The sequence below is a fragment of the Streptomyces viridosporus T7A genome, assembly GCF_008704515.1.
Taxonomy (GTDB): Bacteria; Actinomycetota; Actinomycetes; order Streptomycetales; family Streptomycetaceae; genus Streptomyces; species Streptomyces viridosporus.
Window position 1 is genome coordinate 6855526 of record NZ_CP023700.1, and the last position, 230686, is coordinate 7086211.

Annotated in this window: 193 protein-coding genes, 1 tRNA gene, 4 pseudogenes and 1 riboswitch (2 of these 199 running past the window's edge); of the genes and pseudogenes, 113 read left to right on the forward strand and 85 right to left on the reverse strand. The window is 72.0% G+C overall.

What is annotated here, in order from left to right; all coding sequences use genetic code 11:
• The 16 genes from CP969_RS31385 to CP969_RS31460 all read left to right on the forward strand — a co-directional run.
• Nucleotides 1-539, forward strand: partial view of a GntR family transcriptional regulator gene (locus CP969_RS31385; RefSeq protein WP_004980937.1) — the 3' portion only. Its footprint begins 139 nt before the window's first position; 539 of the gene's 678 nt are visible here — the last part of the coding sequence; the start codon falls outside the window, past its left edge; the stop codon is at nucleotides 537-539.
• Nucleotides 540-729: 190 nt separating this feature from the next.
• The gene (locus CP969_RS31390) at nucleotides 730-1911 is read left to right on the forward strand and encodes an ROK family protein (protein ID WP_016823821.1); all 1182 of its coding nucleotides are present in this window, start codon (nucleotides 730-732) and stop codon (nucleotides 1909-1911) included.
• 167 nt (nucleotides 1912-2078) lie between these two features.
• Nucleotides 2079-3596 carry a sugar ABC transporter ATP-binding protein gene (locus CP969_RS31395; RefSeq protein ID WP_026084723.1) on the forward strand — a complete coding sequence of 506 codons (1518 nt, stop codon included), beginning with the start codon at nucleotides 2079-2081 and terminating at the stop codon, nucleotides 3594-3596.
• Entirely contained in the window at nucleotides 3593-4612 is a 1020-nt protein-coding gene (locus CP969_RS31400) for an ABC transporter permease (protein WP_016823819.1), read from the forward strand. The genes CP969_RS31395 and CP969_RS31400 overlap by 4 nt, the downstream gene beginning before the upstream one ends.
• A 17-nt stretch (nucleotides 4613-4629) precedes the next feature.
• Nucleotides 4630-5679, forward strand: coding sequence for a substrate-binding domain-containing protein (locus CP969_RS31405; RefSeq protein WP_004980927.1), 1050 nt, complete (start codon nucleotides 4630-4632; stop codon nucleotides 5677-5679).
• Nucleotides 5680-5758: 79 nt separating this feature from the next.
• Entirely contained in the window at nucleotides 5759-6967 is a 1209-nt protein-coding gene (locus CP969_RS31410) for a Gfo/Idh/MocA family protein (RefSeq protein WP_026084722.1), read from the forward strand.
• 15 nt (nucleotides 6968-6982) lie between these two features.
• Nucleotides 6983-7981, forward strand: a complete 999-nt coding sequence (locus tag CP969_RS31415) for a sugar phosphate isomerase/epimerase family protein (RefSeq protein WP_004980921.1) — start codon at nucleotides 6983-6985, stop codon at nucleotides 7979-7981.
• A 268-nt stretch (nucleotides 7982-8249) separates the two neighbouring features.
• A complete protein-coding gene (locus CP969_RS31420) occupies nucleotides 8250-11966 on the forward strand; it encodes a ThuA domain-containing protein (RefSeq protein WP_016823816.1) in 3717 nt (1238 codons plus the stop codon).
• 194 nt (nucleotides 11967-12160) lie between these two features.
• On the forward strand, nucleotides 12161-13342 hold the full coding sequence (locus CP969_RS31425) for an inositol-3-phosphate synthase (protein WP_004980917.1): 1182 nt from the start codon (nucleotides 12161-12163) through the stop codon (nucleotides 13340-13342).
• Complete coding sequence (locus CP969_RS31430) at nucleotides 13339-14379, forward strand: SCO3242 family prenyltransferase (protein ID WP_150474991.1); 1041 nt, start codon at nucleotides 13339-13341, stop codon at nucleotides 14377-14379. The genes CP969_RS31425 and CP969_RS31430 overlap by 4 nt, the downstream gene beginning before the upstream one ends.
• Complete coding sequence (locus CP969_RS31435) at nucleotides 14376-15389, forward strand: sugar phosphate isomerase/epimerase family protein (RefSeq protein WP_016823815.1); 1014 nt, start codon at nucleotides 14376-14378, stop codon at nucleotides 15387-15389. Before CP969_RS31430 ends, CP969_RS31435 begins: the two co-directional genes overlap by 4 nt.
• Nucleotides 15386-16162, forward strand: coding sequence for an EboA domain-containing protein (locus tag CP969_RS31440; RefSeq protein ID WP_016823814.1), 777 nt, complete (start codon nucleotides 15386-15388; stop codon nucleotides 16160-16162). Before CP969_RS31435 ends, CP969_RS31440 begins: the two co-directional genes overlap by 4 nt.
• Nucleotides 16162-17052 carry a TatD family hydrolase gene (locus tag CP969_RS31445; RefSeq protein ID WP_004980911.1) on the forward strand — a complete coding sequence of 297 codons (891 nt, stop codon included), beginning with the start codon at nucleotides 16162-16164 and terminating at the stop codon, nucleotides 17050-17052. The genes CP969_RS31440 and CP969_RS31445 overlap by 1 nt, the downstream gene beginning before the upstream one ends.
• Before the next feature lie 3 nt (nucleotides 17053-17055).
• Complete coding sequence (eboE, locus tag CP969_RS31450) at nucleotides 17056-18261, forward strand: metabolite traffic protein EboE (protein WP_004980910.1); 1206 nt, start codon at nucleotides 17056-17058, stop codon at nucleotides 18259-18261.
• Entirely contained in the window at nucleotides 18258-19646 is a 1389-nt protein-coding gene (locus CP969_RS31455; protein ID WP_016823813.1) for an alkaline phosphatase family protein, read from the forward strand. The genes eboE and CP969_RS31455 overlap by 4 nt, the downstream gene beginning before the upstream one ends.
• Before the next feature lie 126 nt (nucleotides 19647-19772).
• Entirely contained in the window at nucleotides 19773-20984 is a 1212-nt protein-coding gene (locus CP969_RS31460) for a sugar phosphate isomerase/epimerase family protein (protein ID WP_016823812.1), read from the forward strand.
• A gap of 127 nt (nucleotides 20985-21111) precedes the next feature.
• Here the strand turns inward: CP969_RS31460 and CP969_RS31465 are convergent, their stop codons facing one another.
• The 4 genes from CP969_RS31465 to CP969_RS31480 form a co-directional block, all read right to left on the reverse strand.
• A complete protein-coding gene (locus CP969_RS31465) occupies nucleotides 21112-22500 on the reverse strand; it encodes an OFA family MFS transporter (RefSeq protein WP_016823811.1) in 1389 nt (462 codons plus the stop codon).
• Between the two features lie 128 nt (nucleotides 22501-22628).
• The gene (locus tag CP969_RS31470; RefSeq protein ID WP_026084721.1) at nucleotides 22629-24773 is read right to left on the reverse strand and encodes an acetate--CoA ligase family protein; all 2145 of its coding nucleotides are present in this window, start codon (nucleotides 24771-24773) and stop codon (nucleotides 22629-22631) included.
• A gap of 4 nt (nucleotides 24774-24777) precedes the next feature.
• Nucleotides 24778-26019: a formyl-CoA transferase gene (gene frc, locus CP969_RS31475; RefSeq protein WP_016823809.1), complete on the reverse strand. Its 1242-nt coding sequence runs from the start codon at nucleotides 26017-26019 to the stop codon at nucleotides 24778-24780.
• 10 nt (nucleotides 26020-26029) lie between these two features.
• Nucleotides 26030-27712: a thiamine pyrophosphate-binding protein gene (locus CP969_RS31480; RefSeq protein WP_016823808.1), complete on the reverse strand. Its 1683-nt coding sequence runs from the start codon at nucleotides 27710-27712 to the stop codon at nucleotides 26030-26032.
• A gap of 190 nt (nucleotides 27713-27902) precedes the next feature.
• On the opposite strand from CP969_RS31480, the gene sucC reads away from it, so the two are divergent.
• The 4 genes from sucC (at nucleotide 27903) to CP969_RS31500 (ending at nucleotide 31874) form a co-directional block, all read left to right on the forward strand.
• On the forward strand, nucleotides 27903-29033 hold the full coding sequence (gene sucC / locus CP969_RS31485) for an ADP-forming succinate--CoA ligase subunit beta (protein ID WP_016823807.1): 1131 nt from the start codon (nucleotides 27903-27905) through the stop codon (nucleotides 29031-29033).
• Nucleotides 29034-29047: 14 nt separating this feature from the next.
• The gene (gene sucD, locus CP969_RS31490) at nucleotides 29048-29965 is read left to right on the forward strand and encodes a succinate--CoA ligase subunit alpha (protein ID WP_016823806.1); all 918 of its coding nucleotides are present in this window, start codon (nucleotides 29048-29050) and stop codon (nucleotides 29963-29965) included.
• An 89-nt stretch (nucleotides 29966-30054) separates the two neighbouring features.
• Nucleotides 30055-31596 carry an aldehyde dehydrogenase family protein gene (locus CP969_RS31495; protein ID WP_016823805.1) on the forward strand — a complete coding sequence of 514 codons (1542 nt, stop codon included), beginning with the start codon at nucleotides 30055-30057 and terminating at the stop codon, nucleotides 31594-31596.
• 193 nt (nucleotides 31597-31789) lie between these two features.
• A tRNA-Leu gene (locus CP969_RS31500) sits at nucleotides 31790-31874 on the forward strand.
• A gap of 137 nt (nucleotides 31875-32011) precedes the next feature.
• Here CP969_RS31500 and CP969_RS31505 read toward each other — a convergent pair.
• The 3 genes from CP969_RS31505 to uriH form a co-directional block, all read right to left on the reverse strand.
• On the reverse strand, nucleotides 32012-33421 hold the full coding sequence (locus tag CP969_RS31505) for an MFS transporter (protein WP_016823804.1): 1410 nt from the start codon (nucleotides 33419-33421) through the stop codon (nucleotides 32012-32014).
• Between the two features lie 382 nt (nucleotides 33422-33803).
• Nucleotides 33804-35243: a uridine transporter UriT gene (gene uriT, locus CP969_RS31510; protein WP_004980888.1), complete on the reverse strand. Its 1440-nt coding sequence runs from the start codon at nucleotides 35241-35243 to the stop codon at nucleotides 33804-33806.
• Nucleotides 35240-36187, reverse strand: a complete 948-nt coding sequence (gene uriH, locus CP969_RS31515) for a uridine-preferring nucleoside hydrolase UriH (RefSeq protein ID WP_026084720.1) — start codon at nucleotides 36185-36187, stop codon at nucleotides 35240-35242. The genes uriT and uriH overlap by 4 nt, the downstream gene beginning before the upstream one ends.
• Nucleotides 36188-36603: 416 nt before the next feature.
• Between uriH and CP969_RS31520 the strand changes: the two genes are divergently transcribed.
• Nucleotides 36604-37632: a LacI family DNA-binding transcriptional regulator gene (locus CP969_RS31520; protein WP_004980883.1), complete on the forward strand. Its 1029-nt coding sequence runs from the start codon at nucleotides 36604-36606 to the stop codon at nucleotides 37630-37632.
• Nucleotides 37629-38528 carry a ribokinase gene (rbsK, locus tag CP969_RS31525; RefSeq protein WP_004980881.1) on the forward strand — a complete coding sequence of 300 codons (900 nt, stop codon included), beginning with the start codon at nucleotides 37629-37631 and terminating at the stop codon, nucleotides 38526-38528. Before CP969_RS31520 ends, rbsK begins: the two co-directional genes overlap by 4 nt.
• A gap of 262 nt (nucleotides 38529-38790) precedes the next feature.
• On the opposite strand, the gene CP969_RS31530 is transcribed toward rbsK, so the two are convergent.
• Nucleotides 38791-40647, reverse strand: coding sequence for a coagulation factor 5/8 type domain-containing protein (locus tag CP969_RS31530; protein WP_078495316.1), 1857 nt, complete (start codon nucleotides 40645-40647; stop codon nucleotides 38791-38793).
• Nucleotides 40648-40887: 240 nt separating this feature from the next.
• Between CP969_RS31530 and CP969_RS31535 the strand changes: the two genes are divergently transcribed.
• From CP969_RS31535 to CP969_RS31565, 7 genes and pseudogenes are all read left to right on the forward strand, one after another.
• Entirely contained in the window at nucleotides 40888-42204 is a 1317-nt protein-coding gene (locus CP969_RS31535) for an ABC transporter substrate-binding protein (protein ID WP_016823800.1), read from the forward strand.
• Between the two features lie 14 nt (nucleotides 42205-42218).
• Nucleotides 42219-43229: a carbohydrate ABC transporter permease gene (locus CP969_RS31540; protein ID WP_026084718.1), complete on the forward strand. Its 1011-nt coding sequence runs from the start codon at nucleotides 42219-42221 to the stop codon at nucleotides 43227-43229.
• Nucleotides 43222-44127, forward strand: coding sequence for a carbohydrate ABC transporter permease (locus CP969_RS31545; RefSeq protein WP_223887133.1), 906 nt, complete (start codon nucleotides 43222-43224; stop codon nucleotides 44125-44127). Before CP969_RS31540 ends, CP969_RS31545 begins: the two co-directional genes overlap by 8 nt.
• Before the next feature lie 29 nt (nucleotides 44128-44156).
• Complete coding sequence (locus CP969_RS31550; RefSeq protein ID WP_016823797.1) at nucleotides 44157-45515, forward strand: GH1 family beta-glucosidase; 1359 nt, start codon at nucleotides 44157-44159, stop codon at nucleotides 45513-45515.
• 198 nt (nucleotides 45516-45713) lie between these two features.
• A pseudogene (locus CP969_RS31555) lies at nucleotides 45714-46202 on the forward strand (discoidin domain-containing protein); the annotation flags it as partial.
• A 326-nt stretch (nucleotides 46203-46528) separates the two neighbouring features.
• On the forward strand, nucleotides 46529-48415 hold the full coding sequence (locus CP969_RS31560; RefSeq protein ID WP_004980861.1) for a DUF2075 domain-containing protein: 1887 nt from the start codon (nucleotides 46529-46531) through the stop codon (nucleotides 48413-48415).
• 207 nt (nucleotides 48416-48622) lie between these two features.
• Nucleotides 48623-50737 carry a DUF2075 domain-containing protein gene (locus tag CP969_RS31565; RefSeq protein WP_016823794.1) on the forward strand — a complete coding sequence of 705 codons (2115 nt, stop codon included), beginning with the start codon at nucleotides 48623-48625 and terminating at the stop codon, nucleotides 50735-50737.
• A 55-nt stretch (nucleotides 50738-50792) separates the two neighbouring features.
• On the opposite strand, the gene CP969_RS34055 is transcribed toward CP969_RS31565, so the two are convergent.
• Both CP969_RS34055 and CP969_RS34705 read right to left on the reverse strand, forming a co-directional pair.
• A complete protein-coding gene (locus CP969_RS34055; RefSeq protein WP_004980856.1) occupies nucleotides 50793-50921 on the reverse strand; it encodes a DUF6408 family protein in 129 nt (42 codons plus the stop codon).
• A gap of 602 nt (nucleotides 50922-51523) precedes the next feature.
• Nucleotides 51524-51796: an HNH endonuclease gene (locus tag CP969_RS34705; RefSeq protein ID WP_078495312.1), complete on the reverse strand. Its 273-nt coding sequence runs from the start codon at nucleotides 51794-51796 to the stop codon at nucleotides 51524-51526.
• Nucleotides 51797-51859: 63 nt separating this feature from the next.
• On the opposite strand from CP969_RS34705, the gene CP969_RS31580 reads away from it, so the two are divergent.
• Both CP969_RS31580 and CP969_RS31585 read left to right on the forward strand, forming a co-directional pair.
• Complete coding sequence (locus CP969_RS31580) at nucleotides 51860-52159, forward strand: transposase (RefSeq protein ID WP_171817442.1); 300 nt, start codon at nucleotides 51860-51862, stop codon at nucleotides 52157-52159.
• Complete coding sequence (locus CP969_RS31585; RefSeq protein WP_150474992.1) at nucleotides 52156-53028, forward strand: IS3 family transposase; 873 nt, start codon at nucleotides 52156-52158, stop codon at nucleotides 53026-53028. The genes CP969_RS31580 and CP969_RS31585 overlap by 4 nt, the downstream gene beginning before the upstream one ends.
• A 21-nt stretch (nucleotides 53029-53049) precedes the next feature.
• On the opposite strand, the gene CP969_RS33335 is transcribed toward CP969_RS31585, so the two are convergent.
• From CP969_RS33335 to CP969_RS31630, 10 genes are all read right to left on the reverse strand, one after another.
• Nucleotides 53050-53376: a hypothetical protein gene (locus CP969_RS33335; RefSeq protein WP_016823790.1), complete on the reverse strand. Its 327-nt coding sequence runs from the start codon at nucleotides 53374-53376 to the stop codon at nucleotides 53050-53052.
• A gap of 233 nt (nucleotides 53377-53609) precedes the next feature.
• Nucleotides 53610-53756, reverse strand: a complete 147-nt coding sequence (locus CP969_RS33340) for a hypothetical protein (protein ID WP_016823789.1) — start codon at nucleotides 53754-53756, stop codon at nucleotides 53610-53612.
• A gap of 278 nt (nucleotides 53757-54034) precedes the next feature.
• On the reverse strand, nucleotides 54035-54634 hold the full coding sequence (locus tag CP969_RS31595) for a hypothetical protein (protein WP_026084716.1): 600 nt from the start codon (nucleotides 54632-54634) through the stop codon (nucleotides 54035-54037).
• The gene (locus CP969_RS31600) at nucleotides 54631-56448 is read right to left on the reverse strand and encodes an alpha/beta hydrolase (RefSeq protein ID WP_039830802.1); all 1818 of its coding nucleotides are present in this window, start codon (nucleotides 56446-56448) and stop codon (nucleotides 54631-54633) included. Before CP969_RS31600 ends, CP969_RS31595 begins: the two co-directional genes overlap by 4 nt.
• A gap of 8 nt (nucleotides 56449-56456) precedes the next feature.
• The gene (locus CP969_RS31605) at nucleotides 56457-56921 is read right to left on the reverse strand and encodes a hypothetical protein (protein WP_016823786.1); all 465 of its coding nucleotides are present in this window, start codon (nucleotides 56919-56921) and stop codon (nucleotides 56457-56459) included.
• 753 nt (nucleotides 56922-57674) lie between these two features.
• Complete coding sequence (locus CP969_RS31610) at nucleotides 57675-60623, reverse strand: DUF5682 family protein (protein WP_026084715.1); 2949 nt, start codon at nucleotides 60621-60623, stop codon at nucleotides 57675-57677.
• 14 nt (nucleotides 60624-60637) lie between these two features.
• Nucleotides 60638-61759 (reverse strand): ATP-binding protein, encoded by a 1122-nt coding sequence (locus CP969_RS31615; protein ID WP_016823784.1) that lies wholly within the window; start codon nucleotides 61757-61759, stop codon nucleotides 60638-60640.
• 125 nt (nucleotides 61760-61884) lie between these two features.
• Nucleotides 61885-63309 carry a vWA domain-containing protein gene (locus CP969_RS31620; protein WP_016823783.1) on the reverse strand — a complete coding sequence of 475 codons (1425 nt, stop codon included), beginning with the start codon at nucleotides 63307-63309 and terminating at the stop codon, nucleotides 61885-61887.
• Nucleotides 63306-64703, reverse strand: a complete 1398-nt coding sequence (locus tag CP969_RS31625; RefSeq protein WP_039830800.1) for a hypothetical protein — start codon at nucleotides 64701-64703, stop codon at nucleotides 63306-63308. Before CP969_RS31625 ends, CP969_RS31620 begins: the two co-directional genes overlap by 4 nt.
• A complete protein-coding gene (locus CP969_RS31630) occupies nucleotides 64703-65218 on the reverse strand; it encodes a hypothetical protein (protein WP_171817441.1) in 516 nt (171 codons plus the stop codon). Before CP969_RS31630 ends, CP969_RS31625 begins: the two co-directional genes overlap by 1 nt.
• 389 nt (nucleotides 65219-65607) lie before the next feature.
• On the opposite strand from CP969_RS31630, the gene CP969_RS34475 reads away from it, so the two are divergent.
• The 4 genes from CP969_RS34475 (at nucleotide 65608) to CP969_RS31650 (ending at nucleotide 69690) form a co-directional block, all read left to right on the forward strand.
• Nucleotides 65608-65793: a hypothetical protein gene (locus CP969_RS34475; RefSeq protein ID WP_016823780.1), complete on the forward strand. Its 186-nt coding sequence runs from the start codon at nucleotides 65608-65610 to the stop codon at nucleotides 65791-65793.
• A gap of 294 nt (nucleotides 65794-66087) precedes the next feature.
• Complete coding sequence (locus tag CP969_RS31640; RefSeq protein ID WP_051044371.1) at nucleotides 66088-67653, forward strand: phosphodiester glycosidase family protein; 1566 nt, start codon at nucleotides 66088-66090, stop codon at nucleotides 67651-67653.
• 78 nt (nucleotides 67654-67731) lie between these two features.
• Complete coding sequence (locus CP969_RS31645) at nucleotides 67732-68793, forward strand: alpha/beta hydrolase (RefSeq protein WP_086018997.1); 1062 nt, start codon at nucleotides 67732-67734, stop codon at nucleotides 68791-68793.
• Between the two features lie 498 nt (nucleotides 68794-69291).
• Entirely contained in the window at nucleotides 69292-69690 is a 399-nt protein-coding gene (locus tag CP969_RS31650) for a hypothetical protein (RefSeq protein ID WP_016823776.1), read from the forward strand.
• Between the two features lie 53 nt (nucleotides 69691-69743).
• On the opposite strand, the gene CP969_RS31655 is transcribed toward CP969_RS31650, so the two are convergent.
• From CP969_RS31655 to CP969_RS34060, 5 genes are all read right to left on the reverse strand, one after another.
• The gene (locus CP969_RS31655) at nucleotides 69744-69959 is read right to left on the reverse strand and encodes a hypothetical protein (RefSeq protein WP_016823775.1); all 216 of its coding nucleotides are present in this window, start codon (nucleotides 69957-69959) and stop codon (nucleotides 69744-69746) included.
• Between the two features lie 199 nt (nucleotides 69960-70158).
• Nucleotides 70159-70911 carry a hypothetical protein gene (locus CP969_RS31660; RefSeq protein ID WP_016823774.1) on the reverse strand — a complete coding sequence of 251 codons (753 nt, stop codon included), beginning with the start codon at nucleotides 70909-70911 and terminating at the stop codon, nucleotides 70159-70161.
• A 102-nt stretch (nucleotides 70912-71013) separates the two neighbouring features.
• Nucleotides 71014-71478, reverse strand: coding sequence for a barstar family protein (locus tag CP969_RS31665; RefSeq protein WP_026084711.1), 465 nt, complete (start codon nucleotides 71476-71478; stop codon nucleotides 71014-71016).
• A gap of 99 nt (nucleotides 71479-71577) precedes the next feature.
• Nucleotides 71578-71928, reverse strand: a complete 351-nt coding sequence (locus tag CP969_RS31670) for a hypothetical protein (RefSeq protein WP_026084710.1) — start codon at nucleotides 71926-71928, stop codon at nucleotides 71578-71580.
• A gap of 116 nt (nucleotides 71929-72044) precedes the next feature.
• The gene (locus tag CP969_RS34060) at nucleotides 72045-72242 is read right to left on the reverse strand and encodes a hypothetical protein (RefSeq protein WP_016823771.1); all 198 of its coding nucleotides are present in this window, start codon (nucleotides 72240-72242) and stop codon (nucleotides 72045-72047) included.
• Between CP969_RS34060 and CP969_RS34065 the strand changes: the two genes are divergently transcribed.
• A complete protein-coding gene (locus CP969_RS34065; protein ID WP_016823770.1) occupies nucleotides 72241-72390 on the forward strand; it encodes a hypothetical protein in 150 nt (49 codons plus the stop codon). The genes CP969_RS34060 and CP969_RS34065 overlap by 2 nt on opposite strands.
• 341 nt (nucleotides 72391-72731) lie before the next feature.
• Here CP969_RS34065 and CP969_RS31680 read toward each other — a convergent pair whose 3' ends face one another.
• From CP969_RS31680 to CP969_RS31695, 4 genes are read right to left on the reverse strand one after another with little or no spacing between them, the layout of a single operon-like run.
• Entirely contained in the window at nucleotides 72732-73169 is a 438-nt protein-coding gene (locus CP969_RS31680) for a PH domain-containing protein (RefSeq protein WP_016823769.1), read from the reverse strand.
• A gap of 32 nt (nucleotides 73170-73201) precedes the next feature.
• On the reverse strand, nucleotides 73202-77980 hold the full coding sequence (locus tag CP969_RS31685) for a putative T7SS-secreted protein (RefSeq protein ID WP_016823768.1): 4779 nt from the start codon (nucleotides 77978-77980) through the stop codon (nucleotides 73202-73204).
• Nucleotides 77981-77982: 2 nt separating this feature from the next.
• Nucleotides 77983-78648: a hypothetical protein gene (locus tag CP969_RS31690; protein WP_016823767.1), complete on the reverse strand. Its 666-nt coding sequence runs from the start codon at nucleotides 78646-78648 to the stop codon at nucleotides 77983-77985.
• A complete protein-coding gene (locus CP969_RS31695) occupies nucleotides 78638-79066 on the reverse strand; it encodes a hypothetical protein (RefSeq protein WP_016823766.1) in 429 nt (142 codons plus the stop codon). The genes CP969_RS31690 and CP969_RS31695 overlap by 11 nt, the downstream gene beginning before the upstream one ends.
• Before the next feature lie 536 nt (nucleotides 79067-79602).
• Between CP969_RS31695 and CP969_RS31700 the strand changes: the two genes are divergently transcribed.
• A complete protein-coding gene (locus CP969_RS31700) occupies nucleotides 79603-81528 on the forward strand; it encodes a GmrSD restriction endonuclease domain-containing protein (protein WP_016823765.1) in 1926 nt (641 codons plus the stop codon).
• 26 nt (nucleotides 81529-81554) lie between these two features.
• On the opposite strand, the gene CP969_RS31705 is transcribed toward CP969_RS31700, so the two are convergent.
• Nucleotides 81555-82670: a hypothetical protein gene (locus CP969_RS31705; protein ID WP_144055231.1), complete on the reverse strand. Its 1116-nt coding sequence runs from the start codon at nucleotides 82668-82670 to the stop codon at nucleotides 81555-81557.
• A gap of 271 nt (nucleotides 82671-82941) precedes the next feature.
• Between CP969_RS31705 and CP969_RS33345 the strand changes: the two genes are divergently transcribed.
• Entirely contained in the window at nucleotides 82942-83112 is a 171-nt protein-coding gene (locus CP969_RS33345) for a hypothetical protein (RefSeq protein ID WP_016823763.1), read from the forward strand.
• 184 nt (nucleotides 83113-83296) lie between these two features.
• On the opposite strand, the gene CP969_RS31710 is transcribed toward CP969_RS33345, so the two are convergent.
• Together CP969_RS31710 and CP969_RS31715 are read right to left on the reverse strand one after the other, a co-directional pair.
• The gene (locus tag CP969_RS31710) at nucleotides 83297-84403 is read right to left on the reverse strand and encodes a PASTA domain-containing protein (RefSeq protein WP_016823762.1); all 1107 of its coding nucleotides are present in this window, start codon (nucleotides 84401-84403) and stop codon (nucleotides 83297-83299) included.
• Between the two features lie 419 nt (nucleotides 84404-84822).
• Nucleotides 84823-86223 (reverse strand): ATP-dependent nuclease, encoded by a 1401-nt coding sequence (locus tag CP969_RS31715; protein WP_016823761.1) that lies wholly within the window; start codon nucleotides 86221-86223, stop codon nucleotides 84823-84825.
• 65 nt (nucleotides 86224-86288) lie between these two features.
• Between CP969_RS31715 and CP969_RS31720 the strand changes: the two genes are divergently transcribed.
• Nucleotides 86289-88628, forward strand: a complete 2340-nt coding sequence (locus CP969_RS31720; RefSeq protein WP_016823760.1) for an nSTAND1 domain-containing NTPase — start codon at nucleotides 86289-86291, stop codon at nucleotides 88626-88628.
• A 234-nt stretch (nucleotides 88629-88862) separates the two neighbouring features.
• Here the strand turns inward: CP969_RS31720 and CP969_RS31725 are convergent, their stop codons facing one another.
• From CP969_RS31725 to CP969_RS31735, 4 genes are all read right to left on the reverse strand, one after another.
• Entirely contained in the window at nucleotides 88863-89369 is a 507-nt protein-coding gene (locus tag CP969_RS31725) for a hypothetical protein (protein ID WP_223887134.1), read from the reverse strand.
• A gap of 172 nt (nucleotides 89370-89541) precedes the next feature.
• Nucleotides 89542-91368 carry an alpha/beta hydrolase gene (locus CP969_RS31730; protein ID WP_026084709.1) on the reverse strand — a complete coding sequence of 609 codons (1827 nt, stop codon included), beginning with the start codon at nucleotides 91366-91368 and terminating at the stop codon, nucleotides 89542-89544.
• Between the two features lie 9 nt (nucleotides 91369-91377).
• Complete coding sequence (locus tag CP969_RS34345; RefSeq protein ID WP_016823757.1) at nucleotides 91378-91509, reverse strand: hypothetical protein; 132 nt, start codon at nucleotides 91507-91509, stop codon at nucleotides 91378-91380.
• Nucleotides 91510-91539: 30 nt separating this feature from the next.
• The gene (locus tag CP969_RS31735; protein ID WP_016823756.1) at nucleotides 91540-91827 is read right to left on the reverse strand and encodes a hypothetical protein; all 288 of its coding nucleotides are present in this window, start codon (nucleotides 91825-91827) and stop codon (nucleotides 91540-91542) included.
• A 334-nt stretch (nucleotides 91828-92161) separates the two neighbouring features.
• Between CP969_RS31735 and CP969_RS31740 the strand changes: the two genes are divergently transcribed.
• Nucleotides 92162-93913: a hypothetical protein gene (locus CP969_RS31740; protein WP_016823755.1), complete on the forward strand. Its 1752-nt coding sequence runs from the start codon at nucleotides 92162-92164 to the stop codon at nucleotides 93911-93913.
• A 318-nt stretch (nucleotides 93914-94231) separates the two neighbouring features.
• Nucleotides 94232-94744, forward strand: coding sequence for a hypothetical protein (locus CP969_RS31745; RefSeq protein WP_144055230.1), 513 nt, complete (start codon nucleotides 94232-94234; stop codon nucleotides 94742-94744).
• A 457-nt stretch (nucleotides 94745-95201) separates the two neighbouring features.
• Here the strand turns inward: CP969_RS31745 and betT are convergent, their stop codons facing one another.
• Nucleotides 95202-97478, reverse strand: a complete 2277-nt coding sequence (betT, locus tag CP969_RS31750) for a choline BCCT transporter BetT (protein ID WP_016823753.1) — start codon at nucleotides 97476-97478, stop codon at nucleotides 95202-95204.
• A gap of 622 nt (nucleotides 97479-98100) precedes the next feature.
• Here betT and CP969_RS31755 point away from each other — a divergent pair.
• The 7 genes and pseudogenes from CP969_RS31755 (at nucleotide 98101) to CP969_RS31785 (ending at nucleotide 102239) form a co-directional block, all read left to right on the forward strand.
• Nucleotides 98101-98307: a hypothetical protein gene (locus tag CP969_RS31755; protein WP_026084708.1), complete on the forward strand. Its 207-nt coding sequence runs from the start codon at nucleotides 98101-98103 to the stop codon at nucleotides 98305-98307.
• Between the two features lie 340 nt (nucleotides 98308-98647).
• Nucleotides 98648-99037 carry an effector-associated constant component EACC1 gene (locus CP969_RS31760; RefSeq protein ID WP_051044348.1) on the forward strand — a complete coding sequence of 130 codons (390 nt, stop codon included), beginning with the start codon at nucleotides 98648-98650 and terminating at the stop codon, nucleotides 99035-99037.
• The gene (locus CP969_RS31765; RefSeq protein ID WP_039830633.1) at nucleotides 99030-100571 is read left to right on the forward strand and encodes a caspase, EACC1-associated type; all 1542 of its coding nucleotides are present in this window, start codon (nucleotides 99030-99032) and stop codon (nucleotides 100569-100571) included. Before CP969_RS31760 ends, CP969_RS31765 begins: the two co-directional genes overlap by 8 nt.
• 54 nt (nucleotides 100572-100625) lie before the next feature.
• Nucleotides 100626-100913 (forward strand): hypothetical protein, encoded by a 288-nt coding sequence (locus tag CP969_RS31770; protein ID WP_016823750.1) that lies wholly within the window; start codon nucleotides 100626-100628, stop codon nucleotides 100911-100913.
• A gap of 11 nt (nucleotides 100914-100924) precedes the next feature.
• The gene (locus CP969_RS31775) at nucleotides 100925-101368 is read left to right on the forward strand and encodes a hypothetical protein (RefSeq protein WP_016823749.1); all 444 of its coding nucleotides are present in this window, start codon (nucleotides 100925-100927) and stop codon (nucleotides 101366-101368) included.
• A 206-nt stretch (nucleotides 101369-101574) separates the two neighbouring features.
• A pseudogene (locus CP969_RS31780) lies at nucleotides 101575-101796 on the forward strand (DUF397 domain-containing protein); the annotation flags it as partial.
• A gap of 2 nt (nucleotides 101797-101798) precedes the next feature.
• Nucleotides 101799-102239, forward strand: a complete 441-nt coding sequence (locus CP969_RS31785; RefSeq protein WP_016823748.1) for a hypothetical protein — start codon at nucleotides 101799-101801, stop codon at nucleotides 102237-102239.
• Between the two features lie 180 nt (nucleotides 102240-102419).
• Here CP969_RS31785 and CP969_RS31790 read toward each other — a convergent pair whose 3' ends face one another.
• A complete protein-coding gene (locus CP969_RS31790; protein ID WP_016823747.1) occupies nucleotides 102420-103022 on the reverse strand; it encodes an HD domain-containing protein in 603 nt (200 codons plus the stop codon).
• Between the two features lie 28 nt (nucleotides 103023-103050).
• Nucleotides 103051-105906: a type 1 periplasmic-binding domain-containing protein gene (locus tag CP969_RS31795; protein ID WP_016823746.1), complete on the reverse strand. Its 2856-nt coding sequence runs from the start codon at nucleotides 105904-105906 to the stop codon at nucleotides 103051-103053.
• A 361-nt stretch (nucleotides 105907-106267) separates the two neighbouring features.
• Between CP969_RS31795 and CP969_RS31800 the strand changes: the two genes are divergently transcribed.
• A complete protein-coding gene (locus CP969_RS31800; protein WP_016823745.1) occupies nucleotides 106268-106810 on the forward strand; it encodes a hypothetical protein in 543 nt (180 codons plus the stop codon).
• A gap of 586 nt (nucleotides 106811-107396) precedes the next feature.
• Here CP969_RS31800 and CP969_RS31805 read toward each other — a convergent pair.
• Nucleotides 107397-108161 (reverse strand): CDP-alcohol phosphatidyltransferase family protein, encoded by a 765-nt coding sequence (locus CP969_RS31805; protein ID WP_016823744.1) that lies wholly within the window; start codon nucleotides 108159-108161, stop codon nucleotides 107397-107399.
• A gap of 108 nt (nucleotides 108162-108269) precedes the next feature.
• On the opposite strand from CP969_RS31805, the gene CP969_RS31810 reads away from it, so the two are divergent.
• The 5 genes and pseudogenes from CP969_RS31810 to CP969_RS34070 all read left to right on the forward strand — a co-directional run.
• Nucleotides 108270-109247 (forward strand): zinc-dependent alcohol dehydrogenase, encoded by a 978-nt coding sequence (locus CP969_RS31810; RefSeq protein WP_016823743.1) that lies wholly within the window; start codon nucleotides 108270-108272, stop codon nucleotides 109245-109247.
• Nucleotides 109248-109472: 225 nt separating this feature from the next.
• On the forward strand, nucleotides 109473-109871 hold the full coding sequence (locus CP969_RS31815) for a 6-pyruvoyl trahydropterin synthase family protein (RefSeq protein WP_004980772.1): 399 nt from the start codon (nucleotides 109473-109475) through the stop codon (nucleotides 109869-109871).
• Nucleotides 109868-111049 carry a glycosyltransferase family 4 protein gene (locus CP969_RS31820; protein WP_016823742.1) on the forward strand — a complete coding sequence of 394 codons (1182 nt, stop codon included), beginning with the start codon at nucleotides 109868-109870 and terminating at the stop codon, nucleotides 111047-111049. Before CP969_RS31815 ends, CP969_RS31820 begins: the two co-directional genes overlap by 4 nt.
• The gene (locus tag CP969_RS31825) at nucleotides 111046-112110 is read left to right on the forward strand and encodes a class I SAM-dependent methyltransferase (RefSeq protein ID WP_016823741.1); all 1065 of its coding nucleotides are present in this window, start codon (nucleotides 111046-111048) and stop codon (nucleotides 112108-112110) included. The genes CP969_RS31820 and CP969_RS31825 overlap by 4 nt, the downstream gene beginning before the upstream one ends.
• Nucleotides 112107-113009 (forward strand): annotated as a pseudogene (locus CP969_RS34070) (lysylphosphatidylglycerol synthase transmembrane domain-containing protein); the annotation flags it as partial. The gene CP969_RS31825 and the pseudogene CP969_RS34070, both read left to right, overlap by 4 nt.
• Before the next feature lie 152 nt (nucleotides 113010-113161).
• Here CP969_RS34070 and CP969_RS31835 read toward each other — a convergent pair.
• The gene (locus tag CP969_RS31835) at nucleotides 113162-113983 is read right to left on the reverse strand and encodes a creatininase family protein (RefSeq protein ID WP_078495308.1); all 822 of its coding nucleotides are present in this window, start codon (nucleotides 113981-113983) and stop codon (nucleotides 113162-113164) included.
• A 48-nt stretch (nucleotides 113984-114031) separates the two neighbouring features.
• On the opposite strand from CP969_RS31835, the gene ribA reads away from it, so the two are divergent.
• Nucleotides 114032-114691, forward strand: coding sequence for a GTP cyclohydrolase II (gene ribA / locus CP969_RS31840; RefSeq protein WP_026084706.1), 660 nt, complete (start codon nucleotides 114032-114034; stop codon nucleotides 114689-114691).
• 23 nt (nucleotides 114692-114714) lie between these two features.
• Here ribA and CP969_RS31845 read toward each other — a convergent pair whose 3' ends face one another.
• On the reverse strand, nucleotides 114715-115944 hold the full coding sequence (locus tag CP969_RS31845) for a serine hydrolase domain-containing protein (RefSeq protein WP_016823736.1): 1230 nt from the start codon (nucleotides 115942-115944) through the stop codon (nucleotides 114715-114717).
• Nucleotides 115945-116035: 91 nt separating this feature from the next.
• Here CP969_RS31845 and CP969_RS31850 point away from each other — a divergent pair, with 91 nt between their 5' ends.
• On the forward strand, nucleotides 116036-116482 hold the full coding sequence (locus tag CP969_RS31850) for a PPOX class F420-dependent oxidoreductase (RefSeq protein WP_004980758.1): 447 nt from the start codon (nucleotides 116036-116038) through the stop codon (nucleotides 116480-116482).
• 71 nt (nucleotides 116483-116553) lie between these two features.
• Here the strand turns inward: CP969_RS31850 and CP969_RS31855 are convergent, their stop codons facing one another.
• Together CP969_RS31855 and CP969_RS31860 are read right to left on the reverse strand one after the other, a co-directional pair.
• A complete protein-coding gene (locus tag CP969_RS31855; protein ID WP_016823735.1) occupies nucleotides 116554-117912 on the reverse strand; it encodes an MFS transporter in 1359 nt (452 codons plus the stop codon).
• 206 nt (nucleotides 117913-118118) lie between these two features.
• On the reverse strand, nucleotides 118119-118784 hold the full coding sequence (locus CP969_RS31860; protein WP_016823734.1) for a TetR/AcrR family transcriptional regulator: 666 nt from the start codon (nucleotides 118782-118784) through the stop codon (nucleotides 118119-118121).
• A gap of 139 nt (nucleotides 118785-118923) precedes the next feature.
• Between CP969_RS31860 and CP969_RS31865 the strand changes: the two genes are divergently transcribed.
• Nucleotides 118924-119808, forward strand: a complete 885-nt coding sequence (locus CP969_RS31865) for a shikimate dehydrogenase (protein WP_004980752.1) — start codon at nucleotides 118924-118926, stop codon at nucleotides 119806-119808.
• A gap of 93 nt (nucleotides 119809-119901) precedes the next feature.
• The gene (locus CP969_RS31870; protein ID WP_016823733.1) at nucleotides 119902-121689 is read left to right on the forward strand and encodes a bifunctional sugar phosphate isomerase/epimerase/4-hydroxyphenylpyruvate dioxygenase family protein; all 1788 of its coding nucleotides are present in this window, start codon (nucleotides 119902-119904) and stop codon (nucleotides 121687-121689) included.
• 38 nt (nucleotides 121690-121727) lie between these two features.
• On the opposite strand, the gene CP969_RS31875 is transcribed toward CP969_RS31870, so the two are convergent.
• The 6 genes from CP969_RS31875 to CP969_RS31905 form a co-directional block, all read right to left on the reverse strand.
• A complete protein-coding gene (locus tag CP969_RS31875) occupies nucleotides 121728-122312 on the reverse strand; it encodes a histidine phosphatase family protein (RefSeq protein WP_016823732.1) in 585 nt (194 codons plus the stop codon).
• A 5-nt stretch (nucleotides 122313-122317) separates the two neighbouring features.
• The gene (gnd, locus tag CP969_RS31880; protein WP_016823731.1) at nucleotides 122318-123202 is read right to left on the reverse strand and encodes a phosphogluconate dehydrogenase (NAD(+)-dependent, decarboxylating); all 885 of its coding nucleotides are present in this window, start codon (nucleotides 123200-123202) and stop codon (nucleotides 122318-122320) included.
• A gap of 6 nt (nucleotides 123203-123208) precedes the next feature.
• Complete coding sequence (gene pgi / locus CP969_RS31885; protein WP_150474993.1) at nucleotides 123209-124852, reverse strand: glucose-6-phosphate isomerase; 1644 nt, start codon at nucleotides 124850-124852, stop codon at nucleotides 123209-123211.
• Nucleotides 124845-125780, reverse strand: a complete 936-nt coding sequence (gene opcA / locus CP969_RS31890; protein WP_004980733.1) for a glucose-6-phosphate dehydrogenase assembly protein OpcA — start codon at nucleotides 125778-125780, stop codon at nucleotides 124845-124847. The genes pgi and opcA overlap by 8 nt, the downstream gene beginning before the upstream one ends.
• Complete coding sequence (gene zwf / locus CP969_RS31895; protein ID WP_016823729.1) at nucleotides 125777-127399, reverse strand: glucose-6-phosphate dehydrogenase; 1623 nt, start codon at nucleotides 127397-127399, stop codon at nucleotides 125777-125779. The genes opcA and zwf overlap by 4 nt, the downstream gene beginning before the upstream one ends.
• A gap of 698 nt (nucleotides 127400-128097) precedes the next feature.
• On the reverse strand, nucleotides 128098-129504 hold the full coding sequence (locus tag CP969_RS31905; protein ID WP_004980727.1) for a glycoside hydrolase family 16 protein: 1407 nt from the start codon (nucleotides 129502-129504) through the stop codon (nucleotides 128098-128100).
• Nucleotides 129505-130106: 602 nt separating this feature from the next.
• Between CP969_RS31905 and CP969_RS31910 the strand changes: the two genes are divergently transcribed.
• Nucleotides 130107-131444, forward strand: a complete 1338-nt coding sequence (locus CP969_RS31910) for a 6-phospho-beta-glucosidase (protein WP_016823726.1) — start codon at nucleotides 130107-130109, stop codon at nucleotides 131442-131444.
• Nucleotides 131445-131743: 299 nt separating this feature from the next.
• On the opposite strand, the gene CP969_RS31915 is transcribed toward CP969_RS31910, so the two are convergent.
• Nucleotides 131744-132904, reverse strand: coding sequence for an ATP-grasp domain-containing protein (locus CP969_RS31915; protein WP_150474994.1), 1161 nt, complete (start codon nucleotides 132902-132904; stop codon nucleotides 131744-131746).
• 302 nt (nucleotides 132905-133206) lie between these two features.
• Here CP969_RS31915 and CP969_RS31920 point away from each other — a divergent pair, with 302 nt between their 5' ends.
• Both CP969_RS31920 and CP969_RS31925 read left to right on the forward strand, forming a co-directional pair.
• Nucleotides 133207-134067 carry a metallophosphoesterase family protein gene (locus CP969_RS31920; RefSeq protein ID WP_016823724.1) on the forward strand — a complete coding sequence of 287 codons (861 nt, stop codon included), beginning with the start codon at nucleotides 133207-133209 and terminating at the stop codon, nucleotides 134065-134067.
• Nucleotides 134064-134741: a 4'-phosphopantetheinyl transferase family protein gene (locus tag CP969_RS31925; protein ID WP_016823723.1), complete on the forward strand. Its 678-nt coding sequence runs from the start codon at nucleotides 134064-134066 to the stop codon at nucleotides 134739-134741. The genes CP969_RS31920 and CP969_RS31925 overlap by 4 nt, the downstream gene beginning before the upstream one ends.
• A 28-nt stretch (nucleotides 134742-134769) precedes the next feature.
• On the opposite strand, the gene CP969_RS31930 is transcribed toward CP969_RS31925, so the two are convergent.
• The 3 genes from CP969_RS31930 to CP969_RS31940 all read right to left on the reverse strand — a co-directional run bounded on the left by CP969_RS31930 (nucleotide 134770) and on the right by CP969_RS31940 (nucleotide 136446).
• Nucleotides 134770-135006, reverse strand: coding sequence for a hypothetical protein (locus CP969_RS31930; RefSeq protein WP_016823722.1), 237 nt, complete (start codon nucleotides 135004-135006; stop codon nucleotides 134770-134772).
• A 213-nt stretch (nucleotides 135007-135219) separates the two neighbouring features.
• Nucleotides 135220-135759, reverse strand: a complete 540-nt coding sequence (locus tag CP969_RS31935; protein WP_016823721.1) for a hypothetical protein — start codon at nucleotides 135757-135759, stop codon at nucleotides 135220-135222.
• 30 nt (nucleotides 135760-135789) lie between these two features.
• Nucleotides 135790-136446, reverse strand: coding sequence for a helix-turn-helix domain-containing protein (locus CP969_RS31940; RefSeq protein ID WP_004980713.1), 657 nt, complete (start codon nucleotides 136444-136446; stop codon nucleotides 135790-135792).
• A gap of 222 nt (nucleotides 136447-136668) precedes the next feature.
• Here CP969_RS31940 and CP969_RS31945 point away from each other — a divergent pair, with 222 nt between their 5' ends.
• Nucleotides 136669-137328, forward strand: coding sequence for an MmyB family transcriptional regulator (locus tag CP969_RS31945; protein WP_004980711.1), 660 nt, complete (start codon nucleotides 136669-136671; stop codon nucleotides 137326-137328).
• 57 nt (nucleotides 137329-137385) lie between these two features.
• On the opposite strand, the gene CP969_RS33350 is transcribed toward CP969_RS31945, so the two are convergent.
• Together CP969_RS33350 and CP969_RS31950 are read right to left on the reverse strand one after the other, a co-directional pair.
• The gene (locus CP969_RS33350; RefSeq protein ID WP_016823719.1) at nucleotides 137386-137523 is read right to left on the reverse strand and encodes a hypothetical protein; all 138 of its coding nucleotides are present in this window, start codon (nucleotides 137521-137523) and stop codon (nucleotides 137386-137388) included.
• Nucleotides 137520-138341 carry a phosphatase PAP2 family protein gene (locus CP969_RS31950; RefSeq protein ID WP_016823718.1) on the reverse strand — a complete coding sequence of 274 codons (822 nt, stop codon included), beginning with the start codon at nucleotides 138339-138341 and terminating at the stop codon, nucleotides 137520-137522. The genes CP969_RS33350 and CP969_RS31950 overlap by 4 nt, the downstream gene beginning before the upstream one ends.
• Before the next feature lie 255 nt (nucleotides 138342-138596).
• On the opposite strand from CP969_RS31950, the gene CP969_RS31955 reads away from it, so the two are divergent.
• On the forward strand, nucleotides 138597-139211 hold the full coding sequence (locus CP969_RS31955; RefSeq protein ID WP_004980707.1) for a TetR/AcrR family transcriptional regulator: 615 nt from the start codon (nucleotides 138597-138599) through the stop codon (nucleotides 139209-139211).
• 142 nt (nucleotides 139212-139353) lie between these two features.
• On the opposite strand, the gene CP969_RS31960 is transcribed toward CP969_RS31955, so the two are convergent.
• On the reverse strand, nucleotides 139354-140310 hold the full coding sequence (locus CP969_RS31960) for a DUF2510 domain-containing protein (protein WP_016823717.1): 957 nt from the start codon (nucleotides 140308-140310) through the stop codon (nucleotides 139354-139356).
• Nucleotides 140311-140637: 327 nt separating this feature from the next.
• Here CP969_RS31960 and CP969_RS31965 point away from each other — a divergent pair.
• Nucleotides 140638-143321 (forward strand): annotated as a pseudogene (locus CP969_RS31965) (ATP-binding protein).
• 115 nt (nucleotides 143322-143436) lie between these two features.
• On the opposite strand, the gene pcaDC reads toward CP969_RS31965, so the two are convergent.
• From pcaDC to CP969_RS31995, 6 genes are read right to left on the reverse strand one after another with little or no spacing between them, the layout of a single operon-like run.
• Nucleotides 143437-144567 carry a bifunctional 3-oxoadipate enol-lactonase/4-carboxymuconolactone decarboxylase PcaDC gene (gene pcaDC, locus CP969_RS31970; RefSeq protein WP_016823716.1) on the reverse strand — a complete coding sequence of 377 codons (1131 nt, stop codon included), beginning with the start codon at nucleotides 144565-144567 and terminating at the stop codon, nucleotides 143437-143439.
• Nucleotides 144564-145895: a 3-carboxy-cis,cis-muconate cycloisomerase gene (pcaB, locus tag CP969_RS31975; protein WP_016823715.1), complete on the reverse strand. Its 1332-nt coding sequence runs from the start codon at nucleotides 145893-145895 to the stop codon at nucleotides 144564-144566. The genes pcaDC and pcaB overlap by 4 nt, the downstream gene beginning before the upstream one ends.
• A complete protein-coding gene (gene pcaG, locus CP969_RS31980) occupies nucleotides 145892-146497 on the reverse strand; it encodes a protocatechuate 3,4-dioxygenase subunit alpha (RefSeq protein WP_004980390.1) in 606 nt (201 codons plus the stop codon). The genes pcaB and pcaG overlap by 4 nt, the downstream gene beginning before the upstream one ends.
• 6 nt (nucleotides 146498-146503) lie before the next feature.
• On the reverse strand, nucleotides 146504-147283 hold the full coding sequence (pcaH, locus tag CP969_RS31985; protein WP_016823714.1) for a protocatechuate 3,4-dioxygenase subunit beta: 780 nt from the start codon (nucleotides 147281-147283) through the stop codon (nucleotides 146504-146506).
• Nucleotides 147280-147924 (reverse strand): CoA transferase subunit B, encoded by a 645-nt coding sequence (locus tag CP969_RS31990; RefSeq protein WP_016823713.1) that lies wholly within the window; start codon nucleotides 147922-147924, stop codon nucleotides 147280-147282. The genes pcaH and CP969_RS31990 overlap by 4 nt, the downstream gene beginning before the upstream one ends.
• Nucleotides 147924-148706 carry a CoA transferase subunit A gene (locus tag CP969_RS31995; RefSeq protein ID WP_016823712.1) on the reverse strand — a complete coding sequence of 261 codons (783 nt, stop codon included), beginning with the start codon at nucleotides 148704-148706 and terminating at the stop codon, nucleotides 147924-147926. The genes CP969_RS31990 and CP969_RS31995 overlap by 1 nt, the downstream gene beginning before the upstream one ends.
• 221 nt (nucleotides 148707-148927) lie before the next feature.
• On the opposite strand from CP969_RS31995, the gene CP969_RS32000 reads away from it, so the two are divergent.
• Entirely contained in the window at nucleotides 148928-149392 is a 465-nt protein-coding gene (locus CP969_RS32000) for a MarR family winged helix-turn-helix transcriptional regulator (RefSeq protein ID WP_016823711.1), read from the forward strand.
• 27 nt (nucleotides 149393-149419) lie between these two features.
• Here the strand turns inward: CP969_RS32000 and CP969_RS32005 are convergent, their stop codons facing one another.
• Entirely contained in the window at nucleotides 149420-150430 is a 1011-nt protein-coding gene (locus CP969_RS32005; RefSeq protein WP_016823710.1) for a DUF3048 domain-containing protein, read from the reverse strand.
• 194 nt (nucleotides 150431-150624) lie between these two features.
• Between CP969_RS32005 and CP969_RS32010 the strand changes: the two genes are divergently transcribed.
• Complete coding sequence (locus CP969_RS32010) at nucleotides 150625-151815, forward strand: zinc-dependent alcohol dehydrogenase (protein WP_016823709.1); 1191 nt, start codon at nucleotides 150625-150627, stop codon at nucleotides 151813-151815.
• A gap of 91 nt (nucleotides 151816-151906) precedes the next feature.
• Here CP969_RS32010 and CP969_RS32015 read toward each other — a convergent pair whose 3' ends face one another.
• Together CP969_RS32015 and CP969_RS32020 are read right to left on the reverse strand one after the other, a co-directional pair.
• Nucleotides 151907-154111, reverse strand: coding sequence for an OmpL47-type beta-barrel domain-containing protein (locus CP969_RS32015; protein ID WP_016823708.1), 2205 nt, complete (start codon nucleotides 154109-154111; stop codon nucleotides 151907-151909).
• Nucleotides 154112-154134: 23 nt separating this feature from the next.
• On the reverse strand, nucleotides 154135-156636 hold the full coding sequence (locus tag CP969_RS32020) for a ThuA domain-containing protein (protein WP_223887136.1): 2502 nt from the start codon (nucleotides 156634-156636) through the stop codon (nucleotides 154135-154137).
• Nucleotides 156637-156837: 201 nt separating this feature from the next.
• Between CP969_RS32020 and CP969_RS32025 the strand changes: the two genes are divergently transcribed.
• From CP969_RS32025 to CP969_RS32050, 6 genes are all read left to right on the forward strand, one after another.
• Nucleotides 156838-157869: a multicopper oxidase domain-containing protein gene (locus tag CP969_RS32025; protein WP_016823706.1), complete on the forward strand. Its 1032-nt coding sequence runs from the start codon at nucleotides 156838-156840 to the stop codon at nucleotides 157867-157869.
• Between the two features lie 173 nt (nucleotides 157870-158042).
• Complete coding sequence (locus CP969_RS32030) at nucleotides 158043-159083, forward strand: LacI family DNA-binding transcriptional regulator (RefSeq protein ID WP_004980368.1); 1041 nt, start codon at nucleotides 158043-158045, stop codon at nucleotides 159081-159083.
• A 98-nt stretch (nucleotides 159084-159181) separates the two neighbouring features.
• Nucleotides 159182-159976: a VOC family protein gene (locus tag CP969_RS32035; RefSeq protein WP_016823705.1), complete on the forward strand. Its 795-nt coding sequence runs from the start codon at nucleotides 159182-159184 to the stop codon at nucleotides 159974-159976.
• Between the two features lie 225 nt (nucleotides 159977-160201).
• On the forward strand, nucleotides 160202-160447 hold the full coding sequence (locus tag CP969_RS32040; protein WP_004980363.1) for a WhiB family transcriptional regulator: 246 nt from the start codon (nucleotides 160202-160204) through the stop codon (nucleotides 160445-160447).
• 77 nt (nucleotides 160448-160524) lie between these two features.
• Nucleotides 160525-161595: a DNA polymerase III subunit beta family protein gene (locus tag CP969_RS32045; protein WP_016823704.1), complete on the forward strand. Its 1071-nt coding sequence runs from the start codon at nucleotides 160525-160527 to the stop codon at nucleotides 161593-161595.
• 24 nt (nucleotides 161596-161619) lie between these two features.
• Nucleotides 161620-162129: a hypothetical protein gene (locus tag CP969_RS32050; RefSeq protein WP_016823703.1), complete on the forward strand. Its 510-nt coding sequence runs from the start codon at nucleotides 161620-161622 to the stop codon at nucleotides 162127-162129.
• Nucleotides 162130-162337: 208 nt separating this feature from the next.
• On the opposite strand, the gene CP969_RS32055 is transcribed toward CP969_RS32050, so the two are convergent.
• From CP969_RS32055 to CP969_RS32070, 4 genes are all read right to left on the reverse strand, one after another.
• Entirely contained in the window at nucleotides 162338-163312 is a 975-nt protein-coding gene (locus CP969_RS32055) for an acyl-ACP desaturase (protein ID WP_004980357.1), read from the reverse strand.
• Nucleotides 163313-163519: 207 nt separating this feature from the next.
• Nucleotides 163520-164296 carry a dimethylargininase gene (ddaH, locus tag CP969_RS32060; RefSeq protein ID WP_026084704.1) on the reverse strand — a complete coding sequence of 259 codons (777 nt, stop codon included), beginning with the start codon at nucleotides 164294-164296 and terminating at the stop codon, nucleotides 163520-163522.
• 228 nt (nucleotides 164297-164524) lie between these two features.
• Complete coding sequence (locus tag CP969_RS32065; RefSeq protein WP_016823701.1) at nucleotides 164525-166795, reverse strand: ATP-binding cassette domain-containing protein; 2271 nt, start codon at nucleotides 166793-166795, stop codon at nucleotides 164525-164527.
• Nucleotides 166796-166805: 10 nt separating this feature from the next.
• A complete protein-coding gene (locus CP969_RS32070) occupies nucleotides 166806-168485 on the reverse strand; it encodes an ABC-F family ATP-binding cassette domain-containing protein (protein ID WP_004980351.1) in 1680 nt (559 codons plus the stop codon).
• Nucleotides 168486-168792: 307 nt separating this feature from the next.
• On the opposite strand from CP969_RS32070, the gene CP969_RS32075 reads away from it, so the two are divergent.
• Nucleotides 168793-169464 (forward strand): GOLPH3/VPS74 family protein, encoded by a 672-nt coding sequence (locus CP969_RS32075; RefSeq protein ID WP_016823700.1) that lies wholly within the window; start codon nucleotides 168793-168795, stop codon nucleotides 169462-169464.
• A gap of 105 nt (nucleotides 169465-169569) precedes the next feature.
• Entirely contained in the window at nucleotides 169570-170409 is an 840-nt protein-coding gene (locus CP969_RS32080; RefSeq protein WP_026084703.1) for an isocitrate lyase/PEP mutase family protein, read from the forward strand.
• Nucleotides 170410-170425: 16 nt separating this feature from the next.
• Here the strand turns inward: CP969_RS32080 and CP969_RS32085 are convergent, their stop codons facing one another.
• On the reverse strand, nucleotides 170426-170842 hold the full coding sequence (locus CP969_RS32085) for a spore wall synthesis regulator SsgD (RefSeq protein WP_004980344.1): 417 nt from the start codon (nucleotides 170840-170842) through the stop codon (nucleotides 170426-170428).
• A 395-nt stretch (nucleotides 170843-171237) separates the two neighbouring features.
• Between CP969_RS32085 and CP969_RS32090 the strand changes: the two genes are divergently transcribed.
• Together CP969_RS32090 and CP969_RS32095 are read left to right on the forward strand one after the other, a co-directional pair.
• A complete protein-coding gene (locus CP969_RS32090; protein WP_016823698.1) occupies nucleotides 171238-171561 on the forward strand; it encodes a hypothetical protein in 324 nt (107 codons plus the stop codon).
• Between the two features lie 118 nt (nucleotides 171562-171679).
• On the forward strand, nucleotides 171680-172372 hold the full coding sequence (locus CP969_RS32095) for an endonuclease V (protein ID WP_016823697.1): 693 nt from the start codon (nucleotides 171680-171682) through the stop codon (nucleotides 172370-172372).
• A 34-nt stretch (nucleotides 172373-172406) separates the two neighbouring features.
• On the opposite strand, the gene CP969_RS32100 is transcribed toward CP969_RS32095, so the two are convergent.
• Both CP969_RS32100 and CP969_RS32105 read right to left on the reverse strand, forming a co-directional pair.
• The gene (locus CP969_RS32100) at nucleotides 172407-172619 is read right to left on the reverse strand and encodes a hypothetical protein (protein ID WP_016823696.1); all 213 of its coding nucleotides are present in this window, start codon (nucleotides 172617-172619) and stop codon (nucleotides 172407-172409) included.
• A gap of 373 nt (nucleotides 172620-172992) precedes the next feature.
• Nucleotides 172993-174171: a saccharopine dehydrogenase family protein gene (locus CP969_RS32105; protein WP_016823695.1), complete on the reverse strand. Its 1179-nt coding sequence runs from the start codon at nucleotides 174169-174171 to the stop codon at nucleotides 172993-172995.
• Between the two features lie 398 nt (nucleotides 174172-174569).
• On the opposite strand from CP969_RS32105, the gene CP969_RS32110 reads away from it, so the two are divergent.
• From CP969_RS32110 to CP969_RS32125, 4 genes are all read left to right on the forward strand, one after another.
• Complete coding sequence (locus tag CP969_RS32110) at nucleotides 174570-175070, forward strand: TspO/MBR family protein (RefSeq protein WP_004980330.1); 501 nt, start codon at nucleotides 174570-174572, stop codon at nucleotides 175068-175070.
• A gap of 325 nt (nucleotides 175071-175395) precedes the next feature.
• Nucleotides 175396-176556, forward strand: coding sequence for a CaiB/BaiF CoA transferase family protein (locus CP969_RS32115; RefSeq protein ID WP_016823694.1), 1161 nt, complete (start codon nucleotides 175396-175398; stop codon nucleotides 176554-176556).
• On the forward strand, nucleotides 176553-177767 hold the full coding sequence (locus CP969_RS32120; RefSeq protein ID WP_004980325.1) for an acetyl-CoA C-acetyltransferase: 1215 nt from the start codon (nucleotides 176553-176555) through the stop codon (nucleotides 177765-177767). The genes CP969_RS32115 and CP969_RS32120 overlap by 4 nt, the downstream gene beginning before the upstream one ends.
• Before the next feature lie 41 nt (nucleotides 177768-177808).
• Nucleotides 177809-180004 (forward strand): 3-hydroxyacyl-CoA dehydrogenase NAD-binding domain-containing protein, encoded by a 2196-nt coding sequence (locus CP969_RS32125; RefSeq protein WP_016823693.1) that lies wholly within the window; start codon nucleotides 177809-177811, stop codon nucleotides 180002-180004.
• 78 nt (nucleotides 180005-180082) lie between these two features.
• On the opposite strand, the gene CP969_RS32130 is transcribed toward CP969_RS32125, so the two are convergent.
• Nucleotides 180083-180874, reverse strand: coding sequence for a MerR family transcriptional regulator (locus CP969_RS32130; RefSeq protein WP_086018989.1), 792 nt, complete (start codon nucleotides 180872-180874; stop codon nucleotides 180083-180085).
• Between the two features lie 200 nt (nucleotides 180875-181074).
• On the opposite strand from CP969_RS32130, the gene CP969_RS32135 reads away from it, so the two are divergent.
• The 4 genes from CP969_RS32135 (at nucleotide 181075) to CP969_RS32145 (ending at nucleotide 187048) form a co-directional block, all read left to right on the forward strand.
• A complete protein-coding gene (locus CP969_RS32135) occupies nucleotides 181075-181554 on the forward strand; it encodes a macro domain-containing protein (protein ID WP_016823692.1) in 480 nt (159 codons plus the stop codon).
• Nucleotides 181555-182010: 456 nt separating this feature from the next.
• A complete protein-coding gene (locus CP969_RS33355) occupies nucleotides 182011-183966 on the forward strand; it encodes a Xaa-Pro dipeptidyl-peptidase (protein ID WP_016823690.1) in 1956 nt (651 codons plus the stop codon).
• Nucleotides 183963-185243, forward strand: coding sequence for a M14 family metallopeptidase (locus CP969_RS33360; RefSeq protein ID WP_016823688.1), 1281 nt, complete (start codon nucleotides 183963-183965; stop codon nucleotides 185241-185243). Before CP969_RS33355 ends, CP969_RS33360 begins: the two co-directional genes overlap by 4 nt.
• An 83-nt stretch (nucleotides 185244-185326) precedes the next feature.
• The gene (locus CP969_RS32145; protein ID WP_016823686.1) at nucleotides 185327-187048 is read left to right on the forward strand and encodes a BCCT family transporter; all 1722 of its coding nucleotides are present in this window, start codon (nucleotides 185327-185329) and stop codon (nucleotides 187046-187048) included.
• An 86-nt stretch (nucleotides 187049-187134) separates the two neighbouring features.
• Here the strand turns inward: CP969_RS32145 and CP969_RS32150 are convergent, their stop codons facing one another.
• Entirely contained in the window at nucleotides 187135-188088 is a 954-nt protein-coding gene (locus tag CP969_RS32150; RefSeq protein ID WP_016823684.1) for an FAD-dependent oxidoreductase, read from the reverse strand.
• A 67-nt stretch (nucleotides 188089-188155) separates the two neighbouring features.
• On the opposite strand from CP969_RS32150, the gene CP969_RS32155 reads away from it, so the two are divergent.
• Together CP969_RS32155 and CP969_RS32160 are read left to right on the forward strand one after the other, a co-directional pair.
• The gene (locus CP969_RS32155) at nucleotides 188156-189178 is read left to right on the forward strand and encodes a hypothetical protein (RefSeq protein WP_016823683.1); all 1023 of its coding nucleotides are present in this window, start codon (nucleotides 188156-188158) and stop codon (nucleotides 189176-189178) included.
• A 49-nt stretch (nucleotides 189179-189227) separates the two neighbouring features.
• Nucleotides 189228-190868 carry an ABC-F family ATP-binding cassette domain-containing protein gene (locus CP969_RS32160; protein WP_016823681.1) on the forward strand — a complete coding sequence of 547 codons (1641 nt, stop codon included), beginning with the start codon at nucleotides 189228-189230 and terminating at the stop codon, nucleotides 190866-190868.
• Between the two features lie 214 nt (nucleotides 190869-191082).
• On the opposite strand, the gene CP969_RS32165 is transcribed toward CP969_RS32160, so the two are convergent.
• Together CP969_RS32165 and CP969_RS34350 are read right to left on the reverse strand one after the other, a co-directional pair.
• A complete protein-coding gene (locus CP969_RS32165) occupies nucleotides 191083-193458 on the reverse strand; it encodes a Tex family protein (protein WP_016823679.1) in 2376 nt (791 codons plus the stop codon).
• A 105-nt stretch (nucleotides 193459-193563) separates the two neighbouring features.
• The gene (locus CP969_RS34350) at nucleotides 193564-193695 is read right to left on the reverse strand and encodes an LPFR motif small protein (RefSeq protein WP_004980301.1); all 132 of its coding nucleotides are present in this window, start codon (nucleotides 193693-193695) and stop codon (nucleotides 193564-193566) included.
• Between the two features lie 178 nt (nucleotides 193696-193873).
• Here CP969_RS34350 and CP969_RS32170 point away from each other — a divergent pair, with 178 nt between their 5' ends.
• Both CP969_RS32170 and CP969_RS32175 read left to right on the forward strand, forming a co-directional pair.
• Nucleotides 193874-194836 (forward strand): GlxA family transcriptional regulator, encoded by a 963-nt coding sequence (locus CP969_RS32170; protein ID WP_004980298.1) that lies wholly within the window; start codon nucleotides 193874-193876, stop codon nucleotides 194834-194836.
• A gap of 10 nt (nucleotides 194837-194846) precedes the next feature.
• Entirely contained in the window at nucleotides 194847-195482 is a 636-nt protein-coding gene (locus CP969_RS32175; RefSeq protein ID WP_004980297.1) for a DJ-1/PfpI family protein, read from the forward strand.
• Here CP969_RS32175 and CP969_RS32180 read toward each other — a convergent pair.
• Entirely contained in the window at nucleotides 195469-196227 is a 759-nt protein-coding gene (locus CP969_RS32180) for an enoyl-CoA hydratase/isomerase family protein (protein ID WP_016823676.1), read from the reverse strand. The two genes, CP969_RS32175 and CP969_RS32180, sit on opposite strands and share 14 nt — an antisense overlap.
• Nucleotides 196228-196605: 378 nt before the next feature.
• Between CP969_RS32180 and CP969_RS32185 the strand changes: the two genes are divergently transcribed.
• Nucleotides 196606-197109 carry an ATP-binding protein gene (locus CP969_RS32185; protein WP_051044346.1) on the forward strand — a complete coding sequence of 168 codons (504 nt, stop codon included), beginning with the start codon at nucleotides 196606-196608 and terminating at the stop codon, nucleotides 197107-197109.
• A 110-nt stretch (nucleotides 197110-197219) separates the two neighbouring features.
• Here CP969_RS32185 and CP969_RS34075 read toward each other — a convergent pair whose 3' ends face one another.
• From CP969_RS34075 to galE, 5 genes are all read right to left on the reverse strand, one after another.
• Nucleotides 197220-197351, reverse strand: a complete 132-nt coding sequence (locus CP969_RS34075; protein ID WP_004980291.1) for a putative transporter small subunit — start codon at nucleotides 197349-197351, stop codon at nucleotides 197220-197222.
• A 16-nt stretch (nucleotides 197352-197367) separates the two neighbouring features.
• The gene (locus CP969_RS32190; protein WP_016823672.1) at nucleotides 197368-199116 is read right to left on the reverse strand and encodes a sodium:solute symporter family protein; all 1749 of its coding nucleotides are present in this window, start codon (nucleotides 199114-199116) and stop codon (nucleotides 197368-197370) included.
• Between the two features lie 598 nt (nucleotides 199117-199714).
• Entirely contained in the window at nucleotides 199715-200308 is a 594-nt protein-coding gene (gene idi / locus CP969_RS32195) for an isopentenyl-diphosphate Delta-isomerase (protein WP_004980286.1), read from the reverse strand.
• Between the two features lie 218 nt (nucleotides 200309-200526).
• Nucleotides 200527-201465, reverse strand: coding sequence for a cation diffusion facilitator family transporter (locus CP969_RS32200; protein WP_026084702.1), 939 nt, complete (start codon nucleotides 201463-201465; stop codon nucleotides 200527-200529).
• A gap of 143 nt (nucleotides 201466-201608) precedes the next feature.
• Complete coding sequence (gene galE / locus CP969_RS32205; protein ID WP_026084701.1) at nucleotides 201609-202580, reverse strand: UDP-glucose 4-epimerase GalE; 972 nt, start codon at nucleotides 202578-202580, stop codon at nucleotides 201609-201611.
• Between the two features lie 286 nt (nucleotides 202581-202866).
• Here galE and CP969_RS32210 point away from each other — a divergent pair, with 286 nt between their 5' ends.
• The 20 genes from CP969_RS32210 to CP969_RS32300 all read left to right on the forward strand — a co-directional run bounded on the left by CP969_RS32210 (nucleotide 202867) and on the right by CP969_RS32300 (nucleotide 224115).
• Nucleotides 202867-204702: a DUF5941 domain-containing protein gene (locus tag CP969_RS32210; RefSeq protein WP_016823666.1), complete on the forward strand. Its 1836-nt coding sequence runs from the start codon at nucleotides 202867-202869 to the stop codon at nucleotides 204700-204702.
• A complete protein-coding gene (locus tag CP969_RS32215) occupies nucleotides 204699-205451 on the forward strand; it encodes a phosphocholine cytidylyltransferase family protein (protein ID WP_004980278.1) in 753 nt (250 codons plus the stop codon). Before CP969_RS32210 ends, CP969_RS32215 begins: the two co-directional genes overlap by 4 nt.
• On the forward strand, nucleotides 205439-206500 hold the full coding sequence (locus tag CP969_RS32220; RefSeq protein WP_016823664.1) for an iron-containing alcohol dehydrogenase family protein: 1062 nt from the start codon (nucleotides 205439-205441) through the stop codon (nucleotides 206498-206500). The genes CP969_RS32215 and CP969_RS32220 overlap by 13 nt, the downstream gene beginning before the upstream one ends.
• Nucleotides 206478-207257 carry a CDP-alcohol phosphatidyltransferase family protein gene (locus CP969_RS32225; RefSeq protein ID WP_078495306.1) on the forward strand — a complete coding sequence of 260 codons (780 nt, stop codon included), beginning with the start codon at nucleotides 206478-206480 and terminating at the stop codon, nucleotides 207255-207257. Before CP969_RS32220 ends, CP969_RS32225 begins: the two co-directional genes overlap by 23 nt.
• Before the next feature lie 8 nt (nucleotides 207258-207265).
• Nucleotides 207266-208138 (forward strand): glycosyltransferase family 2 protein, encoded by an 873-nt coding sequence (locus CP969_RS32230; protein ID WP_016823660.1) that lies wholly within the window; start codon nucleotides 207266-207268, stop codon nucleotides 208136-208138.
• 98 nt (nucleotides 208139-208236) lie between these two features.
• Nucleotides 208237-209172, forward strand: coding sequence for an ABC transporter permease (locus CP969_RS32235; RefSeq protein WP_004980268.1), 936 nt, complete (start codon nucleotides 208237-208239; stop codon nucleotides 209170-209172).
• The gene (locus tag CP969_RS32240; RefSeq protein WP_016823658.1) at nucleotides 209165-209968 is read left to right on the forward strand and encodes an ABC transporter ATP-binding protein; all 804 of its coding nucleotides are present in this window, start codon (nucleotides 209165-209167) and stop codon (nucleotides 209966-209968) included. Before CP969_RS32235 ends, CP969_RS32240 begins: the two co-directional genes overlap by 8 nt.
• Nucleotides 209969-210328: 360 nt before the next feature.
• On the forward strand, nucleotides 210329-211240 hold the full coding sequence (gene hpnC / locus CP969_RS32245) for a squalene synthase HpnC (protein ID WP_016823657.1): 912 nt from the start codon (nucleotides 210329-210331) through the stop codon (nucleotides 211238-211240).
• On the forward strand, nucleotides 211237-212187 hold the full coding sequence (gene hpnD, locus CP969_RS32250; RefSeq protein ID WP_016823656.1) for a presqualene diphosphate synthase HpnD: 951 nt from the start codon (nucleotides 211237-211239) through the stop codon (nucleotides 212185-212187). Before hpnC ends, hpnD begins: the two co-directional genes overlap by 4 nt.
• Nucleotides 212187-212324, forward strand: a complete 138-nt coding sequence (locus CP969_RS34710) for a DUF6380 family protein (protein ID WP_219933786.1) — start codon at nucleotides 212187-212189, stop codon at nucleotides 212322-212324. The genes hpnD and CP969_RS34710 overlap by 1 nt, the downstream gene beginning before the upstream one ends.
• Nucleotides 212321-213748 carry a hydroxysqualene dehydroxylase HpnE gene (gene hpnE, locus CP969_RS32255; RefSeq protein ID WP_016823655.1) on the forward strand — a complete coding sequence of 476 codons (1428 nt, stop codon included), beginning with the start codon at nucleotides 212321-212323 and terminating at the stop codon, nucleotides 213746-213748. Before CP969_RS34710 ends, hpnE begins: the two co-directional genes overlap by 4 nt.
• A gap of 71 nt (nucleotides 213749-213819) precedes the next feature.
• A complete protein-coding gene (locus tag CP969_RS32260) occupies nucleotides 213820-214884 on the forward strand; it encodes a polyprenyl synthetase family protein (RefSeq protein ID WP_026084700.1) in 1065 nt (354 codons plus the stop codon).
• 120 nt (nucleotides 214885-215004) lie between these two features.
• Nucleotides 215005-217071, forward strand: a complete 2067-nt coding sequence (gene shc, locus CP969_RS32265) for a squalene--hopene cyclase (protein WP_026084699.1) — start codon at nucleotides 215005-215007, stop codon at nucleotides 217069-217071.
• On the forward strand, nucleotides 217071-217721 hold the full coding sequence (locus tag CP969_RS32270; RefSeq protein ID WP_004980254.1) for a 5'-methylthioadenosine/S-adenosylhomocysteine nucleosidase family protein: 651 nt from the start codon (nucleotides 217071-217073) through the stop codon (nucleotides 217719-217721). Before shc ends, CP969_RS32270 begins: the two co-directional genes overlap by 1 nt.
• A 5-nt stretch (nucleotides 217722-217726) precedes the next feature.
• The gene (gene hpnH, locus CP969_RS32275) at nucleotides 217727-218749 is read left to right on the forward strand and encodes an adenosyl-hopene transferase HpnH (RefSeq protein ID WP_016823652.1); all 1023 of its coding nucleotides are present in this window, start codon (nucleotides 217727-217729) and stop codon (nucleotides 218747-218749) included.
• Nucleotides 218750-218753: 4 nt separating this feature from the next.
• On the forward strand, nucleotides 218754-219911 hold the full coding sequence (gene ispG / locus CP969_RS32280) for a flavodoxin-dependent (E)-4-hydroxy-3-methylbut-2-enyl-diphosphate synthase (RefSeq protein ID WP_016823651.1): 1158 nt from the start codon (nucleotides 218754-218756) through the stop codon (nucleotides 219909-219911).
• 44 nt (nucleotides 219912-219955) lie between these two features.
• Entirely contained in the window at nucleotides 219956-221869 is a 1914-nt protein-coding gene (gene dxs / locus CP969_RS32285; protein ID WP_016823650.1) for a 1-deoxy-D-xylulose-5-phosphate synthase, read from the forward strand.
• On the forward strand, nucleotides 221866-223281 hold the full coding sequence (locus CP969_RS32290) for an aspartate aminotransferase family protein (protein ID WP_016823649.1): 1416 nt from the start codon (nucleotides 221866-221868) through the stop codon (nucleotides 223279-223281). Before dxs ends, CP969_RS32290 begins: the two co-directional genes overlap by 4 nt.
• 91 nt (nucleotides 223282-223372) lie before the next feature.
• Entirely contained in the window at nucleotides 223373-223987 is a 615-nt protein-coding gene (locus CP969_RS32295) for a helix-turn-helix domain-containing protein (protein ID WP_004980233.1), read from the forward strand.
• Nucleotides 223984-224115 carry a DUF6126 family protein gene (locus CP969_RS32300; RefSeq protein ID WP_004980231.1) on the forward strand — a complete coding sequence of 44 codons (132 nt, stop codon included), beginning with the start codon at nucleotides 223984-223986 and terminating at the stop codon, nucleotides 224113-224115. The genes CP969_RS32295 and CP969_RS32300 overlap by 4 nt, the downstream gene beginning before the upstream one ends.
• A gap of 12 nt (nucleotides 224116-224127) precedes the next feature.
• On the opposite strand, the gene CP969_RS32305 is transcribed toward CP969_RS32300, so the two are convergent.
• Entirely contained in the window at nucleotides 224128-224925 is a 798-nt protein-coding gene (locus CP969_RS32305) for a tyrosine-protein phosphatase (protein WP_004980230.1), read from the reverse strand.
• 181 nt (nucleotides 224926-225106) lie between these two features.
• Between CP969_RS32305 and CP969_RS32310 the strand changes: the two genes are divergently transcribed.
• From CP969_RS32310 to CP969_RS32320, 3 genes are all read left to right on the forward strand, one after another.
• Nucleotides 225107-227215, forward strand: a complete 2109-nt coding sequence (locus CP969_RS32310; protein ID WP_016823647.1) for an alpha-galactosidase — start codon at nucleotides 225107-225109, stop codon at nucleotides 227213-227215.
• A gap of 274 nt (nucleotides 227216-227489) precedes the next feature.
• Nucleotides 227490-227652, forward strand: a riboswitch (cyclic di-AMP (ydaO/yuaA leader).
• A gap of 4 nt (nucleotides 227653-227656) precedes the next feature.
• Nucleotides 227657-228607 (forward strand): M23 family metallopeptidase, encoded by a 951-nt coding sequence (locus CP969_RS32315; RefSeq protein WP_016823646.1) that lies wholly within the window; start codon nucleotides 227657-227659, stop codon nucleotides 228605-228607.
• A gap of 206 nt (nucleotides 228608-228813) precedes the next feature.
• The gene (locus CP969_RS32320) at nucleotides 228814-229599 is read left to right on the forward strand and encodes an SGNH/GDSL hydrolase family protein (protein ID WP_004980227.1); all 786 of its coding nucleotides are present in this window, start codon (nucleotides 228814-228816) and stop codon (nucleotides 229597-229599) included.
• Between the two features lie 43 nt (nucleotides 229600-229642).
• Here the strand turns inward: CP969_RS32320 and CP969_RS32325 are convergent, their stop codons facing one another.
• Nucleotides 229643-230242: a TetR/AcrR family transcriptional regulator gene (locus tag CP969_RS32325; protein WP_039830789.1), complete on the reverse strand. Its 600-nt coding sequence runs from the start codon at nucleotides 230240-230242 to the stop codon at nucleotides 229643-229645.
• Nucleotides 230243-230383: 141 nt separating this feature from the next.
• Here CP969_RS32325 and CP969_RS32330 point away from each other — a divergent pair, with 141 nt between their 5' ends.
• Nucleotides 230384-230686: the start of an MBL fold metallo-hydrolase gene (locus CP969_RS32330; protein ID WP_016823645.1), read on the forward strand. 933 nt of this gene lie beyond the right edge of the window; 303 of the gene's 1236 nt are visible here — the first part of the coding sequence; the start codon lies at nucleotides 230384-230386; its stop codon lies beyond the right edge, outside the window.

The window sequence follows — 230686 nt, forward strand, 5'->3', positions numbered from 1 at the left end:
AACTCGCCGGCCACCTCGGGGTCTCCCGCCAGCCGGTGCGCGAGGCGCTGCAGCGGCTGAACACCGAGGGCTGGGTCGATCTGCGGCCGGCACAGGGCGCGTTCGTGCACGAGCCGACGGAGGAGGAGGCCGACCAGCTCCTCACCGTCCGTACGCTGCTGGAGGCCGAGGCCGCCCGGCTCGCCGCGCTCAACGCCGACAGCGCGGGCATCGAGGCCCTGGAGGAGATCCTGGCGCAGGGCCTCGAGGCCGTCGCCTCCGACGACGTGGACGCCGCCGTCGCCCTCAACGCCCGCTTCCACGCCACGATCATGGAGCTGGCCGGCAACACCGTGCTCGCCGGACTCGCCGCCCAGGTCGACCGGCGCGTGCGCTGGTACTACACACCGGTCGCCCGGCAGCGCGGCGGACAGTCCTGGGTCGAGCACCGCGACCTGATCGACGCCATCGCGGACCGCGACGAACAGCGGGCCACCCGGCTCATGCGCGAGCACACCGAGCACACCCGGCGTTCGTACCACGCCCGGGCCGAGTCCTAGCTCCCCCGTCGGCCCCGGGCGCCCCCCTGGACACCTTTGTCCTGTGAGTGGAAAAAGTAGGGGGCGATTCCTGCGCGACTTCTTCCCACCCCGGGCGGTCGCTGCTACGTTCCCTCCGAAAGCACGCACGGACGTGGCCGGGATCCGGCACGCACAGGCCGGTCGAGGCGGGGAGGGGCTCGTGAGACGTATGACGGCGCGACCCGCGAACGCCCATCAGGCCCGGCTCCTCAGGCTGTTGCGCGACGGCGGCCCCAACTCCCGCGCCCAGTTGGGAGACCAGGTCGACCTCTCGCGGTCGAAGCTGGCCGTGGAGGTGGACCGGCTGCTGGAGACCCGGCTGGTGGTGGCCGACGGACTCGCCGCCTCGCGCGGCGGCCGGCGCTCCCACAACGTCCGGCTCAACCCGCACCTGCGCTTCCTCGGCGTCGACATCGGCGCGACCTCGGTCGACGTCGCCGTCACCAACGCCGAGCTGGAGATCCTCGGGCACATCAACCAGCCCATGGACGTCCGCGAGGGACCGGTCGCGGTCTTCGAGCAAGTACTGGCCATGGCCGCCAAGTTGAAGGCCTCGGGACTCGCGGAGGGGTTCGACGGCGCCGGTATCGGCGTCCCCGGCCCGGTCCGCTTCCCCGAGGGCGTCCCGGTGGCTCCGCCGATCATGCCGGGCTGGGACGGCTTCCCCGTGCGGGAGGCGCTCAGCCAGGAGCTCGGCTGCCCGGTCATGGTCGACAACGACGTGAACCTGATGGCGATGGGGGAGCAGCACGCGGGCGTCGCCCGCACCGTCGCCGACTTCCTCTGTGTCAAGATCGGTACCGGCATCGGCTGCGGCATCGTCGTCGGCGGTGAGGTCTACCGCGGTACGACGGGCAGCGCGGGCGACATCGGGCACATCCAGGCCGTGCCCGACGGCCGCCCGTGCGCCTGCGGCAACCGGGGCTGCCTGGAGGCGCACTTCTCCGGCGCGGCCCTCGCCCGGGACGCCACGGAGGCCGCCCAGCAGCGGCTCTCCGTCGAACTCGCGAGCCGCCTGGAGGCGAACGGCACGCTCAGCGCCGTCGACGTCGCCGCCGCGGCCGCCGCGGGGGACGCGACCGCCCTCGACCTGATCCGTGAGGGCGGCAACCGCACCGGCCAGGTCATCGCCGGCCTGGTCAGCTTCTTCAACCCCGGCCTGGTGGTGATCGGCGGCGGGGTGACCGGCCTCGGCCACACCCTGCTCGCCGCGATCCGCACCCAGGTCTACCGCCAGTCGCTGCCGCTGGCGACCGGCAACCTGCCCATCGTCCTGGGCGAACTGGGCCCCACCGCCGGCGTCATCGGCGCGGCCCGGCTCATCAGCGACCACCTGTTCTCACCCGCGTAGGACCCACCGCGCGGTCGCACCACCGCACTGCACCCATCGCACCGCCGCACCGCACGCGCCACCGCACCGCACGTCCCACCGGTACCACCCCGCTGTTCCGCCCTGCCCTGACAACGTTGGCCCGACCGCGCCCTGAACCGGCCGCACGCCCGCCGAGGGGAATCCGCATGGCACCAGAACCACCGCTGCTCAGCATGTCCGGCATCACCAAGTCGTTCCCCGGAGTCCGGGCCCTGGACGGCGTCGACCTCGACGTCCAGGCCGGTGAGGTGCACTGCCTGCTCGGCCAGAACGGCGCCGGGAAGTCCACCCTGATCAAGGTGCTGGCCGGCGCCCACCAGCCCGACACGGGCACCATCCGCTGGCGCGGAGAAGCGGTCACCCTGCGCTCACCGATCGCCGCCATGCGCCTCGGCATCGCCACCATCTACCAGGAACTCGACCTGGTGGAACACCTGTCGGTCGCCGAGAACGTCCACCTCGGCCACGAACCCACGACCGCCGGTTTCGTCGTCCGGGGGAAGGCCGCGCGGACCTCGACGGCCCGGCTGCTCGGACGGCTCGGGCACCCGGAGATCGAACCGGCCCGCCTGGTGGGGGAGTTGTCGGCGGCGCAGCAGCAGATCGTGTCGATGGCCCGGGCGCTCTCCCACGACGTACGGCTCATCGTGATGGACGAGCCGTCCGCCGCCCTCGACCCGGACGAGGTCGACAACCTCTTCCGCATCGTCGCCGACCTCACCGCCGACGGAGTGGCCGTCGTCTACATCTCGCACCGCCTGGAGGAGATCCGGCGCATCGGCGACCGGGTGACCGTGCTGAAGGACGGCCGGGCCGTCGCCGGCGGGCTGCCCGCGAAGTCGACGCCCACCCGCGAGGTGGTCGCGCTGATGACCGGACGCAACGTCGAGTACGTCTTCCCGCAGCGGCCCGCCTCCGCGCCGAGGGCCGAACCGGTGCTCACCGTCGAAGGGCTGTCCCGCCGGGGCGAGTTCGACCCGCTCGACCTCCAGGTGCGGCCCGGTGAGATCGTCGGGCTCGCGGGGCTCGTCGGCTCCGGGCGCTCGGAGATCCTCGAGACGGTCTACGGCGCCCGCAGGCCGGACACCGGGCGGGTCCTCGTCGACGGGCGCCCCCTGAAGCCGGGCAGCGTGCGGGCGGCCGTACGGGCCGGGATCGGGCTCGCCCCCGAGGAACGCAAGGCGCAGGCGCTGCTCATGCTGGAGTCCGTCACCCGCAACGTGTCGGTCTCCACCCTGTCCCGCTTCTCGCGGGGCGGCTGGATCGACCGCGGTGCCGAACTGGGGGCGGCACGCGCGGCGACCCGCGAGCTGTCGCTGCGGCCCGACAACCCGGACGTGCCCGTGCGCACCCTGTCCGGCGGCAACCAGCAGAAGGCCGTGCTCGCGCGCTGGCTGCTGCGCGGCTGCCGGGTCCTGCTCCTCGACGAACCCACGCGCGGCGTCGACGTGGGCGCCCGCGCCGAACTGTACGCGGTCGTCCGCCGGCTGGCGGACGAGGGCCTCGCCGTGCTGCTGGTCTCCAGCGAGGTGCCCGAGGTGCTCGGCCTCGCCGACCGCGTCCTGGTCCTGCGCGAGGGCCGGGTCGTCCACACGGCACCCGCCCGCGAACTCGACGAACACCGTGTACTCGACCTGGTCATGGAAGGAAGCCCGGCGTCATGACGCAGCCCGTCTCCCCGCCGCGGGACAGCACCGGCAAGGTGCCGCAGGCAGGCGACCCGCCCGCCTGGCGCGCCGTGCTGTTCCGCGCCGACGTCCGCACGTGGTCGCTGCTCGGCGTGCTCGCCGCGCTGGTCCTCATCGGCGGCATCACCAAACCGGACGAGTTCCTCGACACCCGCAACCTGCAACTGGTCCTCACCCAGGCCTCCGTCATCGGCGTCGTCACCGTCGGCATGACCTTCGTCATCATCTCCGGCGGCATCGACCTGTCGGTCGGCGCGATCGTCGCCCTCGCCTCGGTGTGGGCGACCACGGTCGCCACGCAGGAGTACGGCTTCGGCGGCATCCTGTTCACCGCCGTCCTCGTGGGCCTCGGCTGCGGACTGGTCAACGGGGTGCTCATCGCGTACGGCGGGATGGTCCCCTTCATCGCCACCCTCGCCATGCTCGCCTCGGCCCGCGGCCTGGCCCTGCAGATCACCGACGGGCGGACGCAGATCGTCACCGTCGACGGCGTCCTCGACCTCGGCGAGCGCGACGCCTACGTGCTCGGGATCCCGCCCCTGGTCCTGGTGTTCGCCGCGGTCACCGTCATCGGCTGGCTGGTGCTCAACCGGACCACCTTCGGACGCCGCACCGTCGCCGTCGGCGGCAACGCGGAGGCCGCCCGGCTGGCCGGCATCGACGTGCGACGCCAGCGGCTGTACCTCTACCTGCTGTCCGGGCTGTGCTGCGGCATCGCGGCCTTCCTGCTGATCGTCCTGTCCGGCTCCGGCCAGAACACCAACGGCAACCTCTACGAACTCGACGCCATCGCCGCCGCGATCATCGGCGGCACCCTGCTCACCGGGGGCCGCGGCACCATCGTCGGCTCCGTGCTCGGCGTCCTGATCTTCACCACCATCACCAACATCTTCGCCCTGAACAACCTGCAGAGCGACGTCCAGCAGATCGCCAAGGGCGCGATCATCGTCGCCGCCGTGCTGGTCCAGCGCCGTACCGCGAGCACGACCTGAGGAAAGGGTTCACCGCCATGCCACAGCCCACGCCTTTCGCGAGCCGCAGAGGGCTCCTCTTCGGAGCCGCCGCCGTGTCCGCCGGTGCCTTCCTCACCGGCTGCACGAGCAACGAGTCCGACGACGACAAGCCGGCCGCGGGCGAGCAGCCCGCCGCCGCCGACAAGCCCGGCAAGCCGGTCACCATCGGCTTCGCCGGACCGCAGGCCGACCACGGCTGGCTCGCGGCCATCAACGACAACGCCAAGAAGCGGGCGGAGAAGTACTCCGACGTCACCCTCGAGACCACCGAGGGGTCCAACGACACCGCCCAGCAGATCGGCCAGATCGAGACCCTCATCAACAAGAAGGTCGACGTCCTGGTGATCCTGCCCGCCGACGGCAAGGCGCTCACCCAGGTCGGACTGAAGGCGATGCGCGCCGGCATCCCCGTGGTCAACCTCGACCGGATCTTCAACAGCCCGCAGGCGTACCGCTGCTGGATCGGCGGCGACAACTACGGCATGGGCCTGAACGCCGGCCACTACATCGGCGAGAAGCTCAAGGACAAGCCCGGCGCCCGGGTCATCGAACTCGCCGGGCTCGACAACCTGGAGCTGACCAAGCAGCGCACCCAGGGCTTCGACGACGCCCTGAAGAACTACCCCAACATCAAGAAGGTGGCCCGCCAGGCCGCCGAGTTCACGGTCGAGTCCGGCCAGGCCAAGATGGCCCAGCTCCTCCAGGCGCAGTCGAAGTTCGACGCGCTGTGGAACCACGACGACGACCAGGGCGTGGGCGCGCTGCGCGCCATCGAGCAGGCCGGACGCGACGACTTCCTGATGGTCGGCGGGGCGGGCGCGCTCTCCGCCTTCGAGGCCATCAAGGCCGACAACGGCGTCCTGAAGGCGACCGTCCTGTACCCGCCGACGATGGCCGCCTCCGCGATCGACCTCGCCCGTGCCCTCGGCCAGGGCAAGGGCGTCGGCGGCCTCGCCGAGTACGAGATCCCGGCGTCGCTCACGCTGTACTCGGCCGTCGTCGACAAGGAGAACGTGGACCAGTACATGTCCACCGGCTTCAAGTGAGGAGCCCCGCCCCACGGGCCTGACCAGCCCACCGGGCGGGACCACCCCCGCCCGCCACGACGACGAGGAGGACATCCGTATGGCACAGCCGCAAGCGTCAGAAGGGGCAGACACGGGGAAGCCACCGCTGCGCGTCGGCATGGTCGGCTACGCCTTCATGGGCGCCGCCCACTCCCAGGGGTGGCGCACCGCGGGCCGCGTCTTCGACCTGCCGCTGAGCCCCGAACTGACCGTGGTCTGCGGCCGGGACGCCGACGCCGTGCGCGCGGCGGCCGACCGGCACGGCTGGGCGGACGCCGAGACCGACTGGCGGGCCCTGGTCGAACGGGACGACGTCGACCTCGTCGACATCTGCACCCCCGGCGACAGCCACGCCGAGATCGCCCTCGCCGCGCTCGCCGCCGGCAAGCACGTGCTGTGCGAGAAGCCGCTGGCCAACACCGTCGCCGAGGCCGAGGCGATGGTCCGCGCCGCCGACGAGGCGCGGGAACGGGGCAAGGTGGCGATGGTCGGCTTCAACTACCGCCGGGTCCCCGCGACCGCGCTGGCCCGGCGGATGGTGGCCGAGGGCCGCCTCGGCGCCCTGCGGCACGTACGGGTGACGTACCTCCAGGACTGGCTGGTGGACCCCGCCTTCCCGCTCACCTGGCGGCTGCGCCGCGATCAGGCCGGCTCCGGTTCGCTCGGCGACCTCGGCGCGCACATCGTCGACCTGGCGCAGTACCTGGCCGGCGAGCGGCTGGCGGGCGTCTCCGCGCTCACCGAGACCTTCGTGCGGGAGCGGCCCCTGCCCACCGCGCCCAGCAGCGGCCTGGCCGCCGTCTCCGCCGCCGGCACCGGACAGGTCACCGTGGACGACGCCGCCCTGTTCACCGGCCGCTTCGCCTCCGGTGCCCTCGCCTCCTTCGAGGCCACCCGTTACGCCACCGGGCGCAAGAACGCCCTGCGCATCGAGCTCAACGGCGAGCGCGGCTCGCTCGCCTTCGACCTGGAGCGGCTCAACGAGCTGTCGTACCACGACGGCACGGAGCCCGGGGCGCACGCCGGTTTCCGCCGCATCCTCGTCACCGAGCCCGAGCACCCCTACCTGGACGCCTGGTGGCCGCCGGGCCACGGCCTCGGCTACGAGCACACCTTCGTGCACCAGGCCCGCGACCTCGTCCACGCCGTCGCCGAGGGCCGTACGCCCGAGCCCTCCTTCGCCGACGGACTGCAGGTGCAGCGCGTGCTGGCCGCCGTGGAGGAGAGCGCCGAGAAGAACTCCGTCTACACGACGATCGCCGCCTGAGGAGGACGGATACGGATGCCGCGCACCTTCACGCTGTTCACCGGCCAGTGGGCGGACCTGCCCCTGGAGGAGGTCTGCCGACTGGCCCGCGACTTCGGTTACGACGGCCTCGAACTCGCCTGCTGGGGCGACCACTTCGAGGTCGACAAGGCCCTCGCCGACCCGTCCTACGTCGCCTCCCGCCACCAGCTCCTGGAGAAGTACGGCCTGAAGTGCTGGGCGATCTCCAACCACCTGGTCGGCCAGGCCGTCTGCGACGCCATCATCGACGAACGCCACCGGGCGATCCTGCCCGACCGCATCTGGGGCGACGGCGAGCCCGAGGGCGTGCGCCGGCGCGCCGCCGCCGAGATCAAGGACACCGCGCGCGCCGCGGCCCGCCTCGGCGTCGACACCGTCATCGGCTTCACCGGCTCCGCCATCTGGCACCTGGTCGCCATGTTCCCGCCCGCCCCCGAGTCGATGATCGAGCGCGGCTACGAGGACTTCGCCGAGCGGTGGAACCCCATCCTGGACGTCTTCGACGCGGAGGGCGTGCGGTTCGCGCACGAGGTGCACCCCAGCGAGATCGCCTACGACTACTGGACCACCGTCCGCGCCCTGGAGGCGGTCGACCGCCGGCCGGCCTTCGGCCTCAACTTCGACCCCTCCCACTTCGTGTGGCAGGACCTCGACCCGGTCGGCTTCCTGTGGGACTTCCGCGACCGGATCTACCACGTCGACTGCAAGGAGGCCCGCAAGCGCCTCGACGGCCGCAACGGCCGCCTCGGCTCCCACCTGCCCTGGGGCGACCCGCGGCGCGGCTGGGACTTCGTCTCCGCCGGCCACGGCGACGTCCCCTGGGAGGACGTCTTCCGCATGCTCCGCTCGATCGGGTACACGGGCCCCGTCTCGGTGGAGTGGGAGGACGCCGGCATGGACCGCCTCCAGGGCGCCCCCGAGGCGCTGACCCGCCTCAAGGCGTTCGACTTCGAGCCGCCCAGCGCGTCCTTCGACGCCGCGTTCAACAGCTGAACCGCCCGCCCGACGGCAGGTCGGGGACGGGGACCGGAGCGTCCGCCGGTCCCCGGTCCGGCCTGCCCGGATCCCGCTTTGTCCTGAGTTGGGAAAAAGTTCAACCGGTTCCGGTCCAAGGGCTGTTCGCCCCGGAAGAACGCGGTTACCGTCCCTGAAGTGTTCAGGACACCCACGCCTCCGGGGTGACGGCGCACCCCGGAGCCCGCACGCACCGCACGTCTTCGCACCCGTTCCGTACGGCCCACCCCGTTCCCGGAGGGACTTCGTGCACAGAAGCAGACTCGGAAGCACCGCCCCCACCACGAGACGTCCCCGGCTTCGCACCACCCTCGCCCTGCTCACCGGCCTGGTCCTGGCCGTGGGCACCCCGGCGACCGTCGCCGGCGCCCACCCCGGCCACCCGGAGCACGACGAACCGGCAGCCGCCGAGGGGCAGTTCCAGCAGGTACCGCTCGCCAAGGGCGAGCCCGAGACGGGCGAGCCGATGTCGCTCGCCGTGCTCCCGGACCGCAGCGTCCTGCACACCTCGCGCGACGGCACGCTGCGCCTCACCGACCAGGGCGGCGTCACCAAGGTCGCCGGCAAGATCCCCGTCTACAGCCACGACGAGGAGGGTCTGCAGGGCGTCGGCATCGACCCGGACTTCGAGAACAACCGGGCGATCTACCTCTACTACGCCCCGCCGCTCGACACCCCCGCGGGCGACGCCCCGGAGACCGGCACCGCCGAGGACTTCAAGAAGTTCGACGGCGTCAACCGCCTCTCCCGGTTCGTCCTCAACCCCAACGGCACGCTGGACATGGCCAGCGAGAAGAAGGTCCTGGACGTCGCGGCCTCCCGCGGCACCTGCTGCCACGTCGGCGGCGACATCGACTTCGACGCCGAGGGCAACCTCTACCTGTCCACCGGCGACGACACCAACCCCTTCGCCTCCGACGGCTACACCCCGATCGACGAGCGGCCCGGCCGCAACCCGGCCTTCGACGCCCGCCGCAGCTCCGGCAACACCAACGACCTGCGCGGCAAGATCCTCCGCATCAAGGTCGCCGAGGACGGCTCGTACACCGTCCCGGAGGGCAACCTCTTCCCCCCGGGCACCGAGAAGACCCGCCCCGAGATCTACGCGATGGGCTTCCGCAACCCGTTCCGCATGAGCGTCGACGACAAGACCGGCACCGTCTACGTCGGTGACTACGGCCCCGACGCCGGCGCCGCCGACCCGAAGCGGGGCCCGGCGGGCCAGGTCGAGTTCGCCAAGGTCACCGAGGCCGCCAACTTCGGCTGGCCGTTCTGCACCGGCGACAACGAGGCCTACGTCGACTACGACTTCGCCACCAAGGTCTCCGGCGAGAAGTTCGACTGCGACGCCCCGAAGAACACCTCGCCGCACAACACCGGCCTGGTCGACCTGCCGCCCGCCCAGCCCGCCTGGATCCCGTACGACGGCGGCAGCGTGCCCGAGTTCGGCAGCGGTTCGGAGTCCCCGATGGCCGGCCCGGTCTACCGCTACGACGCCGGGCTCGACTCCAAGGTGAAGTTCCCCGAGGAGTTCGACGGCGACTTCTTCGCGGGCGAGTTCGGCCGCCGCTGGATCAAGCGGATCGAGCAGAACGAGGACGGCTCCGTCGCGAAGATCAACGACTTCCCGTGGACCGGCACCCAGATCATGGACATGGAGTTCGGGCCCGACGGCGCGCTCTACGTCCTGGACTACGGCGTCTCCTGGTTCCAGGGCGACGAGAACTCCGCGCTGTACCGCATCGAGAACGCCGAGGACGGCTTCTCCCCGATCGCCGAGGTGAGCGCCGACAGGACGTCCGGCGCGGCCGGCCTGAAGGTCAGGTTCACCGCCTCCGCCAAGGACGCCGACTCCCCGGACCTCACCTACGCCTGGGACTTCGGCGACGGCACCGAGGGCGAGGGACTCACCCCCACCCACAAGTACAAGAAGGTCGGCACCTACACCGCGACCTTCACCGCGAAGGACCCCGAGGGCAACACCGGCAACGCCAGCGTCCGCATCGTGGTCGGCAACACCGAGCCCACGGTGAGGATCGAGACCCCGGGCAACGGCAGCCTGGCCGCCTTCGGCGAGCCCGTCCCGTTCAAGGTGACCGTCACCGACCCCGAGGAGAAGGTCGACTGCTCCAGGGTCAAGGTCGTCTACAGCCTCGGCCACGACTCCCACGCCCACGAGCTGACCAGCGAGACGGGCTGTGAGGGCACCCTGAAGCCGCCCCCCGGGGACGGCGGTCACGACCCCAACGCCAACATCTACGGCGTCGTCGGCGCCAGTTACACCGACGGCGGGGCGAACGGCCAGGAGGCCCTGACCGGCACCGCCCGCACCGTGCTCCAGCCGCTGCACCGCCAGGCCGAGCACTTCACCGCCCAGCAGGGTGTGTCGGTGATCGACAAGACCGGCGCCAACGGCGGCAAGACCGTCGGCGACATCCACGACGGCGACTGGATCTCCTTCAGCCCCTACCGGTTCGACGGGCAGAAGAAGATGACCGTACGGGCCTCCTCCGGCGGCGCGGGCGGCTTCGTCGAGCTGCGCACCGGCTCGCCCGACGGTCCGCTGCACGGCTCGGCGTACATCCCGCCGACCGGCGGCTGGGAGAGGTTCCAGGACGTCGACGTGCCGCTGCGGTCGCTGCCGAAGCGCACCACGGAGATCTACCTGGTCTTCAGGGGCGGCGAGGGCGCGCTGTACGACGTGGACGACTTCGAGTTCTCCAAGGAGCCGTTCAAGGCCGGCAAGAAGGTCCTGGTCTTCTCCAAGACGGCCGGCTTCCGGCACGACTCCATCCCCGCGGGCATCGCCGCGCTGAAGGAGCTCGGCGGACCGGCCGGCATCTCGGTCACCTCGACCGAGGAGGCCGGGCAGTTCACCACGGCCAACCTCGCCAAGTACGACGCCGTGGCCTTCCTCTCCACCACCGGTGACGTCCTCAACGCCGACCAGCAGAAGGCGTTCGAGAACTACGTCAAGAACGGCGGCGGCTACCTGGGCATCCACGCCGCCGCCGACACCGAGTACGACTGGGAGTTCTACGGCGGTCTCGTGGGCGCCTACTTCGACTCGCACCCGGCCATCCAGAAGGCCACCGTGCGCGTCGAGGACCACGACCACCCGGCCACCGCGCACCTGGACGACGCCTGGGAGCGCACCGACGAGTGGTACAACTACCGCACCAACCCGCGCGAGCAGGCCAAGGTCCTCGCCACCCTCGACGAGACGACGTACCAGGGCGGCACCATGAAGGGCGACCACCCGATCGCCTGGTGCCAGAACTACGGCGGCGGCCGCTCCTTCTACACCGGCGGCGGCCACACCAAGGAGTCCTACGCCGAGGAGGCCTTCCGCGCCCATCTGCTCGGCGGTCTGCAGTACGCCACCGGCCAGGTCAAGGCGGACTGCAAGCCGGACAAGGGTTACCGGAAGATCTTCAACGGCCAGACCCTGGACGGCTGGAAGCAGGCCGGCCCCGGCAGGTTCGACGTCAAGGACGGCACCCTGGAGACCGAGGGCGGCATGGGCCTGCTCTGGTACCAGGCCAAGGAGCTGAAGTCGTACTCCCTCAAGCTCGACTGGAAGATGCGGGGCGACGACAACTCCGGTGTCTTCGTGGGCTTCCCGGCCTCCGACGACCCCTGGTCCGCGGTGAACAAGGGCTACGAGATCCAGATCGACGCCACGGACGCGCCCGACCGCACCACGGGCTCCGTCTACTCGTTCAAGTCGGCGAACATCAAGGCCCGTGACCAGGTCCTGCGTCCGCCCGGCCAGTGGAACTCCTACGAGATCAAGGTCCAGGGCGAACGCCTCCAGGTGTTCCTCAACGGAGTCAAGATCAACGACTTCACCAACCAGGACCCCGAGCGGAGCCTGACCGACGGCCACATCGGCCTCCAGAACCACGGGGCCGACGACCAGGTCTCCTTCCGCAACATCCAGCTGAAGGAACTGCCCTCCTAAGGCCTTCCGTTCGGATCGGACCGGACCCCGCGAGCCCGGCGTGATCCGAACGAGAGGCCCCGAGGGCGACCAGAACGGCGGCGGGCGGAGGACGCCGGACCTCCGCCCGCCGTCCCGCCGGGCCCCGCGCCCGGCACCCCGCTCGCCCGCTCCCGGCGCTCGCACCCGGTTCGCGTACGACAAGGAGGCTGCCCATGTCCGCCGAACCGTCCCTCCCCACCCCCACCCCCACCCCGGCTTCGCGCCTCGGCGTCTGGTTCATCGGGGCGCGCGGATCCGTGGCCACGACCGCGATCGCGGGCTGCGCCGCCGTCGCCGCCGGGCTCCACCCGCCGACCGGCATGGTCACCGAGACTCCCGACTTCACCTCGTGCGGCCTGCCGCCGCTGTCGTCCCTCGTCTTCGGCGGTCACGACACCGTCGACTGCCCGCTGCCCAAACGCGCCGAACACCTCGCCGCCGGCGGCGTCCTGCCGCACGGCCTGCCGTCCGCGGTGCACGCCGAACTCGTCGCCGCCGACCGGGAGATCAGACCCGGCGGGCCCCTGGCCGGTGACACGGACGGCGGCCCGGCCCGCACCGACGACGACTGGATCGACGTGTTCGCGGCCGACATCCGCGACTTCGTGCGCCGCCGGGGCCTCGCGGGCGCCGTCGTGGTGAACGTGGCCTCCACCGAGTCCGCTCCCACCGACGGCACGCTGCCGCCCAGCTCCCTCTACGCGGCGGCCGCCCTGCGCGCCGGCTGCCCCTACGTCAACTTCACCCCCTCCACGGGCCTGCACCACCCGGCACTGGCCGACGAGGCCGCGACGGCCTCCGTCCCCCACGCGGGCCGCGACGGCAAGACCGGACAGACCCTGCTGCGCTCCGTGCTCGGCCCGATGTTCCTGCAGCGCGCCCTCGCCGTGCGCGCCTGGTCCGGCACCAACCTCCTGGGCGGCGGCGACGGCGCCGCCCTCGCCGACCCCGCGGCCGCCGCCGCCAAGAACGCCGGCAAGGAACGCGTCCTCACCGACACCCTCGGTGCCGCGCCCGAGGGCGAGGTCCACATCGACGACGTGCCCGCGCTCGGCGACTGGAAGACGGCCTGGGACCACATCGCCTTCGACGGCTTCCTCGGCTCCCGCATGATCCTGCAGACCATCTGGCAGGGCTGCGACTCGGCGCTCGCCGCCCCGCTCGTCCTCGACCTGGCCCGTCTGGTCGCCCGTGCCCGGGAGAGGGGCCTGTCCGGCCCGCTGCGTGAGCTGGGCTTCTACTTCAAGGACCCGGTCGGGGACGGCCCGTCGTCACTGGCCGAGCAGTACGCGGAGCTGAGGCGCTTCGCCGAGCGGCTGCGCGACGGCGCCGACGACCGCGGGGCGCGGCGATGAGCCGCACGGCCGCCACGGCGCGGGACACGCCCGTGCCGGCCGGACCGAGGGCGGCCGGCGCCCCGCCCCCCGGCGGCGCCGCGCCCCGCACACCCCGCCCCCGCTCCGGCCGCGCGGGCGCCTGGGCCGAACTGCTGCGCCTGCCCGCGCTGTTCACCGTCCCCGGCGACGTGCTGGCCGGCGCGGCGGCGGCCGGCGCGCGCCCCGGGCCCCGCACCCTGCTCGCCATCGGGTCCTCGCTGTGCCTGTACGAGGCGGGCATGGCCCTGAACGACTGGGCGGACCGCGCCGAGGACGCCGCGGAACGCCCGCACCGCCCGCTCCCGTCCGGCCGCATCCGCCCGGCCGCCGCCCTCACCGCGGCCTGCGGCCTCACCGGCGCCGGTCTGGCGCTCGCCGCCCGGGCCGGCCGACCCGCCCTCGCGGTGGCCGCGCCGCTGGCGGCGACCGTCTGGGCCTACGACCTGGCGCTGAAGCGCACCGTCGCCGGTCCCGCGGCCATGGCCGCCGCCCGCGGACTGGACCTGCTCCTGGGCGCGGCCGCCACCGGCGGCGGCACCCGGGCCGCACTGCCCTGCGCCGCGCTGCTCGGCAGCCACACCCTCGCGGTCACAGCCGTGTCCCGCCGGGAGACCGGCGGCGGCTCGGCCCTGGCCCCGCTGGCGGCCCTCGCGACGACGGGGGTGCTGACGCGGCTGGTCACCCACCGCCGCACCCGACTCCCGGCAGGCCGGCGGGCAGCAGCCGCCCCCGGCCTGCCGGGCCCCGGCCCGGCCGGGGGCCCGCCCCTCGCCACCGCCCTGGGCGCCCTCTACGCCGCCACGGCCGCCCGCCCCTACTTCCACGCCGCGCTCAACCCCTCGCCCCCGCTCACCCAACGCGCCGTCGGCAGCGGCATCCGGGCCACGATCCCGCTCCAGGCCGCGCTCGCCGCCCGTTCCGGCGCGGTCACCACATCCCTCCTGGTCGCGGCCCTGGCCCCGGCCGGCCGGATGGTCGCGAGGCGGGCCGGCATGAGGAAGGTGAGCATCACATGAGCCGGAACCCGAACCAGGGACCGGCCGGGGACGCGACCGCGGGCCCGCGGCCGGACCCGGACGGCGTCCTCGCGCCCCCGCTCCGCTTCGGCTACGGCACCAACGGCCTCGCCGACCTCCGGCTCGACGACGCCCTCGACCTGCTCGCCGACCTCGGTTACGACGGCGTCGGACTGACCCTCGACCACATGCACCTCGACCCGCTCGCCCCGGACCTCGCCGCCCGCACCCGCCGGGTCGCGCACCGGCTGGACGCGCTCGGCCTGGGCGTCACCGTGGAGACCGGGGCCCGCTATGTGCTCGACCCCCGCCGCAAGCACGGTCCGTCGCTGCTGGACCCCGACCCGGACGACCGCGCCCGCCGCGTCGACCTCCTCGTCCGGGCCGTCCGCGTCGCCGCCGACCTCGGCGCGCACGCCGTCCACTGCTTCAGCGGCGTCCTCCCCGCCGGTACCGACGAGGACACCGCCTGGAAGCGCCTCGCCGAGACCCTCACCCCCGTCCTGGAGGCCGCCGCCGGCGCCGGCGTCCCGCTCGCCGTCGAACCCGAACCGGGGCACCTCCTCGCCACCCTCGCCGACTTCCACCGCCTGCGCCGCGCGCTCGGCGACCCCGAGCCCCTCGGCCTCACCCTGGACATCGGCCACTGCCAGTGCCTGGAACCCCTCCCTCCCGCCGACTGCGTGCGCGACGCCGCCCCCTGGCTGCGCCACGTCCAGATCGAGGACATGCGCCGGGGCGTCCACGAACACCTCCCCCTCGGGGACGGCGAGATCGACTTCCCACCCGTCCTCGCGGCCCTCGCCGCCACCGGATACCCGGGCCTGACCGTCGTCGAACTGCCCCGCCACTCCCACGCGGGCCCCCACTTCGCCGCCCGCTCCCTCCCGTTCCTGCGCCGCGCCGCCCCGGCCGCGGCGCAGGCCGGCCCCGCTCCCGACCGCCCGCCCGCCACCTCCCCACCGCACGGCGATCCCTCCGCCACCCCCGAAGGGAGCAGCACCCCATGACCCGCCCCCGTGTCACCCCGGCCACCCCGGAGGCGGACACCACCGGCGACCAGGCGTCCCCCCGCACCCGGGGAGACCGGGCCGCCGACGGCACCGCCCCCGCCCCCACCCCGCCCACCGAGCTGCACCGGCACCTCGCCGAACGCCTGGAAGGGGCCGCCCGCGCCTGGCTCGACCGGGCACTCGAGGAGGCCGCCGCCCACCCCGGCACCCACGGACCCATCTCCGTCTGGGAACTGCGCCTCGCCGAGGCCGGCCGCCGCTGCGGCCTTGCCCACGCCGACGCCGCCCGCGTCCTCATCCTGCACGCGGCCCGTGCCGACGCCGACACCCTGGCCCGGGTCTACCACCAGGGCACCGCGGACGAACGCCGCGCGGTCCTGCACGCCCTGCCGCACCTCGTGCCCGGACCCGACGCCCTCCCGCTCGTCGAGGACGCCCTGCGCACCAACGACACCCGCCTCCTCGCCGCCGCCGTCGGCCCGTACTCCGCCCGGCACCTCGACGCCCACGCCTGGCGGCACGCCGTACTGAAGTGCCTGTTCACCGGCGTCGCCGTCGACCACGTGGCGGACCTGGCCCGGCGCGCCCGGGGCGACGGCGAACTCGCCCGCATGCTGGGCGACTACGCCGAGGAGCGCACCGCCGCCGGCCGGACCGTCCCGGAGGACCTGCACCGCGTCCTGGCCCTGACCGAGTCCGCCCCGTCCGCCCCGTCCGCCCCCGCCACCCCGACGCACGGCACGGACCACCCCCACGGCAAGGAGTCCTGATGCGCATCTTCGACCCCCACATCCACATGTCGTCGCGCACCACCGACGACTACGAGGCCCTGTACGCCGCGGGCGTCCGCGCCGTCGTCGAACCCTCCTTCTGGCTCGGCCAGCCCCGCACCTCCCCGGCCTCCTTCCGCGACTACTTCGACTCCCTCCTCGGCTGGGAACCCTTCCGCGCCGCCCAGTACGGCATCGCCCACCACTGCACGCTCGCCCTCAACCCCAAGGAGGCCAACGACCCGCGCTGCACACCCGTCCTCGACGAACTGCCCCGGTACCTCGTCAAGGACAACGTCGTGGCCGTCGGCGAGATCGGCTACGACTCCATGACCCCCGCCGAGGACACCGCGCTGGCCGCCCAGCTCCAGCTCGCCGCCGACCACGGCCTGCCCGCCCTGGTGCACACCCCGCACCGCGACAAGCTCGCCGGCCTGCGCCGCACCCTCGACGTCGTCCGCGAGTCCGCCCTCCCCCCGGACCGGGTGCTGGTCGACCACCTCAACGAGACCACCGTCAAGGAGGCCAAGGACAGCGGCTGCTGGCTGGGCTTCTCCGTCTACCCGGACACCAAGATGGACGAGGAGCGGATGGTCGCCATCCTGCGCGCCCACGGCCCCGAGCGGGTCCTGGTGAACTCCGCCGCCGACTGGGGCAGGAGCGACCCGCTCAAGACCCGCAAGGTCGCCGACCTGATGCTCGCCGAGGGCTTCACCGAGGACGACGTCGACCTGGTGCTGTGGCGCAACCCCGTCGCCTTCTACGGACTCAGCGGCCGGCTGAACCTCGACGTCGCCACCACGGACGCCACCCACGAGGGCAACTCCATCCTGCGCGGCGCGCCGAAGGACGGACCCCGGCCGTCCGGTGCCCCGGCCGCGGAGGCGTGAGCCGTGCGCTTCCGCCACCCCGACGGCTCCACCGTCCACCTCGCCTACTGCACCAACGTCCACCCCGCCGAGACCCTCGACGGTGTCCTCGCCCAGCTCCGCGACCACTGCGAGCCCGTCCGCCGCCGCCTCGGCCGCGACCGGCTCGGCATCGGCCTGTGGCTCGCCAAGGACGCCGCCCACGCCCTGGTCACCGACCCCTCCGCACTGCGCGGGCTGCGCTGCGAGCTCGAACGGCGGGGCCTGGAGGTCGTCACCCTCAACGGCTTCCCCTACGAGGGCTTCGGCGCCGAGGAGGTCAAGTACCGCGTCTACAAGCCGGACTGGGCCGACCCCGAGCGCCTGGAGTACACCACCGCCCTCGCCCGCGTCCTCGCCGGGCTGCTCCCCGACGACGTCACCGACGGCAGCATCTCCACCCTGCCGCTCGCCTGGCGCACCTCCTACGGCGAGCGGCGCGCCGAGACGGCCCGCACCGCCCTGCTCACCCTCGCCGAACGCCTCGACGCCCTCCAGGAGCTGACCGGACGCTCCGTCCGCGTCGCCCTGGAGCCGGAACCCGGCTGCGTCGTCGAGACCACCCGCGACGCCATCGCCCCGCTCACCGCGATCGCCCACGACCGCATCGGCATCTGCGTCGACACCTGCCACCTCGCCACCTCCTTCGAGGACCCCCGCACCGCCCTGGACGACCTGACCCGGGCGGGAGTGCCCGTGGTCAAGTCCCAGCTCTCCGCCGCCCTGCACGCCGAGCAGCCCCACCTCCCCGCCGTCCGCGAGGCCCTGGCCGCCTTCGCCGAACCCCGCTTCCTGCACCAGACCCGCACCCTTCCCCCTCCCGACTCCGCTCGAGCGGGAGGGGCCCCCGTCGCGGCCGGGCCGCGCGGCACCGACGACCTCGGCGAGGCCCTGGCCGGCGACGCGCTGCCCGACACCGCGCCCTGGCGCGCCCACTTCCACGTCCCCCTGCACGCGGCCCCCGCCGCGCCCCTCACCTCCACGCTGCCCGTCCTCGAGGCGGCCCTGACCCGGCTGGTCGGCGGCCCGCGTCCGCTCACCCACCACCTGGAGGTCGAGACCTACACCTGGCAGGCCCTCCCGCCCGAGCTGCGCCCCCGCAGCCGCGCCCAGCTCGCCGACGGCATCGCCGCCGAACTCGCCCTCGCCCGCGACCTCCTGACGGACCTCGGCCTGAAGGAACTGCCATGACCCCACCGAGCGGCCCCACCCCCCTCCTCGTCCTCGACGTCGTGGGCCTCACCCCCCGTCTCCTCGACCACATGCCCCACCTCAAGGCCCTCGGCCAGTCCGGCTCCCGCGCCCCGCTCGGCACCGTCCTGCCCGCGGTCACCTGCGCCGCCCAGTCCACCTTCCTCACCGGTACCATGCCCTCGGAGCACGGCATCGTCGGCAACGGCTGGTACTTCCGCGAACTCGGCGACGTCCTGCTGTGGCGGCAGCACAACGGGCTCGTCGCCGGCGACAAGCTCTGGGACGCCGCCCGCCGCGCCCACCCCGGCTACACCGTCGCCAACATCTGCTGGTGGTACGCCATGGGCGCCGACACCGACATCACCGTCACCCCCCGTCCCGTCTACTACGCCGACGGCCGCAAGGAGCCCGACTGCTACACCCGGCCGGCCGCGCTCCACGACGAACTCACCGAGAAGTTCGGCACGTTCCCCCTGTTCCACTTCTGGGGGCCCGGAGCGGACCTGGTCTCCAGCCGGTGGATCATCGACGCCACCCGTCACATCATGCGCACCCGGCACCCCGACCTGACCCTCTGCTACCTCCCGCACCTCGACTACGACCTGCAGCGCTTCGGCCCCGACGACCCGCGCTCCCTGAAGGCGGCGGCCGACCTGGACACCGCCCTGGCCCCGCTCCTGGACGACGCCCGCGCCGAGGGCCGCACCGTCGTCGCGCTGTCCGAGTACGGCATCACCCGGGTGAGCCGGCCCGTGGACATCAACCGCGCCCTGCGCCGTGCGGGCCTGCTCGAGGTGCACACGCAGGACGGCATGGAGTACCTCGACCCGATGGCCTCCCGCGCCTTCGCGGTCGCCGACCACCAGATCGCCCACGTCTACGTGCGCCGGCCCGAGGATCTGGACGCCACCCGCGCCGCCCTGGACGGACTGCCCGGAATCGAGCAGCTCCTCGACGACGAGGGCAAGAAGGCCCACCACCTCGACCACCCGCGCGCCGGCGAACTGGTCGCCGTCGCCGAACCCGACGCCTGGTTCACGTACTACTACTGGCTCGACGACGCCCGCGCGCCCGACTTCGCGCAGCTCGTCGAGATCCACCGCAAACCCGGCTACGACCCGGTCGAGCTCTTCATGGATCCCCTCGACCCGTACGTCAAGGTCAAGGCGGCCACCGCACTGGCGCGCAAGAAACTCGGCATGCGCTACCGCATGGCGGTCGTGCCCCTGGACCCGTCACCTCTTCGCGGCAGCCACGGCCGCCTTCCCGCGAGCGACGACGACGGTCCGCTCCTCATCTGCTCCACCCCCCGCGCCGTCGGCGACCGCGTGGCGGCCACCGACGTCAAGCAACTCCTGCTCCGGCTCGCCGGACTCGGCTGACGCACCACCGCGTACGGCACCGCGTACGACCTCCGAGATCCAGCCACCGAGAGTGAAACACACGGCACTGACAACGGCCGGTCCCGGCGGCACCGGGACCGGCCACGACCGAGAAGGCAGGCACCCGTGACCCTGTACTCCGACCCCTCCAGAGCAGAGACCGACTCCGCCGCCGGCGCCCCGGACGAGGGGCTGCGCCGCTCCCTCGGCGTGGACCGGCGCCGTTTTCTCAGCACCTGCACCGCCGTGGCGGCCGGAGCCGTCGCGGCCCCGGTCCTCGGCGCCGCCCCCGCCCTGGCCCACGACCGCGGCGGAGACCACGGGCACGGGCACGACCACGGCCACGGGCACGGCGGGCAGGTCCTCGTCCCGCCGCACAAGCGCGGCATCATCCTCTACACCGTCCGTGACGCCATCGGCCGCGACCCCCTCTCCACCGACCTGCCCTCCGGCTTCCGCGAGGTGTTCAAGCAGCTGGCCCGCCACGGCTACCGCCAGGTGGAGTTCGCGGGCTACCGCCAGCACGCGAACGCGCCCGGCGGGGACAACCTGGAATCCGTCCAGGGCGCCAGGCTGCTGCGCCGCTGGCTCGACGACCACGGACTGCGCGCCCAGGGCAACCACGGCTTCATCCCGCCCTCCTGGCCGCTGACCGCGGCGGACCTGGACACCTTCAAGAAGCACCTGGAGATCGCCAACATCCTCGGCATGGACCACATGGGCACCGGCGGCGACCCCACCGGCAGCTCGTACCGCGCCGACTGGGACGTGGCCGCCGACAAGTGGAACGCCCTCGGCGCGATCGCCCGCCGTGAGGGCATCAAGCTCTACACCCACAACCACGACAGCGCCTACGGCTTCCTGCTCGACGGCGGCCCGCTGGACGACCAGGGCCGGCCGACCCGCAGCTCGGGCATCCGGAAGCTGGAGTACTTCCTCGAGGTCACCGACCCGAAGCTGGTCTGGCTGGAGATGGACATCTTCTGGGCGCACGTCGCCCAGTACAAGTTCCACACGTACACCGCCCACGACGGCTCCACCCGCAGGAACGTCTTCGACCCGGCCGGCCTGGTCGCCCGCCACAACAAGCGCTACCCGCTGTTCCACGCCAAGGACGGCGTCGTCAGCACCACCAACGGCATGGGCTACGAGATGGTGCCCTTCGGGACCGGCGTCATCGACTACACGACGTTCTTCTCACGGGTCGGGCAGCGCAACTACCACAACCCGATGGTCGAGGACGACAACTCCCCGAGCGCCACCGACCCCGCGCAGTCGCTGCGCGAGGCCAAGATCAGCTACGACAACCTGGCGGCCCTGCGCAAGCGGCGCCGCTGACCCGGCACACGGACCGGGCGGCCTCTCCCGCAGCACGCGGGAGAGGCCGCCCGGTCCGTGCGAACGGGGCTCTCGCACCGGTCGTGCCGGCGCGGGGACGGTGCGCGGCTTGGGGAGGCGCACCGGGTCAGGCGGTCTCCTCACCGAGCGGCTGCGGGTTGGGCACGATGTGCTTGACCCGGGGACGCCCCGGCGGGTGCAGGAACAGGGCCACGAAACCGGCGAACAGGGAGATCGAGCCGGCCAGGACGAACGCGCCGGCGTAGTCCCACGCGCCCACCACGACGGCGCCCATGCCGGACCCGAGCAGACCGGAGACCAGCTTCGAGGAGTACACCAGGCCGTAGTTGGAGGCGTTGTTGTTCTCACCGAAGTAGTCGGCGGTCATCGCCGCGAACATCGGGAAGATGGCGCCGCCGCCGAAGCCGGAGATGGACGAGAACAGCAGGAACAGCGGCAGGTTCCCGATGTTCCCGGAGAACAGGATGCCGTACTGGGACAGTCCGAGGACGATGCAGACGAAGATCAGGCACTGCTTGCGGCCGTACCGGTCGGACAGCCAGCCGATGACACCGCGGCCGGTGCCGTTGACGATCGCCTTCAGGGACATGGCGGTCGCCACGATGCCGCCCGCGAAGCCCGCCTCGTCACCGAAGGGCACCTGGAAGGCGATGCCGAAGATGTTCACCCCCGAGGTGCACAGCAGACAGAACCACATCAGGGCCACCCGGCCGGTCCGCCAGGCCTCCATCGGGGTGTACTGGTGCACGGCCGGCGGGTTCTTCTCCAGCGCGCGCCGGGCACGCGCGTCGTCGGGCTTGCGCAACGGGTCGACGTCGGCCGGCCACCAGTTCTTCGGCGGGTCCTTGAAGAAGTAGCCGGACACCGCCACCACGCCGGCCAGGAACACCCCCACCGAGACCAGCACCCAGCGGAAGTTGGTGAGGTCCATGTAGCCGGTGAAGAGGAAGACGAACGGCACCGAGCCGTAGGCGAAACCGCCGTTCACGAAGCCGGTCTTGCCGCCCTTGCGCTCCGGGTACCACTTGGCGACCATGTTCACGCAGGTCGCGTACACCATGCCGGCGCCCATCCCGCTGAACATGCCGAAGCCGAGGTAGGCGACGATCACGTGCGGTGCGAAGGCGAGCGAGAGATAGCCCAGCAGCGTGCCGACCGCGCCGAGCATCATCGCCCAGCGGGCCGGCAGTTTCCCGCTCTCCCGCAGCTTGCCCGCGGGGAAGGCCACCGCGGCCTGGAAGAAGACCCAGACGCCCAGCATCCAGAAGATGTGCGCACTGCTCCACTGGTGGGCCGTGTGCAGGGTGTCCTCGGCGGACGCGAAGGCGTACTCCGCCGAGCTGATGCCCATCATGCCGACCCACGGCAGGATGACCATCCACTTGCGTGGGCGGCCCATGATGTCGATGTCGGTCTCACCGAGGCGGTAGACGCGCCCGTTCGCGTCGGTCACCTCGCGGTAGGGAACCGAGGTGGGCAGATCGGTCGTTGTCATGTCGTGTCGCACCCCTTGCGTCGAAAGTTCTGGCCAGCGCCCCCTGTCCAATGCCTTTCGTGCGCGTGCGCGTGCGGGTCCCGGGGCCGGCCGACGCGCACCGTCGACCGGCCCCCCGTCCACTCACCTCATGAACCGCCCCCCAGCAGCCCGGCCGCGCGCGCCCAGCGGTACTTCGCGCCGAGCACGGCCACCGGCTTCTCGGTCGTGTACGGGTAGGCCACGACCCCCCGCTCGAAGAGGTACCGGCACGCCTCCTCGACCTCCACGTCCCCCGCGAGCGACGCCACCACCGGCTTGGAGATGCCCCGTTCGCGGAACTCGGCCACCACGCGCGCGGTGAGCTCGGCGAACACCATGGGGGGAGTGACGATCGTGTGCCAGTAGCCGAGGACCAGCGCGTGGATGCGCGGGTCCTCCAGCCCCAGCCGGATCGTCGCCTCGTACGTCGAGGGCGGTTCGCCCCCGGTGATGTCCACCGGATTGCCCGCCGCCCCGAACGGCGGGATGAACTCCCTGAACGCCGCGTCGAGGTCGGGCGGGATCTCCATCAGCGACAGCCCGTTGTCCGTCACCGCGTCCGACAGCAGCACCCCGCTGCCGCCGGCCCCGGTGATGATCACCACGTTGTCCCCCTGCGGCGCGGGCAGCACCGGCAGCGCACGCGCGTACTCCAGCATCTCGTTCAGGCCCGGCGCCCGGACGACACCGGCCTGCCGCAGGATGTCGTCGTACACGGCGTCGTCGCCCGCCAGGGCGCCGGTGTGCGAACCCGCCGCCCTCGCCCCCGCCGCCGTACGCCCCGCCTTCAGCACCACGACCGGCTTCTTCGGCACGGTCGCCCGCGCGGCCTCGACGAAGGCGCGCCCGTCCTTGAGGTCCTCCAGGTGCATCGCGATGCACTCGGTGCGCGGGTCCTCCCCGAACCAGGTCAGCAGGTCGTCCTCGTCCAGGTCCGACTTGTTGCCGAGCCCGACGATCGCCGACACACCCGTCTTCGTGGTGCGCGCGAAGCCCAGGACGGCCATGCCGATGCCACCCGACTGGCTGGTCAGCGCGACCCCGCCCTTGACGTCGTACGGCGTGCAGAACGTGGCGCACAGGTCCTGCCACGTCGAGTAGTAGCCGTAGATGTTCGGGCCCAGCAGCCGGATGCCGTACTCCTCGGCGACCTGGACGATCTCCTCCTGGAGCCCGTGCTCGCCGGTCTCCGCGAACCCGGAGGGGATCAGCACCGCGTTGGGGATCCTCTTGCGCCCCACCTCCCGCAGCGCGGAGGCCACGAACCGGGCGGGGATCGCGAAGACCGCCACGTCCACCTCGCCGGGAACGTCGGTGACACTCTTGTACGCCTTGTGGCCCAGGATGTCGTCGGTCCGGGGGTTCACCGGATGGATCTCCCCGGCGAAACCGCCGTCGACGAGGTTGCGCATCACCGAGTTGCCGATCTTGCCCGGCTCGCCGGAGGCCCCGATCACGGCGACGGAACGGGGCTGCATCAGCCGGCGCATGGAGGCGAGGATCTCCTCGCGCGAGTAGCGGCGGCGCTCCTTCGGTTGTTCGGTGGAGAGGATCACGCGGATGTCGGCGGCGACCGCACCGCCCGCCGTCGCGATCACCGGGTTGAGGTCCACCTCGGCGATCTCCGGGAAGTCCGTCACGAGTTCGGACACCCGGCGGATCTGCTCGGCGACCGCCCACCGGTCCACGCCCTCCTGCCCGCGCACGCCGCGCAGGACCTCCGCCGCCCGGATCGAGTCCAGCATCGACACGGCCTCGTCGGCGTCCACGGGGGCGAGCCGGAACGTGACGTCCTTCAGCACCTCGACGAGCACCCCGCCGAGCCCGAACGCCACCACCTTCCCGAACGTCGGATCCGTGACCGCCCCGACGATGACCTCCTGCCCCTTCGGCAGCAGCTCCTGCACCTGCACGCCCTCGATGCGCGCGTCCGCGTCGTACGCCCGCGCGTTCTCCACGATCCGGCAGAACGCCGCCCGCACGTCCGCCGCGCCCTCCACGCCCACGACCACACCGCCGGCGTCGGTCTTGTGCAGGATGTCCGGCGACACGATCTTCATCACCACGGGCCCGCCGAACCGCGCCGCGCACGCCACGGCCTCCTCGACGTCCGTCGCCAGCTCCTCGCCGGGCACGGCGATCCCGTACGCGTCGGCGATCACCTTGCCCTCGGGAGCGGTCAGCGCGGTCCGCCCCTCGGCGCGCACCGCGTCCAGCAGCGCGCGCACCTTCGGCGCCCGGTCCTCGGCCATCACCTCAGATCACCCCGTTCGACTTCAGCAGGCGCAGCTCCTCGTCCCCGAGGCCGAGTTCGCCGACGTAGACCTCTTCGTTGTGCTCGCCGAGCAGCGGGGAGGCCACCACGTCGACGGGGGAGTCGGAGAGCTTCAGCGGGCTGCCGACGGTGACGAACTCGCCGCGCTCGGGGTGCGGGACGGTGACCACCATCCCGTTGGCGGCCAGCGAGCGGTCCTCGATGATCTCCTTGGTGGACAGGATCGGCCCGCAGGGGATGTCGCGGGCGTTCAGCCGCTCCAGCACCTCCCACTTGGGCAGCGTCGAGGACCACTCCTCGATCAGCTGGAACATCTTGTTCAGCTTCGGCAGCCGGGCCTCCGGCGTCGCCCAATCGGGGTCGTCGGCCAGCTCGGGCCGGCCGATGAGCTCGCTGATCGGCTTCCAGCCGACGGGCTGCACGATGACGTACACGTAGTCGTTCGGGCCGCCCGGGGCGCACCTGACGGCCCAGCCGGGCTGGCCCCCGCCGGAGGCGTTCCCGGAGCGGGGAACCTCGTCGCCGAAGTCCTCGTTGGGGTATTCGGCGAGGGGGCCGTGCGCCAGGCGCTGCTGGTCGCGCAGCTTCACCCGGCAGAGGTTGAGCACCGCGTGCTGCATGGCCACGTTCACCCGCTGCCCGCGCCCGGTGCGCTCCCGCTGGAACAGGGCGGCGAGGATGCCCGCCACGGCGTGCACGCCCGTGCCCGAGTCCCCGATCTGGGCCCCCGTCGCCAGCGGCGGGCCGTCCTCGAACCCGGTGGTCGACATCGAGCCGCCCATGGCCTGCGCGACGACCTCGTACGCCTTGAAGTCGGTGTACGGGCCGTCACCGAACCCCTTGATGGAGGCGTAGACGATCCGTGGGTTGATCTCCTTGACGCGGTCCCAGGTGAACCCCATCCGGTCGACCGCGCCCGGCCCGAAGTTCTCGACCATGACGTCGGAGCGCCGGATCAGCTCGGTGAGGATGTCCTTGCCGCGTGCGGTCTTGGTGTTGAGGGTGATGCTCCGCTTGTTGCAGTTGAGCATCGTGAAGTAGAGGGAGTCGACGTCCGGCAGATCGCGCAGCTGCCGGCGCGTGATGTCGCCGGTCGGGGCCTCCAGCTTGACGACGTCCGCGCCGAGCCAGGCGAGCAGCTGGGTCGCGGAGGGCCCGGACTGGACGTGGGTCATGTCCAGGACGCGGATGCCTTCGAGGGCCTTGGTGGACGTTCCGGTCATCGGGGGCACCTCACTTGTACATGGTCTGGTTCATGGTTCCGGGGGCGTACGCGTCGGGGTCCACCCAGACGTTGATCAGCGACGGCTTGCCCGACTCGCGGGCCCGGCGCAGGGCGGGGCCGATGTCGGCGGGGTCGCGGACCTCCTCGCCGTGACCGCCCAGCATCCGCGCGAACTCGTCGTAGCGCACGTCGCCGAGGGTGTTGCCGACCCGCTCGCGCTCCTTGCCGTACTTGGCGGCCTGGCCGTAGCGGATCTGGTTCATCGAGGAGTTGTTGCCGACGATGCCGACGAACGGGAGGTCGTAGCGGACGAGGGTCTCGAAGTCCCAGCCGGTGAGGGAGAAGGCGCCGTCGCCGAAGAGGGCGACGACCTCCTTGTCGGGCCGCGCCTGCTTGGCGGCGAGCACGAAGGGGACGCCGACGCCGAGGGTGCCGAGCGGCCCCGGGTCCATCCAGTGGCCGGGCGACTTGGGCTGCACGACCTGCCCGGAGAAGGTGACGATGTCGCCGCCGTCGCCGATGTAGATCGAGTCCTCGGTGAGGAAGTCGTTGATCTCGCTGACCAGGCGGTAGGGGTGGATGGGGGAGGCGTTCGACTTCAGGCTGGGCAGCCGCTTCTCCAGCGCGGTCTGCTCGGCCGCCCGCAGCTCGTCAAGCCACTCCTTGCGCTTGGACGCACCGCCGTTGACGCGCCCGGAGGCCGCCTCGGTCACCGACTTCAGCACCAGCCCGGCGTCGCCCACGATGCCGAGGTCGATGTCGCGGTTCTTGCCGACCGTGCGGTAGTCGAGGTCGATCTGCACGACGGTCGCGTCCGGGGACAGGCGCTTGCCGTACCCCATGCGGAAGTCGAAGGGCGTGCCGACGATGACGATGACGTCGGCGTTGGAGAAGGCATACCGGCGCGAGAGCTGGAAGTGGTGCGGGTCGCCGGGCGGGAGGGTGCCGCGTCCCGCGCCGTTCATGTAGGCCGGGATGTTGAGGGCCCTGACGAGCTCCACGGCCGCTTCGGTGCCCCGGGTCGTCCAGACCTGGCTGCCGAGCAGGACGGCCGGCTTCTCGGCGTGGATCAGCAGGTCGGCGAGCTTCTCGATGGCCTCGGGATCGCCGGCCGAGCGGGTCGAGGCGCGGTAGGCGCCTTCCTGCGGCACGCGTGCCTTGGCGGCCGGGACCTTGGCGTCCAGCACGTCGCGCGGAATCTCGAGGAAGGAGGGGCCGGGCGCGCCGTGGAAGCACTCGCGGAACGCCATGGACACCATGTCCGCGGCGCGCGCCGTGTCCGGCACGGTCGCCGAGAACTTGGTGATGGGGTTCATCATGTCGACGTGCGGCAGGTCCTGCAGTGACCCCATCTTGTGCTGAGTGAGGGCCCCCTGACCGCCGATCAGCAGCATCGGGGACTCCGCGCGGAAGGCGTTGGCGACACCGGTGACGGCGTCGGTCGTCCCCGGGCCGGCGGTGACGACCGCGCAGCCGGGTTTGCCGGTGACGCGGGCGTAGCCGTCGGCGGCATGGGCGGCGACCTGTTCGTGCCGTACGTCGACGACCTCGATGCCCTCGTCGACGCAGCCGTCGTAGATGTCGATGATGTGGCCGCCGCACAGCGTGTAGATGCGGTCGACGCCTTCGGCCTTGAGGGCCTTGGCGACGAGATGTCCGCCGGAGATGACGTCCTGGGTGTCGTCGGGCATGGCGAATTCCTTGTCCCTTCATGGGGGGAGGGGAACGCTCTCGCGGTACATTGCATACAGTCGACGAATACTGTATGAAGCTTGTTATCCCGCATCCACCGGATGGTGTCCAGGGGGTGCGCGGCACTTTTCGGTCGCCGGACTCCGGCCCTTCTTCCGGCCTCCCGCGACGTCGCAGACAGGAGCCGAGATGGACCTGTACGAACACCAGGCGAGGCAACTCTTCGCAGAACACGGCATCGTGGTGCCGCGGGCCGAGGTCACCGACTCGCCCAAAAGGGCCCGGGAGATCGCCCGCCGGCTCGGCGGCCGCGTCGTCGTCAAGGCGCAGGTCAAGACCGGCGGCCGCGGCAAGGCGGGCGGGGTCAAGCTCGCCGCCGACCCGGCCGCCGCCGAACTCACGGCCCGTCAGATCCTCGGCATGGACATCAAGGGCCACACGGTCGGCACGGTGATGCTGGCGCAACCCGTCGACGTCGCCGAGGAGTTCTACGTCTCCTACGTCCTCGACCGCGCGGCCGGCCGCTTCCTCGCGATCGCCTCCGCCCAGGGCGGCACGGAGATCGAGGAGGTCGCCGCGACCCGCCCCGAGGCCGTCGCGCGCGTCCCCGTCGACCCCGCCGAGGGGGTCACCTCGGCCACGGCGGCCCGCATCGCCGAGGCGGCCGGCCTGCCGCCGCAGACCGTCGACGTCCTCGTCCGGCTGTGGGAGGTCCTCACCCGCGAGGACGCCCTGCTCGTCGAGGTCAACCCGCTCGTGCGCACCGGGGACGGACGCATCATGGCCCTCGACGGCAAGGTCACCCTCGACGACAACGCCCGCTTCCGGCACGCACTGTGGGGAGGCGAGGACAGCGCCGACGCCGACCCGCTGGAGGCCGCGGCCGCCACGAAGGGCCTCCACTACGTCAAGCTCGACGGCGAGGTCGGCGTCATCGGCAACGGCGCCGGACTCGTCATGTCGACGCTCGACGCGGTCGCCGGCTGCGGCGCCCGCCCCGCCAACTTCCTCGACATCGGCGGCGGCGCCTCGGCGCAGGTCATGGCGGACGGACTGTCGGTGGTCCTCTCCGACCCGGCGGTGCGGTCGGTCCTCGTCAACGTCTTCGGCGGCATCACCGCCTGCGACGCGGTCGCCGACGGCATCGTCCGCGCCCTGGACGCCGTCCGGCCGACCAAGCCGCTCGTCGTCCGCCTCGACGGCAACAACGCGGCCCGGGGCCGGGCCGTCCTCGAGGCACGCGCGCACCCGCTCGTCGAGCAGGCCACCACGATGGACGGCGCCGCCGGCCGGGCCGCCCGACTCGCCACCACCACCTGAGGAGACGGGACGACATGGCGATCCACCTCACCAAGGAGAGCAGGGTCCTCGTCCAGGGCATGACCGGCGGCGAGGGCATGAAGCACACCCGGCGCATGATCGCGGCCGGCACGAACGTCGTCGGCGGCGTCAACCCGCGCAAGGCCGGCCGCCGAGTCGACTTCGACGTCCCCCAGAGCCCGAACGGCCCGGGAGGCGCCCCCACCGCGGTCCCCGTCTTCGGCTCGGTCGCCGAGGGCATGGACGCGACGGGAGCCGACGTCACCGTCGTCTTCGTACCGCCGGCCTTCGCCAAGCACGCCGTCGTCGAGGCCGCCGACGCCGGCATCGGCCTCGCGGTCGTCATCACCGAGGGCATCCCCGTCCACGACTCCGTCGCCTTCCTCGCCCACGCCCGGCAAAAGGGCACCCGCGTCATCGGCCCCAACTGCCCCGGCCTGATCACCCCCGGCCAGTCCAACGCCGGCATCATCCCGGCCGACATCGCCGAGCCGGGCCGCATCGGCCTGGTCTCCAAGTCCGGCACGCTCACCTACCAGCTCATGCACGAGCTGAGGGACACCGGCTTCTCCACCTGCGTCGGCATCGGCGGCGACCCCGTCGTCGGCACCACCCACATCGACTGCCTCGCCGCCTTCCAGGACGACCCCGACACCGACCTGATCGTCCTCATCGGCGAGATCGGCGGCGACGCCGAGGAACGCGCCGCGGCGTACATCCGCGACCACGTCACCAAGCCCGTCGTCGGCTACATCGCCGGCTTCACCGCCCCCGAGGGCCGCACCATGGGCCACGCCGGCGCGATCGTCTCCGGAACGTCCGGTACGGCGCAGGCGAAGAAGGAAGCGCTGGAAGCGGCCGGAGTCAGGGTGGGCCGGACGCCCACGGAGACGGCCCGGCAGGTGCTCGCGGCCCTGGACGCCGACGCCTGAGCCCCTTCGCCGAGCCCCCTTTCTCTCGGCTTTCTCTCAGCTTTCTCTCGACTTTCTCTCGACCGTGCACCGAGAGCGGAGCGAACCGCATGGCACCCACCCTCACCCTGAAGTCCGGCACCTCCTGGACCGACGCCTGGCAGCGCTGCCTCGCCGTCGCCCCCGAGGCCTTCCGGGACGACCGCCTCCTCAACCTCTGGAACGCCGCCTGGCAGGCGGACGGCCGGGTCCTGCCCGCCGCCAGCCCCGTCGACGGCACCCCCGTCGCGGGCCCGCCCCGCCTGGACCGGGCCACCGCCCGGCAGGCCGTGCGCGCCGCACTCGACCAGCACCGCGCCTGGCGCCACATCCCGCTGCCGGAGCGCCGGGCCCGCGTCGCCGCCACCCTCGACGCCCTCGCCGAACACCGCGACCTGCTCTCCCTCCTGCTCGTCTGGGAGATCGGCAAGCCCTGGCGGCTCGCCCGGGCGGACGTCGACCGGGCCATCGACGGCGTGCGCTGGTACGTCGACGGCATCGACGCGATGCTCGCCGGCCGGGCCCCGCTCGACGGCCCGGTGTCCAACATCGCGAGCTGGAACTACCCGATGAGCGTGCTCGTCCACGCCGTGCTGGTCCAGGCACTCGCGGGCAACGCGGTCATCGCCAAGACCCCGACCGACGGCGGTGCCGCCTGCCTCACCCTGGCCTCGGCGCTCGCCGCCCGCGAGGGGATCCCCGTCACCCTCGTCAGCGGCAGCGGGGGCGAGCTGTCCGAGGCGCTGGTGCGGGCGCCCGAGGTCGGCTGCGTCTCCTTCGTCGGCGGCCGCGACACCGGAGCGGCGGTGGCCACGGCCGTCGCCGACCTCGGCAAGCGGCACATCCTCGAGCAGGAAGGACTCAACACCTGGGGCATCTGGGACCACTCCGACTGGGACGCGCTGGAGGCGGTCGTCCCCAAGCTCTTCGACTACGGCAAGCAGCGCTGCACGGCCTACCCGCGCTTCGTCGTCCAGCGGCAGCTGTTCGACGCGTTCCTGGCGGCGTACCTGCCCGCGGTCCGCACGCTCAGGGTCGGTCACCCGCTCGCCGTCGAGCAGCCCACCGATCCCCACCCGCGGCTGGACTTCGGCCCGGTGATCAACGCCGCCAAGGCGAAGGAACTGCACGACCAGGTCGCCGAGGCCGTCGACCGCGGCGCCGTCCCCCTGTACCGGGGCACCCCGTCCGACGCCCGCTTCCTGCCCGGCCAGGACACCTCCGCCTACGTCCAGCCGGTCACGCTGCTGAACCCGCCCCGCTCCTCCCCGCTGCACCACGCGGAGCCGTTCGGCCCGGTCGACACCGTCGTCCTGGTCGACACGGAGGCGGAACTGCTGGCCGCCATGAACGCCTCCAACGGCGCGCTGGTGGCCACCCTGTGCACGGACGACCGGGCGACCTTCGACCGGCTGGCCCCGCAGATCCGCGCCTTCAAGGTCGGCCACGGCGTCCCCCGCTCCCGCGGCGACCGCGACGAGCTGTTCGGCGGCCTCGGGGCGTCCTGGCGCGGCGCGTTCGTCGGCGGCGAGCTGCTGGTCCGCGCGGTGACGCGGGGACCGGCGGGGGAGCGTCTGCCGGGCAACTTCCCGGAGTACCAGCTCATGCCGTGAGAGGTCGGACCGGCCGCCGCACCCCCACCACGGGTGGCCTCCCGGTCGCTCATGGTGGCGCCCCCGGCGTCGCGGAACCCCGGGTGACGGGCCGCCGTCCGGCGACGGAAACGCAGGTGAAAGGCACTGCGAAACCTTGGTATGGTTGTCCACGTCGCCGCGGGGAACACCCCGGCACGGCGGCAGACACCTGGTCCGGGTGGCGGAATGGCAGACGCGCTAGCTTGAGGTGCTAGTGCCCTTTATCGGGCGTGGGGGTTCAAGTCCCCCCTCGGACACTCACCGCATCGATGCGGAAAGAGGCTGCGACTCTTCGGTCGCGGCCTTTTTCGTGTGCGCACGGCCGGGGACGCGCCGCGGCCCCCTTCCAGTCCCGGACGGGGGGAAGGGGGCCGCGGCGCGAGTGCCGGACGGTTCAGGAGGCCGTGGTGGCGGGGGTCTCGTCCCGGCCGGGGGCGGCGGGGGCTTCGCCCTCGTCGAGCGCGACGTCCTTCGTCTCCTTGCCGATCAGCAGCGAGACCAGGGTCAGCAGCGCCATCGCGGAGAGGTAGACACCGACCAGCCACGGCGAGCCGTCTCCGGCCTCCCACAGGGCCACCGCTATGAACGGGGCGACGGCCGCGCCGAGGATCGAGCTGACGTTGTACGAGATGCCGGAGCCGGTGTAGCGCACGCTCGTCGGGAAGAGCTCCGGCAGGAGCGCGCCCATCGGGCCGAAGGTCATGCCCATCAGCGTGAAGCCGAGCACCAGCCACAGCACCACGCCCAGCGTGCCCAGGCCGATCAGCGGCACCCACACCAGCCCGAAGACCAGGATCGCGGCGGTGACCCAGATCAGGGTGGTGCGACGGCCGTACTTGTCGGCGAGCGGGCCGGAGACCAGGGTGAACGCGGCGAAGAACAGCACCCCGAAGATCATCATCAGGACGAAGGTGGTGTAGCTGTACCCCAGGCCGGGCACGGCGGCGTCCTCCGGCGTACGGCCGTAGCTCAGCGAGAACGTGGTCATCAGGTAGAAGAGCACGTACGTCGCCAGCATGAAGAAGGTGCCGAGGACCAGCTGCTTCCAGTGGCTGCGGAAGACGGTGGCCAGCGGCAGCTTCCGCACCAGCCCGGCCTCCTGGGTCTTGGCGAAGACCGGCGCCTCCACCAGGCGCATGCGCACCCACAGGCCGATCACGACCATGACGGCCGAGAACAGGAACGGAATGCGCCAGCCCCAGCTCAGGAAGGCCTCCGAGGGCTGCGACGGGTCGGCGCCCGCCGCGGACGGCAGCAGCGCGCCGATGATCAGGAAGAGGCCGTTGCCGATGATGAAGCCGAGCGGAGCGCCCAGCTGCGGGAAGGTGCCGTAGAGGGCGCGTTTGCCGCTCGGGGCGTTCTCGGTGGCGACCAGGGCGGCGCCGCTCCACTCGCCGCCGAGCGCGAAGCCCTGCGCGAGCCGCATCAGCACCAGCAGCGCGGTGGCGATCCAGCCGGCCTGCGCATAGGTGGGCAGCACGCCGATGAGGAAGGTGGCGATGCCCATGGTGAGGAGCGAGGCCACCAGCGTCCCCTTGCGACCGAGCCGGTCACCGAGGTGTCCGAAGACCACGGCGCCGATCGGGCGGGCGACCATCGCGGCGCCGAACACCGCGAAGGACGACAGCAGCGCCGTGGTGGGGTCGGTGCTCGGGAAGAAGAGCGTGGGGAAGACCAGGACGGCGGCGGTCGCGTAGATGTAGAAGTCGTAGAACTCGATCGTCGTGCCGATGAGGCTCGCGATGAGGACGCGGGACCGCGAGTTGACGGGTGCCTGGGCCGGGCTGGTGGTTGGTGCGGGCATTTCTCGGTCTTTCGCACGAGGGCGGGAAGCGGCCGTCGGCACGTCTCCCTCCCTTTTTTACGGAACGACTGCGCGAACCGTGCGGGCGTGGTAAGGCTCTCAAATATCTCATCTGTCAGTTGGTCCATATCAGAATGTGGGACAGATGGCGGAGCGCCGAGCACCCGGAGACATGCCGGTGAACGGCCGGTGCGGGCCGGAACCGGCCGGAGGACGTACGGCGTACGGCGAGCGGGGAACGGCGAGCGGGGAACGGCGAACGGCCTGCGGCACGGGCCGGGAGGAATTCCCGGGCCCGTGCCGCAGGCCGTGATCGTGTAGCCGGACCGGACCGCCGCCGGATCGCGGCGGTGCCGGAAGGACCGCATCGGTCCGGATCGGATCAGTCGCGTGCCTCGGCCTCCACCGGCTTCGGGATCATGAAGGACGTCGCGAAGGCGGCGGCCAGGATGACCACTCCGGCGATCATGCCGGCGGTGTAGTCGGCGGGCGACGTGGGGTCGGAGGGCAGGGCCGCCGTCTTGACCGCGTACAGCACCGCGAAGCTGAGACCGGCACCGAGGTTGAACGCCCCCGCGTTCAGGCCGGGCAGGAAGCCCGGGTTCTCCTTGGGGGACAGGACGATGCCGAGCCCGTTGAGCACGATGTTCGCCACACCCGCGTAGGCGATGCCGACCAGGATCGAGGTCAGCAGCAGCAGGGCGCGGGACTGGGAGTCGATCGTGAGGATCATCAGGACCACGCCCGCCACGGCCCCGATCAGCCCCAGCCGCAGGATGCGGCCGTACCCGAAGGTGGCGGCCAGCCGGCCGGCGAGGGGCCCCATGGCCAGACCGGCCAGGGCGTACGGGGTGAGGGTCCACCACGCGGACTGCTCGGCGCCCATGCCGAGCCCGGCGTTCCCGTCCTGGGCGAGTGCCGGGATCAGTCCGTTCATGACGGCGAACACGCCCGTCATGGTGAGCAGGGTGGTCAGCAGGGTCGCCCAGGTCGAGCGCTGCTTCAGGTGCCGGGTGGCGACCAGCGGGTGCGTGCTGCGGTCCTCGGTCCGCCAGAACAGGACGAAGGCGATCGCGCCGACGACGAGGAGGACGGCGACGAGGGGCCAGTTCGCGTCGGCGAGCTTGCCGGCCTCGTTCAGCGCGGTGAGCAGCGCACCGACGGACACGACGAGGAGCGCGACGCCCGGCCAGTCCATCCGGTCCGCGGCGGGAGCCTTGGTCTCGGGGGTCAGGGTGGCGACCATCACGGTGGCGAGGACCGCCACGACGGCCATCGTCCAGAAGACCGAGCGGAAGCCGTAGTTGTCGGCGAGGTAGCCCCCGGCGAGGGCGTCGACACCGGCGATGCCGCCGTTGACGGCGGTGATCACGCCCAGCAGGGTGCCGTACTTCTTCGGTTCGGTCACCTCCTGCCGCAGCATGATCAGGCAGAGGGGGACGACCGGGCCGGACACGCCCTGGATGATGCGGCCGACGAACAGCACGGGCACGCTCGGCGCCAGTGCGGCGACGACGCAGCCGACGGCCATCAGGGCCAGCATGCCGGTCAGGACCTTGCGCCGGCCGATGACGTCGCCCAGCCGCGGCAGGAAGAGCGAGAACAGGGCCGCCGAGGTGAAGAACGCGGTCTGGGTGAGCCCGATCTCGGCCGAGCTGGCCCCGAAGCTCTCCTCGATGTTCTTCAGCGCGGGGCTGAGCATGCTCGCGTTGAGCTGGAAGGCGAAACAGGCCGCGAGCAGTGCGACCATCAGCACGCCCACCCGGGTCGTGCGGCGGCCCGATGCCTCGCCGGGCCGGTTCACGGTGGTGGGTGCGCTCATGCCTCGACGTCGCCGATCCGCTCGAGGGCGTCCACCACGAGGTCCCAGAACCGCTCGCGGTCGAGCTCGACCGCGACCTGGGTGTGGCAGTCGGCCGGGGCCGGGGCACGGAAGTCCGTCACGGTCATGCCCAGGGTCAGGCCGCCGGTGAGCTCGACGTCCACGGGAGCCTTGCGCACCGTCATGACGGAGGGGTCGATCACGTACGCGACCGCGCACGGGTCGTGCACGGGCGGGTGCTCGAAGCCCTGCGCCTCCTTGTAGGTGGCGCCGAAGAAGTCCAGCAGTTCGCCGACGAACTTGGCGGGCTTGGTGCCGACCGCGGCGATCTTCTCGGCGACCTCGGGGGTCGCGAGGGCCTGGTGGGTCAGGTCGAGACCGACCATGGTGACCGGCCAGCTCTCGTTGAAGACGATGTGGGCGGCCTCGGGGTCGATGATGATGTTGAACTCGGCGACCGCGCTCCAGTTGCCCTCGTGGTAGCCGCCGCCCATCAGGACGACCTCGCGGACCCGCTCGACGATGCGGGGCTCCTTGCGCGCGGCCAGGGCGATGTTGGTCAGCCCCGCCGTCGGGACGATGGTGATCTCGCCGGGCTCGTGCGACATCACCGTGTCGATGATGAGGTCGACGGCGTGCCGGCGGTCCAGCTCCAGCGTCGGCTCGGGCAGCACCGGCCCGTCCAGACCGGTCTCGCCGTGGATGTCCGGTGCCGTCTCGATGGCCCGCACCAGCGGCCGCGGGCAGCCGGCGGCGAAGGGGACGCCGGTGATCCCGGCGATGCGCGCCACGGACAGGGCGTTGCGGGTCACCTTCTCCAGCGTCTGATTGCCGACCACGGTCGTGACGGCGACCAGTTCGATGTCGGGGTTGCCGTGTGCCAACAGCATCGCGATGGCGTCGTCGTGTCCGGGGTCACAGTCGAGGATTATTTTCTTGGCCATCGGAAGAGCCCCCTTGCTCTGGCGGGACGGTGGTGGTGGATCTCTGGAGCGCCGCGGGAGGGCTGCTGCCGGAGGACGGGCCGGCTCACCTGCCGGCGGTGGTGGTCCGCGTCACCGGGAGCACGCCAGGGACACGGGACGGTCGGCTGTCACGACGACCGGGTGAACACTGCGCATCTCCCTGGAAACGCCTGGGAAATCGTTCTCCAGAAAAATTTCTCATTAATCCGCCGTTGTCAACGAGGAACAGGTCACAGTGCGATGTTGACAAGCCAGGGCTGGGTGGTTGACAGGTGATAACGTTTGCCGAAACATCCCGGGAGACAGCTTCCTTTGTGAGGGGCGATCGAGTCGAGGGAAGCGAAGTCGGACCGAGTGAAGGGGGCCTGACTGTGACTGAGGTCACACTGAAAGAGGTGGCTCGCGCGTCGGGCTGCTCCGTCGCCACGGTGTCCCGGGTGCTGGGCGGAACCCGCCCGGTCGGACCCGAGATCGCCCTTCGGGTGAAGGAGGCGGCCGAGAGGCTCGGTTACCGGCCCAACCAGGTCGCACGCGCCCTGCGCAGCCGCTCCACCGGCACCATCGGCCTCGTCCTGCCGCAGATCACCAACCCCTTCTTCCCCTCCCTCGTACGGGAGGTGGAGCACGCCCTGCACGCCGAGGGCCGCGCCCTGCTGCTCGCCGACTGCAACGACGACCCGACGACCGAGGCGGCCCGGATCACCGCCCTGCTGGACCGGCAGGTCGACGCACTGCTGGTCATCCCCGTCGACGAGAAGCACAGCCGGGACGCGGTGACGACGGCGGCGGCCCGCGTGCCGATGGTGCTGCTGGACCGCGGGTGCGGTACCGGCGTCGCCGACCTGGTCGCCACCGACAACGCCTCCGGAATGGCGCTCGTCCTGGAGCACCTGGCCGCCACCGGTCGCCGCCGGGTCTGCTTCGTGGGCGCGAGCGGGTGCGACACGGCGGCGGTCGAGCGGCTCGCCGCGTACGAGGCGGGGGTCGCCTCCCTGGACCCGGAAGCACCCGGCCGCGTCGAACTCGGCGACTTCTCGCTGGAATGGGGACGGGCCGCGGTGGACCGGATCCTGCCCTTCCGGCCGGACGCCGTCGTCTGCGCCAACGACCTCATCGCGGTCGGCGCGCTGCAACGGCTGCGGCAGCTCGGCGTGGACGTCCCGGGCGAGATAGCCGTCACCGGCTTCGACGACATCCCCATGGCGGGCCTCGCCGACCCGGCCCTGACCACCGTCCGTCAGCCCGTGCGCGAACTGGCCGCCGAAGCAGCGCAGTTGCTCGGCAGCCGACTGGCCGGGCAGACGGACGGTCCACGACGGTCCGTCCGTCTCGCCCCCGAACTCGTCGTCCGCGCCTCCAGCGCACCCCGCGCCCCCTCGGCCCAGGACGCCGGCAGTACCCCCACCCCAGAGGAAGACCAGTGATCGCAGTCGTCGGAAGCCTCAACCTGGACCTCGTCGCACCGGTTCCCCACCATCCGGTGCCAGGCGAGACGGTCCTCGGCGGTGACATCGCCCAGCACCCCGGCGGCAAGGGCGCCAACCAGGCGGTCGCCGCCGCCCGGCTCGGCGGGGACGTCGCCTTCGTCGGCCGGGTCGGCGAGGACGACGCGGCCGACGTCATGCTCGGCGCCGTCCGGCAGGAGGGCGTGGACACCACGCACATCACCCGCACCCCGGACGTGGCCACCGGCCGCGCCCTGATCGCCGTCGACCCGGCGGGTGAGAACACCATCATCGTCAGCCCCGGCGCCAACGGCCGCCTGGGCGCCGCCGATTGCGAGGACGCCGCCGCTCTGCTGCAGCGGGCGGCCGTCACCGTCCTCCAGCAGGAGGTCCCGGACGAGGCCAACCACGCCGCCGCCCGGCTGGCCGGCGGCATCGTGCTGCACAACCCGGCCCCCGCCGTCGCCGGCGCCGTCCCCCCGCCCCACGTCGACGTGCTGGTCCCCAACCGCACGGAACTGGCGGCCCTCTCCGGCACGCGCGTGCCGGAGACGATCGAGGACGTCGTCGCCGCGGCCCGCAAACTGACCGGGGCCGGCGCGGTCATCGTCACGCTCGGCGGCGACGGGGTGCTCCTCCTCGAAGGCACCGCGCACCTGCACGTCCCGGCCTTCAGGGTCCACCCCGTGGACACCACGGCCGCCGGTGACTCCTTCTGCGGAGCGCTCGCCGTCGCCCTCGCGGAGGGCCGCACCCTCGAGCAGTCCGCTCGCTGGGCCTGCGCCGCCGCGGCGATCAGCACCACGCGAGCGGGCGCCCAGCCCTCGCTCGCCCGTCGGGACGAGGTCGAGGCCTTCCTCGCCCGGCAGAGCTGAGCCACCGCCCCGCCCGGGCCCCGACCGCCCCGCCGGGCGGTCGGGGCCCGGGCGGGGCGCGAGTCGGCGAGCCGCGCCGGAGCGTCCGGCACTCACACGACGCACGAGGCGCGACGCACGAGGCACGGCGCCGGTCCCGGAGCCGACGCGGTAGCCGGAACGACGGCCCCTCCCGCACTCAGCCGGGAGGGGCCGCCACCGGCGGGTACCGGGAGCACGTCCGACCGTCGGCGTCGGTCGGAGCGCGCCCCGGGCGCCGGGATCAGGGGTAGGACACCACCTTCGACGGCACGGTCTGCGTGCCGGAGGTCGGTGATCCGGTGTCGTTGATGACGCACTCGTACTGCCCGTGACCGCTCAGCGAGACGACCAGCAGGTGGTGGAAGCGCACCCCGGGCCGGTTCGGGGCGGCGAAGCCGTGGTGCTGGACGATCGTCGGGTCGACGTTGTAGTAGCAGTAACTGCCCATGCCCCAGCCCTCGTGGGTGGTGACGTGGTCGCCGACCTTGTACGCGGCGTAGCCCTTGAGGGAGCCGTTCTGGATGGCGGCCTGGTTCGGGGCGTCGTAGGCCTTCTCGTTCTGGAAGAAGACCGTGCGCCCGCGCTCCCCGTTCCACTGCACGTCGTACTTGTTGAAGTGCTCGACGAACAGGCCGGTGGCGAGGACGTCGTGGCCGTTGACCACGACGCCGTAGTCGCAGCGGTTGGTCTCCCAGCCCACGCCGTCGCCGTGGTCGGCGCGCCACACCCAGGTGTGGTCGATGAGGGTGTGCCGGGCGTTGACCACCATGCTGGTGGTCGCCTTGCCGGGCCCGGCCCCGCCGATCCGGATGAAGACGTCCTGGACGGTGATGGGGTTGGCGGCGTGGCTCCGGGAGGAGCCGCGCGGCCCGATCTCCAGCAGCACCGGGGAGTTGACCCTCCCGGCGTCGATCAGGAAGCCGGCCAGCCGTACGCCGTCGACGTCGGCGACCGCCAGGGCGGTGGCGCCGTTGTCGGGGATGAGGGTGGCGTAGCCGAGGCCCAGGACGACCGTGTTCGGCCGGTTCACCCGGATCGGCCGGTCGACGTGGTAGATGCCCGGCGTGAGCAGCAGGTTCAGGCCCTGCTCGAGGGCCTGGTTGAGGGTGGCCGCCGAGTCGCCGGGCCGCGCGACGTAGAAGCGGTCCAGCGGCAGCGAGGTGCCGCGCGGGGTGCCGTTGCCCCAGGTGACGCCCCGCGCATTGGTCCGCAGCGCGGGCAGGAAGACGCGGTACCGGTCGCCGTCGAGGTACAGGAAGGGCTTCTCGCGGGAGAGGGGCGTGGTGGCGAGCGTGGTGTACGGCGGGTCGGGGAAGCTCTGCGCGGGGGCGCCCTCGACGCCGGAGAAGACCATGTTCCACACGGCGTTGGTCCAGCCGCCGACCGAGCTGTCCCGGGTGTACCACTGCTGCTGCGAGTACGGGCCGACCGTGCCGTCGATCCGGCTGTCGGCGATGTAGCCGCCGCTCGCCCAACCGTAGCCCGCGGGGGCGAGGTTGAGTCCGCCGCGGATGTGCATCCGGCGGAAGGGGGCCGCCTGGGCGACCGCCCAGCGGTTGGTGCCGCTGACCGGGACCAGGGCCAGGTTCTCCGCCGAACGCCAGAAGTTCTGCGTGGCGTTGCCGTCGAACCAGCCGGCGTCGACCGTCACGTCGCCGTGGATGGTGGTGTCGTCGGGGGAGAGGCCGAGACCGGAGACGGACGTGTAGAAGCCGATCTGCGCGTTGAGTCCGTGGTAGGTGCCCGGCTTGAAGAGGAACTGGTAGCGGCCGGTGCCGAACTGCGCCGACTCCTGCCGGGCGAACACCTCGTCCAGCGTGGCCTGGATGCCCGGGGTGGACGGGTCGAAGACGATCACGTTGGGGCCGAGGTCGCCGCCGCCCTCCAGCAGGCGCGGCCCCCTGCGGCCCGCCGCGGGGGCGGCGGCGGCCACCGCCGGCAGACCGGCCAGGACGGGGGCGGCTGCCGCGGCGCCGAGCACGGTGCGGCGGCCGACCACGGGCGGTCGGGAGGCGGACGGGGAGGACGGCCGCGAGGAGGGGAGGGGGGATGCGGGCAGGGACGGGGCGGGTGGGGAGGACGGGGAGTCGGGGGTCATGGGGCGGCTCTCCTGTTCAGGAAGTGAACGGTGTGGGGGAGTGGGGAGCGCTCTCGCCGCTGAATGGTTCATCCCTGGAACAGATGAGTCAAGAGGTGCGGCGAGAGTCGGCGGAGTCCGTCCAAACCCTTGACGTAGTCCCGTCCGAGGGTTTAACTCACGTCCTAAATTAAGCCATGAGGCACTGCCTGCGGGCCCTCCCGGAGGCATTCGGCATTCCCGGAAAGGGACACCAGCAGCATGCGCAGCATCCGAGCCGCGGCCACAGGCGCCGTCATCCTGTCTCTCGCCCTCGCCGCCTCGGCCTGCGGAGGCGGATCGAGCACGGGCGGCGGGTCCGACGACTCGCCCGAGGAGCTCACCTACTGGGCGTCCAACCAGGGCGCGAGCATCGAGATCGACAAGAAGGTGCTCCAGCCCGAACTCGACAAGTTCGAGAAGCAGACCGGCATCAAGGTCAAGCTGGAGGTCGTGCCCTGGTCCGACCTGCTCAACCGGATCCTCACCGCGACCACCTCCGGCCAGGGCCCGGACGTCCTGAACATCGGCAACACCTGGTCGGCCTCGCTCCAGGCGACCGGCGCGCTGCTGCCCTGGGACGCGAAGAACTTCGAGAAGATCGGCGGCAGGGACCGCTTCGTCGACTCCGCCCTCGGCTCGACGGGCGCGGAGGGCCAGGACCCGGCCGCCGTCCCGCTGTACTCGATGGCCTACGCCCTCTACTACAACAAGAAGATGTTCGCCGACGCCGGCATCGAGCAGCCGCCGGCCACCTGGGACGAGCTGGTCGCCGCCGGCAAGAAGCTGTCCAAGGACGGCAAGTGGGGCATCGGCATGGAAGGTTCGAACCCTGCCGAGAACATCCACCACGCCTTCGTCTTCGCCAAGCAGCACGGCGCCGACTTCTTCACCGCCGACGGCAAGGCCGACTTCGCCAACGACGGCGCGGTCGCCGCGGTCAAGCAGTACGTCGACCTCATGGCCAAGGACAGGATCATCGCCCCGGGCAACGCCGAGTACGCCCAGAACCAGTCGGTCGGCGACTTCGCCAAGGGGAAGACCGGCATGCTGCTGTGGCAGTCCGCCTCCGCCAACCTCACGTCCCAGGGCATGAGCGAGGACGCCTACGGCATCGCCCCGGTGCCCGTGCGGTCCGGCACCCCCGGCCCCGGCAAGCAGGTCAACTCGATGGTCGCAGGCATCAACCTCGCCGTCTTCAAGAACAGCGACAACCTCGACGGCGCCACCGAGTTCGTGAAGTTCATGACCAGCGACGCCGAGCAGAAGATCCTCAACACCGCCTACAGCACCATCCCGCCGGTCAAGGCCGCCCAGCAGGACCCCGCCTTCGACTCCCCGGCCAACGCCGTCCTGAAGGACACCCTCGCCAAGAGCGCCGTCGCCCTGCCGCAGGTCCCCGACGAGTCCCAGTTCGAGACCGCCGTCGGCACGGCCGTCAAGAACCTGTTCGCGGACGCCGCCGCCGGACGCGCGGTGACCACCGCCTCGGTGAAGGCCGCGCTCACCAAGGCGCAGCAGCAGATGCCCACGAAGTGAGCCCCGACACCGCCATGACCGCCACCGCCCCCGCAGCGCAGACCGCCGTGCGGAAGGACGCCCCCGGCGCGGCGCGCGGCCCCCGCCGCCGCCCCGGGCGGATCCGCCGCATCGGACTGCCCTACCTGCTCCTCCTGCCCGCCCTGATCCTCGAACTCCTGGTCCACCTGGTGCCGATGGTGATCGGCATCGTGATGAGCTTCAAGGAGCTCACCCAGTTCCACATCCGCGACTGGGGCACCGCCCCGTGGGCCGGACTCGACAACTACCGGGTGTCGGTGGACTTCGACGCCCCCGTCGGCGCGGCCCTGCTCCACTCCTTCCTCGTCACGGTCGCCTTCACCGTCCTGTCGGTCGGCCTGTGCTGGCTCGTCGGCACGGCCGCCGCGATCTACCTGCAGGACACCTTCCGCGGCCGCGGCCTGCTGCGCGCCCTGTTCCTGGTGCCGTACGCCCTGCCGGTCTACGCGGCCGTCATCACCTGGGTGTTCATGTTCCAGCACGACAACGGCCTGGTGAACCACGTCCTGCACGACCAGCTCGGCCTCACCGACAAGCCGTCCTTCTGGCTGATCGGCGACAACAGCTTCCTCGCCCTGCTGACGGTGTCGGTGTGGAAGGGCTGGCCGTTCGCCTTCCTCATCGTGATGGCCGGCCTGCAGAACATCCCCCGCGAGCTGTACGAGGCCGCCGCCCTGGACGGCGCCGGGATGCTCCAGCAGGTCCGCCGCATCACCCTGCCGTCGCTCCGTGCCGTCAACCAGGTTCTGGTCCTCGTCCTGTTCCTGTGGACGTTCAACGACTTCAACACCCCGTACGTCCTCTTCGGCAGGACCGCACCCGAGGCCGCGGACCTCATCTCCGTCCACATCTACCAGGCGTCCTTCGTCACCTGGAACTTCGGCACCGGCTCCGCGATGTCGGTCCTGCTGCTGCTCTTCCTGCTCGCCGTGACGGGCGTGTACCTCGCACTCACCTCGCGCCGGAGGAGCCGGAAGAGCCGGAAGAAGGTGAAGCATGGCTAGTCCACCGACGACGGCGACGCCGGTGACCCCCGCCGCGACGAAGCCGGCGGCCTCCCCGACGGCCCCGCCCCGCTCGTTCCTGTGGTCCCGGCGGATCTTCCTGACCCTGCTCACCGGTTTCGTGCTGCTCCCGGTCTACGTCATGGTCTCCAGCTCGCTGAAACCGCTCGCGGACGTCACCGGCGAGTTCCGCTGGCTGCCGACCGAGCTGACGATCCGCCCGTACATCGACATCTGGTCCACGGTCCCGCTGGGCCGCTACTTCGTGAACTCGCTGATCGTGGCGGGGGCGGCGACCGTCTGCTCGGTGGTGATCGCGGTCTTCTCGGCCTACGCCGTCAGCCGCCACTCCTTCCGCGGCAAGCGCGTCTTCACGGTGACCGTGCTGTCGACGCAGATGTTCCCCGGCATCCTCTTCCTCCTGCCCCTCTTCCTGATCTACGTCAACATCGGCAACGCCACGGGCATCGCCCTGTTCGGCTCGCGCGGCGGACTGATCCTGACGTACCTGACCTTCTCGCTGCCGTTCTCCATCTGGATGCTGATCGGCTACTTCGACTCGGTGCCGCGGGACCTGGACGAGGCGGCGAAGGTGGACGGCTGCGGCCCGCTCGGCGCGCTGTTCCGGGTCGTGGTGCCGGCCGCGATCCCCGGCATCGTGGCGGTGGCCGTCTACGCCTTCATGACCGCCTGGGGCGAAGTGCTGTTCGCGTCGGTGATGACGAACGACACCACCCGCACCCTGGCCGTGGGCCTCCAGGGCTACTCCACCCTCAACGACGTGTACTGGAACCAGATCATGGCCGCCTCGCTCGTGGTGAGCGTCCCCGTGGTCGCCGGCTTCCTGCTCCTGCAGCGCTACCTCGTCGCCGGTCTGACGGCAGGAGCCGTCAAGTGACCGGATTCCCCGACCGTGAAAGGACTTCCGTGACCATCGACTACGCCGCCCTCCCCGACGACTTCCTGTGGGGCACGGCCACCTCGGCGTACCAGATCGAGGGGGCCGTGGCGGAGGACGGCCGTTCGCCGTCGATCTGGGACACCTTCTCGCACACGCCGGGCCGGATCGCGGGCGGCGACCACGGCGACGTCGCCTGCGACCACTACCACCGCTGGCGCGAGGACATCGGCCTGATGCGCCGCCTCGGCACCAACGCCTACCGCCTGTCCATCGCCTGGCCGCGCGTCGTGCCGGGGGGCGACGGCCCGGTGAACGCGAAGGGCCTGGACTTCTACGACCGCCTGATCGACGGCCTGCTCGAGGCGGGCATCACCCCTTCCGTCACCCTCTACCACTGGGACCTCCCCCAGGCCCTCCAGGACCGCGGCGGCTGGCCGGAGCGCGACACCGCCGAGCACTTCGCGGCGTACGCGTCGGTGGTCGCGGGGCGCCTGGGCGACCGCGTGCACCACTGGGCCACGCTGAACGAGCCGCTGTGCTCGGCGTGGATCGGCCACCTGGAGGGCAAAATGGCCCCGGGCTGGACGGACCTGACGGCGGCCGTCCGGGCCTCCTACCACCTGCTGCTGGGCCACGGCCTGGCGGCGGGCGCCATCCGCGCGGTGGCTCCCGGCGCCCAGGTGGGCATCGTCAACAACCTCTCCACGATCCACGCCGCGAGCGACAGCCCCGAGGACCGGGCGGCCGCCGTCCGCATGGACGGACACACCAACCGCTGGTGGCTGGACCCCCTGCACGGCCTCGGCTTCCCCCAGGACATGCGCGAGGTCTACGGCGTCGACCTCCCGGAGAAGCCGGGCGACTCGGCGACCATCGCCGCCCCGCTCGACTGGCTCGGCCTGAACTACTACTTCCCGCAGGTGGTGGCGGCCGACCCCGACGGCCCGGCCCCCCACGCCGCCTCCGTCCGCCGCGACGGCGTCCCGCGCACCGGCATGGACTGGGAGATCGACGCGAGCGGCATCGAGACGCTGCTGCTGCGCCTGACGCACGAGTACGGCGCGCGCAGGCTCTACGTCACCGAGAACGGCTCCGCCTTCCCGGACGTGGTCCGCCCCGACGGCACGGTCGACGACCCGGAGCGCCGGGACTACCTGGAACGGCACCTCGCCGCCTGCGCCTCCGCCGCCCGCAAGGGCGCCCCGCTGGCCGGCTACTTCGCCTGGTCGCTGCTGGACAACTTCGAGTGGGCGTACGGCTACGACAAGCGCTTCGGCCTCGTCCACGTCGACTACGCCACCCAGGCCCGCACCGTCAAGGGCACCGGTCACCGGTATGCGGAGATCATCCGCGGACACGGGGAGCGGAGGCGGCGGGCCGCCTGAACACGGAGGCGGCGGGCCGCCCGAACACCCGGGAACACCGGTGGGCGCGGGCACGGGACCCCGCGCCCACCGGGCCACCCGCCCCATGTACGTCATGAGCACGGCATCCACATCGCCATGAGTCAGTGAGTCAGGAAACCGGCGCCCACTCCACCCCACCGAGGAGAGCCGCATGCCCTCCCGCACCCCCGCACCTTTCTGACCGCCCTCACCACGGCCGCCGTGCCGACGGCGGCCCCCGGCCTCACCGCCCCCGCCTCCGCCGCCCCCGCGCCCGGGGCGGCCGCGGCGGCGGCCACCTGGGACACCGGCCGCGCGGCGGCCGCGTACGCCGCCGACCCCACCGCCGTCACCGCCTCCGGCAGCGAGAACGCGGACACGGCCCCCGCCCGCGCCTTCCACGGAAACGGCACGACCCGCCGGTCCAGCGACTTCGCCGACAACACCTGGATCCGCGTGGACCTCGGCTCGACGATCCGCGTCCACCGCGTCGTCCTCGACAGGGAGGCGGTCCGCCGCAAGCGCTACGTTCTCGAGGCGTCGAGGAACGGCAGGGACTGGACCCCGTTCCACACGGAGACGGCCGGCACCGACGGCTCGGTCACGGTCCACACGTACCCCCAGGAGGCCACGGCCCGCCACGTCCGCATGCGCGGCATGGAACGCGCCACTCCGTGGGGCCACTCCCCGCTGGGGCCTCCCGCAGTCGAGCGTGGACCGCATCGCGGCCGGGGGAGTGCGGGCGGAGGTGGACTGGGTGCGAGTGGAGCAGAAGGGGAGCGGCCCCGGCGGCCACGAGCGCGGCGGGGACACCTCCCCGCCACATGCCGAAGGGTTACCCGGAACCACTGAACCACTCGGCTTCTTCCGGCCGCCCGCATGGTCGTCAGTGACGCCGGGTAACCTCGGAGGCATCGTCAACGCGGCCCGACGGGCTTCCGCTCCGCCTCGGCGGAGTCTCGAAGGACACGCCCCCACCCGCACGAGTCTTTCGTGCTGCCTGGGGGAAGTCCTTGCTGTTCCGCGCGTCCGCGAAAACGGTCGCCGTCATGGCGCTCGACGGTTCGCTGTTCCTGCACCTCACCGACCAGTTCTCCCACATGCACGGCTACCGGCCCGGCACCTCGGAGGTCCGCTCCTGGGAGCGCAGCATCCCCGTTCTGGCCGCCGCGCTCAACGACGCGGGCCTGGACGGCGTGGAGATGATGCTGGAGTACGCGCTCCCGCTGAACAGCAAGCGCGCCGACGTCGTGCTCGCAGGCGTGCACCCCACCACCGGGGAGCCGTCGTACGTCGTGGTGGAGCTGAAGCAGTGGAGCCAGGCACTGCCCCACGACGACGATTCCACCCTGTGCCACGTCGACGCCTACGCCCACCCGGTCCTCAACCCCGTCGAGCAGGTACGCCGCTACTGCGACTACCTGGTCAACTTCAACGGGGCGGTGGCCGAGCACGGACACCGGGTCCACGGAGTGGCGTTCCTGCACAACGCCACGGAGTTCGGCGTGAGCGGCCTGCGCGAGATCGAGCGCGACGGCCGCGGCCTGCTCTTCACCGGGGAACGCCGCGGCGCCTTCCTCGAGCATCTCCGTTCGAGGCTGAGCGACAAGCACTCCGGTGCCCGCGCCGCGGACGAACTGCTCGCGGGTGCCACGACGCCGTCGAAGCAGTTGATGTCCGTGGCCGCCGAGGAGGTGCGGGAACGCCAGCAGTTCGTGCTCCTCGACGAACAGCAGGTCGCCTACCGCATGGTGCTCAACGCGGTGGAGAAGGCCAAGCGCGCCGACCGCAAGGAAGTCGTCATCGTCACCGGCGGTCCCGGTACCGGCAAGAGCGTGATCGCTCTCCAGTTGCTTGGAGAGCTGTACCGACGTGGGATCCCGGCCCTGCACGCCACCGGCTCCCAGTCGTTCACCAAGACGATGAGGAAGGTCGCGGGCTCCCGCAAGCGGGAGGTGCAAGATCTGTTCAAGTACTTCAACAGCTTCATGACCGCCGAGAAGAACAGCCTGGGCGCTCTGATCTGCGACGAGGCCCACCGCATCCGGGAGACCTCGGCCAACCGCTACACGCGTGCCGAGCACCGGACCGGCAGGGCACAGATCGACGAACTCATTGACGTCGCCCACGTGCCCGTCTTCCTCCTCGACGAGCACCAGGTGGTGCGGCCGGGGGAGATGGGCACCGTGGCGGACATCAAGGCGGCGGCGGCCAAGCGGGACATCCCCTGCCACGTCGTCCCGTTGGAGAGCCAGTTCCGCTGCGGTGGCAGCGACGCCTACCTGCGCTGGGTCGTCAGGCTCCTCGGCCTCGAACCCGGCGGGCCGGCCGTCTGGGAGCCCGACGACCGCATGCAACTGCTGGTCGCCGACAGCCCGCAGGAGATGGAGGCGTTCCTCGAAGCGCGCCGTGCCCAGGGCTACGGCGCCCGCATGTCCGCCGGTTACTGCTGGCGTTGGTCCCCGGAGCCCAAGCCCGGCGACCCGCTTCCGCTCGACGTCGTGATCGGTGACTGGGCCCGCCCCTGGAACCTGCGCGGCGACCGCTCCGTCTCCGGCGCACCCCCGGCCGCGCTGTGGGCCACCGACCCGGCCGGTTTCGGTCAGGTCGGCTGCGTCTACACCGCCCAGGGCTTCGAGTACGACTGGTCCGGCGTCATCATCGGCCCTGATCTGGTGTGGCGCGGCGACCGCTGGATCACGGACCGCACCGCGTCCAAGGACCCGGTGTTCAAGAAGTCCACCCCGGACGACGACGTGGACCGCCTGATCCGCAACACCTACAAGGTGCTGCTGACGCGAGGCATGGTCGGCACGGTTGTGTACTCGACGGATCCGGAGACGCGGGAGAAGTTGCGTCAACTCGTGGGAGGTTTGACACGGGAGCCGGCTTCGACCTGACCGTTCCCACCCATGCGGCCAGGTTTCCCTGCAGGACATGATCAAGCCACGCGGTTCGCTGAACGGGCCGATTTCCGGTCGCGGTTACCGGGCCGAGCCGGCGCGTGTTTAAGATCCCGATACCGGTTGCGGCCCGACGGGCTTCCTGCATGGACACGCCCCCACCCGCACGAGTCACTCGTGCTCTGGGGGATTTTCCTCGTGTCCATGCTCCTGCTGCGATTGGCGGCACGGGACCTGCTCGCTCTGAACGCACGGCGCCGCCTGGTGCCCCACCTCGCGGCCCGCTGGGTGCACTTCCAACGAGGCGAGTCCTCCGACGGTGAGCGCTCGGCGTGGGCGCGCAGCCTCGTCTCGCTGGCGGAAGACCTGGTCGCTGCCGGGCGCGGCAACGTCGAGATGATCGTCGAGTGTTCGCCCACCGTGGACGCGGCCGAAGGGGCAGCGACGACACACGGTCAGATCGATGTGGTCCTCGTGGGCAGGCATCCCGCGGAAGGGACCCTCTCCGTGCAACTCGTCGAGCTGAAGCAATGGTCGTCGGTGACGAGGGTGGAGGCCGCGACGGCCGATCTCGTGTACGTACCGGGGATCGAGGAGCCCGTCACCCACCCTGCCCTTCAGCTCGGTAAGTACCACGCGCTGTTCACCGGCCCTGCCGGCCCACTGAACGGATTACAGTTCGAATGCGGCGGATTCGCCTACCTGCACAACGCGACGAACGAGTCCGTCCGGCCGCTGCTCGGTGTCGACGCACCCACAGGGCCATACGCCCGCACGTACACGAGCGACACCCGGGCCAGGCTCCTCAAGGATCTGCAGTGCCACTTCACCGACGAGGACGACTACTCGGCGGCCGAGTACATCCTGCACCGGATGAACCTCCGGAACACACCGCTGCTCGACGCCATGGTCAAGTCGAACGGTGAGGACACGGTCTTCACCCTGAGAGGTCGGCAGAAGCAGGTCGCCGACGACGTGCTGAAGGCTTCGGAGCAGATCCTGGATCCTCCGGACCGGGAGGCGCTCGTCCCCCGTCCGCAGCGTGCGGTCTTCCTGGTCACCGGTGGAGCCGGCACAGGGAAGAGCGCCATCGGACTGCAACTGCGAGCCGATCTCGAAGCCGCCGGCCGAACGGTGAAGTACGCGAGCGGATCGCGGGCCTTCAACGCCGCGATCAAGGAGAACGTCGGATACACCGAAACCGAGTTCCGGGAGCGCTTCGCGTACTTCAGCAACTTCGTGAACCCGCCGGAGCCACCGCTGGACGTGCTGATCTGCGACGAAGCGCACCGGCTGCGGGACAGGACCACGCACTGGCGGCTGCCCGCGGAGAAGCGGGGTACCAAGCCGCAGGTGGACGAACTCATCGAGGCGTCCCGCCTGACCGTGTTCTTCCTCGACGGGGCTCAGACCGTGCGCCCGTACGAGGTGGGCACGGCAGAACTCATCGAGGACGCCGCGCGACGGCATGGTGCCGTCTTCCGCCACTACCGTCTGGTGGAGCAGTACAGGTGCGGAGGCAGTGACGCCTACATCCGCTGGGTCCGTGCACTGCTCGGCGTCTCACCGCAGGAGCCGTACGAGTGGGTCCCGGACGGACTCATGCACATCGAGGTCGTCGACACGCCCGGCGAGATGGAGCACATCGTCCGCACCGAGTTCGACGCCGGTGCGACCGCCCGGATGGTGGCGGGATACTGCTGGCCCTGGAGCAAGCCGGACAAGGGCAAGAACCTCGAGAACGACGTGCGCATCGGTGACTGGCACCGCCCGTGGAACGCTTCGAGCGAGTCCTTCTGCGCCAACGGCGAGCCACCGTCGAGGATCTGGCCCGTGCACGACGACGGTATCGGACAGATCGGCTGCGTCTACACCGCGCAGGGGCTCGAGTGGGACTGGTGCGGAGTGATCATGGGCGACGACATGGTCTGGCGCACCGACCGCTGGGTGTTCCAGCGGGGAAGGCAGCGCAAGGACCCGGACGCCGGGGTGATGCGGGTGGCGAAACCGGGATCGCTCGACCCGAAGGTGCGCACGAGCAACCTCGACGACGATGCCTTCGCCCGCTGCGTCCGCCACGCCTACCACGTCCTGCTGACCAGGGCGAGCCGGGCGACCGTCCTCTACTCCACCGACGAGGAGACTCGGCGCCACCTCAGGGAACTGGTCGGGGAGACCGACGTGCACGGGCTCCGGCCGACCCAGGAGTCCATCCCGCCCGAGCTGAGGATCGCCCGGCACGGCGGGGGCGCGCGGAGCCGCAGAGCGCGGCGGGCATGGAACAAAGCGAAGCGGAAGAACGAGATGATGCTGTTCTGAGCCCTTGGCTCGCAGCGGAGTGGCGGGCCCCCCGGGAGCCCGCCACCGGCCTGCTTCAGAAGAGCAGGTGCGCTGCCGCCATCATGGCGGCCACCAAGAGGTTGGCGACCACATTGATGGCGACGTCCGCCAGGATCTTGCGGAGCCGGGCGTAACGCGCAGGCTGGTACTCGACAGGGTCCATGGATGACCACTCCTTGGTGGTGAGCAGGAATGGTGGGGGGACGGCCCACCGGGCATCCGCTCACACACCGCACGCATGCGTACGGCGATTCACCACCACTGCTCACATGCCTCAGAGGGCACATGAACTCCGCACTCGTACCCCTCCGGGGGGATGCGCAGCACAAGTCACTCTACTTCACGCACAGTTGTACGGTGCTATGGTCGAGGCCGTGCACTCGTCCCGGACCGTCTTGTCTATGGGCAGGTGCGGCTCCGAGCACCAGCGGTCGGCGAGGGGTGCGGCGATGAGCAGGCCATGGCCCGACGTGCTCTTCGGCAACGCAGGACGGGTCAGACTCGGCTGCAGCGTTCGCGAAGCTCGGAGAGAACGGCTTTCTCGCGCGCGTTGACGTTTGCGGAGGAACCGGCAGAACCGTCCCGACCCGTCCCTGGAACCTGCATGGCGACCGCTCCGTCTTCGGCGTTCCCCGGCCGCTCTGTGGGCCAACGACCCGGCGAGCTTCGACCAGGAAGGTCGTACCCGCCTGACGGCAGGGTCGCGCTCGGCACTCCCGCGTCATCAGACGGGGAGTGCCGAGCAGTGGACGCGGTAGCTGGGCCTTATTTCTTCGTCAGCCTGCTGAGTTCGCACAGGGTGCGGTGGTACTGAAGGTATGACTCGTCGATCCGGTGGTCGGCGTGTCGGCGGAGGCGTCCCAGGGAATCGCCTTCATGCGTCCGCCGCACCACGTCATCGACGTCGATGTAGATTTCGAGACCGTCGAAGAGAACGTGGTGGTTGGGGCACAGGCAGAGCAGGTTCGGCAGTTCGTCCGGGCCGTCGTGCGGGGATCCGAGACCGCGGATGTGGGCAGCCTGGCTGTAGGGCTTGATCCGCTTTGGCGGACATCAGAGATCAGGGGTTGAGTCCCCGGAAGGATGTCCACCATGGAGAGCATGGGGAAGAAGAGGCCGCGTCCTCGCCGCTCGTTCACGCCGGAGTTCAAGGCCGAGATCGTCGAGCTGTGCCGACGCGGTGACCGCTCGGTCGGCCAGGTCGCCAAGGACTTCGACCCGACCGGGACCGCGGTGCGCGACCGGGTCAGGCAGGCCGAGGTCGATGCCGGCGAGCGCGACGGCCTGACCAGCAACGAACGCGAGGAACCGGCCCGGCTGCGGCGGGAGAACCGCCGCCTGCGGGAGGACGTGGAGATCCTCAAGCGGGCCACGGCTTTCTTCGCGACGGAGACCCGGTGAACGTGCACCCGTTCATCGAGGCGGAGAAGCAGGCAGGTCACCGCGTCAAACGCGCCTGTGAACTGCTGAAGGTCTCCCGTGCCGCCTTCCATGCCCGCCGCACCGGCGCCGTCGGCCCCCGGGCCGTGCAGGACGCGGAACTGACCGAGCAGATCACCGCCGTCCGCGCCCGGTCCCGAGGCACCTACGGGGCGCCGCGCATCCACGCCGTCCTGCGGCGCGAGGGCACGGCCTGCGGCCGCAGACGCATCGCCCGGCTGATGCGGGCCGCCGGGCTGGTCGGCCGGCACCGCAGGCGGCGGCACCGCACCACGATCCCCGACCCGCACGCCGCAACCCGCCCGGACCTGGTCCTGCGCGACTTCCGGCCCGACCCGACGGCGACCGACGCCCGCTGGTGCGGTGACATCACCTACATCCCCACCGACGAGGGCTGGCTCTACCTGGACACCGTCATCGACATCGCCTCCCGGCGCGTGGTCGGCCGGGCCACCGCCGACCACCTGCGCACCGAGCCGGTCGCCGAGGCCCTGCGGGCCGCCTGCCGCCGACGCCGCCCCGCCGGGTCGGTGATCTTCCATTCCGACCGCGGCTGCCAGTACACCAGCCGTGAATTCGCCCTGCTCGCAGCCGGTTGGGGTATCCAGCTGTCGGTCGGCCGCACCGGCCAGTGCTGGGACAACGCGCTGGCCGAGTCGTTCTTCGCCACCCTGAAGAACGAACTGCTCGGCGACCGTTCCCGGCCGAGCAGGTCCGTCGCCCGCACCGCGGTCTTTGAGCGGACCGAGGGCTGGTACAACTTGCACCGGCTGCACAGCAGCCTCGGCTACCGCAGTCCCGCCGACTACGAAGCCGCCCCGGCGGCCTGACCACCACACTGATGGTGTCCGTCAAAGCGGAACAAGCTCAGTCGGTGTGCGCGGACACCCCGTGGCGAGGGTCAGGACCGGGGTCAGCCGGGTGACGGTGTCGGCGACCTCCTCCTCGACGCGCAGCTGGACCGCGCCCGTGGTGAGGAAGGACAGCCGGGCCCGGTAGTTGTTGTGGGTGTCCTGGTAGCCGAAGGACAGTGCGTACGAGCACGCCTCGCCGGTGGGAACCTTGTCGAACCTCGCCACGGAGCACACGCCGACGTCGGTGATCTCGCCGTCGCGCAGACTGGTGTGGTGGCTGGCGTAATCGGTGGTCAGATTGATGATGCCGGCGCTCGGCACCACCGAGTATTCGGTGGCGGCGGGCCCGAGGGTGGACCAGACGCCGCCGGGGAGGAGCCCCAGTACTGCCGTTCCGCGACCGGCAGCGACAGGTCCGGCAGGGTGCGTCGGAAGTCGTCCTTGAAGAGCCGCTTGTCCTCGGTGAACGTGCGCCGCGGTCCCGGCAGCACGGTCGTGGTGAGCGAGACGTCGAGCGCCACCGGGGCGAAGTAGGAGGCGTCCAGCGGGGGACAGCGTCACGGAGGACCGGCCGCGGCCAGTCCGGTCGCGGCCGCGAGGGGCTGCACGGACGAGGCGGCGCGTGCCGGGGCGGCGACCGCCCCGGCGCGCGGGACGGATGCGGCGAAGGCGGTCAGCAGGCTGCGTCGGGAAGCATTGATCATGCGGCACATGATCGTGTGTTCCGCGCCCGGGCACGGCGTTTCCGGGGAGAACTCCGGCCGGCCCGGACCGGTGCCGGCCCCGCGAGGATCGTCCCCCTGGGGCAACCACCTTGACCACGGGGCAGGTTCGGACCGGTCCGTCGCGGCGGCACCCCACCGGTGGACCGGTCGACAGATCCGAAGGCGAGAGAAAAGCTATGTGAACTCGCGGGGGGCCTGACGGTCTATGCCGGCGAACGCTTCCGTAGGGCTACGATGACGGCTGTTCTGGGGCATCGTCAGTCCGCCGATTCCGTGGGCGAGGCAGAGGGGATCGGCGTGGTTGACGACCAAAAATCGGAGTGAACGTTCGGTCGGGGGATCTTTTTCCCTGCGTAATTGACACCCTTTGGGCTGCTTGTGGGATCGGCGACCGCGGATTCTTCCACGCAAGGAGTCGCCGCCTCGAAGAACGCCTGACCCTGATCGCCGATACTCAGGCTGATGGTGAATCCGTCGGAATCCTCCGCGTAGACCGCAGGGAATTTGGTGCTCTTGTTCACGGCTGTGATTTCATAGCCGCTTTTTTCCCAAAAGCGTTCCACCAGTCCCAGGAAACTTCCGCGCCGCTCCTTGGAGATGATTGTCATCACTGTACGGCGGCGGATGAGGTCACAGCTCGTGGTGGTCGTCTCGTCATGAGTCCACTGCACTTCGGGTTTGATGCTTTCGAGAACTGCATCAAGCATGGCATCGGCGTGCTCTGCGGCCTCCTGCATGTTCATTTCCACATCGCTCTTCCCACTTGAGGCTTCACCTTCCTTTCCTGGTGTTCCGCACCCGGACAGCGCGGCGCTGACCGCAGCTATCACGGAAAGATATTTAAGTTGTTCCTTCATCGCGGTTGGTCTACCTTGATCTCTTGCGAGTTTCCGGAAACGATCAGGGCGATGTTGTCAGCGGAAACGCGATCCTTTGTAGGCGTGAAGTAGTTGGAGTGAGCAGGAGTGGGCCCTTCACCGTCGATGAAGGGCCTTGGCCCGTCATCGACCTGGAAACGTCTGGCTCCGAACGCTTCACTTGCGGGGTCCTTTCCGAACCACAGGTCGTCATCCCCTTGGTCGGCGAGGTCTCCAGCGATGTAGGAGCTCAGCGGTCCGCCGCCGAAGAACAGGGCTCCGGCGGCAGCCTGATGCCTTGAAGGGAGCATGGTGACGGGATCGTTCTCCGCGGATCCTACAAATACATGATCTTTACCGACGCCGAGATCCTCGGCCTTGTCCGCACCGACACCGGGACTACCCAGAAGAATGATGTCGTCAGCCCCGGGGATACCACCCTCCTGTTGGGCTGCCGTGCCGACGGTAAGGGAGCCGTAAGAGTGCCCGATCGCCGTCAGGTGCGGGTTCTCGTGTTCGTTGGTGGCCCCCAGTCCGCTCATGAAACTGTTGTAGGCGGGTGCGCCCTTCTCTGCGTCGTTCATGGACATGACGTCGACGCTCTGGGGGGCGTCGTATCCAAGCCATACGATTGCCGCGCTGGACGAATCGTACTTCTGGGCGCCCTTCGCAGTGTCCAATCCGCGAGCAAGGGTACCTTCTGCGAATTCTTTGTCGAGCTTCGTGCCGAGACCAGGAACATAAGCGGATACATTTTTCGCAGTGTCGGGGTCTCCGTAGCTGACGATCGCGCGGCCGTTCCCTTCGTCACCGATTCCAATCAGATACATGGGTGGCTCGCTGCCCTCGTCGAGCTTCTTCTGGATGCCCCTCAACCCTGTCAGCTTGGTTTGGGATTCATCGTCGCTCCGGCCCTCCATCTGCGCGATGAGCATCCCCAGATTCTCGCGGTTCGCCTCATCGCGCACCGCGATCGGAATACCGTCCAGGTTTCCGATGAGTTCAGGGAAGGCTCTCCTGTACTCGTCGCGCTCCTCGATGCTGAGACTGTCCCACCACTCCTTGCGGTCGGCAGGCGACTTGTCCAGCGGAATGCTGTCCCGGATGTATTCACTCGCGGCCGAGCTGACGGCACCGGCATCGGACGCCACGTTCGCCCACGTCTTCGCGCTGACGGTCAGTCCCGGCGCTGCCTTGAGCTTGCTCAGCGCCCTGCTGTATCGTTCGTCGATTTCCCCGGCCTCGCGCAGGGCGTGGGCGATGCGGTCGGCGATGTCCTGGGCCTTCGCGTGGTGTGGATTCGCGTGGTGCGGGTCGAGGACACCGATCCCGGTACCCGGTGCGTACAACCCGTCGCTGTCAGGTCCGTGCAGCCTCCTGTTGCCGGGGCCCAGCATGCCGTTGTTGCCCACGGCTGTGCCGCCGGGAAGTTCGTCTCCGGTCAGCTCGTTCGTACCACCGGCGGGGTAGGTGACGTCACCGTTCGCGCTGACGGGGTATCCCAGGGCCGCTGCATCCTCCAGTGCCTCCACCAGGCGGCGTCTGGGGGCGGCGATCTCGGACGAGAAACCGTTGAGCGCCCCGCTGACCAGGCCGCACTCGACCCCGGTGTAATGGAAGTTCTCCGAAAGCTTCTTCAACTGCTTCTGCGCTGCGTCCGCGGCCTCACCCTCATTGGCCTTCTGCATCGTCTTGGTGATCTGCTTGTCGATGCGGTCCCTGGCCGCATCGGCCATGTCGCTCACCGCCCGGTATCCGTCCGCCGCCTCCGCGTACTCGGACGGCTTGAGGGCCTTGAGTGTCTTGAGGTCCATGCGGTGGATCACCGACTCCTGCCGTCGGCAGTGGACGTGCCCCCGGAGCCGACCTTGAGTTTGGCGATCTCGGCCTTGACAGCCTCATCGGTCCTCAGTTGGTCGTTACCCGTCTTCTCCAGCACGCCGGCGAGCCCGTCACAGAGCTCGCTGATGTCCTTCACCCGGCGCTCCCACGAGTCGTACACGCCCTGCTGCGCTGCCGCGGTCAGGCACCCGGGCCCCTTGCCGAGCCCTGTTTGGCCGGCCTTCAGCTCCGCCAGTGCTCTGCCGGTGTTGTCCCGCAGGCCACCGACGGCTTCCCCTGCCTTGGACCACACCGCCTTGTCCGACCTCAACCTGCCGGAAGGAGGACCATGAACACCACTCGTGCCGCTGCCGCCCTGGTCAGCCGGCAACTGGTTGAGCTGCGTCTGCGTGGACTGCCGCTCGACCGTTGTGGCCTTGAGCTGCTCCCACTCCTCCCATGCCATGCCTGACCCCTCCCTGTTTCCTGTGATGCGCCGCCGAGCGGATGTGAACGTACGACCGCAACGCCGCGGTGGTCCGGACGAACGGTAACGCTCCTTCACCATGGGCCCCATCCGTATCGCCCATCACGGCACCTGAGTATCTGTACTCAGACGGAACCACGCCTCGACCAGGTCGGACGACGACGCCCGGTGCGTGGGGAGGCGGCGTCAACTCCATTGCGAACCAACGGGGGCACGACCGGGGCCCCAACGTGCCGGCCTGGCGGGTCGGCCGTGCGGTGCCGATCTACCACCGCACGGCCTCCATCCGGAAGTTCGCCACACCCGCCCGCGGTTGGATGGCGTGGCCCAACCGCGCAGGCCATCGGGAACGTTCTCCTCGAACGGGCCCTCTGGCGCGGCGTCCGCGTCGGATGCGGCCGTGGCCGCCGACCGGACCAGGGCTGAAGACGGTGGGGCATGTTCCGCTGCACGGGACGGAGGAGTGTCCGCATGTAAAAGGAGACGAGCCGGATGCCTGCTGCAGACCTCGCATTCTGCGCCTGTGCGCCCTTCCGCGCTTCGAGAGGGCCGCGACATCACAGAGACATGCAGGGCGGTCCTCAGGCACGGACTGTCGGGTAGCTCGAAGTCCTTGACGGCCTGCTATGACCGAGGAACTGTCCGGATAACCAGCAACGCCCTTCCTTGTCGGCGGAGCGCCGATGAGGAAGCGGGGCCGGGTCCCGAGGTTCCAGGACCCGACCGACGCCGTCATGCGCGCGCGAGCAGTGACTCCAGGGCCTTCGACGTGGCTGGGTGACGCGCGGTGAGCGTGGCGCCCGGCGGGGGAGCGCCAGCCGCCGCTACCCAGCCGCCGTCGCAGCCCAGCAGTTCCGCCACCGCGTCGCACGTCGCCGGATGGGTGGCCAGCAGCTCGGCGCCCGGGCGGGCCGCGGCGCCGGTGCCGGCCGGGGCCCATCCCTCGGTGCAGCCCAGCAGATCCGCCACCGCGTCGCAGGTCGCCGGATGGGCCGGGAGCAGCGCGGCGCCCCGGCGGCCTGGGGCGGCGGGCTGCGCCCGGCGGGCCGCGAACGGCTCCGGCTGCTGGAGCCGCCACGGCGGCACCCACGCGTCCAGCGCCTCGAGCCGGCCCGGGAAGATCCGTCCGGCCTCGCGGATCAGCAGCGGAGCGAGGTCCGCGGCGCCCGACCGCAAGGTGGTGATCAGGAGCGGGAGCCAGGGCAGCAGCACCGCGTCCGGCAACCGCCCGAAGGCGTTCGACACCGCCTCCACCACCACGTCCGCCAGCCCCGGCACGGGCTCCAGCGCGTGCACGAAACCGCTGAGGTAGCGCGGATAGGCGGGCACCACCAGCGGGTTGTCCAGCAGCGCCTCGCACCGGGCCCGCAGCTCGGCCCGGGACAGGGTGCCGAGCTGCACCTGCGCCGCCCACAGCAGCGCCGTCTTCGACGGGTCGTCGGGGTGCGACTGGGCGACCGCGAGTTCCAGCTGGGTCCGGTCGCACCCCAGCGACAGGGCGAGGCTCTCCATGCTGAACAGGAAGCCGAGCATCGCGGCGACCTGCCCCACCGTCGCGTCCTCGTCCCGGAACGCCGTCGGCAGCAGGGTGCAGTAGTGGGCGTAACCGGTCTTGGCGAAGGACTCGATCCACGACGGCAGCACCGGCTCGCTGGTGCGGTAGTACGCCAGCAGCGCGCGCACCCGCCGCAGCACCTCCGGCGCGCCGTCGACGCTGCGCTCGGCGGCGAGCACCTTCAGCGCGTGCGTGCCGAGTTCGTCGGCGAGGCGGCGGCTGCCCAGGTACAGGACCGCGTCCTCGACCGCCGCTAGCACGGTCGCCGCGGTCGCCCGCGGCCCGTACGCCTCCTGTCGCAGCCGCTGCTCCAGGACCTGCTCGAGGCTGACCCCCTCGTAGCCCAGCTCGATGAGGGCCCGCTGGTGGGTGCCGAGCGCCAGGTCCCACGACTCCTGGATCGACCGCTCACCGAGCCGCCGCTCGCCCATGATCGGCCGGGCCGCGCCGTGCGGCAGCAGCCGCCGCAGCATCCACAGGACGTCGGAGCACGCCCGCAGTTCCGGCCGGGAGGCCATGTCCAGCAGGGCCCGCTGCACGCCGCGCTGCTGGAGCTTCAACTCCAGCGGCGCGAGCCGGTCGTACACGTCGCGGGCGAGCGGCGGCAGCGCCTCGTAGCCCACCTGGCCGATCCGGTCGCCGCCCATCATGATCTCGACGAGGCGCCGCACGTCCCGCCGCCCGGGCACGGTGTCCTTCTCGATGCAGGTGACCGCCGCGTCCTGGAAGTCGTACGGCGTGGGCTTGGCCCGGTCCCGCATCCCGGCGAGCAGGATCGACGTCTCGAAGACCGCGATGGCGTCGGCGGTGGAGGCCAGATAGCCGTTGCGCCGGGCCGCGCGCACGATGTCCACCGACCAGCCGAGCAGTTCGGCCTCGTCCAGGGCGTCGAGGACGGGCGGCCGGCGCAGGAAGCCGGACAGCCGGTCCGCGGCCGGCGGCTCCTGCGCGGGGACCGCCGCCTGCGCGCCCCGGGCCTTCTTCGCCGCGGACTTCTTCGCTCCCGCCTGGCCCGCCAGCCGGTACGGCTGGACACGGGTGCGCTTGAGCGCCTTCGTCCACTCCGTGGAAGCGATCGACACCGAGCCCGGAGCGAGGCCGAACTGCGCCTCGATCGCCGCGTGACTGGACGGGATCAGCCCGTACTGCCAGGTGGTGGCGGTGCGCGGGGAGATCTCGAACGTGTCGGCGCCGTGCACCCCGAACTCCTCGACGCGGCTGGCGGCGTGGAACGCGCCGCAGACGTAGAGGCAGTCCTCCGGATCGGTGCCGGTCGCCGCCAGGTGCGCGCGCATCCGGGTCCACATGTACCGCTCGCGGTCCTCGTCCACCCGGACCCGGGCGCCGTCACCGGGGACGAGGCGCCGGAACAGGCTGCCGATGAGGAACATGACCTGGCGGTAGGTGTCGTGGTCGCCGTCGCCGAGCGGCACCTCGACGTACTGGTGCCACCACTCCGACCAGTGCCGCACCTTGCCGTGGCGCAGCAGGTGCTCCTCCAGTTCGGCGAAGCGCGGCCGCAGGTCGCCGATCTCGACGCCGACGGCCTCGCCGTGCAGCGCGGCCTCCGCCTCGGGCACCCCGTCCGCGGACGTGCCGGGGTCGTCGTCGGTGTCCTTCGCCGTCGGCTCGTTCCGGGGGTCCCACTGGAAGACGTGGTCCGAGGACCGGTCGACCAGGACCAGTTCGACGCCCGGGGTGTCGAGCGCGTAGGCGATGGCCTGGTACTCGGCGGACGCCTCGGTGATCGGCGCGACGACCGACAGCGGCGCCCACTCCTGGGGGAAGCCGTCGACGTCCCCGGCGAACGCCTGCACCGCCACCGGCAGTCGGCAGTTGCGCAGCTCGGTCAGGAGCGGCGCCATGTCCTCGCACAGCTCCAGGTAGACGACCTTGGGCTGCTTCTCGCGCAGGCGCCGGGCCATGGCGAGCGCCGAGGCGGGGGAGTGGTGGCAGACGGGGAAGACCTCCAGCGGTTCGCGCACCGCGCGGTCGACGTCGTCGACCATGCCGAGCAGGATGCTCTCCAGCGCGTCGGGTCCGCCCGCGAACGTGGCCGCCGCTTCCTGCAGTTGCCCGCGCAGCGCGGAGAACGCGCTGTCGGGGGTTCCACCGGTTCGGTTCATCGCGTGCGTGCCGTTCACGACAGGGTGGCGATCGCGTCGCGGCCGCCCTCGAGGAACTCGGGCCAGGAGCCGCCCTCCTCCTTGCTGCGCGGCTCGACGACGCCGTGCAGGTACTTGTTGAGGATGGCCAGGTCCTCCGGCTCGCGGCGGGTGAGGGAACCGACGAGCGAGGAGGCGAGGGCGCGGGCGGTGAGGGTGCGCTCGCCGAAGAAGTTGCTGTGCAGCACGGCGTCCTCCAGCACACCGATCTGCTCGGCCGTGGACAGCGCGGACTCCAGCTTCTCGTCGTCGCTGCCGGCCGCCGCGGCGGACGCCCGCAGGTCGGCGAAGCTCTGCAGCAGCACGTCCAGCAGGGTCGGCGGCACCTCCAGGTCGATGAAGTGCCGGCGCAGCAGCTCCTCGGTGCGGAAGCGGACGATCTCCGCCTCGCTCTTCTTGTTCGTCACCACCGGGATGCGGACGAAGTTGAAGCGGCGCTTGAGCGCGGAGGACAGGTCGTTGACGCCCCGGTCGCGGCTGTTGGCCGTGGCGATGATCGAGAAGCCGGGCTTGGCGAAGACGATGTTGTCGCTGCCGCCGCTCTCCAGCTCGGGGACGGAGATGTACTTCTCGGAGAGGATGGAGATCAACGCGTCCTGGACGTCGCTGGTGGAACGGGTCAGCTCCTCGAAGCGGCCGATGGCGCCGGCCTCCATCGCGGTCATGATCGGCGAGGGGATCATCGACTCCCGCGACTGGCCCTTGGCGATGACCATGGACACGTTCCAGGAGTACTTGATGTGGTCCTCGGTGGTGCCGGCCGTGCCCTGCACCACCAGTGTGGAGTTGCGGCAGATCGCCGCGGACAGCAGCTCGGCCAGCCAGCTCTTGCCCGTACCGGGGTCACCGATGAGCAGCAGACCGCGGTCGGAGGCGAGCGTGACGATCGAGCGCTCCACGAAGCTGCGGTCGCCGAACCACTTCTGCGAGACCTCCCGGTCCAGGCCGTCGGAGCGCTCGGAGCCGAGGATGAACAGGCGGACCATCTTCGGCGACAGGCGCCAGGAGAACGGCTTGGGGTTGTCGTCGATCGACTCCAGCCAGTCGAGCTCCTCGGCGTACTTGATCTCGGCGGGGGCACGCAGCAGGTCGGACATGGGGAAAGCCTTTCCGTACGGGGACCGCACGACGGACGAGGGGTGTGCGATCGGGTGGGACACGATCGGGTGAGAAGCGATCGAGGGAGGAGTGATCAGGTGAGACGCGATCGGGGAAGACGCGATCAGGTGAGGAACGTCTTGAGCTCGTGCACGAGCTTCTTGATGTGGCCGGAGATCACCGGCGTACCGAGGTCCTTGAACTTCTCCCGGAACCACGGGTTGACGCTGCCGCGGCCGGAGCTGGTCACCGAGCCCACCGGGATGAACTTCGCCCCCGAGCGGTGGATGGCGGCCATGCTCTCGAACAGCTCGTGGGTGCGCCATTCGTAGAAGTCGGAGATCCACACCACGACCGTGTTGCGCGGCTCGGCGATCTTCGGCTGGGCGAGCGCCATGGCGACCGTGCCGTCGGTGCCGCCGCCGAGCTTGGTGCGCAGCAGCGTCTCGAACGGGTCGTGCGCCCAGGGCGTGAGGTCCAGCGCCTGCGTGTCGTAGGCGATCAGGTGGACGTCCACCTTCGGCAGCCCGGCGAAGATGGACGCCAGGATGGTGCAGTTGACCATCGAGTCGACCATGGAACCCGACTGGTCCACCACCACGATCAGCCGCTGGGGTGTCGTCTTGCGGCTGGTGTGCCGGTAGTAGAGGCGGTCGACGTAGAGCCGCTCCTCCTCCGGGTCCCAGTTGGTGAGGTTCTTCCAGATGGTGCGGTCGAGGTCGAGGTTGCGGAAGACCCGCTTGGGCGGCACGGACCGGTCGAGTTCGCCGACCGTGGCCTTCTCCACCTGGGTGCGCAGCACCTCGGTGACCTCGTCGACGTAACGGCGGATCAGCGCCTTGGCGTTGGCGAGGGCCACGCCGGAGAGGTTGTTCTTGTCGCGCAGCAACTGCTCGATCAGGGACATGCTCGGCGTCAGCCGGGCCGCCAGCTGCGGATCGGCCAGCACCTCGCGCAGGTGCATGCGCTTGACCAGGCCGGCCTCGATCGAGCCGAGCTCCGGACCGATCTCGGGGATCAGGCGGCCGAGGTCGGGCGTGGGCCCGCCGACACCGGTCCCGGTCGGGCTGACGCCCCCGCCGGCACCCGCCCGGTTCATACCGCCCCGACCGCCGCGCAGTTCACCGGGCCGGCAGCCCAGCGCCCGCTCCAGCCAGCCCGCGTCGGACTGCCAGCGGGCCAGCTGCTCGGCGGTGACGGTGCCGGAGTGGGAGGCGAAGACGTTCAGCAGCACCTTCGACGCGAGCGCCGCGCGCCGCACCTCGGCGGCCCGGTCGCGCGTGCCGTCCTCCTCCGGCTCGGGCGCCATCAGCCCGTCGAACTCGGCGGCCAGCTCCGGGTGCCGCTGCACGACGGAGTCGACGGACGCCCCCGGGTCGAGCAGCGCGGCCGGCAGGCCGATGTCCTCGACCACGGCGAGACTCGCCGACTCCAGGGTGGCCTGCTCCTCGGGGTCGAAGAGGCGGGCCAGCAGGCGCCAGTAGAGGACCTGCCGCCGGTTGTCGTCCGGATCGGGTGCGGGGATCCGCCCCGCGGTCCGCTCGGTCATTTCCGCAGCAGCCTTCCCGCCCGCTCGCGCAGCACCTTGACGGCGTCGGTGGCCGCCTTCTCGGCCCGCACGCCGGCCTTGTCGGTCGTGCCCCCGGCCCAGGCCCCGGCGTGCACGGCCACGGCCTTCTTCCGCACCGTCCGCTCCACGGTGAGCGGCTGGAGCAGGAACTCCCCGGCGTCCCAGCGCAGCAGCGCCACGCACGCCCCGGACGAGGCGACGGCCTCCGGGGTGAGCGGACCGGCGGCCGGTACGCGGTCGGTGTCGACGGCCAGACGCCGCCCGGCGACCTCGAAGGCGACCGTGCCGTCGTCCTCCTTCTCCACCGCGTACCCCTCGAGCAGGACGGGCACCGCGATCCGGGCCGGGTGCCGGTCCAGGGGCGCCGTCGGGAAGGCGGCCGCCGTCGGCAGCGCCACCCGGGCGGTGGTGAAGACCTCGGCGGGCTCACCCGTCCGGGCACGGGCGTCGTCCCACAGCAGGTCGCCCTCGGCGGTCAGCGGCATGGCGTCGAGCTCCACGGCACGGCCCTCGCCCACGGCACCCAGCAGCGACATGTGCGGCCGGAGCAGCTGCCACAGCCCCGCCCCGACGACCGTGTCGGGCTTCGGCGCGGACACCGAGGCCCGTACGAGCCGGGACGCACCGCCGTCCGCGGGCTCGAACACCGCGTGCACCTGGGCCTGGACGGCGGTGGCGTGCTCCTGGACGTCGACACCGAGCGGCAGCAGCCGGCCGCTCACCTCGGTGACGGCGGGGGCGGCGGACGCACCGGGCAGCGTCAGCAGCAGCGCCCGCGACCACAGGTCGGCCCACCGGCGCACCGGAACCCGCTCCAGGGTCGCCCCGGGGCAGGAGGCGGCGAGTTCGGCGGCGAAGCCGTCGAGCAGCGTGGCCGGGCGGCGCAGCGCCGGGTCGGGCAGCATCGCGGAGACGACGGGCGCGGCCCCGCCGACGAGTTCGTGGTCGATGCCCTGCCAGCCGGCCCGCGCGAGGTCGCACAGCCAACTGCGGGCGGCGGTACGCAGGTTCGCCGCGTGCTCCTCACCACCGCCCGGTGCGGCGCCGCTCTCCTCGGCCCGGGGCCGGTCGACGGCCTCCTCGATCCGGGCGGTCAGCGCGTCGTGCACGGAACCGAGCAGGGCGGTGCGGGCGGCGGCGAGCGCGACGAAGTGGTCCTCGCCGGCGGCCCCGACGGCCGCCTTCTCGGCCGCCTCGGCGACCCGCGAGGCCAGCGGCGACCCGGCGACGGCGTCGGCGAGGCCGGCCGGCCCGTCGGCCTGGCCGGGCCGGGGACGGAGCAGCCCGCCGACGAGGGCCTCGTCGAAGCCGTCGACCGCCGCGAGGGCCTCGGCGAGTCCGTCGACGGCTTCGGTCAGCAGATCGGCACGCATCAGGCCACCGCCCTCGTCGTCGGGAACCACTGCATCTCGGGCAACGGAACGGTGGTCGGCTCCAGTTCGAGATACGCCAGGTGCCGCAGGAACCGGCTGAACACCTGCGCCGCGGCCGAGCGGTCGCCCTGTGCCGGGCGGGTGGCGGTCATGGCGTCGGTGACGGCGTCCGCGTCGGGCTCCTCGGCGACCTCGACCTTCAGGTACCGGGCCACGCGCTCGGCGCCGTACTGCAGCACGGCCTCACCGACGAGGGCGCGTATGTGGTTGCAGAACCACCCGCGCGCCCCGCCGCAGGGACGGTTGTTGTTGGTGCTGCACGCGAACGCGTACGTCCCCGCCTCCACCGACGACACGTACACGCGCCCGATGTCCGAACCGCTGGACACCACGCCCTGCAACCGTCCGTCGGCCAGCTCCACGAACGGCACCTTGGCGAGCTTCCGCGGCCGCGCGGACGGCACCACCCGCACCGTGCTCGACCTCTCCCAGAGCGACAACGCACCATCTCCCATGCATGCGAAAGGGGACGTTCACGCCACCTCGGCGGAACGAGATCGAAGCTATCGGTGACCACTGACAACGCCGCCGGCACAGGAGGAAGGGGTGCGGGACCGGGAGCCCGGGAAGGCGGGGATGCGCCCGGGCGAGGGGAAACCGGCCGGGTCCCGGGCCGGCGAGTGACTCGTCCGTGCCGCCCCGGACCGGCTCCTCGCCCCGGGCCGGGGCGGGACCCGGTCGGTGTCCCCTGCCCCGCCCCGGGCGCGGACTCGGTGTTCGCCCAGGCCGTCCTGAGGGCCGAGGGCCGCGCCGTCGCCGTCATCCCCTCGGGGATCTACCGGGCCGACGTCGTCGACGAGAGCCACGCCCCCTCTTCGACCGGCTTCTCGCGTCGGCCGACAAGGTGCTCGTCCTCCCGTACGACACCGCGGACCGCGATGCCTACGAGGCCGCCCACGCGGAACTGCTGCGCCGGGCCGATCGGCTCGTCGCCGTGCGGAACGGCGAGCCCCCGAGCGGCAGGGGCGGTGGCGCGGCCGACACGGCTCTCGCGGCCCGGGCGGCCGCGATCCCGGTCGACGTCGTCTGACCGGAGGGGGCGGGTCGGGCGAGCGAATGATCCGGCGCGACGGGACTCTCCGGTTCCTCCGATTTCTTCGGACTCACCCAACTCTTCGAGCTCGTCCAACTCTTCGGACTCACCGAATTCTTCGCACTCTCCGACTGAGTGGTGAACGGCATCGCGCATCGTTGCGGCCCTCCCGGGGAAGGGCCGTTCCGACGAACCTTCTGTCACATCTTCATACTCATCCCCAGGCGGTGCAGAGTGAAGAAGAGAGTGCGCGGTGCGGGCGCCGTCCTCGGTGTCCTCGGTGTCCTCGTCATGTTCGGCGTGCTGCCGGCGCAGGCGTCCCCGGGCCCGCAGTCGGACCGGCACGCCCTGCCCCTGGGCCCTCCCGGCCTGACCGAGACGCGGACCACGACGACCCTGCAGCCGGGCGTCACGCTCACCCGCATCGTGCGCGGCGGCGAGGACCGGGCCCTCCGCTGGACCGTCGAGGTCTCCATCCCCGGCGGTGACACCTCCCCGGACCCCGACGCACCGCCGACCGCGCTGAAGGACCGGGCGAGCGCGGACGAACTGGCCGCCGAGCTGGAGCAGGACGGTTTCCGGGCCCGGGTCGAGGAGGTGACGACACCGAAGACGGCGGACTACGCCGGAGGCACGCTCGGCTGGCGAGTCCGCGTCGGATCGTTCGACTCGCAGGCCGCCGCGACCTCCGAACGCACACGGCTGAGGACGGCCGGGTACACGGGATCCGCCGTCTACACCGGCTGGGACGGCGACACCACGGACAGGGGACCATGGCGCGTCGACGTGCTCACCATCGACCCGCGCCGGTTCCGCGGGAGCCTGGAGGCGTCGTACGGCCCGGACCTGGAGAACCGCGAGACCACCAGCGAACTGGCCGACGCCGCGGGCGCGACCGCGGCGGTCAACGCCGGCTTCTTCGTCCTCGACCCCCGAGCGGGCGCCCCGGGGGACCCGGCCGGCGTGGGCGTGTACGACGGACGCCTGCTGAGCGAACCGGTGAGCGGACGCCCCGGCCTGGTGGTCCACGACGACGGCCGGCGGACGGAGATCACCCGGTTCACCTGGCGGGGCCGGGTCACCGGACGGGGCACCACTGCCCACCTGAGCGGAGTCAACCGCGTACCCGGACTGATCAGGAACTGCGGCGGCAACGCGGGCGACTTCCCGACCTCGTCACCGCTGCACGACGTGACCTGCACCAACGCCGACGAACTCGTCGCCTTCACCCCCGACTACGGCCGACGCACACCCCAGGGCGAGGGAGTCGAAGCCGTGCTGGACGCCCACGACCGCGTCGTCGAGTTGCGCTCACCACGCGGCGGAACCCTTCCGCCCGGCGGCAGTTCGCTCCAGGCGACCGGTCGGCGCGTCGCCGAACTGACCGCCCTCGCACGCGTCGGCGACCCCCTGAAGGTCAGGACGACCCTGCTGGACGGACAGGGACGCCGCGTCCCGACCTCCCCCAGGACCGACATCCTGAACGCCGGCCCCGAACTGGTCCGCGACGGACGCCTCCACGTCACCCCCGCCACCGACGGCATGGTGCGCCCGGACGACCCGAGCTTCTATTACGGCTGGGTGCACAAGCGCAACCCGCGCACCCTGGCCGGGGTGGACGCGGCCGGCCGCACCGTGCTCGTCACCGCCGACGGACGCAGCACCAACGCCCTGGGACTCAGCATCGCCGAGAGCGCCGGTGTGGCCAGGGCCCTCGGACTCCGGGACGCGGTCAACCTCGACGGCGGCGGCTCGACCACGCTGGTGGCCGACGGCGCCGTCCTCAACACCCCGTCCGACGCCGCCGGTGAACGCCCCGTCGGAGACGCCCTGTTGATCCTGCCCCGCAGGAACTGACGCGCCGGCCCGGCCCGGCCGAACCGTTCAGCACCGTCCGAGCAACGACACACCGCACCCCAGGGAGCTGCCGTGTCCGTGCCCACGACCGTGACCACCGTCCTGACCCGCCTCCGATCCCGTGTCCCGCTCGTCCTCGCCGTCGTCCTCCTCACCCTCGCGCCGACCGCACCGGCGCTCGCCGCCACCCCACCCGCAATACCCTCCCTGACCACCACCGCCGGGGAGGGAACCGGTGCCTCCCGTTCCCCGAAGCCGCGCGGTGCCGAGGTCGTCGCGGTCACCCGGGTCGCGGACCGGCAGGTCGACCTGTCGGTCCGCTCGACCGCCCTGGGCGGCCGGACGGTCCAGGTCCGCCTCCTCACCCCCGACGGCTGGAACCCCGGTGACCACCGCCGGCACTGGCCGACCCTCTGGCTCCTGCACGGCTGCTGCGGGGACTACACCTCGTGGACCGCCATGACCGACGTGGCGGAGACCGACAGCCTGCGCGACGTCCTCGTCGTCATGCCCGAGGCCGGCTGGAACGGCTGGTACAGCGACTGGTGGAACCACGGCCGGGGCGGCGACCCCGCCTGGGAGACCTTCCACACCGTGGAACTGCGCCGGCTCCTGGAACGCGACTGGGGCGCCGGCCGCGACCGCGTCGTGGCGGGCCTGTCGATGGGAGGCCAGGGCGCCCTGCTCTACGCCGCCCGGCACCCCGGCATGTTCAAGGCGGCCGCCGCGTACTCCGGTTCCGCCCACCCGCTGCTGAACGACGAGTCGATCGACCGCCTCATGGGCTTCTTCGCCGGTCAGGGCGACGACCCGCTGCGGGTCTGGGGCGACCCGGTCGCGCAGCGCCGCGTCTGGCAGGCCCACGACCCCTTTCACCTGGCTCGGCGGCTCAAGTCGACCCCCGTGTACCTGTCGTGCGGCGACGGCACCACCGGCCCCCTGGACCCGCCGGGCCGCGCCAGTGCGCTCGAGGCCGACTTCAACCGGCAGAACCACGCCCTCGCCGCCGAGTTGAAGCGCGTGGGCGCCAAGCACGTCACCACCCACTTCTACGGACCGGGCACCCACGCCTGGCCGTACTGGGAACGCGAACTGCACGCCTCCCTGCCGATGTTGCTCGGCGCCCTGCGGGCTCCGTGAGGTCACTCGTCCTCTAGCGGACACCGCCGGTACGGCCGACGAGCCGGGCCGGCGGTGCGCCGGGTCGGTCGGCCGGCGGCGTGCGCTCGGCGTGGGCGACCTCCACCGGCGCGGTGCCGGACGGTTCGCGGTCGTCCTCTCGCGGTCGTCCTCGAGGCTGCTGTACTCGCTGGACTCGCCCTCGTCGGCTTCGGTCCCGCCGGGGTTCTGGTGTGTCGCGCCGATTGAGGAATCTTCCGGCGCGTCGGCACCGGACAACGGCCGACCGGAAACCGCGGAAGAGGAGCGCGGAAGAGAAGAAGGGAAGGAGCCCACCCGCTCGAACAGGGCGCATGAAGGGGGGCATCATACCGGACGCGAAAGCACAGGTTGTCGGGAACGGGTGGCTGCGGATACCGGAGCTACTTGGCACCATGTGGCGTGACGATCGCTGTGTGAGCGGTGCGTGGTGTGCGTGCGGATCCGATGGTGGTCGCGTGCGCCGGCGGAGGGGGAGTCGTGGCGGACTGGTTCTACATCCTCAATCCGAACAGGGACACGCTGGACGGGGAGCCGTCCGACAAGGAGGCGATACGCCGGCTGGCGGAGGAGGAGCCCGAACTCGACCTCTGGCTCGGGCGCCGCAACCGCATGAGGCGGGGCGACCGCCTCTGGTTCTTCTTCACCCACCCGGAGTCGGCGGTCGCCGCGGTGGCCGAGGTCGACGAGGAGCCCCGGAACGACCCGGACGCCCCCGACATCCCCTACCTGGTCGCGGTGACCCTGCTCCCCGAGGCGACGAAGGCACTGCACCGCGACCCCGTGGGCCGGGACGAACTGGGACTCGGACAGGTGCGGTCGGTGCAGACGGTGAAACCGGAGGCGCTGCCGGTGCTGCTGACGCGGGCGGGCCTCTGACCGCCGTGAAGGGCTGAGCGCCCGGCGTCGTCAAAGTCGGACCGGCGACTGCGTCACGGCACCTCGGCACGGACGAGTGCCCTGGCGAAGGGCTCGCCGGCGCGTCGGGCGCAGGCCATGCGCTCGCGCACCTCACGCAGGGTGCGCGGTCGGTAACCGATCCTGCAGCTGCAGTCCATGGGGAAGCGGACGCCTGCGTGCAGCAGGACCGACGAGGTGCGCCAGGCCGCGATGTCCCGACGCGGTGGCGCGACGAAGGCCGAGTCCACGTGGATGGGCGGCTCCGCGCAGCGAGGCCGGATCCGCTGCTGCCTGCCCCCCGCCGTGGCGCCGCTTGTACGAGGCCCGGCAGGGTGGACAGACGGAGGAGGTGTTCGCGGGGCGTGCCGTCGGAGTAGGCGGCCACCGGGCCGATCTCCACGAGACGGATCGGAGTGACCAGGTGCGGCCCGGCTTCCCGGCCGACCGTCACCGGCCCCCGTAGTCCTCCACCAGGTTGCCGATGAGCGTGAGCAGGGCATCGACGCGGTGCCGGTCCTCGCGCTGGGAGCGCAGGGCCTGATGGACCTCCCGGAGCCGGGCCAGGGCGGCGGGCTCGCGGTCCTGCACCTCTTCGAGCAGCGGATCGGTGATCAGGTCCAGGCAGGAGCTGAGCAGCCTGCGGGTGGCCGGGGACGGCGGGGCAGGGTCGGGAGCGGCATAGACGGTCGTCAGATGGCGCGCGGGATCGGTGAGGCTCCAGCCGACGACGGTGCCGTGCTGGACCAGGAGCGCCACGTCCGGAGCGATGCCGATGCGGGCCTCCAGCGGTTCGTCGAGGACCTTGAGGTCGCGCAGACAGGTCAGTACGGCATCGCCGGGAGCACGGCACAGCACTGTGCACATCTCCTGCCGGAAGTCCCGGACCTCGTCCGCACGGAGCCCGCCCGGACGTGCCGCGGGCACGGCGGGAACACGAGGGAGCACTTCGGCGTCGGCGGACACGTACGGCATCTGGAACTCGGCCCCGACCAGCTTCCGGCTGTCCGGGTCGAACCGGAGTACGTCAGGGATGTCCCACAACCAGTCCTGGCTGCCGAAGGTGCCCGCGATGAAACGCTCGCGTTCCTTCACGCTGGCGTAGGGCGCGACGTCCACGGAGTTGCCCGTGAAGCGGGTGTGCACGAGCAGCGGATCATCCGTCACCGTCGCGTTCCATCCGTCGCCGAAGAAGAGTTTCACGGTGTGCTCCGTCCGGGAGGCGACTGCGGTCGGGCCTTCCGTAAACGGCCGGAACGCCCGCGCGCCGTTGCCATCACCCCTGAACCGCAGGATGAGAGGCATTCACTGCGCCCGCACTTCGCGGAGCATCTCCCCCTGGATTTCGGGCGGGCACAGCAGTACGGCCTGGAAGGTGACCTTCTCCTGACCTGGAAGCTCGGGTTTTCTTGCCCAAAAATTCGCAGTGTCGTTCAGGGTGCGAAAAAGAATTTCACGTTCTTCGGAATTGCCGGAGAGTGTGGCGTGGGCATCATCGATGGTGACGAGGAAATGCTTGGCGCTGTGCCAGTGGAGATCGGTCAGGCAGTCCCGCAGTGCGTTCCAGTTCCAGCCGAAGTGATCCGGCAGGCGCAGTGTCTCGTAGAACTGGGTGAACACTCCGTCGGAGTCGTGCATTTCCTGTCCTCGCATCCGGGCCGAGTAGATCAGCCCGGTGGGGGGCAGGGCGCGCGCAACGGAAAGTGCGGAGCCGGTCGGGATGACGCGCACTCCTGCCTCGTCCTGCGTCCACCAAGTGGCATTGCTCATCTTCCGGTCTCCATGGCGATGTACATCTGAACAGTTCCCCGGACTGCAGCAGACCGATTCGTCCGATGCTCGTGATCCTTGCGAAAAATTATTTCCGCCCTAGTGGAACAGGAGGCGATCCTGCACCTTCAGTTGTGGGGTGAAATGGATTTCCAAGATCCCTGTGCACTCACCCATTTCAAAGTCGACGAAAATTTTCCCGGCCAACTTTCCAGGGGCGAAGGAAAGGCGTGTGGCGCCCTCCCGGTAGATGTCCAGCATGTCGACTCCCCGATGGTTCGCCCAGCGAACCCTCACTGATCTCGTCAGTGCGGCATAAGAGAAATTCAATGATTGTTCGAAATTGTCTCGAAAGGCGAAGGTCCGCACTCCTTCTTCATTCGAATCCGGACACTCGCCGACGGGCTGGTACACCTCTTCGTCGTCAGGGGTGAGGAATTCCCGGTACATCTGTCCGTGCGTTCACTTCCCGCTGCACGACGGCCAGTGGTCCAGGCTGCCGTGCATACTGATGTTCGGGCCACTTCCTCGATGGAAGTGAAAACCTCTTCCGAGGAAACCAGACTTCACTCCAGTTCCGCCGCACGCCTCTTGAGTTCCTGGGCGAACGCGTCCCAGTCGGGTCCGAAGGACAGCAGGTCCGCGGCCGCCTCCCGGAGCAGCTGCGGGTCGTCGGGGCGTTGCAGGCAGGCCAGGCGGTAGGCGAGGTTCCGGGCCCAGGGGGGCAGAGCCGTCCAGTCCTCGGCGAGGACGTCCCGGAGCATGGCGAGGATTTCGTCGGCCGTCGCGAAGGTGAGCTTCTCGACGAACTCCCGGGTCGCTTCCTTGACCTACCGGCTGTCGGCGCCGTCGATCGCCTGGCTGAGGCTTCTGGCCGCGGGGGTCGGATCGGGCATCTCTCACTTCTCCTGACGGATTTTTCTAAGGCTCGAAGAGCCGAGGCGGTCGCGGAGAGGGCAAGGTTCGGACCCTGGTGGTCGATCCCGACGCCGCCTGGGCGACTGGCGCGGTACCGAGATCGAGGGCGGGTCACTACGGGGGTGAGTCAGTAGGTGGACAGTTGACGGGTGCCGTCGGACCGTTGCCGCTCGAGTACGGCGCCAGGCCGAAGGGGCCGCGGAAGGTGTGCGGGTCGGACGCGGAGGATGCCGTCCTCGCATCAGGACGTCCCCACGCCGTGACGGCCTGGCCTGTCCGGGAGCCGGCCCCTGAGGCAGGGCGGTGTCCTCACCCTGCCGGAAGAGGGAATGGGCTCAGAATTCATGCAATACCACCCAGTAGTCGTCTTCTTCGACCGATGCGGCGCACAGGTGTCGACCATCGACCGAAACGGCTACGAATTCAGGTGAATCCGTCACCCCGGTGATGCGGGACGGAAGCTCCTTTCCGACCGGATCCTTCACGCGCACCCAGCCGACCTTGCTCCCGCCCGGTACGGGCGGAAGGATGAGGAATTCGCCGTTCTCCGCGTACAGCGGAACCTGCGAAGCACAGCGGTGCCACGCCTCGTCCAGTTCGTCGGCGGCGTGGGGGGCGGAGGAGGGGATCGTCGCGGCCGGCTCGACCTCGAATCCGTTGACCGCATAGAGGGCGGAATTCACGGGCGGGCCGTCCTGTTCCGCCTTTCCTACCACCTCGAGGCCGCAGCGCTCGAGGACGTCCAGCCAATCCGGCGTCTTTCGGTCCTTCATGATCCCTGCCCTTTCATCGGTTTGCACGGTGTTCAGTTGCCTTCGTAGAAGAGGTGGTGGTCACCGCCCGGTTTGTTCATCTTGCCATATCTCTCCATGGACTCCGGATAGCCCAGACTGCCGTCCGGTCGCTGCACCCTGGCGTTGTCCCAGCCGAAGTTGACGAAGTTCCGGGTGTCATCGATCTTCGGCTTTCCGGCATGGAAGTGCGGGCCTGCCGGATCATGGGTGTGCTCGACAATCACGCGTGAGCCGCTGTCCGTCTCGAACTGCCGAAAATTCCCCCAGTGTGTTCGTTCGGGCGAATAGATGTAACCCGGCGCGTGCTTCAGGCTCTTGTCCCCGGTGACGACCCACTCGGCGATGGGCTCTTCGCCGTAACGGACGCCGGCGAGCTCGAATGCGGCTTTTTCCGCATCCGCACGGTTTTCGAACGGGTTGCCTTTTTCGCCGCGCGGATAAGGGCTGAGTCCGAGAGGGTCGGACGAGGTGTGAGGGTTGTGGACGTAGGCGACGGGATTGGGTGCGGGAGTGAGCCCGAGGGGATCGGGGGTGAGATAGCGGGCGGTCTCAGGGTCGTAGTGGCGGAACAGGTTGTAGTGGAGGCCGGTTTCCGGGTCGTAGTACTGGCCGGGGAAGCGGAGCGGGGTGTAGGCCGTGCTGGAGCTGGTCCAGGAGGTGGTGCCCCAGAGCGTGGCGCGGGTGCGCCAGGCGATGTCGCCGTCCTGACCGATCAACTCGGTGGGGGTCCCGACGAGGTCGGTGGCGATGGCGAAGAAACGCCGGTCCACCTCGTCCTGACGAGCGTCCGCTGTGAGGATGCGCTCGGTCTGTGAGAGGGGAACACCGGACCGGTGGTCCCAGGTGAGGGCGACTGGGTTCGGGAGGTCCCTCTGGTGAAGGGTCTGTTCGCAGAGGGTCATGCCGTCCCAGGTGAACCGGATCTCCTCCGTCACGCCTTCGCCGTCGTCGGCCAGGCGCTCCTTGGCGATGCGGCGGCCCAAGGGGTCGTAGCGGTAGCGCCAGCGGGTTCCGTCCGGAGTGATCACCGAGGTGAGGCGGTTCTCGGCGTCCCACGAGTAGCGCCAGGTGTCGGGCTTGCGGGACAGGCGGGTCTTCTGCCGCAGGGTGATGCGGCCGAGGGCGTCGTGCTCGAAGCGGACGGCTCCGGCACGGGTGATCGCTGTGCCGGTGTAGGTCCGCGGGCCGGTGGCTTCGTTGCCGGGGTGGGAAGCGGGCCAGGACGCCTCGGTCTGGTTGCCGCTCGCGTCGTAGGCGTACCGCTCGGTCCAGCCCTGCGCGTGGACGGCGGTGACTCGGCCGACTGCGTCCAGGTCGAAGGTGCGGGGGCCCGACAACAGGTCGTCGACAGAGCCGAGGTGACCGTCCGCACGGTAGGAGTAGGTTCGGCTGTTGAGCGTACGGCCGCCGGCGGTCAGGTGCTCGGCGGACAGTCGCCCGGCCTCGTCCCAGGCCGTGGTGATGGTGAGGGCGTCGGCGGACTCCCCGAAGACACGGGCCGTTTCACGGCCCGCGACATCGTGGGTGAAGACGACCGGACGCCCCCCGGTGGTCAGGCGCTCGGGACGGCCACCGGCGTCGTACGCATAGGTGGTCACATGGCCGGTGGGGGTGATGCGGCGAGTGCGACGGCCCGCGGCATCGTACGCGTAACTCGTGGCCCGGCCGTCGACGAGTTCGGACTTGACCCGTCCTAGGCGGTCGTACGCATAGAGGAGTTCGCTGTCCGGGCCCGACGCCCGTAGAAGGCGCCCGGCCCGGTCGTAGCCGTAGGTGGTCACCTGCCCGTCGGCGTCCTTCCGGATCACCTGGCCGAGTTGGTCCCGCTCGAAGGAGATGGTCCTGCCGAGCGAGTCGGTCCGGGAGGTGAGTTGTCCGGCGGAGTCGAAACGGTAGGTGAGGGTTCGACCGTCGAAGTCGGTCTCCGACACCATGCGACCGGCCGCGTCGTACTCGTAGCTCCAGCGTGCGCCCCGCGGGTCGGTGACCCGGACGAGCCGCAGATCGGCGTCGTACTCGAATGCGTACCGGGCTCCGTCCGGATGGGTGCGAGCTGTGAGCAGGTCGAAGTGGGTGTACTCGAAACGGGAAACCCCGCCGATCGGGTCGGTGTGGGTGAGCCGGTTGCCCTCGCCGTCGTAGGTCCACGACTCGGTGGCGCCGTTCGGAGCCGCCCGGCGAACCAGATGGCCGTCCCTGTTCCACTCGAGACAAGTGACGCCACCCGTGGGGTCGGTGACGCGTATCGCGTTTCCGAGGGAGTCGCGCCGGAAAACGGTGGTCCCGCCGGCCGGGTCGACGACCTGCAGGGGCAGGCCCATGGCGTCGCAGTGGACCGTGGTGACGGCCCCGAGCGCATCGGTGATCGACGTCAGGCGTCCCCGGGCGTCGTAGGCGTACCGGGTGGTGTGGCCGGCCGGGTCGGTCACCGCGACTCGATTGCCGCGCTCGTCGAAGTCCTGGAGCCAGCGGCCGCCGTCCGGCCCGCGGAGTTCCGTGTACCTCCCGAACGGTCCGGGCTTCATGTCGAGTCGGCTGCCGTCCGGACGGACCACGGAGACCAGCCGGTCGTTCCCGTCGTGGGTGAAGCCGGTGGTGCGGCCCAGCGGGTCGGTGCGGGTGAGCAGGTTGCCGTGGGTGTCGTAGCTGTAGCGGGTGGTGTGGCCGAGCGGGTCGGTGGTGGCGATCACCCGGCAGCGGTGGTCGATCCGGTGGCGGGTGGTGCGCCCGTCGGCGGTGGTGAGGGTGGTGGTGCGGTGGCCGGTCTCGGGGTCGGGTTCGGTGTAGGTGAGGGTGATCTGGACGTGGCCGGCCTCGCCGCCCTCCGCGACGACGCGGTCGCGGTCGTCGTAGGCGTAGTCGTAGCGGCTGCCGTTGGAGTCGATCCAGGCGGTGACGCGGCGGCGGTCGTCGTAGAGGAAGGTGGTGGTGGCGCCGGAGGGCTTGGTGACGGTGGTGAGGTCGCCGTCCTGGTAGCCGTAAGCCATCAGCGGCAGGTCGGCGCCGTCCTCGCCCGCGCCGGCCAGGGAGAGGGCGGTGATCCGGCCCTCGGTGGTGGTCAGCCTCACCCGGTGGCCGGCCGAGTGGGTCAGGGCCGTCGGCAGGCCGTCGTCGGTGCGGTCGACGGTGACGGTATGGCCGTTGCGCTCGGTGACGGACATCAGCCAGGCGGTTCCGTCGCCGCCGGGTTCGCCGCCGGGCGGGGCGGCGAAGTGGCGGACCAGACCGGTGTCGGGGTCGGTGACCGTGTAGTCGCCGTTCCCGTCACGGGCCAGCGGGGCGCGGGCGGTGCCGGACTCGGGACGGGTGGGGGCGCCGGGGGCGGGGTGCGAATAGGTGATCAGCAGGCCGTCGGCGGTGACGTGGACGACGCCGACCGGGTCGATCACCAGGCGCTCGTCGACGGTGGAGGTCCAGGACGGCCCCAGGAAGCGGCCCGCCGTGCAGCCGGACTCGGTGCGGCGGGTGAAGACCAGCGGCAGGATGCCGGGGATCTCCACGTCCGTCTGGGGCAGGAACATGCGGCCGGAGGCGAGGTCGACGGGGTCGGTGCCGTCGGTGGTGCGGTGGCCGTCGGGGCGGTTGTGGGTGCCGTCGGGGGCGTTGTCGACCAGGTTGCGGACGCGTGCGGCGTCGGCGGCGTCCGCGGCGATGCGCACGCCCTTGACCGCGGCGCCGCCTCCGCCGGTGGCCGCGGTCAGCGCCAGGTCGGGGAGGAGCCGGCCGAACCCCTCGTAGGGGTCCTTCATGAAGTCACTGACCATCTGCTTGCCCGTGCCGACCGGATCGTTGGCGGCCAGCAGCAGGCCGGAGGCCAGGCTGTTGAGGTTCGTGGCGTACTCGGCCGGGTGGGTGAGGTTGTACGGGTCCAGCGGGTTGATCCCCCGCACGAAGTTGAGCAGCCCCGCCGTGCCCTTGATGATGCCGCCGCCGACGTGGTCGCCCATGATCTGCAGCTCCTGCAGACCGTCGCCCACCTGCTGCGCGTACGACGGCTTCTCCGGAGCCAGGTCCCGCGCCGCGCGGACCGCGCTGCGGGCGGTCTCCGCGGCGGTGTTCCGCTGCTTGCGGGCCTCGGCGAGGATCTCCTGCGCCTCCCGCATCAGCTTCTCGCCCGGGTCGTCGAACGTCGGCGCCGGACAGGGCGGGAGCGTGGACGGGTCACGCCGGTCGGCGGGCTGGGCGTTGTAGCGGTCGACGGCCTTGTTGTAGGCGTCGACCTTCTTGCGGTGGGCGTCGGCGGCGTCCTCGGACGCCTTCACGCCCTCCTTCCACTTGTCGATCGCCGTCTGCGCCTGCCCCTGCGCCCAGCTCACGGTGGAGGCGAACGACTCCAGCGCGGCGGCCGCCTTCCCGCAGGCGTCGGCGCCGGTGAACCACTTCGGCGGCTGGGTGCTCACCGCCTTCCGCAACGCCTCGGCGGCCTCACCCTTGAGCTGAGAGGAGTCCAGGCCCTTCAGGCCCTCGCCGGCGTCGTCGAACGCCTCCTGGAAGGCGCGGAGTCTCCCGGCGGTGGAACGGATCTTCTCCGGGCTGCCGTGGACCAGCTTGGTCCTGTCCTCGGTCTGCCCCAGGTCCATCTCGTCGACCTCGGCGCCCATCCGGTTCGCGACCGAACGCGACTGCTCGCGCACCCAGTCCGCGCCGGACTCCCAGCCGACGTCGTCCAGCCGGTCCGCGGTCCAGTTCCCCGCGCCCTCGACCCGGTCGCCGAGCCACTCGACACCGTCCTCGACCGCGTCCTCCACCGAGTCCGGCGTGATGTCCTTGATGAAGTCGCCGATGCCCACCTTCAGTTACCCCCGTCGACGCCCTGATCGCCCTGCTGCTGCGCCTGCCGGGCGCGTTCCTCGGGCGACGGGCCGAACGTCTCGTCCAGCGCCCGGTTCCACTCGGTCTCGTCGATGCCCAACCTCTCGTTGAGCATCTCCGACTGCCGGCCGCCCTGCCCCTCCGTGAGCAGTGCCCGGCCGGTGTCCTTCCAGTTCTGCTCGATCTCCTGGCCGGCCCGGTCGAACGACTCGGCGCTCCAGTCCGGGTCCAGGGAGTCCGGCGTGAACACCTCGCCCCAGTCCTGCTGGGCGATCTCCTCCTCGGAGGCGTGCGGGTTGCCGCCCATCAGGGCGTTGACCCCCACCTTCAGCGATCCCGCGACGTACTGGTCGTGCTCCCACAGGGTGCCCGCCGCCAGTCCGAGACGGTTCGCGATCTGGCTGGCGTCGTTCACCAGGGCGCGCACGCCCCACTCCCAGCGCTCGCAGAAGTCCTCGAAGTCGACCGACAGTCCGTGGTGCCCCACCTCCATCCCGGTCATCGACAGCTGGGTGAACCCCTTGCCCATCACCGATCCGGTGGCGCCGCCCAGGTCGCCCAGCCCGTCGATGGTGGCGCCCACCCCCTTGGTGAACTTCGCGACCGACGCCTTGTCGAAGTTCAGGTCCGTCCCGTCACCGCCCACGGCCGCGCCCCTCCTCCTCCGCCGCCGCGTCGGTGTCGACGGCGACCCCGTCGGGGACGATCCCGGTGACCGGCGGGAAGAACATCGACCCGTCCTCGCTGGCGATGTCCACCGCCAGACCGGCGGGCTCGCCCAGACCCGGCACGATCTCGTCCACGATGCGGGCCCCCAGCAGCGCGGCGTAGTCCATCGGCCGGTCGCCCGGCCCGTGGTGGAGGGCGAAACGGGCCAGCGCCGTCTCGTCCGTGAAGGCGCACACCCACCGCACCCCGCCCGAGTGCGCGCTCCACAGACGGCCGTCGACGGACGGCACCAGAAGAACCGACCGCCGCATCTCACCGACCAGCGCCCGGGGATCCCCGGTCCCCGCCCTCTGCTCGGCTATGCGCTCGGCGAGCGCCGTCCTGGGCTGCTCCACAGGCCCTCCCTCGTCGTGGCGTCAGGGGTGACTGATGGCACCGTGGATCACGACGCGTGGGGAGGGGCTGGTGGTTCTCGTGAGGCTCATTCGGGCCCTTTGTCGTGCTTCGTCCTCCGGCGGTCGGCGATGAACTCCCTCCACGCCTAAGAGAGAATGCTGTGCACGTGGAAGTGGGAGGCTGCCGTTCGGATCCTCGAAGAGGAGCCGGAGCGTACCTTTCAGGCGGATTTCCGATGGTCCTGGATCCGATGCGCATGACTGTGCACCGGTGAGGAACACGAGCCGGTATGGATCGTCTCACGGACGTCCGAGGAACTGGCGCGGACCCGGAACCGGGACCTCTTGCTCGTGGACGGTGGACCGTGCGTGGTCGATCGCGTCGGTGGAGGTCCGTACCGGAGGCGCAAGCGCCATGGCGGAACGTCGGCCAGAGCCCACGGTCCTCGGGACGGCTCAGGAAACCGAGGTCGTACCGACCGCGTCCGGCGGCGGATATCGTGTGTGCCGTAGATCACTCGCAGGCTGGGGGCAGCATGGGGCTGGCAAACGAAAAGATCATTTCTCAGGTCGAGAACCTGCTGCAGGGCAGGGTCGTCATTCCCTCCATCCAACGCGACTTCGTCTGGATGAGGCCCGACGTACGTGATCTTTTCGATTCCCTCTATCGGGGCTACCCGGTCGGCGCCCTACTGCTGTGGAAGACCAACCTGACGGTCCCCTTCAAGACGGCTGCCGTCGTCCAGGCCGACAAGTCGGCACACCAACCTCTCTACCTGCTGGACGGACAGCAGCGGTTGACCTCCCTCGCCTGGGTATACCAACCGGAGTCGAAGGCTGACGGTCGACTCATCGATCTGCGCTTCGACGTGCGCACCGAGGAGTTCGTCAACCCGAGCGCCGTGCAGCGCAAGGATCCGTTGCTGATCCCGGTGTCGACCCTGCTGCAGGAGAACGTGCAGTTCTACCAGGTTCTGCGCAAGGCCGAAGTGTCGATGGACGATCCGGACTTCGACGTGTGGGTGCAGCGGTTGCAGAAGGTGAACAACATCCGGCAGCACCAGATCGCCGTGATCACCTACGAGTCCGACGACTACGAGGAGGTCGCCGAACTCTTCGCCCGGCTGAACAAGGGCGGCCGACGGCTGTCCAAGGGCGATCTCGTGTACAGCGCCATCGCGGCCCGCTGGGCCGACGGCCTGGACACCATGGACTCCTTCCACCAGGAACTGCAGGACAGCGACTTCGCTCTGAACAGGGAAGCCGTCCTGCGCCTCACGAGTCTCCTCGCGGGGACCGGCGCCCACCACATCAAGCTCATCGGGGCGGACGTGGACGAAGTCGCGCTGAAGGAGGCGTGGCAGGCCACCGAGAGAGCTTTGCGCTTCGCCGTCGACTTCCTGAAGGGCGAGTGCTCGATCCCCCGGTCCGAGGTTCTCTCCTCGCCGAACGTCACGATCGTGCCCGCCCTGCTGCTGCACCACCGGGACGGCAAGCTGCGTCCGGGGGAGGCCCAGCTGCTGCGCCGCTGGGTGTACACGGCGATGGCGTTCAGCCACTACTCGCTGCAGGTCGAAACCAAGCTCGATGCGGAGGCCAGGCTGATCAAGTCCCGTGCGGGAGAGGACCTGTTCGCCGAGCTCATCCGCCGGGCCTCCGGAACCCGATCCCGGGACAGCGCCCTCCACCCGAGGGACATGGAGCAGAAATACTCCACGCATGCCTTCTTCAAACTGCTGTACATCGCCGCACTGCGGGGCACGGCGCGGGACTGGGCGACCAACATCGCCATCAGCGACCAGCCGATGAACAGCGGAGCCAAGATCGAGTTCCACCACGTGTTCCCGCGCGCCCGGGTCCAGGGGACGTACGCGAAGGAGGAGTGGAACAGCCTCGCCAACCTCGCCTTCGTCACGGGTCAGACGAACAAGATGATCTCCTCCAGGCTGCCCGTCGAGTACATGGCGGAGATCGCGCCGGAGCGCTTGGCCGAACAATGGATCCCCGGTGATCCGGAGCTGCGGTCCCTGGACCGCTTCCCCGACTTCCTGGCCGCACGCAGGAGCTTGCTGGCCAACGTCCTCAACGAGCTGTTGGGTCTTCCTCGTCATGACGGGCAGGCCGCCCACCGGGACACCGATGAGACGCCCGCCGACGAGGAGTTGATCGCGGAGGATCCGGCCGCGCCCGTGCTTGTCGGGGCGGAAGTCCAGGCACTTCGCACGGAGCGGGGTGTGGAGATCCACGCGGTCTACGAAGGCCGACGCGTCGATGCCTACTACGACCCCTCGTCCCGCACCGTGACGATTCCCTCCGGTCCTGGCCGCGGCGAGTACGAGTCCCCCAGCGGAGCGGCACTGGCCCTGGTGCGGGCCCTCAAGCCGCACGTCAATCCGAATCGGAACGGATGGAAATTCTGGACCGTCACTGCCACGGGACAACTCCTGCAAAGCATTCGGTAGCGGAAAGCCCGTCTGCTCCGCCCCGGCTATTGACCTCCCCGCTTGTGAGGTCTGACGTAAGTGTGTCCCTTCGGCAGTTTGTGGGGGCCGGCGAGACCGGCACTCCGATGAGCCTCGGTGTACGCGGCTCGAGCCGTATCGCTGGCCTGCTTGCCCAAGTGCTCGATTTTCATTAGGTGCCCGGCCACGCCGTGCTGGGAGGAAGTGCTCGGCAGCTGTACGACTCGCTGCTTCTTCGGCTGGGGCAGCACGAAGGGCGTGTAGCAGACGAGGCGTACCGTCCTCTCACCCGGACGGGCCGGGAAGTGGAGAACCCCGTCGGCCGCGCAGCTTCCCGTCTGCCACGTGAGGCGCTTACGGCTGACGAGCCCGTTCACCGAGGCCCGGACGGCTTCGCTCGAGCACTGTTCTGACGTGCCGCGGCTTCGAACGTTGCGAACCAGATTCTCCATCGGCAGGAGCGCGCGGCCCGCCTCGTCGAGATAGCCGAGCTTGCGGATCGTCTCCTGCACCAATACGTCGAGTGAGGAGGCGGTGTCGACTCGACTGTACGTCAGGCTCGTCGGGAGTTCCCGGGCGATGATCCGGGGGTCGTACTCGTAGAGGAACCTCTTCTGCGCGATGAGGACAGGACGTTCCAACGGGGTGAGGGACAGACGCAGTCGGCTCCGGTCCAGCTTGGCCGTGACCCGTGTGCCTGGCATGACCTCCGTCCGGGACCAGTGGACTCCCCGGAGGTGCTCTTTCGTGATCCTCTTACGGAGAGAGGCCAGCAACACGGTGGGAAAAGCACGACCGTCGTGAAGATGTACCACTTTCGCCGTCCGGATCCGACGTGCGGCCTCTGCGGGGAACGGACACTGTCCGTGGTCCAGGTGACGCCGGCGAATCACGAACGTCCACTGGAGTTCGGAATCCGTCTCGACCACGTCGTGGGGTTGGCCCGGGTCCTGCTGTTGGATCACCACCACCTGGTCGGGTCCCGGCGTCTCCGCACCTCCGACGCTGTCAGGCGTCGGGGCAGTGGGCTCAGCTGTGGTCCGGGGTTCGTGGGCACTGGTAGCGTTGGCGAGTTTCTGCCGGTGGCAGTCCGTGCAGTGGGCGAGTTTTCTGCCCGAACTCGTAGTCTTGATGGCGATCACGATGTCCGTGATCGTCCGTTGGCACTGACTGCAGGAGAAGGAAACGGGTGCGGAAAGCCGCTGCAGAGTCCAGCGGACATGGGTACGTGTGCTTTCAAGTATCTCCGCACCTTGGAACTGCGATTCTTGAGCGCTCATGATCGGTCCCTCCTGTCGCACGAGGTGCGTCGTGCCTCAAACTGACCCGATGGTCCTCGGTGTACCGCCTGCCGACGCCGGTTGCAGAGGCGCCATGGACGGTGATGACACTGCATCACCGGAGGGCTTCTGGATGTCCGTGGGATTGGGCCGCGGCGGGGTCGTGCTCTGCAAGAACCCCAACGCCACCTCCGCCACTTTCACCGACGTCGCGTTCCGTGGCACCGGCGAGCCCTCAAGGCCCATACCCGACAAGCGGTTCTACGCGGGCCTTGCCGACGCCTTCGTCTCCTGGACGCGGTAATGAGGTCCCGCTTCGCCCTCGGACCTGCTCGTTGTACGTCCAGTCTCCCAAGCCAGGTCGACTCGTGCCACGTGTTCATCACATCCGTTCGATGCGCGGCTCCCTTCGCGCGACCCCGTCCAGGGACGGTTCCGGCAGTGCCCGGTCAGCCCACGGACCAACCGGGCACCCCGGGCGCGAGGGTTCAGGAGCGCCAGCGGTTGCGGCCGTCGGAGCCGGGGCGGCAGACCATGGGAGTTCCCGCCTTGGTGACGCCGGTTGCTCCGGACGGGGAGCAGAACGCGCCGGGGTGCACGGTGCCGGCGCTGCCGCCCCCGCTGCCGCCGGTGGATCCGCTGGACGACGAGGAGCCGCCCCCCGTCGAACCACTGCCCCCGGCGCCGCTGTCGCGGTCCTCGTCGTGGTCGGGGTCGTTGGCCGGGATCTTGTAGGTGGTGTCCTTCGCCCCCGGGCAGCCCTGGACGAGGTCGGCGTCGGTCCACCGGCCGAGGTCGAGGCGGACCGTGGTCGTGAAGGTCACCCGGGCGTCCTCGTCGGGCCGTTGGAAGCACACCCGCCACTCGTCGCCGTCCTCGGCGGCCTCCTCGGCCGTGGGGGTGTCGATGTCGAGGTACACGTCGTCGAGCGTGACACGGTCGAGGTCGATGCCGGCTTCCTCCAGCTCCTCGACGGCCGAGGTGTAGGTGTCGCCCACGACGTCCGGCATCATCGGCCACGGCAGCGGGCCGCCGTCCTCCTCGGGACAGGGCTCCCCGGTCTTGACGGCCGCGAAGTCGATGGTCTTCGCCAGCGCGTCGACCTGCTGGAAGCACACCCTCCAGCCGGACCGCACGACGATCGCGCGGTCTTCCTCGGCCGCATCATGGCGGCCAGGGGTGAACCCCGCGGAGCGTGCGGCCTTCTCCGCCTCGTCCAGGGGCCTGCCCGTGTAGTCGGCGGCCTTGAGAACCCGGGACGAGGCAGGTGCAGGTGACGACGTGGTCCCGGCGCTCGGGCCGTCCTTGTTCTGCGCCTTGGCGTCGGGCTCGTCCGTCCCGGCGTCGTCGAGCTGTCCGCCCAGGCCCGCACCGACCGTCAGCAGCACCAAGGCCCCGAACGTGGCGCCGAGCCTGGCGAGCCGGCGCCATGACGGCAGCACCCACACCGCCACCATGGCGGCGATCATCACGAGGAAACCGAGCGCGAAGCTCAACGAGCCGAGCAGGGCGACCAGGGCCAGGAGGCCGAGCAGGGCCGGGGTGGTCCTCCACCAGGGGGAAGACGGCGGCGGGGTGGTGTTGTACGGGTTCATGGGTGCTCTTGTCCTCCTGGAAGGGATTGGCCGGTCTGGCCGGTAAGGGACTGAGTCGGGCCAGTCGGGACCGTCGTGCGGGGTGGGAGCGGGCTGCGAGGCCGGGTGCCGGAGTGCGTCGGTAGGGCCCGAAGCGCCAGGTGCAAGTGGCGTTTCCAAGCGGTACGGGCGGGGTGGGACTACCGGGGAGAGGGCATAAGGATCAGCCCGAATCGATGCATGGTGGGCGGAAGTTAGCAGTTGGAGGGCCAGGGCCGGAAACGCGCTGGTTCCGTGGTTGACGGTCTTCGGGTGGACCGCGGATCCGGATGGTCGGCCTGCATGCCCTGCGCCGCGTCAGCCGGCCGAGCCGACTCCGCCCACGCCCCTGTCGAAGCTCGAGCCCCGGCGCCCGGCTCCGGGACAGCGAGGAGGAGTTGCTACGTTCGGGACATTGGATGCCCTGCCATGGCCCGCACGTTCTCCAGCAGCGCGTGAAGGTGTGCCGGTTCGCCACCGGCAGTGCGTGCGGCCTCGGCGTAGGTCGGTACGTGCTTGCCGTCGACGTAGCCGGTCCCCTGCTTGATCAACTCCTGGCGGCGGACGTTCCATGCGGGCCAGTAGTCCCTGAGGTGGGTTTCGAGGTCGTCCTCGAAGACGGTGTACTCCGCTTCGGACACGGTCGTGGGCCGTGGAACGGCGGGTGCGCCCAGGTAGCCGAGGATCCGCATGTTGGTACCCGCCGCCTGCCGCACCTTGTTCTCGTTCTGCGCGTTCTTCGGCCCGGTGTCCGCGTCGAACACGAGGTGGCAGCGCACACCCAACCCCGTGAGGATGGCGTGGCAGAGGATCATGTTGTCCTTGCCCTCGGCGTTCATCACACAGATGCCTTCGGCCCCGAGGCTGAATCCCTGACGCTCGGCGAAGGCGAGGAGGACACCTTCGTCCGTGACACCCTCGACCAGGACGGTGACGTCGGCGAACAGCGCCTCCGCGAGGTCCTTGACGTAGCGGGTGGCCCCTCGGCGTGCGATCGACTTCTCGTCCACGTGCCCGTCGAGTGACTTCCGCAACTGCTCCTCGGTGAGCGCCCGCAGACGTACTTCGGGGTGATCGCCGCCTGTGGTGCGGTACAGCCGGCGGACCTGCTGGTAGTCGCTCGGGTCGATGAACACCGGGCTGTGCGTCGCGTACATCACCTGGGTCTGGTCCTCGGCCGACTCGACCAGACTGCGCAGTACCTGCGCGAAGACCCTGGTCTGTGCCGGGTGCTGGAACAGTTCGGGCTCCTCGATCGCGAGGCACAGGGAGCGCGTGCCGCTCTCGGGCCGGCGGCACTCCGAGAGGTACCTGAGCGCGGCGATGATCAACGCGCGCTGGAACCCGTGCCCTTGACGCCGGACCGGGGTGAGGGCCGCTCCGTCGCGGATGCTGACGGCGAACGCGGTCCGGGTCCGCTTCGGGACCTGGGCGGTCGGAGTGACGATGACGTCCCGCCCGGTGGTGAACCGGCCGACCTCTTCGGACAGGGCGCCGGACAATCTGGCGAGCACGGGCCCGTAGATCTCCTCGTGCACCTTGTCGCGGGCCGCTTGGGCGTCCTCGTCGATGGCCGTGAACTGTGCTTCCGCCTCCGAGCGGTCCACCGCGTGCTCGAGGATCCGGCCCACCACGGACACCTTGTTGTCGTCGGTCTCCTCGTACGTCCGCAGGTCGGCGGAGATGAAGACGAAGTCGATCAGCCTGCCGAGAAGCCCCTGGCCGGCGAAGCCGAAGAAGCGCGTGCCCTCGACCTCGGCTTCGGTGAGCTGGTCGCGGTGCGCCGTCTCCCAGGAGCGCATCGCCGCTTCGGCCTGGTCCCAGCTGCGGACGGCGGGTCTGGGGCCGTCCGCCCGCCAAGGTGGTCATGAGTCTGGCGGGGCGGGACCCGAGCGGGGCCAGCCTTCTGGTCTTCTACTTCGGAACCCTGGGACCGGCGGCCCGCGCGGAACTCGCCGCGGGATCCGACCGCCTGCAGTCGTTGCTGGTCGTCGACGACGCAGCTCTGGCCTACCTCGCCGCCCGCGGCAACCGGCAGGTCAGCACTGCCACACAGACCCTCCTGCCGTTTTCCGGCGTCAACCCGTACATCCGGGAGAAGCGTGGACGCATCGGCAGGGAGATGTTCTACGGGCGGGACGCCGAGCGCCAGAGCGTCCTCGACCCGCGCGGCACACAGGTCATCTTCGGCGGCCGAGGTCTCGGTAAGTCCGCTCTGCTGAGTGATGCCGGGGAGCGCTTCATGGAACAGCGCCCCGGGTTCCACCAGTACGTGTACCTCAACCTGGACCAGGAGAACATCGGCAAGGGCAGCTCCCTCGGGCCGAAGGAGCTGTGGAGTGTCCTGGACCGGGAGCTGACCGAGATCCAGGTGCTGGGCCGGCAGCAGGGCAGCCGCAAGGCGCCGAGGGGAGACCGGTCCGAGCGGGTGAGGGCGGGGATCCGGTCCTGGCTCGAGGGTGACTCCCGGAGACGGCTGCTGATCCTGCTCGACGAGTGCGACCAGTTCTTCGAGGCGGACGCCCCCCGTTTCGACCAGACCAAGAAACTGAAGGGACTCGGATCCGACACCAAGGACCGGGCCAAGGTCGTCTTCGCCGGTCTGCACTCCGTGCAGCGCTTCTCCAAGCTCGCGAGCAACGGGCCGTTCGGGCACCTCGCACAGACACCGAAGGTGATCGGTCCTCTGGCGCCGCAGTTCGCCGCCGACCTTCTGGTGGAGCCGATGCGGGCGCTCGGATTCGAGTTCGAGGACGTGGACCTCGTGAACCGGGTGCTCGGATTCTGTTCGTACCAGCCCTTCCTGCTGCAGATGTTCGGACACCGCCTGGTGGAGGTGATGCACCGCAAGCGGGCGCGGCGTGGGACGGGGGGACCGCCTTTCACCGTGGAAGTGGCCGACATCGAGACGGTGGAGTCGGACACCGCTCTCAGAACGGGGATCTCGGCGGCCTTCAAGGAAACGCTCAGCCTGGACCACCGGTACGACGTGATCGCCAACGTCCTGGCGTACCACGCGCGGCATCGCGGGCTGGAAGTGCGTCTGAGCGACGCCGAGCTGCGTGAGGAGTGCGAGACCTGGTGGCGGAAGGGCTTCGAACAACTCGACACCGAGGGCTTTCGGGCCTACCTCTCCGAGATGGTGGGCCTGGGCATCCTGGCACCCAACCACGACGGCCAGGGCTGGCACCTGCGCGGGCCCAACGCACTGCGAATGATCGGCACCTCCCATGAGGTGGAAGCGCGTCTGCTACGGGCCGAACAAGACTGCAAACTGGAAGAGAGCATCGTGCTGGAAGGACGGCCGGAGCTTCCCGATGGACGCTCTGCTCCTCTGACGATCACCCAGCTCGACGACCTGCTGGGAGAGCGAGCCAATCAGACGAGGGTAGTCCTCGGCACACCGGCCACGGGGGTAATGGACGTGGGGGACACGCTGCGGACCGTCACCAAGCGCATCGACGGCTGGACCCTACCGCCCATCGGCCGGACTGGTGTCTTCAAGCAGGAACTGGTGGGTGGGCAGCCTCGTGAACGGCGGGTGATCATCAGTGACTTCGCGCGCTACCCGGTGAAGCCGGAGACCTGCCGTGACGCTGTTGAGCTCGCGGACACCCTGCTGCCCACCGTCCCGGGGGTCACACGGGCAGTCGTGCTGGTGACCGACACGGGTCAGTTGCAGCTGTGGCGTGCTCTTCTTACCGGTGAGCAGCAGGTTCCGGCGGCTCCTGTGGTGCTCCGCCGTCATGACCGACACAGCCTGCGAAACTGGGCACAGCGTCTGGGCGAGGTGTTCAACACGGAGGAACGCCTGGAGCGGCTTTATGCCGTGACCGGCGGCTGGCCCTGGCTGGTCGACCGGGCGCACCGGCTCCACACCGAGGTCGGCGACACCGACCGGGTCCTGGGCAAGCTGGCCGGCATGCTCACGGACCTCTCGGAGGCCCGTGCCTTCGTCGAGGCGACGGGCGTGCGCTCGGACGCCGCGCTCGCCGCGGGCTACCAGGCCGTGGACAAGCAGTTCCAGGGTGGCCCGGCCGACACGGAGGACGTCGTGACGGCCATCGCCTACGAGACCGGTGGGGACGAGGAGGAAGCACGGTGGGTCTTCACCTGCCTCGACGCCCTGCAGGTGTTCGACAGGGAGGAAGGCGGACGGTTGCGCCTGGAACCGCTGCTTCGGAGGTGCCTGTCCACAAGGGGGTGATCACTCCGGCCGACTCGGGGCGTTCAACATCCTGACGCAGTGCCCGCCGTCCACCATTCGTGGGGCGGTGGGCACTGCGCCCGCGGTTCACGGCCTCCGGCGTGTCACCGGTTCGGTAAATCCTTTCCGTCCGGGTGGGGCCGGTGGCCGGGCCCGGCGGCGGGTCGTCCACCCCGCTGAACGAGATATGCGCCGCCGGGCGGCCTGCCTTCGAAGGTCCGTCGTCCCGCGGTGTCAGAAGTGGTCGATCGTCTCTCCCTCGGGTACCCGGTAGCAGCCGGACGTGACGTTGATCCCCAGACTCGGTGTCGCGTCCTCGGAGTACTGGACGATCCAGACGCTGACCTTCTTCGCATCGTTGTCGGCGATCAGGTTGAGCGCCTTGTTGGGACTGTTGTCGTGGTACAGCTGCTTGGTCACCCAGCCGCCTGTGTTCAGCCTCTCCTTCAGGTTCTCCATCGCCACGTCGATGTCGCCGGGCTTCGTCGGCGCGAAGTTCCAGGGGTGGTAGACGGTGAAGTACGTCTCCGGGTCCTTGCCTTCGCACTCCTTGACGCCGGGACCGGGTTCGGACGCCTTGCCGGGAACGCCGGCGAATCGGTAGAGCTCGCTGGACACTTCCTTCACGGCGGCGACCGCCTCTTCGGTCGTCGCCGTACCGGCGTCGGGAAGACCCGCACGGGCCTCCTGAGAATTGCCGGCGGTGCTGCCGGGGGAGTCGTTGCCGTCGTTTTCGGTCATGCCACATCCGCTGAGGAGAAGTCCGGTCAGGACGAGGGCCAGGGGCAGGATCAGAGGGGAGCCGCTCCGGTGGTACGGGGTCGGCACGGGGTGTGGTCCATAGAACATGAAAATCCAAGATCTTCGTCGAGTGGGGCGGTGGCGGAACGGCGCTCGACACCGTCATGCGGTCTTACTCGGGAGTGGTCACGTAGTCGTACTTGCCGACCACTACCAGCGCCTGGTTCTTCAACGCCGTCGTGCCCCGGTTCCAGTACTCGCTGTGGCCCGTGGCTCCCGTCGTTCCCGTGGGACCGGTGCCCTCCGGACCCGTGTTCATCTGGTTCGCGCCGAAGGCCTCCTCGTCACTGGGGATGAGGAAGACGCCACCGCCGAGTCTCCAGCTGCTGCCGCCATGGCCCCATCGGCCGATGTCGGGCACGGGGTCGTCCTCGGCCTCCTGGTTCCAGATGTGCCCCTTCGGAACGTCCATCTCGTCGGCATGGCCGACCTTGACGCCGGGGCTTCCGGCGAAGATCACGTCGTCGGCGTTGAGGGTGCCGGTCTCGGCGGCGGCTCCGATGAGGGTGGTGCCGTACGAGTGCCCGATGGCGGTACGGTGCGGTTCCCCGAGGCCGGAGTGGGAAGCGTCGAGGCCGTCCATGAACTGCCGGTACGCGGGTGCGCCGTCGTAGGCGTAGTGCTCGAAGGGGGCGTCCTTGACGATCGACTGGGGCGCGTCGTAGCCGAGCCAGGTAATGGTCGAGACGGAGGCGTCTGGTGACGTCTGGTTGGTCTGACGCCACAGTTCGGTCATCCGGTTGATGTCGCCCCCGACCTTCTCCAGATTCGAGGTAGTGCCCGGTACGTACACCGCCTGGTGCTGGGCCGTGTCGGGGTTGCCGGTCGCGACGATGGCCCTGCCGTTTCCCTCCGGGCTGAAGCCGAGCAGATAGGCCTCGGGAAGCCCCTCCTTGCCCGTTTCGTCGAAGCGCTTCTGGATGGCGTCCATGCCTTTGAGGGAGGCTGTGAGGCGGCGGTAATCGTCACCGTACTTCCTGTCCCATGCCATCCATTCGTCCGTGTGGACCTTGGCCGGATACGAGCCTGCCGTGATCCACGTCCACTCGTTGGCGGGCGGCTTCGGGATCGAGTTGAGCCTGAGCTGGTATTCGGAGCGCTTCTCTTCGAACACCACGCGGTTCGCCTGGTCCCTGATCTCGGAGGGCAGGCCGTCCAGCCTTCCCCCGAGCTCGGGACGGGTGGCGAGGTACGCCTCGCGCTCTTCGGGGGCGAGCCCCTCCCACCAGTCCGCGTTCTGCTGAGGAGTGGCGTCCTTCGGTGGTCCGCCGATGGACGTCAGGTAGTCCTTGCCCGCCTCGCGGACCCCGCCCATGTCCGACTGGGCGTCCTTCAGGTCCTCGAGGGACACGGTCAGGTCGTCGTCGGCCTTCAATGCGCGGATCTTCGGCGCCCACTTCGCGTCCGCCTCCGTCGCCTCCTTGAGGGCGTGGGCGATGCGGTCCGCGATGGCCAGGGCCACGGCGTGGTGGGGGTTGGGATCGGCGTTCGCGGCCTGGCGGGCCATGGCCTGAGCCGTGGGATCGGTGAGGCTGCCGACTCTGCCGCCCTTGGCCGGCGCCTCGGATCCGTCCCGCGGCTGTCCCTCCGGATAGGTGACGCTGCCGTCCGCGTTGACGGTGAACTTCGATGCCTCCGCGGTGTCGAGCGCGGACAGGAGTTCTTTCCGGGCGGCGTCCAGGTCGTGTGCGAATTCGTTGAGCGCTGTGCTGACCAGGCCGCATTCGATCTGTGTGTAATGGAAATTGGCCGAAAGCTTTCTCAGCTCTCCGATGGCCGCTTCCAGGGCCTCGCCCTTGAGGGACTTGCGCATGCCCGCGACAACGACACGGTCGATGTGGTCCTTGGCCGTGTCGGCCATGTCACCGGCGGCACGATAGCCATCGGCAGCCTCTTCGAATTCTGAGGGCTTCAGCTTTTTCAGGGTGACGAGGTCCATGACGTCCCGTCACCGCCCCGAGTTCTGGCCGCCGACGGCGGGCGTGTCCGCGAACCGGGTGTCGATGGCGTCGAGCGCCGACCGTACGGCCTCGTTCGTCGTCAGCAGATCGTGCCCGATCTGCTCGAAAACCTTCTTCACCCTGCCACAGCGGTCATCGACGCCCTTGAGTTAGGAGGCCCAGGAGTCGTAGACCTCCTTCCGTGCCCCGGCCGACAGGCATCCGGTCTCGCCGTCCAACCCCTTCTGCCCGTCCTGCAACTTCTTCAGGACCTTGTCGATGTCGTCTCCCAGCCCGCCGACGTCCTCTCCGGCCTTGTTCCATGCCTTCTTGCTGGAGAGGAGTCCCCTGGTGGACGGCCCCGGTCCGTCGTCCGGCGGAAGCTGGTTGAGTTGCGTCTGCGTACCGTGCCGCTGAATGGCGTCCTGCTTGAACTGTTCCCACTCATCCCATGCCATGCGTCGTGCCTCCCCGTAGCCTGGGCTCCCCTGCGGTCGGGCAGCTTACCCAAGTGATCACCGACCGCTGTCGGCTGCTTTCCGCCAGGTCGACGCTGCGGAGACCGGATGAATGAGCCCGATGTTCGTCCTGGTCGCAACCAAGGCGAAGGGTGGACTTATTCATTTAGTCGGCATCAAACACCCATCGTGGTGCGGGTGAATCCTGCGTGTTCGTGGAGCGACGGAGCGGGACGTGGATTGCCACTGGACCGCAGGGCATCGAGCCATAGACTTCGGCGGTGAACGCCGACGACGTCCGGCCGTTGTGCGCCCTCGTGGGGGAGGAGATCCAATGCAGCACCCTTCGGATTCGACGGAGATCGCCGAGCCTGAGGAGAACGGCCGGAGCGACACCGCCGACCCACCTGCTGTGGACGATCCGTCGTCGAGCTCGGACAACGACTCGACGACGACGGTCCTGGTGGAGGTGCTCCCCGGGGTGGCTATCGTCGCCGGTGAGGTCCCGCCGGAGTTGAAGCCCGATCTGATCGACTTCGGGATCGTGCCGGCTGCCGACCGCAAGCAGATCTCAGCGATCCTCGCCTCGATCGGCAACGCGGCGACCGTGGTCGGTAATCTCAGAAACGCGTTCGCCAGCATGCAGGGGCTCTACAGGATCGACGCCACGTCACAGGCCCTGCTGAACAGCGGCGCGACGCTCGCCGTCAAGGACGGCGGGAACCTCGGAGCGGTGATGGCTCCCGGCCGCATCCTGCGTCAGGTCCGCCTCTACTCCGCGAATGCGGTGAGCAAGGCGCAGACTGCGGCCTCGATCGGGCCGGCGCTGGCCATGGTCGCCCTTCAGGTGATGCTGAGTGAGGTCTCGGGCCTCGTCAGGACCAACCTCGCGGTGACAAACCAGGTCCTCACCGCCATCCGCAAGGATCAGTGGGCCGAACTGACGGGGCTCGTCGCCGCCATCGATCGCGCGGTCGACCAGGCGCGAGAGATCGAATCGGTTCCGACGTCCCTGTGGGAGGACATCGCGGGCAGTGGAGCGCTGCTGCAGAAGCAGCTTGAACTCTACCGAGGGAACGTCCGCGACCACGTCGGGCAGATCGGTCAGCCCGACGCACGCAGCCACCGTGAGTATCTGCAGACGAACGCCGAGGCGATCGTCTTCGACGCCCACGCCCTCCTGTCCTCCCTCAAGGCATGGACCGGGTATCACGCGCTCCGCGCCGCGAGGGCGAGAGCCGCTGGACGCGAAGACGCTGCCGAGGCGCAGTACGCCGAGGTCATCGCGCGCGACACCCGCGCGGAGTTCGACTCCGCTCTCGCCGAGACGACGAGCCTCGTCGACGCGCTGACGCGGGAGCTGCGGATCATCGCCGAGCTCGCCGGCCCCGACGCATGGCCGCTGCCGGGGAAGCGGAAGGACGTGAAGGCGGCCCGCGAAACCTCCGCCCGTCTGTTGGAGGCGATCGAGCCTCTTGCCGATGCTCTCCATCCGCCGACCCCTTCGCTCGGGGCGCCGAACGTCGTCTGCGCACCCGAATCGCTGGATCTCGAGCCGTACCTTCGCATCCTGCGATGGTTCCTCGGCGACGGCGAGTCCCTACGCGTCCTCGGCTTCCCCGACCAGCTCGATGCCCTCGGTCCCGTTTCTGCGATCCTCGGCGGAGCGAAGGAGAAGTTGGCGGCAGCGAGGGACAAGGCCGCGGTAAAGACGCTGGTCGCTGTCACGAATCGCCGCATCCTCACGGCCAAGACGAACGCATTCCTTGAGCAGGGCGAGATCCGTCAAGACATCCCGACCGACCAAGTGCGATACGTCCGAGCAGCGACCACACAGGACAGGAGCGCGCGCTTGGCGGTCGACCTCATCACACGCGACGAGAACATCCGGTGGCTCTTCCACGTTGACATCGACAACACTCAGGTGGACGCGCTCGCCGCCGTGCTTGCCGAGTCGATGACGATCCCGGACGCTGAACGCGATGAGCTTCAACGGCGGCGCCACGCCCCCATTGAGGCGGGCGAGAAGAGCGAGAGTGCTGGCATGAGGTCTACGGAACCGACTGGATCCGAGGCCACGACCTGAGATGCCGAGCAGGTCTCGAGCCAATGGACGAGGGGCCGCCCCGACCGCACGTACCGAGCCTGGTCATGTGCGGCGGTAAGCATGGGTGCCGGACGCAGGCATCCGCCCGCACTGGGAGAAGAGCGACGGGGTTGCATTCGGAGCGGATCAGGGAAAACTGGCAGTATGTCACGGCGGCGGAGGATACCGGCCACAGGAGGAAACCGCCCCCGTCTCCGTCGGCCCCGGCCGCCGGCAAGAGGTGCCGACGGGGCTGTCGCCCGTTGGGGGAGGATCGCCACCGCCACGTTCACCTTTCTGGCGCTCGTCGCTGGTGTGGTGGGGCAGTTCCTGGGGATCTGGAAGGGGCTTCTGGAGCAGTTCGGCGGCTCGGAGTCACCGCAGCCGACTGCTTCCGGTTCGCCGTCCGGTGTGCCGGGACCTTCGGCTGCTTCTTCATCCACCTGCGGCACGTCGAGCGACGATGTCGTTCTCGAACTGGACGGGAAGCCGAGCCGTACGGCGGCGCGCGTGGTCGCCACGGTGTCCTGTGTCCTCGCATCCGGTGACCACCTGGCCTGGGTGGTGCGGAAGGTCACCGGTACGGCTGACAATCCGCGTGTGCATTACACGCTGCGAAGCGCCCTGAACCAGGGGCCGGGCAGCTACACCTACGACGCTGTTCTCCGCACGACGGCACCGGGGTCCGAGCGCACCGTTTCCGTACTGCTGATGAACAGCGACACCTACCGGTCGGTGAGGGCGACGAGGGATCCCGAGACGGGTTATGTGCAGCTGCCGCACCCGCCTCCCGTCGTGTCGAACTCCGTGCTGATCAAGACGCCGGAGTGAAGTCGGCAACTGCTGCGGGCCGGCGTCGGCCGAGATCACGTCCGCGTCGACGAGGCGAGCGGGGCGGAGGTGTCCCGGCCGGGAAGCACCGCGCACCAGGCCGTGCTCGCCCCATGCCTCTACGAAGGAAGAACGGAAGAAGACCGTCCAGCGGATCGCCGACATGTTCGGCATGCCCCGGTCGATGGTCATGGACGCCCGCACCGTCTTGCCGGGGCCGTGGCGGCGGCGGTCGGTGACGTCCCGGTCGTCGGCCGGGACGGCGACGAGGAGGAGGCCGCGGCCGGACTCGGTGTCGGGCGGACGAAAGGCGGGCCCCGCACCGAGGGCCGGCGCGGGGGCCTTGCCGTGCCCGGCCGGCTCCGGGAGGGCGGGGGCGCCACGAGAACTGGCGGCCGGCTCGCTCGTGGGACCGCGAAGCGGGTGGCGCGGGCGTCGGCGGCCGGTGGAACGGCGCCTACGCCTTCGGTCCGATGCCCGCTGTGTCCGTACCGGCGTCGTCCTGCGGCTCCGCGGGCTCCATCGCCGAGACGGCGCCCGTGGCGGTCGCGATGGACGGCGTGAGCACCGAGGCGTAGGCGTGCTCGGTGGAGTAGGCGAGGAAGCCCAGGTGCGCCTCGTAGCGGTCCAGGACGTCGTCGATCACCTGCTGGGGGGACAGGCCCATGAGGTCGTAGCCCTCGGAGCCGGTCTGGGTGAACACCTCGACCCGGTAGTAGACGTCCGTCTGGCGGGACATGCGTCCGCCGAACATCGGCACCGGGGCCTCGACGGCCTGCACCTGGTAGTGGAAGTCGCGGTGCTCGGGGATCGCGACCACCAGCGCGTGGCTGGGGATGCCGGTGTGCTCGTTCGGGACCAGGTCCAGTGTGGCCTGGTAGCCCTGCTTCCCGAATTCGCGGACCACGTCGGCCAGCGCCGGCTGCACGGTGCGCTCCATGAACTGGGCCACCTGCTTCTTCGAGGGGTAGGAACGCATCCGCTCCAGCCGCTGGCGCCAGGTGCGCTCGGGCGCGTGGCCGCCGTGCGCCGCCGACGACTGCCGGCGCAGGACCCGGCCCTCTCGCTCGGCCCGCTCCATGCGCAGGACCTTGGAGAAGGAGGCCATCACCAGCCAGGCGATGACCGTCACCGGCAGGGCGAAGATGAGCGTCGCGTACTCCATGGTGGTGACCCCGCCGGCCACCAGCATCGCGATGGTCAGCACCGCGGTGAGCACAGCCCAGAAGATGCGCAGCCACTTCGCCCCGTCCTGCGACGGCTTGGGGATCGAGGAGGAGAAGTTGGACATCACCATGGCGCCGGAGTTGGCGCTGGTGAGGTAGAACAGCAATCCGGACAGCGTGCCGAGGCCTATCAGGAAGCCGGCGCCGGGGAACATCTCCAGCAGTGCGAACCAGCCCTTCTCCGGGCTGTCCATGGCCTGCTGGGCGAACTCCGTGTTCCCGTTCAGGACCTGGTGCATGGCGCTGTTGCCGAAGATGCTCACGATCAGGAAGTCGCAGAGCACCGGGGCGGTGACGGCGGCGATGACGAACTCGCGCAGCGTCCGGCCGCGGGAGATGCGGGCGAGGAACAGGCCCACGAACGGGCCCCAGGCCAGCCAGAACGCCCAGAAGAACAGGGTCCAGCCGGACATCCACTCGGAGCCCCCCTCCTGGTAGGCGAAGGTCTGCAGGGTCCGGTCCGGCAGGGAGAAGACGAAGCGGCCGATGTTCTCCACCAGCGCGTTGAGCAGGAACGCCGACTCTCCGGTCACCAGGATGTAGAGCAGCATGGCCGCCGCACTCCAGATGTTCAGCTCGGAGATCAGCCGGATTCCCTTGTCCACCCCCGAGGTGCAGGCGGCGATGGTCATGATCACGGCCACGACCACCAGCGCGATCTGCAGGGCCAGGCCCTCCTGGAGACCGAACAGCCAGGCGAAGCCGACGTTCAGCAGCACGACGCCGATGCCCATGGAGGTGGCGACGCCGAAGACGGTGCCGACCAGGGTGACGATGTCGATGGTGTCGCCGATCCCGCCGCGGACACGCTTGCCGAGCAGGGGGTACAGGGCGGCCCGGATGGACAGCGGCATGCCCCAGCGGTAGGCGAAGTAGCCCATGGCCATGCCGAGCAGCGAGTACATGGCCCAGCCGGCCACGCCGTAGTGGAACATGGTCCAGACCACGGCGTCCTGGGCGGCCGCGGCCGTTTGGCCGTCGCCCGTCGGCGGAGCCATGTACTGGGTGATGGGCCCGGTGACGGAGTAGAAGAGCATGTCGATGCCCACACCGGCGGCGAACAGCATGGCCACCCAGGTGAAGAGCTTGTACTGCGGCCGGGAGTGGTCGGGGCCGAGCCGGACGGAGCCCTCCTTGGACAGCGCGACCCAGAGGACGAACAGGATCACCACGGTGACGGTGAGGACGTAGAACCAGCCGAGGTTCTCCGCGATCCAGGCCACCGTGGTCTGCATGGTGCCGGCGGCGTGCGCGGGCATGAGCATGGCCCAGAGGGAGAAGGCGACGATGACGGCCGAGGCGATGACGAAGACGCGCCGGTTGACCCTGGGGCCGGGCTCCTCGATGAGTTCCGCGGGGGCCTTGCTGAGCTCCTGGCTGGAGACGGGAGGACGGTTCTCGGCCTCCTGGCCGTGGTGCCGCCGTTCGGTGCCGCCGAGGTGACGGCGTTCGATCGGGGCCTTCGGCGGCCGGCCCCCGGGGTGGGACGTGTCTGCGGCTTCGTGCATGCGGTCCTCCTCCTGTCGGAGACGAGTTCGGGCGGGCGTCGGCGTGGTCGGACGTCCGCGGCCTCGATCCGATGAGATGGGGAGGCCGTGCAGTGGGCGCCCTGTCGTGGGGCCTCCTTAGATGTTAGAACTCATGACAAAACGACCTCCGTGAACCGCTCCGGGGTCGGCGGAGCTCTCAGGCATTGCTTGTGACCTGGGCTTTCGTGGTGCTCAGGCAGTGGTTGGCGGCTTCGTATCCGGTGGGTTGAATGTGCCTTATCTCACCGTGAAGGCGGGTTTGGTCGTACCGGTCGGTTACTGCCGCGCGGGGTGGAGGAGAAGGGCGTGCCACCAGCAGCGACGCCTGTACGGGAAGGTGCTGTACGTGGGGCGGCGCAGTCCTCGTCCTCGTGCCGGTCCACGCCGGTGAGCCGGTCGCGGAGGTCTTCGAGGCTGAACTCGTCGAAGCTGAACTTGTCGAGGCGGCGCTCTCGTGGACGGGGCGGCGGCAGCCGGGGCACGGCCTGCTCATCGACGACCGGCATGTCGAATTCAGATCGGTGTCGCCACTCCACTCCAAAGAGTGTTGGAGTTCTGTGAAAGGGCCGCGAGGCAACAGATGCAGTGGTACGACTGCTGCATGACCTCGAGCTATCGCACGAAGGACGGTCACACCGTGGGCCTCGGCGGCACCGTGTGGGGGGTGAACGGGGAAGGCCCCTTCACCCTCACGAAACCCGATTCCGCTCCGTCCGGGTGGGTCTGCATGGTGAGCGCTGACGGCGAGGACGTGCGCCTGCACGCTCCGGAGGACGTCGCGATCTACTACAACCGGGCCCGGCGGTAGAAGGTCCGAGGGGACGCTCTGCTCCGCAGCGTGTGCGGGCGGTGGATCGAAGGCGTGGCCGCGGAGCAGGCCCGCCGCGGCGCGGCGGTGCACGAGGAGGGGAAGCGCCAGGAGCGGGGCGGACCGGCCGCACGGCGGCCGTGCTCGGCCTCTCGACCATCCCCGTGGGCCCGGTCGCCGGCCTGATCGAGGTCACCGCGCAGCGCCGGGGGGCGGTGGACGCCGTGCCTGGAACGGGCCCCCGGAGACGGCGGACGACCGGCCGGGGACGCTCATGGAACGAACATCGGCGTACAACGCGGCCCTACGGACTGGGCGGACCATCGACTTGGAGGCCCCGATGCCTGAACCGATCTCTCCGCAGGAACCCGAAACCGCCACGGAGGCTGCCGGGGCACCGTTCGAAGTCGTCCTGACGGTCTCCGAACAGGCCGACGTCGGTCCGTTGTTCCGCCGTCTCGGCACCGTCCCGGAAGCGACCGTCACCCGAAGGCGCTCCGGCCCGGACGAGGGCGAGCTCGGCGTCGTCGAGGTGCTGCAGTTGCTCGTGCCTTCCGCGGCGGTGCTCACTGTCGCGATCCGGACGCTGCCGGCGTTCATCAGGTCCCGGCGGTCGTCCGTGACGGTGACGCTCACCCGGGGGGACCGGTCCGTGACCCTCACCGGTGAGAACCTCGACGACCCCCAGAAGGCCTTCGAGATCGCCGACCGCCTGCTCGGCGATGACTGACCCGGCAGACCGGGACTACTCCCGGTCGCGTGCGGTCCTCATGGGCACCTGGGGCTACACGGACTTCGAGCCGGCCCCCGCGGTCGAACGGAGCTTCGACCGGATGCGGGACCTGCTCCTGGACCCGGTGTGCGGCCCGTGGCCCGAAGAGTCCATCGTGCCGTTCGACAACCGCCCCACGCTCGGCACGACCCAGGTCGAGCTCATCGACGCGCTCGTCGAGGCCACGGACGTCGCGTTCTTCTACTACGTTGGCCACGGGATCTACGATCACCGCGAGCGGCTGTGCCTCACCGTGGGCGACACGAGGATCGACGCGCACTACACGGCCGCCACGGGGCTGCCGTTCGAGGCTGTGCGGGACGCGTTCCGCTTCAGCCGAGCCGCGGTCAAGATCGCTGTGCTCGACTGCTGCTACGCGGGGCTCGCCACGGAAGAGTACGGCCGCCTCTCCGCCGACCGCCTGCCCCCGGTGTCCGGCGCGTACGTGCTGATGAGCAGCAGCGCGTTCGAGACCTCCTGGTACGAGAAGGAGGTCGTCGCCGACGCACAGACGTACTTCACCAAGGCCTTCGTGGACACCGTGCGTGCGGGGATCCGCGGCGCACCGGCCGGCCTCACGTTCGATCACATCTTCGGCGTGGTCGCCGACCAACTCGTCGAGAACGGCAGGCCCGAGCCGGGCCGCCGCATCGAGGACCACGCCGCCGGCTGGGTGTTCGCCCGCAACAACGCCCCCGACGCCCCACCCGAACCCGGCGCCGACCCGGACGCCGTCTACCGCGAGGCGTACCGCCGCGAGACCAAGGAGGGCGTCGAACGGCTGCCTGTGATCACCGCGATGTACCGTGCGGCGGCCGAGGCCGGACACACGCCCTCGATGAACCGGCTCGGACAGATCGCCGAAGGCCGGGTCCAGGCGAGGATGCAGGGCATCGAGCCGGGCCCTGTCGGCGGTGCGGCGCTCCTGGAGGCGACGCAGTGGTACACGAAAGCCTCCGAAGCCGGCGACCCGGTCGGCCCGCTTCACCTCGGACAGCTCTACGAGGAGCAGTACAAGGACCAGGACCGGGCGTTGTACTGGTACGCCCTCGCCGTGCGCCGGGGCAACGGCGCGGCACGGGAACGGCTGACCGGACTGGAGCAGCGCATCCGCCTCGGGGTCGACGCGTCCCGACAGCCCGGGGGCGAGAACGACGAGGAGCCGGAGCCGGCGCGCCCGGCGCCCCCGACCGACGTCACCGTCGCCGACCTCACCGCCGAGGTACTGCGGCAACGATGGCTGGCCGACTGGGACGGCATGGAGCCGCTGGCGTTCGCCCAGTGCCTCGACGTCCTCACCGACGCCTGCGGCGGCCCCTACGGCGAGTGGGCGGCCCTCGACGAGACGGAACGAGAACGCCTCCTCACCGACTTCACCGCACGGCTGCCACGCAAGGCGGACCTCGCGAGCGCGGCGCGCCGGTACCACGAGGACGTCGGCCCGGGGAACCTCCGCGCCCACGCCGCCGGACTCCGCCGCCGGGCGAAGTGATCCGAACCGAACCACAGGACACCCCAGGACACCACCAGGACAAGGGAGTGCGACATGGCGATCCCGGAAGTCGGCACGGCACTCCGGCAATCCCTCGAACGCCACCGGTTCTCGCTCCGGCCGCAGCCCGAAGCGAGAACCGGCGAGGAGATCGTCCACGTCGTCCTCGACAGCGTCGGGGGAACGTTCCACGCCGGCCGGGTGGACCACCACCTGGGACTGTGGAGCGCCTTCGCCGTCGTGCGCGATCACGGGCTCTTCCGTACCGACGAGGTCGGCCGGTACGAGTCGTTCGAGGATGCCGTGCTCGCCGTCCTCATGAGTTTCACCTACGTCGAGTAGGAGGCGCCGGAATGCGCGTCGAACCCCGATTCCGTGACCAGATCAAGTGCCTCGTCCTCAAGGACCGCAGGGCCAAGGCGCTCGACGAAGCCCTCTCACCGGTCGACAGAGTCGCCTTCAACGATTTCCTCGTCTCGGTGGTCGCCGTGCTCCTCGCGCCGCGACTGGGCGACCGGTGCGACGTCGATGACCTCGCGGCGTTCAGCGACGAGGTCGCCGCCGGGCACCGAAGCGAACGGCGACCGGTCAACGAGTTCGTCGTGGAGGAGGTCCTCCGGCACGTGTACGGAGTGCCGCGGCTCTTCCGGACGATCCCGGTACCTCCCACAGCCGTGTCCGGGGCGGGCGCGGCGATCGTGCGGCACCTGAACACCACGGACGCCGGCGTCGCCGCCGGCATCGACCGCGTCCTCGACGCGGCTGTGGACCTCCACCGACGCCGCACCCGGCAGTGATGCCGTACGGCCGCCGCCCCGGAACACGGGTCCGTACATGGGGCGGCGAACCCGTGCGCGGTGCGGGGGCCGCGCCGGCGGGGGTTCGTCGAGGGCACCCCGTGATGATCCGCGTGGTGGGAACGGGTGTTGCAGTCTCGTGAACAGGCGGGCGAGGGCGGAGCCTTGGCGCGGGCGCGTGTACCGGCCGGTCCAAGAGCAGCTACAGCAGTGAGGAAGGCGGAGAGTGCGTCGAAGGCGCCGTCGACGCTGTCGCTGTCCACGTGCGTGACGCGGAGCATGTGCGGGAGTGCGGGCCTGTACCGGGGGCGGGGCCGGCGGCGTGGGCGGCGTTGCTCGAGGCGAGGGAAGCTCGTGGGTGCTGTGAACCGCCCGTGCACCGGCCCTCCGCCGGAGATCCACCGGGGCCGGGGCCCATAGCCTTCTGATCATGGCCGACATCCATGAACTCCAGCTCGCGCTCGACCTGCCGGACTCGCTTTCGTCCCAGGACCTCGCCCTGCTCCGCTGGCACCTGGGAGAGGGAGGCGGGCGAGGGGACGACGGTTACGCGTACCCCCTCTGGGGCGACCGGGGACCGGCGCTGCGGATCGGGGGCGTGCTGGTCGGAGAACTGCGCTCCGACGGTTCGGGATGGGCGCTGACCGTGCGGCAGGAGGCGCACCCCGACGAGTTCGACGATCTGCGCCGGATGGTGCTGTGGCTCGGCGCGCGTACGACGACCGTGGGCATCATCGGATACCTCCGTTTTCACGAGGCGCACCTTCCCGACGTGCTGATCGCGCGGTCCGGAGCCGTTCACCGCGCGATCCTGCGGGTGGACGGGGTCGTCGCGTCGGTGGCCGAGGTGATCCCCGACCCCTACGCGTGAACCGCGGCCCGCCACGGAGAACCACGATCCGCGCAGTGGGTTCCGGGGCAGGACCGACACGTCCGAGGCCGCGGTACAGCGGAAAACCTCTCCTGACTCCGGTCAGCACCGGTCAGCGCCGGCCGTCGCCGACCGGGGTGAGTGTTCCGCCCCCGGTCCCGGCCCGGCGACGAGCGACGGTCACGGGTGGACGGACACGCCGCCGCACGGCACCGGCCGGTCGAGGTCGGGGTCGCCGAACTCGGTGCGCAGGGCCCGGAAGGCGGTCACCTTGTCCTCGCCGAAGCGGCGGACGTGGGCGGCGTACTCGTCGGGGGAGAGGAACGCCGAGGGCCGGGACTTGGAGTGGAACTTGTCCGCGTACATCACCAGCCGCTCCTCCGCCGTCACCGCCAGGTAGTCGCCGGGAGGCAGCGGGAGGTTCTGGCTCGTGATGTCGTGCCGCGTGAGCCCCACGCCGGTGTGGTGGGAGCAGAACCGGCACAGGACCTCGGGAAGGCCCTCCTCCTCGAGGATCTCCTGGCCGAGCAGTCCGTGCCGGATGTAGTTCGCGTGGTCCAGCCGTCCGTCGTGCCCGTAGAGGCGGTAGACACCGATGTCGTGGAGGAGGCAGCCGGCGCGGACCAAATCGGCGTCGAGGTGGGCGAGGTGCGGCGCGGAGAGGAGCTGCTCGGCGATGCTCCAGACGATCTCGCAGTGCGTGTGGACGAGCGCGAACGCCTCGGCGGTGGGCGCGTGCTTCTCGTGCAGCGCACGGATCTCTTCGGGTCCCGGAATCCTCATCCGGGGAGCGTAACAACCGCCGTTCCGGCTAATCGATCGCGCACTCCTGCACATCGAGCGGCTCGGTGCTGCCGGCCGGTCTGCTGCACAGGACCTCCGTCTGCGAGACGCCCTCCGGGGTTCTCCGGACCCGCTTGAGGAGGATGCTGTGGCCGTGCCGTTCGCCGTACAGGGGCGCGTCGGTGAAGTCGATCGTTCCGGTGGCCATCCCGTCGAGCCTGACGCTCCTGAGGTTGACCCAGGTCGCCGCGCGGCTCTGGGGCACGTCCTCACGGCTGGCCGCCCAGTACAGCGCGCGCGTGGCGTCGTGGGACAGGGCGGTCTGCCCGCTGGCGAAGTCGGCGGCGTCATACGTGGCCTTCCTGCCCTCGAGCCAGGGGAGGTGGTGGGTGGCGTTCTCGTAGAAGGCGGTCCTGGACGCCGCCTCCCTCAGCTCGGCCAGGGCCGCGTGGTAGAGCGTGATCCGCGGGGCCACGCCGTCGCGGCCGCCCGTGTCGGAGAACCTGGCCTTGCTCAGGTCGTCGCCCGTCAGGATCGAGATCTCCCTGTTCGCGCAGCCCGGCTGGGTGCTCAGCTGGGTCATCAGCGGGCCGATGTCCTCCACCCGTCCGGCGAAGTAGATCACCGAGGGGACGTTCGCCCCCTGGCAGATGCGCTCCGCGTGCAGCCGCAGCTCGGGGTCGCCGTTCGCCACCCGGTAGCTCTGCCCGGGCAGCATCCGGAAGCCTTCCCGCTCCAGCATCTCCCCACCGTAGGCGGCCTGCTCGCTGGTGTACCGGTCCTGCGACTTCTCGGTGTCACGGGCCAGCACCAAGGCGTACGGGGCCTTGCCGGGGGTGAGCATCTGCCGGGCGATGAGACCGAGCGCCTGCGCCTGGTGCTTGTCGGGGGCCGCGAGGCTGAACCAGTTGGAGAAGTCCTCCGGCAGGTAGGTCGCCGAGTTGGTGCCGGAGACGATGGGCACCCCCGCCGTGTGGAGCCGTTGCGTGACGTCGGGGCTGCTCTGCAGGTCACGGCCGAAGCCGACGACGCCGACGACGGTCGGGTCGTGCTCGGCGTACTCGGCGATCGCGTCGGCCGTGACGCGCTGGTGTCCCATGTCCGCGCCGCCGTTGGCGAGCAGCACGCGCAGCTTCACCGTGTGGTTCTCGTTGACGACGCGCTGGGCGAGGTACACGCCGGTCAGCTCCTCGACGCCCTTGACCGGGGAGGGGGCCGCCGGGGAGGAGCTCAGGGGGCCCGCGTACACCACCGTGACGTAGTTGCCGGAGTGGCTGCGCAGCACCTCGGCGTTCTCCTCGTTGACCAGATCCTCCAGTTCGCGCAGCCTCTCGCCCTTCTCGTCGGCCGTATCCTGGAGGTACGTGCCGAACCGGACGTCTCCGGTGGCTATCCCGACGCACTCCGTACCGTCGCCGCCGGGCGCGGAACGCAGTTCGGTGTCGCGGTTGGCGGTCAGCAGGCCCGCCGAGCAGTACGTCCGGTGCAGGTCGTAGGAGCGGACGGCGCCCGCGGTGACGGCGAGGGCGAGGGCGAGGACGAGGCTGTACGTCGACCACACCACGCGGGTCAGGGGCGGCCGGTGCCCGGCCCTGACGCACCGCCAGTCCGACTCCCGCAGCTGCACCAGCTCCTCGTGGGGCAGCGGGATCCTGAGCACCCAGGGCAGGGCGTTCGTCCTGCTCGGGGACTGGTCGGCCCGGAGGTTCCCGGCCCATTCGTCGTACCAGTCCCGCAGCCGCTGCTGGAGACGCGAGGGCCGGTACCGGGACGGTGGCGGGGTGACCGGTGGACCTCCACCCGCACCGCGGTCGAGCAGCGCCGCGTCGTTCGCCGCCACGCCCGCCACGATCAGCAGCGGGTCGAGTTCGCTGCGCCGGCTGCGGACGTCGCTGACCGCCTTGATCAGCTCGATGCCGCCGTTCTCCGGGCCTATCCGGCGCAGGAACAGCATCGGCGGGCGCGTCCGCTTGAACCCCCGCAGATCCCAGCTGCCGCGCCGGTGGTTGTCCCGCAGGTCCTCGAAGAGCGCCAGCACGTACAACTGGAGGGGGAACGGGCCGCCTTCCCGCATGGCCTCGGACACGTCGTAGGCGCGGGCCGCTATGGCTCTCCAGGAACGGACGGGCCGCAGCAGTCGCACGCTGGTCGACTGACGGCGGGCGGCGGACTGGAGGAACGTCGTGGTCAGGAACCACCGGCTCTCCCTGCGCAGCCACAGGAAGAGGGGCGCGCGTCCGGGGACGTGGTTCAGGGCGGCGAGCAGGATCATCAGTCCGATGCCCGCCAGGACGGCGATGTACCACTCGGGGCGGGTGAGCAGTGCGGTGAAGGCTCCCAGGACGCCCATGGGGAGGAACTGCTGCACGTCGGTGAGCAGCATCTGCCGGTACCGGTGCGAGGGTCTGCGGGGACGCCAGCGCTGCCGGGCCAGGACACGCAGCAGATGTGTCTGGGCCCGCTCCCGCTGGGCGTTCCCGTCCGGAGTGCCGGCGGGGGCGGTCGGCCAGTGCTCGCGCATCTCCGGGTCCTCGGTGGCCTCCTGGAGGGCACGCACGAGGCCCAGGCGGGGGAAGGAGTAGGGCCGGTAGGCGGCGGACCGGTCGCCCCACTTCCTGGAGTCGCCGAGGTCGCACAGGAGCCGCACGGCCCGGGCCGTGGGATCGAGGTCCTCCGGCTGGGGCCCGGTCGGGGCGACGGCCAGGCGCGTGCCGTGGCGCTGCTGTCCCTTGCGCAGTTCTTCGACGAGTTCGACGACGCGGTCGTCGTCCGCGGGGTCCTCGGCGTGCAGCACGATCACCGGCATCGGAGGATCGCTGGTCCGGAAGTCCTGGATCAGGGACTCCAGTTGCCGCTGGACGTCGATCCCCGCCTCGGTCGACATGCCGTGGTCCCTGTCCGGGCAGTCCTGAGGGAAACTCCGGTCACGGCCGTGCATGGACACCCCCCGTGGTCGTAAGACACATGTGTCACAAGCGCTTTGCGAGGATAACGCCTGCCTCCGACAACCGCTCCCGGCGGAACAGTGGTCCGTCGGCGGCGGTCGTGCCGGAAGCCGGCGGGTGGCGTCACCGGGGTGCTGGACAGGAGCATCGTGCTCGGGCCCGGCGATTCCGGGGCCGGCACGTGCGGTTCACACGATCGGGTGGCGCTGTGCGGTGCGGGCACGTGTCGGCCGCGCGGTCCGTTCGATCCGGTGACGGGGACATCTCGCCCCTTCTCGGTACGGACCAAGGGAATACCGCATGACCCTGCATTTTCACCGCAACCCCGACGGCACGACGACCGGGCGCAACGACGCCAACGGCTTCACCGTGACGCACGCCGAAGAGGAGGAGGCGAAGAGGCTGCTGTACGAGGACGCCGGGTGGGAGTACACGCCTCCACCGCCTCCGGTGCCGCCCGGCTTCCACCGGTTCTCGCTGGTGCACGACGAGTTCCGGGCCGTCGGGTTCGGGGACGAGCGGTACGCGGGTCTGCGGGCGCGTCCACCGGAAGGCTGCGTGCCGGTCGACTGGGGGTGCTTCGCCCTGGAGTGCGAGCGTCCGGGGAAGACGCTCCTGGACGCGGTCGCGGGTACCGTCGCGGAAGTCCGCCGCGAGCACGGGCTGGTGATGAACAGCCTGGGGGTCGAGAAGCCCGAGGAACGGCTCGACGCCGACACCAGGGACGGGCATGCGGCGAAGACCGTCGCGCACCTGGTGCTGAGGGCGGCTCACCGGGCCCGTCTGCTCGGGTACGGACGCAAGGACCTGGTCCGGTTGCTGGACGCGGCGGGCATCGAGTGACCGGTGGGACGCCCGGTGCCGGCCGTCGGGTGCTTCGACGGCCGGACCGGCTCAGAGGGAGGCTCGGCGCCGTGGAGCGGGCGGAGCGGGCAGGAGGCGGGTCGGCCGGGGTGAAGCGGGGACGAGGGTGAGTGCGAGGGTCTTGAATCCCTTCCCTCTCGTGCGCCGCCGGTGAGCTGCCCCGTCCCTTCTGCGGTTCGCTCCACACCGCAGTGCCTTGGCAGCCGACTCCGTTGACGGCGTGGACACGGTTCTTCCCCTTGCGCTGGAACACCACGGTGCTCGCTAGCCGTGTCCCGAGGTCGACGGTTGCCGGGTCATGGCTCATGGCACGCCATACGTCCCGGACTTCCTCGTTCGGGCCCGTAGGGGGCCTCTGTGTCTTTCGTCAAGCGAGCCGTGGGGTCCTGGGCTCGTAGAAGGTCCCGTCGGCGCTGCCGTGGCTGGTGCCGGCGGCCGTGACGGCGATGGTGGCGGGACCGCTCCCGAGACGCCCGTGACCGCCTCGCGCCCCGCGCACCTCGCCTCGTCCCACACCCCGCTCACCCGCCGCGCCTTCTCCCGCACCCCGCTCACCCGCCGCGCCTCACCCCGCGACCAGTTCCCGCACCTCGGCGGTGGCGGCAGCCCCCACCCGCACCTGCGACGTCCGCCACAGCCACCGCACGTCGCGGCCGAACGACCACACCAGCAGCCCCAGCGCCAGCGCCACCACACCGACGTTGACCCCGTGCGGCAGCAGGTCCGCGCCCGCCAGCAGCAACAGCACCCCCTGGAGCGCGGCCACCGTCTTGCGGGCCGTGCTGGGCGGCAGCGGGGCCGTCAGCCAGGGCCAGAGGCGCGCCGCCGCGACGAAGACGTACCGCATCGTGCCGATCAGCAGCACCCACGGACCCATCGCCATCGACACGTACACGCTCAGCACCAGGATCAGGAACGCGTCCACCTCCATGTCGAAGCGGGCGCCCAGCGGGGTCGACGTACCGGTCCTGCGCGCCACCTTCCCGTCCACGCCGTCGAGGATCAGCGCCACGGCGGTCAGCCCGACGAGGAGGGAGACGGGCGGCGAGTCCTGGAACGAGTCGGCGACCAGCGCCGTCACACCGCCGACGAGGACGGCCCGGCCGAGGGTGACCCGGTTGGCCGCGCCGAAGGAGCGCAGCCGGGACCGGTGCAGGGCCCGGGAGAGCACCGCCCAGGTGGCGACCGCGAACGCGAGGCCGGTCAGCCAGCCCGCCGGGCCCATGCCGATCGCCGGACCGATCAGGGCCAGCAGCAGGACCTGTACGCCCGCCCCCACGGCGGTCTCCTGCTGTACGAGCCTCGCGTCGTAACTGTTGTTCAGGGCCACCGAACACCCTCCGGCCGTGTGACAGAGTCGATCAACGCCGCTACCTTGTGCGCGGCTTGTGCACCCCTCGGTACGCGCGCAGCTTCCCGATCGTTCAGGAGGACTTCGATGAACCGCACCGCCCGCGCGTTCTGGCTCGACTCGCCCGGACGAGGGGGGATCCGCGAGGTCGACCTGCCGGTTCCCGGCGAGGGCGAGGTGCTGGTGCGCTCGCTCTGCTCCGGGGTGAGCCGCGGCACGGAGACGCTCGTCTTCCGCGGCGAAGTGCCGGAGAGCCAGCACGCGGTCATGCGGGCGCCGTTCCAGGAGGGCGACTTCCCGGGGCCGGTGAAGTACGGCTACCTCAACGTGGGGGTGGTGGACGAGGGTCCCGGGGAGCTCGTCGGCCGGACGGTCTTCTGCCTCTACCCGCACCAGACGCACTACGTCGTCCCGGCGAGCGCCGTCACGCCCGTGCCGGACGGCGTACCCGCCGCACGGGCGGTGCTGGCCGGCACCGTGGAGACCGCCGTCAACGCCCTGTGGGACGCGGCGCCCCTGGTCGGCGACCGGATCGCCGTCGTCGGCGGCGGCATGGTCGGCTGCTCGGTGGCCGCGCTGCTGGCGCGCTTCCCCGGCGTGCGCGTTCAGCTCGTCGACGCCGACCCGGCGCGGGCGAACACCGCCGAGGCGCTCGGCGTCGGCTTCGCCCTGCCCGGGGACGCGCTCGGCGAGTGCGACCTGGTGGTGCACGCCAGCGCCACCGAGCAGGGGCTGAGCCGGGCACTGGAACTGCTCACCGCCGAGGGCACGGTCGTCGAACTGAGCTGGTACGGCGACCGGAAGGTGAGCCTCCCGCTGGGCGAGGCCTTCCACTCGCGCCGGCTGGTCATCCGCGGCAGCCAGGTCGGCACGGTCTCCCCGGCCCGCGCGAACCGCAGCTACGCCGACCGGCTCGCCCTCGCCCTCGACCTGCTCGCCGACCCCGCGTTCGACGCCCTCGTCACCGGCGAGTCCGCCTTCGAGGACCTGCCCGGCGTCATGCCGGGGCTCGCCTCCGGAGAGATCCCGGCACTGTGCCACCGCATCCGCTACGACGCCCCGTGACAGCGGCGGAGGAACGGCGCGTCACCCTCCCCGGCACGGCCCCGGTACGGCCCCGGTGCGGCCCCGGTGCGGCGCGTCCTCCCCCCCCCGCGGCGACGCGCGTACGCCTGACCTGAGAAAAGACGTGGGGGACGCTGAACACGGGGAGGAGGTCAGCCGTACTACACGGCATCCTCGGCGGAGATCGGCCGGGGAGCAGACGCGCCGCACCTGGAGGGTCGTCCGTTGTTCAGCATCACCGTCCGCGATCACATCATGATCGCCCACAGCTTCCACGGCGAGGTCTTCGGACCGGCCCAGCGCCTGCACGGGGCCACGTTCCTCGTGGACGCCACGTTCCGGCGCGAACAGTTGGACGAGGACAACATCGTGGTCGACATCGGACTGGCCACGCAGGAACTGGGGGCCGTCGTCGGGGAGCTGAACTACCGCAACCTCGACGACGAGCCCGACTTCTCGGGGATCAACACCTCCACCGAGTACCTGGCCAAGGTCGTCGCCGACCGTCTCGCCGAACGCATCCACAAGGGAGCGCTGGGCGAGAACGCCAAGGGCATCGCCGCGATCACCGTCACACTGCACGAGTCGCACATCGCCTGGGCGAGTTACGAGCGTGCCCTGTGACCGACACGACCATCGACCGGGCCCGCCTGGACTACGTTCCCCGGCAGGCGTCCCATCCGAGGAACGACGGGATCATCCCCATGTCCCTGCGCACGGTGCACTTCGTGATGCCGGGCGGTGTCGACGACCCGACCGTGCCGAGCGGCGGCAACGCCTACGACCGGCGGGTCTGCCTGGACCTGCCCGGCTTCGGCTGGCAGGTCGACCGGCACGCCGTGACCGGTGGCTGGCCCCGCCCGGACTCCGCCGCCCGCGCGCGGCTCGCCCGCACCCTGCGGGAACTGCCGGACGGCGCCGTCGTCCTGCTCGACGGGCTGGTCGCCTGCGGGGTCCCCGACATCGTCGTCCCGGAGGCGGAACGGCTGCGCATGGCCGTCCTGGTCCACCTCCCGCTCGGCGACGAGACCGGGCTCGAGGCCGCCCTGGCCGCCGAACTGGACGCCCGCGAGCGCGCGGTGCTGCGGGCGGTGCCCGCCGTCGTCGCCACCAGCGACTGGGCGGTGCGCCGTCTGGTCTCCCACCACGGCCTCGCCCCCGAGCGGGTCCACGTCGCCGCCCCCGGCGCCGACATCGCCCCGCTGGCCCCCGGTACCGACGGGGTGTCCCGGCTGCTGTGCGTGGCCGCGGTGACGCCGCGCAAGGGGCAGCACCGGCTGGTGGAGGCGCTGGCGTCCGTCGCCGAACTGCCGTGGAGCTGCACCCTCGTCGGCGGGATCACCCAGGACCCCGAGTACGTCGCCCGGCTGCGGTCCCTGATCCGCGCGCACGGCCTCGAGGACCGGCTGGAGCTGGCGGGACCGCGCTCCGGCGCCGAACTCGACGCCAGCTACGCCGCCGCCGACCTGATGGTCCTCACCTCGTACGCGGAGACGTACGGCATGGCGGTCACCGAGGCGCTGGCGCGCGGCATCCCGGTGCTGGCCACCGACGTCGGCGGGCTGCCCGAGGCGGTGGGCCGGGCGCCCGACGGCGGAGTGCCCGGCATCCTCGTCCCGCCGGAGGACCCCGCGGCCATCGCCGCCGAACTGCGCGGCTGGTTCGGCGAGGCCGACGTGCGGCGCCGGCTGAAGGCCGCCGCCCGCAGCCGGCGCGCCGCGCTCGGCGGCTGGGCGAGCACCGCGCAGAGCCTGGCGGCGGTGCTGCGCCGGCTCCCGGCCGAACCCCGGAGGGCGGCATGAGCGAACCGGCGACCACCACACGGCACAGCGGCACGGTTCCGGCCCAGCCCGGTCCCCGGGACGTCGCGGGGTCCGTGACCGACCGGCACCGGCAGGAGGGCACCGTGGAATCCGAGAGCACCGTCGCCCGGCACCCCGTCATCCCCGGCGCCGGCCCCGTGCCCGGCCCGGGGGAGCGGGCCACCCTGCGCCTGCGCGACTCCGGGGAGCCCGGGGAGGGGGCCGGGGAGCCGCCCCGGTACGCGCCCGAGTGGCTCCGGCTGCGGGAGCCCGCCGACGCCGCCGCCCGCTCCCACGACCTGATCGACCCGCTGCGCATCCGGCTCGCCAACCTGCCGCGGCGGGCCGGCGGCCTCGTCGTCCACGACATCGGGTGCGGCACCGGCTCGATGGGCCGCTGGCTCGCGCCCCACCTGGACGGCGCCCAGCACTGGATCCTGCACGACCGCGACCCCTACCTGCTGCACTTCGCCGCCGTCGCCTCCCCGCGCTCCGCCGCCGACGGCAGCCGCGTCACCGTCGCGACCCGGCGCGGCGACGTCGCCCGGCTCACCCCGGACGCGCTGGCCGGCGCCTCCCTGGTGACGGCGTCCGCGCTGCTCGACGTCCTCACCCGCGAGGAGGTCGGGGCCCTCGCCGCCGCCTGCGCCGGAGCCGGCTGCCCGGCCCTGCTCACGCTGTCCGTCGCCGGACGCGTCGAACTGAGCGCGCCGCACCCGATGGACCAGGAGATCACCGAGGCGTTCAACGCCCACCAGCGCCGGGGCGGTCTGCTCGGCCCGGACGCGGTCACGGTGGCGGCGGAGGCGTTCGGCGAGCACGGCGCGACGGTACGGCTGAACCCCAGCCCCTGGCGGCTCGGCCCCGAGCAGGCCGGGCTGACCGAGCAGTGGCTGCGGGGCTGGGTCGGCGCGGCGGTCGAGGAGCGCCCCGAACTGGCGGAGCGCGCCGACCGCTACCTGACCGGGCGTCTGGCGGAGTGCGCGGCGGGGGAGTTGCGGGTCGTCGTGCACCACAGCGATCTGCTCGCCCTGTGCCGGCCGGTGGACGGAACCGCATGAGCACGCGGACGGACCGGGTCGCCGAGGCGGGGGCGCCCGTACCGGACCGGGCCGCCTCCCGCGGCCTCCCGGCCCGTCTCACCACCCGTACGGCGCGCACCCGCCTCGGCACCCTCGCCGGTGCCGCCCTGCTCGTGGTCCTGGTGTGGCGCCTGGGCACCGGCGCCTTCCTGGACGGGCTGCGCCGCATCGACGGGCCGGCACTGCTCGCGGCGCTCGGGATCGGGCTGGTGACCACCGTCTTCAGCGCCTGGCGCTGGGCACTGGTGGCCCGGGGCATCGGGATCCGGCTGCCGCTCGGTCCGGCCGTCGCCGACTACTACCGGGCCCTGTTCCTCAACGCGGCGCTGCCCGGAGGCGTCCTCGGCGACGTCCACCGGGCGGTGCGGCACGGACAGAGCACCGGTGACCTGGGGCGCGGGGTACGGGCGGTGGTCCTGGAGCGGACCGCCGGACAGCTCGCGCTGTTCGTCGCCGGGGGTGTGGTGCTGCTGACGGCGCCGTCCCCGGTACGGGACGAGGTCCGGCACGCCGCCTTGCCGGCCGCGCTGGCCGCGCTGGCCGCGCTGGGAGCCTGCGCCGTCGTGCTCGCCCTGCGCATGAACCGGGCGCCGGCGCGCCGGGGCCGGGCGCTGCGCGGGGTGCTCGCCGAGGCGCGCGAGGGGCTGCTCTCCCGACGCAACGCGCCCGGGGTCCTCGTCTCCTCCGCCGTGGTGCTGGCCGGCTACGTCGCGATGTTCGTGCTCGCCGCCCGGGTCGTCGGGGCCGGTGCCTCCGTGCCCGAGCTGCTGCCGCTCGCCGTGCTGGCGCTGCTCGCCATGGGCCTGCCGCTGAACGTCGGCGGCTGGGGGCCCCGGGAGGGCGTCACCGCCTGGGCGTTCGGCGCCGCCGGACTCGGGGCGGGCCGAGGACTCTCCGTCGCGGTGGTCTACGGGGTGCTCAGCCTCGCGGCGAGCCTGCCCGGGGTGGTCGTGCTCGTCGCCCGCTGGTACGCGGGGCTGCGCGCGGGAGCGCGGAGCGCCCCCGCGTCCCCCGGCGCGCGGCGGGGCGGCTACCCGGGCCCGCCGCCGTCCACCGCGCCCGTCGCGTCGGCCGCATCCGCCGCGTCGCCCTCGGTGGTCAGCAGCGAGAAATACGCGCCGAAGGAATCCGCCAGGCTCGCCAGCAGTTTCTTCCCCTTTTCCGCCGAACCCAGTGAAGGGCGGCCGATGACACCGGAATCGGTATAGGCGGCCATGCCGAGGGAGAGCAGATGACGCCGGTCGTCCGCGACGGAATCGGAGGTCTCATAACCGGGCCGGAGCGATTCGGGATGAGTGTGCAGAAGGATGGAGGTCTCGATTTCCCCCGCGTGCATGTCGGTGAGCAGCGAGGTGACCACACCGGCCCGTCGCCGCGCCGTCTCCCAGTCCTCCGGGGCCGGGAACAGCGCCGTCCGCTCGCCGCGCGCGGAGGACTCCTGGACGACGTTGCCGAGCACGTAGTTCCCGCCGTGTCCGTTGACCAGCACCAGGGCCTCCACGCCCGACCGGCGGAGCGAGTCGGCGATGTCCCGTACCACCGCGTGAAGGGTCACGGAGGAGAGGGAGACGGTCCCCGGCCAGGCCGCGTGCTCGTGCGAGCAGGAGATCGTCACCGGAGGAAGGAGGTGCACCGGGTACGCGTCGGCGATCTCCCGCGCGACGGCGCAGGCGACCAGCGTGTCGGTCGCCAGCGGCAGGAACGGGCCGTGCTGCTCGTAGCTCCCCACCGGAAGAACCGCGACCTGCCGTGAGACGGAGGCGCCCCGCGTCCGTACATCCTCCGTAGTGTCCGCCGGCAGCAGACCGTACTCCGGGCCGTATGCCGTCGACCGTTTTTGCGAACCACCCATATCGTCACGGCCTTTCGTCTCCGCTCAGGACTGAGGAACTCGAGAATGATGACAGAAAAAGTAGGCGTACTCGGCAAGAAGGCTCCGCAGCGGACCGGTGCGGAACGCGTCGTGAATGCGCCGCTTCCCACCGTGTACGGAAAATTCCAGGCCGTCGGCTACCTGGACCACGACCGCGGTGACGAGCAAGTGGCCCTGGTGTACGGCGACATCGGCACGGACGATGTCCTCGTCCGGCTGCACTCGGAATGCCTGACGGGCGACGCCTTCGGTTCCCAGCACTGCGAGTGCGGCGACCAGCTCGCCTCGGCGCTGCGCGCGGTCGTCGCCGAAGGAGCGGGCGTGGTCGTCTACTTGAGGGGGCACGAGGGCCGCGGCATCGGCCTGCTCGCCAAGCTGCGGGCGATGGCCCTGCAGGCGGAGGGCCTGGACACCGTCGAGGCGAACCTCGCCCTCGGCCTGCCGGTGGACGCCCGCGACTACGGTGTCGCCGCCGGGATGCTCCAGGACCTGGGCGTGCGGTCGGTGCGGCTGATGTCCAACAACCCGCGCAAGCGGGAGGCGTTGGTGCGGCACGGCATCCAGGTCGCCGAGCAGGTGCCGCTGCTGATACCGCCGTGCGAGAACAACATCACCTATCTGCGCACCAAGCGGGAGCGCCTCGACCACCACCTGCCCCACCTCGACGCGGTGGCGCACTGGTCCTGACCGGCGCCGTAGGGCAGCCGCGTTCAGCCGGTCACGGCGTCGTGCACCAGCCGCCTGAGGTCCCGGAACACCGGGTGGGAGGACCTGGGCCGCACCTGCGTGTAGAACTGCACGGTCAGGTCGCGGCCCGGGTCGACCCAGAAGGTGGTGGTGGCCACCCCGCTCCAGCCGTACGTGCCGGGACCGGACGGGTCCCGGGTGCGGGACGGGTCGACGACGACGGAGACGCCGAGCCCGAAGCCGACGCCGTCGTTGCCGGGGTCGTCGTGGGCGGGGCGGCTGCCGAAGGCGCGCAGATCGGCGCCGCCGGGGAGGTGGTTGCGGGTCATCAGGTCCACGGTCTCCCGGGCGAGCAGCCGCACGCCGTCGAGTTCGCCGCGCCGACGCATGAACTCCATGAACCGGTGCATGTCGTGCGCGGAGGCCACCATCCCCCCGCTGCCGGACAGGAACCGGGGCCGCCCCCGCAGCGGCAGCCCGGCGATGGGCTCGATGCCCCCGCCCTCCGCCTCCCCGTACAGCTCCGCGAGCCGCCCCGCCTGCTCGTCGGTGACCTGGAACCCGGCGTCCGCCATCCCCAGCGGCCGGAAGACCCGCTCGGCGAGGAAGACGTCCAGCGGCCGGCCGGACACCACCTCGATGACCCGTCCCAGCACGTTGGAGGCCACCGAGTAGTTCCACTGCGTCCCCGGGTCGAACTGCAGCGGAAGACGCGCGTACAGGTCGACGGTCTCGGCGAGCGAGGCCCCCGGCACCACCGACGACTCCAGCCCGGCCGCCCGGTACAGCGCGTCGACGGGGTGGGTGTGGTAGAAGCCGAAGGTCAGCCCGGCGGTGTGGGTCATCAGGTGCCGGACGAGCAGGGGACCCGCGGCCGGCCGGGTCCGTACGCCCTCGCCGGACCCGCCCTCGTACACCCGGGGCTCGGCGAAGGCCGGCAGGTGCCGCCCCACCGGGTCGTCCAGCGACAGCCGTCCCTCCTCCACCAGCGTCAGCGCGCCCACGGACGCCACCGGCTTGGTCATGGAGTAGATCCGCCACAGCGTGTCGCTCCGGACCGGCAGCCCGGCCGCGACGTCCCGTGCCCCGTACGTCGTGAGGTGCGCGACCCGCCCGCCCCGGGCGACGGCGAGGAGGAACCCGGGCAGCCGCCCCTCGTCGACCCACCGCGCGCAGTGCCGGTCCAGGCGTTCCAGGGCCCCGGGGTCCAGTCCCGCCTCGTCCGGCTCGACCTGCTGCTCCAGCGCCACCATCGTCCTCCTCCGATCGCGCTCACCGCGGTGAGCACGTACCCCGTCGGGCGCCGTCGGGAACGCGGGCCCCGTACGGCGCGTTGACCGGGGTATGACTCAGGACGCCGAGCGGAACGCACTGCTCTCGCTGCTCTCCGAGGGAAACAGCGGAGTGCTCGTCACACTCAAGCGTGACGGGCGGCCCCAGCTGTCGAACGTCAACCACGCGTACTACCCCGACGAGCGGGTCGTGCGCGTCTCGGTCACGGACGACCGGGCCAAGACCCGCAATGCCCGACGGGACCCGCGGGTGTCCTACCACGTCACCACCCCCGACCGGTGGGCCTACACGGTCGCCGAGGGCACCGCCGAACTCACGGCGGTCGCCGGGGACCCCTACGACGAGACGGTGGAGGAACTCATCCGGCTGTACCGCGACGTCAACGGCGAGCATCCCGACTGGGACGACTACCGCGCCGCGATGGTCCGCGACCGGCGGCTGGTGCTGCGGCTGCGGGTGGAGCGGGTGTACGGGATCCCGCGGCGCGGCGGCTCGTAGGCCCCCGCGGCGAGCGGGCGGCGCGGCGGCCGGGCCCCGGAGGCGTACGGCTTCCGGGGCCCGGCCGCCGGTCAGGCCGTCACCTTCTCCGGCTGCGCGGCGCCGCCCGGGGCCGTGCGTTCGCCGAGCCGCTCGGCCGGGGTCCGGTGGGTTTCGCGGGCCGAGAGCGCGGCGACCACCGGCGGGACGCACAGGGCCGCCGTGAACAGGGCGACGGCCGTCCAGTCGTCGCCGTCCGGGCCGGCCATGTGCGCGGCGAACGTGACCGCGAAGCCGGCCACCGCGAAGCCGATCTGGGTGCCGATCGCCACGCCCGAGAGCCGGACCCGGGTCGGGAACATCTCGCCGTAGAAGGCCGGCCACACCCCGTTCGCCGCGCTGTAGACGACACCGAAGGCGAGGATGCCGAGGAACAGGGTCAGCGGGTAGTTGCCGGTGGAGATCGCCCACAGGTAGAGGAACATCGTCACCGCGCTGCCCACCGCGCCGGCCAGGAAGACCGGGCGCCGCCCGACGCGGTCGGAGAGCGCGGCCCACAGCGGGATCGCGGCCAGCGCGACGACGTTCGCCAGCGCTCCCACCCACAGCATCGACGAGCGCGACATGCCGACGGCGTCACTGGTCGCGTAGGCCAGGGCCCACACGGTGAAGATCGTGCTGACCGAGGCGATCAGCGCACCGGCGACCACCCGCAGGACGTCCGCCCAGTGCGCGCGCGCCAGCACCACCAGCGGCAGCCGCACGACCCCCTCGGTCGCGGTCTGCCGGGCGAAGGCCGGCGTCTCGTCCAGCTTGCGGCGGATGACGTACCCCACCACGGCGACCGCGACGCTCAGCCAGAACGGCACCCGCCAACCCCAGGACAGCAGATGCTCCTCGGGCAGCGCGGCCACCGGGATGAAGACCAGGGTGGCCAGCAGCTGCCCGCCCTGCGTACCGCTGAGGGTGAAGCTGGTGAAGAAGCCCCGCCGGTGCGGTGGCGCGTGTTCCAGGGCCATCGAGTTCGCACTGGCCTGCTCACCGGCCGCCGAGATGCCCTGCAGCACCCGGCACAGCACCAGCAGCACGGGGGCGAGCGTGCCGACCTGGGCGCGGGTGGGCAGACAGCCGATGAGGAACGTCGACAGGCCCATCAGCATCAACGTGAAGACCATGATCTTCTTACGGCCGAGCCGGTCGCCGACGTGACCGAGGAAGAGCGCGCCGAGCGGCCGCGCCGCGTACGCGACACCGAACGTGCCCAGGGACAGCAGGGTCGCCGTCGCCGGGTCGGACTCGTCGAAGAAGACCTCGGGGAAGATCAGCGCGGCCGCGCTGCCGTAGATGAAGAAGTCGTAGTACTCCAGGGCGCTGCCGACCCAGGCGGCGGTCGCGGCCTTCTTCGGCTGTCCGGGCGGGGAGGCGTCGCGGGGCGGGGCGGGGACGGTCACGGCGGACTCCTTCGAGGGGGCTCCACGGCATGCGGAGAACAGAGGGAGGGGAGAGAGGCCGGCGCTCTAATTAACCCACTGGATAGTTAGTAGCGGCTGGGTAGGGATGCTGCGCCCGCCCGTTCGCAGTGTCAAGGGGTCGTGCCGCCCCTCGTGGCCGAGGGGCCCTGCCGCGCCTTTGCGGCGAGGGGCGCGGCGTACGGGGGTCAGTCCGCGGTCCGCTCCGCCGTCAGATAGGCGATCACCATGTCGCCCAGCATCGTCCGGTAGTGCTCGCGCTGGGCCGGATCGACCAGGTCGCGCCCGAACAGGGCGCCGAAGGTGTGCCGGTTGGACACCCGGAAGAAGCAGAACGCGCTGATCATCGCGTGCAGGTCGACGGCGTCCACGTCGGCCGTGAACAGGCCCGACTCCCGTCCGGCCGCCAGGATGCGGCGGATCACGTCCAGTGCGGGCGAGCCCATCCGGCCGAACTCCTCGGAGGCCGCGATGTGCTGCGCGCCGTGGATGTTCTCGATGCTCACCAGACGGATGAAGTCGGGGTGCCGCTCATGGTGGTCGAAGGTCACCTCCGCCAGCCGCCGGATGGCCGCCACCGGGTCCAGGTGATCGACGTCCAACTGCTGCTCGGCCTCGCGGATCACGCCGTACGCCCGCTCCAGCACGGCCGTGAACAACTGCTCCTTGCCGCCGAAGTAGTAGTAGATCATCCGCTTCGTGGTGCGGGTGCGGGCGGCGATCTCGTCGACGCGGGCGCCGTCGTAGCCGGCCCGGGCGAACTCCCGCGTCGCCACGTCGAGGATCTCGGCCCGGGTGCGGGCGGCGTCCCGGATGCGCTCGCCGGGCCGTGCCGGTTCTTCGACGCTGGTCATGGAGTTCCTTCGGGCGGGGGCCAGTGCCGGTGATTGTAGAAGCAGGGCGCCGGTTCCCTGCCGGGCCTTCCCCCGGGCCCGTCGCCGCTGGTATAGCTAACGTACTAGTTAGTACATTGTTTGCCTCCGGAGGTCCGCGGTGCTCAAGGACTCGTATCTCGTCGGGCTGATCGGCTCCGGCATCGGCCCGTCGCTCAGTCCCGCGCTGCACGAGCGGGAGGCGGGCCGTCAGGGGCTGCGCTGCCTGTACCGGCTGCTCGACCTCGACGCGATCGGGGTGCCGCCCGAGGCGGTGGGCGAACTGGTGCGCGCGGCACGGCTGCTCGGTTTCGACGGGCTCAACATCACGCACCCGTGCAAGCGGCTGGTCGTCGAGCACCTGGACGCCCTCGATCCGCGGGCCGAGGCGCTCGGCGCGGTCAACACCGTCGTCTTCGAGGACGGCCGCGCCGTCGGGCACAACACGGACGTCACCGGCTTCGCCACCGCCTTCGCCCGCGGTCTGCCCGACGCCCCGCTGGAGCGGGTGGTGCAGCTCGGCGCGGGCGGCGCGGGCGCGGCCGTCGCGCACGCCGCGCTGACCCTCGGCGCCGGACGGATCACCGTCGTGGACGCGCTGCCCGAGCGGGCCGCCGAACTCGCCGCCGGTCTCGACCGGACCTTCGGGGCGGGGCGCGCCGCCGCCGCGACCCCGGACCGGCTGCCGGACCTCCTCGCCGCCGCCGTCGGCAACGGCGGCCTGGTGCACGCCACCCCCACCGGCATGGCCGCCCACCCCGGGCTGCCGCTGCCGGCGGAGCTGCTGCGCCCCGGCCTGTGGGTCGCGGAGGTGGTCTACCGGCCCCTGGAGACCGACCTGCTGCGCGCCGCCCGCGCGGCCGGCTGCGCCACGCTGGACGGGGGCGGCATGGCCGCCTTCCAGGCCGCGGACGCGTTCCGCCTGTTCACCGGGCGGGAACCCGACAGCGCGAGGATGCTCGCCGACCTCACCGAGCTGACCGGCGCCGTCGCGGCCCCCCGGTAGCCCCGAACAGCCCCGAACAGCCCCGAGCAGCCCCGAGCAGCCGCGGACGGCCCACCGGGGCCCGCCGAACGTCACCGAAACAGAGGTACCGACGTGCGTACGTCCATCGCCACCGTCTCCCTCAGCGGCTCCCTCACCGAGAAGCTCACGGCCGCCGCGCGGGCCGGCTTCGACGGAGTCGAGATCTTCGAGAACGACCTGCTCGCCAGCCCCCTCTCCCCCGAGGAGGTCCGCGCCCGCTGCGCCGACCTCGGCCTCAGCGTCGACCTGTACCAGCCGCTGCGGGACATCGAGGCCGTCCCGGCCGACGTGTTCGCCGGCAACCTGCGCCGCGCCCGGCACAAGTTCGAGCTGATGCGCAGGCTCGGCGCCGACACCGTCCTCGTCTGCTCCAGCGTCGACCCCGCCGCCCTCGACGACGACGCCCTCGCCGCCGAACAGCTGAGCGAACTCGCCGGGCTGGCCGACGACTTCAGCGTCCGGGTGGCCTACGAGGCGCTGGCCTGGGGACGGCACGTCAGCACGTACGACCACGCCTGGCGGATCGTCGAGACGGCGGACCACCCGGCGCTCGGCACCTGTCTGGACAGCTTCCACATCCTCTCCCGCGGCTCCGACCCCCGGGGCATCGAGGACATCCCCGGCGAGAAGATCTTCTTCCTCCAGCTCGCCGACGCCCCGCTGCCCGCGATGGACGTACTGCAGTGGAGCCGTCACCACCGCTGCTTCCCCGGCCAGGGCGGTTTCGACGTCGCCGGGCTGGTGCGGCACGTACTGCGCACGGGGTACGCCGGTCCGCTCTCGCTGGAGGTCTTCAACGACGTCTTCCGGCAGGCGGAGGCCGGCCCGACCGCCGTGGACGCCCGCCGCTCCCTGCTGGTGCTCCAGGAGGAGACGGGGATCGCCGAACCGCCCGCCCCCGTCGTCCCCACCGGCTTCGCCTTCGCCGAACTCGTCACCGCCGACACCGAACCCGTCGCCGCGCTGCTCGGCGCGCTGGGCTTCGCCCGCACCGCACGGCACCGCACCAAACCCGTCGACCTGTGGCGGCAGGGCGAGGCCCGGATCCTGGTCAACGCCGGGACGGCCGTACGCCGTGACGGCACCCGGCTCGCCGCCGTCGGCCTGGAGTCACCGGACCCGGGCGGTGCCGCCCGGCGCGCGGAGGCCCTGCTGGCACCGGTGCTGCCGCGCCGCCGCGCGCCCGAGGACGCCCCGCTCGACGCGGTCGCCGCGCCCGACGGCACGGAGCTGTTCTTCTGCGGCAGCGGGTCCGGCGGTTGGCGGGCCGACTTCGAGGACGCCGACCACGCGCCCGCCGCGGGGTCCGTGCGCCGCATCGACCACCTGGCGCTCACCCAGCCCTGGCACCACTTCGACGAGGCGGCCCTCTTCCACCGCAGCGTGCTCGGACTGCGCGCCGAGGACTGCGTGGACCTCGCCGACCCCTACGGACTGCTCCGCAGCCGCGCGGTGAGCAACGCCGACGGCAGCGTCCGCATCGTCCTCACCGTCGGAGCCGCGCCCACGGACGACACCGCGCGGGCCCAGCACATCGCGCTCGCCACCGACGACGTGGTCGCCGCCGCCCGCCGCTTCCGCGACGCCGGCGGCCGCCTGCTGCCGATCCCGGCGAACTACTACGACGACCTCGCCGCCCGGTACGCGTTCGCCGACGGCGAGCTGGAAACCTACCGCGAGCTGGGCATCCTCTACGACCGCGACGCGCACGGCGTCCTGCGGCACTGCTACACCCGCACCGTCGGCCGCGTCTTCTTCGAACTCCTCCAGCGCGAGGGCGACCACCGCGGCTACGGCGCCCGCAACGCACCGGTGCGGCTGGCCGCGCAGCACGCGGTGCAGGCGCACGCCGGGGGATGACGGCCCCGGCCGCCCGTGCGGCCGCCCGGGCCCGGCGTTCACGGCCGGGCGTTCCACTCCGCGATCACGGGCCTGCCGTGTTCCAGCGACAGCCGGCTCAGCGTGCCCGTCTCCAGCCGGAACAGGCGCCCCTCGACAGGCGGCAGGCCCAGGCGGCGGGCGGTCAGCACGCGGAGCAGGTGGCCGTGGGCGACCAGCAGCACGTTGCCCCCGTCGAGCGCCCCGGCCACCCGGGCCAGCACCCGGTCGGCGCGCTCGCCCACCTGCTCCACCGACTCGCCGGGGAGGTCCGGGCCGGGAGGCACGCCGTCGGTCCACAGGTCCCAGCCGGGCCGGGTGCGGCGGATGTCCGCGGTGGTGACCCCCTCGTAGCCGCCGTAGTCCCACTCCCGCAGGTCCGCCTCCGGCACGGCCCCGGCCAGGCCGGCGAGTTCGGCGGTGCGCCGGGCGCGGAGCAGCGGACTGGTGAGGACCAGCGCGAAGGTCCGGCCCGCCAGGAGCGGCACGAGGGACTTGGCCTGGGCCTCACCGCTCGGGGTCAGCGGCAGGTCGGTCCGGCCGGTGTGCCGGCCCGCCCGGCTCCACTCCGTCTCGCCGTGCCGGGCCAGCAGCAGGTCCCCCACGGCCGTTACGCCTTCTTCACCGACTCGACGGCGTGACCGCCGAACTGCTTGCGCAGCGCCGCGACCATCTTCATCTGCGGGGAGTCCTCCTGGCGGGAGGCGAACCGCGCGAACAGGGACGCGGTGATCGTCGGCAGCGGTACCGCGTGGTCGACGGCCGCCTCCACGGCCCAGCGGCCCTCGCCCGAGTCCTCGGCGTAGCCGCGCAGCCGGTCCAGGTGCTCGTCCTCGTCGAGGGCGTTCACCGCGAGGTCGAGCAGCCAGGAGCGGATGACGGTCCCCTCCTGCCAGGAGCGGAACACCTCCCGGACGTCGGTCACCGAGTCGGCCCTCTCCAGCAGCTCCCAGCCCTCGGCGTAGGCCTGCATCATGGCGTACTCGATGCCGTTGTGGACCATCTTCGCGAAGTGCCCGGCACCGACCCGGCCCGCGTGGACGAAACCGTAGGGACCCTCCGGCTTGAGGGCGTCGAAGATCGGCCGCAGCCGGGCCACGTGCTCCTCGTTGCCGCCGACCATCAGGGCGTAGCCGTGCTCCAGGCCCCACACACCGCCCGAGACGCCCGCGTCGACGAAGCCGATGCCCCGGGCGTCCAGCTCCCGGGCGTGCTTCTCGTCGTCCGTCCAGCGGGAGTTGCCCCCGTCGACGACCACGTCGCCGGGCCGGAGCAGGCTCGCCAGCTGGTCGATGATCTGTTGGGTGGCGGCGCCGGCGGGAACCATGACCCAGACCGCGCGGGGCCTGTCGAGCTGGGTGACGAGGTCGGAGAGGTGTCCCACGTCCGAGAGTTCGGGTTTGGTGTCGTACCCGACGACGGTGTGGCCGGCGTTGCGGAGGCGCTCGCGCATGTTGCCGCCCATCTTGCCGAGACCAACGAGACCGATCTGCATGTCAGTTCACTTCCTGAGTTCGCGGTAGGCGGCCACCAGGGCGGCCGTGGACGGGTCGAGGCCGGGGACCGGGGTGCCGTCGGTGAGGGCGGGCTCGACGCGCCGGGCGAGCACCTTGCCCAGCTCCACCCCCCACTGGTCGAAGGAGTCGATGTCCCAGACCGCGCCCTGCACGAACACCTTGTGCTCGTAGAGGGCCACCAGCTGGCCGAGCACCGACGGCGTCAGCGCACGCGCCAGGATCGTGGTCGTGGGATGGTTGCCCCGGAACGTCTTGTGCGGCACCAGCTCCTCCGGCACCCCCTCCGCCCGCACCTCCTCCGGCGTCCTGCCGAACGCCAGCGCCTGCGTCTGGGCGAAGAAGTTGGCCATCAGCAGATCGTGCTGGGCCCTCAGCCCCCCGCTCAACTCGGCCACCGGCTCGGCGAAACCGATGAAGTCCGCCGGAACCAGCTTCGTGCCCTGATGGATCAACTGGTAGTAGGCGTGCTGCCCGTTGGTCCCCGGCGTGCCCCACACCACCGGACCCGTCTGCCACTGCACCGCCCGCCCCCGGCGGTCCACCGACTTGCCGTTGGACTCCATGTCCAGCTGCTGCAGGTACGCGGTGAACCTCGCCAGGTAGTGCGAGTACGGCAGCACCGCGTGCGACTGCGCGCCGAGGAAGTTGTTGTACCAGATGCCCAGCAGCCCCAGCAGCAGCGGGACGTTGGCCTCGGTCGGCGCGGTACGGAAGTGCTCGTCGACGATCCGGAACCCCGCCAGCATCTCCCGGAACCGCTCCGGACCGATGGCGATCATCAGCGACAGGCCGATCGCCGAGTCGTAGGAGTAGCGCCCGCCGACCCAGTCCCAGAACTCGAACATGTTCGCCGGGTCGATGCCGAACCCGGCGACCTCCTCCGCGTTCGTGGACAGCGCCACGAAGTGCTTCGCCACCGCCGCCTCGTCCCCCAGCGCCGCCAGCAGCCAGGCGCGCGCCGCGGTGGCGTTGGTGACCGTCTCGACGGTGGTGAAGGTCTTGGAGGCGATGACGAACAGCGTCTCCGCCGGGTCCAGGTCGCGGACGGCCTCGTGCAGGTCGGCGCCGTCCACGTTGGACACGAACCGGAAGGTCAGCGCGCGGTCGGTGTAGGCGCGCAGCGCCTCGTACGCCATCGCGGGGCCCAGGTCGGAGCCGCCGATGCCGACGTTGACCACGTTGCGGATCCGCCTGCCGGTGTGCCCGGTCCACCGCCCGGAGCGGACCCGGTCGGCGAAGGCGGCCATCTGGTCCAGCACCGCGTGCACGGCCGGCACCACGTTCTGCCCGTCGACCTCGACCACCGCCTCCCGCGGCGCCCGCAGCGCGGTGTGCAGCACCGCCCGGTCCTCGGTGGTGTTGATCCGCTCGCCGCGGAACATCGCGTCCCGCAGCGCGAACACCCCGGTGGCCTCCGCCAGCTCCCGCAGCAGCGCGAGCGTCTCGTCGGTGACCAGGTGCTTGGAGTAGTCGACGTACAGGTCACCCACGCGCACCACGTACCGCTCCGCGCGGGAGGGGTCGGCGGCGAACAGCTCGCGCAGGTCGGGCCGCGGCAGCGTGTCCGTGCGGTGGTCCTCCAGGGCGGTCCACTGGGGGCGCCGGGTCAGCTCGGGGACCTCATGCATGGGCGGGTACCTCCTCGCCGGCCCCGCCGCGCAGGGCGAGGGCGTACGTCTCGTCCGCGTCGAGGCGCCTGAGCTCCTCGGCGATGAGTTCGGAGGTGGCACGGATCTTCAGCGCCACCCGGCGCGGCGGCTGGCCCGGCAGGGACAGCGTGGCCAGCGGGCCCTCGGGGCGGTCGACGACGAGGTCGCCCTCCGCGGTGCCGAGGCGGACCGCCGTGACGACCGGTCCGTCGGTCACCACCCGGTCGACGGTGACCCGCAGCCGCGCCTCCAGCCAGCGTGCCAGCAGCTCGGCGGCCGGATTGTCGGCCTCGGCCTCCACGGCCGCCGAGGTCACCGTCACCGGGGCCTGGTCCAGGGCCGCGGCCAGCAGGGAGCGCCACGGCGTCAGCCGGGTCCAGGCGAGGTCGGTGTCGCCCGGCGCGTAGGAGCGCACGCGTGCCTCCAGGACCTCCGAGGGGTTCTCGACCGCGTACAGGTCGGTGATCCGGCGCTGGGCCAGCGCGCCCAGCGGGTCCTTCGCCGGGTTCTCGGGCGCGTCCGTCGGCCACCAGACCACCACCGGGGCGTCCGGCAGCAGCAGCGGCAGCACCACCGAGTCGGCGTGCTCGGAGACCTCGCCGTAGGTCCGCAGCACCACCGTCTCGCCGGTGCCCGACTCCGAGCCGAGGCGGACCTCCGCGTCCAGCCGGGGGTGGGTGCGCTCGCGCGGGGTGCGGGCCTGCCGCTTGATGACGACCAGGGTGCGCGAGGGGTGCTCGTGCGAGGCGTCGCCGGCCGCCTTCAGCGCGTCGTAGGCGTTCTCCTCGTCCGTCACGACGACCAGGGTGAGCACCATGCCCACGGCCGGTGTGCCGATGGCCCGGCGGCCCTGCACCAGCGCCTTGTTGATCTTGCTTGCCGTGGTGTCGGTCAGATCGATCTTCATGGCCTGCGCCAGCTCCGTCCGTCTCGCTCGAGCATCTCGTCGGCCTCCGCGGGTCCCCAGCTGCCCGAGGCGTACCGCGCCGGCCTGCCGTGCGACGCCCAGTACTCCTCGATCGGGTCGAGGATCCTCCAGGACTCTTCCACTTCCTGGTGACGGGGGAACAGGTTGGCGTCCCCCAGGAGGACGTCGAGGATCAGCCGTTCGTACGCCTCCGGGCTGGACTCGGTGAACGACTCGCCGTAGGCGAAGTCCATCGACACGTCCCGGATCTCCATCGACGTGCCCGGCACCTTGGAGCCGAAGCGCACCGTGACGCCCTCGTCCGGCTGGACGCGGATCACGATGGCGTTGGAGCCCAGTTCCTCGGTGGCGGTGGAGTCGAAGGGGGAGTGCGGCGCCCGCTGGAAGACCACCGCGATCTCGGTGACCCGGCGGCCCAGCCGCTTGCCGGTGCGCAGGTAGAAGGGGACGCCCGCCCAGCGGCGGTTGTCGATGCCCAGCTTGACCGCCGCGTAGGTGTCGGTCTTCGAGGAGGAGTCGATGCCCTCCTCCTCCAGGTACCCGCGCACCTTCGCGCCGCCCTGCCAGGCACCGGTGTACTGCCCGCGCACGGTGTGCCGGCCCAGGTCCTTCGGCAGCCTCACCGCCCGCAGGACCTTCAGCTTCTCGGTGAGCAGCGCGTCCGCGTCGAAGGAGGCGGGCTCCTCCATCGCGGTGAGCGCGAGCAGCTGCAGGAGGTGGTTCTGGATGACGTCGCGGGCGGCGCCGATGCCGTCGTAGTAGCCGGCCCGGCCGCCGATGCCGATGTCCTCGGCCATGGTGATCTGCACGTGGTCCACGTAGGACCGGTTCCAGACGGGCTCGAACAACTGGTTGGCGAAGCGCAGCGCCAGGATGTTCTGGACCGTCTCCTTGCCCAGATAGTGGTCGATCCGGAAGACCTGGTCCGGGTCGAACACCTCGTGGACGATCGCGTTCAGGTCCTGGGCGGACCTCAGGTCGTGCCCGAACGGTTTCTCGATCACGGCGCGCCGCCAGGATCCCTCGGGAGCGTCGGCCAGTCCGTGCTTCTTCAGCTGCTCCACCACCTTGGGGAAGAACCTCGGCGGCACCGAGAGGTAGAAGGCGTGGTTGCCGCTGGTGCCCCGGGACGCGTCCAACTCGTCGATGGCCTCGCGCAGTTGCTCGAAGGCCGAATCGTCCTCGAAGTCGCCCGGGACGAACCGCATCCCCTCGGCGAGCTGCTGCCAGACCTCCTCGCGGAAGGGGGTGCGGGCGTGCTCCTCGACCGCGTCGTGGACCACCTGGGCGAAGTCCTGGTTCTCCCAGTCCCGCCGGGCGAAGCCGACCAGCGAGAAGCCCGGCGGCAGCAGACCGCGGTTGGCGAGGTCGTACACGGCCGGCATCAGTTTCCTGCGGGACAGGTCACCGGTCACCCCGAAGATGACCAGCCCCGAGGGGCCCGCGATCCGGGGCAGCCGGCGGTCGCGGGGGTCGCGCAGGGGGTTGTCCCAGCCGGCCGCGGGGGCGCGGAGGGCCGCGTCGGCCCGGGGCGCTCCCCGTTCCCGTTCCCCGGTCCCCGCGGTGTCCGTCCGCGGTTCGGTCGTCTCGTCGGTCATTCCGCGTCAGCTCCCATGCTGTCGAGGGGCATCGTCACCGCGTCGAGCAGGTCCTTCCCGTACCGGGTGTCCTGGTGCGCCGGGTTCAGCCATTCGCCGGTACCGCTGCCGACGGGAGGAGGAGGAAGGGGAGGACGGACCGGGGCGTCGTGCCGGGGCGGCCTGCCGGACGGTCCGGCGGGTCCCCGCCGGACGGTCGCTTCGGTGCTCCCGCGGTCGCGGTTGCTTCGGTCACTGTGATCATCTTCTTTCCCGCGGTCACCTCGACCGCGCGCGGAGGTGAGGAATTCCTTCGCGAAGTGTTCGACGGAGTCGATGCGTCCCGCGTCACCTGTGAACCGGTACCACGTCGGTCCCCCTCCGGCTCCGATCGCAACGCGGGCCTGCACGGTCGGCGGCGGCACCCCGTGGGTCGGTACACCCTGACGGGCGAGCGCGGGACCGTGCCGGTGGGCCGGACGGGCGACCGGGGTGTTCCCGGTGCCGGTCGGCACGCCGGTCGCCCGGACGATCTCGATCACCACCCTCTTTCTCGCGCAGCGGCGAGTACCGCGGAACCGTGCCGGTCATGCCGCCCGTCCCGGCCGCGCGGGACGCCGCCGCCCTTTTCGGGCCCCCGCGGGACCCCGGACACGCAAAAGGGGCTCCACGTACGCGTGGAGCCCCTTTTGCGGCCGGGGAGGCCGGTGCGGGGGTGCTCAGCGGCCGAAGGTGAACCAGTTGACGTTCACGAAGTCCGACGGCTGACCGCTGGTGAAGGTCAGGTAGACGTCGTGCGTGCCCGTGACGGGGCTGATGTTCGCCGGGATCGTCCGCCACGACTGCCAGCCGCCCGTGTTGCCCACCGCGAAACTGCCGACGGGCGCGTTGCTCCGGCTGTCCAGGCGCACCTCGACCAGGCCGCTGACGCCGGGTGCCGCGCCGCTCGCCACCCGCGCGGAGAACTGCCGCGCCGGGGTGGAGCCGAAAGCGACGCCCTTGAAGTGCAGCCAGTCGCCGTTGGCCAGCGCGCCGACGTTCTGGCCGCCGCCGGTGTCCGACGTCGTCTCCGTCATCGTGCCGGACTGGCCGTCGTAGGACTCGGCCTGGAGGGTGCCGTAGGCGTCGCGGTTCCCGGTCGGCGGGGGCGTGGTGCCGCCGCCGGCGGAGGTCAGCACCTGGACGTAGTCGACCAGCATCGAGTGGCCGGGCTGGGTGCCGGCGTCCGGGCCGCCGCCGAAGGCGTCGGGGAACCCACCGCCCATCGCCACGTTGAGGATGACGAAGAAGCCGTGGTCCGTGGCGTTCGACCAGGTGGCCGCGTCGACCTGGTTCTCCCGCACGGTGTGGAAGTTGTTGCCGTCCAGGTAGAAGCGGATCTCCTCCACGGCGGTGGAGCGGTCCCACTCCATCCGGTACGTGTGGAAGCCGGCCTGGCAGGTCGTGCCCTGGCAGGTGGTGGAACCGCCGATGCCGCTGTTCTCGTTGCAGGGGCCGCCGGGTGCGGTGCCGCAGTGCATGGTGGCGAACACGGTGTTCATGCCCTGCGTGTTCTCCATGATGTCCAGCTCGCCGACCGCGGGCCAGTTCCAATAGTTGCCCCGGTAGGGCGCGCCCAGCATCCAGAACGCCGGCCAGTAGCCCTTGGCGGCGGCCCCGGTGACGTTGGGCACCTGGATGCGGCCCTCGACGCGCATCGTGCCGCCCGCCGGGGGCTGGAAGTCGGTGCGGTTGGTCTCGATGCGGCCGGAGGTCCAGTTGCCCGAGGCGTCGCGCCGCGGGGTGATGCGGAGGTTGCCGTTGCCGTCGAGGGAGACGTTGTCCGTGCTGGACGTCATCGTCTCGATCTCGCCGGTGCCCCAGTTGGCCGGGCCGCCCGGGTAGCCCTTGCCGGTCGCGTACTGCCAGCGGGAGGTGTCGACGCCGCGGCCCGCGGGGCCCTCGAAGTCGTCGACGAAGACCTGGGTCCAGCCCGACGGGGGAGGCGGCGCGGAGGCGCTCGCGGACGGGCTGGCGACGGTCGCGGCGGCCGCCGCGAGGCCCAGCGTGCTCACGACGGCGAGGAGCGCCCGCCTCACGGGGCGGGGTCTGCGGGGGGTGCGGGGTGTGCCGGAGGTGTCACTCATGTGGGGATGCCTCTCGGGTACGGAGGATCGGTGCGGGGAGTACGTCGAGAGCGCGGATCCGCGTTTTGAGAGCGCTCTCAAAGTGACGCCAATGTGCTCCGCGGCCCTTCCGCCGTCAAGAGGTGTAACCGAGAAAGTCCTTGTGCGCGGGGAGGGTTCACCTCATGAATGACGCGAATGGGCGCAAGCGTGCCGCGGCGGAGGCCGTGCGCGGAGCCCGGGGCGGGCCGGAACACCGCGCGGGTCTCTCCGTTCGGCCGCGGAAAGGGGCGGGCACGCACGGAGCGGGCGGTCACGGCCGGCTGTCTCCCGGTGCGCCGGGTCGGCGGCGGGCGGTGCGCGGCCGTCGGGCCGTCGGGCCGTCGTCCACGGGGCCCGTGCGAGCGTCGGGGCGCGGTGGCTCCCGGGTCGGTCGCGCGGCCACCGCGGCGCCCGGCCGCCCGGCCCGCACCCGTCGGTGCGTGCCGGATCCGGGCCGGTCCGCGCCGGGGGCCGCGGACGCGCCGGTGCGTCGGGCGCCGCGGGTAAGGTCGTCGAGGTGCCGGTCGCCAGCACTCCCGGTCCGGGCCGGTGACCGGGCGGTACCGCGGAAGGGTGCAGAGGTGAGGCTGACGATTCTGGGCGGCGGGGGATTCCGCGTGCCGCTGGTGTACGGGGCACTGCTCGGGGACCGCGCCGAGGGGCGGGTGACCCGGGTCGTGCTGCACGATCCGGACGCCGGCCGGCTGCGGGCGATCACCCGCGTCCTGGCCGAGCAGGCCGACGGCGTGCCCGACGCCCCGCAGGTCACCGCCACCACGGACCTCGACGAGGCGCTGCGCGGCGCCGACTTCGTCTTCTCCGCCCTCCGCGTCGGCGGCCTGGAGGGCCGGGCGCACGACGAACGGATCGCGCTCGCCGAGGGCGTGCTCGGCCAGGAGACGGTCGGTGCGGGCGGCATCGCCTACGGCCTGCGCACCGTGCCCGTCGCCGTCGACATCGCCCGGCGGGTGGCCCGTCTCGCCCCCGACGCCTGGGTCATCAACTTCACCAACCCCGCCGGCCTGGTCACCGAGGCCATGTCCCGCCACCTCGGCGACCGCGTCATCGGCATCTGCGACTCACCGGTGGGCCTCGGCCGCCGCATCGCCCGGGTGCTCGGCGTGCGCCCCGAGGAGGCGTGGATCGACTACGCCGGCCTCAACCACCTCGGCTGGGTGCGCTCGGTGCGCGTCGCCGGCCGCGACGAGCTCCCGCGCCTGCTCGCCGACCCCGCACTGCTCGGCTCGTTCGAGGAGGGCAGGCTCTTCGGCGCCGACTGGCTGCGCTCCCTGGGCGCGATCCCCAACGAGTACCTGCACTACTACTACTTCACCCGTGAGGCCGTACGGTCCGCCCGGCGGGCCGAGCGGACCCGGGGGGCCTTCCTGCTGGACCAGCAGGCCCGGTTCTACGCCGGGACGGGCGATCCCGGCGTCCCCGCGCTGGAGCTGTGGAACCGCACCCGCGCCGAACGCGAAGCCACCTACATGGCCGAGAACCGCGAGACCGCAGGCGCCGGGGACCGCGAGGAGGAGGACCTGTCCGGCGGCTACGAGAAGGTGGCCCTCGCCCTGATGCGGGCCATCGCCCGCGACGAGCGCACCACCCTGATCCTCAACGTCCGCAACCGCGGCGCCCTCGCGCCGCTGGACGCGGAGGCCGTCGTCGAGCTCCCCTGCCGGGTGGACGCCGGCGGCGCGCACCCCGTGCCCGCCGACCCGCTGCCCGACCACGCCACCGGCCTGGTGTGCGCGGTCAAGGCGGCCGAGCGCGAGGTGCTCGCCGCCGCCGGGTCCGGTTCCCGCGCCACGGCGCTCAAGGCGTTCGCGCTGCACCCGCTCGTCGACTCCGTGAACGTGGCCCGCCGGCTCGTGGACGGCTACACCGCCGTCCACCCCGGCCTCTCCTACCTCACGTGACCTCGCGCGGGAGAACCCGCTTCGGGTCGGCCGGTCGCCCCCCGTGACAGCGGCCGACCGACCCGAGCCCCCCGGTTCCCCCGTATCCCCCGTGCTTCCCCCGTGTTCCCCCCCGTCCGGCGGATTCCCCCGTGCCCCCCGTGCTTTCCCCCGCCCGGCGGATTCCCCCGTCCTCCTACACCGTTAAGAGCACGCGACCCGGCGCCTGATACACCCCGCGCGAAAAATTCCCCGGAAAAAATCCGGCCCCCGCACGGCGACCGTGCCGGGGCCGGTCCCGGACGCGGGACGCCGGGGCCTCAGGCGGGCGCCCCGGCCGCGGTGTCCGCGGCGGAGGCGCCCAGCCGGCCCGGGGCCGCCGTCCTCGGCTCCACGGGCGCCGCCGGGGCCGGTACGGCGCCCAGTGCGGCCGCTTCGGCGCGCTGCCGCGGCAACGGCACGGGGCGCAGCGGGCGCGGCCCGGACACCACCGTGTAGTCCTGGCCCAGGAACGGCGGTGCCATCTCGCCCGGGTCCTCCCCGAGCGCCAGTCGCACGGCGGCCCACGGGACGTTCAGCCCGCACAGCGACAGCTGGTGCAGACCGCCCGCCGGCCGGGTGTTGACGTCCATGAGCACGGGCTGCTCGCCGAGCATCCGGAACTGGATGTTGGACAGGTGGTGCAGCCCGAAGCCCTCCGCGATCCGCCGGGCCGGCTCCAGCCACTGCTCGTGCAGCGTGAAGCCCCGGCGGCGGCCGTTCTTGGTGCGGCCGACCGCCAGCCGGATCCGGTTGTCGGGGCCGGTGAGGCAGTCCACCGACACCTCGGGCTGTTCGAGCCGCGGCATCACCAGCCAGTCCACCGGCTCGTCCGCCTGCCGGAGCGCGTCCAGCACCAGGTCGAACGGCACGTACGGACTCGGGAAACCGCTCAGCTGGGTGAGCGAGAAGGGCGCCCGTGTGATCACGCGGAAACCCACCCCGCCCGCGCCGGACGCCGGCTTGAAGCAGGCTCGGTACCCCTGGCCCTCCAACTCCTCGACGGCCGCGACGAGTTCGTCGGCGGACCGGACCCGCCACCACGGCGGCACGGGCACCCCGATCGACTGCACCGCTTCGTAGGCGACCACCTTGTCCTGGAAGAGGGCCACCGCCTCGGGCGGCGGCGCCAGCAGCGCCGTGCCGACCGCCTCGAACTCGGCGCGGTGCGCGACGATCGCCGACTGGTGCAGCCGGGGCACGAACACGTCGATGCCCCGCCGCGCGCACTGGGCGAGCGCGTACTCGACGTACGCGGCCGGGGACAGGCCCTCGGGTTCCGGTGCGGCGGTGTCGGCGGCGGCCAGCACGGGGGAGTCGGGATCGCCGTGGGTGGCGTGGATCTCGACGGCCCGGTCGCCGGGATTCCTCCTCAGCTGATCGATGAAGAACACGTTCTCCGCGTACGTGCGGTTGAGCCAGACGCGTACGCGAGAGGCCATGCAGGCCGCCTTTCACGGGGTGCGGGCAGGGCTGGGCGGCCCGTTGCCCGGGCAGGACGTATGGAGGGTCACCGAACCGCCCCGTGCGAAGGGCATCTCCTGGCGGTGGTGTCGGGCAGATCATACGACTTCCGCGGGCGGCCTCGTGCACCGCGCGGATGACGGAGCCGCACGGGCACCGCCGCCGCGGCACGCGCCCGGGAAAACCCCCGCCGGTGGTGCGCGCGACGGTGGTTCGTCCTTGTTCCAGGGGCACGGATGTGATCTCGTGGTGTCGTTCGTGACCGCTGAGGGGGCGACGGATGACGGCTGGGACCGGTGGCGGCGGAAGCCTGTGGGCCATCAGCGACCTGCACATCGGCTACGACGAGAACCGCGCCCTGGTCGAACGGTTGCGGCCCGAGTCGGACGAGGACTGGCTGCTGGTGGCCGGTGACGTGGCGGAGACCGTGGAGGACGTCCGCTGGGCCCTCAAGACCCTCTCCGGCCGGTTCGCCCGGGTCGTCTGGGTGCCCGGCAACCACGAGCTGTGGACCCATCCGAGCGACGCCGTCACCCTGCGCGGCGCCGCCCGCTACGAGCACCTCGTCGAGCAGTGCCGCGAACTGGGTGTGACCACGCCCGAGGACCCCTATCCGGTCTGGGAGGGCCCCGGTGGCCCGGTGGCCGTCGTCCCGCTGTTCCTGCTGTACGACTACTCGTTCCTGCCGGCCGGGTGCGCCACCAAGGACGAGGGACTGGCGTACGCGCACGGCACCGGCGTCGTCTGCACCGACGAGCACCTGCTGCACCCCGACCCGTACCCGAGCCGGGAGGCCTGGTGCCGGGCCCGGGTCGCCGAGAGCGAACGCCGGCTCGCCGCACTGCCCGACGGCCTCCCCCTCGTCCTCGTCAACCACTATCCGCTGCACCGGCACCCGACGGACGTCCTGTGGTACCCGGAGTTCGCCATGTGGTGCGGCACCACGCTGACCGACGACTGGCACCGCAGGTTCGACGTCCACACCGTGGTCTACGGCCACCTCCACATCCCGCGGACCACCTGGCAGGACGGCGTCCGCTTCGAGGAGGTGTCGGTGGGCTACCCCCGCGAGTGGCGCAAGCGGAAGCAGCCGCCGGGCCGGCCGCGTCGGATCGTGCCCCGGGAGGACGGCAGCCGGTGATCGAGGAACTGCTGCCGCGGACGGTGGTCGTCGTGGAGGCCTACGGCGACGACGGCGCCGACGCCCCGCTGTACCCCGAGGAGGCGGCGCTGCTGACCCGGGCGGTGCCCAAGCGCCGCCGGGAGTTCACCGCCGTACGCTCCTGCGCCCGCCGCGCCATGCGGAAGCTCGGTGTGCCCGCACGGCCCGTGCTTCCCGGTGAGCGGGGGGCTCCGGTCTGGCCGGACGGGCTGACCGGCAGCATGACCCACTGCGAGGGCTACTGCGCCGCCGCTCTCGTCCGCACCGCCGACCTGGCCTCCCTCGGCATCGACGCCGAGACGCACGGGCCGCTGCCCGAGGGCGTCCTGGCCTCCGTGTCCCTGCCGGGGGAGGCGGCGCGGATCGGGCGGCTGTCCGCGGAGCGGCCCGCGGTGCACTGGGACCGGCTGCTGTTCAGCGCCAAGGAGTCCGTCTACAAGGCGTGGTTCCCGCTCACCGGGGAGTGGCTGGACTTCCACGAGGCCGACATCGACCTCTTCACCGACCCCGGCGAGCGGACCCGCGGCGGCTTCCGGGCCGCGCTCCTCGTCCCCGGCCCCCGGGTGGGCGACCGCCGCCTCGACCACTTCGACGGCCGCTGGACCGCCGAGGGGGGACTGGTCGCGACGGCGGTCGCGGTGCCGCACGGCTGACCGCACCGCGCACCGGGGCACGCCGCGGTCACGGCTCGGGGCACCAGTCCCGCACCATGCGGAAGAACTCCTCCTCGGCGCCGGTCAGCCCCGCCCGGGCCAGGGCGGCCTCCGCCTCGGCGAGGACGGCGGGCGGCACGATCGGGGGCCGCGGCGAGGACGGCGGCCCGGCCGGCGCGTCGAAGGTGGCGCGCACCGTGTGCAGCAGCCGCAGATAGGCCTGGACGGCGGTGCGCTCGCGGTCGGTCAGTACGGCGGTGGGCATCGCTCGCTCTCCCCGTGTCGTGGTCATGGGTCCCGCGCCCCGTACAAAAGGGGACGCACCCCCAGCTTGCCGCCCACCACTGACAATCGGGTTCCGCCGCATTCCGGTTCGCCCACCCGGCGGAGAAGGACGGCGGGGGGAAGCGGGGGAGAGGGACTCGCGCGCCGGAGTGCGGGAGCGGCGCGCCCGCCCGCCGTGACCGCGGGCGCCGCCTCAGCCCTGAGGGCCCAGGTAGCCCAGCGACGCCTCGATCCGGCCCGCCAGGTGATCCCGCTGCACCGGTCCCCGCAGCGACGAACCGGCGAGCCACGTACGGCACTTGCTGGCGAGCAGCAGACCGAAGGCCTCGGCCTCCTTCTCGTCGGCCAGGTCGAAGCGGGTGCGTGCGGCGACCCCCAGGACGGTCGCCCGCAGGGCCTCCTCGTCGACCTCCTCGCCGAGTAAGCGCGTCGCGACCTCGGTGCCCTGGACGTGGTGGCCGCAGTGCCCGGCCTTCATGTGCCACAGTTCGTGGCCCAGGATCACCAACTGGTGGTCGGGGGCCGTACGTTCCTCGACCACGACGAGGTCCCGGTCCGCCATGTCGAGCCACAGCCCGCTCGCGGTCCCCGGCGGGAACGCGGCCGTACGGAACTGCACGGGCCGGCCGCGGCGCCTGCTCATCGCCTCGCACAGGGCGGCGTACAGATCGGCGGGCCGTGCCGGGACGGGAAGCGTCAGCTCCGCCACCAACTCACCGCACAGGCGGCGCATTTCCCTACCGATGCCCACAGTTCTCCCCGGTCACGACTCGGGCCGCTGGACGTTCTCCAGGAGCATGTCCAGCCACTCCGCGACCTTGTCGCGGTGCTGGTCGGTGGGCAGTTGCGCGGCCCGCCACGCGATCCCGCGCACCCCGTGATCCTGCAGCAGCCGCTCCAGCGGGTCCTCGGCGGCCGCGGCCGCCGCCCGCTCGCGGTCCGCGAGCTTCTGCAGCAGCTCCTGCTCGGTGTGCTGGAGCGCGCTCGCGAGTGCTTCGGGATCCTCGGCGGTGAGGAAACCGGCGTGCACCCGGAAGAACCGCTGGATGGCGTCGCAGTGCTCCATGGTGGGGCGCCGGTCGCCGTTGATCAGGGCACCGGCCTGCTGCCGGGACATGCCCGCGCCGTCGGCGATCTCCTGCTGCGTGTACTTGCGGCCGTTCGGTTTCAGCCGGGTGCGGCGCAGCAGGTCCAGCCGCTGCACGAAACGGGCCTGCACATCGGGCTCGCCCGCGGGCCGGCCGCTCAGCAGTGCCTTGACCACGGATTCCGGGACACCGGAGGCGACGGACAGCCGGCCGACGTCGAAGACCTCGGCGTGCGGTACGCCGAGCCGGTCGGCGAGTGCGGTGACGCGGGCGACGACGGCCGGCAGCGCGGTCGTCGGCGCGGTGTCCGGACCCTCGAAGCCACCCGTCACCGACAGATCTCCTACGTCTCTCACAGGCTTCTCACAACGGTTGCCGTGAACTTCACGGAGACTAGCCGGTGGTTCGAACTCACATCCAGGTCTCGCCACAACTGTGGCCAATTTCGGCCGTCAACCGGCATGAAATGCCACGATAGTTGACACGCCGCGCGTCGGGGCAGCAGGATCGGGGCGCCGCGTCAGGGCCGCACAGGCAAGAGGGGTGACCTCCCGATGACTTATCAGGCAGGAGGGCAGCGGCCGGCACCGCGGCCCGCCCCCGAGACTCCCGAGACCCGGGCCTATCTGGCGGACTACGCCGTGTTCCTCGAAGCCGTGCCCTTCCCCTCCCTGGTGATCGACCACCGCTGGGACGTGCTGCTGACCAACAGTGCTTTCCGGACACTTTTTCGAGATGTCGAACCGCATCCGACGGCCCTGCCGACCGACAACTTCCTCCGGTTCGTCCTCTTCCACCCGGACGCCGCCACGGTCCTCGGCGACCACGAGTCCAGCTGGTGCCTGCCGATGCTGGCCCACTTCGCCCAGGCCGTCGAGCGGTACGGACACGACCGCGGGCTGCAGGCCATCCGTCGTGACATCGCCCAGGACCCGATCATGGAGGCCGCCTACCGGCACGGCCTGCCGCACTGGCTGAGGGCCGTCGGCGAGCAGGCCGCCGAACACGACGGCGCGGTACGGCCACTGCTGCACCCCGACCCGCGCTGGGGTGCCACCGACTGCCGGATCCTCGCGGAGACCACCAGGACCCTGGCGGGCATGGACTGCACCCGGCTGACGCTGGTCCTGCACGAGGCGCGCCGCACCCCCACCGGGAACCGCAGGGCCCGCCGCGCCGCCTCCCACCTCCGGGTGGTGCCGGCCGCCGACTGAGCGGCACGGGCCGGGCGGCGGCGCGGTCCAGTGGGGCGGAGGCGCGCCCGACCACCGTCAGGCGCCGTCGGCCGGCAGTCGCCGCACACCGGTCCCGGAGGTCCACGAGGTCGGGCGCTCCGGGACGACCGCCGCGGCGGCGCGGGCGACGGCCGGGACCGGGGACGGCGGGACGGCCACGAGGACGCCGCTCATCGGACCGTCCCCACCAGCGCCTCGTCCCGCGCCGGCGCGTGCCGCGCCCGCACCCGTCCGTGTTCCGGGCGGGTGCCGGCCGCCGCGGGGCGCGGCCGGCGCAGCACGGCGAGCGCCAGACCGAGCAGGGCCGCCGCGACGAGTGCGTCCAGCCAGAAGTGGTTCGCCGTGCCCACGATCACCAGCAGCGTGAGCAGCGGGTGCAGCGACCACAGCCACCGCCATCGCGAGCGGGTGGCGACGACCAGGCCGACCGCCACCATCAGCGCCCAGCCGAAGTGCAGCGAGGGCATCGCCGCGAACTGGTTCGACAACTGGTCGGTCTGCGGCGGACCGTAGACCGACGGCCCGTACACCCGCGCGGTGTCCACCAGGCCCGTGGCGGCGAGCATCCGCGGCGGGGCGAGCGGGAACACCAGGTGCAGCACCAGCGCGGCGGCGGTGACCGCGGCCAGCGCCCGGCGCGCCCAGGTGTAGTGCGCCGGGCGGCGCAGATGGAGCCAGATCAGGAAGGCCGCGGTGGCCGGGAAGTGGACGGCCGCGTAGTAGGTGTTCGCGAGCTGCACGAGGCCGTCCGCGTGCAGCAGCAGGGACTGCACCGCGCCCTCGTCGGGCAGGCGCAGCGCGCGCTCCAGGCGCCACACGTCGTGCCCGTTGCGCCGTGCCTCGGCGGCGTGGCCGGTCGCCAGCCACCGGCCGGCCTTGTAGGCGAGGAAGAGCCCCGCGACGAGCAGGAGCTCCCGGACGAGCGGCGGGCGTGCCGACCCGCCGGATCCCGAGGGCTCCGGCTCGTCGCGGGCGTTCGTTCCCCGGCTCATTCCCGGCCCTTTCGCCGACGGTGGTGCTGTCGTGGTGCTGACGGAACCGCCGCGCCGGCTCGTGGCCCGGCCCGGCTCGTCGCCGCGTGCGGGTACCGGTCCTCATCGATACGGGTCCGTACCGATACCGCAGTGTACCGATACGGGAGCGTATCGGTACACTGGCGTATCGATCGACATGGGACACACTGGAGCACGCACCCCCGGGGCGGCGCATCCACCGCTCGGGAGACGAAGGGCAAGGGAGCGCAACCGATGACGTCGCAGGCCGCGGACCGACCCGAAACGGTCGGCACCTCGCGCCGCTCCAAGATCACGCCCGAGCGGGAACAGGAGTTCTTCGACGCCGTACTGCACCAGATCCGCGAGTGCGGTTACGACGCCGTCACCATGGACGGGATCGCCGCCAGCACGCGGTGCAGCAAGTCCACGCTCTACCGGCAGTGGCGGACCAAGCCGCGGTTCGTCGCCGCGGCGCTGCGCGCCAACCGGCAGGCCCGGTTGGCCGGCATCGACACCGGGACGCTCGCCGGGGACCTGCGCGAGGCCGCGCGGTGCGCGGGGCAGTGGTCGGTGAAGGACACCACGCTGCTCCAGGCGCTCGGGCACGCGGTCCTGCAGGACCGGGAACTGGCCCGGGCGCTGCGCGAGGCGCTGGTCGAGCCGGAGGTCGCCGCGCTGCGGGAGATCATCCGGCGCGGTGTCGAGCGCGGCGAGATCGCGGCCGGAACCCCCGCGCTGGAGTACGTCCCGGCCCAGATCTTCGGCGTGCTGCGGGCCCGGCCCGTCCTGGAGGGGAGGAACGCCGACCCGGACTATCTGCTCCGGTTCGTGGAGGCCGCCGTACTGCCGGCCCTCGGCCTCCGATGAGACCCGGGCCGCCGTCCACGGGATGACCGGGCGGCGGACCGGCCGCGCCGCACCGTGGGGACGGGGGCGGCGCGCACCCCCCGGCCGGGTGGGGCGCTCCTTGAGCGGAGGGGCGCCCCACCCGGCCGTCACGGGTTCGCGGTCAGACGTCCCGCCCGTTGCCGCCGCCCGACGACGCCTCGATGCCCTCGGTGATCTCGTCGAGGACGGACTGCGTCTGGTCGGTGTCCACGCCGAAGCGGACCACGACGATCTGCCGCGGCTGCGCGGGGGAGGGGAAGGCCAGCGACTGCACGTACCCGTCGGAGCCCTTGCTGGTGACCGCCTTCCAGCGCACCAGGTAGCCCTTCTGCCCGGCCACGGTCACCGCCTTGGAGGCCAGCACCTCGTGCGAGGTGATCCTTCCGTAGGCGTCGCCGCCGTAGGACTCCTCGGCGTTCGCGGAGATGTCCGCCTTGGCGACCTCCTCGGCGGTGGAGCCGCGCGTGCCGAGCGCCGGGGCCGGCGCCGAGTACGCCCCGCCCTTGGTGCAGGACTTGGAGGTGTTGCCGGGGCAGTCGTACGCGTCCTTCGACATCACCTGGGCGCCCACCGGGAGCTCCTGGCCGTACCAGCCGTCCGGGACGGGCAGGCTGATCCCGCTCAGCCCGTCGGTCACCGACCCGCTCTCGATCCGCGGCGGCTCGGAGCCGTCCGGTCCCGGGCTCTCGCCGTCCCGTCCGTCCGACTCCTGGGCGGCCGCGGAGCCGCCGCCCCCGCCGCCGTCGGCCAGCGCGTACACGCCGACCCCGATGCTCGCCAGCACGGCGACGGCCGCGGCGACGGCTATCCCGGTCCGCACACCGCGTCCCCGGCCGGACGGCGCCTGCCCGGGATGTGCCGGGTAGGCCGGGTAGGCCGGGTGGGCCGGATGTGCCGGAGGGGCCGGATGCGCCGGCCCGGCCGCGCCGCCCGACGCCGGGGGACCCCAGCCGGCGGCCGTCCCCGCCGGACGGACCTGGTCCGTCCAGGCCCTGCCGTCCCACCAGCGCTCGGTGGGCGGTCCGTCATTCTGCTGTCCGGGGTCGGGGTACCACCCGGGAGGAGTCACCTGCGTCATGCCCCCACCGTATGAGGCGTCGGTGAAAGTCGGATGAGAGAGATCCGTCATAGGCCCCGCGGGCCCGTGCGGAGCGCCCGGCGGCACCGTCCGCCCCGGCGCGCCGACCGCACCGCCACCGTGCCCGCGCTCGTCCCGTTTTCGCCATTTCCCTTTATTATTAAGGGTGTTGACCGACGAGACCCAGGTGGAAGGCGAAGCGCGTCGACCCCTCGCCCCCGGTGTCACCCGTCACGGCAACACCTGCCCCGAGCGGCCACCGCCGGAGCGGTCGGAGGACTACGCTCAAGCCCTGTACGTCGTTCGGGCGACTGGGGAGGTAGCGGGATGACGGAGGTAGGGCCCACGGCCGCCGCCTCGGCTTCCCTGTGGGAGCGCGACGAGGAGATCGCCGCCCTCGCACAGGCGGTCGACACCCTGTGTGCGGACCGCTCCTCGCCCGGCAGCCTGCGGGTGCTCCGCGGCGAGGCGGGTCTCGGCAAGACCGCGCTGCTGGGCGAGACCCGGCGCATCGCCGAACAGCGCGGCTGCACCGTGTGGTCCGCCCGCGGCGGCGAGACCCTGCGCTCCGTCCCCTTCAACGTCCTGCGCCAACTCCTCCAGCCCGCCCTCGTGTCGATGCTGCCGGAGGAGGCCCGCGAGTACCTCGGCGACTGGTACGACATCGCCGGCCCCGCCCTCGGCATAGCGGAGCCCGGCGACCGGCAGGCCGACCCGCAGGGCGTGTGCGAGGGACTGATCGCCGCGGTGCGCCGGCTGGCCCGCCGGGACTGGCCGCTGGTGCTGCTGATCGACGACGCCCACTGGGCCGACCAGGAGACCCTGTACTGGCTCGCCTCCTTCGCCGAACGCCTGGCGGACCTGTCCGTCCTCGTCGTGGTCGCCCGCCGGCCCGGCGACGTCTCCGGAACGAGCGCCCGCCACCTGGACGCCGTCGCCGCCGCGGCCGACCACCCCGTCACCACGCTGAGCGCCCTCACCCCGGCCGCCACGGCCGGGCTCACCCGCGCCACCCTGGGCGAGAACGCCGACGCCGCGTTCTGCCGCGAGGTGTGGGCCGTCACCGGCGGCAACCCCTACGAGACCGTCGAACTGCTCGCCAAGGTCCAGGACAGCGAACTCGAGCCCGTCGAGGCCCACGCCGGCGAACTGCGCGCTCCGCCCGCGGCGGCGGCCTCGTCGCCCGCCTCGAGCTCCTCGGCATAGACGCCACCCGGTTCGCCTGGGCCGCCGCCATCCTCGGCTCCGACATCACCGTCGACCTGGTGGCCCGGCTCGCCACCCTCGACCACGACGACGCCGTCCGCTGCGCCGAACTCCTGCGCACCGCCCGCATCCTCACCACCTCCGACCCCTCCACCGGCCGCGCCGGACCCGACGACCTCGAGTTCGTCCACCCGCTGATCGCCACCGCCGTCTACAACTCCATCCCCGACGCCCTGCGCCGCGCCATGCACGGCATCGCCGCCCGGATCGTCACCGACTCCGGGCGCGGCGCCGCGGCGGCCGCCCGCCACCTCCTCGAAGTGCATCCGGACGACGACGAGGAACTCGTCGGGCAACTGCGCGACGCCGCCCGCGAACACCTCGCCGTCGGCGCTCCGGACGCCGCCCGCCGCTGCCTGGAACGCGCCCTGGAGGAACCACCGCGCCCCGAGGTCCACGCGCAGGTGCTCTACGAACTGGGCTGCGCCACCTTCCTCACCGCACCCGCCCGGACCATAGGCCACCTGCGGACCGCGCTCGGCATGCCCGGCCTCGACGGCGAGCGGCGGGTGGACGCCGTGGTCCGGCTCTCCCAGGCGCTCCTGCACAACGACCAGATGGAGGAGGCCGTCCGCACCGTCGAGGCGGAGGCCGTCCGGCTCGGCTCCGGCCCCGCCCACCTGCGGCTGCGGGCCGTGCAGTTCATGTGGGAGGGTATCCACGCCGGTGAGACCACCTCCCCCGGCCGCTCCGAGCGCCTGGCCGAACTCGCCGCCACCTGCACCGGCCGGGACAACTCCGAACGCGCGCTGCTCATCCTGCGCGGCTTCGACGCCATGATGCGCGGCGAGAACGCCGAGGAGGTCGTCGAACTCTGCGACCGCGCCCTCGTCAACGGCCGCCTCGCCCCCGGTCTCGGCTGGACCGACTCCGAGTGGGGCGTCGAACTGCTGCTGATGCTCACCAGCGCCTACGCCTACACCGACCGCCTCGACCGCGCGGAAAGCCTCTGCAACGAGGCCCTGCGCGCCTACGAGACCGCCGGCTGGAGCGGCGGCCACCTCGTCCTGGCCCACGCCTACGTGGGCCTCGCGCACCGCAGGCGGGGCCGGCTGGAGGCCGCGGAGCAGTCGCTGCGCAGGTCCCTGAGCCTCGCCGAACGCGTCGGCCGCGGACTGCCCCTCTACTGGACGGTGACCAGCAACCTCGTCGACACCCTGCTCGCCCGCGGCCACGTCGACGAGGCCTGGGCGGTGGCCGAACGGCACGGCTTCGCACCGCCCTACCCGTCCACCGTCGTCCTGCCCGACCTGCGCTCCGTGCGCGGTCGGCTGCTGCTCGCCGCCGGCCGCACCGAGGAGGGCGTCGACGAGCTGGAGGCGGCCCGGAAGGCGGCGGACGCCCGCGGCCACCACAACCCGGTCCACGTGTTCGGGGCCGCCGACCTCGCCCGCGCCCTCGCCACCGAGGATCCCGCCCGTGCCGCCCGGCTCGCCGTCGACGTCCGCCGGCGGGCCGAGCGCTTCGGCACGGACACCGCCGTGGGAGAGGCCCTGCGCGTCGCCGCCGCCCTGGAGACCGGCCGGCGCGCGGTCCGCCTGGCCGCCCAGGCGGTCGGATACCTGGAGTCCTCGCCCTGCCAGTACGAACACGCCGCGGCCCGCGTCGAGTACGGCATCCTCGCCCGCTCCGGTCCCGACCTCGAGCGGGGCCTCGCGCTGGCGCGTTCCTGCGGGGCGGACGGCCTGGCGGCCCGCGCCCTGGCCGCGCTGGGGGCGGGTGCCGGACACGTGCCGTCGCGGTGATCCGCGGCGCCGGGCCCGCCGGGAGCGACGGCCCGCCCAGGGCCGCCCTCCGTGGGTCGGCTCCGTCGTGCGTCACCCCTTGTACGCACGGGGTGAGGCGAGGGGCGACACACAATCAAGGGCGGTCCTCCTCCTCCGGTTCCTCCAGCACCCGCTGGGCCGTCGCGAACGCCGAGTTGGCCGCGGGCACCCCGCAGTACACCGCCGTCTGGAGCAGCACCGCCCCGATCTCCTCGGGCGTGAGCCCGTTGCGGCGCGCCGCGCGGACGTGCATCGCCAGCTCGTCGTGGTGGCCGTGGGCGACCAGCGCGGTGAGGGTGATCATGCTGCGCTCCCGGCGGGAGAGCGTCGGGTCGGTCCAGACCTCGCCCCAGGCGTAGCGCGCGACGAAGTCCTGGAAGCGTGCCGTGAACGGCGTCTGCCGGGCCTGGACCCGGTCCACGTGCGCGTCGCCCAGCACCTCGCGGCGCACCTCCATGCCGCGCCGGGCGCCCCCGTCGAAGTGCGCCCGCAGCGCCGTCAGCACCGCCTCCGGACACTGCGCCGGCGCCAGGTGCGAGGCCCCGGGGAGCTCCACGAGCGTGGCACCCGGCACCGCGTCCGCGATCTGGCGCAGATGCGCGGGCGGGGTCGCCGGATCCTCCCGGCCGGCGATCAGCAGCGTCGGCGCCCCGATCTCCGTGAGCCGTTCGCGCAGGTCGAACGCGGCCAGCGCGTCACAGCAGGCGGCGTACGCGTCCGGGTCGGCCTCCCGGTGGTCCCGCACCAGACGCGGCACGGTGAACCCGGGGGTGAACCACCGGGCGTCGGCGTTCTCCGCCAGCCCGGCCAGCCCTTCGTGCCGCACCAGCGCCGCCCGCTCCTCCCACGGCCCCGCGCCGTTGAAGTGCGCCGAGGAGCAGATCACGGCCAGCGACGCCACCCGCTCCGGATGGTGCACGGCCAGGTGCAGCCCCACCGCACCGCCGAGCGAGACCCCCGCGTACCCGAACCGCTCGATGCCGAGCGCGTCGGCGAGCGCCAGCACCAGCTCCGCCAGATCGCCCACGGTCGCCCCGGGGCCGATCAGCCCGGCCGCCGAACCGCCGTGCCCCGGCAGGTCCCAGCGGACCACCCGGTGCGCGGCCGACAGTTCGGGCGCCACCTCGTCCCACAGGGCGTACGACGTGCCGAGCGAGGGGCCCAGGAGCAGCGGGGGAGCGGAAGCGGGGCCTTCGGCACGGTGGTTGAGGAGGGTCTCGGTCAACGTCGCTCCAGAGCACGGTCGGTGAGGACACCGGCGGAGCCGGTGTAACGGGCGGGGTCGGTCGGCTCGCCGAGGTCGACATCCGTCAGCTCCGGCTCCTCGGCGAGGAGGTCGGCCAGGGACCGGTCCTCGGCACGGGTGCGCTCGGCGGCCTCGGTGAGCAGCTCCTTCGCCCGGGCCCGGCCGAGCACGGGCGCCAGTTCGGCGGACAGCCGCTCGGAGACGATCAACCCGTGGGTGAGACCGAGGTGGTCGCGCATGGCGTCCGGGTGCACCCGCAGCCCCTCGGTCAGCTCGGCGGCGTCCCGTGCGGTGCCGCCGACCAGCCGGAGCAGGTCCCTGAGCGGTTCCCACTCGGCGTGCCAGGCCCCGGCCGGCCGCTCGTCCTCGGCCGCCAGCGCGCCGTACAGCGTGGCCGCGAGCTGTGGTGCGCGCCGGGCGGCGGCCGCGATCAGCGTCGACCGCACCGGGTTCGCCTTGTGCGGCATGGCGGACGAGCCGCCGCCGCTGCCCTCGGAGACCTCCGCGATCTCGGTGCGGGAGAGAGTGAGGACGTCCGCCGCGAGCTTGCCCAGCGCGCCGGCGGTGAAGGCGAGACAGCCGGCGAGGTCGGCGACCGGCGTGCGCAGGGTGTGCCAGGGCAGCAGCGGTGCCCGGAGCCCGAGCTCCCGGGCGTAGGCGGCGGTCAGCGCGGTCGCGTCGTCCGCCCCGTACGCCGTGAACGCCGCCAACGTGCCTGCCGCTCCGCCGAGCTGGACGGGCAGCGAGCCGCGTACCGCCGTCACCCGGTCCCGGGCGTCCAGCACCAGCGACCGCCATCCGGCGGCCTTCAGCCCGAACGTCGTCGGTACGGCGTGCTGGGTGAGCGTGCGGCCCGGCATCGGGGTGTCCCGGTGCTCGGCGGCCAGGCCGGCCAGCGCCCGCTCGGTGCGGCCGAGGTCGGCGAGGACCGGGTCCAGGGTGCGTGCGGCGACCAGCATCGTCGCGGTGTCCATGATGTCCTGGCTGGTCGCGCCCCGGTGCACGAACGGACCGTACGGCTCGCCGACCGCCCGCGTCAGGTCCGCGACCAGCGGGATCACCGGGTTCCCGCCGCCCCGCGCCCGCTCGGCGAGGGAGGCGAGGTCGAAGCGTCCGGGGGCGGCCGCCTCCGTCACCGCGGCCACGGCCTCGTCCGGGACGAGCCCCAGGGCCGCCTGGGCCCGGGTCAGCGCCGTCTCCGCGTCGAGCAGCGCCCGCAGGAACGCCGCGTCCGCCGTCTCGGCCGCGGCCGGGGAACCGGCCCACCCGGGGGCGAGCAGGCCGGTGTCGTCATCGGCCGACGTCATGTGAACTCCAGGAAGACCGTCTCGCCCTCGCCCTGAAGGCGGATGTCGAAACGGTACGTGCCGCGGCCCTCGTCCTTCGCGACCAGCGTGTCGCGGCGGTCGGCCTCGAGCCGGGACAGCAGCGGGTCCGCGGACAGCGCCGCCGCGTCGCCCGGCAGGTAGATCCGGGTGAACAGGTGCACCAGCAGACCGCGGGCGAAGACGCACACACTGAGGTACGGCGCGCTGCGGCCGCGTGCCCCGGGCCGCAGGGTGCGCGCGTACCAGTGGCCGTCCGCGTCGGTCTGGATCCGCCCGAAGCCGGTGAACTCCACGCCGTTGCGCCCCAGGAAGCCGCCGCTCGCCGGGTCGCGCCGCATCGAGCCGTCCGTCGTCGGCAGGTTGCCCTCCGGATCCGGTCCCCACAGCTCCAGCAGGGCGTCCGGCAGCGGCCGGCCCTCGCCGTCGTACACGTACCCGTGCACGGTGACCGTGTCCGGATGCCCCTGGGGCGCGATGTCCTCGCCGCCGGGGAACGGCAGCGCGTAGCCGTAGAAGGGGCCGACGGTGTGCGAGGGGGTGGGCGGAACGTTCTCCGGGCCGACGGTGTCGGTCTTCGTCATGGCAGGTCAGCGCCCTTCTTCGAGCCAGGTGGCGTTCGGCCCGTCGAGCACGATGTCCCAGTGGTAGCCGAGGGAGAACTCCGGCACGGACAGGCTGTGGTCGTAGGTGGCGACCAGCCGCTGCCGGGCCGCGTCGTCGGTCACGGACTGCAGGATCGGGTCGTGGGGGAACAGCGGGTCGTTCGGGAAGTACATCTGCGTCACCAGCCGCTGGGTGAACGCCGTGCCGAAGACGGAGAAGTGGATGTGCGCCGGCCGCCAGGCGTTGAGGTGGTTGCGCCACGGGTACGGGCCCGGCCGGACGGTGGTGAAGCGGTAGCGGCCGTCGGCGTCGGTGAGGGTGCGACCCACCCCGGTGAAGTGGGGGTCCAGCGGGGCGTCGTGCTGCTCGCGCTGATGGGCGTACCGCCCGGCCGAGTTGGCCTGCCAGATCTCCACCAGTTGGCCGCGCACGGGCCGGCCGCCCCGGTCCAGCAGCCGGCCGGAGACGGTGATGCGCTCCCCGATGGGCTCACCGGCGTGCTGCCGGGTGAGGTCGTTGTCGACCTCGGTGATGTCCCGCTCCCCGAACGCCGGGGAGGACAGCTCCACCAGTTCCGGGTCCTTGGACACGTCGATGGCGATCGGCGGCCGCTTGGGGTGGCGCAGCACCGAGGACCGGTACGGCGCGTAGTCGCGGCGCGGATGGTGTTCGACGGGCGCGCCGTCGGCGACCCGCTTCCCGTACGCGGCGCGCTCGGCCGCGATCTCCCGGTCCACGTCGGCTTGCGTCAGGGGGTCGGTCACGACAGGCCCTCCCCGAGGGTGAGTTCGGCTCCGGTCTTGGCGGTGATCTCCTCGACGGTCACGCCGGGGGTGGTCTCGGCGAGGACCAGCCCGTCGTCGGTGACGTCGAGGACGCCGAGGTCGGTGATGATCCGGTCCACGCAACGCTTGCCGGTCAGCGGCAGCGTGCACTCGGCGAGGATCTTCGGCGAGCCGTCCTTGGCGGTGTGGGTCATCACGACGAGCACGGTGCGGGCGCCGTGGACGAGGTCCATGGCCCCGCCGATGCCGGTGATCATCTTGCCGGGGATGGCCCAGTTGGCCAGGTCCCCGCGCGCGGAGACCTGCATGGCGCCGAGGACGGCGACGTCGATGTGCCCGCCCCGGATCATCGAGAAGGACAGCGCCGAGTCGAAGAAGGAGGCGCCCGGCAGGACGGTCACGGTCTCCTTCCCGGCGTTGATCAGGTCCGGGTCGACGGCGTCCTCGGCGGGGTAGGGGCCGGTGCCGAGGATGCCGTTCTCGCTCTCCAGCACCACCTCGACGCCGGGCGGGAGGTGGTTGGGGATGAGCGTGGGCAGGCCGATGCCGAGGTTGACGTACTGGCCGTCCCGCAGCTCGCGGGCCGCCCGCGCGGCCATCTGCTCCCGTGTCCAGGCCATCAGTTGCTCGCCGCCCCTCGTGCCGGAGGCGCGGAAATCGTGCGCCGTTCGATCTTCTTGTCGGCCGCCTGCCCGGGCGTGAGCGCCACGACCCGCTGCACGAAGACGCCCGGCAGGTGCACCGCGTCGGGGTCGACGGCGCCGGGCTCGACCAGTTCCTCCACCTCGGCGATGGTGACCCGCCCGGCCATCGCCGCGAGGGGGTTGAAGTTGCGGCTCGACTTGTTGAACACCAGGTTCCCGTGCCGGTCGCCCCGCGCCGCCCGCACCAGGGCGTAGTCGGTGCGGATGCCGCGCTCCAGCACGTACTGCGTGCCGTCGAACTCCCGCACCTCCTTGGGCGGGGAGGCCAGCGCCACCCCGCCGTTCCCGTCGTAGCGCCAGGGCAGTCCGCCCTCGGCGACCTGCGTGCCCACCCCGGCCGGGGTGTAGAAGGCCGGGATGCCGGCCCCGCCCGCGCGCAGCCGCTCCGCGAGCGTGCCCTGCGGGATCAGCTCCACCTCCAGCTCCCCGGCCAGGTACTGCCGGGCGAACTCCTTGTTCGCGCCGATGTAGGAACCGGTCACCCGGGCGATCCGCCCCGCCGCCAGCAGCACCGCGAGCCCGGACTCCAGCGCCCCGCAGTTGTTGGAGACCACCGACAGGCCGCCGACCCCGCGCTCGTGCAGCGCCCGGATCAGCACGTCCGGCACACCGCTCAGCCCGAAACCGCCCACCGCCAGCGACGCACCGTCCGGTACGTCGGCCACCGCCTCCCCGGCGGAGGCCACCACCTTGTCCATCCGAGGAACCCCCTTCCTTCCCGATACCCCGACCGAAATTAATCAGGGCACTGAGTATTTCCGCGAGGCCGCCCTCACGCTGCCATCGTGAGGAGGGGAGCGTCAATACCCTGGAAAACAAGGTACGGAGGTGAAGGTGGGAGGGGCGGACAGTCGCCCCCGGTGCGGGTATCGTTCAGTGCACCAACGAACCGGAAGCAGAACCGACCGTGGGAGCGGACATGGCGGCGGTGGATCTCACCACCCATCCCGGACACTTGGCCCGGCGGCTCCAGCAGGCGCACCACCTGCTGTGGAACACGATGGTCTCCGAGGAGATCACCTCGCCGCAGTTCGCCGTCCTCAACGCGCTCGTCGCCGAGCCGGGCCTGGACCAGCGGACCGTGGGGGAGCGGGTGGGGCTGGACCGGTCCACCATCGCCGAGGTGATCGGCCGGCTCATCCGGCGCGGGCTGCTCGACAAGGTCCGCGATCCGCAGGACGGCCGGCGCTTCCTGCTGCGCCTCACCGACGACGGCGTGCGCACCCACCGCAAGCTGACGGTGCGCACCGCGCGGATGAACCAGGTCTTCCTGGCCCCGCTCGGCGCCGACGAGCGGGCGGTGTTCTTCGATCTGCTCCGGCGGGTCGCGGACGCGGCCGAAGGGCTGCGCCACCCCGCCGGGGCCCCGGCCGACCCGCGCTGACCGGGGAGACCGCTGGGACCGGGCCGGTCAGGGGGCCTTCGCGTACACCACCCACACCTGACCGTGCGCGAAGGTCATCCGCTCGCCGTCCGCGGTGGTGAACGAGGTGCCGTCCCGGGCGGTCGGGCGGCTCCAGTTCACCCCGTACGCGCGGCCGTCGCGCAGCACGGTGGCCTTCCCTGAGCCCACCGTCTCGGTGTACGGGGTGGTGTTGCCGAGGAAGTCCCGGTAGCCGGAGGGGCGCACGGTCACGTACTGCACGACCACGGTCGCGGGTGCCGGCCGGCCGCCCTCCGTGGTGGTCGCGGGGGTGCCGTCCAGCGAGACCAGCCAGCGGCCGTCGGCGGCCGACCAGGTGAAGGTGAAACGGGCCGCCGGGTAGCGCACCGTGAGCGCGTTCTCCGGCTTCCCGCCCGCGGGGGCCGGGCCGAAGCGGAAGCCGGTGGTCAGGGCGGCCCGGCCGGGCGGGCCGTCCATGAGCCGCTCCGGTCGCAGGTACAGGTTGTGCGGGGCGGAGCGGTCCGTGCCCCGGCTGTAGGCGTCCGGTGACGACACGGGCGTCGCCTCCTCGAGCGGCGCCCGGTCGATCAGCGGCAGGAGCTTGCTCTGGGCCCCGGAGAAGGCCAGGACGGGCCGGTCGAACTGGCGCAGCAGCTCCAGATCGGACTCACGGACGCTGCGCACCGGCCCGACGGATCCGGGGAGCCGGGTGGCGTACACCGCCAGTAGCCGGCTCAGCCCGCCCTCGACCTGCTCGACGTACACCACGTCCGCGGCGTCCAGGCCCGTGAGGGGCCGGGCGGCGGGGGTGTTGTCGATCTTCACCACGAGCGCGGGGCGGCCGCCCGACCCGTTCGGCCGCGGCTCCCGCGTGGCCGGCGCCGTCGAACCGCGCTTGTCGTCGGTCGAGCCGCCGGACGACGTGCAGCCGGTCACCAGGCCGACCGCCAGACCGGCCGCCACCAGGACGGCCGGCAGCGCTCTCGCCGCCGTGCCGCGCCGTGCGCGCGCCCCTCGTCCCGTGCTCACCGTCGCCACTGTGTCCGCCTCGCGTCCTGGGGTGACTTAATTGTGCACTTTTCTGATTGTTGATGGTCTTTCTTGATCAGTGGCGATGCCGCGCGGTGGTTCCGCCGATCGGCGCAGCGGCGTGGTTGGGGCCGGAACCGCTCGGGTACCCGGGGCCCACCACAGCAGCGGCGCACCGGCCACGACGGAGGGAGCAGGCGGCGATGAAGGCAGTGACCTGGCAGGGAAAGCGGGACGTCCGCGTGGAGGACGTGCCCGATCCCCGGATCGAGGAGCCGACGGACGCGATCATCCGCGTCACCTCCACGGGACTGTGCGGATCCGACCTGCACCTGTACGAAGTGCTCACCCCGTTCATGACCCCGGGCGACATCCTCGGTCACGAGCCGATGGGGATCGTGGAGGAGGCCGGCGCCGCGGTGCCGGACCTCCAGGTGGGCGACCGGGTCGTGGTGCCGTTCCAGATCGCCTGCGGCAACTGCTGGATGTGCCTGACCGGACTGCCCACCCAGTGCGAGACCACCCAGGTCAGCTCCGAGGGCATGGGCGCGGCCCTGTTCGGCTACACCCGCCTCTACGGCGCCGTCCCGGGCGGCCAGGCGGAGTACCTGCGGGTCCCGCAGGCGCAGTACGGTCCGATCAAGGTCCCGGAAGGGCCGCCCGATGACCGGTTCCTCTACCTCTCCGACGTGCTGCCCACCGCCTGGCAGGCCGTGGCCTACGCCGGGATCCCCAAGGGCGGCAGCGTCGCCGTGCTCGGCCTCGGCCCCATCGGCGACATGGCCTGCCGGGTCGCCCGGCTCCAGGGTGCCGGGCGCGTCTTCGGCGTGGACCTGGTCCCGGAGCGGCTGCGCCGGGCGAAGGAGAGGGGCGTGGAGACCTTCGACCTGAGGTCCTTCGACGACGAGAAGGAGCTCGTCGAGGCGATCCGCGACCAGACCGACGGCCGCGGCCCCGACGCCGTGATCGACGCCGTCGGCACCGAGGCGCACGGCAGCGCGGCGGCCCGCATGGTGCAGAACGCCTCGGCGCTGCTGCCCCGCAAGCTGAGCGCCCCCATGGCGGAGCGCTTCAGCGTCGACCGGCTCGCCGCCCTCTACACCGCCATCGAGCTGGTGCGGCGCGGCGGCACCATCTCGCTGTCCGGCGTCTACGGCGGCATGGCCGACCCGATGCCCATGCTCACCCTGTTCGACAAGCAGATCCAGATGCGCATGGGGCAGGCGAACGTCCGCCGCTGGAGCGACGAGATCATCCCCTACCTCACGGACGAGGACCCGCTCGGCGTCGAGGACTTCGCCACCCACCACGTGCCGCTGACCGAGGCGCCGCACGCCTACGACATGTTCCAGCGCAAGCAGGAGGGCGCGGTCAAGGTGATCATGAAGCCGTGACCGGCACCCGGGGCAGGGCCCGGACGCCGGTCACGGGGCCCGCCCGGTGCCGGGAGACACCGGGCGGGCCGTCACCACGTCAGGACGGCCGTCAGGGAAGTTCCTTGATCCGGACGTCCCGGTAGGAGACCACGTCGGTCGTGCCGTGCACCTGCAGTCCGACGTAGCCGGAGGCGAACCGCCGCCCGTCCGTGCCCGGGTCGTCCGAGCGCGGCGGGGAGAAGTCCTGGCCGCCGATGTTGTCGAACTCGTTGATCAGCACACCGTTGCGGTAGACCGAGTAGTGCTGGTCCACCACGCGGATCTCGTAGTCGTTCCAGGTGCCCTTCTGCGTCACGCCCGCGCCGGCCAGGCCCACGCGGTCGAAGCCGTAGACCGACCCCGTCTTGTACATGTCGCCGGTGGGCGAGTCGAACACCTGCACCTCGTGCCCGTACTTGATGGCGACCCACTCCGGACGCGACTCCTCCGGGTGGTCGTGGATCTGCGGGAACCGCACGAACACACCGGAGTTGGCGTTGCCGGTGCCCGGGGCGTCGTCCCGCCACTGGAGCTTCAGCGAGAAGTCGCCGTACGTGCGCTCGGGGAACCACAGCATGCCGAGCCCGCCCCTGGTGGTGCCGGAGGTGATCGACCCGTCCGGGTTCAGCGCGAACGAACCGCCGCCCACGTGCTGCCACCGGGCGAACGACTCCGGGCTGCCGTCGAGGATGGTGCGGTAGCCCTCGGTCTGGCCGGGCCTGCCGATGCCGGACTGGCGGGCGGCCCGGTCGACGGCGCGGTGCTCCCGCTCGTCGACGACTCCTTCCTTCTGCAGCCCGTCCAGGACGGTCCGGACGTGCTTGAGGAACAGCGCCTGCGAGGTCCACTCCTTCTCGTCCTCGATCAGCTCGCCGATCCGGCACCGGTTGTTGGTGACCCGGTTGGGCACCCCCGAGTCGACCGTGCCGACGATCACCGTCAACCGCTCGTCGTACTCCGGGCAGTTGGGCGCGGGGACCCCGCCGCCCGCCACGACCGTGAAGCTCACCGTGAGCGCCTGGGAGGTGTTGCCCGCCTTGTCGCTCGCCCGGTAGGCCACGGTGTGCCGGCCCGCCCGGTCGACGACCACCGGCTGCGTGTACGCCAGGTAGGGACCGCCGTCGAGGGAGTACTCGATCCCGGCGACGCCGGAACCGCCCTCGTCGGTGGCGCTGACGGTCACCCTGGCGTTGCCGACGTAGGCGCCGTCGGAGTTCTTCGTGCCGGTGACGGTCGCACCGGTCACCGGCGGGGTGGTGTCCTGCGGGGGAGCGGCGACGACGGTGAACTCCACGCTCTTCTCCGCCGAGACGTTGCCCGCCCTGTCGGTGGCCCGGTAGCGCACCGTGTGCGTGCCGGTCCGGTGCACCATCACCGGCCCGGTGTACGGCTGCCAGGCGCCGTCGGCACCGATGGCGTACTCGATGGTGTTGACGCCGGAGCCGGTGTCGGACGCGGTGACGGTGACCGTCGCCATGTCGATGTAGGCGCCGTCGCCGTTCCGCTCGCCGTCCACGGTCGCCGAGGTGTCCGGCGGTGCGGTGTCGTCCGACGGCGGGGCGACGACGGTGAACTGCACGCTCTTCTCGGCCGAGACGTTGCCCGCCCTGTCCAGGGCGCGGTAGCGCACCGTGTGCGTGCCGACCCGGTCGACCACGACCGGCGCGGTGTACGGCTGCCAGGCGCCGTCGTCGCCGATCGCGTACTCGATCCGGTCGACGCCCGATCCCTCGTCGGTGGCCTCGACGGCGACGCTCGCCGAGCCGACGTACGCGCCCTCGGCGTTGCGCGTGCCGGTCACCTTCGCCGTCGCCTCGGGCGCCGTGGTGTCCTCACCACCGCCCTCGGTCACCGTCAGGACGCCCCGCATCTGGCCGTGGCCGGGAATCGTGCAGTAGTAGAGGTAGCGGCCCGGGGTGAGCGTGACCTCGGCGGTGTGCCGGCCGCCCTGGGCGTCGCCCGGGTTGGCCAGGATGTTCAGCTGGACGTCGCTGTTGAACTCCGGGTCCGACGTCATGAACGTCAGCGTGTGCGGCATGCCGGTGGTGTTGCCGGTGGCCGCGCTGTTCTCGAAGACGATCGTCGCCGGGCCCGCCACCGCCGTCGCCGGCGCCGACAGGTACCGGTCGATGTCGTTCCCGGCGGTCCAGGTGAGCACCTGGTCCGCCGCTCCGGCGCCGGAAGCCCTGGCGCCGGTGGCCCCGGTGCCGTCGGCCGCGGAGGCGGTCTGCAGACCGAGCGTCATGAGCAGGGCGGCCACCAGGGCGGCCCACATTCTCCGTTGCCGTGTCACTGCCCTCACCCGGCCTTCCGCGCCAGCTGACCGGCGGCCGGGGTCGGCCCGCCGCCCGTGTAGGTGACCCGCCACAGCGCGGACCTGGAGTCGGAGGTGAAGAAGCCCCGGCCGTAGTCGAGGACGTACAGCGCCCCGTCCGGACCGAACTTCCAGTCCATCAGGTTCTTGATGCCGTCGTTGCCGATCGGCACGATCTTCTTCAGCGACTCCGAGTGCACCGGCAGACCGCCGTCCCCTTGCGTCCTCGGGTCCATGAGCACCGCGTTGCGCGGCTGGTCGGCGTCGTAGAAGTCGCCGACGAACCACTTGCCGTCCCAGTAGGCGGGCCACTTGGTCCCGCTCGTGCTCGCCTCGTCGTAGCGGTAGACCGGTCCGTTCATCGCGGCCTGGCCGCCGCCCTTGAGCCAGGGCAGCTTGTGGGTGGCCTCCTCCGCCTTGTACGACGGGACACCGTTCGCGTCCCGCGGGAAGTCCGGGCCGCCGCCCTGCGGCGAGTACCAGATGTTGTTGCCGGTCACCGGCGGCAGGTTGACCAGGCCGTCGTTGTTCGGCGACTCGTTCTTCGGGTGGTCGCAGTCGTACCAGCCGAGGGGCCGGGACGGATCGGGAAGGTTCCGGTCCCGGTAGGGCTGCTTGTTGCCCATGCAGTACGGCCAGCCCCGGTTGGACGCCTTGGTGATCACGGCGAACGTGTCGTACTTCGCCGGACCCCAGGTCGTCGACGGCTGGCCGGCGTCCGGACCGACCCAGCCCGCGTAGAGGACGTCGGTCGTCCTGTCGACGAAGATGCGCGCGGGGTTGCGCACCCCCATCACGTAGATCTCGCCGCGCGTCTTCCCGCCGCCCTCGGCGGTCTCCTTCCCGGTGAACAGATTGCCCTCGGGGAGGGTGTAGGTGCCGTCCGGCTCCGGGTGGATGCGCAGGATCTTGCCGTTGAGGTCGTTGGTGTTGCCGGCCGTGCGGCGCGCGTCCGCGAAGGAGACGCCCTTGAAGTTCGGCTCGGGGTTGTTGCCCGAGTAACCGCCGCTGAAGCCGCTGGAGTTGGTGTCACCGGTGGCGATGTACAGGTTGTCCTCGGAGTCCCAGGCCATCCCGCCGCCCGCGTGGCAGCAGCTGTGGATCTGCACCGGCCACTTCAGCAGCACCTTCTCGCTGCCCAGGTCCAGCTTGTCGGTGGTCCGGTCGAACGTGAAGCGGGAGACGCGCCGCTCGCCCATGTGCGTGTCGCGGTTGATCTCCGAGTGGGGCGTGTAGTGCAGGTACACCCAGCCGTTCCGCTCGAAGTCCGGGTCCAGCTCGATGCCGAGCAGCCCTTCCTCGACCTTGGTCAGCTCGTCGCCGCCGCCCTTGTTGCCGAAGACGGTGAGCGCCCCGGCGAGGGTGACCTTCCCGGTCTTCGGGTCGTAGACGTGGATCTCGCCCCTGCCCTTGCCGATGTCGGGGTCGTTCCAGTCGGTGACCACCGGCAGGGAGGAGTCGGTGCCGCCGCGGCCGATGTAGAAGACCCGGCCGTCGGGGGCGGTGACCAGGCCGTGCGGTTCGCCGATCTGGTCGTTCTGCCCCGGCTGGTTGGGCCGGGTCAGCCGCTCCGCCTTGTAGTTGCCCGTGATCGTCGCCTTGCAGTCGGCCTGCACGAGCCGGGTGGTCCACAGCAGGGCGCCGCGCAGGTGCGCGCGGAAGTCGGTCTCGTCGTACGACGACACCGTGCCGCCCATGGCGGTGTAGAAGGACCGGCCGCCGTCGTAGTCACGGCACCAGCTCACGGGATGGTCCCAGCCGTTCGCGCCCGCCCCCGGCTGGTAGGTCGACTCGCGCACCCGGGCCACGGTGTGCACCTCGCCGGACGGGTTCTTCACCCAGTTCAGCCACTTGTCGGGCCGCTTCCACTCCAGGGGCAGGCCCTTGGTCGCCGGATGCAGCCGGTCGCCCACCTCCACAGTGGCCCGCTGCACCTTCTCGGGGCTCGACGCGGCCGGGCGGGCGCCGATGAGGCCGGTGAACCAGTCCGAGTACGGCTCCGCGCGGGCCGCGTCGTGGAGGCCGACGAAACCGCCGCCGGCCTCCATGTACGCCTCCAGGCCCGCCTCCTGCTCCGGGTCGAGGACATCCCCGCCGCCGGTCAGGAACACGATCGTGTTGAAGCGTCCCAGCTTCCTGCCGTCGGTGAAGACCGAGGCGTCGTCGGTGGCGGTGACCTCGAAGCGCTGGTTCTCCGGACCGGACAGGCCGATCCTCTCGATCGCCGCGATCCCCGCGTTCACGAGCGGGGACTCGTCACCGCCCGCCGCCGAGCCGTGGAACAGCAGCACGCGTACGTTCGCGCCGCCCGGGGGCGACTTGACGGACATCGTTGTCGGGGACGGATCCGGGGCCGGGCGCGCACTGGCGGCGGGTGCCGACAGCAGCCCGGCGGCGACGATCCCGACGGTGGCGCCGACCGCAAGGGCCCGCCGCCCCGCTCCGGTCGCTCTCGCGCTTCTCGCGCTCAACCTCCGTAAGTGCATGGGTCCTTGACGCGGTGTGCACCGCATGTGGCCACCCACCCCTCCTCGGTCGCGGCAACAGCGTCAAGGAAGCTAGACCTCTTTGCGTCACACGCCAATACCTATGACCGCAATGAAACGAACTTTGTCCTGAGTGTGGAGAAACGCTCGGGGGGCCGCTACGGTTTCACAGGTTCATGACAGCCACGTGGGGAGTTCGGCATGGACAGACGCGGCTTCAACCGGCGGGTGCTGCTGGGCGGTGCGGCCGTCGCGACATCGTTGTCCCTCGCGCCCGAGGCCGTGAGCGCCACCGGACCGGCGAAGACCGCGCCCGCCGGGGGCGAGGTGAAGCGCATCAAGCTCTACGCCGAGCGGCTGGGCGGCGGGCAGATGGGCTACGGCCTGGAGAAGGGCAAGGCAACGATCCCCGGCCCCCTCATCGAGCTCAACGAGGGCGACACGCTGCACATCGAGTTCGAGAACACCATGGACGTGCCCGTGAGCCTGCACGTCCACGGCCTGGACTACGAGATCTCCAGCGACGGCACCAAGCAGAGCCGGAGCGACGTCGAGCCGGGCGGCACCCGCACCTACACCTGGCGCACCCACGTCCCGGGCCGGCGGGCGGACGGCACCTGGCGGGCGGGCAGCGCCGGCTACTGGCACTACCACGACCACGTGGTCGGCACGGAACACGGCACGGGCGGCATCCGCAACGGCCTCTACGGCCCGGTGATCGTGCGCCGCAAGGGCGACGTCCTGCCGGACCGGACGCACACGATCGTCTTCAACGACATGACGATCAACAACAGGCCGGCCCACACCGGACCGGACTTCGAGGCGACCGTGGGCGATCGCGTCGAATTCGTCATGATCACGCACGGCGAGTACTACCACACCTTCCACCTGCACGGTCACCGCTGGGCCGACAACCGCACCGGCATGCTCACCGGCCCCGACGACCCGAGCCAGGTCATCGACAACAAGATCTGCGGCCCGGCGGACTCCTTCGGCTTCCAGGTGATCGCGGGGGAAGGGGTGGGAGCGGGCGCCTGGATGTACCACTGCCACGTCCAGAGCCACTCCGACATGGGCATGGTCGGCCTGTTCCTGGTCAAGAAGCCGGACGGCACGATCCCGGGCTACGACCCGCACCGGCACCACCACGGCGCGGCCTCCGGGAAGCCGGAGAAGGCGGAGAAGCCGGCGGGCTCGGAGAAGACGGAGGAGTCGGAGGAGCACGCGCACTGACGACCCGCGGACGACCCGCGGGCGGTCCGCGGGCGGTCCGCGGGCGGGGCGTGCCCGACCGCGGGAGCCGGCGACGACGGACCGCCCGGGTGGTCCGAGATGATCCGAGAGCGCTCTCGCCTCCGTGGGCACGGGGCTATCCTGTCCCGCAGCCGCAGGTGAGGAGCCCCGACGTGACCGAGACAGTGCCGCGTCCCACGCTGGAGGCCGTGGCCGCGCGGGCCGGGGTCTCGCGGGCCACCGTCTCCCGCGTGGTCAACGGCGCCGACGGAGTCAGGGAGCCCCTGGCCGAGCGGGTCAGGCGGGCCGTGGAGGAACTCGGGTACGTCCCCAACCAGGCCGCCCGCAGCCTGGTGACGAAACGGCACGACGCCGTCGCCGTCATCGTGGCCGAGCCGGAGACCCGTGTCTTCGCCGACCCCTTCTTCGCCCGCCAGCTGCGCGGCATCAGCAAGGAGCTGACGGCCCACGACAACCAGCTCGTGCTGCTGCTCACCGAGGACCGCGACGACCACGCGCGGGTGGGGCGCTACCTGGCCGGCGGCCACGTCGACGGCGCGCTGGTGTTCTCGCTGCACATCGACGACCCGCTGCCGGAACTGATCCAGCGCGCCGGGCTGCCGACGGTGTTCGGCGGCCGGCCCGACTGGAGCGGCGGCGGGCAGGGCGTCGTCTACGTCGACTGTGACAACAGGGGCGGCGCCCGGGACGCCGTACGGCATCTGCTCGGCCTCGGCCGCAGCCGCATCGCGCACATCACCGGCGCCCTCGACCAGACCTCCGCGGCGGACCGGCTCGACGGCTTTCGGGACGTCATGGTCGACGCCGATCCGCGCCTGGTCGTGGAGGGCGACTTCACCCCGGCCGCGGGCGAGCGGGCGATGCGGGAACTCCTCGGGCGCTGCCCCGGCCTGGACGCGGTGTTCGCCGCCAACGACCTCATGGCGGCGGGCGCCCTGCGCGTCCTGCGTGAGCACGGGCGCCGGGTGCCGGACGACGTGGCGGTGGTCGGCTTCGACGACATGCTGCCGATCGCCGAGCAGACCGACCCGCCGCTCACCACGGTTCGCCAGGACATCGAGGAGATGGGCCGTCTGATGGCCCGCCTCCTCCTGCGCGACCTCGACCGCACCACGAGCGCACCGGAGAACGCGGTCGGCGCCCCCTCCAGCGTGGTCCTGCCGACGACCCTGGTGCGGCGCGCCTCCGCGTGAGGTCCGGACACACCCGTCCGGGTGCTTCGACGGCGGATCCCCGGCGGGCGGTGGAAGACTCGGCGGAGCAGGCGACGGGACCTTCCGCAGGAGGCACCATGCTCACCACCCGCTTCGTCGACGGCGCCCCGAACTGGATCGACGTCGGCACGTCCGACGTCGAGGGCACCACGTCCTTCTACGGCGGCCTCTTCGGCTGGGAGTACGAGCCGGCGGGGCCCGACGCCGGCGGCTACGGCTTCTTCCGGCTGTCCGGCAGGATCGTCGCGGGCGTGATGCGGACCCCGTCGGAGCGGGGGCCGGCCGCGTGGACCGTCTACTTCCGTACCCCCGACGCACAGGCCACGGCGCAGGCCGCCCGGCAGGCCCGGGGCAGTGTGTCCGTACCGCCCGTGGACGTGGGGGGACAGGGCAGGACGGCGATCCTCGCCGACCAGGCGGACGTCTCCTTCGGCATCTGGGAGCCCGCCCTCCGCGAGGGCGTCGAGGCCGCCGGTGAGGTCGGCTCGCTGTGCTGGGTCGAGCTGTACACCCCGGACGTCGCCCGGACCGCCGTCTTCTACCACTCGGTCCTCGGCTGGGAGACCTCGGCGGTGACCTTCCCCGGCGGTGTCTACACCTCCGTCAACCCCGCCGGGACCGGGGAGGAAGGCATGTTCGGCGGTCTGGTCCCGCTGGCCGACGACCCCACGGAGGCGGCGTCCGGACAGCCCTACTGGCTGCCCTACCTCGGGGTGGACGACCCGGACGGGGTCGTCGCCAGGGCCGTCGAACTGGGTGGCCGGGTCCGGATGCCCGCCACCTCCCTCGCCGGGGTCGGCCGGCTGGCCCGTCTGGAGGACCCGTACGGCGCGCGCTTCGCCGTCCTCAGGGGCGACCCGCGACAGACCTGACCCACCGATCCGACCGGCCGACCTGACCCACCGACCTGATCCGTCGATCGGGATCCGGCGGGGCCCGGGGCAGCAGGCGGGCAACGGGCGGCCCCTCCGCGCGCCGCCGTGTGTTTCCCGCCCGGGTGGCGCCATCATCGTGCGGACACGGACGGACGAACGGCGCCGAGCCGCGTTGATGCGGCGTTGAGTGAATGTTTTTCGTCGCTCGGCACGCTCTCGGCCATGCACATCGAAACGTTCCCGTCGCCCGATCTCACCTGGCAGGAGGAGGCGCTGTGTGCGCAGACCGGGGGAGACTTCTTCTTCCCCGAGCCGGGCAGTTCGGTCCGTGAGGCCAAGCGGATCTGCGGTCTCTGCCCCATCCGCGCCGCCTGCCTCGACTACGCCATGGCCCACGACATGCGCTTCGGCGTCTGGGGCGGACTCTCCGAGAAGGAGCGGCTGGAGCTGCGGCGGGCGAGCCGTTAGGCGTCGCGGGCCAGGAGGTCGTCGGCACATCCGGCCGGTGTTGACCTTCAAGTGGGTCGAAGCCCGACGATGGCCGGGTGCCGAACTCCGAACTGATGCCGATCGGGGTCTTCGCCCGACGCACCGGGCTGACCTCGAGCGCCTTGCGCTTCTACGCCGACTCCGGGCTGCTTCCTCCCGCTGAGGTCGACCCGGCCTCCGGCTACCGCTACTACGGCGCCGGCCAGGTGGCACGGGCCACCGCGCTGCGTCGGCTCCGTGAGATCGCCATGCCCCTCACCGCTGCCCGAGCCGTCCTCGACGCCGGGCCCGATGAAGCGTCCCGGCTGATCGACGAGCACGTCGCGAAGGTGCTCGGGGACGCGGCAGCGGTGCAGCGGAAAGCCGCTTCGATCAAGTCGTCGCTTGCCGACGTGCCGAGTCTGCCGGTTGCCGCGCTGAAGGGGCCCGTGCTGGCTGACGCGATCGAGCAGGTCCTGGCCGCGGCCGTGCGCGAACCTGGTATGCCGGTACTCGGGGCCCTGCGCGTCGAGGCGACGCAGGAGGCGGTCACCTTGACCGCCACCGACCGTTACCGCCTCTCGACCCGGACCCTGGTTCCCGCCGAAGCCGGGGCCACGGCCTGGGCCGCCACGGTCAGCGGTGACGAGTTGCGGGCAGCGGTCGCCGACATCCGCCGCAGCGCGCTGGTGCGGGTCGAGGCGACGCCGCACGGGTGCCGGCTGCGCATGGCGGACCGAGGAGACCGGCACTGCCGGCTGCTGTCGGAGGAGTTTCCCGATCACCGGCTGATGCTCGCGTCGCTGCCCGAGGTCACGACCCGGGTGACGGTCGCGAAGGGTCTCCTCCAGCGAGCTCTGGAGGAGATCCCGGGAGAGCGGGTCACGCTGCGTGTGACCCGCCGGGGCCTGAGCGTCCTGACGACCGATGGCGAGCATCCCGGTGTCCCGCTCGCGGCCGTCGTGACGGGGCGGGGCCTCCGGATCTCCTTCGAGCTGACCACGCTCTACCCGGCCGTCAGCACCGCCATCGGCCCCGACGTGATGCTCGACCTGAGGGGCCCGGACCAGCCTGCCGCGATCCGCTCCGCCGACCGCGGCGATCTCACCACCCTGGCCATGCCCGTCCGACCCGACCACTCCGCCTGAGCGAGAACGACGAGGAGCACTCCTGTGACCGCCACTCCCACCGGCCCCGACCCGACCATGGAAGCCATCGGCCGAGCCGTCGTCGAAGGACGATCCGGCGGCATCGCTCCGGCCCGCCGGAAGCTCCTGGCCCTGTGGTCGACGATCGGCGTCACCGGCGACCCGCTGCACCGCTGCACTCTCGCGCACTACCTGGCGGACCTCTACGAGGACCCCGCCCAGGGCCTGGCCTGGAACATCCGTGCCCTGGACGCTGCCGACGCCGTGACCGAGCAGCGCGTTCAGGAACATCACGCCGGTCTCCGCCTCGCCGGCTTCTATCCGTCCCTGCACCTCAACCTCGCCGACGACTACCGCCGACTCGGGTCCTTCGACGCCGCCACCGAGCACATGAACAAGGCCAGGGAGCATGCCCCCGACCTCCCCCAGGACGCCTACGGCGCCTTTCTGCGTGCGGCCCTCGACGAGGTGGCGGAGGCCATCTCCCAGCGGGACACCACCCCGCGAGGCTCCGCCCCGGGGCCCACCGCGTGACGCGCGGGAACGCACCCCTCACCAGCGAGGGGTGGCGTCACCTGATCGAGTGCCGCTGCCGCGCATGGCCGAACACCCCCGGGGCGGGGCGGGCCGGTCGTGACTGCGGCCGGGCGGCTGTCGGGGAGGCCGGGAACGCGGGCCCGGACCGGCCCGGCCGGGGGCCGGCGGCCGGTGCCCGGCGATGCCGGCGGTCTGCCGGCCGGCCTCAGTGGGCCGCGCGCGCCGCCATCCGGGCCTTGCGGGCCGCCAGCTTCTCGTCGAACTTCTGCGCCTCCGCGTCCAGGCCGCCCAGGAACACGCCGAGCTCCTCCTGGGCCTTGCGGCCCTCGGGGCCGAGGCCGTCGATGTCCATGACCTTCAGGAAGCGGAGCACCGGCTGGAGCACGTCGTCGTGGTGGATGCGCAGGTTGTAGACCTCGCCGATGGCCATCTGCGCGGCGGCCCGCTCGAAGCCGGGGATGCTGTGGCCGGGCATCCGGAAGTTCACGACGACGTCGCGCACCGCCTGCATCGTCAGGTCGGGGGCGATCTCGAAGGCCGCCTTCAGGAGGTTGCGGTAGAAGACCATGTGCAGGTTCTCGTCGGTCGCGATGCGCGCCAGCATGCGGTCGCAGACCGGGTCGCCGGACTGGTGGCCGGTGTTGCGGTGCGAGATGCGGGTGGCCAGCTCCTGGAAGGCGACGTAGGCCACCGAGTGCAGCATCGAGTGCCGGTTGTCCGACTCGAAGCCCTCGCTCATGTGCGCCATGCGGAACTGCTCCAGCTTGTCCGGGTCCACCGCCCGCGAGGCGAGCAGGTAGTCCCGCATCACGATGCCGTGCCGGCCCTCCTCGGCCGTCCAGCGGTGCACCCAGGTGCCCCAGGCGCCGTCCCGGCCGAACAGGGTGGCGATCTCGTGGTGGTAGCTCGGGAGGTTGTCCTCGGTCAGCAGGTTCACCACGAGGGCGATCCGGCCGACCTCGGTGACCTTGGACTGCTCCTTGTCCCAGGCCTCGCCGTCCTCGAAGAGACCGGGGAAGTTGCGGCCGTCGCTCCACGGCACGTACTCGTGCGGCATCCAGTCCTTGGCGACCTTCAGATGCCGGTTGAGTTCCTTCTCGACCACTTCCTCCAGCGCGTACAACAGCCGGGCGTCGGTCCAGACGGACGGGCTGCCGAGGTGAGGGGAAGTGAGCGTCACGGGAACTCCAGGGGACGGTGCCGAGTACGACGGAGCCGGCGAGCGGTGCCGGAACCTACGGAATCGTAGGCTACGAATCCGTAGGTTACGAAACCGTAGGTTAAGAGCACGGTAAAGACCGCTGATCAGGTGTGTCGCCGCGAGATCTTCCCGGTCGGGCGAGACCGGAGTCAGAAGTCCGTGAGCCGTACGGGTGAGGGGCGCCGGTCAGGCGTGCAGCTCCCGCAGGCGCACCGAGAGGCAGGTCACGCAGCCCTCGAGCTTCTCGAACTCGCCGATGTCCACCAGGACGGGCTCGTGGCCGAGGTCCGAGAGCAGCTCCGCGGTCTTCGGCGCGCTCGAGGCCATCAGCAGCTTGTCCCCGCCGAGCAGCACCACGTGCGCCCCGGACTCCTCCGGCACCGGCAGGAAGCGGGGGAACAGCGACGGCGCGTCCACGTTCGGGAGGTGGCCGACGACCGTCCCGTCCGGCAGTGCGGTGACCGCCGACTTCAGGTGCAGCACCTTGGCGACCGGCACGGCGACCACCCGCGCGCCCAGCGGCTCGAACGCGGCCCGCACCTGCTGGACCCCGGCCGCGTTGGTGCGCCCGCCGCGGCCCACGTACACGGTGTCGCCGATCTTGAGCACATCGCCGCCGTCCAGCGTGCCCGGTTCCCGGACCCAGCTCACCGAGCAGCCCAGGGACGCCACGGCCTCCTCGACGCCGGTGGTCTCGCCGCGCCGGGACTCGGCGCCGGGCCGGGCGATCAGCGCCACGTTCCGGTACATCACCACCGTGTCCTCGACGAACACGGAGTCCGGGCAGTCGTCGGCCGGGGCCACCTCGACCGTCTCCCAGCCGTGGGTGCGCAGTGCCGCCCCGTACGCCTCCCACTGCTCCGTCGCCCGGTCGACGTCCACCCCCTCCCGTTCGATGTGCGTCACCAGCCCCTCGGCCAGACGGGGGCTGGGACGGCGGATCAGGGCCTTCTTGCTGGGCACGGGCATGACTCCGTATCGGACGGGGGCGTGTCGGTACGGCGCCGGGGGCCTCCCGCGGGCGGCGGGGACCTCCTCGGCCGTCGGCGGACCATCATGCAGGGCGAATCGGGACAGGACCACCCCCGGCGGCCGGAAGAAGTACCCGCGGATGACGGCCCCGGCGGCCCGTACCCGTCCGTGCCCGCCCGCCTGTGCCCGTTCGCCCGCGCCCGCGGCGGGTCCTCCGCGTCACCGCCCCCGCACCGCCCGCCGCAGATGCTCCCCGGTGAAGGACCCCCGGGCCGCCAGCAGTTGCTCCGGCGTCCCCTCGAAGACCACCCGGCCGCCGTCCCGTCCGCCGTCCGGGCCGAGGTCGATCACCCAGTCGGCGCGGGCGATCACGTCCAGGTGGTGCTCGACCACGACGACGGTGTTGCCCGCGTCCACGAGCCGGTCCAGAAGGGTGACGAGGCCGTCCACGTCGGCCAGGTGCAGCCCGGTGGTCGGCTCGTCCAGGACGTACACCACCCCCTTGCGGTGCAGCCGGGTGGCGAGCTTGATGCGCTGCCGTTCGCCGCCGGAGAGCGTGGACAGCGGCTGCCCGAGGGTGAGGTAGGTCAGGCCGACGTCCCGCAGGGCGCGCAGCCGGCGCCGCACGCCCGGGTCGTCGAAGAAGTCCAGCGCCTCGTCGGCCGTCATGCCCAGGGCGTCGGCGATGGAGCGGCCGCCGACCGTCAGCCGCAGCACCTCCTCCTTGAAGCGCCGGCCCTCGCAGTCGTGGCAGGTCGTGGTCACCGGGTCCATGAAGGCGAGGTCGGTGTGGATGATCCCGCGGCCCTCGCAGGTCGCGCAGGCACCGGCGGAGTTGAAGCTGAACAGTCCCGGATCCCGCCCCGTCTCCCGCGCGAAGACCTTCCGCACCGTGTCCATGATCCCGAGGTACGTCGCCGGGGTGGACCGCGCGGAGATCCCGATGGACGACTGGTCGACGACCACCGCGTCGGCGTGGGCGGCGGTGAACTCCGCGACCAGCGTGCTCTTGCCGGACCCGGCGACCCCGGTCACCGCGGTCAGCACCCCGGCCGGGAACCGCACGGTGACCTCGCGCAGGTTGTGCCGGTCGGCGCCCTTCACCCACAGCTCGCCGGCCGCCTCCCGTACGACGTCCTTGACCGCCGTGCGCCGGCCCAGGCACCGCCCGGTCAGGGTGCCCGAGGCGGCCAGCTCGCCCGGCGTCCCCTCGAACACCACGCGGCCGCCCCCGGCGCCCGCGCCGGGGCCCATGTCGACGACGTGGTCGGCCAGCGCGATGACGTCGGGGTCGTGCTCGACGACCAGCACGGTGTTCCCCTTGTCCCGCAGCCGCAGCAGCAGTTCGCCGAGGCGGTGCACGTCGCGCGGGTGCAGTCCGACGCTGGGCTCGTCGAAGATGTACGTCATCCCGGTCAGGCTGGACCCCAGGTGCCGCACCGTCTTCAGCCGCTGGCCCTCGCCGCCGGAGAGGGTGGACGTCTCCCGGTCGAGGCTGAGGTAGCCGAGGCCGATCGTCTCGATCCGCTCCAGCGCGGCGACGGCGGCCCCGGCGATCGGCCGGGCGAGGGGGTCGTCGAGCTCCCGCAGCACGGCGATGAGGTCGGTGACCTGCATCCGGGTGCAGTCGGCGATGGACAGCCCGCCCACGCGCGTCGCCAGCGCCGCCTCGTTCAGCCGGGCGCCCCGGCAGTCCGGGCAGGTGCCCTCGGCCAGGAACCCCCGCACCATGTCGCGGGTCTTCTGGCTCATCGCCGCCAGGTCCCGCTTCAGGTAGAGCCGTTCGAACCGGTCGGCGAGCCCTTCGTACTCGGTGGTCCAGGTGCCGCCCGTGCCGTTCACGGTGACCTTGCTGCCGGGACGCCCGCGCATCAGGAAATCCCGCTCGGCCGCGGTGAACTCGCGCACCGGCCGGTGCGGGTCGAGCCCGTCGCTGTTGGTGTACGCCTGCCCCTGCCACGTCCCCGGGGCGAAGGGCGGGAAGCGGACCGCCCCCTCGGCGAGGGAGCGGTCCACGTCGAGGATGCGGTCCCAGTCCGGCCGCACGGTCCGGCCCAGGCCGTCGCACCCGGGGCACATGCCCGACGGGTCGTTGAACGAGTACGCCGTCGCCGGCCCGGCGCTCGGCGTGCCGTGCCGGGAGAACAGCACCCGGATCACCGCGTACACGTCCGTCATCGTGCCGACCGTCGACCGGGAGTGGCCGCCGACGGGCCGCTGGTCGACGACGATCGCGGGCGTGAGGTCCTCCAGGGCGTCCGCGTGCGGCCGCTCGTACTTGGGCAGCCGGTTGCGGACGAACCAGGTGTACGTCTCGTTCAGCTGCCGCTGCGACTCGACCGCGATCGTGTCGAAGACGACCGACGACTTCCCCGATCCCGAAACGCCGGTGAACACGGTCAGCCGGCCCTTCGGGATGCGGAGCGTGACGTCCTTGAGGTTGTTCTCCCTGGCCCCGGTGAGGGTGATGAACGCGCTGGACTGGCTCATACCGCCGACGTTAGGCGGGATACCCGACAGCTTCCGTCGTGATTTCCTTCAGTTCTCCCTCCTCCATCAGCAGCCACCGCGTGATCCCGATGGACTCCAGGAACGGCAGGTCGTGACTGGCGACGATCAGTGCCCCCTCGTACGACTCCAGGGCCGTGGTGAGCTGCCGGGCGCTCGCCATGTCGAGGTTGTTGGTCGGCTCGTCCAGCATCAGCAGCTGCGGCGCGGGCTCCGCCAGCAGCAGTGCGGCCAGTGCGGCGCGGAAGCGCTCGCCGCCGGACAGGGTCGCCGCCTTCCGGTCGGCGCGGGCGCCCCGGAACAGGAAGCGGGCGAGCCGCGCCCGGATCCGGTTGTCGGTGGCGTCCGGAGCGAACCGGGCCACGTTCTCGGCGACCGTCAGTCCGTCGTCGAGGACGTCGAGCCGCTGCGGCAGGAACCGCAGCGGGACGTGCGCCGTCGCCTCGCCCGACACCGGCTCGAGCTCCCCGGCGATCGTGCGCAGCAGCGTGGTCTTGCCGGCGCCGTTGCGCCCGACCAGCGCGACCCGCTCCGGTCCCCGCAGGTCGAAGCCGCCGTTCACCCGGGCGCCGTACGCCAACTCCAGGTCCAGGAGCGTGAGGACGGTACGTCCGGGCGGCACGGCCGTGTACGGCAGGTCGACGCGGATCTCGTCGTCGTCCCGCACGGCCTCCACCGCCTCGTCGAGCCGTTCCCGGGCCCCGGCGAGCCTCTCCTCGTGCAGGAGGCGGTGCTTGCCCGCGGACTCCTGCGCCGCACGCTTGCGCGCCCCCATGACGATCTTCGGCTCGCGCTTCTGGTCCCACATCCTCTGCCCGTACCGCTTGCGGCGGGCCAGTTTGACCTGGGCGTCGGCCAGCTCGCGCTTCTGCTTGCGGAAGTCCGCCTCGGCGACCCGCACCATCCGCTCGGCCGCCTCCTGCTCGACGGCCAGCGCCTCCTCGTAGGCCGAGAAGTTGCCGCCGTACCAGACGACCTCACCCACCCGTCTTCCACCACCACCCTCGACCGAGGTGCCGCGCGCCGCCGTGCTCACCCGGCGCAGATCCGCGATCTGGTCGACCAGTTCCAGCAGTTCGCGGTCGTGGCTGACCACGACCATCACGCCCGGCCAGTTTGCGACGGCCGTGTACAGCCGCCTGCGGGCGTACAGGTCGAGGTTGTTGGTGGGTTCGTCGAGCAGCAGCACGTCCGGCCGGCGCAGCAGCAGCGCGGCCAGCCGCAGCAGCACCGACTCGCCGCCCGACACCTCGCCGACCGTGCGGTCCAACCCGATGTGCCCGAGGCCGAGTTCACCGAGCGTGGCCAGGGCGCGCTCCTCCACGTCCCAGTCGTCGCCGACGGTCTCGAAGTGCTCCTCGGCCACGTCGCCCGCCTCGATGGCGTGCAGCGCGGCCCGCCGTGCGGCGATACCGAGCGCCTCGTCGACCCGCAGCGCGGTGTCCAGCGTCACGTTCTGCGGCAGGTACCCCACCTCGCCGGCCACCCGGACGGCGCCACCGGTCGGCGTGAGCTCACCGGCGATCAGCTTCAGCAGGGTCGACTTCCCCGCGCCGTTGACACCGATCAGCCCGGTACGGCCGGGACCGAAGGAGACGTCGAGGCCCTCGATGACGGGCGTGCCGTCGGGCCAGGTGAAGGAGAGGGACGTACAAGTGATGGATGTTGACATACGGGCCTCCGCGGTTGCTCGGGGCGGTCAGGGGCAAACGCGTATGGAGACACCGCGAGAGGACGACCGGCAGCCGGGAGGAAGCTCTGGGCACGAGAAAAGCCCTGCTCCGCACAGAAGGACGGCTCGAACGCCGAGGTCGCACGCGACGTGCACACCCCACGGGTGTGACGCGGTGTCTCAGAACCTCAGACGAGCAACGTCCTTCTCCCATCGACGGCAACAGAACCGTCGAAAACCGTACGAGGGGCCGGATCGGCTGTCAACGGTTTTACCGATCGCGACCTCACCGACCCGAGGAGGTTCCGTGCCCAACGGCCCGCTCTCGCTGCCGGCCCGGCTCCATCTGCTGGCCTGGAACACCACGCGACGGGAGGTCACCGATCCGGCCCGGCTGCCCCCTCTGGTGCGGGCCGGTGCCCTCGCCGACCTGGCCCGGCGCGGTCTGCTGATCGACGACGACGGCATCGCCACACCCCTCGACCTGGACTCCCGCACCGGGGACGCGGTCCTCGACGGACTGCTGGAACTCGTCAGCGAGTCCTGCCCGCACCGCTGGCGCACCTGGGTGACGCTGCACGCCCGGTACACCCTGGACGCGGTCCGCGAGCAGCTGGTCGCCGAGGGGTTCCTGCACGCGGAGAAGCGGCGGGTGCTCGGGGTGTTCCCGTCCGTGGAGTACGTCCTGGACGGCGTCGCCCGCGTGGACGCCCTGCAGGACGAGGCACGGCTGATCCTCGACGGCCCCGTACCGGCCGGGGACGTCCCCGAGGCGGACGCGGCCGTCGTCGCCCTGGCGGCCTCCGCCGGACTGCGCACCCTGCTGCCGGACCGGGACCGCGCCCGCCACGAGCGGCGCATCGAGGAGCTGACCGAACGGGGCGGGGCCGCGACGCCCGTCCTCGGCGGGATCGTGCGCGGACTGCGCGCGGCGGTGACCGCGGCGGTGCCCACGCCCTCGCCCACGACGGGCGGATGAGCCCCGCCCGGTGACCGCTCCGCCGCCGCGGGGACGGGTCCGGCCGGACGTGCGGGTCGGATTTCCGCCGGACACGGACCCCGCTCCGCTGGTTGGGTGATCCGCATGACGCATCCCACCGCCACCCTCCGTGACCGCGCCCTCGCCTTCCGGGCCCTGCACGTCCCGGGCCGTCCGCTCGTCCTGCCCAACGCCTGGGACCTCGCCAGTGCCCGGCTGGTGGAGGAGGCGGGCGCCGCCGCCGTGGCGACCACCAGCGCCGGTCTCGCCTGGGCCCTCGGCGCGGCGGACGGGGACGGAGTGGACCGCGAGCGGGCACTGAGGGCCGTCGCGGAGATCGCCGGAGCCGTCGACGTGCCCGTCACCGCGGACATCGAGAGCGGCTATGCCGACGATCCGGCCGGCGTCGGTGACACCGTGCGCGCGGTCGTCGCCGCCGGCGCGGTCGGGGTGAACATCGAGGACGCCCTGCACGGCGCGGCGGAAGGCCCGTTGCGTCCCGTCACCGAGCAGGCCGAGCGGATCGCCGCCGCCCGGGAGGCCGCCGACGCGGCCGGTGTGCCGCTGTTCGTCAACGCCCGCGTCGACACCTTCCTGCGCGGCGCCGGGGGAGTGGACCGCACCCTGGAACGCGCCGCCGCCTACCGGGCCGCGGGCGCCGACGGGATCTTCGTCCCCGGGGCCGTCGACCCGGGGACCGTCGGGGAACTCGCCGCCGGGGTCGACGGGCCGCTGAACGTGATGGTCGGGCCCGGCGCACCACCGGTCGCCGACCTCGCCGCCCTGGGCGTCGCCCGTGTGAGCGCGGGGTCCGGCATCGCCCAGGCCGCCCACGCCCTGGTCCGCCGCGCGGCGCGGGAGCTGCTCGGTACGGGGACGTACGGCACGCTGGTCGGCGGACTCGACTACGCGGAACTCAACACCCTGCTCGGCGGCGCGCGTTGAGCCGCGGGGCCCCGGTTCAGCAGGAGTCGCGCATCAGCTCCGCGAGACCGTGGTCCAGATCGAGCTGGAGGTGCTCCAGGCCGGTCGGCACCAGCTCGCTCGTGGCCTGGAGGAAGCGGCGCACCTCACCCGAGCGGACGTGCACGACGGCGGTGCCCTCGGGGGCGTGGAACTCCAGCACGGTGCGGTCGTAGCCGTACGGACGCACCCGCACGTCGCCGTGGCCCTCGGGGCCCTGCAGTCCCGCGGTGAGCAGCTCGCGGGAGAAGGTCCAGCAGACCTCCACGCCCTCCAGGGTGGCGGGTGCGGGGAAGGTCATGCGGACGGCGAACGGGTCCCTCCGGTCGTAGTGCAGGGTGGCGGGAATGCTCGGCATCCGCGGCGCGGCGGCGACGAGACGGGCCTCGACGGGCTGCTCGATGACGGTGGACAACGCCTTGCTCCCTCGTGACGTCTGGACGGGCTTCCGGGCGGATCGGGTCGGCTATCGAAAGAGACGACGGAATCAGCCAATCCGTGCACACGGAGACCGAGTGACCTCTGTCACCGCCTTCATGCACCCGGGTGACGAGGCTCTTCTCACGTACTCCGCACGGCATTTGCGCTGTTCGCCGGATTTTCCCTCCGCCTCGTCGGTGCCGTCCGGACGGCACCGACGAGGCGGAGGGGCGGACGGCCGGACGGGCGGAGAAGGCGGGCGCGCCGCGGCCGTGCGCGGGGCGGTGGAGGAGGGGAGGGGGCCCGACCGGAGCGCCGGCGCATGCGACGGGTCCTATTTGCCGCCGACGTGGGTACCCGTTCGCTGAACGCGAGAGGAAGGGAGCGGACATGCCGCGCGGTTCCAGCCCCAAGCGGGAGCGTCAGTACGAGCACATCAAGGAGAGCGCGCAGGGCCGGGGCGAGAGCACGGGACGCGCCAAGGAGATCGCCGCGCGGACGGTGAACAAGGAGCGCGCCCGCTCCGGTGAGTCCAAGAGCGCGAGCCGCACCTCGACCCAGGACATGTCGTCCGGCAAGCGGGGCGGCCAGCGGTCCGGCAAGGGCTCCCAGGGACCGACCTACGACCAGCTGTACGAGGAGGCCAAGCGCCGAGGCGTCGAGGGCCGTTCGCACATGAACAAGAGCCAGCTCCAGCGGGCGCTCGGCAAGTGAGCCGCCCCGCGCGGCCCCGCCGACGGTGACGCCCACCGCCCCGTCTGCGGGGCCGTCGTGCGCGGGGCCGGGGACGCCCGCCGCGCGGAACGCGCACGCCCCGTAGGCTCGGGGCACCATGACGACCGTACGCATACCGGCCGACTGGCCCGGAACCGAGGAACAGGCCCGCGCCGTCCAGGACGCACTCCGTGCGCGGGTGGTGCTCGACGAGCCGGGCCCGCCGCCCGGGACGGGCCGGGTCACCGGGGTCGACGTGGCGTACGACGACGAGCGGGACGTCGTCGCGGCGGCGGCCGTCGTCCTGGACGCGGCGAGCCTCGACGTCGTCGCCGAGGCCACGGCCGTCGGCCGGATCTCCTTCCCGTACGTGCCCGGGCTGCTCGCCTTCCGCGAGCTCCCCACCGTCCTCGCCGCCCTCGACGCCCTGCCCTGCCCGCCCGGCCTGGTCGTCTGCGACGGCTACGGCCGCGCGCATCCCCGCCGCTTCGGCCTCGCCAGTCACCTCGGCGTCCTCACCAGCCTGCCGACGATCGGCGTCGCCAAGAACCCCTTCACCTTCGCCCACGACACCCCGGACACCCCGCGCGGCAGCACGGCACCGCTGCTCGACGGCCGCGAGGAGGTCGGCCGCGCCCTGCGCACGAGGGACGCGGTCAAGCCGGTCTTCGTCTCGGTCGGCCATCGGACGGACCTCGACAACGCCTGCGCCCACACCCTCGCGCTGACCCCCGCCCACCGCCTCCCGGAGACCACCCGCAGGGCGGACGCCCTGTGCCGCAGGGCGCTCCGCGAGGCGGCCGGGGCCTGAACCCCGGCCGGCCCCGGCCCGGGCGCCGTGGGACCTAGGAGACCCCCTTCTCCGCCCCGGCCGCCGTCTCGACCTTCCAGTGCCCCACCTCGCGGTACTCCGAGTCGTAGATCACCGACCCGTCGCCGGGCTCCAGCGGGAAGTGGCGCACGTTCCCGCCCCAGTACCGCAGGATCCGCCCGAGCTCCCCGGCGGGGTCCTTCGCCAACGCTTCGCCGTCCATGGTGACTTCGAGAAGGAATCGCATGCCTTCAAGGGTTTCATTGAACTCCTTGTTGGCACTTCGAGGACCGGTTCCGCCGATCGGCGTCGGGATGCCGGGCCGGGGCGGCCCGCAAGTCCCAAGTCGGGGAACACCGAGCCGCACGCGCCGAACCGGGGGCGCTCATGTGCGCACCGAGTACGTGCACGGATGCCCGGTCACCAGCCCCGCCGACGGGCTCGGGCGCATGGCGCCGCGCCGCGCGCCCGAGCCCGCCGCGCCTTCCGCCCGGCCCGGCGAGCGGGCCGTGACGACCGGGCCGGTGCTCGCCCTACCGGCCGGGCCCGGCCGGATCGCCGGGATGATCCGCACCGTTCCCGAACGGCCGCCGCAGGGCGGTCCCGGCCCGGTCCGCCCGTCAGCGGGTCGCGGCGACGCGGAAGCGGATCCCCGCGCTCTGCAACCGTTCGATCAGCGCGTCGCCCATCGCCACCGCCGTCGTGACCTGCCCGGACGTCTGCGGGAGGTCGTCGAGGGCCAGGCTGAGCGCCCCCTCGGCGAGCATCTTCGCCGTCTCGTCGTAGCCGGGGTCACCGCCCGAGACCTCCGTGTACACGCGCCGTCCGCCGCCCTCGCCCACGAAGCGGACGGTGAACCAGCTCCGGGCGCGCTTCTGGGGGCTCGGCCCCTCACCGGGCTTGAGCCGGTCGGAGAGCAGGCGCCGCGCGGCGGGCAGTTGGGCCGCCGCCACCAGAGCGCCCACGGCCGCGGCCCCGCCGACCGCCACGGGAAGACGGCGGACCGCCGCGTAGTGCCGGTAACGGAAGTCGGGCCCGTACCGGTCGAGCGTCCTCGCCGACCGGCGCACGATCTGCGCGTCGACGGTCGGCAGCGGCAGGGCCCAGGCGCCCACCTCCGGGGCGTAGCGCGGCGCACCCGACGGTACCGAGACCCGGCGGCCCACCAGCCGCGGCTCATGGCGCCGGCGGTCCCGGGCCGCCGCGCGGAGCTGCCGGGGCCGGGCGAACTGGCCCAGCGCCGAGGCGAACGTGCCGCCCGAGAAGGCCGCGTCGGCGGTCACGAAACCGTCCACGGTCAGGGGAACGCCCTCGGGCAGCTGCCGCACGGTGAAGTAGGCGCCCAGGTCGTGCGGCACCGAGTCGAACCCGCAGGCGTGCACCAGTCGTGCGCCGGTCTCCCGCGCGCGTGCGTCGTGGCGGACGTACACCAGGTCCACGAACTCGGGTTCACCCGAGAGGTCGACGTGGTCCGTGCCGGTCTCCGCGCAGGCGGCGACGAGTCCCTCGCCGTACTCCACGTAGGGGCCCACCGTGGTGGCCACCACGCGCGCCTGTTCGGCGAGTTCGCGCAGCGAGGCCGGGTCGGACGCGTCCGCCCGCAGCCGGCCGATTCCCGCGCCCCCGGGCAGCCGCTCGCACAGCCGCTCCAGCTTCTGCGCGCTGCGGCCCGCGACCGCCCAGCGCAGCCCGGCGGGCGCGTGGGCGGCGAGGTACTCCGCGGTGAGCGCCCCGACGAAGCCGGTGGCTCCGAAGAGCACGATGTCGTACGGACGGTCCGTCCTGTTCAGCCTGCTCATGACACCCCTTGGTCGTGCAACCCGCCGCTGTCGGTCGCCGAGGTTAGCGTGCGGCGGGCAGAGCACGACGGCGGCCCCGAAGGAATCCGGACGGGCCTGTTCAGGACGGCTCCGACACCGTGACGGCTCCGACACCGTGACGGCTCCGGCCGCGGCGGGAGCACCGCATCGGAGCCGCGGCACGGACCTTCGCGGCCGACCGGGAGCCCGACGGCACCGGCCCCCCTTCGCCCGGTGACCGGGTCCGCCCGCCGAGACCGGCGGACCCGGTGGTGCACCCGCACGGGCATCCGGCCGGGCCGCCCGCTCCCGCGCGGCCCGGCCCCCGGCCCCCGGCACCGGGCGGCGGGGCGGCACGCGCCCCGTGTTTCCCGCCGTCGCAGGGGTACGCGTCCGGCATGCGGACGAAGCACAGGACCCCACGGGACGGGTCCGGCGGCCGGTGGACGTACGCGGCCGCCGGGGCGGCGGTGGGTCTGAGCGCCTGGGTGGGAGGGCGGGCCGCCGCCCCGTCGGACGCCTGGTACGCATCGCTGGACAAGCCGGCCTGGCAGCCGCCCGCGCGGGTCTTCCCGGCGGTGTGGACACCGCTGTACGCCTCGATCGCGTGGAGCGCCGGCCACGCCGTGAACCGTGCCCGCGGCGGTGAGCGACGTGCCCTCGTGGCCGGCTTCGGCACGAACCTGGCGCTCAACGCGGCATGGACCTGGTTGTTCTTCGCCCGCCGCAGTCCGGCGGCCGGTGTCTGGGGCGCCCTGCTGCTCGACGCGAGCAACCTGCGGCTCATCCGCCGCGTGGCGCGCAGCGACCGGAAGGCCGCCGCGGTGCTGGCGCCGTACGCCGGCTGGTGCGCCTTCGCCACCGCGCTCAGCGCCTCCCTCACCCGCCGCAACCGCTGAGGACGGCGGCGGGCCCGTGTGCCCGTCCCCCTTCGGCCCTGACGCGGGCGGCGCCCGGCAGGACACGGGCGGTGTCCTACCGGGCCGTGACCCCGACCGGACTCCTAGACTGGTCCGGCACCGGACCGACGGGCACGGACACCGGCGAGCCGCAGCCCGCCGAAGCCGTCGCCGACGGTGCCTCCCGCCGAGAAACCCCCCGAACGGCTCACGGAACCGCACGGCGGTACTAAGCGCTTGCTCGCCCGGTCTTGTGCCGGGTGGGACACGTTCCTAGCATCACTGGTGTTACATCAGTTGTGTCACAGCCGGAGCGGAGTTGCGGATGACGGAGGCGAAGACGGCGGGGCACGGTCCGCTCGCCGGCGTGCGCGTGATCGAGCTCGCCGGTATCGGGCCCGGCCCGTTCGCCGCCATGCTCCTCGCCGACCTGGGCGCCGACGTCGTCCGCGTGGACCGCCCCGGCGGCCCGGGCCTCGGCATCGATCCGGCGTACGACGTCACCAACCGCAACAAGCGCTCCGTGATCGTCGACCTGAAGGCGCCCGACGGCGCCGCGCGCGTCCTCGACCTGGTCGAACGCGCCGACGTCCTCGTCGAGGGCTACCGCCCCGGCGTCGCCGAGCGCCTCGGCGTCGGCCCCGGGGACTGCCACCCCCGCAACCCGCGCCTGGTCTACGGCCGGATGACCGGCTGGGGCCAGCAGGGGCCCCTCGCCGACCGCGCGGGGCACGACATCGCGTACCTCGCCCCCACCGGCACCCTCGGCATGATCGGCGACCCGGACCGGCCCCCGGCCGTCCCGGCCAACCTCCTCGGCGACTACGCGGGCGGCTCCCTCTATCTCGTCGTCGGCGTCCTCGCCGCCCTGCACCACGCGCGCGCCACCGGCACCGGACAGGTCGTCGACGCCGCCATCGTGGACGGCGCCTCCCACCTCTCCGCGATGATCCACGGCATGCTCGCCGCCGGCGCCTGGCAGGACCGGCGCGGCGCCAACCTCCTCGACGGCGGCTGCCCGTACTACGGCACGTACGAGACGGCCGACGGCCGCCACATGGCGGTGGGCGCGCTGGAGCCGCGGTTCTACGCCGAGTTCCTGCGCCTGCTCGGCCTCGAGGACCGGGCCGCCGCCCACGCGGACGTCACCCGGTGGCCGGAGCTGCGCGAGCAGGTCGCCGCCCGCTTCAGGACCCGCACCCGCGACGCGTGGACGGCCGTCTTCGAGGGCTCCGACGCCTGCGTGGCACCCGTGCTGTCCCTGCGCGAGGCCCCGCACCACCCGCACCTGGCCGCCCGCGGGACCTTCACCGACCACGGCGGCATCACCCAGCCCGCACCGGCCCCGCGGTTCTCCGCGACCCCCGCCACCGTCCGCACCGGGCCCGCCCGGCCGGGCGCCGACACCGACGACGTGGCCCGCGACTGGGACGTACCCCGACTGCTGTCCCCGTCCTCGAACCCTCAGCGAAAGGCCTCCCCGTGAGCACCGAAGCGTACGTGTACGACGCGATCCGCACCCCGCGCGGACGCGGCAAGGCGAACGGCGCCCTGCACGGCACCAAGCCCATCGACCTGGTCGTCGGCCTCCTCCACGAGATCCGCGCCCGCTTCCCGGACCTCGACCCGGCGGCGATCGACGACATCGTGCTCGGCGTGGTCAGCCCGGTCGGCGACCAGGGCTCCGACATCGCCCGCACCGCCGCCGTCGCCGCCGGGCTGCCCGACACGGTGGCCGGCGTGCAGGAGAACCGCTTCTGCGCCTCCGGGCTGGAGGCCGTCAACCTGGCCGCCGCCAAGGTGCGCTCGGGCTGGGAGGACCTGGTCCTGGCGGGCGGCGTGGAGTCGATGTCCCGGGTGCCGATGGGCAGCGACGGCGGCGCCTGGTTCAACGACCCGATGACCAGCCTCGAGGTCGGCTTCGTGCCGCAGGGCATCGGCGCCGACCTGATCGCCACCCTGGAGGGCTTCTCCCGGCGCGACGTCGACGAGTACGCGGCGCTGTCGCAGGAGCGCGCGGCCACCGCCTGGAAGGAGAACCGCTTCGCGCGGTCCGTGGTGCCGGTGCGGGACCGCAGCGGCCTGGTCGTCCTCGACCGCGACGAGCACCTGCGCCCCGGCACCACCGCCGACTCCCTCGCGGCCCTCGCGCCGTCCTTCGCGGAGATCGGCGAGCGGGGCGGCTTCGACGCGGTGGCGCTGCAGAAGTACCACTGGGTGGAGCGGATCGACCACGTCCACCACGCGGGCAACTCCTCCGGCATCGTCGACGGCGCCGCCCTGGTCGCCATCGGCTCCCGGGAGGTCGGCGAGCGCTACGGGCTCACCCCGCGCGCGCGGATCGTCTCCGCCGCCGTGTCCGGCTCCGAGCCCACCATCATGCTCACCGGCCCCGCCCCGGCCACCCGCAAGGCGCTCGCCAGGGCCGGGCTGACGATCGACGACATCGACCTGGTCGAGATCAACGAGGCGTTCGCCGCGGTCGTGCTGCGCTTCGTCAAGGACCTGGGGCTGAGCCTGGAGAAGGTCAACGTCAACGGCGGCGCCATCGCGCTGGGCCATCCGCTGGGCGCCACCGGCGCGATGATCCTCGGCACCCTCGTCGACGAACTGGAGCGCCGCGACCTGCGGTACGGCCTGGCCACGCTGTGCGTGGGCGGCGGCATGGGCATCGCCACCATCGTCGAACGCCTCTGAATCCCGGCGACCCGCACGCGACCCCTTACGGAGACCCCCTGATGACCGAGAGCACCACCATCCGCTGGGAGCAGGACGACACCGGCGTCGTCACCCTCGTCCTGGACGACCCGGACCAGTCCGCGAACACCATGAACCAGGCGTTCCGCGACTCCCTCGCCGTGATCACCGACCGCCTGGAGGCCGAGAAGGACTCGATCCGCGGCGTCATCCTCACCTCCGCCAAGAAGACCTTCTTCGCCGGCGGCGACCTGCGCGACCTGATCCGGGTCACCCCGGAGACGGCGCAGGACCTGTTCGACGGCGGCATGGCGATCAAGCGCCGGCTGCGCCGCATCGAGACGCTCGGCAAACCGGTCGTCGCGGCGATCAACGGGGCGGCCCTCGGCGGCGGCTACGAACTCGCCCTGGCCTGCCACCACCGGATCGCCCTCGACGCCCCCGGCTCCAGGATCGGCTGCCCCGAGGTGACCCTCGGCCTGCTCCCCGGAGGCGGCGGCGTCGTCCGCACCGTCCGGCTGCTCGGCATCGCCGACGCCCTCCTCAAGGTCCTCCTCCAGGGCACCCAGTACACCCCGCGGCGCGCCCTGGAGAACGGCCTCGTCGACGAGGTGGCCGACAGCCCGGAGGACCTGCTCGCCAAGGCCCGCGCCTTCATCGACGCCCACCCCGAGTCCGCCCAGCCCTGGGACCGGCCCGGCTACAGGATCCCCGGCGGCACCCCGGCCCACCCGAAGTTCGCGGCCAACCTGCCCGCCTTCCCGGCCACCCTGCGCAAGCAGACCAACGGCGCGCCCTACCCGGCCCCGCGGAGCATCCTCGCCGCGGCCGTCGAGGGAGCCCAGGTCGACTTCGAGACCGCCCAGGTCATCGAGGCCCGCTACTTCGTCGAGCTGGCCGCCGGACAGACCTCGAAGAACATGATCCAGGCGTTCTTCTTCGATCTGCAGGCCGTCAACTCCGGCGCCAACCGCCCCCGGGGCATCGAGCCCCGCCGGGTCCGCAAGGTCGCCGTCCTCGGTGCCGGGATGATGGGCGCCGGCATCGCCTACTCCTGCGCCCGCGCGGGGATCGAGGTCGTGCTGAAGGACGTCTCCCCGGAGGCGGCGCTCAAGGGCAGGGGCTACTCCGAGAAGCTGTGCGCCAAGGCCGTCGCCAAGGGCCGCACCACCCGGGAGAAGGCCGACGCGCTGCTGGCCCGCATCACGCCCACCGCCGAGGTCGCCGACCTGGCGGGCTGCGACGCGGTCATCGAGGCGGTGTTCGAGGACACCGCGCTCAAGCACAAGGTCTTCCAGGAGATCCAGGACGTCGTCGCCGAGGACGCGCTGCTGTGCTCCAACACCTCCACCCTGCCGATCACGGCGCTGGCCGAGGGCGTGGAGCGGCAGGACGACTTCATCGGGCTGCACTTCTTCTCGCCGGTCGACAAGATGCCGCTGGTCGAGATCATCAAGGGCGAGCGCACCGGTGAGGAGGCGCTGGCCCGCGCCTTCGACATGGTGCGGCAGATCAACAAGACGCCGATCGTGGTCAACGACTCGCGCGGCTTCTTCACCTCGCGGGTCATCGGGCACTTCATCAACGAGGGCGTCGCCATGGTCGGCGAGGGCATCGAGCCCGCGTCGGTGGAGCAGGCCGCCGCCCAGGCCGGCTACCCGGCCAAGGTGCTCTCCCTGATGGACGAGCTGACGCTGACCCTGCCCCGCAAGATCCGCACCGAATCGAAGCGGGCGGTCGAGGAGGCGGGCGGCACCTGGACCGCGCACCCCGCCGAGGCCGTCATCGACCGCATGGTCGACGAGTTCGGCCGGCCGGGGCGCAGCGGGGGCGCCGGCTTCTACGAGTACGGCGAGGACGGCAGGCGCGTCGGCCTGTGGCCGGGACTGCGCGAGCACTTCACCCGGCCCGGCTACGCGATCCCGTTCCGCGACATGCAGGAGCGCATGCTGTTCGCCGAGGCGCTGGACACCGTCCGGCTGCTGGAGGAGGGCGTGCTGACCTCCGTCGCCGACGCCAACATCGGCTCGATCCTCGGCATCGGTTTCCCCGGCTGGACCGGCGGCGTGCTGCAGTACATCAACGGCTACGACGGCGGCGCCGGGGGAGGGACCGGCCTGCCCGGATTCGTGGCCCGCGCGCGGGAACTCGCCGACCGCTACGGCGAGCGCTTCACCCCGCCGGCGCTGCTGGTGGAGAAGGCGGAGAAGGGGGAGGTCTTCACGGACGCCCGCTGACGGTGCGCCCCCGCCGGGTGACGCGGCACTCCGCCGCGTCACCCGCGGCCGTCCGGCGTCACCCGCGGCCGTCCCGCGTCACTCGTGGGCGTCGCCGTCCATCCACTCCCGCAGCTCCTCCCGCAGCGACCGCTGGAACGTCGTGAGCAGTGCCTGCACCACGAGCGGCTGCATGTGGGCGGACAGCGACCTCACGTCCCGGGCGTCCCGCTCGGCCACCGCGTCGCGCAGCAGCCGCGACAGCTCGTGGGCCGCCGCGCGGGAGTACTCGGTCAGCGTGGTGCGGGCGGCGAGGATCGTCTCGTGCGACAGCGGTACGTCCAGCAGTTCGACGCCGAGCCGCAGCAGACCGGTGTCGACGCCGTACCGCTCACCCTCGCGCCGGACGACGCCCATCGCCGCCAGCCGCTCGGTCTCCTCCTCCCCGAGCGCCCGGCCCGCCCTGCGTTCCAGCTCCCCGTGCGTCACCGTCTCCGTGGCCTCCGGCGCCCAGGAGGCCACCACCGCCCGCTGGATCGCCAGCTCCCGTGCGGACAGGTCCGGCGGCAGCTGCCCCAGGTACCGCTCGATGGCCGCCAGCGTCATGCCCTGGCGCTGCAGCTCCTCGATGAGCGCCAGCCGGGCCAGGTGCTCCCGCCCGTAGTGACCGACCCGCCGCGGACCGAGCACCGGGGGCGGCAGCAGGCCCCTGGTGCCGTAGAAGCGGATCGTGCGCACCGTGACACCGGCCCGGGCCGCCAGTTCGTCGACCGTGAGGGTGGACTCCACGCCTTCTTCTCCCCTTCGGGACGCCTCGGCCGGTGTCGAGGGGGCGACCGTGCCCGGCCCCTCGGCGGCGGGTCCCTGCGGCTTCCCGGTCTCGGTCGTCATGCGCAGCAGTATCGCTGTACCACCGGAGCTGTACCACCGGAGTTGTGACACCCGGGCACGCCGACCGGACGGCCGTGCGAGACGTCCCGCGGTGCGGCTTCCTCCCTCGCCGGGGCGAGCGGGCCGCCGGGCGCGCGCCGAGCGACCTCACGAGGCAGCGGGCCGGTGCCGGTGTCAGTGGCAGCCCCTACGGTGGCGTCATGTCGGGGATCACGTACGTCCGGGGTGACGCCACCGTTCCGTCGGTGAAGGGCGTCACGATCGTCGCCCATGTCTGCAACGACATCGGCGGCTGGGGGAAGGGCTTCGTCCTGGCCCTGTCCCGCCGCTGGCCCGAGCCGGAGGCCGCCTACCGCGCCTGGCACCGCGACCGCGCGTCCAACGACTTCGCCCTGGGCGCGGTGCAACTGGTCCAGGTCGAGCGGTACGCCTGGGTGGCGAACATGATCGGCCAGCGCGGCACCAGGACCGGCAGCAAGGGCGTCCCCGTCCGCTACGAGGCGATCGACACCGCCCTCACCCGCCTCGCCGACCACGCGGCCGGCCTCGGGGCCTGCGTCCACATGCCCCGCATCGGCTGCGGGCTGGCCGGCGGGAAGTGGTCCCGGGTCGAGCCGCTGATCACCGAGCGGCTGGTGGAGCGCGGCATACCGGTGACGGTCTACGACCACGGGGACTGAGCGTGCCGCGGCGGGTCGGCCCTCCGGCGCGAACGCCCGCGACGGGCACCGGGTGAGGCGTGCCGCGAGGGTCCCGTCCTCCTCCGGAGGGGAGTCGAGGACCGTCACGTCGAACCCGACCGCCCCGGGCCGGTCAGGGCCGTGCGCACCACCGTCTCCGGCCCTCCCGGGCCGGCCCGCCCGGGGGACGGTGGCCGGCCGCGGGCATGACCGCGTCGGCCAGGACGCCGGTGCCGAGGCGGCCCCGGCACCCGGTGCCCGCGCGGCTCGGCAGCCCGACCGCGCGGTGCGCCGCCTCAGCCGCTCCCCGCGCGCGGACCGCGTCGGGGTCCCTCGCGTGCGGCGCCGGCGGCAGCGGCCGCGTCCCGGCCGCCGTCGGCTTCCGGCCACCGGTTTTCCCACGGGGCGTCAGGTGCCCTCTTCTGCACGGGTGTTGACCGATGTACCGTCCCGCGCATGCCGAAACGCACGCGCTTCACGACCTGGAGACCGCTCGCGACGGCGGCCACCGCCGCCCTGACGGCCGCGCTGCTCACCCCGGTCGCGGCAGAGGCCGCGCCGCGCGGGAGCCTGCCCGTCCACTCCTACGCCGACGCCGTCCGCGAGGCCGTCTGGGTGGACACCGGACTCGACGAGGACCGCGACGGGAGGACCGACCGGGTCGCCGTCGACATCGTCCGCCCCCGCGAACCCGCGCAGCGGGGCCGGAAGGTCCCCGTCATCATGGACGCCAGCCCGTACTACTCCTGCTGCGGGCGCGGCAACGAGAGCCAGCGGAAGACCTACGACGCCGACGGCGACATCGTGGGCATGCCGCTGTTCTACGACAACTACTTCGTGCCGCGCGGCTACGCCGTCGTCGGCGTCGACCTGGCCGGGACCAACCGGTCCGACGGCTGTGTGGACGTGGGCGGCCGCTCCGACATCCAGTCCGCCAAGGCCGTCGTCGACTGGCTGAACGGACGGGGCAGGGCCTACACCACCCGCACCGGCACCGAGCGCGCCCGGGCCGACTGGACCAACGGCCGCACCGGCATGATCGGCAAGAGCTGGGACGGCACCATCGCCAACGGAGTCGCCGCGACCGGCGTCGAGGGCCTGGAGACCATCGTCCCGATCGCCGCCATCTCCTCCTGGTACGACTACTACTTCACCCAGGGCGCCCCGCTCTACGACTCGGGCCCCGACTGGCTGTCGCACTACGTCGAGAGCCCCGACGCCCGGTCCCGGTGCGCCGCCGTCCAGCGCGAGCTCGTCGACGGAGCCCCGCGCACCGGCGACCGGACGCCGCTGTGGACCGAACGCGACTACGTGCGCGCCGCGAAGAAGGTGCGGGCCAGCGTCTTCCTCGTGCACGGCATGCAGGACCTCAACGTGCGGATGCAGCACGTCGGCCCCTGGTGGGACGCGCTCGCGAAGAACGGGGTCGAACGCAAGATCTGGCTCTCCCAGACCGGTCACGTCGACCCCTTCGACTTCCGCCGCGCCGAGTGGGTCGACACCCTGCACCGCTGGTTCGACCACGAACTCCTCGGCTACGACAACGGCATCGACCGGGAACCGGTGGCCGACATCGAGCGCCGCCCCGACCAGTGGGTGACCTCCGCGGCCTGGCCGCCGCGCGGCACGCACACCGTGGCCCTGCGCCCCGCCCGGGGCACCGAGCCGGGCGTCGGCACCCTGGGCCTGCGCAGGGGCAAGGGCACCGAGACCTTCACCGACGACCCGCGGCTGGGCGAGACCGACTGGGCCGCGCGGGTCCACACGCCGACCCCGGACAAGGCCGGGTTCGTCACCGGACCGCTCACCCGGGACCTGCGGCTGTCCGGTTCCTCCCGGGTCACCGTCACCGTCACCCCCAGCACCCCGACGGCCCATCTGTCCGCCGTTCTCGTGGACCTCGGCCCCGACACCGTCCGCGACTACGCCGACGCCGGCGAAGGCATCACCACCCTCACCGAGCGCACCTGCTGGGGCGCGAGCACCGCGGGCGACAGCTCCTGCTTCAAGGAGACCCGCGCGAAGACCGTCGACGTCGACCACACCGTCGTCAGCCGCGGCTGGGCCGACCTCGGCCACCGCGCCGACACCGGCGAGGGCGCCCCGCTCACCCCGGGCAAGCGGTACACGACCACCCTCGACCTCGCGGCCACCGACCACGTCGTGCCCGAGGGGCACCGCCTGGCGCTGATCGTCGCGGGCACCGACCGGGGCCTGATCGACCCCCCGGCGGACACCCCGACGCTCACCCTCGACCTGGCCCGCACCACCGCCCACGTCCCGTTCGTCGGCGGAACGGCCGCGTTCGCCCGCGCCACCGCGGGCTCGCACGCCGGGGCCCGGGACACGGTCCTGAACGGCGTGGGCCGGCCGGACACCCCCGCCCACCGCATCCCCGGGCAGGCCCGGTGAAGCGCGCCCCGGTCCTCGCCGCCGCCACCCTCGCCGCCACCTTCGCCGCCTCCCTCGTCACCGCACCGGCCCGGGCCGGCGAGGAGGCCCCGCCCCGCACCGGGTTCGAGACGAGCGACGGCGCCCGCTGGACCACCCTGTCCGAGGAACAGCGGTTCCTCGTGGCCGTCGACCGGGCGAGCAGCCGGATGTCCGTCACCCGGATCGGCACGACCGGGCAGGACCGCCCGCTCCGGCTCGTCCGCATCGGCACCCGGCCCACCTCCCACACGGTGCTGCTCGTCTGCAGCCAGCACGGCGACGAACCCGCCGGCCGCGAGGCCTGCCTCACCACCGTCCGCGACCTGGCCCTCGCCGAGGACCGGCCCACCCGCCGCTTCCTGGAGCGCACCACGGTGCTCGTCGTGCCCACCGCCAACCCCGACGGCCGGGCCGCCGACACCCGGGGCAACGGCGACGGCGTCGACGTCAACCGCGACCACCTCGCCCTGAGGACCGCCGAGGGCCGCGCCCTGGCCGCCGTCGTCCGCGACCGGCGCCCGGACGTGATCTACGACCTGCACGAGTACGGCGCCACACCCCCGTACTACGACAAGGACCTGTTCGACCTCTGGCCGCGCAACCCCAACACCCATCCGGCCGTCCACGAGGCCGCACGGACCCTGTCCCGCGCCTACGTGCGCCCCGCCGCCGAAGCCGCCGGCCACTCGACCGGCACCTACGGCATCTGGACCGATCCCGTCACCGGTGAGCCGATCCGACAGACCGCCGGCGACGGACAGGAGCGCATCCTGCGCAACATGGCCGGAATCAAGCACGGCGTCGGCCTGCTCGTCGAGAGCCGCGTCGACCCGCTCACCGACGCGGAGCGGGCCGACGCGGCCCTCAACCACCGGCGCAGGGTGGACTCCCAGCTCGCCGCACTCGGAGGGCTGCTGCGCTTCGCCGGCGAGCGCCGCGGGCAGATCGAGGCGGCCACCGACGCGGCGCGCGCCGCCGGTCGCGCCGACACCGGACCCGTCCACCTGGGCGGAGCCGACAACGACCCGCCCGAACCCTCCGAGACGATCACCGATCCGCCGTGCGGCTACCGCCTCACTCCCGGCCGGTACGCGGACGTCCGGGACGAGTTGGCGCTGCACGGGGTGCGCGTCCGGCGGGACGGCGACGGCGTCCTCGTGCCCCTGCGGCAGCCGTTGCGGGCCCTCGTCCCGCTGCTCCTCGACGAACGCGCCGCGTACCACCTCACGGCGGGGGAGCCCGATAGGTCCTGCTGAGAAGGTGAGTTTTGCGCCACACGTGGTAGGGGCATCTCGGGAGGAGCGCACTCCGCCCATGAGTTCGAGGAAAGGTGCCGCCGGTGACGCAGGACCATCACAGCGACAAGGACGGTACGGCAGGCCCGCTCCCGGGTTCGGAAGCGGGCCTGCCCGGCCGGGAAAGCCCTCGGACCGACCGGGTGGTGTTCGGCGTCACGGCCGTGTTCACCCTCGCGTTCGTGATCTGGGGTGCCACCGCGACGGACTCCCTCGAGGCCGTCTCCAGCAGCGCGCTCGGCGGGCTGATCCACAACGGCGGCTGGGCGTTCATGCTGGCCGCCTCCGGCTTCGTCGTCTTCGCCCTCTGGCTCGCGATCAGCCGCTACGGCCGGATCCACCTCGGCGCCGAGGGCGAGGAACCGGAGTTCCGTACCGTGTCCTGGGTCGCGATGATGTTCAGCGCGGGCATGGGCATCGGTCTGATGTTCTACGGCGTGAGCGAGCCGCTGGCGCACTACACCACGCCGCCGCCCGGCACCGCCCCGGCCGACTCCGGTGACCGCATGGAAGTGGCCATGGCCACGACACTGTTCCACTGGACGCTCCACCCCTGGGCGATCTACGCGGTGGTCGGTCTCGCCATCGCCTACAGCACGTTCCGCAGGCGCCGCCGGCAGACCATCAGCGCCGTCTTCACCCCGCTCATCGGGGAGCGGAACGCGAACGGGGTCGGCGGGCGCGTCATCGACATGCTGGCGATCGTCGCGACCGTCTTCGGCTCCGCGGCCTCGCTCGGTCTCGGCGCGCTGCAGATCGGCTCCGGTGCGCAGGAGCTCGGCTGGATGGACAAGGTGAGCACCGGCCTGCTCGTCGGCATCATCGCGGTGCTGACGGTGGCGTTCATCGCCTCCGCGGTCTCGGGGGTGGAGAAGGGCATCCAGTGGCTCTCCAACACCAACATGGTGCTGGCGCTGGTGCTCGCCCTGTTCGTGTTCGTGGCCGGCCCGACCATCGTCGTCCTCGACCTGCTGCCCACCTCCGTCTTCTCCTACCTGGGCGAGCTGCCCCAGCTGGCGGCCCGTACCGAGGCCAGCGGCGGTGAGGGGGTCGCCGCCTGGCTGGGCAGCTGGACCGTCTTCTACTGGGCGTGGTGGATCTCCTGGACGCCCTTCGTCGGCATGTTCATCGCCCGCATCAGCCGGGGCCGGACGATCCGCCAGTTCGTCGGCGGGGTCATCCTCGTGCCCAGCACGGTCAGCCTCATCTGGTTCGCGGTCTTCGGCGGCTCCGCGATGAAGCTCCAGGAGCAGGGCAGGCTCGGCGAGAAGTCCACGCCCGAGGGCCAGCTCTTCGCGGTGCTGCAGCAGTTCCCCGTCGCCACGGCCACGAGCCTGCTGGTGATGGTCCTCGTCGGCATCTTCTTCGTCTCGGGCGCCGACGCGGCCTCGGTCGTCATGGGCACCCTCTCGCAGAAGGGCGCACTGGAGCCGGGCCGCCTGGTGGTGGTGTTCTGGGGCGTCGTCACCGGCGCGGTGGCCGCGATCATGCTGCTCGTCGGCAGCGGCCAGGGCGACGCGCTGACCGGCCTGCAGAACCTCACGATCCTCGCGGCGGCACCGTTCGTCGTCGTGATGATCCTCATGTGCGTGGCGCTCATGCGCGATCTGCGCCGGGACCCGCTCATCGTGCGCGGCGAGATGGGCTCCGAGGCGGTGGAACTCGCCGTCATCCGGGGCCACAGGAGGTACGACGGCGAGTTCGAGCTCCGCATCGGCCCCGGCCGCGGCCCGGACGTGGAGGGGGACCCGATCGGCAAGCACTGACCGCTCCGCCCGGCCGTCCGGGGACGGACGGCCCCGCCCCGCCGCCGTCCGGGCGGCCGTCCTCCGCCCGGACGTCGCCCCGCGCCTCAGCCGGCGGCCAGGCCAGCCGCCTCCTCCGCGCAGCCCCAGGCCACCGTGACGCCCGCGCCGCCGTGGCCGTAGTTGTGCACCAGCAGCCGCCCGCCCGCGAGCGGTGCCCGCTCCAGGCGCACCGTGTCCCGGGCGGGGCGCAGGCCCACCCGGTGCTCCAGGACCCGCGCACCGGCGATCTCCGGCCGCAGCGCCGCGCACCGCCGCACGATCTCCCCGGCCACCGCCGGGTCCGGCTCCAGGGACCAGGCGTCCTCCTCCGCCGTGCCGCCCAGCACCAGCCGTCCGGGCTGCGGGAAGAAGTACGTCGTCGCGCCGTCGGCGTCCGTGGAGACCGTCCAGGTGTCGATCCCCGGGTTCTCCACGACCACCAGCTGCCCCCGCACCGGCCGCACCGACGGGTCCGGCACGAGGTCCCGTGCCGCCAGCCCCGTGCAGTTGACCACGACCGGAGCACCGACCTCCGCGAAGTCCGCCACCGCACGCGTCTCGACCGCCCCGCCCGCCGCCAGCAGCCGCTGCCGCAGCCACGGCAGGTGGGTCGACATGTCGATGAGCGGCAGACGCGCCCACACCCCCGACCCGGCGGGATACTCCTCGGCCGTCGCCCCGCGCAGCCCCGGCAGGCGCGCGGCGGCCCAGGCGCCGACCTCGTCCAGCGGGGTCTCGCCCAGTACTCCTTCGACCATCCGTACGCCGGTCGTCCCCGGCCGCGCCGCCAGCTCCTCGTACACCTCCAGCGACCGCAGCGCCCACGCGCGCACCGCCGTCACCGGCTCGATCCGGTAGGGCCACCACAGCGCGCCCGCAACCGCCGAGGTGGTCCGCTCCACCGGGTCCCGCGTCCACAGCCGCACCCGCACACCGCGTTCGGCGAGGACCACGGCCGTCGTCAGCCCGACGACCCCACCGCCGATCACGAGGACATCGCAGTCCGCTTCGGTTCCCATCGCGGGGACATTAGCGGAATACCCCATGCCGCGCTCGGGCCCGTGCCCCGGGGGGAATACTCACCGCATGGCTGCCGAGTACACGACCTTCGGCCTGGCACCGGCGACCCGGGCGGGTGCGCTCCTTGCGGGCGGTGACTACCAGGTCCACCGGGACTTCGTCGACTTCGTCGTCGACGGGTGCCCGCTGCTGTTCCGCCTCCGTGACCTGGACGCCGTCTCCCCGCTCGCCTCCGACGTCCCGCCCGCCATCTTCACCGCCCAGGTCCGCGGCCTGCTGCTGGAGAGCGAGGCGCCGCTGCCCGCCGGCCGGTACATCGTCTACGGCTGCCCCGAGTGCGCGGACCTCGCCTGCGGTGCGGTGACCGCGGTCATCGAACGCGACGGCGAGGACTTCATCTGGCGGGACTTCGCCTGGCAGACCGGCGAGCAGGCCGACCTGGAGCTCAACGGCTACCACGGCATGGGCCCCTTCCGCTTCCGCGGCGCCGAGTACCGCGCGGCCCTCGCCGCCCTGCTGGACGGCGGCTCCCCGGGCGCCCGGCGCCGGGTCCTGCTGATCGGCACCCGTCTCGCCCTGCTCACCGGACTCGCCGCCGCCCTGCGCACCATCGGCATCGGTGCCGACACCGCCCAGGACACCGACGGCGTCCCCGCCGACGAGCTGCGCGGCTACGACGCGGTGGTCTTCGGCCGGTCGACCGGCGCCGCGGAGCGCGACGCCGTCCGCCGCGCCTTCGCCGCGGCCGGGGTGGACGTGCCCTTCGTCGACGGCCTCGCCCCGGCCGTTCCGCTCCTCCTCGCCCAGACCGAACACGCCCTCGACCGCAGTCCGCGCGAGCGGCGCCGCCTGACGGACCTCACCGCCGCCGGCGACGGGGCGCAGGTGGAGGTGACTTCGTCCTGCCGGGTGCGGCTCACCGCCTACCGCGTCGACCGCCTCTCCCGCACCCGCGCCCAGGACCTCTTCGACGGCGTCCTGGAACCCGGCCGCCACCGCGTCCCCCTGGATCCGAAGGCGGTGAGGGGCGAGGCGTTCGTCGTGGCCCGCGCCGCCGGGACGGTGCTGGTGACGGCCGTGGGGCGGTGAGGAACCGGGGCGCCTCCCACCGCGCACGGCCGTTAGGATCGGCGGTCTGATGACTGCCACCCTCGTCGCCAAGGACCTCGCCGCCGGTCACGGCGACCACTCCCTGTTCACCGGCCTCGACCTCGTCGTCGCCCCCGGTGACGTGATCGGGCTGGTCGGCGCCAACGGCGCGGGCAAGTCCACGCTGCTGCGCCTGCTCGCCGGGCTCACCGCCCCCGAACAGGGCGAGCTGCGCCTCTCCCCGCCGACCGCGACCGTCGGGCACCTCCCGCAGGAGCCGGAGCGCCGGCCCGGCGAGACCGTGCGGGAGTTCCTGGCCCGCCGCACCGGTGTCGCCGAGGCCCAGCGGGCCCTGGACGAGGCGACCGAAGCCCTGGTCGCCGGGGCGCCGGGCGCGGACGACGCGTACGCCGCCGCCCTGGAGCGGTGGCTGTCCCTGGGCGGCGCCGACCTCGACGAGCGCGCCGAGGAGGTCGCCGCCTCCCTCGGCCTGGCCGTCGGCCCGGACCGGCCGATGACCGCGCTCTCCGGCGGACAGGCGGCCCGCGCCGGGCTGGCCTCCCTCCTGCTGTCCCGCTACGACGTCTTCCTCCTCGACGAGCCGACCAACGACCTCGACCTGGACGGCCTGGAGCGCCTCGAGCGCTTCGTGGGCGGACTGCGCGCCGGGACCGTCGTCGTCAGCCACGACCGCGAGTTCCTCACCCGCACCGTCACCAAGGTCCTCGAACTCGACCTCGCCCAGCGGCGGATCAACCTCTACGGCGGCGGCTACGCGGCCTACCTGGAGGAGCGGGAGGTGGCCCGCCGGCACGCCCGCGACGCGTACGAGGAGTACGCCGGCAAGAAGGCCGCCCTCCAGGACCGTGCGCAGATGCAGCGCGCCTGGATGGACAAGGGCGTGAAGAACGCGCGCCGCAAGGCGGGCGGCGACAACGACAAGATCGGCCGCAAGTTCCGCAGCGAGGCCAGTGAGAAGCAGGCCGCCAAGGCCCGCCAGACGCAGCGCATGATCGAGCGGCTCGAGGTGGTCGAGGAGCCGCGCAAGGAGTGGGAGCTGCGCATGGAGATCGCGGCGGCCCCGCGCTCCGGCGCGGTGGTGGCGACCCTGCGGGACGCCGAGGTGCGGCGCGGCGGCTTCGTGCTCGGCCCGGTGTCCCTGCAGATCGACTGGGCGGACCGGGTGGCCGTCACGGGCGCGAACGGCGCCGGCAAGTCCACGCTGCTGGGCGCCCTGCTGGGCCGCGTCCCGCTCGACGCCGGCCACGCCGCGCTCGGCCCGGGCGTGCTGCTCGGCGAGGTCGACCAGGCCCGCGCGCTGTTCCACGGACCGCAAGCGCTGCTCGACGCGTTCCGCCCGGCGGTCCCCGACCTGGAACCGGCCGACATCCGCACCCTGCTGGCCAAGTTCGGCCTCAAGGCGGACCACGTCCTGCGCCCCGCGGCCACCCTCTCCCCGGGCGAACGCACCCGCGCCGCCCTCGCCCTCCTCCAGGGCCGGGGCGTCAACCTCCTGGTCCTCGACGAGCCGACCAACCACCTCGACCTGCCCGCCATCGAACAGCTGGAGGACGCCCTCGACGCCTACGAAGGCACCCTCCTGCTGGTCACCCACGACCGCCGCATGCTCGACGCGGTCCGCGTCACCCGCCGCCTGGAGGTCACGGACGGCAAGGTGGCCGAGCGCTGACGGCGCGTCATCCGCCGCTCGGGCCGCGGGTGGTCGACCACCGGACCGTGCGCGGTGCCGTCGAGCTCGACCCGGGCCGTCCCGTACCCCTCGCTCGCGGTGACGTCCCCCGTGACGACCCGTGAGGTCCGCATACCGGCACCCTGCGGACCCGAGCGGGCCCGGGCCCCCGCACGGCGGCGCGGGACCCGGGCCCGGTGGCGACGGGAACGGCTCAGCGCCCGCCGCGCTTCGGGTCGACCAGACCGGCGCGGCGCAGGGCGTCGGCCATCGCGCTGTTCGAGGGCGCGGCCGCCTGGCGCGAGCCACCGCCACCGCCACCGCCGCCGCCTCGGCGGCCCTGACGCTGCTGCGGCGGACGCCCACCGCGCTGCCGGCGCTCGTCGCCGCCGTCCGTGCGGCCCTGCCCGGCCGCCTCGTCGTCCAGGCGCAGCGTCAGCGAGATGCGCTTGCGCGGGATGTCCACGTCCAGGACCTTCACCTTGACGATGTCACCCGGCTTCACCACGTCCCGCGGGTCCTTGACGAACGTCTTCGACATCGCCGAGACGTGCACCAGACCGTCCTGGTGGACGCCGACGTCCACGAACGCGCCGAAGGCGGCCACGTTCGTCACCACGCCCTCCAGGACCATCCCGGAGGACAGGTCGGAGATCTTCTCCACGCCCTCCTTGAAGGCGGCCGTCCGGAACGCGGGCCGGGGGTCGCGCCCCGGCTTCTCCAGTTCCTTGAGGATGTCGGTGACGGTCGGCAGACCGAACGTCTCGTCCACGAAGTCCTGCGGCCTCAGCGACCGCAGCACCGCCGTGTTGCCGATCAGGGCGGCCACCTCCTGGCCGGAGGTCTTCACCATGCGCCGCACGACCGGATAGGCCTCCGGGTGCACGCTGGAGGCGTCCAGCGGATCGCCGCCGCGGATCCGCAGGAAGCCCGCGCACTGCTCGTACGCCTTGGGTCCGAGCCGCGTGACCTTCTTCAGCTCGCCGCGGGACGTGAACGGGCCGTTGACGTCCCGGTGGGCCACGATGTTCTCGGCGAGCGAGGAGGAGATGCCGGAGACCCGGGCGAGCAGCGGGGCCGACGCGGTGTTGACGTCCACGCCCACGCCGTTCACACAGTCCTCCACCACCGCGTCCAGCGAACGCGACAGCTTCACCTCGGACAGGTCGTGCTGGTACTGGCCGACCCCGATCGACTTCGGGTCGATCTTCACCAGCTCGGCCAGCGGGTCCTGGAGCCGGCGGGCGATGGACACCGCGCCGCGCAGCGACACGTCCAGCTCCGGCAGCTCCTGGGAGGCGAAGGCGGAGGCCGAGTACACGGAGGCGCCCGCCTCGGACACCATCACCTTCGTCAGCCCCAGTTCGGGGTGCCGGGCGATGAGTTCACCGGCGAGCTTGTCGGTCTCGCGGGACGCGGTGCCGTTGCCGATCGCGACCAGCTCGACCGCGTGCTCCTTCGCCAGCCGGGCCAGCTTGGCGATCGCCTCGTCCCACCGGTTCGCCGGCACATGCGGATGGATCACGTCCGTGGCCACGACCTTGCCGGTCGCGTCCACCACGGCGACCTTCACGCCCGTGCGGAAGCCCGGGTCCAGGCCGAGCGTCGCGCGGGTGCCCGCCGGGGCCGCCAGCAGCAGGTCGCGCAGGTTGGCCGCGAAGACCCGCACCGCCTCGTCCTCGGCCGCGGTGCGCAGCCGCAGCCGCAGGTCGATGCCGAGGTGCACCAGGATGCGCGTGCGCCAGGCCCAGCGGACCGTGTCCAGCAGCCACTTGTCCGCCGGACGCCCCCGGTCGGCGATCCCGAACCGGTTCGCGACGATCCCCTCGTACGACGACGGGCCGTCCACCGGCTCCTCCGGCTCCAGGACGAGGTCGAGGACCTCCTCCTTCTCGCCGCGCAGCAGCGCCAGGACCCGGTGCGAGGGCAGCTCGGTGAACGGCTCGGCGAAGTCGAAGTAGTCCGCGAACTTCGCGCCCGCCTCCTCCTTGCCCTCGCGCACCTTGGCGGCCAGCCGCCCGCGCACCCACATCCGCTCGCGCAGCTCGCCGATCAGGTCGGCGTCCTCCGAGAACCGCTCGGTGAGGATCGCCCGCGCGCCGTCCAGGGCGGCCTGCGGATCCGCGACGCCCTTGTCGGCGTCCACGAACGCGGCGGCCGCGGCGAGGGGATCGACGCCCGGGTCACCGAGCAGCCCCTCCGCCAGCGGCTCCAGCCCCGCCTCGCGCGCGATCTGCGCCTTGGTGCGCCGCTTGGGCTTGTACGGCAGGTAGATGTCCTCCAGGCGCGCCTTGGTCTCCGCGCCCCGGATCCGGGCCTCCAGCTCGTCGGTCAGCTTGCCCTGCTCGCGCACCGACTCCAGGATCGCCGTACGACGCTCCTCCAGCTCCCGCAGATAGCGCAGCCGCTCCTCGATCGTGCGCAGCTGCGCGTCGTCGAGCATCTCGGTCGCTTCCTTGCGGTAGCGGGCGATGAAGGGCACCGTCGAACCGCCGTCGAGCAGTTCCACGGCGGCTTTGACCTGCCGCTCCCGTACGCCGAGTTCCTCGGCGATCCTGCCTTCGATGGACCCTGCGAGGGGTGTCGTCACGTTCCCGTACCGCCTTCTCCACTGAGGTTGCGCGGCAATTGTGGCAGGTGGCGCCGACAACCGTGGATCAGGGCGGCGACGCGCCCGGACACCGCACGGGCGGTCTCAGGCGCGGTGGCCGCGGGCGGTGGACGAGGCACCGCCGAAGAGCCGGGCCAGCGCCCGGAACGGCAGGGTCACGACGGTGGCGACGGCGCCGCCGATCTGGCGCAGGACGTCTGCGATGGCACGGAACACGTGTCTCCCCTTTCGCTCTCCCGGCCACGGCGGCCGGGGCGGACTCGGTGACGGGGCGGGTACCTCGCCAACGCTTCGACATGCCTGACGTCCGCCCGCCCGCCGCCGACCGGGCGTGGCAGGAAAGGTGGGGAACCCGTCATTGCGGCCGTCACCGGGCCCGCCAAGAATCGACCGCATGACGCAGCGAACCGTGCTCGTCGTCCTCTTCGACGGCGTGCAGAGCCTCGATGTCACCGGTCCCTCGGAGGTCTTCGCGGGCGCCGAGAAGCACACCCCGGGCACCTACCGGCTGTGCACCGCCTCCCCGGACGGCGCTCCCGTGCGCACGGGCAGCGGCCTGACCGTCGTACCGGACCGGGCCCTGTCCGACGCGCCCGGCCCGCACACGCTGCTCGTCCCCGGGGGAGAGGGCACCCGGCGGCCCGACCCGCGGCTGACCGACTGGCTGCGCCGACACGGACCGCGCGCCGAGCGCTTGGTCTCCGTCTGCACGGGCGCGTTCCTGCTCGCCGCAGCCGGGCTGCTGGACGGCCGCCGCGCCACCACGCACTGGGCCCACTGCGGCCGGCTCGCCCGGGAACACCCGGCCGTCGAGGTCGACCCGGACCCCATCTACGTCCGTGACGGCCACGTGGCCACGTCGGCCGGCGTGACCTCGGGCATCGACCTCGCGCTCGCCCTGGTCGAGGAGGACCTGGGGCGCCGGGCCGCCCTCACCGTCGCCCGGCAACTGGTGGTCTTCCTGCGGCGGCCCGGGAACCAGGCCCAGTTCAGCGCCCAGCTCGCCGCCCAGACCGCGCGACGCGAACCGCTGCGCGAGGTCCAGCACTGGGTCACCGAGCACCCCGACGCCGATCTCACCGTCGAGGCGCTCGCGGCCCGCGCCGCCCTCTCGCCGCGCCACTTCGCCCGCGCCTTCCGCACCGAGACCGGCACGACCCCGGGCCGCTACGTCGACCGGGTCCGCCTCGAACACGCCCGGCGCCTGCTGGAGGACACCGGTGACGGCGTCGAGGAGATCTCCCGCGCCAGCGGCTACGGCACCCCCGAGGCGATGCGCCGCGCCTTCGTCCGGGCCCTCGGTACGTCACCGGCGGAGTACCGCCGCCGCTTCCGGTCCGTTCCCACCCGATCCTGAAAGGTTCCCGATGCAGATCGCCATCGTCCTCTTCGACCGCTTCACCGCCCTCGACGCCGTGGGCCCCTACGAGACCCTCGGCCGCCTCCCGGACGCGGAGACCGTCTTCGTCGCCGAGCGGACCGGCCCCGTGCGCAGCGACACCGGCGCGCTCGCGATCACCGCCGACCGGGCCCTGGCCGAGGTGCCGACCCCGGACGTCGTCGTCGTTCCCGGCGGCCCCGGGCAGACGCCCCAGATGGAGAACGGGGTCCTGCTGGACTGGTTGCGCGGCGCCGACGCGAACAGCACCTGGACGACGTCCGTGTGCACCGGATCCCTGCTGCTGGCCGCGGCCGGACTCCTGGAGGGACGCCGGGCCACCTCCCACTGGCTGGCGCTGGAGCACCTGAGGCGCTTCGGCGCCGAGCCCACCGGGGAGCGGGTGGTGACCGACGGCAAGTACGTCACCGCGGCCGGTGTCTCCTCCGGCATCGACATGGGGCTCACCCTGCTCGGCCGGATCGCCGGCGACGACCACGCCCGGGCGGTCCAACTGCTCACCGAGTACGACCCGCAGCCGCCCTATGACGCGGGGTCCCCGCAGAAGGCGCCCGCGCACCTCGTCGAGGAGTTCCGGGCCGGGAGCCGCTTCACCCTGACGTAGTGGCGGTCCAGGTGAAGCGCGGCGGCCGGCGCTCCAGGAACGCGGCGACCCCCTCCGCGGTGTCGCCGCTTCCGCGCGCCTGTGCGTCCCAGTGGGCGTCGCGGTCGGTGCGCCCGTCCGCGAACTCCTTCGCCGCGGCCTGCGTCAGCTGCGAACGGGAGGCCAGGACCCGGGTGAACTCCGCGACCCGCTTCTCCAGTTCGCCCCCGGGCAGCACCTCGTCCACCAGGCCGGTGCGCAGGGCCCGTTCGGTGTCGATCAACTCGCCCGAGAACAGGAGGTACTTGGCCGTGGCCGGACCCACCAGCGACACCAGTCGCCGGGTGGCGGACGCCGGGTAGACGATCCCGAGCTTCGCCGGCGTCACACCGAACAGCGCCCCCTGCTCCGCGAACCGCAGATCACAGGCCGCGGCCAGTTGCGCCCCGCCGCCCACGCAGTGCCCCCGGACCGCGGCCAGGGTCGGCTTGGGGAAGGCGGCGAGCGCCTCCTCCGCCGCGACGGCCAGCCGCTGGGCCCGCAGCGGCGACCCCTGGAGCGTGGAGATGTCGGCCCCGGCGCAGAACGTCCCGCCCGCCCCGGTGAGCACCAGCGCCCGTACCCCGGGGTCGTCCGCCAGCGCGTCCAGCAGCGGCGGCAGGGCGGCCCACATCGCGGCCGTCATGGCGTTGCGCTTCGCCGGATGGCGGATGACGACCGTGGCGACCGAGTCGGCGACACCGTGCAGCAGTTGGGGCTCCTCCATGCGCCGGATGCTATCCGCCCCGGCCGGCGCCCCGGTCGGCAGGAGCCCGCCCGGTTCCGCGCGGACGCACGACGGAGGCGGGAGGAGGCAGGAGGAGGCAGGAGGAGGGGAGAGGAGAGGGAGAGGAGAGAAGGTAAGGAGGGAGAGGGAGCGGGAACCGTACGGAGCGGACGTGTCGGCGCCAAACCCGTACAACCCGAAGAGTTCGCCGACACGGCACGAGGCGGACCGGAACAGTCCCGCAATCGACGGTGTCATACGCCAACGGTCAGGAACGCTCGATATGTGCTGACTTGTGTTCAGCACTTCGGCACGGAGCGAGTCGTTACCAACACTCGGCATGTGGCGACAATCGAGCGTGAGGGTGGCGACCGGACGATGGACGACCAAGGGCGCGGGCCCGGCCCACGCCCCCAGGGCACGGAAGGTTCCGCCGAGACGGGGGCCGTGGATCCGCTGCCGTACGAAGGCGTCTGGCGCTTCACCGCCCCGGCCGTCGACGCCTCGGTCCCGCAGGCCCGCCACGCCGTACGGGACCTGCTGCTGCGCCAGGGGGTGCCGGTCGCGGACGACGTGCTGCAGGGGCTGCTGCTGATCGTCTCGGAGCTGGTCACCAACGTCGTGCGGCACGCGGCGCTGCTGTCCCCGGTGCTCGCCGTCGAGGTCGCCGTCGGTGCCGAGTGGATCCGGGTGTCCGTGGAGGACAACCACCCCTACCGCCCGACCGCCCTGGAGACCGACCACGGCCGCACCGGGGGCCGCGGACTGCTCCTGGTGCGCGAGATCACCCTCGAGGCGGGCGGGGCCTGCGACGTCGAGCACACCGCGGGCGGCGGCAAGGTGGTCTGGGTCGCCCTGCCGCTCAAACCCGCCCGGTTCTGAAGGGGCCGTTCGGACAGGTCGGTGACGCGGCCGACGGGGGGGTCGGCCCCTGCGCGGCCCGGCCCCGTCCCCGGCACCCGAGGGCACCGGGGACGGGGCCGGGCGCCGGGTCAGATCAGGTCCTCGCCGTTGCGGCGGGCCTCCGCCCATTCGCGGAAGAACCCTCGGCTGATCACGAACAGGACGACGGCCACGAGCGCGGGCCACATCAGGACGTACACGGTCAGGGCTGCGGTGGTCACGGTGCCTCCTCGGGGGTCACTTGGCGCTGGTTCCGGCGGGTTCGGGATCGCCGTCGGCGTCTCCTGCCGGGCTCGGGACCCGGGCCTCGCCGTCGGCGGCCGCCGACACGGGCACCGCGGCCGCCGACGAGCCGCCGTCGAAGTCACCGGTGCGCTGCGCGATGAGGCCGAAGTCGAAGCCCTCACGCCGGCGCACGGACATGGCCCAGCAGATGACGGTGGACACCGAGTAGGCGACCAGTGAGCCGCACAGCGTGGCGTACTCGTGCAGGGAGCCGATGGCGAACGGCGCGGACACCACCACCGCCGCCGCACCGACGATCTTCGCCGCCCTGGCGCCGAAGAAGCCGAACACCATCAGGCCGAGGACGACGCCGATGCCGATGACCGACAGCACGTCCACGACGATGCCGAAGGCGCCGTCCACGGAGATCCAGCCGAAGCGGACCGGCAGGAACACCGCGAGCGCCGCGAGCACCGAGGTGGTGAACGCCTTCCCGCTGACCTTGTCCCAGTAGAAGCTGGCCAGCACCGGGAAGACGAGGGCGCCCCACAGCGCGCCGACGAACACCAGCAGGTCGAGGATGTTCAGCTGCAGGCTGGCGAAGGCCACGGCCAGCGCGGTCGCCACCACCATCGTGATGCGGCCGACCAGCAGCATGGTCTTGGGGTCGGCCTTCTCCTTGCCGGCCACGTTCTGGCCGTAGACGTCGGCCATCATGATCGAGGAGAGGGCGGCGAGGTCCGAATCGGCGGTGGAGGAGAGCGCGCCGACGATCATGATGAAGAACAGGCCCAGCAGCACGGGCGGCAGGTACTCGGCGGCCATCCCGGGGATGATGTTGTTCGGGTCGCCGCCGACCGGCTCGTAGCCGAGGTAGAGGGCGAGCACGCCGAGCATGCCGACACCGATGACCATCGCGCCGTAGCCGATGGTCGCGGTGATGAAGGTCGGCTTGATCAGGTCCTCCTTCACCGCGAAGAGCCGCTGCGCGATGGTCTGGTTGCCGATCGCGTAGGCGAGCACCGCGGCGATGTACGGAGCGCCCTGCTCCATGAAGGCCACGCTGGAGAAGAAGTCGCCCTGCTCCGCGGTCAGGTGGGCGGCGCCGGTTTCGAACGCCGCCGGGAAGTCGGCCGCGAGGAAGATGAACGGGACGATGACGGCCACCGCGCCCAGCATCGCGACGACCTGCACGAAGTCGGTGAGCACCGAGGCGCGGAAGCCGGACCACAGGGTGTAGAGCAGCACGCCCGCGGCGACGGCGAAGACGCCCTGGGTGAAGGTGAACGGCGACAGCATCGAGATCAGCACGCCACCGGCGATGAAGTTGGACATCAGGCTGATCAGGCTGCCGACGACGTTCGAGCCGGCGAGCATCAACTGGCTGGAGCGGCCGTGCCGGGCGTACATGACCTCGGCGAGGGTGTGCGCCTTCGGTGCCACGGCGCGGATCCGCCGGCCGAAGGGGTAGATGAAGAGGATCATCAGGGCGCCCCAGAGCCCGTAGTGGATGGGGCCCGAGATGCCGTAGGTGTAGCCGGATGTCGCGGACGCGTACATCGAGGCCGCCCAGATCCAGGTCGCCGTCATGCTGGCCGCGGAGATCCCGAAGCCGATGTTGTTGCCGGCGGTCATGTAACCGTCGGCGTTCTCTTCCTTCTTGCCGATGCGGGTCGAGATCAGGAAGGTCCCTCCGTAGAAGAAGACCAGCAGACCTACGACCACCAGGGCGTTGAACTGAGCTGTCTCCAGTCCGCCCACACGCGCCACCTCCTTCGACTCGTGGAGCCCGGTGTCAGCCGCACCATCCGGTGTGTCGACCGGTGGGTCGCGGACACGTCCCGCGCGTCGCGCAGCGGGGAAAGGCTCCGCCCGGGCAGCTCATCGCTGAACCAGGGACGTTCACAAAGAGGCAGGCTCTTTGAGCCCGCAAACCTTCGGCAAGGTAACAGCTCTTTCGAGTCACCGTGGGATCACACCGACTCACCATGTGCAAAGTGTGCTGCCTGGGTTTTCGCCTGATCTGGGCAAGTCACCGACATGTCGGGTGGGAGTTTTGCCGGGAAGATGGGCATTGGTGTCGCATCTTTATGGACATCCATTTGCAAGTTGCAATTGCGATGCCCCTTGCTTTGTTATGTCAAAGAGATCATCGATGGGGCTCGATGTGTCATGTTCCAGTAATAGTGGTCAAAGCGGAGCGAATCACCCGAGCGGGGATGAATCAGGGCTCGGTCGGGAAAACGTGCGGACAGCACGCGCGCCCGTCGGTCGGGGCCGAAAACCCGGTCCCGACCGACGGGCGCGCGATTCCTCGACGCCTCGACGCCTCGGCGCGCAGGGCGCGCGAGGCCGTCGGTCACCAGCCGGCCGACGTTCCCGTCAGCTCCCGGACCGCGGGGCGGGCCGCGTCCAGGACGGTCATGAACCAGGAGGAGAACGTGTCCTTCGCGTGCCGGTCCGCCAGCTCGGCCGGGGTCACGAACACCGTCGACGCGACCTCCGCCGGGTCCGGCCGCAACGGGGACTGCACCATGCCGACGAAGAGGTGGTTGTACTCCTGCTCCACCAGACCCGAGGCCGGGTCCGGGTGGTGGTAGCGGACCGTGCCGGCCTCGGCGAGCAGGGAGGGCGACACCCCCAGCTCCTCGTACGTCCGCCGGGCCGCCGCCGTGAACGGCGCCTCACCGGGGTAGGGGTGACCGCAGCAGGTGTTCGACCACACGCCGGGGGAGTGGTACTTGCCCAGTGCCCGCTGCTGGAGCAGCAGCCGCCCGCGCTCGTCGAACAGGAACACCGAGAACGCCCGGTGCAGCTGTCCTGGTGGCTGATGGACGGCCAGCTTCTCCGCGGTGCCGATCGTCACACCGTCCTCGTCGACCAGTTCCAGCAAAATCGCCTCTGCGGTGCCGTCCGACGCGCCGTGCGTCGCGGTGGCAGGTGTGATCGGCATACCCATCCTTCACTCGGTCTTCGCGCCCCAAGTCTGCCGCACGAATCCGGCACTCCCGACACTCCGCCGCACGCCCGCATGTCCCGGGGCGGCGCGGGAGGCGGCCGGCGCCGACCGGACACCGTGGAGGCGGGGCCTGAAAGGGGATCGTGCCCGCAGCGGCCGACGGGGAACCGTCCGGGCCGGGGCACGGGACGTCCGCCCGCGCCCCGGCCGGCTCAGTGGCAGAGCCGTGCCTCGTGCTCCGCGTGCCCGACGGGCTCCAGCTGGAAGGTGCAGTGCTCCACGTCGAAGTGGTCGCCCAGGCACCCCTGCAGCTCGTGCAGCATCTTCTCGTGCCCGATGGCGTTCAGCACCTCGGAGCTGACGACCACGTGCGCGGAGAGCACCGGCATCCCCGAGGTGATCGTCCAGGCGTGCAGGTCGTGGACGCCCTCCACGCCCTCCGTGGCCAGGATGTGCGCGCGCACCTGGGCCATGTCGACCCCCTTGGGGGCCGCCTCCAGCAGCACGTCCAGGGTCTCGCGCAGCAGCTTCCAGGTGCGGGGCACGATCATCAGCGCGATCACCAGGGAGGCGATCGGGTCGGCGGCCGTCCAGCCGGTGGTCAGGATCACCAGTGCGGACACGATCACCGTGACCGAGCCGAGCGCGTCCGCCGCCACCTCCAGGAAGGCGCCGCGCACGTTCAGGCTCTCCTTCTGCCCGCGCATCAGCAGCATCAGCGACACCAGGTTGGCGGCCAGGCCGATCGCGCCGAACACCATCGCCAGGCCGCCCTCGGTGTCGGCCGGGGTGATGAACCGCTGGACCGCCTCGTACAGCACGTAGCCGCCGACGCCGAGCAGCAGCAGGCAGTTGGCCAGCGCGGCCAGGATCTCCGCGCGGGCGTATCCGAAGGTGCGGCGCTCGCTCGGCGGGCGGTTCGCGAAGTGGATCGCGAGCAGCGCCATGCCCAGACCCAGGGCGTCCGTCGCCATGTGGGCCGCGTCCGCGACCAGGGCGAGCGAGTCGGCCAGCGCACCGCCGACGATCTGGACCACCACGACACCGAGCGTGATCGCCAGCGCCGCCCTCAGCCTGCCGCGGTACGCCGCGCTCGCGGTACCGCCGGGGGGCACACCGTGCGCGTGCCCGTGATCGTGCCCAGCCCCCATGAAAACCGCCCTTCCGTGGTCTCTCCGGCTCACAGTGAACTACGGGTGGGGGGTATCCGGCAACGCGGCACTGAACACCGTTGTCATGTGCCGTGACCTGCGGAAACGTTATGCAGGTCAGAACCGTGCGGGCCGGGGGCGGGTCAGGTCCCGCGATGCAGCCGCCAGCCCCGCCAGGCCGAGTCGACCATCTCGTGCACCGAGCGCCGGGCGGTCCAGCCGAGGCGTTCGGCCGCCCGGGAGGCCGACGCCACCGCGCGGGGGGCGTCGCCGGGGCGGCGGCCCTCGACGAGCGGGGCGCGGGTGTCGCCGGTGACCTCGCCGACGACCGCGATCAGCTCGCGCACCGAGACGCCCTCGCCGCGGCCGATGTTCACCGTCAGGTCGCCGGTGAGGTCCCCGTCGGACAGCCGGCGGGCCGCCGCCAGGTGGGCGTCCGCCAGGTCGGCCACGTGGATGTAGTCGCGGATGCAGGTGCCGTCCGGGGTCGGGTAGTCGTCTCCGAAGATCCGCGGGGCCTCGTCCCGGGTGAGCCGGTCGAAGACCATCGGCACGATGTTGAAGACGCCGGTGTCGGCCAGCTCCGGCGCCGCCGCCCCCGCCACGTTGAAGTAGCGCAGGCACACCGTGGCGATGCCGTGCGCCCGGCCCGCCGCCCGCACCAGCCACTCGCCGGCCAGCTTGGTCTCGCCGTAGGGGTTCACCGGGGCGCAGGGCGTGTCCTCCGTGATGAGGTCCACACCGGGGTCGCCGTACACGGCCGCGGAGGAGGAGAACACGAAGTGTGCGACCCCGGCCTCCGCGACGGCGTCCAGGAGCGTCGCGAGGCCGCCGACGTTCTCCCGGTAGTACCGGGTCGGCTGCGCCACCGACTCGGCGACCTGCTTGCGCGCGGCGAGGTGCACGACCCCCGTCACCCCGTGCTCCGCGAGGACCCGCTTCAGCAGCTCGCCGTCCAGCGACGAGCCCCTGACCAGGGGGACGTCGGCGGAGAGTCGGGCGGGCGAGCCGGCCGAGAGGTCGTCCAGCGCGACGACGCGCTCCCCGGCATCGGTCATGGCCCGCGCCACATGTGCCCCGATGTAACCGGCTCCGCCGGTGATCAGCCATGTCATGGTCGTCCACCCTATGTCGAGCGGGCCGGGTGCCCCGCGGTGTTCCGCAGGTACCTCGGTGCCCCTTGCGGCGGCGCGGTTTGTGGGGCGAGCCCCGCATCCCCGATGATGATCGCGGCAGCGGTGTGGGCGAACCGCGTCGATCCAACCGCCGAACGGGTGGTGAACACGTGCTTCCGGGCATCCGATAACCTCTGCCGACATGCCGCCCGGAGGTCCCCGCACGGGCGTTCCATCATGTACATGACCGGCGTGGACGCGTCGGCCCCCAGGGAGTGAGTTTCGGTTGTCGACCGCCATCCTCACCGGTCCGCCGGTCCCCGGTTCGTCACTCGAGGGCGATCTGCGCTCCCTCGGCTTCGACGTACGCGCCGTGTCCGGCACCGCCGAGGCCGAGGCCCTGCTCGCCGGGGTGCCGGCGGGGGAGCGGGTCGCGGTGGTCGACGCCCGGTTCGTGGGCCATGTGCACGCGCTGCGCCTCGGCCTCACCGACCCCCGCTTCGAACTCGCGGCGATCCCGGGCGCCGTCACCGCCGGGCCGGCCGGGCGCGGGGCCCTGGCCCGTGCGCTGGCCCGCGAGAGCTCCGTGTCCGCCGAGGCCGCCGCCGGCACCACGCTCGTCGACAGCCTCGCCGACCGCATCGCCACCGCCCTCGACGCCGACGGCGCCGACGTGCACCGGCCCGAGCTCGGCAGCCTCGTCGCCGCCGTCCCCGGCGACCCGCAGACCCGCAACGAGGCCCGGCAGGCCGTCGCCGCCGTCGACGACGAGGCCGTCCGCCTGAAGTCGGCGGTCAAGGCCCGCGACGGCTTCTTCACCACCCACTTCATCAGCCCGTACTCCCGCTACATCGCCCGCTGGTGCGCCCGCCGGGGCCTCACCCCCAACCAGGTCACCACCGCCTCGCTGCTCACCGCGCTCGTCGCGGCCGGCTGCGCCGCCACCGGCACCCGCGGCGGCTTCGTCGCCGCCGGCGTGCTGCTCCTCGCCTCCTTCGTGCTGGACTGCACCGACGGCCAGCTCGCCCGCTACTCCCTGCAGTACTCCACCCTCGGCGCCTGGCTCGACGCGACCTTCGACCGCGCCAAGGAGTACGCCTACTACGCCGGCCTCGCCCTCGGCGCGGCCCGCGGCGGCGACGACGTGTGGGCCCTCGCCCTCGGCGCGATGGTCCTGCAGACCTGCCGGCACGTGGTCGACTTCTCCTTCAACGAGGCGAACACCGGGGATCCCGGCGCCGCCGCCAACACCAGCCCCACCGCCGCCCTCTCCGACCGGCTCGACAGCGTCGGCTGGACGGTCTGGGTGCGCCGCATGATCGTTCTGCCGATCGGCGAGCGCTGGGCCATGATCGCCGTCCTCACGGCCGCCACCACCCCCCGGATCACCTTCTACGCGCTCCTCGTCGGCTGCGCCTTCGCCGCGACGTACACCACGGCGGGCCGCGTCCTGCGGTCGCTGACCCGCAGGGCCAGGAGGACCGACCGGGCGGCGCGGGCCCTCGCGGACCTCGCCGACTCCGGACCGCTCGCCGAGGCCCTCGCGGGTCCGCTGAAGGCCCCCGCGGGACGGCTGCCCGGGGCGGCGGTCCCCGCCGTCGCCCTGCTCGGCGGCCTCGCCGTCGTCGCCACGGCCGTGTCCACCGGCTTCGGCGGCCCCTGGACGATCGCCGCCGCCTGCGTCTACGTCCTGACCTCCGCCCTGGCCGTCGCCCGCCCCCTCAAGGGCGCCCTCGACTGGCTCGTGCCCCCCTTCTTCCGCGCCGCCGAATACGGCACCGTCCTGGCGCTGGCGGCCGACGCGGACGTGAACGGAGCGCTTCCCGCGGCCTACGGGCTGGTCGCCGCGGTCGCCTACCATCACTACGACACGGTCTACCGCATCCGCGGCGACGCGGGCGCGCCCCCGCACTGGCTGGTGCGGGCGATCGGGGGGCACGAGGGCCGCGTCCTGGTGGTCGCCGCGCTGGCCGCTCTGCTCACCGCTCCTCAGTTCTCGGTCGCGCTCACGGTGCTCGCCGTGGCCGTGGCCCTGCTGGTGCTCGCCGAGAGCATCCGCTTCTGGGTGACCGCCCACCGGGGCGGCGCGCCCGCCGTACACGATGAAGGAGAACCCGCATGATCGGCCTCGTGCTGGCGGCCGGCGCCGGACGGCGTCTGCGTCCCTACACCGACAGCCTTCCCAAGGCACTGGTACCGGTGGGTCCCGCGGGTATAGAGGGCGAACCGACGGTTCTCGACCTCACCCTCGGCAACTTCGCCGAGATCGGCCTGACCGAAGCCGCGATCATCGTCGGCTACCGCAAGGAGGCCGTGTACGAGCGCAAGGCGGAGCTGGAGCGGAAGTACGGCCTCAAGCTCACCCTCATCGACAACGACAAGGCCGAGGAGTGGAACAACGCCTACTCCCTGTGGTGCGGCCGTGACGCCCTCAAGGACGGGGTGATCCTCGCCAACGGCGACACCGTCCACCCGGTCTCCGTCGAGAAGACCCTGCTCGCCGCCCGCGGCGAGGGCAAGAAGATCATCCTCGCCCTCGACACCGTGAAGTCGCTGGCCGACGAGGAGATGAAGGTCGTCGTCGACCCCGACAAGGGCATGACGAAGATCACCAAGCTGATGGACCCGGCCGAGGCGAGCGGTGAGTACATCGGCGTCACCCTCATCGAGGGGGACGCCGCCCCCGAGCTCGTCGACGCCCTGCGGACCGTCTGGGAGGCCGACCCGCAGCAGTTCTACGAGCACGGCTACCAGGAGCTCGTGAACCGCGGCTTCCGGATCGACGTGGCGCCGATCGGCGACGTCAAGTGGGTGGAGATCGACAACCACGACGACCTCGCCCGTGGACGGGAGATCGCGTGCCAGTACTGACTCGGCTCATCCCCTCCCCGCTCGTCGTCGACATCCGTCCCGGTGCCCTCGAGGACCTGGGCGGTGTCCTCGCCGACGAGCGCATCTCGCAGTCCGGCCGCCTCGCCGTCGCCGTCAGCGGCGGCTCCGGCGCCCGGCTGCGCGAGCGGATCGCCTCGTCCCTGCCCGGCGCCACCTGGTACGAGGTCGGCGGCGGCACGCTGGACGACGCGATCCGGCTGGCGGGCGCCATGAAGGCAGGCCACTACGACGCGGTCATCGGGCTCGGCGGCGGCAAGATCATCGACTGTGCCAAGTTCGCGGCGGCGCGCGTGGGCCTGCCCCTGGTCGCCGTTCCGACGAACCTCGCGCACGACGGTCTGTGCTCGCCGGTCGCCACCCTGGACAACGACGCGGGCCGCGGCTCCTACGGAGTGCCGAACCCGATCGCCGTCGTCATCGACCTCGACGTCATCCGCGAGGCCCCGGTGCGGTTCGTCCGCGCCGGAATCGGCGACGCCGTCTCCAACGTCTCCGCCATCGCGGACTGGGAGCTGGCGTGCCGGGTCAAGGGCGAGCGGATCGACGGGCTCGCCGCGGCCATGGCCCGGCAGGCCGGCGAGTCCGTGCTGCGCCACCCGGGCGGCATCGGGGACAACGACTTCCTCCAGGTGCTCGCCGAGGCGCTGGTCCTCAGCGGCATCGCCATGTCCGTGTCGGGCGACTCGCGGCCGTCCTCCGGGGCCTGCCACGAGATCAACCACGCCTTCGACCTGCTCTTCCCCCAGCGCGCCGCCGCCCACGGCGAGCAGTGCGGACTGGGCGCGGCCTTCGCGATGTACCTGCGGGGGGCGCACGAGGAGTCGGCGCACATGGCCGGTGTACTGCGCCGGCACGGGCTGCCGGTGCTGCCGGAGGAGATCGGATTCACGCCGGACGAGTTCGTCCGGGCCGTCGAGTTCGCCCCGGAGACCCGGCCCGGCCGCTACACGATCCTCGAGCATCTCGACCTGAAGACCGAACAGATCAAGGACATCTACGCCGACTATGTCAAGGCCATCGGTAGCTGAACTCCGTCCGGTCGTGCACCCACCGGGGGTGAAGGACCGGCGCAGCGGTGAGCACTGGATGGGACGCCTCTACATGCGAGAGGTGTCCCTGCGGGTGGACCGCTACCTGGTCAACACCAGGGTCACGCCCAACCAGCTCACGTACCTGATGACCGTCTTCGGCGTCCTCGCGGCCCCGGCACTGCTGGTGCCGGGGATCGCGGGGGCCGTCCTCGGTGTGGTCATGGTCCAGCTGTACCTGCTGCTGGACTGCGTCGACGGCGAGGTCGCGCGCTGGAAGAAGCAGTACTCGCTCGGCGGCGTCTACCTCGACCGGGTCGGCGCCTACCTGTGCGACGCCGCCGTCCTGGTCGGCCTCGGGCTGCGCGCCGCCGACCTGTGGGGGCCCGGGCGCATCGACTGGCTCTGGGCCTTCCTCGGCACCCTGGCCGCGCTCGGCGCGATCCTGGTCAAGGCCGAGACCGACCTCGTCGGCGTCGCCCGCCACCAGGGCGGCCTGCCGCCCGTGCAGGAGGCCGCCGCCGAGCCGCGCTCCTCCGGCATGGCACTGGCCCGCAGGGCCGCCGCCGCGCTCAAGTTCCACCGGCTGATCCTCGGCATCGAGGCGTCCCTGCTGATCCTGGTCCTCGCGATCGCGGACGCGGCCCGGGGCGACCTGTTCTTCACCCGCCTCGGCACCGCCGTCCTCGCCGGCATCGCGCTGCTGCAGACCGTGCTGCACCTGGTGTCCATCCTCGCCTCCAGCAGGCTGAAGTGAGCGCCCGGATGAAGGTCGGCGCGGTGATCATCACCATGGGCAACCGCCCCGACGAGCTGCGCGCCCTGCTGGACTCCGTCGCCAAGCAGGACGGCGACCCGGTCCAGGTCGTCGTGGTCGGCAACGGATCGCCCGTCCCGGAGGTGCCCGAGGGCGTACGCACCGTCGAGCTGCCGGAGAACCTCGGCATCCCCGGCGGCCGCAACGTCGGCATCGAGGCCTTCGGCCCCGGCGGCCGGGACGTCGACATCCTGCTGTTCCTCGACGACGACGGCCTGCTGGCCCACCACGACACCGCCGAGCTGTGCCGCGAGGCCTTCGCCGCCGACCCGCGGCTCGGCATCATCAGCTTCCGCATCGCCGACCCGGAGACCGGCGTCACCCAGCGCCGCCACGTGCCCCGGCTGCGCGCCTCCGACCCGATGCGCTCCTCCCGCGTGACCACCTTCCTCGGCGGCGCCAACGCCGTACGCACCCAGGTCTTCGCCGAGGTCGGCGGCCTCCCGGACGAGTTCTTCTACGCCCACGAGGAGACCGACCTGGCCTGGCGGGCGCTCGACGCGGGCTGGATGATCGACTACCGGTCCGACATGGTGCTGTACCACCCGACCACCGCGCCCTCGCGGCACGCGGTCTACCACCGCATGGTCGCCCGCAACCGCGTCTGGCTGGCCCGCCGCAACCTCCCCGCGCTCCTGGTCCCGGTCTACCTGGGCGTCTGGATGCTCCTCACCCTCCTGCGCCGCCCCTCGCGTCCCGCCCTGAAGGCGTGGTTCGGCGGGTTCCGGGAGGGCTGGGCCACCCCCTGCGGACCCCGCCGGCCCATGCGGTGGCGTACGGTGTGGCGGCTGACCCGGCTGGGCCGCCCCCCGGTCATCTGACAAGCTCGTATCCGGGAACATGGGGGCTGTACCCGGCTCCGCGGGCCCATGCCGGGCCCGCACGGGCCGCGCATCTCGAGGACGAAAGTTTTCCATCAGTGAGTGAGACAACGCACGACGGCACGGTCGCGGCGAACGCGTCCGTGCCGCCCGACGAGGGCCTCACGGCAGCCCAGCTCGCCGCCAAGTACGGGCTGTCCGTCAGTGGTGCCCGGCCGTCCCTCCCGGGGTACGTCCGTCAGCTGTGGGGGCGGCGGCACTTCATCCTCGCCTTCTCGCAGGCGAAGCTGACCGCCCAGTACAGCCAGGCGCGGCTGGGGCAGCTGTGGCAGGTGGCCACGCCGCTGCTGAACGCGGCCGTGTACTTCTTCGTCTTCGGGCTGCTGCTGGGCGCCCGCCGGGGCATCCCGCACGACATCTACGTGCCGTTCCTGGTCACGGGCGTGTTCGTGTTCACCTTCACGCAGAGCACGGTGCTGGCCGGGGTGCGGGCGATCTCCGGGAACCTGGGGCTGGTGCGGGCGCTGCACTTCCCGCGGGCCGCGCTGCCCCTCTCCTTCGCGCTGCAGCAGCTGCAGCAGCTGCTGTTCTCGCTGGTCGTGCTGGTGGCGGTGGTGCTGGCGTTCGGCAGCGTGCCCGGCCCGTCCTGGCTGCTGGTGGTGCCCGCGCTGGCGCTGCAGTTCGTCTTCAACGCCGGGCTGGCGCTGATCTTCGCGCGGCTGGGCAGCCGGACGCCGGACCTGGCGCAGCTGATGCCGTTCGTGCTGCGCACCTGGATGTACGCCTCCGGGGTGATGTTCAGCATCCCGGCGATGCTGGCGGGCCGGGACGTGCCGGGGTGGCTGGCGGACGTGCTGCAGTGGAACCCGGCGGCCATCTACATGGACCTGGTGCGGTTCGCGCTGATCGACGGCTACGGCGCGGGGTATCTGCCGCCGCACGTGTGGGCGTTCGCGGCGGGCTGGGCGCTGCTGGCCGGCGCGGCCGGCTTCGTGTACTTCTGGAAGGCTGAGGAGAGGTACGGCCGTGGCTGAGCACACCGACCGGGCCGGCGCGGCGGGGGCGCGGGTGCCCACGGTCATCGCCGACGACCTGCACATCGTCTACCGGGTCAACGGCGCCCGGGGCGGGCGGGGCAGCGCCACCGCGGCGCTCAGCCGCATCCTGGCCCGGGGCCGGGACGAGGCGCGGCGCGGGGTGCGCACGGTGCACGCGGTGCGCGGGGTGTCCTTCGTGGCCTACCGGGGCGAGGCGATCGGGCTGATCGGCTCCAACGGGTCGGGCAAGTCGACCCTGCTGCGGGCCATCGCCGGGCTGCTGCCCGCGGAGCGGGGCCGGGTCTACACCGACGGCCAGCCCTCGCTGCTCGGGGTGAACGCCGCGCTGATGAACGACCTGACCGGGGAGCGCAACGTGGTCCTGGGCGGGCTGGCCATGGGGATGTCCCGCGCGGAGGTCCGGGCCCGCTACCAGCAGATCGTCGACTTCTCCGGGATCAACGACAAGGGCGACTTCATCACCCTGCCGATGCGCACCTACTCCTCCGGCATGGCGGCCCGGCTGCGGTTCTCCATCGCCGCCGCCAAGGACCACGACGTGCTGATGATCGACGAGGCGCTGGCCACCGGGGACCGCAAGTTCCAGAAGCGCTCCGAGGCGCGGATCCGGGAGCTGCGCAAGGAGGCCGGCACGGTGTTCCTGGTCAGCCACAACAACAAGTCGATCCGCGACACCTGCGACCGGGTGCTGTGGCTGGAGCGCGGCGAGCTGCGCATGGACGGGCCGACCGACGAGGTGCTCGGGGAGTACGAGAAGTTCACCGGCAAGTGACCCCGGCCCCGCCGGGCCCCGCCGGAACTGCTCCGACGGGGTTCGGCGTCTGTGAAGGAGGCGTCAACTCCCGCTCCGGCGAGGAATCTTGACGCCCATCGGTGTGTTGTCGTGATGCGCCGGACCCCCGGCGGAACACGCCGCGTTGTACAACGTAAGCTGTACCGGTCCCGAAAGGCGGCAATCAGGGCCATAATGCCCGACACCATCCAGCGACGCCGCCGGGCGTGAGCCCGGGCGGGCGTGTCCGAAATAGTATGCATTGCGTTGGCAGTGTAGAACGGGAGATGTGACGGCAATGGCTACGGAGACTCCCCTGCTGAACGCAGCGTGCGCCGTCCCCGTCCAAGGCAGCCCGCGATGACGTCCACCGCCGCGGTGCGCGCCGTCGATCCCGAGCGCGCCACGCTCGACAAGGCCGCCACCGAGAACTTCCCCGTGGCTCCCTTCTTCCTGCCCGGGCCCTGGCGCGACGACCTCATGGCCGTGTACGGCTTCGCCCGTCTGGTCGACGACATCGGCGACGGCGACCTGGCCCCCGGCGGCGGCGACGTCCGCCTCCTCGGTGTCCGTGCCGCGGAGGCCGAGGACCGGCTGGTGCTGCTGGACGCCTTCGAGGACGACCTGCGCCGCGTGTTCGACGCGTCCGCCGACGGGCCGCGCCACCCGCTGCTGCGCCGGCTCCGGCCGACGGTCCGCCGCCACGCGCTGACCCCCGAGCCCTTCCTCGCCCTGATCGCCGCCAACCGCCAGGACCAGTTGGTCAAGCGGTACGAGACCTACGACGACCTGCTCGCCTACTGCGAGCTGTCGGCCAACCCCGTCGGCCGGCTCGTCCTCGCCGTCACCGGCACCTCGTCACCCGAACGCGTCCGCCGCTCCGACGCGATCTGCACGGCCCTGCAGGTCGTCGAGCACCTCCAGGACGTCGCCGAGGACCTCGGCCGCGACCGCATCTACCTGCCCGCCGCGGACATGAAGCGCTTTCACGTCCAGGAGGCGGACCTCGCCGCGGACACCGCCGGCGCATCGGTGCGCGCCCTGGTCGCGTACCAGGCCCAACGCGCCCGGGACCTGCTGGATGAAGGCGCCCCCCTCGTGGGTAGCGTCCACGGCAGACTGAAGCTGCTGCTCGCAGGGTTCGTGGCGGGAGGGAGGGCGGCCGTCCACGCGATCGCCGCCGCCGAGTACGACGTACTTTCCGGCCCACCCAAGTCCGGCAGGCTCCGGTTGCTGCGCGAGGTGGGCGTGACTCTGCGAGGAGAGGGGTGATCCGGGCCGTGGAGTCGGAACCGCACACGTCCGCACCGGTACTCGCCGCCTACCGCTACTGCGAGGCCGTCACCGGGCACCAGGCCCGTAACTTCGCCTACGGCATCCGGCTGCTGCCGACGCCCAAGCGGCGCGCGATGTCGGCGCTGTACGCGTTCTCCCGGCGCGTCGACGACATCGGCGACGGCGCGCTGGCGGACGACGTCAAGACCGCCCGGCTCGAGGACACCCGGGCGCTGCTCGCCCGGATCCGCGACGGCGCGGTCGACGAGGACGACACCGACCCGGTCGCGGTCGCCCTCGCCCACGCGGCCGCCCACTTCCCGATCCCGCTCGGCGGCCTGGACGAGCTTATCGACGGCGTCCGGATGGACGTGCGCGGCGAGACCTACGAGACCTGGGACGACCTGAAGGCCTACTGCCGCTGTGTCGCGGGCGCCATCGGACGGCTCTCGCTCGGGGTCTTCGGCACGGAACGGGGAGCGCGCGGCGCCGAGCGCGCGCCCGAGTACGCCGACACCCTCGGCCTCGCGCTCCAGCTCACCAACATCCTCCGGGACGTCCGCGAGGACGCCGAGGGCGGACGCACCTACCTGCCCGCCGACGACCTCGCCAAGTTCGGCTGCTCGGCCGGGTTCGACGGACCGACCCCGCCGGAGGGCTCCGACTTCGCGGGCCTCGTGCACTTCGAGGTGCGCCGGGCCCGGGCCCTCTTCGCCGAGGGCTACCGGCTGCTCCCCCTGCTCGACCGGCGCAGCGGCGCCTGCGTCGCCGCCATGGCCGGCATCTACCGCCGGCTGCTCGACCGCATCGAGCGCGACCCCGAGGCGGTGCTGCGCGGCCGGGTCTCCCTGCCCGGACACGAGAAGGCGTACGTCGCGGTGCGCGGCCTGTCCGGACTGGACACCCGGCACGTGACCCGCCGGACCGTCAGGAGGCGCGCCTGATGGACACACCGCTTCCGGGTGACGCACCCGGCGAAAAACGGCGGGCAACCCTCCGCCACGACGCCGCGTCCCAGACCGAGACGGTCGGCCGTGCACCGTCCCGGCACGGCGGCCGGACAGGGGAGGGCGCACGATGACCCACGGCACACGCCCCGAAGGGGCGCTCGCGAACGAGCCGGTACCGGCCGGGAGACACGCCGTCGTGGTCGGCGGCGGGCTCGCCGGCGTCACCGCCGCGCTCGCGCTCGCCGACGCCGGGGTGCGCGTCACCCTGCTCGAAGGGCGGCCCCGGCTCGGCGGGCTCGCCTTCTCCTTCCGGCGCGGCGACCTGACCGTCGACAACGGCCAGCACGTCTACCTGCGCTGCTGCACCGCCTACCGCTGGTTCCTCGACCGCATCGAGGGCGCGGAACTGGCACCGCTGCAGGACCGGCTCGACGTGCCCGTCGTCGACGTCGCGCGCCCCGAGGGACGGCGGCTCGGCCGGCTGCGGCGCGACGCGCTGCCCGTGCCCCTGCACCTGGGGCGCAGCCTCGCCGCGTATCCGCACCTCTCGCTCGCCGAGCGGGCCGCGGTGGGCCGGGCCGCGCTCGCGCTGAAGGGGCTCGACCTCGCCGACCCCGCCCTGGACGACCAGAACTTCGGCGACTGGCTCACCGCGCACGGCCAGTCGGCGCGCGCCGTCGAGGCCCTGTGGGACCTGGTCGGGGTCGCCACCCTCAACGCGGTCGCGGGCGACGCCTCCCTGTCGCTCGCCGCGATGGTGTTCAAGACCGGCCTGCTGTCCGACCCGGGCGCGGCCGACATCGGCTGGGCGCACGTACCCCTGGGCGAACTGCACGACCGGCTCGCCCGCAAGGCGCTCGACTCCGCGGGCGTGCGGACCGAGGTCCGCGCCCGGGTCGCCTCCGTCCGCGCGGACGGCGACGGGGGATGGAGCGTCCGGGTACCCGGCGAGACGCTGCGGGCGGACGCGGTCGTCCTTGCCGTACCGCAGCGCGAGGCGTACGAGCTGCTGCCCGCGGGCGCGCTGGACGACCCCGAGCGGCTGCTCGGCATCGACACCGCGCCGATCCTCAACGTCCACGTCGTCTACGACCGCAAGGTCCTCGCGCGGCCCTTCCTCGCGGCCCTCGGCACCCCCGTGCAGTGGGTCTTCGACCGCACCGCGGCGTCCGGGCTGACGGAGGGCCAGTACCTGGCGGTGTCCCAGTCGGTCGCCCAGGACGAGATCGACGAGCCCGTGGCCGTGCTGCGCGAGCGTTACCTGCCCGAACTGCGGCGGCTGCTGCCGCGCACCCGCAGCGCCCGCGTGAAGGACTTCTTCGTCACCCGGGAACGAGCCGCCACGTTCGTTCCCGCCCCCGGCGTCGGACGGCTCAGGCCCGGCGCCCGCACCAAGGCACCCGGCCTGTACCTGGCCGGCGCGTGGACCGCCACCGGGTGGCCCGCGACCATGGAGGGTGCGGTCCGCAGCGGCGTCGGCGCGGCGGACGCCGCACTGGGCGCCCTGGGCCGGCCCCGCCCCCGCCACCTCTTCGCGATCGAGGAGGCGGCATGACGCTCGACCAGCGCGGCGCGGCGGACCTCCGCACCCCCGGTACCGCAACAAGAGGAGAGACTGTGCCCACTGTGCCCCCGGCCTCGCAGGCCGCTCGAAGGACCGCGGTGGACGTGTCCGCGCTCCTGGAGCGCGGCCGGACCCTGGCCACGCCGGTACTGCGGGCGGCCGTCGCCCGCCTGGCACCTCCCATGGACACGGTCGCCGCCTACCACTTCGGCTGGATCGACGCCCAGGGCCGGCCCGCGGACGGCGACGGCGGCAAGGCCGTGCGCCCCGCCCTCGCCGTGCTGTCGGCCGAGGTCACCGGGGCCGCGCCGCAGACCGGCGTCCCCGGCGCGGTCGCCGTCGAGCTGGTCCACAACTTCTCGCTGCTGCACGACGACCTGATGGACGGCGACGAGCAGCGCCGGCACCGCGACACCGTCTGGAAGGTGCACGGCCCCGCCCAGGCCATCCTGGTCGGTGACGCCCTGTTCGCCCTGGCCAACGAGGTGCTGCTGGAACTCGGCACCGTCGACGCGGGCCGTGCCGCCCGCCGGCTGACCACCGCGAGCCGCGCGCTCATCGACGGCCAGGCCCAGGACATCTCCTACGAGCACCGCGACCGCGTCAGCGTCGAGGAGTGCCTGGAGATGGAGGGCAACAAGACCGGCGCCCTGCTCGCCTGCGCCAGCTCCATCGGCGCGGTGCTCGGCGGCGCGGACGAGCGCACCGCCGACAGCCTGGAGAAGTACGGCTACCACCTCGGTCTCGCCTTCCAGGCCGTGGACGACCTCCTCGGCATCTGGGGCGACCCGGAGGCCACCGGCAAGCAGACCTGGAGCGACCTGCGCCAGCGCAAGAAGTCCCTCCCGGTCGTGGCCGCGCTCGCGTCCGGCGGCCCCGCCTCCGGGCGGCTCGGCGAGATCCTCGCCGCCGACGCCAAGAGCAGCGACTTCGCGAACTTCTCCGAGGAGGAGTTCGCGGCCCGCGCCGCCCTCATCGAGGAGGCGGGCGGACGCGAGTGGACCGCCGAAGAGGCGCGCCGCCAGCACACCATCGCCATCGAAGCCCTCGACGCCGTCGACATGCCCGACCGGGTGCGGGAGCAGTTCACGGCGCTCGCGGACTTCGTCGTCGTACGAAAGAGATGATCACTATCGGTCGAATAGCCCTCGCGTAGTCGCCGGCCGGTGTTGCGGGGAGAACAGCACCGGCCGACGGCGGACCCACAGCAGACACCACGACTTGCAGGACTGCACGAAGGGGAAGCCATGACAGCGACGACCGACGGAAGCACCGGGGCGGCCCTGCCGCCCCGAGTGACCGCGGCCAGCGACACCGACACCGACACCGACATCCCCGTGGCGGCCGGGGTTCCCGACATCGCCGCCCGCGCCATGCGGCGCGCCACCGACTTCCTGCTGTCCCGGCAGAGCGACCAGGGCTGGTGGAAGGGCGACCTCGAGACCAACGTCACGATGGACGCCGAGGACCTGCTGCTGCGCCAGTTCCTCGGCATCCGCGACGAGGGGACCACCCGGGCCGCCGCCCTGTTCATCCGGGGAGAGCAACGCGAGGACGGCACCTGGGCCACCTTCCACGGCGGACCGGGCGACCTCTCCGCCACCATCGAGGCGTACGTCGCGCTGCGCCTGGCGGGCGACCCGCCCGACGCCCCGCACCTGGCGAGGGCCTCCGCCTGGATCCGCGAACAGGGCGGCATCGCCGCCTCCCGGGTCTTCACCCGGATCTGGCTGGCCCTGTTCGGCTGGTGGAAGTGGGAGGACCTGCCCGAACTCCCGCCCGAGCTGATCTGGTTCCCGGCCTGGGTACCGCTCAACATCTACGACTTCGGCTGCTGGGCCCGGCAGACCATCGTCCCGCTGACGATCGTCTCCGCCGAACGCCCGGTACGCCCCGCCCCGTTCCCGCTCGACGAGCTGCACACCGACCCCGCCCGCCCCAACCCGCCCCGGGTCCTCGCCCCGGTGACCGGCTGGGACGGGGCCTTCCAGCGGCTGGACAAGGCCCTGCACGTCCTGCGCGGGGCCGTCCCGCGCCGGCTGCGCAGGGCGGCCATGAACACCGCCGCCCGCTGGATCATCGAGCGGCAGGAGAACGACGGCTGCTGGGGCGGCATCCAGCCCCCGGCCGTGTACTCGATCATCGCGCTCCACCTGCTCGGCTACGACCTGAACCACCCCGTGATGCGGGCCGGCCTGGAGTCGTTGGACCGGTTCGCCGTGTGGCGTGAGGACGGGGCTCGGATGATCGAGGCCTGCCAGTCCCCGGTGTGGGACACCTGCCTCGCCACCATCGCGCTGGCCGACGCGGGCCTGCCCGCCGACCACCCGCAACTGGTCAAGGCCGTCGACTGGATGCTGGGCGAGCAGATCGTGCGGCCCGGTGACTGGTCCGTGCGCAGACCCCATCTGCCGCCCGGGGGGTGGGCGTTCGAGTTCCACAACGACAACTACCCCGACATCGACGACACCGCCGAAGTGGTCCTCGCGCTGCGCAGGGTCGCCCACCACGACCCCGAACGGGTGGACAACGCCATCGGGCGCGGGGTGCGCTGGAACCTCGGCATGCAGTCGAGGAACGGAGCCTGGGGCGCCTTCGACGTCGACAACACCAGCCCGTTCCCCAACCGGCTGCCGTTCTGCGACTTCGGCGAGGTCATCGACCCGCCGTCCGCCGACGTCACCGCGCACGTCGTGGAGATGCTCGCCGCCGAGGGCCTCGCCCACGACCCGCGCACCCGGCGCGGCGTCCAGTGGCTGCTCGCCGAGCAGGAGCCGAACGGCTCCTGGTTCGGCCGCTGGGGCGTCAACTACCTCTACGGCACCGGCTCCGTCGTCCCCGCGCTGACCGCGGCCGGGATCTCCGGCTCGCACCCGGCGATCCGGCGGGCCGTGGCCTGGCTGGAGTCGGTCCAGAACGACGACGGCGGCTGGGGCGAGGACCTGCGCTCCTACCGGGACGCCCGGGGGTGGAGCGGCCGGGGCGCCTCGACCGCCTCGCAGACGGCATGGGCGCTGATGGCGCTGCTGGCGGCGGGCGAGCGGGAGTCCCGGGCCGTCGAACGCGGCGTCGAGTGGCTGGCCGCCACCCAGCACGAGGACGGCTCCTGGGACGAGCCGTACTTCACCGGAACCGGCTTCCCCTGGGACTTCTCCATCAACTACCACCTCTACCGGCAGGTCTTCCCGCTCACCGCGCTCGGCCGGTACGTGAACGGAGAGCCCCTCGCCGGGAAGCCCCGTGCGGCGGGGGCCGCCACCGCGCGGGAGGACACCGGTCAGGAGCAGTCCCTCGCCGAGGCGAAGGGCAGCTGATGAGCCCCCGGCCCGCTCCGGCCCCGATGCTGATCGCCTGTGCGCTCGGCATCGAGCAGTTCGCCCTGCGCCCTTCCTCCGTACGGGACAGGGGTGGTGCGGGCGGGCCCGTCACGGTCCTGCGCACGGGCATGGGGCCGGCGGCGGCCGAGCGCTCCGTCACCCGGGTGCTCACCCATCCGGCCCTGCGCGGGGCGGCCGTGCTGGCCACCGGCTTCTGCGCGGGGCTCGCCCCCGGGATGCACCCCGGCGACCTGGTCGTCGCCGAGGAGACCCGGGACCCGCGCGGCAGCGTGCCGTGCGTGGGGACCGAGCTGCTGGTGAAGGAGCTGGTGCGCACGGTGCCCGGGCGCACCGTCCACACCGGACCGCTCACCGGCTCCGACCACGTCGTCCGCGGTCACGAACGGTCCGACCTGTTCGCGACCGGCGCGATCGCGGCCGACATGGAATCGGCGGCCACGCTGCTGAGCTCCGTCCGCGTGGGCGAGCGCCCGGTTGCGGCCGTGCGGGTGGTCGTGGACGCTCCGGAACACGAGCTGGTCCGGATCGGCACGGTGCGCGGTGGAATATCGGCTTTCCGTGTTCTTCGTTCCGTACTTCCGGCTTTCCATGAATGGCACCGTTCCTTGCTGCTCCCCAGGAGGTGAGCCAGATGGCCATGCCGCTGCGCCAGTCCATCAAGGTCGCTACATACTTGGCCGAACAGAAGCTCCGCCGGCGGGACAAGTTTCCGCTCATCGTCGAGCTGGAACCGCTCTTCGCCTGCAACCTCAAGTGCGAGGGCTGCGGGAAGATCCAGCACCCGGCCGGGGTGCTCAAGCAGCGCATGCCGGTCGCCCAGGCCGTGGGCGCGGTGCTGGAATCGGGTGCCCCGATGGTGTCGATCGCCGGCGGCGAGCCGCTGATGCACCCTCAGATCGACGAGATCGCCCGGCAGTTGGTGGCCAGGAGGAAGTACGTCTTCCTGTGCACCAACGCCCTGCTGCTGCGCAAGAAGATGGACCTGTTCACGCCCTCCCCGTACTTCGCGTTCGCGGTGCACATCGACGGGCTGCAGAAGCGGCACGACGAGTCCGTCGCGAAGGAGGGGGTGTTCGACGAGGCCGTGGCGGCCATCAAGGAGGCCAAGCGGCGCGGCTTCCGGGTCACCACCAACTCGACCTTCTTCAACACCGACACCCCGCAGACCGTCGTGGAGGTGCTCAACTACCTCAACGACGACCTCGAGGTCGACGAGATGATGATCTCGCCCGCCTACGCCTACGAGAAGGCCCCCGACCAGGAGCACTTCCTGGGCGTGGAGCAGACCCGCGAGCTGTTCAGGAAGGCCTTCGCGGGCGGCAACCGGAGCCGCTGGCGGCTGAACCACTCCCCGCTGTTCCTGGACTTCCTCGAGGGCAAGGTCGACTTCCCGTGCACCGCGTGGGCGATCCCGAACTACTCGCTCTTCGGCTGGCAGCGCCCCTGCTACCTGATGAGCGACGGGTACGTGCCGACGTACCGGGAGCTGATCGAGGACACCGACTGGGACCGGTACGGCCGGGGCAAGGACCCGCGCTGCGCCAACTGCATGGCGCACTGCGGCTACGAGCCCACCGCCGTCCTCGCCACCATGGGGTCCCTGAAGGAGTCGCTGCGGGCCCTGCGCGAGACCGTCCCCGGAAACCGGGGGTGAGGCCGTGACCGCTGTCTCCCTCGGAGTGCCCGAGGTCCCCCCGCGGCCGCTCGCCGAGCGGCGGAAGAGCCGGCGGATCCAGGTCGGGTCCGTGGCGGTGGGCGGGGATGCCCCGGTGTCGGTGCAGTCGATGACGACGACGCGGACCTCGGACATCGGTGCGACGCTGCAGCAGATCGCGGAGCTGACCGCGTCGGGGTGCCAGATCGTGCGGGTGGCCTGTCCCACGCAGGACGACGCGGACGCGCTGGCGGTGATCGCGCGCAAGTCGCAGATCCCGGTGATCGCGGACATCCACTTCCAGCCGAAGTACGTGTTCGCGGCGATCGAGGCGGGCTGCGCGGCGGTGCGGGTCAACCCGGGCAACATCAAGAGGTTCGACGACCAGGTGAAGCAGATCGCCCGGGCGGCCGGGGAGCGCGGCACGCCGATCCGCATCGGGGTGAACGCCGGGTCGCTGGACCGGCGGCTGCTGCAGAAGTACGGCCGGGCCACGCCGGAGGCGCTGGTGGAGTCCGCGCTGTGGGAGGCGTCGCTGTTCGAGGAGCACGGTTTCCGGGACATCAAGATCTCGGTCAAGCACAACGACCCGGTGGTGATGATCGAGGCGTACCGGCAGCTGGCCGAGCGGTGCGACTACCCGCTGCACCTGGGCGTGACCGAGGCGGGCCCGGCGTTCCAGGGCACGATCAAGTCGGCCGTCGCCTTCGGGGCGCTGCTGTCGGAGGGGATCGGGGACACCATCCGGGTGTCGCTGTCGGCGCCGCCGGTGGAGGAGATCAAGGTCGGCATCCAGATCCTGGAGTCGCTGAACCTGCGGCAGCGGGGTCTGGAGATCGTCTCGTGTCCGTCCTGCGGGCGGGCGCAGGTGGACGTCTACAAGCTGGCGGAGGAGGTCACCGCGGGGCTGACCGGGATGGACGTGCCGCTGCGGGTGGCGGTGATGGGGTGTGTGGTGAACGGCCCGGGTGAGGCCCGCGAGGCCGATCTGGGGGTGGCCTCGGGCAACGGCAAGGGGCAGATCTTCGTGAAGGGCGAGGTGATCAAGACCGTGCCCGAGGCGAAGATCGTCGAGACGCTGATCGAGGAGGCGATGAAGATCGCCGAGCAGATGGAGAAGGACGGCGTGGCGTCGGGGGAGCCGGCCGTCACCGTGAGCTGAACGGACCACGAGCCGAACGGCACGGAACCGAAGGGGGCCCGAGCGTGACGATCCTGGAGAGCATCCGGCAACCACAAGACCTGAAGGCGCTGTCCGAGGCGGAACTCGGCGAACTGACCCGTGAGATCAGAGAGTTCCTGGTGCACGCGGTCGCCAGGACCGGCGGTCATCTCGGACCCAACCTGGGGGTGGTGGAACTCACCGTCGCCCTGCACCGGGTCTTCGAGTCGCCGACCGACCGCATCCTGTGGGACACCGGCCACCAGAGCTATGTCCACAAGCTCCTGACCGGCCGTCAGGACTTCTCCAAGCTGCGCGGCAAGGGCGGCCTGTCCGGCTACCCCTCGCGCGAGGAGTCCGAGCACGACGTCATCGAGAACAGCCACGCCTCCACGGCGCTCGGCTGGGCCGACGGGCTCGCCAAGGCCCGCCGGGTGCAGGGGGAGAAGGGCCACGTCGTCGCGGTGGTCGGCGACGGCGCGCTGACCGGCGGCATGGCCTGGGAGGCGCTGAACAACATCGCCGACGCCGAGGACCGCCCGCTGATCATCGTCGTCAACGACAACGAGCGCTCCTACGCGCCCACCATCGGCGGCCTCGCCAACCACCTCGCGGCCCTGCGCACCACCGACGGCTACGAACGCGTGCTGGCCTGGGGCAAGGACGTACTGCAGCGCACCCCCGTGGTCGGCCCCACCGTCTACGAGGCCCTGCACGGCGCGAAGAAGGGCTTCAAGGACGCGTTCGCCCCGCAGGGCCTCTTCGAGGACCTGGGCCTGAAGTACGTGGGACCGATCGACGGCCACGACATCGAGGCCGTGGAGTCCGCGCTGCGCCGCGCCAAGCGCTTCCACGGTCCCGTCCTGGTCCACTGCCTCACCGAGAAGGGCCGCGGCTACGAACCGGCCCTCGCCCACGAGGAGGACCACTTCCACACCGTCGGCGTCATGGATCCGCTCACCTGCGCGCCGCTCGCGCCGTCCGGCGGACCGTCCTGGACCTCGGTGTTCGGCGAGGAGATCGTCCGGATCGGGGAGGAACGCGAGGACGTGGTGGCGATCACCGCCGCCATGCTGCACCCGGTCGGCCTGGGCGCCTTCGCCGAGCGGTTCCCGGACCGGGTGTGGGACGTCGGCATCGCCGAGCAGCACGCGGCCGTGTCCGCGGCGGGCCTGGCGACCGGCGGGCTGCACCCGGTCGTCGCCGTCTACGCGACCTTCCTCAACCGCGCCTTCGACCAGGTGCTGATGGACGTGGCGCTGCACCGCTGCGGGGTCACCTTCGTACTGGACCGGGCCGGCGTCACCGGCGTCGACGGTCCTTCGCACAACGGCATGTGGGACCTCTCCGTCCTCCAGGTCGTCCCCGGCCTGCGCATCGCCGCGCCCCGCGACGCCGACCAGTTGCGCGCCCAGCTGCGCGAGGCGGTCGCCGTCGACGACGCGCCGACCCTGCTGCGGTTCCCGAAGGAGTCCGCCGGACCGGCGATCCCGGCACTCGACCGGGTCGGCGGCCTGGACGTGCTGCACCGCGCCGACGCTCCCCGGGTGCTGCTGGTCGCCGTCGGTGTCATGGCCTCCGTCTGCCTCCAGGCCGCCGAACTGCTCGAGGCCCGCGGCACCGGATGCACCGTGGTCGACCCCCGCTGGGTCAAACCCGTCGACCCGGCCCTGCCCCGACTGGCCGCCCGGCACCGCCTGGTGGCCGTCGTCGAGGACAACAGCCGGGCGGCCGGCGTCGGGTCGGCGGTGGCGCTGGCGCTGGGGGACGCCGAGGTCGACGTGCCCGTGCGGCGGTTCGGCATCCCGGAGCAGTTCCTCGCGCACGCCAAGCGCGGCGAGGTGCTCGCCGACATCGGCCTGACCCCCGTCGAGATAGCCGGGCGGATCAGCGCGAGCCTCGCCGTGGGGGCCGAAGCCCCGAAACAGTCACCGCACCCACAGGAGCACCAGGCATGACCACCGCCAGGTCCGCGTCGGAGCCGTCGCGGACGGGGAGTTTCGACCTCGGCGCACTGCTGGCCGAGCGCGGAGCCGAGCGCTACGAGCTGCACACCCGGTACCTCAACCACCAGCTCCCGCGCATGCTGCGCACCATCGGCTTCGACAAGGTCTACGAGCGTGCCGAGGGCGCTTACTTCTGGGACGCGGACGGCAACGACTACCTGGACATGCTCGCCGGGTTCGGGGTGATGGGCCTGGGCCGGCACCACCCCGTGGTCCGCAGGGCGCTGCACGACGTCCTGGACGCCTCCCTCGCCGACCTCACCCGCTTCGACTGCCAGCCGCTGCCCGGGCTGCTGGCCGAGAGGCTGCTCGCGCACAGCCCCCACCTGGACCGGGTCTTCTTCGGCAACAGCGGTACGGAGGCGGTCGAGGGCGCGCTGAAGTTCGCCCGGTACGCGACCGGCAGGCCGCGCGTCCTGTACTGCGAGCACGCCTTCCACGGCCTGACCACCGGCTCCCTGTCCGTCAACGGCGAGTCCGGCTTCCGGGCCGGGTTCGCCCCGCTGCTGCCCGACACGGCCGTACCGCTCGGTGACCTCGACGCGCTGGAGCGGGAGCTGCGGAAGGGCGACGTCGCCGCGCTGATCGTCGAGCCGATCCAGGGCAAGGGCGTCCACGAGGCCCCGCCCGGCTATCTGCGCGCCGCGCAGGAGCTGCTGCACCGGCACAAGGCGCTGCTGATCGCCGACGAGGTGCAGACCGGCCTGGGGCGGACCGGTGCCTTCTACGCCCACCAGCACGAGGAGGGGGTGGAGCCGGACCTGGTGTGCGTGGCCAAGGCGCTCTCCGGGGGGTACGTGCCGGTGGGCGCCACGCTCGGCCGGGACTGGATCTTCCGGAAGGTCTACTCGTCGATGGACCGGGTGCTGGTCCACTCGGCAAGCTTCGGGGCCAACGCCCAGGCGATGGCGGCGGGCCTCGCGGTGCTGTCGGTCATGGAGGACGAGCGGATCGTCGCGAACGCCCGGAGCACCGGGGAACTGCTCAGGACCCGGCTGGCCGCACTGACCGAGAAGTACGAGCTGCTCGCCGACGTCCGGGGCCGGGGCCTGATGATCGGCATCGAGTTCGGCCGGCCCCGGTCGCTGAAGCTGCGCGGCCGCTGGGCCATGCTCCAGGCCGCCCGCAAGGGGCTCTTCGCGCAGATGGTGGTCGTACCGCTGCTGCAACGGCACCGGATCCTCACCCAGGTCTCCGGCGACCACATGGAGGTGATCAAACTGATCCCGCCGCTGATCGTCGGCGAGCGGGAGGTGGACCGGTTCGTGGACGCCTTCACCGCGGTGATGGACGACGCGCACGACGGCGGCCTGGTGTGGGAGTTCGGCAGGACGCTGGTGAAGCAGGCGGTCGCCCACCGCTAGGGGGTGTCGTTCGGATCGGGCCGGCCCGGCGGCGCTTGCCTCTCAGGCAAGAAAATTGCCTCCGAGGTAAATGTCCGGCTGAATGGAGGGCATGAGCCCCTCCGAGACGGAGCCGCCGGCCGGCGAGCTCCCCGTGGTCGCGCCGCAGCTGCGCGCCCTGCGGCGGCGGGCCTCCCTGACGCTGGAGGCCGCCGCCCGCGACGCGGGTCTGTCGCCCGCGCACCTCTCCCGGCTGGAGACCGGGCAGCGCCAGCCCTCGCTCCCGATGCTGCTCTCCCTCGCCAGGACCTACGGTACGACGGTCTCCGAACTGCTCGGTGAGGCGGCGCCCGGCCGGGACGCCGTGGTGCGCGCCACCGACATGGAGCCCACGGCCGCGGGCGGTTGGACGTACTGGCAGGCCGGTGCCCCCGGGCGCGGCATGCAGGCCCTGCGGGTGCGCGTGCCGCACGGCTCCCAGGGCGACATCGTGCGCGTCCACCCCGGCGAGGAGTGGCTGTACGTCCTCAAGGGGCGGCTGCGGCTGCGCCTCGGGGACAGCCTGCACCGGCTCGGCCCGGGCGACAGCGCGCACTTCGACTCGCTGACCCCGCACCGCATCGCCGCCGTCGATCCCGACGGGGTCGACCTCCTGTTCGTCCACACCCTGCTGCAGAGTCCCACGGCCACGCTGTGCCTGGGCCCGACCCACGGAGAAGAGCCATGAACACCAAGAGGAAACTGGAGGAGAAATTCCCCCGCGCCCTGTGGGTGAGGCTCTTCGTCTACGTCGTGGTGTGCCACGGTCTCGGGGCCTTCCTCTACCTGCTGTTCAAGGTCGGCGCGCAGCAGTAGCGGGCGCCGGGCTCAGTCGAGCAGGCGCTCGCGCAGCCGCTCCCGGACCTCGGGGGTGATTCCGAGCGCCGTCTCCAGGTAGGGGTCCACACCGCCCCAGGTCTCCTCGACGGTCTCCAGCGCGGCCGACAGGTACTCCGCGCGCGCGTCGAACAGCGGGCTGAGCAGCTCCATGACCTCGGGGGAGTAGGCCGAGGCGGAACTGCTGCTGCGGCGCACCTTGTAGCGCCGGTGGGTGGCGTTGGACTTCAGGTAGTCGTCGAAGATCGCGTCCCGCTCCACGCCCAGCGCGAGCAGCGTCACCGCCACCGACAGGCCCGCCCGGTCCTTGCCCGCCGCGCAGTGCATCAGCACGGGGACGCTGTCCTCGGCGAGCGCGTGCAGCACCCGGGAGTGCTCGGCGGTGCGCTGCCGGATGGTCGTGCGGTAGGAGGCGATCATCCGGTTCGCGCCCTTGCCGTCCGCGAGGATCGAGCGCAGCTGGTCCAGGTCGCCGTCGCGCACCATCTTCCAGAACTCCGCGCCGTCGGCCGGGTCGCTCAGCGGCAGGTTCACGTTGCGCACGCCCGGCAGCTCGACGTCCGGCCCCTCCAGCTTCTGGTCGGCCGCGTTGCGGAAGTCGAAGATCGTGTGCAGCCCCAGGGAGGACAGGAAAGCGGCGTCCTCCTCGGTCGCGTGGGCGAGATGGCCGCTGCGGAACAGCACCCCGTGCCGCACCCGCCGGCCGTCCGCGGTCGGCAGTCCGCCGACGTCGCGGAAGTTGCGCACGCCGGCCAGCTCGGGCTCGGTCGACGGGACCTGCTGCGTCACGGAGGGCTCCTCCCACTCGGCGCCGCCGGCGAGGCTCGTCGACGGGCGTCCCCCGACGATACGACACGGCCGCCCGGACCAATGAGGTGTCCACGGGCATTGCCGGTGGCGCCGGCGACCTCGATGATGTCGGTATCCGGTCGTGTCCGTGCGAGTCCGTGCGAGTCCGTGGGGGGAAGCGGTGCCGGAGGTGTCGGAGGACGGTCGTACGTGGCTCCTGTCGGGGCCGACGAGCAGCTACGCGCTCCACCTGACGGACCGCGACGAGCTGGTGCACCTGCACTGGGGCCCGCGGATCGCGCTCGCCGACGCCCGGGCCCTGGCCCGGCGCCCGCTGCCGGACCACCGGCCGTTCGAGTCCCCGCTGGACGGACGCGAGGAGTACCCCGTCGAAGGCGGCCCCCGCTTCGTCCGCCCCGCCCTGTCCGTGCGCACGCGCGAGCGGCGCGGCACCGAGTGGACCTTCGCGGGCCACGAGAGCGACGACGGCGAGCTCCGGCTCCGCTTCCGCGACGGCGGGCTGACCGTGACCCTGCACTACCGGATGCGCGACGACGTGGTCGAGCGCTGGGTGACCCTCGACAACCGGGGGCCGGCCGTCGAGGTGCTGCGCGCCGACTCCGCCGTCTGGACCCTGCCCGACCGCGCGCACTGGCGGCTGTCCCGGCTGCACGGCCGCTGGGCGGCGGAGTCCCGGCTGATCCGCTCCCCGCTCGACCACGGCGAGGTGGTCCTCGGCAGCCGCCGCGGCCACACCGGACACCAGCACCTGCCGTGGGTCGCGCTCGACACCGACGCCACCGAGGAGCGCGGCGAGGTCCACGGCTGCGCCCTCGGCTGGTCGGGCTCCTGGCGGATCGCGGTCGCCCGGCTCCCCGACGCACGCGTGCAGATCACCGGCGGCGCGGGGCACGACGACTCGGGCCTGCTGATGCTGGGCACCGGCGAGACCCACGTCACCCCGGTCTTCGCCGCTCTGTGGAGCGACGGCGGCTTCGGCGGCGCCAGCCGCGCCTGGCACGCCTACCAGCGGGCGCACGTGATCCCGGACCCGGACCGGGACCGGCCCGTGCTGTTCAACTCCTGGGAGGCCACCGGGTTCGACATCTCCGAGGAGCAGCAGCGGGCGCTCGCGGCACGGGCCGCCGCGATGGGCGTCGAGCTGTTCGTGGTCGACGACGGCTGGTTCGGGGCCCGTACGGGCGACCGGGCCGGACTCGGCGACTGGACGCCCAACCCCGACCGCTTCCCCGGCGGTCTGAAACCGCTCGCCGACCATGTGCACGGGCTGGGCATGCGGTTCGGCATCTGGGTCGAGCCGGAGATGGTCAACCCGGACAGCGACCTGTACCGCGCCCACCCGGACTGGGTGCAGTTCCAGCCCGGGCGCACCCGTACGGAGTTCCGCAACCAGCTCGTCCTCAACCTCGCCCGCACCGACGTGCAGGAGTACCTCTGGGAACAGCTCGACGGGCTGCTCGCCGGCGCCCCGATCGACTACGTGAAGTGGGACTTCAACCGCTGCTTCACCGACGCGGGCTGGCCCGGCGACCCGTATCCGCAGCGGCTGTGGACCGAGCACGTGCACGCCCTGTACACCCTGCTGGACCGGTTGCGGGCGGCCCACCCGGGCGTGGCCTTCGAGTCCTGCTCGGGCGGCGGCGGGCGGATCGACCTCGGCATCCTCCGCCGCGTCGACCAGGTGTGGACCTCGGACAACACCGACCCGCTCGACCGGCTCGCGATCCAGCACGGCTTCAGCCAGATCCACCCGGCGCGGGTCATGGCCGCCTGGGTCACCGACAGCCCGAACACCATGCTGAACGGGCGGACCAGCTCCCTGCGCCTCCGGTTCGTCAGCGCCATGGCCGGGGTGCTCGGGATCGGCGGCGACCTCATGCGCTGGAGCGAGGAGGAACGGGCCGAGGCGCGGGCGTGGGTCGCGCTCTACAAGGAGATCCGGCCCGTCGTCCAGCGCGGCGACCTGTACCGGCTGCGCGCCCCGGAGGGCGGGCTGAGCGCGGTGCAGTACGTCCTCGGTGACGAGACCGTCGTCCTCGCCTGCCTCCAGGCGCAGCACTACGGGGAGCCCGTCCCCGCGCTCCGGCTGCGGGGTCTCGACGCGTCATCGGTGTACGCGTGCCGGGAAACCGGCGAGGAGCACCGGGGCGCCGTGCTGCTGCACCACGGTCTGCGCACCGGTCTGCGCGGCGATCTGGACGCCGCGGTGTTCCGGCTGCGCCGCCTGGAATCCGGCGATCAGGGCGATCTGCCCGATATATCCGTTTAGGGATAACGCGCCCTCATGTAAGGGAGGGTGGGGCCGGGGTGCGTGAGCATCGTCATACCCGTGACACGGTGTTGTCGCCATGCTCACGTAATACGGCGGAGCAGCAAGGGAATTCGGTGGGGGCCGGAATCCCGGTTGACGCTCGGTGACGTCTTTCCTGCCCGTGGATCACGGAAAAAGGGGTTCGGGACGAACCCCGCGCTTGTCCCGTTGCGCCGCAGTCGCTTACGTTCGCCACCGATCCGGACGGACGCCTAATCCTGCCGCCGCCCGGAGCCCGCACACACTGACCCGTGTACGGCAGGAGCGGGGGACCCACAGGCAAGACCGCCTGTCCCGGTCTCCGGAACAGGCTCGGGGTGAAGCCGCGTCACAGCGCGGCCGGACATCTCCAGTCCGAACCCGACAGCTCACCTCGTAGGCGCCGGAGAGGAATTCGTCATGCCCGCGAAGGGTAAGCACCGCCGCACCACGACCCAGCGTCTCGCCCGTTCCATCGCCGTCGCCGGAACCGGCGGCGCCGCGCTCGCCCTGCCGCTCCTCGGCGCCACCGGCGCGCACGCCGCCACGCCGCAGGCGGCCCCCGAGAAGGCCGTCCAGTCCCTTTCCGTCACCGGCCAGAAGGCCGCCGCGGAGAAGAGCGGCGAAACCCGCACGTACACCGTGAAGGCCGGCGACTACCTCGCCAGGATCGCCGAGAGCGAGGCCGTCGACGGCGGCTGGAAGCAGCTCTACGCGGACAACCGCGAGGCCGTCGGTGACGACCCCTCACTCATCCACCCCGGTCTGAAGCTCTCGATCGACGGCAAGGCCGCCGCCGCGCCGAAGAAGTCCTCCTCGCCGGACGCGTCCGCCTCCTCCGGTGCGTCGAAGTCCTCGTCGTCCGGGAAGTCCACCGCCCGCTCCTCGCAGTCCACCGAGTCCGCCCGGTCCGCCAAGACCGCCTCCGCGGACGCCGCGCCCGCCCAGCAGGCCGCGAGCGCCTCCGGTTACAGCTCCCCGGTCCCCGGCGGCGGCGTCGGCACCGGCTACAAGGTGTCGGGCAGCCTGTGGTCCAGCGGCTACCACACCGGCGTCGACTTCAGCATCCCCACCGGCACCTCCCTGAAGGCCGTCGGCGCGGGCACCGTGGTCTCCGCGGGCTGGGCCGGTGCGTACGGCAACCAGGTCGTCATCAAGCTCAACGACGGCTACTACGCCCAGTACGCCCACCTGTCCTCGCTGTCCGTCTCGGCCGGCCAGGCCGTGAGCGCCGGTCAGCAGGTCGGCCTCTCCGGCTCGACCGGCAACTCGACCGGCCCGCACCTGCACTTCGAGATCCGCACCTCGCCGAACTACGGCTCGGACGTGGACCCGGTCTCCTACCTCCGCTCGAAGGGCGTCGCCCTCTGACCCCCGCGAGACCGCCTGCCTGACACGCCGCCGAAGGCCGGACCCCGATCCCCGGGTCCGGTCTTCGGCGTATTCCCGGAGGCGCCGACTCTTCCGGAGTGGCTTATCTCACCGTCCGTCAACCCCTTCCTACGGTCGCGTAGGTCACATTCGAAGGTGAATCATGTGCTCCTGTGGCAGACGATTCGAAGAGTGACAACAAGACAGTGATCGGGTCGTACGTGGCGCTGGGGGACAGCTTCACCGAGGGGGTCGGCGACCCCGGACCCGACGGGTCGTTCGTCGGCTGGGCCGACCGGTTCGCCGTGCTCCTCGCCGACCGCCGGCCCGAAGGCGACTTCCGGTACACGAACCTCGCGGTGCGCGGCAAACTGCTGGACCAGATCATGGCGGACCAACTTCCCCGGGCCGTCGAACTCGCCCCCGACCTGGTCTCGTTCTGCGCGGGCGGCAACGACATCCTCCGCCCGGGCTCCGACCCGGACGAGGTGGCCGAGCGTTTCGAACGGGCGGTCGCCGCGCTCACGGCCGTGTCCGGCACGGTCATGGTGACGACCGGGTTCGACACCCGTGGCGTGCCCCTGCTCAAGCACCTGCGGGGCAAGATCGCCACCTACAACGGGCACGTGCGGGCCGTCGCCGACCGGTACGGCTGCCCCGTGCTCGACCTGTGGTCCCTCAGGAGCGTGCAGGACCGCAGGGCCTGGGACGCCGACCGGCTGCACCTGTCCCCCGAGGGGCACACACGCGTGGCGCTCCGCGCGGGCCTGACCCTCGGCCTGGAGGTCCCGGCCGACCCGGAACAGCCCTGGCCGCCCCTGCCGCCCCGCGGCACGCTCGAGGTCCGGCGGGACGACGTCCACTGGGCCCGCCAGTACCTGGTGCCGTGGATCGGGCGCCGTCTGCGCGGGGAGTCGTCGGGCGACCACGTGACGGCCAAGGGCGCGCTGTCGCCGGACGACATCAAGCTGCGCATCGAGTCGGTGGCGTGAGCCCCGGTGCGGTGAGCCGCGTCACCGGACGACGGGACGCGGCTCACCGCGCCGGCGCCTTCAGCGCCTTCCGGTCCAGGCCCAGTTCCCGGGCCAGCGCCTCGTCCGCCCACTCGCGCGCCCGCGTCCGCGGCACCGCGCCGTCGTAGGACGTCAGCTGCACCGCGAGCCCGTCGAGCAGGGCGGTCAGCCGCAGGGCCGACGCGGCGGGGTCCGGGCACCGGAACTCGCCCGCCGCCACGCCCTGGGCGATGACCTCGGTGAGCGCGGCCTTCCACCGCCGGTCGAGGTCCCGCGTGACCTCCCGCAGCGCCGGCTCGCGCAGGGCCACCGCCCAGCCCTCGATCCACAGCCGCCAGCCCTCGGCCCGGCCCGTGGGGGCGTACCACCGTACGGCCGACCGCAGCCGGCGCAGGGCCGTCGTACGACGGCCGAGCAGCTTGCGCAGATGGGCGAGGTCGCCCTCGGCCGCGTGGGCGAAGGCGGCGGCGACCAGCTTCTCCTTCGTCGAGAAGTGGTAGAGCACCAGCGCGTTGCTCACGCCGAGCGCCGAGGCCACGTCGGAGACCCTGAACGCCGCCACACCCCGCATCTCGATCTGCTCGACGGCGGCCCGCAGCATCTCCCCGCGCCGCTCGGCCACGCTCAACCGCACCCTGGTCACGCCGTCACCCTAACCGCCGTCCGCCGCCCCGTCCTTCGGCCCCGTGCCCCCGGTCCGCCACCCCGGTGCCGGACCGGCCGCACATAATGGGAGGTCCGACCGATCCCACCTGGAGGCGCCGTGGCCGGTTTCCGTTCCCCGAACCCCGGGTTCCGCGCGCTGCGGCCGGCGGCCTTCGGCGCGGCTCCCAGAGGGGAGCGCATGGCGCGCATCCGCAGGTCCCCGCACTTCGAGGACGGGGCGTTCCAGAACCCCGGGGGCGTCACCCGGACCCGCCCGTCGGGCTCGGCGCGGGACCTGGCGAAGGCCTTCCTCGGCAAGGAATCCCGGTCGCTACGCGCCCCCGCGGGCAGGGTGCCGGTGCACGCCACCACCCTCGCCGACCTCTCCCGGCCCCCCGCCACCGGGCTCCGCCTGACCTGG

Excerpts from the sequence above, each read along its gene's own strand:
- CP969_RS31390 (WP_016823821.1), top strand. The coding sequence starts at position 730 with ATGACGGCGCGACCCGCGAACGCCCATCAGGCCCGGCTCCTCAGGCTG.
- CP969_RS31395 (WP_026084723.1), top strand. The coding sequence starts at position 2,079 with ATGGCACCAGAACCACCGCTGCTCAGCATGTCCGGCATCACCAAGTCG.
- CP969_RS31400 (WP_016823819.1), top strand. The coding sequence starts at position 3,593 with ATGACGCAGCCCGTCTCCCCGCCGCGGGACAGCACCGGCAAGGTGCCG.
- CP969_RS31405 (WP_004980927.1), top strand. The coding sequence starts at position 4,630 with ATGCCACAGCCCACGCCTTTCGCGAGCCGCAGAGGGCTCCTCTTCGGA.
- CP969_RS31410 (WP_026084722.1), top strand. The coding sequence starts at position 5,759 with ATGGCACAGCCGCAAGCGTCAGAAGGGGCAGACACGGGGAAGCCACCG.
- CP969_RS31415 (WP_004980921.1), top strand. The coding sequence starts at position 6,983 with ATGCCGCGCACCTTCACGCTGTTCACCGGCCAGTGGGCGGACCTGCCC.
- CP969_RS31425 (WP_004980917.1), top strand. The coding sequence starts at position 12,161 with ATGTCCGCCGAACCGTCCCTCCCCACCCCCACCCCCACCCCGGCTTCG.
- CP969_RS31430 (WP_150474991.1), top strand. The coding sequence starts at position 13,339 with ATGAGCCGCACGGCCGCCACGGCGCGGGACACGCCCGTGCCGGCCGGA.
- CP969_RS31435 (WP_016823815.1), top strand. The coding sequence starts at position 14,376 with ATGAGCCGGAACCCGAACCAGGGACCGGCCGGGGACGCGACCGCGGGC.
- CP969_RS31440 (WP_016823814.1), top strand. The coding sequence starts at position 15,386 with ATGACCCGCCCCCGTGTCACCCCGGCCACCCCGGAGGCGGACACCACC.
- CP969_RS31445 (WP_004980911.1), top strand. The coding sequence starts at position 16,162 with ATGCGCATCTTCGACCCCCACATCCACATGTCGTCGCGCACCACCGAC.
- CP969_RS31455 (WP_016823813.1), top strand. The coding sequence starts at position 18,258 with ATGACCCCACCGAGCGGCCCCACCCCCCTCCTCGTCCTCGACGTCGTG.
- CP969_RS31465 (WP_016823811.1), bottom strand. The coding sequence starts at position 22,500 with ATGACAACGACCGATCTGCCCACCTCGGTTCCCTACCGCGAGGTGACC.
- CP969_RS31470 (WP_026084721.1), bottom strand. The coding sequence starts at position 24,773 with ATGGCCGAGGACCGGGCGCCGAAGGTGCGCGCGCTGCTGGACGCGGTG.
- frc (WP_016823809.1), bottom strand. The coding sequence starts at position 26,019 with ATGACCGGAACGTCCACCAAGGCCCTCGAAGGCATCCGCGTCCTGGAC.
- CP969_RS31480 (WP_016823808.1), bottom strand. The coding sequence starts at position 27,712 with ATGCCCGACGACACCCAGGACGTCATCTCCGGCGGACATCTCGTCGCC.
- sucC (WP_016823807.1), top strand. The coding sequence starts at position 27,903 with ATGGACCTGTACGAACACCAGGCGAGGCAACTCTTCGCAGAACACGGC.
- sucD (WP_016823806.1), top strand. The coding sequence starts at position 29,048 with ATGGCGATCCACCTCACCAAGGAGAGCAGGGTCCTCGTCCAGGGCATG.
- CP969_RS31495 (WP_016823805.1), top strand. The coding sequence starts at position 30,055 with ATGGCACCCACCCTCACCCTGAAGTCCGGCACCTCCTGGACCGACGCC.
- CP969_RS31505 (WP_016823804.1), bottom strand. The coding sequence starts at position 33,421 with ATGCCCGCACCAACCACCAGCCCGGCCCAGGCACCCGTCAACTCGCGG.
- uriT (WP_004980888.1), bottom strand. The coding sequence starts at position 35,243 with ATGAGCGCACCCACCACCGTGAACCGGCCCGGCGAGGCATCGGGCCGC.
- uriH (WP_026084720.1), bottom strand. The coding sequence starts at position 36,187 with ATGGCCAAGAAAATAATCCTCGACTGTGACCCCGGACACGACGACGCC.
- CP969_RS31530 (WP_078495316.1), bottom strand. The coding sequence starts at position 40,647 with ATGACCCCCGACTCCCCGTCCTCCCCACCCGCCCCGTCCCTGCCCGCA.
- CP969_RS31535 (WP_016823800.1), top strand. The coding sequence starts at position 40,888 with ATGCGCAGCATCCGAGCCGCGGCCACAGGCGCCGTCATCCTGTCTCTC.
- CP969_RS31540 (WP_026084718.1), top strand. The coding sequence starts at position 42,219 with ATGACCGCCACCGCCCCCGCAGCGCAGACCGCCGTGCGGAAGGACGCC.
- CP969_RS31545 (WP_223887133.1), top strand. The coding sequence starts at position 43,222 with ATGGCTAGTCCACCGACGACGGCGACGCCGGTGACCCCCGCCGCGACG.
- CP969_RS31565 (WP_016823794.1), top strand. The coding sequence starts at position 48,623 with ATGCTCCTGCTGCGATTGGCGGCACGGGACCTGCTCGCTCTGAACGCA.
- CP969_RS34055 (WP_004980856.1), bottom strand. The coding sequence starts at position 50,921 with ATGGACCCTGTCGAGTACCAGCCTGCGCGTTACGCCCGGCTCCGCAAG.
- CP969_RS31580 (WP_171817442.1), top strand. The coding sequence starts at position 51,860 with ATGGGGAAGAAGAGGCCGCGTCCTCGCCGCTCGTTCACGCCGGAGTTC.
- CP969_RS33340 (WP_016823789.1), bottom strand. The coding sequence starts at position 53,756 with ATGATCAATGCTTCCCGACGCAGCCTGCTGACCGCCTTCGCCGCATCC.
- CP969_RS31595 (WP_026084716.1), bottom strand. The coding sequence starts at position 54,634 with ATGAAGGAACAACTTAAATATCTTTCCGTGATAGCTGCGGTCAGCGCC.
- CP969_RS31600 (WP_039830802.1), bottom strand. The coding sequence starts at position 56,448 with ATGGACCTCAAGACACTCAAGGCCCTCAAGCCGTCCGAGTACGCGGAG.
- CP969_RS31605 (WP_016823786.1), bottom strand. The coding sequence starts at position 56,921 with ATGGCATGGGAGGAGTGGGAGCAGCTCAAGGCCACAACGGTCGAGCGG.
- CP969_RS31610 (WP_026084715.1), bottom strand. The coding sequence starts at position 60,623 with ATGAACCGAACCGGTGGAACCCCCGACAGCGCGTTCTCCGCGCTGCGC.
- CP969_RS31615 (WP_016823784.1), bottom strand. The coding sequence starts at position 61,759 with ATGTCCGACCTGCTGCGTGCCCCCGCCGAGATCAAGTACGCCGAGGAG.
- CP969_RS31620 (WP_016823783.1), bottom strand. The coding sequence starts at position 63,309 with ATGACCGAGCGGACCGCGGGGCGGATCCCCGCACCCGATCCGGACGAC.
- CP969_RS31625 (WP_039830800.1), bottom strand. The coding sequence starts at position 64,703 with ATGCGTGCCGATCTGCTGACCGAAGCCGTCGACGGACTCGCCGAGGCC.
- CP969_RS31630 (WP_171817441.1), bottom strand. The coding sequence starts at position 65,218 with ATGGGAGATGGTGCGTTGTCGCTCTGGGAGAGGTCGAGCACGGTGCGG.
- CP969_RS31640 (WP_051044371.1), top strand. The coding sequence starts at position 66,088 with ATGTTCGGCGTGCTGCCGGCGCAGGCGTCCCCGGGCCCGCAGTCGGAC.
- CP969_RS31665 (WP_026084711.1), bottom strand. The coding sequence starts at position 71,478 with ATGAGCAATGCCACTTGGTGGACGCAGGACGAGGCAGGAGTGCGCGTC.
- CP969_RS31670 (WP_026084710.1), bottom strand. The coding sequence starts at position 71,928 with ATGTACCGGGAATTCCTCACCCCTGACGACGAAGAGGTGTACCAGCCC.
- CP969_RS34065 (WP_016823770.1), top strand. The coding sequence starts at position 72,241 with ATGGCGAGGATTTCGTCGGCCGTCGCGAAGGTGAGCTTCTCGACGAAC.
- CP969_RS34060 (WP_016823771.1), bottom strand. The coding sequence starts at position 72,242 with ATGCTCCGGGACGTCCTCGCCGAGGACTGGACGGCTCTGCCCCCCTGG.
- CP969_RS31680 (WP_016823769.1), bottom strand. The coding sequence starts at position 73,169 with ATGAAGGACCGAAAGACGCCGGATTGGCTGGACGTCCTCGAGCGCTGC.
- CP969_RS31700 (WP_016823765.1), top strand. The coding sequence starts at position 79,603 with ATGGGGCTGGCAAACGAAAAGATCATTTCTCAGGTCGAGAACCTGCTG.
- CP969_RS33345 (WP_016823763.1), top strand. The coding sequence starts at position 82,942 with ATGTCCGTGGGATTGGGCCGCGGCGGGGTCGTGCTCTGCAAGAACCCC.
- CP969_RS31710 (WP_016823762.1), bottom strand. The coding sequence starts at position 84,403 with ATGAACCCGTACAACACCACCCCGCCGCCGTCTTCCCCCTGGTGGAGG.
- CP969_RS31715 (WP_016823761.1), bottom strand. The coding sequence starts at position 86,223 with ATGCGCTCCTGGGAGACGGCGCACCGCGACCAGCTCACCGAAGCCGAG.
- CP969_RS31720 (WP_016823760.1), top strand. The coding sequence starts at position 86,289 with ATGAGTCTGGCGGGGCGGGACCCGAGCGGGGCCAGCCTTCTGGTCTTC.
- CP969_RS31725 (WP_223887134.1), bottom strand. The coding sequence starts at position 89,369 with ATGACCGAAAACGACGGCAACGACTCCCCCGGCAGCACCGCCGGCAAT.
- CP969_RS31730 (WP_026084709.1), bottom strand. The coding sequence starts at position 91,368 with ATGGACCTCGTCACCCTGAAAAAGCTGAAGCCCTCAGAATTCGAAGAG.
- CP969_RS31735 (WP_016823756.1), bottom strand. The coding sequence starts at position 91,827 with ATGGCATGGGATGAGTGGGAACAGTTCAAGCAGGACGCCATTCAGCGG.
- CP969_RS31740 (WP_016823755.1), top strand. The coding sequence starts at position 92,162 with ATGCAGCACCCTTCGGATTCGACGGAGATCGCCGAGCCTGAGGAGAAC.
- betT (WP_016823753.1), bottom strand. The coding sequence starts at position 97,478 with ATGCACGAAGCCGCAGACACGTCCCACCCCGGGGGCCGGCCGCCGAAG.
- CP969_RS31755 (WP_026084708.1), top strand. The coding sequence starts at position 98,101 with ATGACCTCGAGCTATCGCACGAAGGACGGTCACACCGTGGGCCTCGGC.
- CP969_RS31760 (WP_051044348.1), top strand. The coding sequence starts at position 98,648 with ATGCCTGAACCGATCTCTCCGCAGGAACCCGAAACCGCCACGGAGGCT.
- CP969_RS31765 (WP_039830633.1), top strand. The coding sequence starts at position 99,030 with ATGACTGACCCGGCAGACCGGGACTACTCCCGGTCGCGTGCGGTCCTC.
- CP969_RS31770 (WP_016823750.1), top strand. The coding sequence starts at position 100,626 with ATGGCGATCCCGGAAGTCGGCACGGCACTCCGGCAATCCCTCGAACGC.
- CP969_RS31775 (WP_016823749.1), top strand. The coding sequence starts at position 100,925 with ATGCGCGTCGAACCCCGATTCCGTGACCAGATCAAGTGCCTCGTCCTC.
- CP969_RS31785 (WP_016823748.1), top strand. The coding sequence starts at position 101,799 with ATGGCCGACATCCATGAACTCCAGCTCGCGCTCGACCTGCCGGACTCG.
- CP969_RS31790 (WP_016823747.1), bottom strand. The coding sequence starts at position 103,022 with ATGAGGATTCCGGGACCCGAAGAGATCCGTGCGCTGCACGAGAAGCAC.
- CP969_RS31795 (WP_016823746.1), bottom strand. The coding sequence starts at position 105,906 with ATGTCGACCGAGGCGGGGATCGACGTCCAGCGGCAACTGGAGTCCCTG.
- CP969_RS31800 (WP_016823745.1), top strand. The coding sequence starts at position 106,268 with ATGACCCTGCATTTTCACCGCAACCCCGACGGCACGACGACCGGGCGC.
- CP969_RS31810 (WP_016823743.1), top strand. The coding sequence starts at position 108,270 with ATGAACCGCACCGCCCGCGCGTTCTGGCTCGACTCGCCCGGACGAGGG.
- CP969_RS31825 (WP_016823741.1), top strand. The coding sequence starts at position 111,046 with ATGAGCGAACCGGCGACCACCACACGGCACAGCGGCACGGTTCCGGCC.
- CP969_RS31835 (WP_078495308.1), bottom strand. The coding sequence starts at position 113,983 with ATGGGTGGTTCGCAAAAACGGTCGACGGCATACGGCCCGGAGTACGGT.
- ribA (WP_026084706.1), top strand. The coding sequence starts at position 114,032 with ATGACAGAAAAAGTAGGCGTACTCGGCAAGAAGGCTCCGCAGCGGACC.
- CP969_RS31845 (WP_016823736.1), bottom strand. The coding sequence starts at position 115,944 with ATGGTGGCGCTGGAGCAGCAGGTCGAGCCGGACGAGGCGGGACTGGAC.
- CP969_RS31850 (WP_004980758.1), top strand. The coding sequence starts at position 116,036 with ATGACTCAGGACGCCGAGCGGAACGCACTGCTCTCGCTGCTCTCCGAG.
- CP969_RS31860 (WP_016823734.1), bottom strand. The coding sequence starts at position 118,784 with ATGACCAGCGTCGAAGAACCGGCACGGCCCGGCGAGCGCATCCGGGAC.
- gnd (WP_016823731.1), bottom strand. The coding sequence starts at position 123,202 with ATGCAGATCGGTCTCGTTGGTCTCGGCAAGATGGGCGGCAACATGCGC.
- pgi (WP_150474993.1), bottom strand. The coding sequence starts at position 124,852 with ATGCATGAGGTCCCCGAGCTGACCCGGCGCCCCCAGTGGACCGCCCTG.
- opcA (WP_004980733.1), bottom strand. The coding sequence starts at position 125,780 with ATGAAGATCGATCTGACCGACACCACGGCAAGCAAGATCAACAAGGCG.
- zwf (WP_016823729.1), bottom strand. The coding sequence starts at position 127,399 with ATGACCGACGAGACGACCGAACCGCGGACGGACACCGCGGGGACCGGG.
- CP969_RS31905 (WP_004980727.1), bottom strand. The coding sequence starts at position 129,504 with ATGAGTGACACCTCCGGCACACCCCGCACCCCCCGCAGACCCCGCCCC.
- CP969_RS31915 (WP_150474994.1), bottom strand. The coding sequence starts at position 132,904 with ATGGCCTCTCGCGTACGCGTCTGGCTCAACCGCACGTACGCGGAGAAC.
- CP969_RS31920 (WP_016823724.1), top strand. The coding sequence starts at position 133,207 with ATGACGGCTGGGACCGGTGGCGGCGGAAGCCTGTGGGCCATCAGCGAC.
- CP969_RS31930 (WP_016823722.1), bottom strand. The coding sequence starts at position 135,006 with ATGCCCACCGCCGTACTGACCGACCGCGAGCGCACCGCCGTCCAGGCC.
- CP969_RS31935 (WP_016823721.1), bottom strand. The coding sequence starts at position 135,759 with ATGCGCCGCCTGTGCGGTGAGTTGGTGGCGGAGCTGACGCTTCCCGTC.
- CP969_RS31945 (WP_004980711.1), top strand. The coding sequence starts at position 136,669 with ATGACTTATCAGGCAGGAGGGCAGCGGCCGGCACCGCGGCCCGCCCCC.
- CP969_RS33350 (WP_016823719.1), bottom strand. The coding sequence starts at position 137,523 with ATGAGCGGCGTCCTCGTGGCCGTCCCGCCGTCCCCGGTCCCGGCCGTC.
- CP969_RS31950 (WP_016823718.1), bottom strand. The coding sequence starts at position 138,341 with ATGAGCCGGGGAACGAACGCCCGCGACGAGCCGGAGCCCTCGGGATCC.
- CP969_RS31955 (WP_004980707.1), top strand. The coding sequence starts at position 138,597 with ATGACGTCGCAGGCCGCGGACCGACCCGAAACGGTCGGCACCTCGCGC.
- CP969_RS31960 (WP_016823717.1), bottom strand. The coding sequence starts at position 140,310 with ATGACGCAGGTGACTCCTCCCGGGTGGTACCCCGACCCCGGACAGCAG.
- pcaB (WP_016823715.1), bottom strand. The coding sequence starts at position 145,895 with ATGACGTCGGCCGATGACGACACCGGCCTGCTCGCCCCCGGGTGGGCC.
- pcaG (WP_004980390.1), bottom strand. The coding sequence starts at position 146,497 with ATGACGAAGACCGACACCGTCGGCCCGGAGAACGTTCCGCCCACCCCC.
- CP969_RS31990 (WP_016823713.1), bottom strand. The coding sequence starts at position 147,924 with ATGGCCTGGACACGGGAGCAGATGGCCGCGCGGGCGGCCCGCGAGCTG.
- CP969_RS31995 (WP_016823712.1), bottom strand. The coding sequence starts at position 148,706 with ATGGACAAGGTGGTGGCCTCCGCCGGGGAGGCGGTGGCCGACGTACCG.
- CP969_RS32000 (WP_016823711.1), top strand. The coding sequence starts at position 148,928 with ATGGCGGCGGTGGATCTCACCACCCATCCCGGACACTTGGCCCGGCGG.
- CP969_RS32010 (WP_016823709.1), top strand. The coding sequence starts at position 150,625 with ATGAAGGCAGTGACCTGGCAGGGAAAGCGGGACGTCCGCGTGGAGGAC.
- CP969_RS32015 (WP_016823708.1), bottom strand. The coding sequence starts at position 154,111 with ATGTGGGCCGCCCTGGTGGCCGCCCTGCTCATGACGCTCGGTCTGCAG.
- CP969_RS32020 (WP_223887136.1), bottom strand. The coding sequence starts at position 156,636 with ATGCACTTACGGAGGTTGAGCGCGAGAAGCGCGAGAGCGACCGGAGCG.
- CP969_RS32025 (WP_016823706.1), top strand. The coding sequence starts at position 156,838 with ATGGACAGACGCGGCTTCAACCGGCGGGTGCTGCTGGGCGGTGCGGCC.
- CP969_RS32035 (WP_016823705.1), top strand. The coding sequence starts at position 159,182 with ATGCTCACCACCCGCTTCGTCGACGGCGCCCCGAACTGGATCGACGTC.
- CP969_RS32040 (WP_004980363.1), top strand. The coding sequence starts at position 160,202 with ATGCACATCGAAACGTTCCCGTCGCCCGATCTCACCTGGCAGGAGGAG.
- CP969_RS32065 (WP_016823701.1), bottom strand. The coding sequence starts at position 166,795 with ATGAGCCAGTCCAGCGCGTTCATCACCCTCACCGGGGCCAGGGAGAAC.
- CP969_RS32070 (WP_004980351.1), bottom strand. The coding sequence starts at position 168,485 with ATGTCAACATCCATCACTTGTACGTCCCTCTCCTTCACCTGGCCCGAC.
- CP969_RS32080 (WP_026084703.1), top strand. The coding sequence starts at position 169,570 with ATGACGCATCCCACCGCCACCCTCCGTGACCGCGCCCTCGCCTTCCGG.
- CP969_RS32090 (WP_016823698.1), top strand. The coding sequence starts at position 171,238 with ATGCCGCGCGGTTCCAGCCCCAAGCGGGAGCGTCAGTACGAGCACATC.
- CP969_RS32095 (WP_016823697.1), top strand. The coding sequence starts at position 171,680 with ATGACGACCGTACGCATACCGGCCGACTGGCCCGGAACCGAGGAACAG.
- CP969_RS32100 (WP_016823696.1), bottom strand. The coding sequence starts at position 172,619 with ATGCGATTCCTTCTCGAAGTCACCATGGACGGCGAAGCGTTGGCGAAG.
- CP969_RS32105 (WP_016823695.1), bottom strand. The coding sequence starts at position 174,171 with ATGAGCAGGCTGAACAGGACGGACCGTCCGTACGACATCGTGCTCTTC.
- CP969_RS32110 (WP_004980330.1), top strand. The coding sequence starts at position 174,570 with ATGCGGACGAAGCACAGGACCCCACGGGACGGGTCCGGCGGCCGGTGG.
- CP969_RS32115 (WP_016823694.1), top strand. The coding sequence starts at position 175,396 with ATGACGGAGGCGAAGACGGCGGGGCACGGTCCGCTCGCCGGCGTGCGC.
- CP969_RS32125 (WP_016823693.1), top strand. The coding sequence starts at position 177,809 with ATGACCGAGAGCACCACCATCCGCTGGGAGCAGGACGACACCGGCGTC.
- CP969_RS32130 (WP_086018989.1), bottom strand. The coding sequence starts at position 180,874 with ATGACGACCGAGACCGGGAAGCCGCAGGGACCCGCCGCCGAGGGGCCG.
- CP969_RS32135 (WP_016823692.1), top strand. The coding sequence starts at position 181,075 with ATGTCGGGGATCACGTACGTCCGGGGTGACGCCACCGTTCCGTCGGTG.
- CP969_RS33355 (WP_016823690.1), top strand. The coding sequence starts at position 182,011 with ATGCCGAAACGCACGCGCTTCACGACCTGGAGACCGCTCGCGACGGCG.
- CP969_RS32150 (WP_016823684.1), bottom strand. The coding sequence starts at position 188,088 with ATGGGAACCGAAGCGGACTGCGATGTCCTCGTGATCGGCGGTGGGGTC.
- CP969_RS32155 (WP_016823683.1), top strand. The coding sequence starts at position 188,156 with ATGGCTGCCGAGTACACGACCTTCGGCCTGGCACCGGCGACCCGGGCG.
- CP969_RS32160 (WP_016823681.1), top strand. The coding sequence starts at position 189,228 with ATGACTGCCACCCTCGTCGCCAAGGACCTCGCCGCCGGTCACGGCGAC.
- CP969_RS32170 (WP_004980298.1), top strand. The coding sequence starts at position 193,874 with ATGACGCAGCGAACCGTGCTCGTCGTCCTCTTCGACGGCGTGCAGAGC.
- CP969_RS32175 (WP_004980297.1), top strand. The coding sequence starts at position 194,847 with ATGCAGATCGCCATCGTCCTCTTCGACCGCTTCACCGCCCTCGACGCC.
- CP969_RS32180 (WP_016823676.1), bottom strand. The coding sequence starts at position 196,227 with ATGGAGGAGCCCCAACTGCTGCACGGTGTCGCCGACTCGGTCGCCACG.
- CP969_RS32185 (WP_051044346.1), top strand. The coding sequence starts at position 196,606 with ATGGACGACCAAGGGCGCGGGCCCGGCCCACGCCCCCAGGGCACGGAA.
- idi (WP_004980286.1), bottom strand. The coding sequence starts at position 200,308 with ATGCCGATCACACCTGCCACCGCGACGCACGGCGCGTCGGACGGCACC.
- CP969_RS32200 (WP_026084702.1), bottom strand. The coding sequence starts at position 201,465 with ATGGGGGCTGGGCACGATCACGGGCACGCGCACGGTGTGCCCCCCGGC.
- galE (WP_026084701.1), bottom strand. The coding sequence starts at position 202,580 with ATGACATGGCTGATCACCGGCGGAGCCGGTTACATCGGGGCACATGTG.
- CP969_RS32215 (WP_004980278.1), top strand. The coding sequence starts at position 204,699 with ATGATCGGCCTCGTGCTGGCGGCCGGCGCCGGACGGCGTCTGCGTCCC.
- CP969_RS32225 (WP_078495306.1), top strand. The coding sequence starts at position 206,478 with ATGTCAAGGCCATCGGTAGCTGAACTCCGTCCGGTCGTGCACCCACCG.
- CP969_RS32230 (WP_016823660.1), top strand. The coding sequence starts at position 207,266 with ATGAAGGTCGGCGCGGTGATCATCACCATGGGCAACCGCCCCGACGAG.
- hpnC (WP_016823657.1), top strand. The coding sequence starts at position 210,329 with ATGACGTCCACCGCCGCGGTGCGCGCCGTCGATCCCGAGCGCGCCACG.
- CP969_RS34710 (WP_219933786.1), top strand. The coding sequence starts at position 212,187 with ATGGACACACCGCTTCCGGGTGACGCACCCGGCGAAAAACGGCGGGCA.
- hpnE (WP_016823655.1), top strand. The coding sequence starts at position 212,321 with ATGACCCACGGCACACGCCCCGAAGGGGCGCTCGCGAACGAGCCGGTA.
- shc (WP_026084699.1), top strand. The coding sequence starts at position 215,005 with ATGACAGCGACGACCGACGGAAGCACCGGGGCGGCCCTGCCGCCCCGA.
- CP969_RS32270 (WP_004980254.1), top strand. The coding sequence starts at position 217,071 with ATGAGCCCCCGGCCCGCTCCGGCCCCGATGCTGATCGCCTGTGCGCTC.
- hpnH (WP_016823652.1), top strand. The coding sequence starts at position 217,727 with ATGGCCATGCCGCTGCGCCAGTCCATCAAGGTCGCTACATACTTGGCC.
- CP969_RS32290 (WP_016823649.1), top strand. The coding sequence starts at position 221,866 with ATGACCACCGCCAGGTCCGCGTCGGAGCCGTCGCGGACGGGGAGTTTC.
- CP969_RS32295 (WP_004980233.1), top strand. The coding sequence starts at position 223,373 with ATGAGCCCCTCCGAGACGGAGCCGCCGGCCGGCGAGCTCCCCGTGGTC.
- CP969_RS32300 (WP_004980231.1), top strand. The coding sequence starts at position 223,984 with ATGAACACCAAGAGGAAACTGGAGGAGAAATTCCCCCGCGCCCTGTGG.
- CP969_RS32315 (WP_016823646.1), top strand. The coding sequence starts at position 227,657 with ATGCCCGCGAAGGGTAAGCACCGCCGCACCACGACCCAGCGTCTCGCC.